The sequence below is a fragment of the Pseudomonas sp. C 49-2 genome, from assembly GCF_003970195.1.
In the GTDB taxonomy this organism is placed as follows: domain Bacteria; phylum Pseudomonadota; class Gammaproteobacteria; order Pseudomonadales; family Pseudomonadaceae; genus Aquipseudomonas; species Aquipseudomonas canadensis.
Genome location: NZ_RXYG01000011.1, coordinates 1 through 223,530, shown reverse-complemented (window position 1 = coordinate 223,530; position 223,530 = coordinate 1). Strand labels below are relative to the sequence as shown.

The window sequence follows — 223,530 nt, the reverse complement described above, 5'->3', positions numbered from 1 at the left end:
TCAGTGTTTTGATCTGCTGGGGGACGGATGCGGCAGCCGGTTCCAGATTGACCAGGTCGAATTCCTGCTGCAGTTCCTGCAACAGCCGGCTTGCGGATTTGTCCATCGCCACTCCCGACAATAGCGCAATGACCGGGCGCTCGGGGTGCTGCAATTTATACAGCAGATGACCGATTTCATACTCAAGCAAGGGCTCCTGGTCGAGGCTGAAGGAGCCAATACGTCGTACACCGTGACCAACACGGGTGCCGATAAGGCCGAGAAACCCAGCATTGTCGTCTAACCCGGACAGTCGGGCTTTATAGGCATCCTCCGAAAAAGGGGCCGGCTCAATAAGGTGCAGGTTAATCATGCCGTTGGCCGTTATCTCGTACTCCTTGAGCAGGTCTTCAATACGCTTGCTGTAGCGTTGCACCGCGTAGCTTCTTTTCGGGTCGTTGCTGGAGTTGAAGTAATACAAGTCCACCGGGTCTTCCAGCGTAGTGAGCAGCTGTTTTACCGCAGGCGCGAAGGTATGAATTTTGTGTTCAGAAAGATCCCACCGTATATCAGGAAGTTTGCCTATCCAAACCAGGTTGAACGCCAGGAAAAGCAGGAAGGTGACGGCGAGTGTCATGCTGGTGCGCAGCGAGGACCGCATTGAGGATTTCCCTTCTCAGCTGTGTTTATAGTTGAGTTTGACTATCGTCGCAGTGAGAAAGGCGAGGATCATACTGATGAAGTAAAGCGTGTCACGAAGTGTGAGTTTCCCATCATCGATGCTGCTGAATCGCAAAGTAGGGCTGAGGGCTGCCAAGCTGTCGATTAATCCGATAGGCGCTTGATGTTCAAGTGAGTCCAAGATGGAAGAAAGACCACTGGCTGTCAGAAGCAAGCCCAGGGTCAGTGCGAAGATAACCGTGCGCTGGCGTACAAGCGTACAGATAAAACAACCGACCGACAGATAACTTCCCGCCAGCAACCAACTTGCGAAAAATTGCGAAGCAATAACGCTGTTATCGATCCTGCCCAAGTAATTGGCAATGATGACGAGAGGAAGCATCAGCAATAGGGCTGTGCCTACCACCAGCCAGGCAGCGAGGAATTTTCCAATCACCCATTCATAGCTGGTGATGGGCATGGTTTTCATCAGCCCGAGAAACCCTGCACTGCACTCATCCGCCCAGAGTCGCGTGGCCAAGGCGGGAATCAGCAATAAGTACAACCAGGGGTGAAATTGGAAGAATACCTGCAAGTCACTGCTGTTCTGTTCCGGCCACTGGCTCATGTATCTTGCCAGTGTCACTGACAGGATGAGAAAGACGGCAATGTGCAGGTAAGTACTGGGTGTGCTGGCATAGCTGGCGAGCTGGCGCTTTAAAATGATGGGCAGTAGTTTCAAAGGGGCGCCTCCTGGCTCAGGTGGTGGACCACATCATTCAGGCGACCTGGTTCCAGGCTCAATGAGTTGATTTTCCAGCGGCGACTGGCAATCAGCGTGTTGATATGGGGATAGATGGTGTGCCCCGGCATGGCGAGTACCGTCACTGTACCGGGTGCATGTCGATGCTCTTCGATGCCTGCCACGCCGGGCAGTACGGCCAAGGCCAGCAGATCCAGTGGAGTGTCCGCGGCCAGGGTCACTGCCTGGAAATGACGTGAGTCGCGTTGTAGATCGGGCAGTGGGGTGTCGGCGACCAGGCGACCGCCCGCGATGACGAGTGCGCGTGTGCACAACTCGGACAGTTCATCGCAGTGACGAGAGGCGATGATCACTGTCATTTCTTGCGTCAATGACTGGATAAGTGCCCTGAAGGAATGCTTCTGTTCAGGTGCGAGTCCTTCGGTTGGCTCATCCAGCAGTAACAAGGCAGGGCTATGCAGGACGGCCTGGGCGATGGCGACTTTGCGCTTCCAGCCGATGGAGAGGGCATCGAGGGGGGCATCGAGCACCGGAAACAGATCCAGTCGCGCCACAGTCTGTTCCAGCCGCGCGCGTTTTTCGGCGCCGTGGAAGCCGCGAACGGCGGCGATGAATCCAAGGAACACTTTGACGGACATCGTTGGGTGGCCAAGGTCCATGGACAGTTGATAGCCAACGAGTTGCTTTGCTTTAAGTGCACGGGTTTGGATATCCAAACCCTGGATGTTTATATAACCGCTGGACGGCTGCGTTGAACCTGCCATTAGGTCGAGCAGAGTTGTTTTGGTCCTATGATCCTTCCCGAACAATCCCAGGCATTCTTGTTGATTGGCGCTGAATGAAAGGTCGCTGAGTATAGTTGTGTTACCCGTGTGTTTTGTCAGATTGCTTATTTCGATCATTTTTTTACCGAAAAAGTTTGGCATGACGTAGGGGGCGTTAAAAAAGGGTACGGGTAATGGCCGTTTTTGGGAACGCCGATAACTCTTAATAAGAGAAGTCCTACGCGCCGGTTGGGCAGGCCGCTGAAACAATGTGATAGGTTGCGGAATGTCCAATTTTTGAATGTTTATTTGTTATTTAGATAAATTTTCTGCCCTGCTCAGTGAGGCCTAATAGCATGATGCTGCTACGTACCCTTGTTCTTGAACGCGATGGCCAAGATGCTCCGGTTAACGGTGCATTGCTCTGTGGCTTTGCCGTAGGTCAGACGGCCTCCAACTTTCTTGTCTATAGTCTGGATGAGGAAGTAGAACCGGAAAGTTCCAGGGTTTATATCGCCTCGTTACGTAAGAAAGTTGACCGATACTTCCTGGGTGGAGTTGAGTCACGAGAAGATTTGCAGTTGGCGTTGCATGTGTTTAAGCAAATTCTGACGTTGGCCGCTTCGGGGATGAAGGCGGGCGGAGTGACGGAAACCCAGGTGCCCTATCATTTTGTCGACTTGAAAGGCTGCAAGCTGCCGCCTGCCAGGCCCGAGGACCATCATTCGGTAATCATCAAGAAGGCGCTGGTGATGAAGGTGATCACCCTGGGCATGTCTGCGCCGACACTGCCGGCGATTGAAAACGCTTCAGTGATCGTGCCGTCCATTCGTTTCTCGTCGCAAATGACCTCCCCTCCTGCTAGAGGGGGCAGAGGATCCGAGACTCCCCATACGCCTGTGGATGAACATCCCGTTGAGGAGATTCGACAGAGGCCTGTCGAAGCGCCCATCGTCAGGGCGCACGCCTCACCTGCTATCCAGCCTGAACTCGATGTACCTGCGCCACCGAAGCACTCGCCAGCCGCGGACCACAGCACGTTGTTCGAAGTGGACAGCACGTTGACCAACCTTGCCCGTGTAGCCCAAGAGTTGACCCAGCAAAAACTCGCGGCAATCGAACGGGAGGCGGCACTTGAGCAATGGCAGGCGCGATTGCAGCAGGAGCAAGGCCAGTTGGAAGAGAAGGTTCGAGCACTGGAGCAGCGCATCACTCAACTGCAAGAACAGTCGCTCGCGGTCAGCCAGAGAACAGAGTCTTTGAAGGTGATGACGTCGCACGTGTCGGGCTTGCGACAGAACCTGCGGGGCATGCTGCTTGAGCTGGACCAGGTGTTGGATAACTAGACTGGTCTGGCTACTTTCACGGGTTCATTTATCATCAACGCCAGCCAGCCGAAGGCCGGGTTTGAAATCCGGGCGTATCGGCACCTGTGGACACTGCCTGGGGATGTAAGCGTTTGAGTACCAAGCTGATTACCAAAGAGGGTCATGAAGCGCTGAAGAAGGAGCTGGATTACCTGTGGCGCGAAAAGCGCCCGGACACCACGCGCAAAGTGACCTGGGCGGCCTCGCTGGGAGATCGCAGCGAAAACGCCGATTACCAGTACAACAAGAAACTGCTGCGTGAGATCGACCGTCGCGTGCGTTACCTGCGCAAGCGCCTGGAAGACATGCGGGTGGTGGAGTACATGCCCGAGCAAGAGGGCAAGGTGTTCTTCGGCGCCTGGGTGGACATCGAGAACGAGCAGGGTGAGACCAAACGATTTCGCATCGTCGGATATGACGAAATTTATGATCGCATGGACTACATCTCCATCGACTCACCCATGGCCCGTGCGTTGTTGCGCAAGGAAGTAGACGATGAGGCCATCGTGCAGACCCCGGGTGGAGAAGTGTGCTGGTGGATCACCGGCATTGAGTATGTGAAGTGAGCAAAATCGGCCCGCGTTCAGTGATGAACGCGGGCCGACTGTTTCATCCTTCGCGTAGCACGGTCAGCGGGCTGGCGTTGAGTGCGCGGCGGGTGCCGAATACACCGGCACCGCCGATCAATACGGCACCGATTACCGGCAGTAACAACAGCCACGGATGAGGCTGCCAGGCCAGGTCAAACGCATAGCGATACAGTACAAAGGTCACCAGCTCGGTCCCCAGCGCGGCGAGCAGGCCACTCACGGCACCCAGCAAACCGAACTCGATACGCCTGGCCTTGACCAGCAGCTTGCGTTCCGCGCCCAGTGCACGTAGCAGCGCCCCTTGGCGGATACGCTCATCGAGGGTGGCTTGGAGGCCGGAGAACAACACCGCCATTCCCGCCGCCAGGACAAACAGCAGTACGTATTCCACCGCCAGGGTCACTTGGGCGAGGATGCTGCGCAACTGCTCCAAGAGTGCCTCGACTTGCAGGATGGTCACCGCCGGGAAAGCACGGGACAGGTCGACGATCTGCTGGTCGTGCCCAGGCGCCAGGTAAAAGCTGGTCAGGTAGGTGGCGGGCAGGTCCTTCAAGGTGCCTGGTTGGAAAATCATGAAGAAGTTGGGCTGGAAGTTATCCCAGTTGATGGTCCGCAGGCTGGTCACCCGCGCTTCACGGTTTTCCCCGCCTACCGTGAACACCAGGTGATCATCGAGTTTGAGCTTGAGGCTTTGCGCCACCTTGGCCTCGACCGATACGCCGGGGATTTCATCGGTGGGTTGCTGTGACCACCACGAACCGGCGGTCAGGGCGTTGCCTGGTGGCAGGTCGGCAGCCCAGGTCAGGCTCAGGTCACGTTGTACCGCGCGATCGCCGCTGGAGTCCTTGCTGACGATTTCCTGCACGGGCTCGCCATTGATACTGATCAAACGACCTGGCACCACCGGATACAAAGGCGCGGACTGTGCCTGCAGTTCCAGCAGGCGGGCGCCGAACGTGTCCTTGTCGGCCGGCAGGATATTCAAGGCGAAATAGTTGGGGGCGTCCTTGGGCAGTTGGTTTTGCCAGGTGTCGAGCAGCTCGCCACGCAGCAGGGCGATCAAGCCCATGGAGAGCAGGATCAAACCGAATGCCAGGGATTGACCAGCTGCCGCCAGTGGATGACGCAACAGTTGGCCCAGGCCCAGTCGCCACGGCAACGAGGCGCGCGCCAGCAAGCGGCGCAGGCTTTGTAACAGCAGCAGGAGCAGGCCGCCGAGTACCAGCGCAGCCACCACGCCGCCGCCGAGCAGGGCGAAGGTCAGCACCAGGTCGAGGCTCAGGCGCCACATGATCAGGCCCAAGGCAAACAGCGCCGCGCCATAGACCATCCAGGTACTGGAAGGGATCGGCAGCAGGTCGCGCCGCAAGACCCGCAGCGGTGGCACGCGACCCAGTGCAGCCAGGGGCGGTAGGGCGAAGCCGGCGAGGGCGACCAGCCCGGTGCCGATCCCGGCGATTGCCGGTAGCAGCCCGCCGGGAGGTACGTCTGCCGGCAGCAGGTCATGGAGGAAATAGAACAGGCCAAACTGCGCCAGCCAGCCGAGCAGGGCACCGGTGAGGCTCGCCAGCAGTCCCAGTACGCTCAGTTGCAGGCTGAACAGCAACATGGCTTCACGTCGCGACAATCCCAGGCAACGCAGCAAGGCACTGGCGTCGAAGCGTCGGGTGGCGAAGCGATTGGCCGACAGCGCCACGGCCACACCGGCCAACAGCACTGCCACCAGGCTGGCCATGTTCAGGTAACGCTCGGCCTTGCCCAAGGCACCGCCGATCTGCTGGTTGCCGTCCCGGGAGTCCTGCAAGCGTTGGTTTGCGGCGAGCCCCGGCTTGACCAGGTCACGATAGGTCTGCAGCACGGTGCTGCCCTGCGGCCCGCGCCACAGTTCGCGATAACTCACGCGGCTGCCGGGCTGCACCACACCGGTGGCGTCCAAGTCTGCCAGATTGATCATCACTCTCGGCGTGAGGCTGTAGAAGTTGCCGGCACGGTCCGGCTCGTAGGTCAGCACGCGGGCCAGGCGCAGTGTCTTCATGCCCACATCGATGCTGTCGCCGACCTTGAGGTCCAGTGCCGTCAGCAGTCGCGCTTCCACCCAGGCTTCACCGGGTTTCGGTCCGCCGCCTGGGGTTTCATCACCAAAGGGCGCAGCCGCGCTTTTCAGTTCGCCGCGCAGCGGGTACTGCTCGTTGACCGCCTTGATGCTGGAGAGCTGGATGCCGTTATCGGTGGCAATGACGCTGGAAAATTCCACGACGCGGGCGTGATCCAGGCCCAGTTCAGTGCCTGAGCGGATTTGCTCTGGCCGTGCTGGCGAGCTGCCTTCAAGTACCAGGTCGGCACCGAGGAACTCGGTGGCGCGCAACAGCATCGCACCATTGAGGCGCGCACCGAAATAGCCGATGGCGGTGCTGGCGGCCACGGCCACCAGCAAGGCGAAGAACAACACGCGCAATTCACCGGCGCGGGCGTCGCGCAGCAGTTGGCGCATGGCAAGGCTGAACAGGCGCAATAGCGGCAAACGTGCCATCAAGGCTCCAGGGGCGCGACCATCAGGCCGGCTTCAAGGCGGATCAGGCGTCGGCAACGATGGGCCAGGCGCTCGTCGTGGGTGACCAGTACCAAGGTCGTGCCGCTCTCTTTGTTGAGTTCGAACAGCAGGTCGCTGATCCGCTCGCCGGTGTGGCTGTCGAGGTTGCCGGTGGGTTCATCGGCAAACAGCACGTCCGGCTCCGCGGCAAAGGCGCGGGCAATGGCTACCCGTTGTTGCTCGCCACCGGAGAGTTGGCGTGGCGAGTGAGTCAGGCGTTGGCCCAGGCCGACACGTTCCAGCAGGTGCCGGGCGCGTTCGCGGGCGTCTTTGCGGCCGTCCAGCTCCAGCGGCAGCATGACGTTTTCCAGCGCGTTGAGGCTGTCGAGCAGTTGGAAGGACTGGAACACGAACCCTACGTGCTCGGCACGGATGCGCGCGCGCTGGTCTTCGTCGAGGGTACTGAGCGCCTGTCCAGCCAGGGTGACTTCGCCGCTGCTGGGCAAGTCGAGGCCGGCCAGCAGGCCGAGGAGGGTGGATTTGCCGGAGCCGGAGCTGCCGACGATAGCCAGGCTATCGCCCTTGTTCAGTTCCAGGCTCAGTTCGTGCAGGATAGTCAGTTCACCTTCCGCGCTGGGAACCACTTTGCTAAGGTTCCGCGCGGTGAGAATGCTTGCGCCCATGGAGAATCCGATGCGAATGTGGTTTTTGAGTGCTGGCCTGGCCTTGATGTGCATGGCCCAGAACGCAGCGGCGGGTACGGTCCTGATCGTTGGCGATAGTATCAGTGCAGGTTTCGGCCTGGATACCAGCAAAGGCTGGGTTGCCCTTTTGCAGCAACGGCTCAAGCAGGAAGGTTTCGACGATAAAGTGGTCAATGCCTCCATCAGTGGCGACACCAGTGCCGGAGGCCTGGCGCGGCTGCCGGCGGCGCTTGCAGAGCATAAGCCGGACGTGGTGGTGATCGAGCTGGGCGGTAACGATGGCCTGCGCGGGCAGCCGCCTGCGCAATTGCAACAAAATCTTGCGTCGATGATTGACCAGTCCAAGGCCGGCGGGGCCAAGGTGTTGTTGTTGGGGATGCAGTTGCCACCCAATTATGGCCAGCGATACACCACTGCATTTGCCAAAGTCTATGGTGTGCTGGCCAAGGAAAAAAACGTTCCGCTGGTGCCGTTTTTTCTGGATGGCGTGGGCGGGCACCCGGAGCTGATGCAGGCCGATCAACTGCACCCGGCGGTCGGTGCTCAGGGCAAGTTGCTGGAAAATGTCTGGCCGACGCTAAAACCGCTGCTATGACGCTTTTCTACCGGCAGGCTTTCGGCTAAGGTGGCGCCCCCCCGATTTGGAGCCCCTGATGTCGCGTCCTGCCTGGTCCCTGTTTAACTACCAACTGATCGAGCCGGACGAGCAGCTGGATCTGTTCGCCTGCCAGGAAGTGCGGGTGCATCTGGTGGCGCGTCAACTGGAACTGGGCGGCTCCATTGATCGCACACTGTGCGGCACATTATTGCCTGCGCAACCGCGTTGGTCGCGGGTCGATCGTTCGATCTTCCAGGACCAGCGCCTGTGCCCTTTGTGCCGCGCTATCCTGGAGTCCCAGAAGCGGGGCACGCCGCCGATCTGGCCGGAACTGCGTTTCGAGTTGTAGGGGGCAGCTAGAAGCGCGCTTCACGTATACAATCGATGTTTACCTACCCGTCGTTCTGCGAAGGATTTACCGGATGTTGTCGCGCCTTTCCGTCGTCACCTGCTGCCTGTCTCTCGCTGCACTCTGTGCGGCCGGTTCTGCGTCAGCCCTGCAGTTGCCCTTGCCACCACCGGGTGAAGACATCGTCGGCCAGGTCCAGGTGATCAAGGCCAAGTACGAAGACACCTTTGCCGACCTGGGCACCACCTATGACCTGGGTTACTCGGAGATGGTCGCGGCCAACCCAGGCGTGGATGCCTGGTTGCCGGGAGCGGGCACCGAGATCGTGTTGCCGACGCGCTTCATCCTGCCGCCTGGCCCGCGCGAAGGCATTGTGATCAACCTGGCGGAATATCGACTCTATTACTTCCCCAAGGGCCAGAACGTGGTCTACACGTTTCCGCTGGGGATCGGTCGTGAAGGCTGGGGTTCGCCGATCGCCCACACCAGCATCATTGCCAAGACCCCCAACCCGACCTGGACGCCGCCTGCGTCGATCAAGGCCGAGCACGCCGCCAACGGCGACCCGTTGCCCAACGTGGTGCCGGCCGGTCCGGACAACCCGCTGGGCCCGTTCAAGTTCACCCTGGGTACGCCGGGTTACCTGATCCACGGTTCCAACATGAAATTTGGTATCGGCACGCGTACAAGCCACGGCTGCTTCCGCATGTTCAACAACAACGTGCTGGAGATGGCGGGCATGGTGCCGGTGGGGACGTCGGTGCGCATCATCAACGACGCCTACAAGTTCGGTCGCAGTGGCGGCAAGGTCTACCTTGAAGCGCATACGCCGTTGAATGATGACGGGACGCCGTCGGTGGTCGACAAACACACCGCCGTCATCAACGCTTTGCTTAAGCGTGAAGACTTGGCCAACCAATTGCGCGTGAACTGGGACCAGGTGCGTGACGTGGTTGCGGCGGAAGACGGCTTGCCGACGGAAATCGGCGTGCCTGGCGCAGCCTCGGTGGCCGCCAGTGCGCCGATCGATCTGCAGCAGTAACGCTGTTTGATCAACAGCCCGCTACGGCGGGCTTTTTCTTGCCCGCGATTCGGGCACAAACCCCAGGCAATAAAAAAGCCGACCCATAAATGGATCGGCTTGATAACAACCCCGAGGGATTATTACTTGCGGCTAGCTTTTTCAAGCATACGCAGAGCGCGCTCGTTAGCTTCGTCAGCAGTCTGTTGTGCTTTTTGAGCAGCAGCCAGAGCTTCATCAGCTTTACGGTAGGCTTCGTCTGCACGGGCCTGGGAGCGAGCTGCTGCGTCTTCAGTTGCAGTCAGACGAGCTTCGGTTTCTTTGGAGACGCTGCTGCAACCGGTAGCCAGAACTGCGGCCAGAGCCAGAGCAGAGAATTTCAGAACGTTGTTCATCGTGTTCCCCTTCAAGGACTTTCTATTAGATGGCTAGTTCGCCCAGGGTGAGCTAATAGCCGGCGTACATACTACCCATTACTTGTAGTAAGTAAACTGACGTAGCGCAAGAAGCAAAAAAAATTCTCGCGCCGAATCTATTTTGGCTAATCTTTTGGAGGTTTGTATAAAAACCGTCCAATTTTTTTCAAACAGGCAAGAATTGGATCCAGGCTGAAAGGGCCGGCCCGCATGTGTTAAGCCTTGTAAACAGATGAAAATTTATATATCCACGCTGACACTTTCGTTCAGCCTGGCTTTGCGTTGCCCAGCATCTTTTACGCATGTAGAGGTGACTTTAAGAGCGCCTGTTCGTCTTAAGGTTCAACTGCCGGCAATGTTCAGGCTTTCGATCCCAGGTTGATCGGAGCCCTTTCTATATCCACCAGCGGCAGGGGATGACGAGTGCGCCTTGAGCAATTTCAGGATTGGTGCCTACTATTCCCTACGTGCTGGTTGTAAGCGCTCAGGGTTTTCTCGTTGTCGAAACCGGCACGGGGTGGCGTAGATGTTCCTTCGCCGGAAAAACATCGGTAAGGTAGGGGTCAGAAACCAAGACCCGCGAGGAGTAGTGATGAGCGAGGCGTTGTCCATCCACCATGACCAGGCTGGTCATCAGTTCGAGACCAATGTGGACGGTCATCGTGCCTATCTGACCTATATGGACCTCGGCAAACAGACCCTGGATATCTATCGGACCTTCGTGCCCAACGCACTGCGGGGCCGTGGGATTGCGGCGGCACTGACCGAGGAGGCCTTGAAGTTCGCCGAAGAGGCTGGCTACACGGTGATCCCGTCCTGCTCCTATGTCGAACGCTACATGGAGCGCCATCAGCGCCATGCCGCGAAGCTGTAAACCGTAAACAACACCATGAAAAACGCCGGGCTTAGCCCGGCGTTTTTGTGTGCGCAGTTTAAAGTCAGGTGCGTTTGCGTTTAGGCAGAACGTCCTTGAGCTTGGCATGCATGCTGCGCAGGGTGTTTTCGGTGGCGGCCCAGTCGATGCAGGCATCGGTGATCGACACGCCATACTGCAAGTCGGCCAGGTCTTTAGGAATCGCCTGGCAGCCCCAGTTCAGATGGCTCTCGACCATCAGGCCGATGATCGACTGGTTGCCTTCCAGGATCTGGTTGGCGACGTTCTCCATCACCAGCGGCTGCAGGGCCGGGTCCTTGTTGGAGTTGGCGTGGCTGCAATCGACCATGATGTTCGGCTTGATCTTGGCCTTGTTCAGTGCCTGTTCGCACAGCGCAACACTGACCGAATCATAGTTGGGCTTGCCGTTGCCGCCGCGCAGCACCACGTGACCGTAGGCGTTGCCCTTGGTGGTGACGATGGACACGCCACCTTCCTGGTTGATACCCAGGAAACGGTGCGGGCTGGAGACCGATTGCAGCGCGTTGATCGCCACGGTCAGGCCACCGTCGGTGCCGTTCTTGAAGCCCACGGCCGAAGACAGGCCGGACGCCATTTCACGGTGAGTCTGGGATTCAGTGGTGCGTGCGCCGATGGCCGACCAACTGATCAGGTCCTGCAGGTACTGCGGGGAGATCGGGTCCAGGGCTTCGGTGGCGGTGGGCAGGCCCATCTCGGCCAGGTCCAGCAGCAACTGACGACCGATGTGCAAGCCGTCCTGGATCTTGAACGAGTCGTCCAGGTACGGGTCGTTGATCAAGCCTTTCCAGCCGACGGTGGTGCGCGGTTTTTCAAAATAGACGCGCATCACCAGGTAGAGGGTGTCGGACACTTCCGCCGCCAGCACTTTGAGGCGCTCGGCGTACTCGTGGGCAGCCTTGAGGTCGTGGATCGAGCAAGGCCCGATGACGACAAACAGGCGGTGGTCAGTGCCGTCGAGAATGTCACGGATGACTTCGCGGCCCTTGGTGACGGTCTGCAGGGCAGCGTCGCTCAGAGGGATCTCGCGCTTGAGCTGATCGGGCGTGATCAGGGTCTCGTTGGATTCGACGTTTAGGTCATTGATCGGTAAATCAGCCATCGTGTTACTCGTCAGGGTCACGGGTGCCGGCCGCCAGCCATCCCCGTGCGGCGGAGCACAGCATGATTTGAATGCAGGGGGGAGGAACCTTAGCGCGTAACACGGGCCCGCGACAATGGGCAAAGCCCGCTTTAATCCAGCGCTGGCGCCACAAAGGCCTCATGGGAGAACTCGCTGGCATGGCGCGATACCCACTCGCGGGCCAAGGCTTCGAGTTGCTGGGGAGTGGGTTCGGCGTCTTCGTGCTGGCGGCAGTAGCGCTCTATCCGGCATGCTTGCTCACCCATTCGTGCACCAAACAGCGCATGTTCATCGGTAAACGAGACACCGACACGGTAGCCGTTCTCCACCTTGCGGCACCATGCCACGTAGCCCGGATAACGCGCGCTGGCGCCGAGGGAGGGAATATGCAGATCAACCGCCGTGCCTTCGCGCCAGGCACGTGGCCAATGGCAAGCGATGCCGCCCAAGCCGGCCGTGTGCAGGCGTTGGCGGGGGATGGCAGGAGAGGGACGTTGGATTAACTCGACAGCGACATCATCAGGGTGAGGTAAAAAACGACCCATGTACACGGACTCCGAGCACCGTCCAATTGACGGCGGTGGCAGCAGTATAGTGAAGGAACTGGAATTGACCGACCTGGATATTGACCAGCAATTGCTGGGATTGCCAGGTATTTCGCTGGTTGTGTTTACCAGCGTGGGTTGTTCCAGTTGCCGTTGGGCACGCCAGCAATTACCAGGCTGGCCGTTGCCGGTTGACCGCGTGTGCTGGGTGGACGCCGGGCACAACGGTGGCGCGGTCGAACGTTACCAGATCTTTCATTTGCCGGCGTTGTTCGTGGTGTGCGAGGGTCAATTCCTCGGGCAATTACAGACGCGTCTTACACCTACTGATCTAAACGACTCCATCCATCAAGCGCTTACCCGCACTCCAGAGGATCTGCCATGACCGCACAAGCACCCCGCATTGGCATCATCGGCACCGGCGCCATCGGTGGTTTTTATGGATTGATGCTGGCGCGTGCCGGTTTCGATGTGCACTTCCTGTTGCGCAGTGAATACGCGGCGGTCAGCGAGCACGGCCTGCAACTGAATAGCACGGTGCATGGCCCTTTGCACCTGCACCCGGTGCAGGCATATGCCCGCGCCGCCGATATGCCGCCGTGCGACTGGTTGCTGGTGGGCACCAAGTCCACCGGCAATGTCGACCTGGCCCCGACCATCGCCCAAGTGGCGGCGCCGGACGCCAAGGTGGTGCTGCTGCAAAACGGCCTCGATGTCGAAGACAGCCTGCGTGAGCACCTGCCAGCGTCGTTGCACCTGCTTGGCGGCCTGTGCTACATCGGCGTGCACCGCTCTGCCCCCGGCGTGATCGAGCACCAGGCGTTAGGCCGGGTCAACCTGGGTTATCACAGCGGCACGGCGGCCAATGATGAGGATGCGCAAAAGGCGATTGTCGAAGCCGGGGCAGCGCTGTTTCACGCGGCCGGCATTGAGTCCCAGGCCATGGCCAATGTGCATCAGGCCCGTTGGCACAAACTGGTGTGGAACGTGCCCTACAACGGCCTCTCCGTGTTGCTCGGAACAGGCACCACGGCGATGATGGCTGACGAATCCAGCCGCGAGCTGATCCAGGCGCTGATGGCCGAAGTGGTTCAGGGCGCTCACGCCTGCGGCCATGAAATCCCCAAGAGTTACGCCGAGCAGATGTTCACCATGACCGAAACCATGGACGACTACCTGCCGAGCATGTATCACGACCACGTGCACAAGCGCCCGCTTGAACTGGAGGCGATCTACGCAAGGCCACTCGCTGCCGCCAAGGCTGCAGGTTGCGAACTGCCGCGGATGCAGGTGCTTTACCAGGCCTTGAGTTTCATTGATCGGCATAACCGCTGAGTCGGGGGGGACACATTATGGCAAAGGGTTTGGGCGACAAACTGGTGCTGGCGATTTCATCGAGGGCACTCTTCGACTTGAGTGACAGCCACAAGGTCTACCTGGCCGAAGGGGTCGAGACCTATCGCCAGTACCAGATCGAACACGAGGAGGAAATCCTCGAGCCCGGTGACGCCTTCCCGCTGGTCAAGAAGCTGCTCAGCCTCAATGCCAGCCTCGGCCGTGCCCGGGTCGAAGTAGTGCTGGTGTCGCGCAATAGCGCGGACACCGGCCTGCGCGTGTTCAATTCAATCCAGCATTACGGCCTGGACATTTCCCGCGCCGCTTTCGTAGGCGGGCGTAGTCCTTATCCTTATCTGGCCGCGTTTGGCTGTCATCTGTTTCTCTCGACCCATGCTGAAGATGTGCGCAGTGCCCTCGATGCCGGGTTTGCGGCGGCGACGATTCTGTCCGGCGGCCCGAACCGCGCCTCCAGCGAAGAACTGCGCATTGCCTTCGACGGCGACGCGGTGTTGTTTTCCGATGAGTCCGAACGGGTCTATCAGGCTGGCGGACTGGAAGCATTCCAGGCCAATGAACGGGAGTCGGCGCGCCAGCCTTTGCATGGCGGCCCTTTCAAGGGGTTCCTGGCAGCGCTCAACCTGTTGCAGCGCGAGTTTCCGGACGAAGCCTGTCCGATCCGCACCGCGCTGGTCACCGCCCGTTCCGCGCCGTCCCATGAGCGGGTGATACGCACCTTGCGCGAGTGGGATATCCGCCTGGACGAATCGTTGTTCCTCGGTGGCCTGGAAAAATCCGCATTCCTGGAAGCCTTCGCCGCCGATGTGTTTTTTGATGACCAGGCCGGGCATTGCGAGAAGGCCATGGAGTTCGTCGCCACCGGGCATGTTCCCCATGGCATCAGTAATGAGCTGAAGTGCTAAGTCAGTCGAAGTCAGCAAGGCACTGCTAAGCTGATTTCATCTCCGCCATCCTGGCAGTTCCAGGGGGTTCTATGATCCGTTCGATGCTGTACGCCACAGACCTCGGTCTGTACGCGCCTTATGTGATGCAACATGCGCTGGCGCTGGCCCGAACGTTCAAGGCGGACCTGTATGTGATCCATGTGGTCGAGCCCATTGGGCTGTTCGCCGAATCGGTGTTACAGAGCTACCTTGATGAGAAGGCCCTGAATGAGTGGCAGAGCCAGGGGCTGACCACGGTGATGGCGACGATCGAGCAACGGGTGCTGGACAGTTTTCGCGAGGAGTTAGGGGAAGGCGAGCAAGACCTGAAGTTGATTCGCTCGGTACGGGTGATCCAGGGGGATCCGTGCGAGGTGATTCTCGACCAACTGCGCAAACTTTCCGTGGACCTGTTGATCGTCGGCAGTCATAGCCATGCAACCGCAGCGGCTACCCCGTTGGGGCGCACCGCTGCACGGGTGCTGCAGCTGTCTACGGTGCCGGTTTACCTGGTGCCCTCATTGCAACGTCGCCGCAGTGATGACGTGTGATGGGTGAAAACGATAAAAAGTTCTAGATTTATCCATCGAACCTTTAATATAGTTATATACCGTCGCTGATACCCGTGGCGTCTATTTGCTTTGAGGGACACATATGAAGCTTCAACAACTGCGCTACATCTGGGAAGTGGCGCACCACGACCTCAACGTTTCCGCTACCGCTCAAAGCCTGTACACCTCGCAACCCGGTATCAGCAAGCAGATCCGCCTGCTCGAAGACGAGCTGGGCGTCGAAGTGTTCGCGCGCAGCGGCAAGCACCTGACCCGCGTCACCCCGGCCGGTGAGCGCATTATCACCACCGCTGGCGAGATCCTGCGCAAAGTCGAAAGCATCAAGCAGATCGCCCAGGAATTCTCCAACGAGAAGAAAGGCACCCTGTCCATCGCTACCACCCACACCCAGGCGCGTTATGCATTGCCGCCGGTGATCCGCGATTTCATCAAGCAGTACCCGGATGTGGCGCTGCACATGCACCAGGGCTCGCCGATGCAGATCGCCGAGATGGCCGCTGATGGCACTGTCGATTTCGCCATCGCCACCGAGGCCTTGGAGCTGTTCGGTGATCTGGTGATGATGCCGTGCTATCGCTGGAACCGTTGCGTGGTCGTACCTCAAGGTCATCCGTTGGCCAAGCTGCCGAAGTTGACCCTGGAAGCCTTGGCTGAATACCCGATCGTGACTTATGTGTTCGGTTTCACTGGCCGCTCCAAGCTCGACGAAGCCTTCAGCCATCGCGGCCTTACGCCTAAAGTGGTGTTCACTGCGGCCGACGCCGACGTGATCAAGACTTACGTGCGCCTGGGGCTGGGCGTGGGTATCGTCGCCAAAATGGCGGTCGACACGGCGCTCGACAAAGATCTGGTGGTGCTGGATGCCAGCGAACTGTTCGAGTCCAGCGTGACCAAGATCGGTTTCCGTCGTGGCACCTTCCTGCGTGGCTTCATGTGCGATTTCATCGAGAAATTTGCGCCGCACCTGACCCGTGAAGTCATGGCCAAGGCGATCCAGTGCCACAACAAGCAGGAACTGGAAGCGTTGTTTGATGGCGTTGAGCTGCCCGTCCATTAAGTGAATGAATGCGCTCCTACAGGTTATTTGGCGTCGGTAACCGTGAAGTGTTGCCGAGCGCCCGCCACCAGAATCTCCACCTCATCGCCTTCGAACTTGCCCAGCAGGCTTTTGCCCAGCGGCGAGCGCGGGGTGATGACGGTGACCGGTTGCCCGACCACATCCACTTTCAAACCTGCCGCATCTGGCGCCAAGAACAGCCATTGCTGGCGACCGTTCTCGTCTTCCAGCCCCAGTAGCGCGCCAATTTCTATACCGCGTTGATCATCAAAGGCCCGCATTTGCATGTTCTGGCACAACACCAACGCCTGCTTGATCTCCTCCACGCGTTTGGCTTGCCCCGCCGCCAGGTAGGAAGCCTCCAACCCCAGGGTGTCGTATTTGTTCTCCGCAATGTTTTCTTCGTGGGTCGCGGTTTCGTAAGCGGTCTGCGCTGCGCGTTGGGCAATATCGAGATCGAGGGTGAGCTTCTCTAATACCAGCTGGTGTACGGCATGTTTATTCATTGGTCATCAATCGCAGAATTGCAGGACATTGGCCCGGGTCTTTTCGTTGGGGGCGTTCTGGTCCTGTTGCAGCCAGAACTGGCATTTGGGGTTGGACAGGTTGCGCGCATTGTTGCGGGCCTGGTCCAGGGTTTGCTGCTGTTCCTGCTTCTGCAGGTTCTGCTGGTACTGCTCGAACATGCGGTTTGGCGGTTCAGGTGCCACCACCGCTGGCTTGCCCAATTGCTGCACGGCCTGGGCCACCGGCGCCAGGCTTTGCGGGAACAGGTAGCGCGAGGCCAGCCAAGCCGTCAGCGCGAGGGCGATAAACCCCAGCCACACGCCAAACGCGATAGCAGCGCTTAGCTTGAACAGCGATAACGGACGATCGGACATGATGGCCTCCTGGCGGGCATAAACGGCGTGGCGGCGATTGTCGCACAGCCACTGTGCAGAATAATCGCGATCAAGCCTTCTGCATCCGCGCATTTATGCGGACAATCGAGCCTTTGAGCATTGGAGCCCGGAATGAAAGCCCGCTGGGATATTTTTTGTAGCGTCGTCGACAACTACGGCGATATCGGCGTGACCTGGCGCCTGGCTCGGCAATTGGTGGCGGAGCACGCCTGCGATGTGTGCCTGTGGGTCGATGACCTGCGGGCATTCGAGCGCATGTGCCCGCAAATCGATGTGCAGCAAGACCTGCAATGGCAGGAAGGCGTCGAAGTGCGCCACTGGCCGGCCGAGTGGGTGAAGGCGCCGGCAGCCGACGTAGTGATTGCCGCGTTCGCCTGTCAGTTGCCGCCCGACTATATGGAAGCCATGGCCGAGCGCGAACGTGTGCCGTTGTGGATGAACCTGGATTACCTGAGTGCCGAAGACTGGGTGGTGGGCTGTCATCGGCTGCCGTCGGTGAAATTCAAGGGCGTGCAGAAGTACTTCTTCTTTCCTGGGTTCCGACCCGGCACCGGCGGTCTGTTGCGTGAGTCGGGATTGCTGGAGCGGCGTAGGGCGTTTCAGCAGGATGCCGGCGCGCAGCAAGACTTCCTGCAAGCCTTGGGCATAGTTCCCGCACTGGATGCGCGGCTGATCTCACTTTTCGCCTACGAAAACGCGGGGCTGGCCAGTTGGCTGGACGTGTTATCGACGGACGGGTGTGCCACTCATCTGTTGGTCCCCGAGGGACGTATCCTGGGCGACGTGCAGCGCTGGCTCGGTGTGGACCGGCTGGTCGCAGGGGATATCCAGCAACGCGGATCGCTGACGGTGCAGGTCATCGCTTTCGTGCGCCAGGAACAATACGACCGCTTGCTGTGGTGCTGCGACTTCAATGCCGTGCGCGGCGAAGACTCGTTCGTGCGTGCCCAATGGGCCGGGCGTCCGCTGCTCTGGCACATTTACCGACAGGACGAAGACATCCATCTCGACAAACTCGATGCCTTCCTGGAGCTGTACACCGCCGACTTGTCTCCAGCGGCAAGCGCTGCTTTGATCGGTCTCTGGCAGGCCTGGAACACGGAGGGCGACATGGCCCAACCGTGGAAAATGCTGCTGGAACACTGGCCGGAAGTGAATCTGCACGCCGAAACATGGTGTCTGGAACAGGGTTTGCAGGCCGATCTTGCGACGGCGCTGGTGCAGTTTTATGAAAGTTGGATATGATACGCCACCTTGAATTTTGTAAATCCCATCCAAATTTCGGATATATGCAATGAAAACTGGTAAAGAACTGAAACCCGGTACAGTGATCCGTCTCGAAAACGACCCTTGGCTGGTTCAGAAAGCTGAGTTCACCAAGTCTGGTCGTAACAGCGCAATCATGAAGACCAAGCTGAAGAACCTGCTGACCGGTTACAAGACCGAGATCGTGTACAGCGCCGATGACAAGCTGGACGACGTGATCCTCGACCGCAAAGAAGCGACCCTGTCCTTCATCAGCGGCGACACCTACACGTTCATGGACACCACCGACTACACCATGTACGAGCTGAACGCTGAAGACATCGAAGCCGTTCTGCCGTTCATCGAAGAAGGCATGGCAGACGTCTGCGAAGCTATTTTCTTCGAAGAGCGCCTGGTTTCCGTAGAGCTGCCGACCACCATCGTGCGTAAAGTGGCCTACACCGAAGGTTCTGCTCGCGGCGACACTTCGGGCAAAGTCATGAAGCCTGCCAAGCTGGCTAACGGCACCGAGCTGCAAGTCGCTGACTTCATCGAAATCGACGACCTGATCGAGATCGACACCCGCGAAGGCGGTTCGTACAAAGGCCGCGCCAAGAAGTAATTCTGGCCCCGCCGATACGAAAAAAAGCCCGACCTTGAGTCGGGCTTTTTCGTGGGCGTTACTTTTTACTTCAGGTGCTGCTTCAGCTCATCCGAGGCCTGGAGCAGTGCGGAACGAACTGCCGGGACTTGGCTGACCACGTTGAGCAAACCGTAGTCGTGAATCATGCCGTTGTAGCGCACGGCGGTCACCGGCACACCGGCAGCGTCCAGCTTGCGGGCGTAGGCTTCGCCCTCGTCACGCAGCACGTCGGCGCCGGCGGTCTGGATCAGGGCGGGCGGCAGGCCCTTCAACTGATCAATGCTGGCCCGCAGCGGAGAGGCGTAGATCTCGGCGCGTTGCTTGGCGTCGGTGCTGTAGTTGTCCCAGAACCACTTCATCATGTTGCGGGTGAGGAAGTGACCTTCGGCATATTGGTTGTAGGAACCGGTGTCGAAGTTGGCGTCGGTCACTGGCCATAACAACACTTGGAACTTGATGGCCGGGGTGCCCTTGTCCTTGGCCATCAGGCTGACCACCGCTGCCATATTGCCGCCGACACTGTTGCCCGCGACCGCCAGGCGCTTGCCATCGACGTTGATCTCTTGGCCATGCTCGGCCACCCATTTTGTGGCGCCGTAGGCCTGGTTGATCGCCACCGGATAATGCGCTTCCGGCGAAGGCGTGTAATTGACGAACACCGCCACCGCCCCCGAACCCACGACCAAGTCCCGCACCAGGCGTTCATGGGTCGGATAATCCCCCAGCACCCAGCCGCCACCGTGGAAGAACATGAACACAGGTAAGGTGCCCTTGACCCCGGCCGGACGCACGATGGTCAGGTCCAGCGGCTTGCCATCGACTTGGATGGTCTTCTGGCTCACATCTGCGGCTGGCAAGGTCAGCTTCACACCCGCCTGGGCGCCGGTCAGAACAGCACGGGCGTCCTTGGGCGTCAGTTGTTCCATCGGTTTGCCGGTGCCGGCGTTCAACACATCCAGAAAGGCTTGGGTGTTGTGTTCAACTTCACCTGGCGCCGCAAAGGCGTGGGTGACGGACAGGGCGAGCAGGGTGCCGGTGAGTGCTTTACCAATTGTGTTCATTGCGTTCTCCAGGGGCGGCCGAGGTCATTTAGACAGTCACGTGCAGGCGTACATCGACGTTGCCACGGGTGGCGTTGGAGTACGGGCAGACTTGGTGAGCGGCGTCGACCAGGCTTTGCGCATCGTCTTGAGCCAGGCCGGGCAGGCTGATGTGCAGGTCAATATCCAGGCCGAAACCACCGGGGATCTGGCCGATGCCGACGTGGGCAGTGATCGAGGCGTCATCCGGGATTTTGCGTTTGGTCTGGCTGGCGACGAATTTCAGAGCGCCGATGAAGCAAGCCGAGTAGCCGGCAGCGAACAGTTGTTCAGGGTTGGTGGCCTGGCCACCGGCACCGCCCAGTTCTTTGGGGGTGGAGAGCTTGACGTCGAGGATGTTGTCGCTGGAAACAGCACGACCATCACGGCCGCCGGTGGCGGTAGCTACTGCGGTATAGAGCGTTTGCATGGTGTTTTCCTCAGGTTTTTAGCGCTAAATGTTTGCGCGCTAACTAGTTGGTGAGGCGAATGTATAGCGCTAATGTTTTGCGCGCAAGATAATTTTTAAAATTTTTTCAGCTTTAGGCGGTGATCTGTAGGAGCCGGCTTGCCGGCGATTGTGTTGTATCAGGGGTACCGCAGTCGCCGGCAAGCCGGCTCCTACAAGGGAAGGGGACTAAACGCTGGCTTGCAGGTTGGTGCGCAAGGCAATCAGGTCGCCCTGCAACTTGCGCAATTGCTCCAGCTCCAGGCCGCTGGCGCCGAGGATGCACTGGGGTATGCCCATGGCCTTGTCCTGCAGGGCGCGGCCGGCGTCAGTCAATTCCACGACCACCACGCGTTCATCTTCGCGGCTGCGGGTGCGACTGAGCAGGCCTTCAGCTTCCAGGCGCTTGAGTAGCGGCGTGAGCGAACCCGGATCGGTCAGCAGCCGACTGCTGATTTCGCCGACAGTCAAACCATCCTCTTCCCACAGCACCATCATGGCCAGGTACTGCGGGTAGGTCAGGCCCAGTGCTTGCAGCAATGGCTTGTAGACCTTGGTCATCAGCAGCGAGGTGGAGTGCAGGGCGAAGCACAGCTGGTTGTCCAGCATCAGGGATTCGCACGGGTCGGGATTTTTGCTCATGGCGGTGCCTCCGGAAAACGTATCTGCGCTGGAATCTAGCGGGCAAATCTTTAATGCGCCAGATAATTCTGTCCGAGCGGTCAGACCAAGCCACTTTGCAAGGCCAGGTCCCAGGGCGGCACGGGGCTGAAACGGGTTTTGAGGTATTCCAGCAACAAGCGGCTACGTGCGTTGGGTTGCTGTTCTAGGCGCAGTGCATAGATCCCGGTGGTTTCCGGGCTGGGCAGGCCATTTTCGCAAAACAGTGGTAGCAATTCGCCGCGCACCAGGTATTCACTGGCCAGCCACGTGGGCAAGTGGGCAATGCCCAATCCGGCCAGGGCGCCGGACAGCAAGGCTTCGGCGTTGTTGGCACTCATGCGGATGCGACGTGGACGATAGGTCGCGCGGCGCCCATCCAGTTCGAAGCGCCAGGCGAACGTGGGCGCCAGGCCATCCCAGTCCAGCCCGTCGTGTTCGCTCAGCTCCCGCGGGTGGTTTGGCGTGCCACGGCTTTTCAGATAGGCCGGGCTGGCACAGGCGACACGCACGATGCTCGCCAGGGGCGTGGCGATCAGCCGCGTGTCGACGAGATGCCCGGCACGCAGCACCAGATCAACCTTGCCCAGGTGTGCGCCTTGCATGTCCACAAAGCTGTCGATCAGATGCAGGTGCACGTCCAGCCCGGGGTACACATTCAGGAAGTCGGCAATCACTGGTGCCAGGTGCCGTCGACCAAATGCTGCCGGCGCATCCACCCGAATCAGGCCCTCCGGAGCATGGCTCAAAGACACCGCCTCGGCTCGCGCCAACTGCAATTCGCTGACGATCCGCCGCGCCCGCTCGGCAAAGGCCAATCCCGCCGGGGTCGCGACCACCGCGTGGGTGCTGCGCTGGAACAAGCGGCTGCCCACCGAGCTTTCCAGGCTGTCGATACGCCGCGCGACGGCAGAGGGCGTCAACGGATGACGGCGTGCGGCAGCGGAAAAACTGCCGGTCTCCAGCACGTCGAGAAACAGGCTCAGTTGATCAGTCAGGGTATTCGGGTTCATCGAAAGATCGCTTATGCGAGATTGGCACAACCATTGTGCGTTGCTGTGCGTTTCCGTGCCAGCGTCGACTGCGTAGCATGCAAGGCCTGGGATTGTGGAGTGACAAGCGGTGTTGGATTTAGCGATGTACCTGGTATTGGGCGCGGCCCTCGGCACGGTGGGCGGCCTGTTTGGTATTGGCGGCGGGCTGATCGCGATCCCGGTGCTGGGCGTGTTGTTCGGCCTGGATCAGCAGTTGGCCCAGGGCACGGCGCTGGTGATGGTGGTGCCTAACGTAATGCTGGCGCTGTGGCGCTACCACCAACGCAACCGTATCGAACTACGCCATGCGCTGCCGTTGGGCGTCATGGGATTCAGTTTCGCCTGGCTCGGGTCGATCTGGGCGGTAGGCCTGGACGCTGGCGCGATGCGCATTGGTTTTATTGTCTTCCTGATGACGCTTTCGGCCTACAACCTGGTGCGCATGTTCACCCGCAATGCGCCACCAACGGCGCAGATGCGTTACTCATGGCCATGGCTCGGGGTGCTGGGGGCGGCGTCCGGCTCGATGGGCGGTCTGTTCGGTGTGGGCGGCGCAGTGGTTGCTACGCCCGTGCTGACCAGTGTGTTCGGCACCACCCAAGTGGTTGCCCAAGGCCTGTCCCTGGCCCTGGCATTGCCGAGTACCGGGGTGACACTGGTGACCTACGCTTGGCACCAGGAAGTGGATTGGATGATCGGCGTGCCCCTGGCCGTCGGTGGCCTGCTCAGTATCAGTTGGGGCGTGAAAGTCGCCCATGCCCTGCCAGAGCGCGTACTGCGCGGGCTGTTCTGCGGCTTCTTGGTGGTGTGCGCGGTGATGCTGACCTTTAAAGTCTGAAACCTTCGATGATGTAGTCCGCCAGGCAATCGGTGATGGGCGAATTCATCCGCGTGTTACGCAGCAAATGCAGATTCATTGACGGCAATGGCGGGAAACCCTCGTCGCGGCCGAGTATGCGCAGGTCATCGGTCACCAGGCTTTCCATGCTGACCATCACCGCCAGGCCCGCATTGACCACGGCCTGGATCGCCGACACGTTGGAGCTGTGGTAGGCCAGGCGGTAATCGCGTCCGGCTGCGTCCAGTGCCGAGCGGGCCCACTGGGTGTACAGGCAGTCGGTGCCGGACATCGCCAGGGGCAGCGAGTCGTGCTCGTCGCTGCAGAAGCACGGCGCTGCCGCCCACACCATGCGCTCCGTGCGCAACAGTTCACCGATCTCATTGCCAGGCTCGCGGCTGACAACGGTCAGTGCCAAATCCCGGCGCTGCATCAAAACCGTGGACGCCTCGCAGTGCATCTCGATCTGGATCAGCGGGTACGCCTTGGAAAACTGCTTGAGGATGCCCGGCAGGAACCGCATCACGTAGTCGTCTGGTGTACCGATGCGCACCAATCCCACCATGTGCGGCTCACGCAGGGTGTTGAACACCTCGCTGTGCAGTTTCAGGATGCGCCGCGCATACCCCAACAACACCTGGCCTTCGGGTGTCAGCCGAACCTGCCGGCCATCGCGCTCGAACAGCTTGCGCTGCAATACGTCTTCCTCCAGGCGCTTCATCTGCATGCTCACCGCCGACTGGGTGCGGTTTACGAGTTCGCCAGCGCGGGTGAAACCGCCTTGGTCGGCGATGGCGACGAAGGTGCGCAGGACTTCAGTGTCGATGCTCGGGAAGCTGGACAATTGATCAATCTCTGAGATGTATTGCATAAGAAACATTCGTTGGATTGATCTTAAGCCCAGGCACACACTTGCGCCATCCCCACTGGAGGGCGAGAAGATGAAAGGTCAAAGAGGTTTTGTGTTGATGGCGAAACGTCCGTTTGCCGGGCTGGTTCACAAGATTGTCCGGTGGCAGGCGCTGCATGAGGAGCGCCAGATGCTGGCGACCTTGAGTGATGATGCGCTCAAGGATATCGGCCTCAGCCGCGGCGATGTCGAGCACGAGCGCCACCTGCATTTCTGGCAGGATCCGCTGCGAAAATGATCGCGGATGCAGTAGGGTAGTCGGCGAGCCCACACGGAGACCCCCATGCCCGCCGATCTGTCTTTTTCACTCAAGCAAGCTCGACGCATGGCGCTGGCGGCCCAGGGATTTTCCGGGCGCCAGGCGCCGGCACTGATCAAGGCTGTGCACCTCAACCGCATGATCGAACGCCTGGGGGTGTTGCAGATCGATTCGGTCAATGCCGTGGTACGTTCCCATTACCTGCCGCTGTTTTCCCGCTTGGGCAACTACTCCCCATCGATTCTTGAGCAGGCCGCCTGGAGCCAGGGTCGACGGCGTTCGCTGTTTGAGTATTGGGGGCATGAAGCCTCTTTGCTGCCGATGGCGTTGTACCCGTTGATGCGCTGGCGTATGCAGCGGGCGCAGCAGGGGCAGGGCATCTATTCGCAGATGGCGCGTTTTGGCCGTGAGCAGCAAGCCACCATTCAGCGGGTGTTGCAGACCGTCGAGCATCAGGGCGCATTGGGGGCTGGCAGTTTGTCGACTCGTGAGGAGCGCGCCGGCCCGTGGTGGGACTGGAGCGATGAAAAACATGCATTGGAATGGCTGTTTGCCGCCGGCTTGGTCACGGTTGCCGGCCGACGCGGTTTTGAGCGGTTCTATGATTTGCCGGAGCGGGTCATCCCCAGCGATATCCTTCAAACCGCTGTGACTGAAGCCCAAGCCCAGCGTGGTTTGTTGCTGCACAGCGCCACCGCGTTGGGCGTGGGGACTGAAAAAGACCTGCGCGACTACTTCCGCCTCGATCCGGCCGACAGCCGCACTCGTCTTGCCGAACTGGTGGAGGACGGTCAACTGCGGGTTTGCCAAGTGCAAGGCTGGAAACAGCTGGCTTACTGCCTGCCCGATCCGAAAGTGCCACGCAAAGTGCCGGCCAGTGCGTTGCTGTCGCCGTTCGATTCGTTGGTCTGGGAGCGCAGCCGTACTGAGCGACTGTTCGATTTCCGCTACCGCCTCGAGATCTACACCCCACAAGACAAGCGGGTGTACGGCTACTACGTGCTGCCGTTTCTGCACAACGAGCGGATTGCTGCGCGTGTGGACCTGCGCGCCGAACGCGCCAATGGGCGCCTCGCGGTGCACGCCGTGCATGAGGAGGAACCGGGCTTGGATGATGAGGGGATGGCGGCGCTGGCGTCGAACCTGCTGCAAATGGCCGACTGGCTTGGACTGGAACAGGTCCAGCTCAATTGCCAGCGGCCAAGTGCCGACAGGTTGCGGGTGGCAATGTTGTTGTGAGCGGGCTTTTTGTGGTGAGCGGGGCAAGCCCGCTCACCACAAGAGGCCCGTTCGCTCAAAGGTCAGCGTTTGACTTGCTTTAGTGTCTCGGCAATCAAAAACGCCAATTCCAAAGACTGATCGGCATTCATCCGAGGATCGCAGTGGGTGTGATACCGATCCGACAAGCCATCCTCAGTGATCGGCCGCGCGCCGCCGATGCATTCGGTGACGTTCTGCCCGGTCATCTCGATATGGATCCCGCCGGCATAAGTGCCCTCGGCCTGGTGCACCTGGAAGAACTCCTTGACCTCGCCCAGGATCTGCGCAAAGTCGCGAGTCTTGTAGCCGCTGCTGGCCTTGATGGTGTTGCCGTGCATTGGGTCGGAACTCCACAGCACCTGCTTGCCTTCGCGCTGCACGGCACGGATCAAGCCTGGCAAATGATCACCGACCTTGCCCGCACCCATGCGCGCAATGAGGTTGAGACGGCCAGGGTCGTTGTCCGGGTTGAGGATGTCGATCAGGCGGATCAGGTCATCCGGGTTCATACTCGGGCCGACCTTGACCCCGATCGGGTTGTTCACCCCGCGCAGGAACTCGACGTGGGCACCGTCCAGTTGGCGGGTGCGGTCGCCGATCCAGAGCATGTGCGCCGAGCAATCGTAGTAATCGTTGGTCAGGCTGTCGCGGCGCACAAAGGCTTGCTCGTAGTTGAGCAGCAGCGCTTCGTGGGCGGTGAAGAAGCTGGTTTCGCGCAGTTGCGGCGAGCTGTCCATGCCGCAGGCGCGCATGAAGGCCAGGGTTTCGTCGATACGGTCGGCCAGTTGGCTGTACTTCTCGGCCAGCGCGGAGTTGGCGATGAAATCCAGGTTCCATTTGTGCACCTGGTGCAGGTCGGCAAAACCGCCTTGGGCAAAGGCGCGCAGCAGGTTGAGGGTGGCGGTGGACTGGTGGTAGGACTGCAACAGGCGGTCCGGGTCCGGCACGCGGCTTTTTTCGTCGAAACCAATGCCGTTGACGATGTCGCCACGGTAGGCGGGCAGGGTGATGCCGTCGATGGTTTCATCGTTGGCCGAGCGCGGCTTGGCGAACTGGCCCGCCATGCGCCCGACTTTCACCACCGGGCAGCCGGCGGCAAAGGTCATCACGATCGCCATCTGCAGGAGCACCTTGAAGGTGTCGCGGATCTTCGCCGCAGAGAACTCGGCAAAGCTCTCGGCGCAATCGCCGCCTTGCAGCAGGAACGCACGGCCCTGGGTCACTTCGGCAAACTGACGACGCAACTCGCGGGCTTCCCCGGCAAATACCAGTGGCGGGTAGCTGGCCAGGTTCTGCTCCACTTGCAACAAGTGCGCAGCGTCCGGGTACTGTGGTTGTTGCTGGATCGGCAGGGCGCGCCAGCTGTCGGGGCTCCAGGGTTGGCTCATCATGAACTCGATTGGCTGATTGACGGTGGGGCGCCAATGTTATCAGCAATTAGTGCGTGACCTGTTGCCGCCGGTTGGCCGACAATCGCGCTTTTGCCGTGCGGTAAACCCTTTAGGAGTAGTGATGACCGAGGAGCGTGTCGAGCGCCTGTTGGCTGAAGTCCATGATGACTTCGGCATGATCCGTGTGCTCGAAGTGGCCGATTACCGTTTTCTCGAGTTCGGCGATGCCATCGAGCAAAGCTGTGTGTTCACCGCTGATCCGAGCTGGCTGGAGTACGACTACACCCGTGCCATGCTGATCGGCGCGTTGTGCCATGAACAGCCGGAAAGCGCGCTGTTCCTCGGCTTGGGGGCGGGCACGTTGACCCAGGCGTGCCTGAAGTTCCTGCCGTTGGAAGACGTGGAAGCCATCGAGTTGCGCCCCGACGTACCGCGCCTGGCCATCGAGTACCTGGGGCTGGACGACGACCCGCGTTTGTACATCCGCATTGGCGATGCCCTGCAATTGCTCGACAGTGCCGAATCGGCCGACCTGATCTTCGTTGACCTCTACACCGACGTCGGTCCCGGCGTCGGGCACCTGGCCTGGACCTTCCTGGAAAGCTGCCAGAAAAAACTCAACCCCGGTGGCTGGCTGGTGATCAACCAGTGGGCCACCGATGATGGCAAACCTCTGGGCGCCGCGTTGTTACGTGGCTTGTATCACCGGCATTACTGGGAACTGCCGGTGAAGGAGGGCAATGTGATTTTGCTGGTGCCGTCGGAGCTGGATCAGGCGCTGGACCTGGAGTCGCTCTCCGCTCGCGCTGAAGCCTTGGCACCGCGCCTTGGGTATTCGTTGCAACCACTGATCAAGGCGATTCGGCCGGCGACTTAGTCGCCTGTCACGACGATGGCGTTGGTACTGCCAACTCAAATACCTTTGAATACGCCGGGCCGCTTCTCGATCATCGCCCGCACGCCTTCCTTGGCATCTTCGCTGTTGAGCAATTTATCCACCATCGGCGGCAACGCCGCTGCCGCCACGGTTTCGCCTTCCATCCGCGCCAACCGCGCCGACATCAACGTGGCTTGAACGCCCAGCGGCGCCTGGCGGGCGATGCGGTTGGCCAGTTCGACGGCACGGGGCAGCAGGTCTTCGCTGGCCATTACTTCCTGCACCAGGCCCAGGCGCAGGGCGTCATGGGCGTCGAATTCATCGCCGGTCAGCAGCCAGCGCATCGCGTTGCCCCAGCCGGCAATCTGATGAAAGCGCAGCGTCGCGCCGCCAAACGGAAAGATCCCACGCTGTACTTCCATCTGCGCAAACCGCGTGTTGCTGGCGCAGAGGTTGATGTCCGCGGCCAGCATCAGCTCTATCCCGATGGTCAGGCAGTAACCTTGGGCCGCGACGATCACCGGTTTGCTCACGCGTGGGCCGGCAAATACGCCCCAGGGATCGCAACCTCCCAACGGCGGCTGCCAGCCACCGGCCATCACACCGCTGACATTGGCCAGGTCGAGCCCGGCGGTGAAGTGATCGCCATGGGCAAACACCACCGCGACCCGCGCGTCGGTATTTCGATCAAATTCGCCATACGCCAGGCTCAGCTCATTGAGCAGGTCCAGGTCGAAGGCGTTGCGTTTGGCGACCCGGTCCAGACCCAAAAGCAAGACATGACCCTGGAGTTCACGGCTGACGCGGCTGCTACTGGCTTGATTCATCGGGTGTGCCCTCGGGCGCGGGAAAAGGTTTCGGACCAAAGGTCTGAGAGGTCAGGTGAACCGTTTAAGCGTTATGACCAGCAGGGCCGGGCCTTTGAAAAATAGACCTTGCCGGTGTTATCTGCAAAGACTGTGACACAGCGCGGTTTATCGGTACTTTCCGATAAAAAAAGCTCCCTTTTTCAGCTATTTCCGGTATAGTGCGCGCCGGCCTTTAACCGGGCCGCGTTTAGGTAGCGCAATTCCCCGAAGTCAGCTTCGGCTGCACGTCCGCACAGCGGACTCTCCCTTGACGAATCTTTTTCATTCATTCGTTTTCGCAAATCCCCGCCGACAAAGCAGCCAGGGCGACTCTTGAGTCTCAACACGGCATGCGCAGCTTTGGAGCATGGGTCTTTGCGGATGCACTTAGAGGCAGACCCATGACCCAGGAAACCGGCGGCTTCGCCGCTTTTAATCTGAACCCGAATATTCTTGCAGCCGTCGCAGCGACTGGCTACGAAGAGCCTTCGGCGATTCAGCAGCAATCGATCCCGATCATCATGGCCGGTAAGGACATGATTGGCCAGGCGCAAACCGGTACCGGCAAAACTGCCGCGTTCGCTTTGCCAATCCTGCACTGCATCGATCCTGCCAAGCGCGAACCGCAAGCCCTGATCCTGGCGCCAACCCGTGAGTTGGCGCTGCAAGTAGCAACCGCTTTTGAAACCTACGCCAAGCAAATGCCAGGCGTAACCGTTGTGGCCGTTTACGGCGGCGCGCCTATGGGCCCACAACTCAAAGCAATCCGTAATGGTGCACAGATCGTTGTTGCCACCCCGGGCCGTCTGTGCGACCACCTGCGTCGTGACGAGAAAGTCCTGTCGACCGTGAACCACCTGGTTCTGGACGAAGCTGACGAAATGCTGAAGCTGGGCTTCATGGATGACCTGGAGGTCATCTTCAAGGCACTGCCACCAACCCGTCAAACCGTACTGTTCTCGGCCACCCTGCCACAGTCGATCCGTGCCATCGCCGAGCGTCACCTGCGCGATCCTGAGCACGTGAAGATCCAGACCAAGACTCAGACCGTTACCGCGATCGAACAGGCTCACCTGTTGGTTCACGCTGACCAGAAGACCTCGGCTGTATTGAGCCTGCTGGAAGTCGAAGACTTCGACGCCCTGATCATGTTCGTGCGCACCAAGCAAGCGACCCTGGACCTGGCCAGCGCCCTGGAAGCCAAAGGCTACAAAGCCGCTGCGCTGAACGGTGACATTGCCCAGAACCAACGTGAGCGCGTGATCGACTCCCTCAAGGATGGCCGTCTGGACATCGTTGTGGCGACCGACGTTGCTGCCCGTGGCCTTGACGTTCCACGTATCACCCACGTGTTCAACGTTGACATGCCTTACGATCCAGAGTCCTACGTTCACCGTATCGGCCGTACCGGCCGTGCGGGTCGCGAAGGTCGTGCACTGCTGCTGGTGACTCCACGTGAGCGCCGCATGCTGCAAGTGATCGAGCGTGTAACCGGTCAGAAAGTTGCCGAAGTCCGCCTGCCGGATGCCCAGGCCGTTCTTGATGCGCGCATCAAGAAACTGACCAACAGCCTGTCGCCGCTGGTGGCTGACGCTGAATCGACCCACGGCGACCTGTTGGACCGCCTGACCGCCGATATCGGTTGCACCCCGCGTGCCCTGGCTGCAGCCCTGCTGCGTAAAGCCACCAACGGTCAAGCATTGACGCTGGCAGCCATCGAGAAAGAACGCCCACTGGTTCCGAACAGCGCGCCACGCGGTGATCGTCCAGAGCGTACTGGCGACCGTCCAGACCGTGGTGATCGTGAGCGTCGCGCTCCGGTGCCATTGGCTGAAGGCCGTGCTCGTTGCCGCACCGCGCTGGGCGCGCGTGATGGTATCGCTGCCAAGAACCTGCTGGGCGCTATCCTCAATGAGGGTGGCCTGGCACGTGAGGCCATTGGTCGTATCCAAGTCCGTGACAGCTTCTCCCTGGTGGAGCTGCCGGAAGACGGTCTGGAAAAACTGCTGGCCAAGCTGAAAGACACTCGCGTTGCCGGTAAGCAGCTGAAGCTGCGTCGCTACCGCGAAGATTGATCTGCCCTTGGGCTGATTGATCGCAAGTAAAAAATCCCCGACTGGTTCGGGGATTTTTTTTGGCTGGCGTACTGTAGTGACGCAGTTCAGAAATGTCGGTTTTCGTTGTCAGGTAATGATCAAATCAGGCTTAAGTAAAATCCGAGCGCATGAGTGACCTGTCTGACAGTCTGCTTGTAAGTGAGTCACTACTGTTGAGTGATGATTGAACTCACTGGAAAGAGGCTGCAGCTGTTATGCGCATTGATAACACACACCGTCCCCCATCAAGAATGCCTGAGCCTGATATTCATCCTCCCGTGCAACCGTCCGTTAATAGGAAGGACGAGCCGCGTGTTGATCACTTCCAAGAAGATGAAAATAGTCTTCCGTCGTCAGGGAGGTCTAGCCTATTGAGTGATGCACTAGTGCGCCTGAAAAAAGAAACCACCCCAGGCGCTGTACCATCAACGATCACAAGCCATAACTCAGCGCTTGATAAGGTGAGCGATCCAAAACTCGAAATCAAGAAAGAAGCCACAGCACCGAATGGGCTGTATGGTGTGAGTTACTCACTTCCCGCACCATCCCCTGGGTTAAACAACATTACGTTTCCAATGAGTATTGATGAAGGCCTTCAAAGAAAAACAGGCAAGGATGCGGGTATTTATTACGCGATGATGTTTGGACTCAATGACGACAGTAGTAAGCCTCTAGGCCGTGGCTATATAGGGCTGCAGCCACGTGGGGATGGCAAAGCGCTGGTTGTGTTTTCTGGACACGGTCCGCATTTCAAAGCGCCACAGGGTCGCGCTGAGTTTGATGGGGAAAAGGGTGCCAGCAATAGCACATTGGTCGATTTCAAGTTTGGGCATAAGTATAATCTGACGATAGTGCGAGCCCCTGAAGATCCCCAGAAGTTGAGCGCTTATATTCAGGATGTCACGGATCCGAATAATTCGGGTCCCAAACAGCACGTCAAAGACCTTTATGTCGACAGAAAGGTTGCGCTGGCCGGTAGAGACACTGGGTTTGTCGAACACTATGGCGCAAAGATAAAAAAAAGTTCACAGATTGCTGCAACGACCGGCAGTTTTTCAGCGCCCTTTACTACAGACGATAAGGGCGTTGTTAAAGTGGGCGAAATCAAAAGTACCGGTTTATACGGTAGGTATAAGAACTCGATGGTAGGTACCCAGCAGATTACCAAAGACTCGGGTGTAGGAAAGGAAATCCACTTCTCCTTTAAAGGAGTGGGTTATGAGAAGAAGGCCTAGACCGCAGGCTGGGTAGTTGCCGGGCTAGCGCATTAGTGCCTATCACCTGCGGACTGTCCCATTCCTGCGATGGGCGCTGTTAGCCGAAGCGGTAGATATCCATGCCTAGCGCGCCTAGGGTGAAACCTTGGTGCGCGATGCTGAAATCACCACCGGCGCCACGTGCAAAGTACAACGGCAACAGGTGCTCATCACTGGGATGGTTGCGCACGGCATTCGGCGCCTGGCGGCGGTAGTCGTGCAGCGCCTTTTCATCGTCGGCGGCCAGCTTATCGACCACCCAGTCCCGGAAGTCTCGCGCCCAAGGCTCGATGCTCGCAGGCCCCGCACGCCAGTCCAGCTCGCCCAGGTTGTGGGTGATGCTGCCTGAGCCGATCAGAAGCACGTCATGCTCGCGCAGGCTGGCAAGGGCATGCCCGACGCGGGTCTGCAGGGCGGGGCCCATGCGACTGGGCAACGACACCTGCACCACCGGGATATCCGCCGCCGGGTACATCAGCGACAGCGGCACCCAGGTGCCATGGTCGAAGGGGCGACGGTCATCGGTGCGTGCATTCAAGCCGTCGGCCTTCAACAACTCGACAATCTCAGCTGCCAGTTGCGGGTCACCCGGTGCCGGGTACTGCACGGCAAACAACTCGCGGGGGAAGCCGCCGAAGTCGTGCCAGGTTTCAGGCGCGGCGCTGCCGCTGACCAGGAGTTCGTGACTTTCCCAGTGTGCCGACACCACCACGATTGCCTTCGGGCGTGGCATCTCGGCAGCGAGTCGCTGGAGGGCCGGGCCGCTGGCGCCGGGTTGCAGGGCAAGCATGGGCGAGCCGTGGGAGATAAACAGGCTGGGGAGCATAAGGGGGGTCCTGAGCGTTAACATGGGCCCATCTTCAGTCAGATCATTGATCTAAATCTAATATAAGTTTTAGTACCATTTGATCGAATTTTATGGAGGATCTATGGAGCCTAAGTTTTGGCAGGAACGCTGGGCACGCAATCAGATCGGCTTTCATTTGTCCGAGGTCAACCCTTACCTGCAACGACATTGGCCGCAACTGGCGGTTGCTGAGGGCTCCAAGGTGCTGGTGCCCTTGTGTGGCAAGAGCCTGGACCTGGTGTGGCTGGCCAGTCATGGGCTGCGGGTTATGGGCGTGGAGCTGTCAGAGCAGGCCGTCGAGGCGTTTTTCAGCGAGCAGAACCTTGTGCCACGTATCACTCGGCGAAGTGCCTTTACGGTGTACCAGGCTGATTTGATCGAAGTGTGGTGCGGCGACTTCTTCGCCCTGGATGCCGAAGCTTTGGTGGGTTGCGCCGCGTTGTATGACCGCGCCGCCCTGATCGCCTTGCCACCGCTGATGCGGGCGCAGTACGCCGAGCATTTGAGCCGCCTGCTGGCGTCGGGTTGCCAGGGGCTGCTGATCACCCTTGATTACGACCAGACGCAAAAGGCCGGGCCACCGTTTGCAGTGACTGATGATGAGGTGAAGGTGTTGTTCGGTTCGGACTGGACCTTGCGGGCGCTGCAAGAGCAAGACGTCTTGGAGGAGAGCTGGAAGTTTGTGCAGGAGGGTGTCACGCGGCTCGATGAGCGGGTTTATCGGCTGACCAAGGCCTAAATGTTGTCCACAAAAAAGGGGCGATCCAATCGCCCCTTTTTTTGCCTTGCGGGTTATCAGCCCATGCGACGCAGTGCGTCGATACGCTCTTCCAGCGGTGGGTGGCTCATGAACAGGCGAGCCATGCCCTGCTTGATGCCGCCGTTGATGCCGAAGGCGGTCAGGCTGTCCGGCATGTGCACCGGCAGGCCTTGCTCGGAGCGCAGGTGTTGCAGCGCCGCGATCATCGCCCCGGTACCGGCCAGGCGGGCACCGGCTTCATCTGCACGGAACTCTCTCTTGCGAGAGAACCACATAGTGATTGCACTGGCCAGGAAGCCCAGCACCAACTCGGCGAAGATGGTCGCCACGAAGTAGGCAATACCGCGTCCACCTTCGTTCTTGAAGATCACTTTATCGACAAAGTTGCCGATGATCCGCGCAAAGAACATTACGAAGGTGTTCACCACGCCTTGTACCAAGGCCAGGGTGACCATGTCACCGTTGGCCACGTGGCCGATCTCGTGGGCCAGCACGGCCTTCACTTCATCGTACGAGAAGCGTTCCAGCATGCCCTGGCTCACCGCAACGAGCGCGTCGTTCTTGTTCCAGCCGGTGGCAAAGGCGTTGGCTTCATAAGCCGGGAAGATCCCGACTTCAGGCATTTTAATGCCGGCTTGGCGGGATAGCTCCTCGACGGTCTGCAGCAACCATTGTTCATGCCGGGTACGGGGTTGGGTGATCACCTGGGTGCTGGTGCTCATCTTCGCCATCCACTTGGAGATGAACAGCGAGAACAGCGAGCCGGCAAAACCAAAGACCGCACAGAAAACCAGCAGCTGATTGAGGTTCAGGTCAACCCCGTTGGCCGCCATGAACCCATTGAAGCCGAAAAGGCTCAAGGTGATGCTGGCAATCAGCACGACCGCAAGGTTAGTGGCCAAGAACAGCAGGATGCGCATCATGGTTGTAGAATTCTCCTCATGCTTAATATGTCGCGTACTGCGGGGTATATAAGGTGCGGCATGGGGTGATTCAACCGAGCGACTATTTCAAACTGTGTCCTACAGCCTGAATGTAGAGTCTTGAAGGGCATTTCCGATAGGGAAAACAGGGCTGAATCGGTTCGCCGGTACCTCGCTGTCCCGTGAATACAGGGGGGCGCTGGCGTTTTCAGTGACGGCGAAGGGCCTGTACGGGGAAAAGCCAGAGAAGTGTTGCTAGATACTCGCTGTACGACCGATTGTCGGCCGTACAGCGTCGTTCGCGTTACTGGCGATAGGACTTGAGGAAGTTGCCGATGCGACCAATGGCCATGTCCAGGTCATCCACGCGTGGCAATGTCACTACACGGAAGTGATCTGGCCACGGCCAGTTGAACGCCGTGCCTTGCACCACCAGCAGCTTTTCCGACAGCAGCAGGTCGAGCACGAATTTCTCATCGTTGAGGATCGGACACACTTTTGGGTCGATCCGCGGAAAGGCATACAACGCACCCATGGGTTTCACGCAGCTCACGCCGGGAATGGCGTTGAGCAGTTCCCAGGTGCGATTGCGCTGTTCCAGCAAGCGGCCTTGAGGCAGGACCAGGTCATTGATGCTCTGGTAGCCGCCCAAGGCGGTCTGGATCGCGTGCTGGCTCGGCACGTTGGCACACAGGCGCATGTTGGCCAGCATGTCGATGCCTTCGATGTAGCTCTGGGCGTTGTGTTTGGGACCAGAGATGGCGATCCAGCCCGAACGGAAACCCGCCACGCGGTAGGACTTGGACAGGCCGTTGAAGGTCAGGCACAGCAGGTCCGGCGCCAGGGAGGCGGTGCACACGTGCACGGCGTCGTCGTAGAGGATCTTGTCGTAGATCTCGTCGGAGAACACCACCAGGTTGTGCTGGCGCGCCAGTTCCAGCATGCCCAGCAGGACTTCCTTGGAATACACCGCGCCGGTCGGGTTGTTCGGGTTGATGATCACCAGGGCCTTGGTGTTCGGGGTGATCTTGGCCTTGATGTCGGCCAGGTCCGGGAACCAGTCCGCGCCTTCGTCACACAGGTAGTGCACCGGGTGGCCGCCGGCCAGGGTCACGGCGGCGGTCCATAACGGGTAATCCGGCGCCGGCACCAGCACTTCGTCGCCATTGTTGAGCAGGGCCTGCATGGACATCACGATCAGCTCGGACACGCCATTGCCCAGGTAGATGTCTTCGATGCCGACACCTTCGACCTGCTTTTGCTGGTAGTACTGCATCACCGCCTTGCGCGCGCTGAACAGGCCTTTGGAGTCGCTGTAGCCCTGGGCGGTGGGCAGGTTGCGGATCACGTCCTGGAGGATTTCGTCCGGCGCTTCGAAACCAAAGGGCGCCGGGTTGCCGATGTTCAGCTTGAGGATGCGATGGCCTTCCTCTTCCAGGCGTTTGGCGTGCTTGAGCACTGGGCCGCGAATGTCGTAGCAGACGTTGGCGAGCTTGTTCGATTTGCTGACCTGCATGGCGATGTGATCCTGAAAATGAACGATCCAGACGGTGGGGACACTACCGTACTGCGAATCCTGCGGGGCCCGCACCCATAAATACGTTTGAATGCCGGTAGCGCGGGTGCCAGACTGGCGTTTTGAAGAGGCGCAATCATACGTGCCGCCTGATCCATGGAAAAGACACAGATCAGGCTTTTTCAGTTGCCGAGGTGTACCGATGGAAAAGTTGCAGAAAACCGTTGAAGAATGGAAGGCGATGCTCGATCCGGAGCAATACAACGTGTGCCGCCTCAAGGGCACCGAGCGACCTTTCAGCGGCAAGTACAACGGCACCAAGACGGACGGCGTGTACCGCTGCATTTGCTGCAACGAGCCGCTGTTCGACTCCACGACCAAGTTCGACTCCGGTTGCGGTTGGCCGAGCTTCTACGCGCCGATCGCCGACAGCGCGATGATCGAGATCCGTGACGTCAGCCACGGCATGATCCGCACCGAAGTGACCTGCGCCAAATGCGATGCTCACCTGGGGCACGTGTTCCCGGATGGTCCGCCGCCGACCGGCCTGCGTTACTGCATCAACTCGGTGTGCCTGGACCTCGTTCCGCGATAAACATTTTTTCTTTGGCGAGGGAGCAAGTTCCCTCGCCACAGAAGCGGTTATCGTTTGATATCGGCCTATCATTCTGGTCAATTAAATTGCACGCAATTGAATTGATCACTATGTTTATCCTTTCTTTCCGTTATCGAGACACTGCCATGAGCAACAACCTGCTGAGCATCCCTTGCACCACCATCAAAGGTGAGCAAAAGACCTTGGCCGATTTCGCCGGCAAGGCCATTCTGGTAGTCAACACCGCCAGCAAGTGCGGCTTCACCCCACAGTACAAGGGCCTGGAACAGCTCTGGCAGCAGTACAAGGACCAGGGATTGGTGGTGTTAGGCTTCCCCTGCAACCAGTTCGGCAAGCAGGAACCCGGTAACGAAGGCGCGATTTCCGAGTTTTGCGAGCTGAACTTCGGTGTCAGCTTCCCGCTGTTCAAGAAGATTGACGTGAATGGCAGCGACGCCCACCCGTTGTTCGTGCAACTGAAACAACAGGCGCCGGGTTTGCTCGGTTCCAAGGGTATCAAGTGGAACTTCACCAAGTTCCTCATCGGCCGCGACGGCCAGGTAGTCAAGCGCTTTGCGCCGACCACCAAGCCGCAGGACCTGACCCAAGAGATCGAAGCCCTGCTCAAATGACCGTCTCCCTGGCGCTCGATAATCAACTGTGTTTCAAGCTTTACGCCGCCTCCAGGGCGGTGACCCGCGCGTACAAGCCGATGCTCGATCAGTTGGGCCTGACCTACCCGCAATACCTGGTGATGCTGGTGTTGTGGGAGTGGCACGCCACAGCGCCGGCGCAGCCCACGGTCAAGGCGTTGGGGGAGCGCTTGATGCTGGATTCGGGCACGTTGACGCCGCTGCTCAAGCGCCTTGAGCAACTCAGTCTGGTCAAGCGCCAGCGCAGCGCCAAGGATGAGCGGGAGGTGCACCTGAGCCTGAGCGAAACCGGTGTGCGGCTGCGTGACCAGACCCATGGCCTCAAGACCCGGCTGCTGTGCGACAGCGGCATCGACCTGAACCAGGCTGACGCCTTGCGCGAGGGCTTGGACCAGTTGCTTCGACAGATCAGAGAGTTGTCGTCTTCGGCACCCACAGCTCAAGCAAACCACTGAGTTCCTCACGACGGAACGGCTTGGCCAGGTAGTCATTCATGCCCGCGGCCCGGCAACGCTCGCGCTCTTCGGAGAGCGCGTTGGCGGTCAAGGCAACGATCGGCAGGTCCGGCCAGCGCCCGCTGCGACGGATCTGCCGACTGGCCTCGTAGCCGTCCATCACCGGCATATTGCAGTCCATCAACACCAGGTCGAAGCGTTGTTCCTCAAGGAGTTTGAGCGCCTCGCCACCATGGGCTGCGACGATCACCTCACATCCCAGTTTGCTGAGCATGCCCTTGGCCACCAGTTGGTTGACCGGATTGTCCTCCACCAGCAGGATGCGCGCCCTGTGTGCCAGGGGTGCGGCTTCCATCTGGATCGGGTCGAGGATCAGTTGCGTGTCGCTGCGCAGGTTACGTTGCAGGATCTGATACAGCGCATTGCGGCTCAGCGGTCGCGCCTGTTGTTGCAGCGGCGCGAGTGCGGTGACTTCCTCGCTGGGCATGAAGTTGCCATAGGCGGTCACCAGCAGGATTGGCGCGCTGAGGGTGGGACGCAGGCGAAACAGGCATTCCGGGCAGTCGGTGATCAGCAGGTCCGGGGTTTGCCCGCTCACGTCATCGTCTTGCGAGTAGCAGCGGGGTGTCAGCCCCCAGTGAGGCAGCAGGGTGGTAAGCAGTTCGGTGAGGCCGCTGCCGGCATGGGTAATGGCGATGACCTCACCCTTGAGCGGCAGTGGCTGGACGGCGGGCAAATGGGTTGGCAGCGGCAGGTCGGCGCAGAACTGGCTACCGAAGCCCACTTCCGAGCTGATGCTCAGTCGGCCTTTCATGGCCTCACACAGGTTGTGCGTCAGCGCCAGGCCCAGGCCCGTGCCGCCGAACTGGCGAGTGATGCCGGCACCGGCCTGGGTGAAGGGCTGGAAGATCTTTACCTGGGCTTCCTGCGCAATGCCGATGCCGGTATCGCAGACCTCGATGCGTACCTGGCCCTCCCGCGCGCTGAGGCGAACATCTACCCGTCCGAAGCGCGTGAATTTCAGGGCGTTGGACAGCAGGTTGCTGACGATCTGTCGCACACGGGTCGGGTCGCCCAGGACCTGGGCGGGAAACTGCGGGTCGATCAGGCATGTCAGTTCGACACTCGGCGCGGCGTTCTGCGACAACAGGTTCGCGGTGTCTTCCACCAGAGAACCCAGGTCGAACGGGATGCGCTCCAACTCTAACTGGCCAGCGTCGAACTTGGACAGGTCGAGGATATCGTTGAGCAACTCCACCAGCACTTTGCCCGAGTCATGGGCAATGGACAGTTGCTGACGCTGCTCGGCGTTGAGTGGGCTGTCGAGTGACAGCGCGATCATCCCCAGCAGGCCGTTGAGCGGTGTGCGGATTTCGTGGCTCATGTTGGCCAGGAAGGCCGCCCGTGCTTGGGCCATGCCAAGCGCGTGGATCTTCGCCGCCTCCAATTCATCGTTGGACTGGCTCAACCGCTGGTTGCTGGCCTTGAGCTCCAGGGTGCGTGCGGACACGATGTCTTCCAGTTGCCCCAGGTATTCGGTCAGCCGATCTTCGGCGTGGCGGCGTTGCTGGATCTCCGTTTCCATGTTTTCGAACTGCTGGTTGGCAACGTTCACCAACACGCCGATTTCATCGTGCTCGTGGCCGGGCGGGCAGTCCAGGCGTGCCTGTCGGCGGTTGCTCAGCTCGCGGATGATGCGCACCAACGGCTGGGTCAGCATCACGTAGAACAAGCCCAACAGAATGCCGGTCAGCAACAGGCTGCGGACGAAGCCGTTGAGCAGGGTGATCTCAGCACGGCGCAGGAAGCGACTGCCAAAAGCATAGGTGTCCACGTCCAGGCGCAGCACACCGAGGGACTCGTTGGGCATGTGGCTGAGGAACAACCGGTCTTCAAACTGACGGTTGGCGCCGAACAGGAAATCGCTGACGGGGCGGTAAGTGCTTTCTTTAGGCGGGCGGTCGACATCGGCCAGCACCACGCCGTTGTTGTCGATCAACTGGGCATGAATGATGGCGGGGGAGTGCAGCAGGCCCAAGGTCAGTTCCTGGGCCAGTTCGGCGTCGATGTTATAGGCGATGCGTGAGGCGGGGTTGTGGCTGATTTCGATCAGCGAGCGAATTTCACGGTTGATGGATGCGTCTTCGCTGGCATAATCAATGCCGATTTGGATCAGGCTGAGCAAGGTTCCCAAGACGAAACCGACCAGCACAGTCAATCTGGCTTGTTTATAAGACAAGCGGTGGGCGAACTTGATATCCATTGAGTGTTGAACCACTTCACGTTTCCCTTCGCCCGGCAAGCATAGCTGAACATCCACAGGCTCTGGCTTACCCGGCATGAATCGTTTTTTTACGCAGCCTCGTGCGGTCTGCCGCAGGGTTGCCAATACGCCATCTTTTGCAAGAACTTGCCAGAGGAATAATTGTGGATTCTCGATTGAGTGCTTTTCTTGAGCGAGCCGATGCAGTGCTCGCCCGCCTGGAACCCCTGTTGCCCGCGCCCCGCCAAACCATCGATTGGCGCCAATGCCTGGCTGCCCGCTGGCAGCGTGAAGGACGCAGTGGTTTCCTGCTGCCGCTGGACGTGAGCCTGGAGATGCGCCTGTCCGACCTGATCGGCGTGGACAAACAACGTGAAACACTGGCGCGCAACACCCAGCAATTCATCGACGGTCTGCCCGCCAACCATGCACTGCTGTGGGGGTCGCGGGGCACCGGTAAATCGTCCATGGTGCGCGCCTTGCTGGCCCAGCACGCCAAGGCCGGTTTGCGCCTGATCGAAATCGAGCGCGACCATTTGGCCGACCTGCCGCGTGTGGTCGAGCAACTGGTCAAGCTGCCGCAGCGGTTTATCCTGTTCTGCGACGACCTGTCGTTCGAGGCCGGCGAAGGTGATTACCGCGTGCTTAAAAGCGTGCTCGACGGGTCCCTGGAGCAAGCCCCGGAAAACGTGCTGTTGTATGCCACCTCCAACCGCCGCCACCTTGTGCCGGAAAACCAGAGTGACAACGATAACTGGAAGCGCGTGGATGGCGAGTTGCACCCAAGCGAAGCGGTGGAGGACAAGATTGCCCTATCCGACCGTTTTGGCTTGTGGCTGTCGTTCTACCCCTTCACACAAGAGCATTTCCTAGATGTGGTGGAGCACTGGATCGGCGAGCTGGCGAACAAGGCCGGTTTGCAGTGGCAGCGCGATGAAGCCCTCGACATCCTGGCCGTGCGCTGGGCCACCGGTCGCGGCAACCGCAACGGCCGTTGTGCTTATCAGTTCGCTCGTTACTGGGTGGGCCTCAAATTGCTGGAGCGTCAATCATGATCGACCTACAAAGCGCCGGCACGGGCCTGGATGGCTATGCCATGCTCTGCGCGCAGTTGGAGTCGCTGCTGGCCGATGAGCGGGACTTCATCGCCAATAGCGCGCAGTTCTCAGCGTTCCTGTTCAACCAGTTGGATGACTTGAATTGGGCCGGCTTCTATCTCAATCGTAATGAAGAACTGGTGCTCGGCCCGTTCCAGGGCCAGATCGCCTGTGTGCGCATTCCGTTTGGCCGTGGAGTGTGCGGTGCCGCAGCCGCCTCGCGGCAGACCCAGCGCGTGGAGGATGTGCATGAGTTCCCAGGGCATATCGCCTGTGACAGCGCGTCCAACAGCGAGCTGGTGGTGCCCCTGGTCAAGGACGGCAAACTGATTGGCGTCCTTGACCTCGACAGCCCGTCGCTGGCGCGTTTTACCCTCGAGGATCAGACCGGTATTGAACAACTGGCGGCGATTTTCCTTCGCTCGACCGACTGCTGATCATGGGAGGGGCGGTTCCCGCCCCTCTACTGTCCCTTCAGACCGTGAAGTTGCATTTTCAGCAACCTCTCCAATTCCAGCATGAGCTTTTCCAGGGATTTCGCCCCGGCTTCGATCAACGCCCAGTCATCGCCGCGGGTACACGCCTGTTCAAGGGTTTCGCACTGCCTGGCAAGGGGACCTGCCTGGACAATGCGTGCAGCACCCTTGATTTTGTGAGCCTGTTCGGTGATCTCCTGAAGCGGGGCGTGAGCGCTGATCAGCGCCGTCATTTCCTGGCGATCGTGCTGACTGCTGCTCAACAGTTCTTGCAGTAAACGCCAGCTCAACTGCGGGTCGCCGCCGGTCAGGGCCTCAAAGTTGCCAAGGTCCAGGTGCAGGTCAGTGGCTTGCGGGGCGATCTTCGCCAGTTGCCGTTCCAGTGCCGTGAGGCTGATCGGTTTGAACAGGCAGTCGTTCATGCCTGCTTCGGCGCAGCGTTGCTTCTCTTCAGGTTGGGCATTGGCGGTAAAACCCAGTACCACGCAGGACGCCAGTTGCTCGCGTTGTTCGTACTCGCGGATCGTGCGACTCAGCTCGTAGCCATTCATGACGGGCATGTTGCAGTCGGCGATCACCAAATCGAAGTGTTCCTGGCGCCAGGCCTGGAACCCGGCGGCACCATTCTGGGCGGCGGTGAACTGATGTCCCAGGTAGCCTAGTTGCTGACACATCAGCAGTCGGTTTGCGGGGTGGTCGTCCACCACCAGCACGTTGAGTACGGGCGCGACTACGGGCGCCTCGGGTTTCTGCTCAGCCGCTGGCTGTTCCGGCTGCAGGCGGGTCATTTTCAGGCTGACATGCGCCTGTGTGCCCACCATGGGCACGCTGCTCAGGCTTAACTGCCCACCCATCATTGCGCAAAGACTGCGGCAGATCACTAGCCCCAGGCCTGCGCCACTCCTGGCCAGTTGTCCGGAGTTGTCGGCTTGGGCAAAGGGTTCGAACAGGCGCAACTGATCATCCCGGCTGATGCCTATCCCGGTATCCTCGACCACCAGTTTCATCTCGACCTGTTGCGCCAAATCGGTGGGCAATACCTGCACCTTGATTTTCACCTGGCCGCACTCGGTGAACTTGATCGCGTTGCTGACCAGGTTCGACAGTACCTGCTTGAAGCGCAGCGGGTCGATCAGGACCTCGGTGTTATCCAGGTCAGGTAAGAACTCAAGGGACAGGCTGAGGGTTTTCTGACGTGCCAGGCCATCGAAAACACGCACCACCGATTCGATCACTTCTCGCAGATTGACACGCTCCGGCGCAAGGCTCAGGCGGCCTGACTCGATGCGTGCGATGTCGAGGATATCGCCGATCAGCTCTAGCAGGTCCTTGGCCGAGTTGTATGCCACCTCGATAGCGGGGCGATCAAGATGGCCCTGATCGGCTCGCTTGAGCGTCAGTTCGAGCATGCCGATCACTGCGTTCATCGGCGTGCGAATTTCATGACTCATGGTGGCGAGGAACGTGCTTTTGGCTCGATTGGCTTCATCGGCGCGTTCTTTGGCGGCGCGGATTTCATCGAACAGCTGGCGTCGTTCGCTGATGTCGATCCAGCCGCCAATGATGCCTTGCACTTCCCCGGTAGAGTCACGGTAGGGCAGGATCCAGTGGTAGATCGTCAGTTTCTTCCCCTGGATATGCAGGGTGCGGTCCAGGATCAGCGGGTTGCCCTCAGCCATCACCCGCTGGTAATCGGCATGGTACTGCGTCGCGTCGGTTTCAAGGGCCGTGCTCATCTGGAGGGCGTTTTTGCCGATCACGTCTTCGCGCTTGACGTTGAACACCTGCAAGTAGCTGTCGTTGCAGGTCTGCAACAGGCCTTTGCGGTCACGTACATAGATCGGGTGTGGGGTTTCATTGACCAGCGCACGCATGAACTCGAATTGGTCACTGAGGGCGCGCTCGGCCATCTTGCGGTGCTTGATCTGGCGGCGCATGTAGGCGTTCCAGCTCAGGGATATCAACAGTAAAAGCCCGGTGCCGATGATGATACGGGCGATCAATTGGTGATAGTTGCGCCAGTAGCTATCGGAGGCTGCGGTATAACCTCGCCAGCGACTGTTGATGATGCCCAATTCATCCGGAGCGATACTCAGCATGGCCTTGTCGAGAATTGAGCTGAGTTCGGTGGCGTTGCGCGAGGTAGCCAGTGAATAGGTAGCGGGCATCGTGCCGATACTGAAGCTGATCTGGACCTTATCCTGAAAAATGGAGGAAGAGAGGTAATAGTTGGCGATCACCAAGCTGTTTACCGCGCCGTCGACCTGCCCTTGCACCAACAACTCGGCGGCCTTGAAATTGTCGCCTGTTTCCACCAATTGAATCGTGGGTAAGTTCTCGCGCAGGAACCTTGCCATTGGGCTGCCTTGGGTGACGGCCACACGTCTGCCTTCCATTCCCTCCAGACTGGTTGGGGCCTGGTTTTCCTTACGTGTCAACATTACGTAGGAGTTTTCCAGATAGGGGCGACTGAAGTTTAACTGGGCCTCCCGTTCGGTGGTGGGAATGATAGCGCCGATGATGTCGGCCTTGCCGGCGTCGACCTGTTCGATCATTGACTGAACGACGCGCTCACGCTGGATCTCGAAACGTAACCCTGTACGCAGGCGAACCAGTTCCAGCAAGTCAGCGGTGATGCCGCGAAAGTTGCCGTCGGCATCGAAGAACGTCAGTGGCGCGAAGGTTTCGTTCACGGTCACCTTGACCACCGGGTGGTCCTTCAGCCAGCGCTCCTCACGCGCGGTCAATTGCAGCTTCTGGTCAGTCAGCAGGATATCGCTGCCGGCGCTCCAACGTTTGGCGATCGCTTCCCGTTCGCTGGTGGGCACGGCCGTCAGCACGGCGTCGACAATACTCAACAGCGTCTGCTGGTGCTGGGGCATGGCAAAGCTGAATCCATAGGCCTCATGCTTGCCGAAATTGGCCATGCGGATGTTCTTCAGGTAGCCCTTGTTGATCATGTAATGGGTGGAAATGGTATCGCCCAGGAACACATCCGCCTGGTCGAATGCCACCGCATTCAAGGCATTTTGATAAGAAGGGTAGATGCGGACGATCGCCTCGGGGTACAGCTTTTCCACCTCGCTCAGCGGCAGGTAGTGGTAGACCAGCGCCAGGCGCATCCCGGCCAACCCATTGTTCAGGCTGCGGGTCTCACCTTCGCGGGTGACCAGGACCGGCTGGTCCACTGCGTAGGGCTCGGACAACGTGAGGTTCGGGTTTTCCGCCTCAAAACCGTTGGAAGATCCCAGCAAATCGATATCTCCCGCTTCAAGCGCGCGGATCGCGGCCTCTCGGGAGGGGTAGCGCAAGACTTTCACCGGCAAGGCCAGCGCCTTGGCCAGCAGGCCGGCGTAATCGGCGGTGAGCCCCTCATAGTCGCGACCGCTGGAGGTGAGGTCGAAAGGGGGATAATCAGGCGCCGCAGTGCCCAGCACCAACGCTCGCTTGTTTTGCAGCCATTGGCGTTGAGCCTTGTTCAGGTGGGTTTCCAGTTGAACCGAGCCTGCACGGCTCAACAAGGAGAAATGTTCCGAGCCCGTCGGCTGGTTCGCAAGTACGACGGCACTGAAGCACAAGCCGGCACTTAATGTAATCAGATAGTCCTTTATACGCCTGGGCATCCGCTTTCTCACACTAGCGCGTTTCGTTTTGCCATCTCGATAAGTTCTACCAAGGATTTGGCTTGAAGTTTCTGCATCAGCCTCTTTTTATAAGTGCTTACTGTTTTGTTACTTAAAAACATGCCTTTGGCAATTTCCTTGTTGGTTCGCCCTTGTGCAAAAAGCTGCAAGACCATGAGTTCCCGGTCATTGACGGTTTTGAACAATTCAAGTTCTTGGGATTCCACGCCGTCTGCACCATTGGTATTCAGTGCCTGGCTGGGAAAATAGTTGTAGCCGGATAATACCGCGCGAATGGCGCTCAGCAATTCACTCAGGTCGCCTTCCTTGCACACGTACCCGTCCGCGCCGGAGCGCATGCAGCGTGTAGCGAACAGGGTAGGTGACTGGGCTGTCAGGATCAGGGTTTTCATCGGCGTGTTCATGGCATTGAAGCGGCAGAGCACCTCGAGCCCATCCAGCTTGGGAATGCTGATATCCAGAATAATCAGGTCAGGCAGGCATTCGCGGACCATTTGTATGGCGTCGCAACCGTTATCTGTTTCGCCCACTACTTTGTAGCCTTCGTGCTCCAATAACATTCGAATGGCGAGCCGTATAACCGGGTGGTCATCGATAATAAAAACTGAGTTCATGATCACATTCCGTACAAGTGCAAATAAAGCGGGCACATTAGCTCAGAAGAGGACGGAGGAGCATGAGTCAAGGGCTGAGTAGATATAAAACAGGAAAAGTCCTACATCAAAAGAGGTAGCGGCCTACCAGTTTGCGAGGCTTAGTGAAGCGCTACCTCACGGTTTTGGACGTGAACAAGCTAGAGGCTGCCGTTGTGGATTTAACTGGCTCTTTGCAGTCATATTTCGTCTGCACATGATGTTTAATTCCTACATTTTTAATTTGAAGAGTGGACGGAGCAAGTGCGCAAACTCTTCCTTGTTCAGCGGCTTTGATAAATAACCGAGTAGAGGCAGGCCACGTTCCATGGCTTGGGTTATCAGGCTGGCAAGTTCTGTTACCGGTAAACCACTCAACAGGATGGCGGTCGTGGTAAGGCGTCGGCGACTGGCGATTTCAATCAGTTCGAGCCCCGGTAAGTCGGGTAGGCATTGGTCACACAAGATAATGTCGAAGGGCACTTCGGCCTGCGACATCAAGCAGATTGCCTGCTCGGCGCTTTCGGCCGGAGTCAGTAGTGCGAACCCGAAGCTTCTGAGCAGGCATTGGGTGGCGAGGAGTTGAAACGGATGATCTTCCACCAGCAGGATACGGAGCGGGTAACTGGGCATTGGGGCCACGCGGTGAGTCAAGCATCGAGGGAGGGCGTGTAGGAACAGTTGGCCCGGATCGCCCAGAGCGTGCGTGATTATTCATCGGGTGGTTGTGCGAATTCGATCAGGCTGCTCTGTTACCGTCGTAGGTCGATTCTCCATTAAGGGGCAGGCAGCTTGATCGTGTTCGTTATTGAGGACTGGAACGCCCGGTCATTTCCCGCGCCATTTCGGTTGCATAGCTGTCGGTCATGCCAGCGATGAAGTCGATCATGCGCAGGAACGAAGTGTGCAACGGCCATTCGGGGTTCGGCGCGTTGTTGCCCAGCAGATCGAGAATACGTCGGTTCTTGAACGACGGCGTGCGTCCGCCATGCTGCTCCAGTGCCGCACCGCAGAACGCATTCAAGAGAATTTCCAGGGTGGTGTAGGCGCCAATCTCATGCAAGGTCTTGCGCTTGTCCTGGAAGATCTTCTTGCGCGCCATGTCTTTGGCATCCAGCACACAGCGCTTGGCTGGGCCATGCATGTGTTCAACCAGGTCGCCGGGCAGTGTTCCGGCGAGCAAGGCGTCCTGTTGCTCGACGAAGGCGCTCGCTGCGGCATTGGTCAAATGTTCGATGGCCTTGCCACGCAGGATCGCCAGCTTGCGTCGGCGGGAGTCCTGGGCGCCGAGTTGACGATAGGTCTGGGGTAGGTCATCGCCCACCAGGTTGAGCAGCAGGGACTCGACTTCGGCGTACTCCAGCAACTCCATTTCCAGGCCGTCTTCCAGGTCGATCAGGGCGTAGCAGATGTCATCTGCCGCCTCCATCAGATACACCAGCGGGTGCCGGGCCCAGCGTTGCTCTTCGAGTTGCGGCAGGCCGAGCTTGTGGGCGATCTGCTCGAGGATTGGCAACCCACTACGATCAATTAGGCAACCAAATAAAAACAACTCAAAGCATTGATTTTATTGGGTTTTTTGTAAAACATGCTTTCTGTGCTGGATTTGGTGTGTGACATAGGGATTGACCTACAAGTGGTGCGTTATAGCGGCCCGGTAGGAACGGTATGACTGGTAGGAACGTTCGCACCAGTAGGAACGGTATGACCGATTAGAGGGTGAGAAGCCTCCTACCGGGTAGGAATAGTAAGACCAGTAGGAAGGGTAAGAAAGCTCTTACCGGGTGCGATGGGTAGGAGTGGTGTGACCAGTGCGAACGGTAGGAAGCGGTAAGAGTGGTAGGAACGGTAGGAGCTATCGCACCAGTCATACCAGTAGGAACGGTGAGAACAGTATGACCAGTGCGAAGGGTGCTACTCGGTAAGAAGAGTGGGAAGGGTAGGAACGGTAAGAAAGGTGGGATGTGGTGCGAATGGTGAGAACGGTATGACCAGTAGGAAAAGTATGACCGGGTGCCACCAGTAGGAACGGTATGACCAGTATGACCCGGTGCGAACGGTAGGAATGGTGGGAAAGGTAGGAAGAGTGTGACCCGGTGCGATGAGTAGGAAAGGTAAGAACGGTAGGAATGGTATGACCGAGTAGGAACAGTAAGAAAGAAATTAAAGAAATTTACAAATTATTTTCAATAGTTGTTTTGTTGAGAATAAAGCAAAAAATCGGTAGGAACGGTATGACCGGGTAAGAAAAGTAAGAGCAAGCTATTGAAAGTATTTTATTTAATGTTAAAACATTAGATATACAAACAAACAAACAAGGAGAAATACAAATGAATATAATTAACAAGCTTGCTTTTCTTGGTAAAGCAATCGTAATTCACAATGATAAAGGGGGTGTTGGTAAGTCAACACTGAGCATCAATATTGCATTCGCAATTCATCAAATGGCAGGTTTGAAAGGTCAGCTTGTTGATACTGACCCACAAAAAACATCAGTGGCTTTCATGGATACAAGATTGGTAGCTGGCGATAATTCTATTAAATACGTTTCCAGAGAAACAGCGGTAAAAGCAAATTTCTTTAAGGAGCGTGAGGATTTTGAGTACATTGTTTTTGATACACAAGGTGCGGATTCACCCGCTGGCCGAGAAGTTATGACAATTGCAGACTATTTAATAATTCCAGTAAATGCTTCGGGTTTCGTTGTGAATAAGCTTGAAAAAATGCTTGAAAAGGCTGTCTTGTGTAAGTATGACAATGAAGACCAAAAAACATTCATTGTTTTCAATATGGTAGAGAAAAAGAACAAGGCTTTGATTAGGAAGCACAAGCTTCAAGTTGAGTGTATTTTGAACAAGGTACTTGAAAAATATGGTGCGACAAAAGATGAGGTAGAAATATACATTTGTGAATCTACTATCTCGGCTAAGCCAGCTCTTTATGATGAAATGAACGATGGCAAAACAATATTTGAGATAGCCACAGGTAAGACACTAGAGCTAATAACGGCTGAATACACTGGTTTGCTTTCAGAAATTCAATCAAAAGTTAACAATAAAATTGAGGTGGCAGCATGAGTAATTGGAAGAAAAGAGTTGAAGAGCAAGGCATTAATTCAAGTAATTTCGTAGACCTTGCAATATCTGGCGGAAAGCTTGCACAACAAGCTGAACCAGTAGCTTTGAAAGTCGTTGAGACGGTCATTGCACCAGAGCCAGAACCTGCAATTGAAGTTCACGCTGATGCTGGTAGCCTTGAAGCTCTCATGAAAGAATTGAAAGACATTGAGAGTGGTAAGAAGAAAGCCGGTAAGCACAAGAAAATTTCAATCAGTATTGATGCAGTCACTCACTTGAAGATTGAAATCATGAAGAAGAAATTTGAAGAAGGTTTCTTCATGGAGGTTCCATTCTCCAAAGTGGTAGGTTCAGCTATTGATGAGCATTATGATACGAAATACAGAAAGAACAAAAAACCAAAAGCCCCGTAATGGGGTTTTTTGTTGTCTTGAAAAAATGCTTGTAATTGTCTATATTGTCTTATTGATGAATAGATAAGGTGTGTGTATGAGCAGCATGAGTTGGGATAAATTGCTGAATAACACTCGCCTTGGCGGGCGTCCTCCCAAATCAGAGATAGGCCGTTCACCCTTCCATTCTGACCATGATAAGGTCATCTTCTCCGGGGCTTTTAGACGCCTTGCAAGAAAGACTCAGGTTCACCCATTAGCTACCAATGACCACGTTCATAATCGCCTCACACATAGCTTAGAAGTCGCCTGTGTGGGTAGAACGCTTGGTGTGAGAGTAGGTCAAGAACTACTGAATGAACGTCTCATAGAAGACAAGCATTCAGCCTCAGACATTGGCGATATTGTCCAGACGGCTTGTTTAGCTCATGACATTGGCAACCCTCCCTTTGGTCATACTGGTGAAGAAGCTATCAGGCATTGGTTTTCAACTGATGCTGGTGCAAAGCTCATAGAGAATTTACCGTTCAATGAAGCTACTGACCTTCGTAGATTTGAAGGTAATGCCCAAGGTTTCCGGGTATTAACAACCTCTGAATACCATCCCTATGATGGTGGAATGCGTCTAACCTATGCGTCTCTTGGGGCATTCATCAAATACCCTTGGCTTGCCGGTGATGCAATCCAGAACAAACGGCCTATCCAGAACAAATACGGAATCTACGTTTCTGAGCTGGGTTTGTTTGAAGAAGTAGCAACAGCATCTGGAATGTTAAAGCGGGGTGAAGACTGGTGGTGTCGTCATCCTTTGGCCCATTTGATGGAAGTGTCTGATGACTTCTGTTACGCCATTCTTGACCTTGAAGATGGTGTAGAAATGGGCATTCTTGAATGGGATAAGGTGTTTGAAATTCTGTGTCTGGTGCTGGGTGATGAACAGAAGAATCAGCTAGTCAAAGAAATTCAAGGCATGAAGGTTGGTCGTCGGCTCTCTATGGTTCGTGGCAAGGTCATATCAGCCTTTGTTGATGCCGGGGCTGCAGCTTTCATGAACAACCATGATGCAATCATGTCAGGCAACGTCAACGGAATCTTTGACCTTTGTGATAAGAACGTTCGTGATTGTGTCAATGCAGCCAAAGAGCTTGCCCGAGACGAAATCTTTCAACATCCGCGTAAGGTTGAATTAGAGATAGGGGCATACAGCACCATTTCTACTTTGTTGAACGTGAGCTGTTCAGCGGCCTTGGATTACGTCAAGAAGGGGTCTGCTGATGATTCTAAGACCCGTAGAGTGGTAGACCTGCTGGGACTCGACCTGAACACCATTGATAAGAGCTGTGGTGTCTCAAAGGAGTATGCAGCTATCAGACAGGTTCTTGATTACGTCAGTGGTATGACTGATAACTACGCTATGCACCTTGCACGTCAATTCAATGGATTGGGTATTGAGCGTTAGTGAATCATCTGAAAAAGATAAAGCCCCTTAATCGGGGTTTTTTGTTGTAGGTCGAAAAGTAATTAGCTACGAAACACAAAGCTTTTATCACCAGATGCTTTTGACCTACCTAAAAGCCCACTGATTAGATTAGGTAATACTCAACTGGGTTTTCAGTGAAGACGTGAAGCTTCGTGATAGCCTCATAATTCACTTCTAAGCCGCTTCTTGTTCGCCTGATGAAGTTAATGCTGAACTGAACAATTGGGCTTTCAAATGACCTGTATTCTTCAATGTGTTTAACAATGTCATCGTCAATTGACTTGATGGCGTGGGCTGGTGCGTTCAACTCTCTGAGCTTGTAAGTAACCATCAGTCTAAATTGCTTGATGACTCTCAATTCATTTACTTTGTCTTTGTTCATGATAAGTCAATTATTGTTCTATTCATTCTTGCACAAAGTAACCATTCGTCAATGATGTTTAAATAAAATATGGTATTCGTATTGTATAATCAGAATTAAGTGATATAACTTCTGAAAAGGAGAATTTTAATGAATACAAAATACACTGTAATTAAAGGTTTTATGTTGTCACTGGTTATGCTTCCAATCATGGCTTTTGCAGAAACCAATACAGACATTATCAATCCTGAATGCAGTCAACGTATGGAGAAAGTAGAAGCGGTTCTAGATGAAGCTCATGCTAATAATCAGTTCATGATGGTAAAGCTAAACAAAGCTAACCCATTCAACCAAAATGATGAAACATGCAATGTGAACTTCATCGTTGAGCTTAAAAGTGAGAAGGGTGTAGATGATTTAGTAAATCAATTTCAATCATATATGCACGAAAAGACACAAGCAGAATTCAATAACCCAATCGTCAGCAAGTAACAAGTGAATGATGTTGAGAAAATTTAATAGGGTATTCATATTGTATAATCATTTTGGTGGGGTATTATAGTATTAGAGGTATTAAACAAATGAATAAATTAAAACAAATCGTAGTGTTAAATTTTTTAACTGCTTTATCTTCATTATCATTTGCTGGTCAAGATTTACAAAGGTTTACTCATAAAGAATGTGAATTATCTGGAATTGAGTTTAAAAGGGCACTAGACGCCGCTCATGCTGAAAAAGAGTTTTTGGATGTGGTCATAACAAAAGCACAAGCATCTGAAATTTATAATAACCAATGTGTAGTCAATGCAGTTTACAATGTTAACTCAATTATGGAGGTTAGAGAGGTTCATGCAAAGCTGATGAAGTATATGAAAAATAATTCTGATGTGAGTTTTTCGCAGAATTTATACGCTAACAAAATGTGAATAAATAAGCCTTCAAATGAAGGTTTTTTTATTGATTTATTTTAGTGAATTTGCTTGTGTTTAATTGCAATAGGGTATTTATATGTTACAATATAACTATACCAACAACAAAAGGAAAACATGAAAAAATCAATACTCGCAATAGCATTATCAATCACTGCATTAACTTCTACAGCACAAGCTGGATTCATGTATCAATTACCACTTGAAGTGAAGGGCGGTGGTTCACTTCCCAACGGAACAATTTCATTTGGTAATCCTGTTGTTTCTCCCCCAGTTACAGAACCTTCTATACCTGACCCTGTAGAACCTTCAATACCAGTTATACCTGACTTGTATGGAAAGGTTGACCCTACGTGTAACCCGTTTTTAGAAGGTAATCGAGATACAATAGACCTTAGTAACAGGGAGCAGGATTGGGGTAATGGTTTCTCAGATAACAACTATCCAGATGGCGGCACAAATTCATATATACCATGTAAGTTAAAACCATCAGAAGATTCAAAGGTAATTGCACGATTTATGCATATATTACCTACTGCAGCAGACGAATGTACAAATGACATATTGGTGTCTTCTAACAATTGTAAGGTTTGGGGGAGAGTAGCTGTGTTTAATTATAAAGTTACTAAATTGACTGGTGGAGGATATAATTTGCAATCAAGCATGGTTGATATACAATCTTTGTTCCACGGCGTTGTTAGTAAAGGTTTTGCCATGTCGGATGTTGATAGAATAGAGTTTGATGGAGTTCCTTGTAGTAATTTAACTTACCTAGTAACAGAATTAGGATTTTTTAAATTAACATCTACAACTCCATACTCTGGTTGTACTTTCCCTTTAACACATGACCAACTCATGGAAAAGGCAAATAAAGAATTCTTGATTGAGATATTTAAGAAGTAAATAAAAAGCCCTCAAATGAGGGTTTATTTTTTTGTCTTGAAGGTTGGTTTGCTGGCTAACGTTTGCTTCACTTCCTGTTTGAAAACAAATGACGTTATAGCGTTATGAATGTATTTCATTTCTAGAACTGACATACCTGCGGGTGTGAGCAAGAATTCTAAGTCACCCACACAAAGCTCAATCTCGTCTTCTACCTTCGCTACATAACCTTTACCGTCAATCACTGCCACACAATGAGCGTCAGAAACAATGAACGTCACGTTCAATCCAGAATCGGTTTTAATGGTAGTCACCTTGTTGACTACAGAATCGTTCAAATCAACGCTGAATTTGTTCAAGACATGCTTCAAGTAATCTATCTCTGTGCCAACCGTAGCAAGGGTGAAAACGGTGTTGATAGCTGACAAAGCTCTAACGTTGTTTTTCGTCGTGTTCATGGTTCTGATGCCCCACGCCGCTAGGTTGAATAAAGAACTGTTCACAACCTTTGGAAGCACGGTGATGAGGTTGTGGTCAGTGTATTGATACCCGTGGTAAGCAACCGCTAGGAAGAGGTGGTAAATCAACGGGTTTTGCTTGTAGCTGGTGAGATAGTCATATTTGCTCTGTGGGGCTTTCTGCCACGGCGAGACGTAAGCGAATTTGCTTGTAGACTTCTTGTATCGGTCTTTCCCGGCAAGGCTGCTGTGGCTCTCAAAGACGCTGAGCAATGGCTTAGGAATGAAGGCGGTGCCATTAGGATTAGCAGTGAGGTATTTATCAGTAGCTTCTACGAGCTTTCTAATGTCTTGTTCAAGCATTTCTTCTAATAGAACGATGTGTGATTTTGACTGAGTGTTTGTATTCATTGTTTCCTTATTTTGGTTTATATCTTAATTTTAACATTTGTATAGTATATTGCAATTGTCAGGTTGACAGGCACAAAAAAACCTTCGATAGAAGGCTTGATTGAAATTCAAGATGTTTTAGCAACCGCCAGTGAATTCATAGGTAAGGTGAAAAACGTTTTGATTCAAATTGTTTAGAATTATATTCAATTTATTAGCGTTTTTAACTTTGCATGTCTCATCAAATGATTTTCTAGCAAGGTAAGCATGAGCTATACATTTCTTTTCAGAGCTTGCGTTGAAAAATAATCCCCCAAAAGTGGCATCTGGATAATCTTCAATTTGAGCTTTGGCACTGATTGAGTTGTGTTCAGTTAAACATGACTGTTCTTCAGAGAATTCAGTTTCCCCACTACCACCTTCCACTATAGGGGGAACAACAACGATTGGTGTTGGTGGTAAACCAGTTCCGTCGCCAGCTTTCACAAAACGAATGCTCCCCTCTGGTAAAGCTCCACTTTTTGAATTGATGCTTTGAAGTGGCAAATTATATGTGTATGAAGCTTGGGCTGTGCCAGCCAAAATTGTTAAAATTGCGATTGTTAAATACTTGTTCATATGTCTCCTTTGTTTATTGTTTGTTAAGTTTTAATCTTTAAATTTTATATTGAATTGTCCGTTGTTTTCGGATTGAATTAAATCTTTAAAAAATTGTATGTCTGATTTGGTATAACTTGATGAATTTACAAAACTAAATTCCGAGTAATCACCAGAAAAAGATACTGGGATGATTACGTCTCTTTTTTGATTTAGGAAATACGCGATAGCTTTTGCCTTAATGTTGTCAGTAACAGCCCTAGGTGTAACGGTGCTGCAGTATCCAGTAAAGTTATAGTCTAAAGAAAATCCATATAACTGATTAGCATTAGCTAGACTGTTATAGTAAATGTTGTTCAAAGCTATACCAGCATCATCAACTTCGGTGTCTGAGCATAAAGGCCCGCCACGAACAATATCTAATGGGACAATACAAGTTTCAGTTGGGCTAACGATAAATTCACCGTTTTCGTAAAATGTAGTATCTCTTACAGCCATGAAAGGCTTGCCAGCAATCGCATAAGATGAAGTGATTGGCATTCCTGCTAATTGATGATTTGGCAAGGACGACATAAAGTCATTGTAATACTTGCTGCATTCTTCTTTTGCATCCTCAGTAATGGTTTCATCTGCCAACTGAACGTCATCAGGCGTCACTGGTTCGGTAATACCTACAGATGGTTTACCACCATTAAAAACGATTGAGTTTGTAGGTAGAGAACCACCATTGTCATGTTCTAAAGGGAGAAACACTTTATATTCGGCTTGTGTGGAACTGAAAGCTAATGATGCAATGATAATGGTTAAAATTGATAATTTCATATTAAATGTTTTTGTTATTTATTATAGTATTGCATGTAAATATCCTTTAATCAAATGATGCTACCATACATATTGTAATCTTAGACGCAAAAAAACCTTCTGTTGAAGGTTTTGTTGTTTAATTAATGATTAGAATATGGCAGATTCTTTTACCATCTGCTGAATTGACATTTCACACCTTCTCGTCATTTCAACCGCTCGGGCTTTTTCATAAGGATTAATCAAGAACTTAGCTAATGAATGGAATTCAGTTTCTTCCAACATTATTTTCACTAAGTCGCCATGCTTAGAATAGCTTTTTTTCACAGCTTTGATGGTGTCAGCTCTGTTGAGAAATAAAGCTTCTTGAAGGATGGTTTCAACGCCATCCAAATAATGGTTGAAGTTGTTTTCAATATAGATGTTGATTACTTTCTCTACGGCTGAAAATATATCGTGAGCATATGAAACTGTGAAATCGTTTCTGTTGACTTGTTCGGTAATTCTTTTGGCTGTTAAAGCTCCTGTATCAATGTTGTGTAGGACTAGATACATAATGCACCTTTTGTTGTTTGTTAATATTACTATAATACTTGTTTCTTAAATGTAAATAGTGAAATTGCAATTTATGTAAAATTATTTTATTGAAGATACAAAAAAACCAGCATGTGCTGGTGATTTGTTTTTCTTTAATGTAATTATTCATGCTCAAAAACGAATGGCTTATGATACTTGTAGTAACCAAGACGGTTTCTGTAATTCAATACAGCGTGATACATGCTCGATTCTATGAAGCTATCTGCAATGTCTCTTTCTTTGTCATTAAGGTAAGAGAAGCCAGTAGTGAGCTTGTCGAATATCTGCTTCAAATCATCTTCAAAGCTAGAATATAGCCATTCTGGATGGTTTTTAGCCGTTAAGAATGTATGGTTGATGAAAACCAGCGTTGCAAGGTTTTGCAAGGCGTAAACAACGTTTTCATCACCGCCAGTGGCTTTGAATGTCATGTGGTTAAAGCTGATGTACAATGTGTATCCAGCACCACTAAACATAAAGGTGGGTGCGTTGGTCAATGGTTCTTCAGCGTCCATTTCATCGAATTCAGAGAAGTCGAAATCATTCTTGTAGGTCGTTTTCTTTACTACTTCAGTTGCTGGAAGGGTAATGTCTAATTCTGTGAAATCGAAATCATCAAAATCATCAATTTTATCTTGTGTGGAAGGGGACGTATCAACTATTGCAAAGTCTTTCAGAATCGGTATGTCCTCATTACTTTTTGAATCTGTTTCAAAATCAAAATCACCTGAAAATAAATCATCTAAATTATCATGCAGCTCATTTACTGGTTTCGCATCAGATTCATCAACAGCTATTGATTCACTCGTACTCTTTGTGATGATGTGATTTGGCGAGACTAACAAAAACGGCAACTGCTTGTTTATTACATCCTTGTAGTCAGCAATGAAGCCTTTGCGGTGGTGTGGATTTGGCCCAATCTTATCTTCATAAAATGATTGAAAAAATCCTTGGAATATATTTTTCAATGATTGTCTATAAATCATTGAATTCATGGTTATGGCGTGAGTTTTGAGCATTTCACCAAACATGTTCAAGACTGTATGTCTAGTCTCGGTGTAGCTCTCATTATGCTGATACACGCTAGTAGCGGAATCGAAAGTAAATCTCTTAGATTTGTAGGTTAGTTCTAGCTTTAATCCTTTTTTCATAATTATCCTCTTGATAAACGGTTGATTAGTTCTTGCTCATCTTTTTCACTTTCAACAAATAGCTCAGGTAAGATAAATTCTTCTGGCACTAAGTCGCCTTCCATAAAGCTGAAATAGTCTTTTGCTGATAATCCAGACATTTCTATTGCATCTTCTGTTGTGTAGTATTCTTTATTCATATTGAATTCCTCATAGGTTTAGTGGTTGATTTGTTTTTGTTATCATCGTTAGCTGGTTTCTTGTAAGAGTGCTTAGTAGCCAAAGGTGCTGGTTCTACTTTTTCAGGCTCAGGTTTGCAATATAGGTGATAGATGTTATCGACCTTTAACTGTGCATCTATACGGGTCTTCATTGACTCAAAGCATTGTTGTGATTGACGCATAGCTTCGACTATAAGCAACGGGTTTTTCTTGAATGCAGGTAATGCCCATCCAAGGTTATAGGCGTCTTCGTTAGCGTTGTAGGCTTGCTGCTGCTCGTTATTGTCTAAACCATAGTGTCTGACTATCTGTTGAGCTGCTACGTTAACTAAAAGCTCTTCAAAGCCACGGTGGTAGTCTGCAAGATGATAGTTATTCAATGATTCACGATTGAGCTTAGTAAAATGTCCCTCTGCATGAGCGTCTTCATGTGCCGCTGTCGAAATGGCTTGCAGTGGACTCTTGTAACTTTCGTCTTCTGGAAGATGAATTATATTTTTACCAGCTAAGTAGAAAGCTTGAAAACCACCTCTAATGACAGGAATGTCTATGGACTTGTAGTAAGAGTCTTTGAACAAGATAAGCTCTTCGTGATTCTTGGCTATGAATTGAGGCTTCTTGAATTCTTCCAGCCATTTGATACGCGGGTCAGGCTTGTCTTCATGCTTCCATTCAAGCTGGTCGATGTTAAAGACGGTGACGGTCTTAGCCGCTCTACGCCAGAAGTGCTGTGGTTCGCCATTGGTGTCTAGGACTGGTTGAACAGCACCTGATTCAGACGTGGTTTCGATGGCCTTACCCTTCATGCCGAAACGCTGGATGATAGGGGTTCCCTTGGTGCCTTTTGGCATGGCAAAGCCAGTGTTGATAGCGTCGTTGAAGCTCATGTAGAGCGGGGCTTTAAAGCCTCTTGCTGACGTGTCATCTATCAAGAGAACTTGATTTTCATTGCCATACACATAACCCGTCTTAGGGTTCTTGCCGTTGAGCTGAAACACCGGGTCTTGCCAAGGTGGTATGCCTGAGCGGTCGTTGGTTTCTAAACGCTTAATGAGACGTTCACCAATCTGGATGAAAAGCTTCTCTGTTTCACCAGAAAATTGAATGTCATTCTTCTTGAATTTACCTTCTTTCCATTCGCCCGGTTCAAACACAATGTCACTGTGTTCATGTCTCATTTTCGGGGCTTCAGCTTCTCTGATGTTGAAGCTCAATTGCTTAGCTGCAACGTGAATGTTCTTTTCAATCAATTCTGAATGGAGATTGTCGAACTTTAAGCCTGTATCAGAAAATCCAGTTAAACCATGTCCAGCATCAATACGGAATTGGTTTTGTAATTCTGCGTACCTGATAAGGTTCTTGAACAGATGTTCTTGACCAGCCAGTGATGTTTTGAATTTTTGAAGGGCATAGGCTGGTGTGCATCCTTGCAAGTCATTTGAATCAACGTAGTCAAATTCAAAGCCTGTGGCCTTTTCAATTGATTTTACTTTGTCTGCTGGTAATGAATTTGCATGATTGATATAAGCACCTAAAGCCTTTATCTCATCAGGCTCAGTCTTATCATTGAATCCATATTTTGATTTGATGTAGTCGGAGACTAGACTATGAATTTCGTGTGGAACAAGTGGTATAAGTAATACGTTCTTGCTGAATAGTTCTTTGTTGTCATCAAAGAATGAGACAAATGTTTCAATCTCATCACCTAATCTTACAAGGTCAAGTTCTTCATTCATGATTATCCTTCTGTTGTTATTTCTAATATTATAATATAACTAAAAATGTTTACAAGAAAGGAAGGTTATTTAGATTGGCTGATTGACGAATAACAAAAAAGCCTATAAGGGCTTATCTTGTGTTGTATTTAATCTTGAATCGTTCGTGTTTGTTATCTTCTATCTTTTCAAAGCTTTTGCTCAGATGAGCTTTTAAGTCATTCATGGTGAGTGAAGCACTGGTGTAGTCGGTGTTCATGTTGGGCATGGTGCTTGCCTTTTCCAGACGTTCAAGCCCTTGCTTCAACAACTGGTCTTTACCCAACATTTTCTTGTCATCGAGGAATGCTAGGTAGGCTATGACTTGCTCAGTCGCTGCAGGGCAAAACTCATTGACCGGGCCATATGCATGCTCAAACTTCTCTACGGCGTTTTGAGCCTTGTGGTGGTAGTTGGATAGAAGAGAGTAGAGCGAGTTCCTATCAGCCACCATTGCCACCTTGGCGGCGTGTGGGAGCCTGAACAGGAAGGATCTCACTGCGTCCGGGTCGGTGTAGAGCTGCTTAGGTGAGAAGCCATGAACCTTAACCAAAGGGTCTGTCTCACGGTCGAATCTACGCTTGAAATCGGCCTGCTCGATCACGCTGGTTTCGTTGTTACGGTAGAGTTCGCATAGGTTGACTATCACCTTCTGAACGCTGAACGCCTTCACTGGTGCTGGTATAGGCTCAGGCATAGGGCGTTTTGAATCATGGTGGAATTTATCGCCTTGTTCACTCATCATTCCCAAGAGCGTTAGATTATCGTAGGTTGCTTCAAGGTTCACTCCTAAAAGCTGAACCTGATTCCCTCTACTATCAACAATGGTTTCACCAGTTTTGAAGGTCATGTCACGGCCTGACGCATTGGTGTACCAAATTTCCTTGTCTCTATCAGCAATGATGAAGGTTTCACCAGTCTGAAAAAAGCTGAATGAATCGCTTAAATCATTCGCGGTGATAAAATTTATTGGTTCAAGCAAATTTTCAGCTTGATACTCATCAGAACTATCAGGCTTGAAAAACTCAAATTCACCTTCGTTTAAAAGCTTTAAAGCAATAGTGTTAGCTTTTTCGTTGCTTAGGATATTATTGTAGATTTCAACAGGGCCATCATTGAAGTGATTAGGGCATCTGAACGTTAATGACTCTCCTAACGTGTTGTAACTGAATTGGATGGGTTCATGCTGCCATTTCTCTTGCCATGACATTTCCATGATTGTTGCCGGTGATTCACGGTTCTGGTCGTGATGGTACCTGTCACCTTGCTCACTCATCATCCCCAACATCTGCAGGTTGTCGTAGCTGGCTTCTAGGTCTACGCCAAGCAAGGTGGCTTGCTGGCCGTCCTTGAGGGTTATCTCCTGACCTGTTTGAAACGTCTCAAAACGCCCGGTAGCGTTCGTGTGCCATAGCTCCTTGTCTCTATCGACAATGATGATGTTTTCACCTGTCTGGAAGAAGCTGAAAGCGTCTGATAGGTCATTGAGCTTGATGAAGTCTAATGGGTCAGTCAATTTCTGAAATTTTGCAATCGTATTAAATCTAGCGGGATATTCTAAACAAATCTCTTTATATTTAAGCCTTCCTTGGCTGAATAGTTCTTTAACTTTAGAGTTCACAATATCGTTATCAAGGATTGCTGAGAAAAAAGGAACCGCATTGTGTATGGATTCGTTGTTTTGATAAACGGTAGTCAGTCTATCATTTTTGATTTCAAAGTGAATGTTGTTCTCAATGTTAGATGTGGTTTTTGCTTTTTGATGAATAAATGATTTTGCACTCATGGAAATTTAAGATGTTTGTTACTTAAGTATTATAATACTAATATAGATTAATACAAATCTAACAGGTATAAAAAAGCCCCCGATGAAGGAGGCTTTAAGAACTAAAGGAGGCGTTTAATTAGATGTAGTGTTTTTTAGTCTTCTTGCTAGCAACAGAAGCGTAACCAGCACCCAACATGTTACCAATGCCGCGATACATAGCTTTGTAGAAGCCACAAGCTTCAAGACCTTTCACAAATCCGATGAACAAAAGACCATAGCCCCAATTCTTAGTTAAAGAATAAACCGCTATGCTACCAACGAACATTGAAGCAATCATCATGGATGAACTGAACTCTTCAACATCGGTGATAATACCAACCAATTTACCCGAAAAGCCCATGAAGACCGTAGCAGCAATAACCGCAACACCAACGTTCTTAGGGTCTAACAATTTCCAATCAACTAAACCACTCAATACTAATGCAAATACACCAATCATCATTGCCCAAGAAACAATCCCCAAACCAATAACTTTAATATTCATACGAACCTCCTTTAAGTTCTTACTCTAATTATAACATATGAGTTCCAGAACTCAAGCGGATTACTGTAGTATTTACATATCAGGCACAACTTTATCATTGAGAAAACACATTAACTAATCAACTTCCAGTCGATACAACTTTAAATGAATGAACACTTACAAACTATTTAACTATAACTCCACACTATCCAACCCGATGTTAAGCTGCTACTCGACCTTTATAAGCTTTTGCCACAACTTTAGCTTCGTCTACACCCTGAACTCTCATGTCTTGTCTAGAAACATTGCCGTGCATGAAATGTTCTGCATGTCCATTAACTCTGCTCATCAAAGATGAAGTTATTTTATAGAATATTACAAAAACCAATGCTGACATTAATAAGCATATTACAGTGGCTTTTATTCCTGCTTCCCAACCAAACAAAGCACCAGAGAACTCATTCAAATCACCTACAACGTGTATCATGGTTGCTGTGAACACATGTGGAATCATTGTGAAAGCGAATGTTGCGTTTAAGCAAGCGAACAATAACTTCTCACAAATAATGATAATGGCTGTTCTGTCTAAGTCTCTTCTTTCTGGTTCAGCATCTAAATTTACAAACCAGCGTAGCATGATAGTGACGCTATCAAACATGATGCCTGTTATCATTCCCGCAAGGATAGCAAAGAAGACAAAGTAGTCAGACAATGGCAGTAGATACATGAAGAACTGTCCTGCTGCCGTCATGGCGTTGGCTGCCGTTGATACGACTGATGCCGCTCCATCGTTCAACTGACTGAACAACATCATTGTGTAAAACTCAGTATAGTTGCCGGTTTTCTCGTAGAATGAATCGGCAAACCCATCATCATTTGCTGCTAATGCTATTACACCACCACCAGCATCAGTTAAGACAGGTATGGCCCACGCAATCAATTTCTTTGATTGTGCGGCTTTCGCAAACATCCCAACAACCTTCTTCATCATCGTATATTCAACATTATCAGCTAGGCTTGTGCCTCCTTTACCAGCTCCCTTGAACTTGACTGGAGACTTGTTGATAGCTGTGGCTACTTTCAGTTGTGTGCCCACTATGCTCATCTTCAAGCCATAGGCATACATTTCATTATAGATGTTGCCGCAATCAAAACCATCATGCATAACGTTAGGGTGCTGCATACAGACCACAAATTTCTTTGACCCAGCGAAACCATCACGGCCTGAGAATCGACCGATTACGCTATTAAATGAGAATCCATTCATGCCATTGACTTTAAGGTCATGCCCGACTGTGAAAGCTCTCTCTATTTCTTTGAGTTGTAATTCACCTTGCACAACTGAAACCGGGAAGGTGGCTAATACTGTACCGCCAGCTTGGTAGAATTCTCTCTCATCAAGGATGTTGAAGTCAGCGTTGAATGTGTTGATGATTTTTTGTGCTGATGTGTTATCTACAATCTTCCTTCTTTTGTCAGAGACTGGAAGAGTTAGAAATTGTCTAAATTCATCATCCTTCATTACAAAGTAGCTGTTTAGGGCTGTGCTGCAAGCATAAGGAGAAGTGATGCTACCGCAATTATCTTGAATACATTGCTTGTAAAATTTCTCAGTATCTTCACTGAGCATCATTCTTTTCTGTTCATAGCCTGCTGAACAAATGAAAGCATTTCTATGTAGAAGTTGAGCTTGTTGTGTGTCTATGGAATCCATAGTCATGTTCTTGGCTTTGGTTAAATCATAAACAAATTCCCTGCTGATGCAATTCAATGCATAAGCTTTGTATTTTTCTAATTCCAATGTTGAGAAAAATCTTGTATCGACACCTGCTAGGGAATCTACGTTGCAGCTCGCGGAATTTTGATTGAATTTCGTGGTAATCGTTTGAGGCACAAGCCCTTTGCTGTAATTGGTAGCAATCTTGTCAGCATCTGTCACAAATTTAGATAGAGCTTCAGCAAGAGCTTTATCTTGCATGGAGGTGTAGTCAAACAAGCCATATTCCTTTGCTATGGTGATGCCTTTGTTGTCGAGTAGATAGGCTCCTACGAGCTTGCAGCGGCCATAAGAAGCTGATATTGACCTACCACCAGCGGTTTTAAGGATTTTAATAGAAGGGTCTTGGTCTTTCTCGCTGAATGAATTTGATTTAACGCAAATCTGGTAATCAAGAACATTAGCCAATCTTTCATTTTTGAATGAGAAGTCAGGGAATTTGACTGATATTTCTTTTGTCATTGCATTGGCTGCTTCCATTCTTAGATAACGAGTTGCCCAGTTCTCACTGATGGCAAAGCATGTCCAGATGATTAAACCTCCAATACCAACTGATATAGTGTATTCAAATAAGGAATGCATTTTCTTGACGGCAAAGTTTTGTGTTCTCACTTTGCTTGATGCCGCTAAGGCAAGATTCTTCTGAAACATTATTAAAAAAATTAGATACGCAACACCGCTCGTTACGAATATACCAACGACTACTCTAAGGTTGTCATGACCTTCACCAACGATTGATGGGATAGGGTTTGTGTTGTCCATGCCATTAACCCCTTCTTTTCCTGAACAGTTGTAGTCAGGAGCAAGGGAGTCACCTAAGAAGAGATATTTCCTATTCGTATGGTTGATGATTATTTGAGCGGCTTTACATCCTACCGCAGCTTCAATGATGTTGTTTTTGAGGTTTGTGTCAATCTTGTCTTGTGAAGTCGTGACGGCTTCATTATTGACTTCAGATTGAAGAGTTTTTTCGTAACAACCTGAGAGGAACAGGGCAAGAACGGCGACAATTATATATTTCATGTATTAATTGGATATTTATTAACTCATTATAATATATAAATGGACTATGGCAAATGATTAGCATATTTAAAAAGTTAAAGTTAAATATTTTGTCAGCAACTAACTGGTCAAAAAGCAACCAGTCATTTTAGCTTGGTACTACCGTTCGTCGGATTATTCAGGTTTGATAAATGTTAGTTATGTTTTTTGCCCTTCTACAAGCCCCGTAACTAAAGGCTTAAACAATAAATCTGTTTTTTGGCTACCACGCAACCATGCTGGAAGTCAATATATTTCTGTAGACAAATTAAATTTCAAACTATATATTTGGCTCGTCTTAACCAATCAGGGTTTTAAGAATGAAAAGATAAGGAACACTACATGACTAATAAGCTACCAGAAATGTCTACAGAACAAGAAGAGACACTGAATAACAGTGATATGAAAAATCATGAAGCTGTTAAAGAGAACGCACAAAACCAATTTAAAATGATTTTGAAAACTATTGACCAGCAGTCTAATGGTAAAGAGTATTTGAAAAACTTATACCTCAGTGCAGAAGTAATCAAGTTGGTTATCAAGGGATTAGAAGTGCAGGATGTTATAGATGTAAAAAGTAAATTTAGTAACGGATATCTGCGTGTAACATTAAACGAAAATGAATATATATTGAGAGAGCTGGTTGTTGGGGCATTGCTTGTAATCGTCAATGTAGCGGTGAAACTTGATATTGATCTTTCAGATTCTGCTGATATTGCATTAACTCTCTTAACTTCACTCCATGAATATTTAGAAATAACCTCTTCAAAAAGCGGGGTGATTGAAGGTATGAAAGTTGCCGTTAATCAATATTTAGAAGCTGTGATTGAAGTCTAAAAGCTTCTGCTAAATGAGCTTTATCATACATTTTATTAACTACAAAGGTAACGCATATATATAAATAATCGTAAGGAGATTATCATATGAAAACTATTAATGAGGCATTAGATACAGCAGAACAAGCACTAGAAAAATCTCTCCAAGAAACAGTAACCATCAAAACGTTGAGACATATCTTCAATCACTCAATTCTGAGTGTTGTCAATGACATGTATGAAAGTCAGGATGATACAGTCCTAGGTATTAGTTCGGCTGGTTATCGTTATCTTACAGTAACCATGGGAATAAACGTTGAAGGTGTAATAGTAGACGGTGAATCGCTTGAAGATGAAGACGATGATTTGGCTGTTGTTGATAGAATGAGCAACGTTGATTTCTTTAATAATTACAAGTCAGATGCTGAATATGACTATTCCGTTGAACATCATGTAGCCCGTCTAGCTCTTGAAATTCCTGAACTACCGTTGAGTAGTTTGAGGTTTGGTAATTTTTATGATCACTGCGTTTTATACTTTTTTAAGAAAGCATTGGAAGAAAATATAACATCATGGAATTTGTTTGATGATGCAAAGGTTTTAGAGTTGCAAGAATTCATTAAGGTTTATAATGTTGGATCTAATTGTGAACCGGTTCCTGCTGATGCAAATGTTGTTTATGAAGCAAAAAGTTTTCAGGATCTTTTTGTCTACATTTGTGAAGAGTTTCCAAGTGATAGACCTGATCATGAAATGTTGTATTTCATGGAAGCTCTAATGTGTTGGATGTGTCCTTGTATGTCATTCCATTATAGATCAAGTGAGCTATTGGATATTTACATTCATGACGACTCTGAACGTTTTAGAACTCTATCAGAATACCTAGTTGATGTTTTTTTTAGTGATGCATTTGCAGATATTGTGATTAATGCATCAGAAAGAACTGATTGTAAACTTATTTCATTGCTTGAGCGTACTCTTGGGTATGGAGATTGATAGGTAGAATTGTATTGGGTAATTAAATTGTGTAAATAAAAAAAAGAATAGGAGGAAGTATGAAAGTAAACAATCAAAAGCTTCTGGTGAAATTCAAAAGCGATTTGTTCATGATCGGGGCTAAGCTTGATGGTAGTGAACAAAGGAATAAAGAAGCGTCTTACAAAATGTTTGTGGATTATGCTTTCAGCTCAATGCTCCAAGCTTTGAGCCATATGCAAATCTTTGGTTCAGAGCTTTACATGAGAAAGCAAGTTAGAAAATCTATGAGGAATATCAATGATAGTCCTGAGCTGGGTCAATCAGTTAAGAGCTATTGTGAGCTTGTTAGAGCATGTGACCCATTTACTGATGTGTTCTCGATGCTGCATGAAGAGCTTCTATTGACTGGTAGGAGGGGGGAAGGCTTAGGCCAGTTCTACACACCTTCCGACATAGCTGATGTACTGGCTGAACTCATGCCTTTGCTGACTGCCGGTAAGAGAATTGAAGACTTTTGCTGTGGTGCCGGGAGCCTGCCGCTAGCTGCCCTAAAACGATGTGCTACGACCACACCAGAAGCCCTTTCAACCGTTACATTGATCCTGAATGACATAGATGAGCTGGCTTGCAAAGTGGCGTTCCTGCAGGTGGTAGCGAACATGCTGGTTCACCGGGTTCAGATTGGTGAGGTTCTTATGTACAACTGCAACGTCATCACGGAATGGAATGAGACTTATACGTTGATGGTGGGTTACAAAGCCCCGGATATTCAGCCTGATAGCTCGTTCAGGGCGGGTCAGTTCAAAGCTTTTAAAGAAGTAATGGATCTGTGTAAAGACAGCTCAGAACGCTCTACAAAGGCTGTTACAAGCTGATCAAAAAAGACCTGCAAGGGTCTTGTACTCTTCTTCAATTCGATCAACTCTAGCAACAGAAGGATTTACACAAGACACAAAATCAAAGGAGATAACTATGTCTGATTTTTACGCACAATTTAAACACAAGCTTGTAGAAGCTAAATCACCCGATTTCCAAATGATTATGACCAATGATGAATTTCTTTCATCGTGTTCCACTGCTGCAACGGCAATGGTTCGTGACACTGGTTTCAAAATGGTAGGTTTTGCTGATCTTGAAGCAAAGAAGTATTTCATCATCAGTAAGCTTGGAAGAACTGGTGACTTGATTGAGATTCCAATCTCTACTGTAATTCTGGATATGTGGGATAAATCTTATCCTGCAGACATTCAAAAGCAACGCATGAAGAAAGCCCTTAAACGAGAAGATTTTAGAAAGTTCTCGTTAGAAATGGCTAAATTCGCTGATGCGTGTATGGCCGATCTTGGAATGACTGCCTTGTGACAGTCAGGGTTTATATTACTTATTCGTTCATTCCTTTGGTTTTTCCCAATTGAATGAATAGAAGTGGTAAGCAGAAGGTAATGACGATGAAACACATGTCTAATGTTTCTCTTAACACGCCTGCCATAAACACGTTTCCTTCTAATCTTTCAATGTATTTGTCAAGCAACTTGATGGTTGCTTTCAAGCTACCAACAATCGTTATGTAAAGCATTGGGCCTAACATCAGGGTTGAAAATATAGCTTCTTTAATTCCTTGGTCGGCAAGCTCCAACATTAGGAAGGTTACGCCTAATAATGCAAATCCTAAGATTGGGTAGAAGAACGCTTGAATCATGACTAATACGAGTTTTGCGGTGATGTTGAATAAAAATTCATTAATCATTTTCTTGCCGTTTGCAACAAAGTTGTCATTGTCGTTCGGCCATAACAACCATAGGAACCTAAATGGTGCCAAAATAAGGTTGAAAATCATCATAAGAATTATCATCAATGATGCGACAACAAAGAATAATGGTGGAACGGCTAGAACGTATTTGATGAAACCACCGGCATACATTTCTATATAGCCTAGTGTTGTGAACATCGAGAATATAGCAGTAACAGCAGTCAAAGCCTTCTGATAGCCGCTCTTGGATTTGCCCTTTTTATTTTCTAGGTTAACTGATTTATCTTCCCCTTTCGTGAACTTCGATGATAATTGTGAAGCGGTGAGCGAGAAGAAAGCAACGTAAGCCCCCGAATCAATTAGCTTATCCCCGATATTGTGTAATGCTGGAACAACGTTCGCTGGTTTAACGCAATAGAAAAATCCGTCCTTACAATCATCGGCAATCCCCAAATCTCTTTTCAAGGTCGCAGTAGGTTTAAGAATTATTTCTGTTATGTTTTTAAATAAGCTATCGGAATCACCTAAATTACCTCTAATCAACGTTTCAAGGTAAGTATTTTTGTCAGTCTTGTAGAAGTCTACCTTCACTTCAACACTGTTATACATGTCGCTCATTATCTGATCGAAATTATCGGTTGTTAAGGTGTCAAGCTTGCTGTTGTTTTTAAGTACAAAGTTCGTGTCAACGTATGAACCTTCACCGTTACCTGTCATCGTATAGCTATTTGCTGCAATATTGATGATTTGTCTGTTGGCTTCGGATTGTCTTAGGCAAAGTGGATAGTAAAGAGCAAAGTCCGTGGTTTGACCTTTTCGGGCTAGGACACAATAGTTACCGTTACTGCTGTCTACGGTCACGTTTGCTAGGGCTGTGGCATGGGCCGTGATAATTTCATAGGTTGAATCAACAAGCTCTTTGAATGCAGCGTTCCTTTCTGCTGTCACCACATCAAGGGTTCTTTCTCCGTAAACCATGAATGCACCATTCTTACCACCAACACACTCAATGGCATTTTCAAATCTTGCTTTCTGTTCTACACCTGTCAAGAACTTCATGTAATTCTTAATGTCTTTCAAATAGTTTTCATCAAGCCCCATTCTGTTGATGGTGCATTGCACCTCTTCGTTAAGACGTGCTGTTTTCTTGATAAGACTATCTGTCTTAATTTCTTGAATTAACGCTTCTTTTACTAACTCATTACCTTGGCTAGTCACTGCATTATTTATATCAGCGTTAGATTTTGTTACTCCTACCTTTGCCATGATTGCCGTCTTGAAGCCATTTAGGGAAGACTCAAAATGAGCTGGGTTATGGGTGAGGTATTGAGCTTTGAGTTCAATTGCAGCGTTTTTAACACTGTTGTTGAGTGGCATGACCGTTTGAATTTCTATCTGGCCCGGTACCGCAATTGCATCACTCTCAATCAAGCTGCCTTCTGGAAGACGTTTGATTGTGATTGAGCTGTCAGTAAAGTAGAACTGGTATGGTTCTTGGAATTCTACATTTCTCTTTTCAACAGGTAGGTTCAAGTTTTCATACTTGTAATGAAATTTAGCTGTTCGGTTGTCAAGGAGTGCGGCGTTAACCATCGCAAAGGCTATGCCACGGGCGTTTGCATAGGATGGGTCATACTTCCTTGCAGATTCGGATTCTACGGCTCCTATGTCCCCTTGCTGCTGCCATGCGATAAGTGATGATATGCCACCAGCTTCAAGCACGTCTGACCACATCAACACCGTTGTGAAGACCCGTTCAGCGACTGTTGAGTTCGCGTCTTCTCCTAAATCACCCCAAACCCACGGCAAAAGCATGAATATTCCCACGGGAGGCATGCATAGCCCCAATAACCCGTAACGGTTTACACCCTCTTCATTTCGGTCATGTTCTTGTGTGGCCTTTGAAATAACCACAATTCTAAAATATGTCCAAATGAGTATCCCTATACCAAATAGATAAATTATTGAGTTATAGGCAAATCTCCCGGCTGATGTTGTAAGGTTCGCTTCTTCTTGAAGTAGTTTACTGGCTGGGTCGTTGTCTATGGCATCTTGAACAGCATAATAAGCTTCATCACCCTTGGGTATGGCTTGTTTACCGGCACCTTTCATATTGGTGGTTGTCATCAACGCTGACTTGTTTTCCTTACAAAGCTCAAAGTTAAATCCAGTTACTTTGTTCGGATTACTTTCACTTACCCCACATTTGCCCGGTATTCTGTCGCCTTCGTTTGAACATCCTCCAATAAGCAGAAAGCTTAAAAGAAGTGCTGATAATTTAATCTTATTCATGAGTATAACTATGTTTGTATACTATCATGTTAGCATAATATAAATGTCATTCAATCTTGAAAAAGGATATTTATATGTAATACTTGAATATTATATAGAATAACTAACAAATGGACGTGTGTATGACTGAGAGTGTGAAGAAAGAAACGACAACAAAGAACAAAACTCTTAGGAACAAGAATTTTGCTTTTGCCTTAGAAGAAGATGATTTGACAAGATTTGATGTGAGAGTGATGGAGAAATACCCAGCATACCCTGAATTCTTTCCATTGATTTTGATTGGTGATTTCATCAAGAAGCACAATATCACTGATGTGCTTTACAGACATTTCTTTTATTTGTGCAATCTAGTGAATGATTATGGTGTTAAGACAGTTAAAGGTTTCAAGGTCAGGAAGGGGAGGAAGCGTGTTAAGAAGGGTAGGTTTGCTCATGTTCGTTTTTACAGTGAGCAATATTTACAAGAAGTCTATGAAGTCATTAAAAAAGCTAATCTGGTTGAAGAGCAAGAGCATGACACAAAGGAAGCCTGTTGATATTAAACGTATCCGCAAATATTTTGTCAGGACGACAGACACAAAAAAGCCCCGGTTAAGGGGCTTTCTTGTTATCGACTGGTTAATCAGTCAATTTTGATTTTATCAACCTTCCAGCCGTCGAACTGGGCGGCGGTTTGTTTCTCGATTGCGTCCATCAGGTTCACACGGTTGACCATGACGTTACCACCAGCTTTCAGCTCGATGGTGCCCGGTTCAATCACGTATTCGTCACCATCTTTCTTCACTTCGAAGCCAAGAGCCTTGTAGGCATCTTCTACGGCCTTATAGTCGGTGTTGCCCTTCGGCCCCATGATGACAGGGAAGTCAACAACGGTGCCGTCAGCCTTGGTCACTTTGTAGAGCGACTTTTTACGGGAAGCTTTTTCACCACCAGCTTCATCACCAGTAGTCTTGGTGCCACGCGGGGCACGGGCTGGTTTAGCCGCTTCTGCGATTGCTGTGTGGGTGCCGGTCAGGACGTTGTAGGCGATTTCATAGATGATGGCATCGAATTCAGCACGGAACGCTTTCACTACCAGCGGGAAGTCATGCTTGCGAATTTCTTTGATGATGTTGCCATCTTTCGCTTGGTTAGCTTTGATTTCTTTACGCTTCTCCATCAGTGGATAAGCAGCATCAAAATCTTCGCGTGCAATTGCCGCCTTGATTTGAGCGTTCAGCTCCAGTTCTGCTTTTGGAACCAGCACATCATTGAAGGTGTTGATGACGCTCGCAGCAATTTTCTTTGCACCTGCGTTGTGCAGATGATCCATACCTTCAACGGTTGTATCTTGATACAGCTTTTTGAAGTCTTCGGTTTCGGTAGCGGCTGGTGCGTTGGTGGCGGTAGCGTTCATGCTGTGAATCTCCAAATGATTGAAATGATGATGAAGCTTCAAGGCTTATGTTTTGTGCCTTGTTAAGACGAATAGTAGAATGCCAACCTATCTCTAGCAACCTTTATTTTAAGTATTTAGCTAAAACTCAAAGATATTTTCTTGTTTAGAGACTTACAAAGGTTGATGAAACATTCAAGAAGGTAGGATTGGTTAACATTTGAACAGGAAGAACGCTAAACCATCACACAACCCCTCACACTGTCCAACCAGCTCTGGCTGTGCTTCTGGTGGTAAAGGCTCTGGTATCGCTTGGTATGCGGTAGGGGAGTGGGGTATAGTGCGGGTCTTTCCAGTCACACAACCAAATGGTGTGAATGATGATTTTGGCCCCTGTATGGGGCTTTTTTTTTGTCTGGTGTTTGGTTAGCTCTGTCTTAACCTGTGGTACCTTCCTTCCATGTCTAGCAGGTAATCATAAAGTCCGGCGTTTCTTTCTTGAGTCATGCTGATAGCAAGTGACTTTTGATAATCGAAGGTAAAATCAGTAATCACCTTAACGTTATTGAAGTCGCAAGTGACCATTAGGAAAAGGTCTAGGTGCATTCCTTCAAGAAAGTCTTCATCCATGCAGTAATCCTGACTAAATAAATTAACTGTTTCTCTTTCAGATATATCATAGATATTAAATTCCTGTATTTCGTGAAAATCAAAATCAACGATAATATGTGCTATTACTCTTTGGCTTTTAACAAAATATTCAGCAACATGTTTTTCATAGTATGGGTTTCTTGAAAATGTCTTCCTGATTGAAGCTGCAGCAGTAGGTTTTAAATTACTTCCGATGTAAGGTATATTTGAATAGTAACCACACACGAATTTTTCAATTTGCTCTTGATTCAAGGTTCCGATGTCAAGGAAAACTCCGAGTAAATGACTTAATTCGGGCATGTTTGCATTACAGATAATACGCCAGATAAGACATTCAATCTTTTCATTGAAATTATCTTTTGCTGCTGTCTCGCCTAAAGTGGTTGCCGATGATGTTGCTGTGTCCTTTAGTGATACTTCGTTAGCTAACTTGAGATAGTATTCTGCTAACTTGCTGGTTGTCCAACCGACAAGATGTTCTTCAACGAGTGCTGCGGTTTTCGTGAGGGATTTATCATTACTTAACGCTACGCTAGCTTCTAGGATGTACAACCCGAAAATGTCATTACCATCTAACATCATATCGGCGGTCAGCATGAATGACCTATTTGCTACGTCAAGCTTATTACGGCTACCTCTCAATTTACTGTTTACAAGATTAGCAACTGTTTCTGTTTTGTAATGCTGTCTAAGAGGATGGTCATCGTCGTTAAGCTCGTTGACTGATTTCTTATACATCATGACCTTTGGATTGTCTTTCAATGCTGGGCATAGCTTCGTGAAACGCTGATAAATCTTCTTGTTAAGAATTGCGTAGCATTTCTCATCGGCGGGTATGCTGTTCAGCAATTGGATGACTTCTTGCTCAAAAGTAGAAAAGAGCAACTGGTAGATTTTGGATTGTTCGTGTAATTTAAGAATATCTCTCATTTTGATTGTGGTTGTTATTTTTAGTCATTATTACATGTGAATTACCTTTAGTAAAATGAAGGCAACAAAAAAACCATTAAGGGGCTTTGATTGTATTGTATCCATGTCGTTGATGAGCCTGTTGTACTATCCAATATACCCTTTTGAGTTTAAATACTCTGCAAGTTCATCCCTTGTCATAAGTGCTATTTGATAAAGAAAGTTGGTATCAAATTCATAGTAATCATTCTCGTCATAATACTTGATTTCAAGCAGCTTTAATCCATCATCAGTTAATTGTATTTCGTCATACGTTAATGGTGATTCGTTGGGTGTTTGAATTACTGAGACAGTTGGTTGGTTATACTCGCTCAGATGATTATTGCCATTATCGTCAGCGATTACTCTCAGATGGTAAGTGTTAATAGTTGACTTATAAATATAATCATATTCAAAAAGCTCAATGTTTGTATTGTATTTTGCGATAATTCTGATTTTATCAATATCTGACACTATCATTTCTTTCAGGCTATCTATGTTAAGATGCCATCCCCTCATATGGCTATAGAGTTTAACCGTTTTTTTAAAGTCGGGTTTTTGTTCGTTGTATAAAGTGTACAGAAGCACGCTAGCGGTTGTTGTAGTGAAAAATTCAGGTTCAATACTATCATCGTCAACTGCATATTCAGAAGTCAATTTATTAAGACAGTCGTTAGCTATTGAGCTGTTGAGGTATTCTTCAAATGTTTCTATTTTCTGATGATGGTTTAAATAATCTATATATTTAATTAGTAGCGGTCTATTATGGTCGTACCATTGAACAATGAAACGTTCTCCATTCATTATTCTTATGCTGTCCATTTTGTGTTCAAATCCATCTGAGTCAGTCCACTGTGACTTATCAAGATGCTCAGTAATTACCTGACTGTGTAAATGCTCAGATAAAAATGGCTTGATGATGTGATACACCGGAAATGGAATTTCAATCGTCCAATCTTTTTCAATCTTTCTTTTGTTCAAGAAGCCTGCTATTTTTTTTAGCTCCCTTTTAACGTATTTTTCTATATTCATTTTTTCCTCAGTTGATTTTTATTGACCATTCTTATCTAAACCATAGAAGGCGAATGGGTCGGGTTTGCTTGCTGTATTTTCGTTTACAGTCCATATGGTAATTGGCGAGTCCTTTTCGTTGTAATGCACCATTTCATAGACCAATAGGCCATCTTCATTCATAACTACACCTTCTAATTCTGGTGGGTTTGAATTGTCGGATATTCTTATATTGAGTTTCGATTGTGAATTTATTGGATAATCATCAAATCCTATGACATAAGTGTTTGTGTCGGTTCTAAAATAAACGTGGTTTCTGATGAGCTTTATTTCAAGTTCAAAGCTTGTGTCTTTTTTCATGAAGGTTGAGCAAGGTTCAATGACGTACCAATGAGCAGAAGCAGAATCACGAAAGTATTTCATTAGCCTATCAATTGGCATGTGGAATTTGCCATCATGAATGAGTGTCAGTGCATAGCAGTTTATTGAAAGGTTAGCTCTGTCATATTCTTTAAATGAGTAGTGCGGTCTACGTTCTGTTAGAACTTGTCTGAGATTGTATTCAATGCCTCTATTAACCTTGTGTAAAAAAGCGTTTTTAAGATGTTGTTCAAAACTCATTTCAGCATATTGGAGATATTCTTGGTGTCTTGAATATTCATTTAGTAGTTCATTGTATTTTGTATAGAATGTAGTATGTCCTGAATTCTCGTTCACAATGATTATTTCATTGTGATAGTAATCATCAGGCCAATAAGGTTCAAATCTTTGAAGTGCTTCTTTGGTCAAGTATTTGAATATGAATTGTCTAAACGCCCATGCAATGTAGATTTTCCTATTGGGTCTAAGCAATTGCTTGTTCGCCATCTTGGCTATCTTCTTGCACTCTCGGTCAACGTAATCTTCTATGTTCATTAATTAAGTCACAATTACATGAATGATTAACGCAAGCGTTGATATGCCAAATAGGCACGCAAAAAGAAAGCTCCAGTTCACTTCTCGTTTAACTACTGGTTGTTCAACCTCTGTTTTTTCTAGTAATGGTTTGCCATAATCGAAGCTAGGTACTGAGGGTTTAATTTTCTTTCTTTGTTTTGACTTGGCCATAGTTAACCTTTAATTGTTATATATGAATCATTATTCCATATAAATAACCCTTTGCAAGAAACCGCATTAAAATACTTTGATAAATATGCTGTATTTATTTGATTAAAGGTATTTATATAGTATAATAATATTATATAAACTAGATAAGGAATTTATGTCTAAGATAAATAATCAAGTAATTGCTAGTAGCTACTCTGCAGTTGATAATAAGTTTGTAGGTGATAAAATCAGCTTGGATGTTGAAACACTTGCGAAATATAAAAAAGAATATGCTAAGTTTACAAAGCAGATTTTAAAGGATAATCCAGACCTTAGTTTTGATTACTCTCATTACCCCTCGTTGACTATCTCTCACAATTACAGTGCTGTAGCAGTGATAACGCCAAATCCAACACTTGAGGGTAGGGATTTTACTAATTCATACGGTGCTTTGTTAACTGATGCGTTCAGACACAAAGATACTTTGGAAGCGTTGAAAAATGTTTTCCCATCGTTCGGGATAGACTTTGAAAAGATGCGTGTTCGTGAAGATTTGGGTGAGAAGCAAGAGCTTGTTAACAAGTCATTCGAGGCTATTCAAGATGGTAGTGATGATTTCAGTCATTACACCAACGTTAGACAAGGCATGAAGCCACCTAAGAAAGTGGTCGAAGCTGCACCTGTTGAAGAAGACATGTTTTCTTTTAGCAATCCTGACTTACAGAACAAAGTGGAAAACCTCAATGAAGCGAATGAGGCTAGAAAGAATCTCAATGATAATTTCGACCCTAACAACGTTGAAGATGTTCACAAGAAGTCAAAGCTACATGATGGTATCAAGCAAGCCTTGAATGACCAAAATGGTAGAGCCGCTGATGAAGATGATTGGTTAGAAAGACGTATGAAAGAGTTGGGCTTGTATTTCAACCATCACAAAACCCCAGCTTACAAAAACCTCCCGCTTCCTTTTATTCATGACATTACCATTCATGACAAGCACAACCGTGAGTTGTTGAGCTGGAGAACCGGTGGCGGCACTATCAAAATTCATGAAGCTGGTATCTTTCATGAAGCGGCTGGTCAGCTTGCGGCTGATGCTGCTTACAAGAAATTTGGACATGACAAGGTGTTCTTCAACGTCAGTGCTAAGGCTATGGAGCAATACAAAGACAACCTAGGCATGATTTATGAACAGAAGCTAAATCAGTTGATTAAAGCGGGCTTTGAGCCTGAGCAAATTCATTTCCACAAGGACTGGCAATACCTAGTGACCATGAAGGTCAATGAAATGAAAAACCTCGCTGAGCTGGGTCAAGCCACTCCTGAACAGGTAGCGGAATCAAAATCCAAGCAAGAAGCCAATCCAGATGTTGAAGGTGCTAAGCCCGATCAAGGCAAGTCATCAGCCCCGGTTGCTACGGGTGAGCCAGATAAGGCCGTTCCTGCTGGATCTAGCCCGGTAAATCAACAGACCATACCTAATGAGCCTGCAGCGGGTGATGTGCCTGCAAATGCTGCTCCTGCTACACCAGAAGCCCCAGCTCAGAAGAAGACCATCATCAACGGATGCACGCTTGTTAAGACCCATGCCAATGAAGACCCGGCCAAGGAGAGATACAACCTCATAGGGGTGAAAGGGGAGGTTGAGTCAATGTCAGGCCCAACGCTTCAAAAGGTGTTCGATGGATTGACCAAAGCGGCTGGTATCAGCGTTAGCCAAGTCTCCGGTTGCTGGTTGAGTGATGGACAAGTCTTCACCTACGGTCAGTTCAAGAAAGCTGAAGCTGCCAGAGTGGAAGGTATGACTGAGGAACAAATCAAGGAAAACAAGGAAGATTACAACTTCCAAGCGGCTTATGACGTTCTCAAAGAATTGAAGGAAGCTGCCAAGCTCGCCCTTGCTACACAAGGCGTTCCAGTGCCTGACGTGGTGGTTGATGCGGTTGCTGATGTTGTCGTTGATGCTGGGCTTCCTGCAGCGGTTGCTGAACCTGTGCTTGGTGATGTGCCTGAGCGTATGGCTGAACAGATTCCAGATGATGTGTATGACTTTGACAAGGATATTCTTGAGAACAAAGAATTGTTTAATAATTCCTTTGATGTGCCTGAACCTGTTCAAGAAGCGGCTGAGCCGGTGAATGGTCAATCTGATTACAGCATTGAAGAAATGGAAGCGTTCCTTGCAGAAGAATTTGGTATGCCACAAACATTGAATTCACCTGAATATGCTGACTTGAAAGAAGCAAGAGCAAAAGCATCTGAAAAGGTTGAAGGTCAAAAGCATGATGATTCAGGTATAGATTACAGTTCAGCTACTAAGGACTTAGACGCTGTTAAAGAGAAAGTAGAAAAAGCGAAATCAAGTGTTAGGACTGCTATTGCAAACGAAACACGTAGAACAAACATTAAATCAGAGGTTTAACATGGGATTGAATTTAAAGAATGCTGACAGATACGAAACAAGAAAGCCACAAAGCTACGCTGATAAAATATCAGCTTTGGCTGGTGTCTATTTAACCAAGGCTTACAAGCAAAAGATGGGAAATTACTACAATGATGCTGACAATTTCAGTCAAAAGTTCATGGGAGAACCTAACCCATTTCTGGATGACTTGAAGAAATACACGCTTCAAGAAATTACGCTTAGAAGTATTGTCGATACGCTGTCAAAAGAAACCTTGGACATTCTCAGAGAAGAATTCACGAACAGAGTCTGCAAGGTTGAAGCTGACAGTATCAAAGTGGTTCGTATTGATAACAATCAAGACAAGCTGGCTAGGATGTATAACGATAAGCTTGAAATTCTCCGTGCAAGTAAAACGCTGTTACTGACTGATGAAGTGTTCACATTCAACAATGGCAAGGATTTCAACAGTGACATTACCGTGTTTGAATATCTCAATGAGTTGTGCTTTGAGATTGTCATGAGTGATTTAGATGACAAAGCTAAGCAAACGAAATTTACTGATGAAGTGAAGGTGTTGTTCTTAGAGTTTATGAAGGCGTATGGCACTGGCATTAAGCAAAAGTATCAATTCAAAGGTCAGTCCAGCTTGAAAGGTGTGGTGAGCGGATTGGAAGTTAGAAATGAAGTCAACGTTGTTTCAAATTCTAAAATCGTAAGGTGGGTCTACAAAGATTCGGATAGGCTTCTTGATGATGACTATTAAATTAAACCAGCTACGGCTGGTTTGTTTAATTGAAGTTTAAAGTTGATTTCTTTTCATCTGTTTTACCAGTGCCGCCATCCATTACTATATCTTCTGAATCAGGTCCAGCAATGACGGGTGGTGTAGTGTCTGTGGTGCCAGTGGTGACAGGTTTAGGTTCTTCTTCTTTTAAGATATTGGCTTCTATCAACTCATAAAGAATTTTGAGTTTGATTGTTTTCAACCTTATGTCAAATGGTTCAAGTAGTTTGTCTTTGTTATCTAGCCAATAGACTTCAAGGTCAGGGTTTTTGTTCTTGTCTATGACAGGGTTGAGCTTGATGATTGATTTTGCGAGTTTACGCAATAAATCAAGATGATTCATCGTACACCTTGATATGAAGTCTTTACGTTCAAACTCTAAAATCAAAGAAATTATCTCATGTTCACCTTTCAACTGTTCAAGCTCTTCTGGAAAAAATTCTTCCTTATTTCTCATTTCCTTTTCACGAATATCTCTAATATCGTAGTAGTCACGTATTACGTACCTGAATGCATGGTCTAGAAAAATACGCTGAACCTTATCTTCTGCAAGATTGAGGCTGCTCAATTTGAGCTGAGTGTTAGGCGTGGGAATGAATTCATCAATATCTGATGATTCAGGTTCCGGGGCTTTCTCGACCTTTTTAGTTTCATAAGGTGAGAGTAGTGCTTTCAGTTTACTCCACATCATCTACCTTTCGTGGTTCATCAGTTAAATGCTCTTCAAAGATGCGAGCCATTTCAATAAGCATTTCTTCTTTGTCTACGGGCTTAATGTAGTTATTATTTTCAATCAAGAAAGCATCCAGCTTGTTCATGAAAGTGTTGGTGGACTCGTTATTCATTTGGTTTCTCCTTATCGTTTATTATTTGGTTGACTATATCTTCTTTGGTAATTTTAGGGGTGTTGTCAACGTAGCCACCTTTATAGATTGCATGTGTTCCAAGCTTTCCATCTATACCACTTTCAAGATTTTTGTAGTAAGTGCCATCCTTGTACCAGTCAACTTTTTCTTTTTCTTCATTAGTCCAGTCTAGGGTTAGGCTGTAGTTATTGAATAGTAGGTCTTTGTAAGTACCTCTAAAAATTAACCTTGCTGGTTTATCTTTGTTTTTTGGATACTCGTAAATTGTAAAGCCAGTTATTGCGGGTCTGCCCCCGTTCTTTTCTTCAATTTGTGCATTTAAGGCTGATTGCATAAGGTCAAGATTAGCTTTCTTCTTGCCTTGGTCATCAACAAAGAATGTCTCATACTTCTTCATGACAAGGCTAGCTTCAAAGATGTTGACGGTTTTATGTTTTAACTCGACTCGCAGTCTCAAACCCTTATTGTGAAGTTCAATATGTTTCGTGAGTTCAGCTAAATAATCTTCGCTATACACTGTGTCTACATCACTCCTTTTGATAATATATGCCCTAAGCACTGGAATGATGTTTGGTGTATGATTATGGTGGATTGAAGGGCTGCAAATATATTTGTTGAAGTCTTTTAGGTTTTCATGAAACTTCAATAAGCCGACTTTCCTTGTTAGCACTTTGCTTTTTTCATCTACTCTTGCTGCTGAATTAGCCAAGGCTAATTTCATTTTTTCATATATGGCTTGTAATTCTTCATGTGTCATAATTTCCTCATGGTAAGTTGTTTGTTAATGCTTAGTGGTTATCACTAGGTTTTCAATGTGTTGAATTACTGATTTGTGTTTTTCACGAAATCTCTTTCTAATCGGCTGGGTTAAGTAAACATAGTTAATATCTACACTGTTCTTATCCATAATCATCAGGGTTTCGTTTCTTCCATAGGTGCTGGGTGGAACATCAAGAAATCTATTCTGTGTCACAAAGGGCATTTTTTCTTGAATAGTCATAGAAGTAAAATCATCTATGTCCTTTTTTATTGTTCCATACAGTTCTTTAAGAATGTCGTTAGCCGCAGATACAACAGTTTCTTTCGTTGGGTCAATATCTTTAGCAATTTCACGCAAAGCATCATACATGCCAAGGTTTACCACTTGAAATAATGTATCCAAGTGTTCAGATGGTAGCGAATAGTAAGTGTCAGTTGCAATATCAGCTAATCTTTTAATTGTTTCTTTGTCATATTTTGTAAGTTTCATATATAAATCCATTTGTTCTTATATCAATATATCATGTGAATAACCTTAGTTCAATTAATTGCAAGTTAAATTCTTGAAATATGTTTAGGTTTTGGTAGAATGATAGTAACAAACAATTTTGAAAGATTATGAATATAAACGCCGATAGCTTACTTAATGAAGAAGAAAAAGAATTTATAGCAAACCTTGTTGTGACTGAGCTGGAAGGTCTAGGTGTAGGGTTTGAATATTATGACCCTGAATCAGATAACCCATATATTCACTTAGACAGTTCTGATTTTGATAGAGAGACAAGTAATCGTTTGATGGCTGAATATAGAAAGGCTATGGAAGATAAAGAGTTATTAGATAACCCGTTTGAATGATTTATTATAGAGATTAAAAACTAAACCCCATGATGGGGTTTTTGTTTTACTTGGATTTAGGTTTCGAGTTTTTAAGATTTTCATCAGCAATGTCTTTACTTCCTTGGTTAGCCTTAGCTGGTTCACTCACTCCATCACGGATACGTTTCACAATGATGGCTTCTTGCTCTGCTCTGGTGAGAGGTGCCGGTGTAGGACTAGGCATAGCTTCCGGTGTAGGTGTAGGTGTTGGAGCTGGTATGACTGGTAGCACTGGTGCTACTGGTGTGACCGTTACCACTGGTTTTGCCGGTGCTTCTTCTTCCTTGACCACATCCACTGGTTTGAACCTTTCAAGAGCTTTCTGAGCCTGTTCCATGCGGTTAGGGCATTCAAGGCTGACCAGTTCCAGTATCAGCTTGTACTGGGTGGTAAGGTCTGCTTGTTCCTTGGTGTCTGGATCGGCTGGTAGAGCCTTGTGCTTCGATTTCTTGGGTGGGTTCATGACCATGAGCGGATCTAGACCAGCTTTGAGCAAGTCAACGAACGCATACGCGATAGGGCTTCTATCAACGCTTTTCCACTGGTTAGAGACGGTCTTGATGTCGAAGTCTTGCCCGGTGGCTTTGTAAGCCGTAATGGCACGTAGGTTGTTCTCACGAACGGCCAACGCTTTCTTCTGCAGCTCGGTCTTCAACCACTGCTCATCATCCGGGGTAGGGGTGTAACCTTCGACCTTCAAGCCAAGCATGGAAGCTTCACGCCAGATATTTTGTGCTTTGCGTGGTGTTCCCTGACTGGTGATGATTACCGTTGAGTACCCATTCTCTAAATACATCTGTGCCAGTGCCCTAGCGGCTGCTGGGCTTTCGCTGGTCAAGCTGGTTTTTAGTGAATCCGGTGTGTATTCCCTAACCACAATGGCTTGTCTCTGGAATCGCTTATCAAAGAACACGCCACGGTCATAGGTGAGGTAGTTCTTCAACGTGATACCGAATTTGCCGCCGTTGTCTGCCATGTACTCAGGGATACCGGCGTAGTCATACATGAATTTCTTCTTGTAGCTGAATGACGGCTTCCAAGCTCCACCAGACAGCTCAACGTCAGGCTCTGGCACTAGGCCGGAGTCTTTGCGTGTGGTCTTGGTCTTACGGTGAAGGTTGGCTTCACGCACAGCACGGATAGCGTCGATGGTGGCCGGGTCGTTCAGATCGATCGGTAGCTCCTTCTTGAACGAAATCCCTAGCTTCGACATGGAAACCTCAGTGTCAGTATCTGATAGGTATACGGTGAATCCCTGAACGGTTCCGCTCTTGGTGATGGTAGGTATCAAGAAGACGTTGCGAGCCTCGAGGGCGGCGTTCAGGTCAGTGAATGACTTGTGTTCAGGGTTCTTCAAAATCTCCACCACATCGGCCATTTGCACCTTGGCTGACGATGATAGGTTCTCTGAGTGGTAAAGGTTCGTTGCTCTGGTCAAAGACTGCTTGCCGAACTTCCCTGAACCAGCACAGTATTTAAGGTTGTAGGTCTTATCACCCCACTTAACCAGCAAGGCGTCTTTTGAACTGAAAGGTGAGTTTTCATCTTCTTCAAGTGCCGGGTCATTTGGCTTGAAATAGTTCGGGTTAGGAATGATGGAAACCTTGAACTGAGCCATAGCGGCTTTCTGAGCTGCTTCATCTTTACTCTTGAACACTTTGTTCATCATGGTCTGGAAAGCTTTGTGTTCCTTCTCGCTAGGCGGTATGAAACGTTCCTGAGCGGCAAGGGTGTTGGTCTTGTCGAGATACTGACTGAACTGTGGTGAATTCTCTAAATGAACCAATGCCCAAAACATTCTGAGCTTTGTGTTGTTTAGGTCAAGGTTCTTTCCATCATAAGACTTGCTAAGCATGGGAATATGAAGGTGTGATTTGTATTCACCCTTTTCTTTCTTTATGTGCGGCACTGGAAAGGTAGGATAGTTGTCTTCCTTTTCTCTAGTGAAGAGTTTGGTGAATTCCACACGCATAGCCAGAAGTAATTTGACCTGCTGGGCTTCTGTTAACCGTCCTGCTTCTTGTGGTGATAATGTTAGGAAGTGGTCATAGACATAGTAGGCTTTCATAATTTCAGCACGTTCAGCAACCGTAGCACCTTTCAAGCTCTGGTTCTTTTTCAATTGCTTCAAATCTGCTGGTGTTGCGTGCTTCTCCCATTCCGCAATCAACGCATCTGCAACGGCATAGCTGTATTCATTAAGCTTCTGTTCGTAACATGGTTGACCGTAGTAATTATGTGGATGGGGTAGGGCAACCAACCCAGTCAACTCAATAGGTAATCGCTGTTCAATTCCTTTTTCTTTCAGATAGATTGAATCGGAAATTAGATACTTTATTACACCTTTCAAACCTTCACGGGTGTGAATGTATTCTCTGGCCTTGGAAACGAATTTCTTACCACCTTTGGCTTTTTGAATTTTCTGTTTATTGTCTTGGTCAGCTTCCATCGCTGCGGCTGTTGTCATAATGTACCTTTATACTTCGTTCGCTTTTTTGATTAGAGATAAAATCTCTTTGAAAAGTGGTTCTATTCCTGTTGTTCCACCTTCAATAAAACTCAAATTTATTTTGTGGTTAATCGTGTTCCATCGTGTGAGCAAATCGAAAGCTAATTTAAATTGCTCAGGGTTTACATGCTCAATCATAAATTCAGCTTTGGTTGCTAGTGAGTGTTTCAAAGCTCTTCTGTTGTAAGCATCAGGACGTTCACCGGCTTTGAATACTCCGTTGTTTTTGAAGTTATTGGCGTAGACGCTGGTGGTATGTCTTGAGTAGTAATTTCTCTTACGTGGTAGCTTTGCATTAACGTCAATTTCACTGAGGCGACGTTTAAACCTAGCAGCTTCTTTTGACGTATCTGTTTCATACTTGACGTTTAATGTGATGACCTTGCCGATTGCCTTAGACAATTCTTCAACATGGTTTTGGAAGATTTCTAGAACATCAACATCATCTGTTTTATGTGTAATCCTAAAACCAGTTTTAATGTCTTTAAGCTCATGCTTAGCTTGGGGTAGTTTCAACTCTTCGGCGTTCTTGATGACCTGCTTAACAATGTTGATTGACTGAGTAGCTTGCTTCCCTACGTTGTCAGTAATCTTCTTGCTGTCTCTACCTGATTGGGAACGTGAAAGGTGCTTGCCAGTCAGTATCATATCAACCAACGTATTGACGTTTTTGATGCCATAGGTATCAGCAATCTCATAGAGTAAGCTGACGTATGAAGGGTTTAATTTCATTTCCAGCTTCTTGTTTCTTTTCTCTTTTGGTTCGTTCATCTAGTCCTCTATTAGTGATTCTTTGATAGAGCTGCTTTGACCTGCTCTAAGGTTGTGATGCCTTGTGACTTAAGATACTTCAAGATTTGTTCTTGGTTCTTCTTAGCAACGAGTTCTTCTAACATTTTGTCAATGCGATTCAGCACTAGCTTTATGGCTTCCTTGTCAGTACGGGCTTGTTCAACTTCCTGCTGCTTAGCTTTGATTTTGTCCCTGATAACCTGCTTTTCAGCTTCTGGTGAATCTGGATTATCAATCACGTCATAGCCATCAGCTCTAATGTTGCGGACTTCTAATTCAAGACTGCCTAAAAGATTGTCATTGTCTTTTTTTAATTTATCGTATTTTGTTTTGTTTCTATTGAGTTCGTAATCACCAACTGTTGATAATTTCTCTATGATTGAATCAGGCTCAATGTTTAGATTTGTCATAATAGCTCCTTGTTGTTATTTGTTAAGATTGGAAATATCTAATCTATATTCTAAATATTATCATACTAATGTTGGTAGTCAATTAACTAGCTATAAATTCAAAGTTGAGAAAGACAAAATATAGGTAGGATGAACAACAAATTAAGCTTTTAAAATAAGACAACTGTAAGGCGTCAGAAAACTATTTGACGGTAGACAAATACATACATCTTGCTTTAATGATTTCTCTTCTTCTTAATATGTGTCTACCGAGTGGTGTCTACCGTAGTGTGTCTACCGTCTGAAAGTAATGTGTCTACCGTTGCATGTCTACCGTGTGAAGTTTTCTGCAGGTCAAACGCCTTAGCTGGGTTTTGATGTTCTTTGGTCAATAAAAATTTAGCATTATAATACGTGGTTCATTTGCAATAAATTAACTGCATGGTAATATTAAAGTATAAACATCTTTATACTATATGAATTACTATCTAATAAAAGAATATCTAAAAAAATTACTCGCAGATGAGTTGGCATTTTTTTACTTCAAAGTGATGTTCTGGTTCTTATTTTCAATAGCTTGTATTGTCATTGCTATTGGTTCATTCGCACTTGTTGGCATTCTATTAATTTATCTTCCATGGGGCGAGCTTCCGGTATCGGATGAAGGACGTACCCTCATCCAAGTTTTGACATTTTCCGTAATTTGTTTATTCATCCTTAGCATAGAAATTCAGGTCATACAAAAGGTTGCAGGCATCATAAATAAAAAGTTAAAGGAGAGTGATGCAGGTAGTATTGTGCAGTTAGTTAAAAGTTGCTTGCTTAATGTAATAGCCCATAGTCTTGCAGTAGTGCTCTTAGGAATGCTTAGGCTGACGGTCATATTTTTTAAGTATGTCCTACCTGCCTTTTTAACCTTAGCTATTATGTTTACTGCGTTCGTGTTTTCAATAGTTTTTTTAAAGATAACAAGTCTGGTCATGCTCACTATACTGGCTTTAATCTTTATCACAATTTCATACCCTGTCTTCATTGTATTGAAGTTAATGACACTTAGTATGCATTGTGAATTGCTAGGAGGTCGTTATGAAAAATAACATAACCGCTTTCCATTTATTTCTTATCACCATACTCCTATCAAATGTTTCTCATGCTGACTCATCAGGTCGTCAAGAAATGATGTGTTCTGTGGGTGGTTTGGTGCTTGATATTCTTCTTGGTACTAACGAACAACAAACAACAAAGGAGGTGGTTAAATGAACACTTCTAATCAGGCTGAAGAATTTACAAATGAAAAGTTTTTTGAGTTGATAGGAAAAAGAAAAGGTTACGCAATTGCTATTTTGCTAGTGATGTTCTGTTATGTCATTCCAGTGGTTGCTGGTATCCAAGCTACGAACATTTTGATACCGATAATATTTAGTATTAGTTTCATTAAGCCTCATGCCGGTTTCTTTTATGAATTCGTTTCACTGTTAGTGATTTTTGGCTTCACCTATCATACCTTGCATGATTATTTCATGAGTGTTTCTGAACGCTTGTTGAAGTGGTATGAAAGAAAGGTTTACGAGAAATACAAGGCTACTGCTTGTCATGATGAGCAAGCAAAAATAAACACAACAAGAGGTCATAATGAAATGGATATTTAAATTAATGCTGGTCATGACACTTGCCTTCTCTGGTAGTGTCTATGCTGAACGTACTCCGATGGAAGTAGCCGCTGAGGCCCGTGTGTCATCTGAGCCGGTTGATACAACTGACTTGGTGAAATTCAGCCTCCCTCAAAGGGACTTCTATATCAACGGCTTCAATAGTGCTATCTGTGGCCCATGCCTGCAGCTACCTCTTCCTAAGATGTTAGCGAATGCATTGTTGTTCAATCCTGACCTAGCTAAGAACAGTGGTGGGTTGTTGGGTGTCTTGGTTGAAAATCTCTACATTAACGTTGGTGGGGCCATAGGTTACGGCTTCTTAATTCTTTGGGTTTTTAATCTCTGGTGGACGGCAAGTAAGAACTCAAATATCAAGGCTGAGAATGATGGAGCTGTCAAAGCTCAACACCTAAAAAACGCTAAGCTGACGTTGTTGGTTCTAGGGGTAGGGTTAATCATTCAACCTGAAATTTTCCTGAGCGTAATCACCGTTGCTGTGCTTCTCATCATTGCTACTTTGAACTGGGCCAGCTTAACCTTTACCGTCGCTGTCGCTGAACACGCACCTGACATATCAACTGTTGTCGCTGAGGTTCAACCTAAGCTTACTCAATACAACAAGTCTGAACAGATTGGTATTTGGAACGGCATGACTGAGACGGTCACTAAGGTATCCATCATTGCATCACACAACAATCAGTTAGGCACTACCGGTTTCTTCTCGTCTGGTTTGACAAAGAGTGATGTGGTTAACGATATAGAGAGCAATGTTAAGCTCAACATGGTTCCTGTTATTCGTAATGGAATTGTTGAACAAATCAACATGGTATGGAATGAAAATTATGATAACTATGAAGCTGAGAAATATGGTAGAGCAAACGTATTGTTCCCTATTCGTGCTACTAACTTAGATGCTTCAATAGAACAAGAGGCTGACACTGACTTAACAAATGAAGTGCGTTTAATTGCTCAAGCTGATGGACAAAAAGTTTTTACCGCTGCTGAATTCACATCAATACTTCATGCGTATGAAGCTAAAGCATTGCCTTTGGTTTCTGAGGGTAAATATCTTGAAGCTCAAAGCTACTACGATACTGGTTTGGTATTGAGGGTTGCTGATGCTTTAGATAGCGGCTTGGTAAAAATCAAGAACAAGTATTTATCAGAAGGTTTGGGTAGTGAAACCAATGCTAAAGTTAACAAGATATATAGTGCAACTTTTCTAAATTCTGCACAAGGTTTGAACCCGGCTTTGACTTATAGTGGTAAGTGGAAGTATATGCAGGAAGCCAGTAACTATCCGTTGAAATACAACTGCTCTAACTTCTATAACAAACAAATAGATGATATTCATATCAATGGCTTCAACATCCTAGCTGGTGGTTCTGCTTGGCGTGATACGGCTATGTCAGCTATCTCTATGCCTACCCAGTGTATTACCTTCAAAGGTGGCATTGCGGTCTACATGGGCGTTGATGCCAAGACTGATGAAACTAACGTCTTGCTCTACAAGGATAGAACTACCGCTGCAGGTATTGCTGTAAGTAATTTGACCAGTAATATCATTGAAGGTGCTTTACTGGGTCAATTAAAATTCATGGAGAAGAACAACCCATTCAAAAACGCAATGTATTCAAACATTGACCTTGGATTTATCCATGCTGGTATTTCAGCCACTTCAATTGGTAAAGCATTAAATAACAGTGCAAGAATGGGTGATGCCGTTAGGAATGGTCTTGTAGTTGATTATGCTGCTGGTGGTGATTTCAGTGTAGGTGTTGACTTTAATAAGTTGTTTGGTGATGAGAGAGAAACAAAAGACCTTGCTAATAACAGTCGCTACAAACAAATCACAACTGATTACAAGCCATTGATATTTGATTCGCTCCTTGACCCAGCGAAAGCTGGTAGTAGCACAACATACCAACAAGCTCAAAACTTCAATGAAGAAGGTGAATCATTCAGTGATATGTTAATCAATATTATGCAAAGCAACTCTGCATTGTTTTCAAATTTCAAGGGTGACTTAGGTTTACCAATGGACAAAACAATTTCAAGAGGGATTGTTGAGTGTAATGCAATGGCTGTCGCATGTGATAATAGAGGAACTGCAACAGTATCATCAATTTACAGGTCTGACCCATTGATGTTGGGTATTTACATAAAGATGGGTACCACTGCTGTTGCTGCTGTTAAGAATTTCGACTTGGGTAGCATCATTAACAAATTTGGTATCAGCGGTGATTCGTGGATTGGTAAACAATTAGGTAAGGCTTCTGCTGTTATGAGTAAGTTCGCCTTCTTGTTCCAAATGGCTATCGCTATCCTTGATGTTATTTTGGTGCCACTAGATTTACTCGCCAACATTTTAATCCTGATAGGTTTGTGGGCATTAGCCTTACAGATTTTACCTGCCATACAAATGATAATGGTTGCTGCATTAAGTCTATTGTTGGTAGTAGAAATGGTTCTTGTGATTTACTTGGCTATTTTACAAGCGGTTTTCAAACGTGACATTAGATACGTCAAAACTGGATTGAAGCAAATCTTTGGTAGCTGGTTAGGTGTTTTGTTCTACCTCATCGGTCACTACATCATGCTTGCGTTCATCTACTATCTATCCTTCTCTAGTGTTTCCAGAGCTATCTATGTATCAGTAGCGGGTGATGGTGGCATATTCGGTATGTTGGCTGGTATCGTTGTTGTGTTGTTCACCTATGCTTTCCTACACACATTGTTCTTAACCATACCTAGACTCACAATGAGCATGAAGAATGTCATTGTTGGTAGCGATAGCGAAATTCTCGATGACGCTGCTGCTAACAGAACTCTTGAAACCTTGGCTATTACATACATGGGTGAAAAAGCTGCTGTGGGCACAATGGAAGGTATGAAAGAAAAAGCTATCAGTAAAGTGAAACAACTGTATGGAAAGCCTAAAGCTTCTGCTACACCACCTGTTGATACGAAACCGCCAACCAATACGGAAGGTAGATAAGATAAGGCCAGCAAATGCTGGCTTTATTTTTTTGTCATTGAAAATAACTTGTCTAGTTGTTAAACAAATATTGCATGGTAAAATGAAGTGATACAACATCATTAAACTATATGAATACCCCAACGAAAGTAACTTATGAGCCAAATGAACTTAGACCTGAAATTTTATCATTGTGTGCTTATTTCACTTGTTTTGTAGATTTTGAACATTCGGGTAAAGATTTCAACCTTAGCACTGTTCATAAGAATGATGAACTCGCGTTGTTGTATTTCGGCGGGTGTGTAGGTGATTCAGTAGCTGTCGCTGGTGGACAAACCAAAAATCTTTATAAGCTGGTCGAGTTCATCACTGATAGAAATTTATGGGCGACTATTACCAGAGCAAGGACTAGAAGAACCTTTTACAGAAAAAAGATTAAAACGGATAAAAGATTTTCTGATGTGATTAACGCTTTGAGAGAAGAGAATGACCCTGAATTGAATGAGTGTATAAGGTCTTACAGGTTCTTCTTGTTTTCGGTTGCTTACACGGCAGTTGGTGAAATCGGGCATGAGAAGCTAATGAATATGCAACCGGGCGTAGCAGGCCGATTAGCTTACGCTCAGATTAAACAGCTTATGAAGAAATCTAAAAGGGGTGTTATCAAGCGTTTATTTATTATCTCAATATTCATAGGTATAGCAGTCGTATTCTACAACGTGCTTGCATCTGGATTTTTATTAACCATTTAATTAGACATAGGTTATCCATATGATACAATTTAAAATATACACATTATAATACCGTATGAAACAATTACTTTCGATATTGTTCTTAACGTTCACGTTATTTACTTCAAATTTCACATTTGCTGAGTCGGCTTGTCAGCCGGGTAATGGTGCATTGAGCAAAATGGAAATTGCTGAATGTATTGAAGAGCATGACAAAAGCTCTCAGATGTTCAAATTTATCAAAATATTCGTTGGTAAGGCTGAAATTGATTTTGCTGTCGATTTTGTTACTAATTTAGTTACGATGGATTTCAGTTCAAAAGTTATTGATTTGGAATACAAGGATGACGCAGCAACGGCCCTATTCAAAGCGATTGATTATGTTGTTAATAGAATTTCTACTATTTCATTTGGAATAATTCTATGTGGTGTCTTCTTAATGGCTCTCATAAGAGGCAGTAGGGAAGGGGTTGTTCTTGGTCTGAATGTCTTACCTTTCGCTACTGTTTCCTTAATTTTAGGTATTGCCGTTATTTCAGGTCATTTCGCTTTCTTCATCAAAATACTGTTCGTCATCATGTTCATCATGGCTTTCGCCTTGTTCTACTCCACTAATATATTTTCATTCTTCATCAATGATTTATCAGGTGTTGAAACTAGATTGCACAAAGAGGCTGATTCGTTCAGTGAAGCGGCTGTTTACAGTATGATTGAATGGCACATTGAAGACCTTGCAGCTCGAAAAGGTATGCTGGTCGAAACGGGTAATCTAGAAATCACTTTTGAGGGCATCAAACTAAAAGATAAAGAATTTATTGCTTGTTTACTCAAAGAAACAAAAGCTCCTACTGGTAAGAACCAAAACAAATTCTATCAAGCTGGTGATATTGAAAAAACTCAATATTGTGCTGGTGAGGAATTGGGATATAAAACTTACCGTATCGGTCATATTGCTGATAAAAAGCTCACTAGCGAAAGTGCGTTACTGCTCCAGAAGATGATTAAAATGCAGCCAGCTTTAAGAAGTATTGCGTATGGCATCATCAAAAATAACTGTGCCAGTGTGTTCAATGTCAATAGAGACTTGATGAAAGATTACATTTCTAGTTGTGTAGATATGAGGTCTGATGGCTCATTCAATATGACTGGTGATAGCATTGTTAAGACCCTACAGAATTCAGAAATTACTGATATAGAAATTGTTCAAGGACAAATACAAAGTCAGGTTGATGATTTATCCCTAACAGCTTTCACTGAAATGCTCAGAAATGGTAATACCGTTGATAAGTCTGTTGTAGAAGCCGTTAAGTATGATGACATGTATTCAAATTTACAATTGGGTTCAATTTACAAGAAAGCTTTTGAATCAACAGCACTGAAAGCCATTGACCTTGAAATTGTTAATGAAGTGGCGATTAAGAAGAGTAAGCTTCAACAATTTTTAAGTCTTGAAGATAATCTTGCCATGTTTAACGGCGAAGGTTCTAAGAATACATTCGGTATTGATAAGTATTATGGAAGTTTGAAGCCTCAATCTAATATCAATACTGACATGATTGCTTTGTTGGATGGCGTGGCTGGTGGGGCATTAACAGATGCCGGTATGCAGTACAAAGATTGCAAGCAGGGTGGCTATTGTAAGTCCGCCAATGCCAATTTCGTTACCCCAGTGTTTGAGTTAGGTCGTGAGATTATTCCTTACGTTGCTATGGTGTATACAGCGGCAATAGTAGTTGAGACATATTGGCAGTCTAAATATGATGCTGCGGACTCCAATGACCCTAATAGAGCTTACTACATCACTAATGCTAGATTTTGGCATGGGTTCGGAATGGCGGCATTAGGCATTATTGGTGGTTTAGGTATCGCTACTTTATTCTTGATTAGAGTATTGTTTATTGATTACTTCAGGTTATTTGCTGTAGGAATGTTGATGCCTTTCCTAGTGCCATTCACCTTCGGTTATGCTTTGCTGATGAGTACCTATGCAAAAATGTTTAGAGACGATGGTGAATCGTTTACAGATATGATGAAGAAATACGGCGTAGTTGACGTAATGTTCAGAATGCCGCTTGTGGCTATAGGCTCAATAATTGGGCTTTGCACAATGATGATTTTAATGTTCATTGCAAGTATTTTGCTCACTAAGTTGTTTGGTGGTTTTGCCATTGAAAATGCTGATGCAGGCAATGCTACGTTAACGCTTAAAGCATTGTTCTTTGTTTTCATCTATTCATTGAGCTACATGATTTCTTTCTACATCGGTATGAAGGCTTCCTTTAAGTCTACTGAAGCTGCGATAAACAAATTCTGCTACAAAGCTGATTCTTATGATGATGCGATTGGTCAACTTATGTCAAAAGCCAAAGGCTTCATTGGTAAGTTAGGAAGATAATATTTTTTTGAGTATTGCGTTAAAGGTATGTCATGATAAAATTAAATAAAGACAATCAATTGAGGGTTTATGTATATTGATAACTTAAAGCATTTAAAGAAATTGAGAATTTCTGAGTTGGTAAGACTCTGTGTATTAAGCTTCATCATTAGTGTTGCAATTATGAGCTTTGGAGTAAGTGGTACATCCTTTGCTCAGTTCGGTATCTGGATGATAATCTTGAGTGTTCCTGTAAGTATAGGTTTTGCGTTTCATGGGATAATTATTGCAATACATTTAAAGCGAAGATTTAAGACTTCAAAATTAAAGCCAGTATGAAGCTGGTTTTTTAACGTCCTATATTTGAATAGGTGATTTATATATGCTACTATAAAATTAACAACATCTTAAATCATTATGACTAACTTAAACCCATTCGCTAAACTCTACGCACTTATCTTTGCTGTATCTGCCCTTGTATTCATCGCTCTACACTGGTCTTTCCAATATTCATTGGGATTTTCATTGCTTGTTCTCTTCGCAATGATAGTGATTCCAGCCAGCCAATTACTATTCTTGCTATTGGTTCAATTTCCAATCAAGAAGAATATTCTAGGTTACGCTGTGTCGGTCGCTGCAATAGCATTAGCAATATCAAATTTGATGGTTTGACTATGAGTGATTCAACCGCGTTCCATATCTTGAATACGAATGAACCCAGTGTTCAGTTTCAGCTTGAAATATCCCTTGCGGGTTATGCAATTTTTGCGGATTTCATCAAGAAAGAACACTACCTTTTCAACCCTGATTTGATGTTGTTTCGCACAGCCTACCTTAATCAACACGGTGTTGAGTATCGTAACATAAAAACACTCTCTACCAAGAAGCTCACTGGGTTTATTCAAAAGATTAGTTTGATGAATTTCAGGACGGGTCTGAAAACTATCAAGTCTGTTGTAGATGTTGATGATTTAGAGCTGTTTTATGAGCCGGAAAGGAATGAGTTCAGGTTTAAGTTATTAAGCTCTGTTTCTGACCCTTTTGACTACCTCGCCATTTGCAGAAAAGCAAAAGGAGCCTGATAAGCTCCCTTGTTTTTATTTTCCATCACCATCATTTCTTTTTCACATCAATGTCTTTCATCCAGTCGTAATCTTCAGGAGATTGCTCTGGTTCGGAATCATCATCTATATCCATCACCTCTACGCCATCAGAATCAATCACCTCATCAGCATCTACAAAACTCATATCATCAAGAAAGCTATCTTCCTGATACTCGACTTCTTGAACGATAATTTCCTGTTCAGCTTCTTCTTGTTCAACTGGCTTTAAAATCAAAAGCTTTTCTGGTGGGTTAGAAGCGGGTAAGGCTGGTGAGTGAATGGATATCGTCTCATCGCCAATGGCGGGTGTGCCTCGTAGCTCCTGCAAGCGTTTGAAGCGTTTGCTGTCTTCATAGCTCTTACCCAGTAGGGTGTGATACTGGTAGGCACGCTTTGTCTCTACACCGTTGTAGAACGACATTGGCCTACCCGCAAACATCTTGAATTCGCCCATTTGGCCGCGTGCTTTGGCTTCTAGGTCGTTTGGTATTGCCGTAGGGTCAAACTGCTCTAAAAGGGCAAAGGCAATGAACACAGCCCCTTGCTCAGTCAGTTCAGTGACTTCTAGAAGGTCGCACTCAAGGTAGTCATGGAAGATGTGTGAGAAGGCTAGGGCCAGATCCTGACGGTTGTAAGCACACACAGCATTGTAGATGGGTAGGTGAGTGGATATCGGAAAGACAACCCCTTTTGAGAAGGCTTCGGCCTTGGCTTTTTCTTCTGGTGATTGAAATTTGTAGACCTTTTGCATGAAGCCAAGAATCTTAATGATAAGGTCAATGTCTTCTGGTTTGGCCTTCTTTTCAAGGATTGATGCTGCTTCGACAAGTTTAAGCATGTCGGTGAAATCATCGAAGCTTTTAAGCTGTTCTGTTGATGGGACGAATTCTATCTTTCCTGTATCAGTGGGTATTCTCATAGTATAATTAGATGTTTGTTTCTCTTATTCTATCATCTGTCTTATTTTACTCAAGGATATCCAATCAACTTTATCTGTCCATGATTTCTTTAACGGATTAATTACAATGATTGTTGAATTGTGGCTTATTTACAGTGCTGAATTTTAGATAAAGGAAAAACCCTTTCGGGTCTTTTTAAGAGGTTATGCTGAAATCGAATTCTAATTGCTCAGGTTCGTCTTGTTTAATGTCAATTAGACACAAGCCTATGAGTAATGTGACGTAATAACAAAATATGAATAAATAGCCCAGTATTTGATACCATAAGCCAACATCATTTTTCATGAAAAGAACTGTAGCAAGTGAAGCTGATGCAGCAAGTGTAATAATCAATACGAAAAATACTAATGCTTGTTTTACTGGTGTGTCTTTTATAATCATGAATATCTCATTTGTTGTTTATATAGTTATAGTGTAACATTTATAAGTTAAATGTAAATAGTAAAATATTATAATATTTTGATTATTTAAACATATATATCGTATTTATCATCACCAGTTGCATTGAATCAACTGGCATGTATAATTTGATTAACAATTATTCGGATATCTATGATTACTAAGTTTGTTTTGTTCTTCATTGCAGTTTCTTTCTTTTTCGCCACGGTCATGTTTTTCACTGGAGGGTACTATTCAAGCAGTAACGCTTTCATGGCATTTAACGACTGTATAGATGCTGTATTTAAGAAGCAATGGATGTATGCAGGGGTCGGGGCTTTGTGTCTGTCTGTGATAGTCAGTAGGTTGGGAAATAAGAAAGATTAAATGGTACTAAAAGAGATTTTAATTGTCTGTTTATGCTTCAAGAATAAGATAATTCACCCCACACCTCGTTTCAATTCGTAGAAATAATAAAACCCTAATCAAAGGGTCAATTTATTTTTCATTCTACTTCAACTGTGCTCATCACCGAATAGAATTTCTTCCAGCTTGATAATGTGTTCATCTGGCATGGTCTGAGTGATGCTGATGGTTGCTCCTAGCTCTGATTCAGCTTGTGCAAGTATTTCGTTTAGCTTTTCAATTGCGGGTAAGTAGTAACCAGCTTTGTAGTGATACGCTCTTATTTCTTTACCATACGCAATTCTTCCTGAAATAATCGTATATGAGGTTCCTTTCAATGGTAATGAGATAGAATGATGCCTAGCAAATTTCTTTCCATAATCCACTAGTTCTTGTGTGATGAAAGGGTAGTTAGGATGTTTCCTTTCCACAAGAATAAAGCTTTTACTCAATGGGTTCACATTGGTAGGTAGGTTGATTGAAGATATAATCAAGTTCTTGATTTCTTCTTTTACGAGAATGATTCTTTTAATTTTTTCTCTAAATGTTATTTTAATATCGCTCATGATTAGTTTTATTGTTGATTACATTTAATTAAATCATGAATATTATTTCTTGCAATAGCATTAGCAAAATATTTTTGTTCAAGGTTTTAAGTGTAATAGGATTAGCAAAAAATTTATGATTTAGGTGGTTGATGTTAGGCGAGCAAGGAAATATATCGCTTTATTCACCAGACGCTTTTTCAAACAATATAATAGTATTAATTACTAATAATCTTTAATAAGGAGAAAACTGCTCTACAAGTCACGTAATACAAGGCTTTCAGAAATTATACCGGTTTATAATTCCGACATACCGGTTTATAAGTCCGACTTGCCGGTTTATAATTCCGATTTTTGCAATGGCATTAGCAAAGTATTATAATTCAAGGTTTGACATGTCATAGCATTAGCAAGGAATCTATCCTGTTATAAGTTATTGATGTTAGACCTATGATGATTTGTCGCTTTATCCACCAGACGCTTTTTCAAACAATATAATAGTATTAATTACTAATAATCTTTAGTAAGGAAAAGCCTATTCTACAAGCTACGTAATACAAGGCTTCCAGAAATTATACCGGTTTATAATTCCGACATACCGGTTTATAAGTCCGACTTGCCGGTTTATAATTCCGATTTTTGCAATAGCATTAGCAAAAATGATTTTCGTAACTAGTTTTATATCCTAACTAACTCCTTAAGATGATATTTGAATTAAATATTTTGCTAATGCTATTGCAATGATTAGTATTCATGATAAATTGAAGGTATAACATAGAAAAGGAGATAAGATGAGTGTAAAGAATAAAGCGTTGAGCACAAACGCAATAATGGTTAAAACAGGTGAGGTTGTCTTTCCTGATGTTCTAGTACATCTTCCTATCTTTTCTCCATCTAGAACTGATGAAATAGTAAACTATGAAATCAAAAAGCTACATATCAGTAATAATTGCGATTTCACAGACATTATTATCATTGGTAAGAAACTGAACGTAAAATTCCATAAGAAGGCTTATTCTTATGTTTTGAGTAAAGCACAGCAACATAATAGTACAACTGTTACTGTGGATTTACCTGAAATGTTCACTAAGTTTGGATTCGACTACAAAGACTTTTCTCACTATACAAAATCTTTTAACGAGTTGATGACAGCTCTTTTTGAAATGAAAATTAGCTATACCTCTCCAAGTGGCGTTAGGTTTGATGGTCGTTTGATAAACTGGAAAACAGAACCTATGGATGGTGTTGCTACTGTTGATTTTGGTGGTATCTACCAAGAATTACTAAATTCACATCCAAATTTTTCAAGGCTCAACTATCTTGAAGATAGAATAAAAGGCGACGTTGCAACAGTCTTGAAAGAAAAGCTTGATATTGAATACAGAAAGCTTTCAGGCACTAATAAGAAAACAATAAGTGTCAAGGCAGAATACTTGATACAGTCTCTTCAACTTAGTGGAGATAGAGATAGTCAAGTAAAATCAATCAACAATGCGTTCAAGTATTTTATAGATAAGAAATATATCGTTGCAGTTGAAAAGAAGACTAGGCTCAAAAAGATTTATGAATTCAAAATCACCTTCAATCCAAATTTCAAAATTGAAGATTTTGATGATGTTATTAAGAAAGGTAAGATTGCGAAAGCAAAAGCAATCAAACCCCTTGTTGCTTCATTGTCGGCTTCTACGGTCTTGAACCTTTCTGATGGTGTAGATTTGCTTGAGCCGGAATGGAAAAGTGATGAAGAATTAACAGCAGAATTTGACGCTATGTTCGATAGTGAAATGCTCATAGCAAAGGACATACAAAGATCTTCACCAGTTAAAGCTGTTGACGTTAAGCACACTGATGAATGGGAAGCGGCTTGTGATTTCAATAACTGGGTAGAAGAGTCTAACAAAGGAAATTAAACGCCATAAAGCGTTGTTCCCTTTGACTTAAATTATGGTTGATGTATTTGTATTAGTAACAACAATGGATTATGTAAATGGTTTATCAAGAGACAAGGATTTTAAAAGACAGTGATTCAGCTTCGTTCGCTGACGCTCTGGAAGCGGCATTAGATGAGCTTAAAACGCTTGCTGGGTCGTATCCTTCACTTGTCGGGTTAGAGTTGCGTAACGGGTCGTTTAAAGCTGATTTCCGCCTAGACGGGGAGGGTAGTCAGATGTGCCTTCATGTGGCCGCTCTGGCTGCTGACGTTTCCGCGTTGGAAGACGTGACATGTATCAAGTTCATCATGGTTCCCAAGCTCAATACAGCCTCATTTGAGCTGGTGTTTTGACAACCTGATACGTTTGCTAGGCTGTGATGATTGTGGCCTTGTAAATGGCTATAATGCGATACAGCTTCATGATGCAATCCCTGCTGAACCTGATGCGTTCTACTCTGATGGCTTCGTCTAAGTCTGATTCCTTGGTCATTGCAATAAAGCTTTCCAATATGTTGATGAACCTTTTCTGATACTGAATGAGCTTGAAATTATGCTCATTGTAGTTGAAAGCCTGTCTTACATCTTCTGTTGACCAGCGGCCTTTACGCTTCATACCGATGACGTGCGGCATTCTTAACTTGAAGTTTTTCTTTGCTGCAATCAGTTGGTCACTTAGGTACTTGGGGAAAACGTTCACTGAGTAGTCATTGAATTTTTCAGCTAACTCTTTTATCTCTTGTTGGTCGAATGAATTCATGTTGAAATTTATTGTTCATTACTATAATACTAACAAGGATTGATGATTTGTAAAATTTAGGTAATAAAAAACCAGCTTTTGGCTGGATGATTTATTTATTCTCAATTTCTAATAGTTTTTGAATTTTGTATTGATTTATCCTATTTTGTATAACGCTTTCTGTAACATCAAACCTTCTTGCAATTTCTTTTCTGGTTAGATTGTTATTGACGTATAAATCACGTAATTCATGTTCTGTTATAGAGAATGAAAATTTAGCTCTCTTTCTGATTCCGTATTTTTTGAGTGTTCTACATATTTTTTCTTTCTTCAATCCAAGTTTCAAGCTGACTTCATCAAGTGACATGTCACTTTCTATGTAGAGTTTGTATAAAACATTTTTTGCAACATTAACTGCAACTGGTCTTCTTATCCCGTATTCCGTCAAAGCTATATAAACCTGTGCTGTTTTGCATCCGTAAATTTCAGAAATCTGTTTAGCAGTCAAGTTTTGTGTGATATACAAGTCTTGTAACGTATCTTTTGATATTGTAAATTTCCTGACAACAGTTTTACTTCTCACGCATTTAATTTTGTTTTCCTTCAAAATTCTTCTTATGATGAATTCTGTTGAGCCGGTTTGTTGTACGATTTCAGGAAGCGTTTTACCGCTCATGCATAAATCAATAATAAGTTTAGGTTCAACGTCTACGGTTTTTCTTTCCCATACTCCTAAACCTTTTATTCTGCTAAGCATTACTTGTCTGCTTACACCAAGCTGGTTTGCAATTTCAGTGATGCCCATTCCATTTTTATATGATGCTTTAATCATTGCGTCTTCTTCAGTTGTTCTTTTCAAAACAGGCTTTGTTGATTTTGACACATTTATTTTTAACTCTGTCTTACGCATTAAATGCTCCTGATTGTTTGTTATATATTCAGGTTAACATTTATTTATCAAATGTGAAGAGGCTTAATCAATTATGAATTACTTATTTTTGAAAATACTCTATCTTGTTCTATCTCGCTATCTAATCTGTCGTAGTAAATGATGGTTTCAATCTCTACCAGCGAAAGCTCGCCACTGGATTCAATCCATTCGTTGCTTCTTTTGTATTTGCTAGTCTTTGTAATGGCTATCTGGTAATCATCGTTGTTTGACGGTGTTTTCATATCTTCCTGAGTGGTTGTATTACTTACATAATACCTTTAATCTTGGAATGTAAAATAATAGGCAACAAAAAACCAGCTACTTGCTGGCTTCTGATTTATTTTTTACGATTTCTTTAAATCTTTCAATTTCTTCTTTGCTTAACGTGCCCTTTGAAACAAGGTAGCCTACAGCAATATTGTTGAGGTTTTTTTCTGCTTCTGCTTCATTCATTTTTGATTCATTACTATTTTTTAACCAAATCATAATTTTATTAAACATAATGATTAACAATATAATCAATGAAATTAATAAAGCGGTGCCAGTGAGCGTGGCTACCGGATAATGTTTAAGAAGTGCAAAAAATGAAACGCCCACTACGATAGTGGTTACGGCGAATTTTAAGTATGTTGAACCAAATGAAACCATTTCCGCAACATCATCATGTGTGACGTATTTTTCTGAATCAGGCTTGTTGTTGTCAGAGTTGTTTGTCATGGTTTACCTTTTATTGTTCTATTAGGTACATATTACCTCTGCTTTAATAAATGTAAACAGATTAGAAGCAATTTATTAATGTTTAACAATTCAGAGATAGAAAAACCAGCACTTGGCTGGTTGGTTATAATTCTATGAAACTGATTTTTTAAGTTGATTCCTTTTTTCAATATATTTATTGATTTCCAAAGCTTTAACTTTCAGTTCAGCTAGGCCATCATTACACTTTTCTAAGTATTCTTTATATTCTCTTTCTTCACTGGCAAGGCATTCTCTTTGTGATTCCAAGAATGTTTCAAGTGGTGTTCTCACTTCCATTGTGCTGTTTCTGCATGAGATAGCCATATAATTGATAACAAATCCCATACCCAAAAAGAAACCAAACAACATGCACATCCAAAAGCTCTGTTGTAAGCTGTATTCAATAAGTTTCAATACACCATTGTAATGTTCTACAAAAACACACAACCATTCGGGTAGACTATCAGGATTAACTGTTACTAAAATATTTGAAATAATGTAACCAAAAATTATTAATGCTATGCTAGACATCATTAATGTTTTTTTAATTTTGTGTTTTTTAAATGATTGCTCAGCGTTTGCCTCAACCTTTGCAAGTCTCTGTCTTTTTTTGTTCATGTAAGCTTCAGCTTTCTTCATCGAATCGTTGGCACTTTCTAAGGTGTGCATAACTTTTGATAGTGAGGCTGCTAACTCAGAGCTGTCTTGTTCTGACAGTGGCTTGTTTGATGATTGGCTTAATAATAACCAAGCTAATAGTAGTTCCATGATTCTCCTTGTTCTGTTTGTATAATAATATATTAACATTCATTTCTTAAATGTAAATAGACTAGAATTGATTTATTTAATTGATGGTAATCTCAGGCACAAAAAAACCAGCTTATTTGCTGGTCGTTTGAATATCCATTTATTACTTATGAGCTTTGATTACGTCTACCGTTAATTGTTCTGTTAAGTCAGCTATGTTCTGTTTGCAGTCTAGTATCTCTACAAATGTACCTTCTTTGCATGAGTTAACTTCCTTGGCTATTTCGCTGCTTACAGCTTTAACTTCTTCGTATGAGTAGCCTGATTTGTAAGCTTGAAGGGTGGTGATCACCTTATCAACCATCGCTTCATATTCAGCAGTAACTTGAACAGCCTGTGCTTCTGGAATGATATTGAAGCTGGTTGGATTGCTGAATGTTGGTTCAGCGATTGCGAATGCTGATACAGTCATTAAGATAAGAGTAGATAATATTTTCATTTTATTCCTTTTGTTGTTTGTATATAGATACATTATCACCTAATTCTTAAATGTAAATAGGTAAGTATTAAAATATTTAGTATTGATGTAAAGAAACCAGCACTTGGCTGGTTAATAAGTTAGTAAATCGCTTTATAGATGCACGGAAGCCATTAGCAAATTAGTTAAAGCTAAAGAAATGACAAATCTTATCAAAAGGATTTGTAAATCATTAAATTCATTTTTTCCGTCAAATGTATCTGGAACCCAAATGCAGTGTGCATATCTGCATAATGTTTTAATGGCGTTATAACTTAGCCATACGAGTGTACCACCACACAAAAGATAAGCTGTTAATGTGACAAGCGTGTGTTGTAGATTCAATGGGAGGGAATAAGTAACAGTAAATGATGTTATGTTTATTAACGCTAATGACAATAACTGTTTCGTGGTGATGTTCATGTGTACCTTTTCCATGTTGTTTCTTTAATTGTACCTCTAGTTTATTAAATGTAAATGATGAAAAGTTCAATACTCTTTATCCTATCTTTACTTTTAACAATTCATTCCACTTTGTTGTATAAGCTGGGCTTAGAAATTCACGCTTCATTCCCCAGCTCGACGTTTCTGGTTCGATTGCAAACCTGAGCGTGCCAGCCCCTTGCACCTTGTTAATTGAATCCATCAGTGTCATAAGCCGGTCGTTGTTTCTACGCTCTGGTTTAGCGAAAAGGTCAGGGATGTAGCCAGACTTGGGTGTGAACTGGCTGAGCATGATTCCAGCCTTGGCATAGGGTGTGTTTGCCCGGTAGATCCGGGTCAGTCCAGCTTGGGCCGCTGCTATCAGCTCCCGTGTGTCGTCAGTAGGGGATTCCAAGCCAATGATGGTAGCTTTGCTGTATGGCTGGTCATCGAATCGGCTGGTCTGGATGAAGACCTGCAGACAACTGGTCAACATGCCTTCCTTGCGGAGTTTTACCGCTGCTTTGGCTGCGTATGATGCTACGGCCTGTCGAAGCTCTAACAGCTCGTAAACACGCTTACCGAACATGCGAGTGCTGGCTATGTTCTGCTTGGGTTCAGGGGATTCTTCCAGACCAAAGCACACGGTACCTTCTAGCTCGCGTGCGGTGCGTTCTATGTTGACGTTGAACATCTGCCGTAGGGCTTTCTTGTCATACCGGGCTAGGTCTATGGCCTTGGTGACGTTCATCAATTCCAGACGCTTTTGAGTCCTTGACCCACAACCCCACACTTCTCCCACATCAGCAAAGCTCAGAAGCTTGTTCTGACGCTCATCATCGAGGATGACCACCACGCTACCAGTCTTGGCTTTCCATTTCTTAGACGCCCAGTTGTTGAGCTTGGCTAGGGTTTTTGTCTTACCCACTCCCACGCCCACGGGCATTCCTACCTGACGATAGATTTGGCTCTTAATTTCCAGACAAAGCTTTTCTAAGTCTTCATTCACGCCGGATAGGTCAATGAATGATTCATCAATTGAATACACTTCGTAAGCTGGAACGTATTGACTGATTACTTTTGTGACCCGATTTGATATGTCTTGATACAACGCATAATTTGAAGAGCAAACCCGCAACTGTTTACTTTCTACAAGGTGCTTGATTTCAAAGAAGGGTTGACCCATCTTCACACCTAATTTCTTGCTCAAGTCATCACGGGCAACAACGGCACCATCATTGTTAGACAAGACAACTGTTGCTTTTCCAATCAATGTAGGATTGAAGATACGTTCACAGCTTACATAACAAGCATGGCAATCTACTAGCCCAAAGACTTTATCTATTTTATCAGTCATGGAGTTTATGAAGATTCCAAAGAACAACACCCCACAACTCGGATTCTTCAAATTCTCCTATGACAATGGTTTCGTAGTCAGGGTTAGCCGGTATCAGCACTGGTTTACCATTCGCCATGCCGTAGGTCTTCACAGTGAATTCAGGCCCGATACGGGCCACCACAACGCTTCCTACGCGGGGTTCTATGGCTCGATCAACCACAAGGTAGTCACCATCGTAAACGCCTAGGCCGCTCATGCTGTCACCCCATGCTATCAGGATGAACAGTGATGGTTTGCCCACTCCACAAAGGTCATCGAGGCTCAACGGTGGCTCTGCGTATTCCTCGGCTGGAGACGGGAAGCCACATGCAGCACGGCCATGAACTGGTGCTTTGGATGGGTTTAGAGCTGCTGTGAAGGGGATAGGTGGGCTGAGCATGATAACTGACCATTGACTGTATGGGCATACAGTATCAGTTCTGGTGACTGGTTCAAGCGTGCCTGACGGTCGGCGGGAGAGGGTAGACGTGAAAAAACCGCATGAGCGGTCTTATTCGTAGATAGGTGATTTGATTACTCTATCAATGCTTTCATAGGGTCTATGTATGCTTTACTGTATTTGCTGCAATTTATAAACCTAATATAATCTACTTTGCTTAATGAAATTAGACACTCGGGGTCATATTGATAGGTATCTAGCAATTTCATTGCCTGTGGATATGCTTCATACGCATCACACACTTCATCTTCGTTTGTTGTTCTATATGGATTCTCGCACAAGCCTGAAGCTTTTATTTTTTCTGGGGTTGTGATGTTTAATGTGTATTCACGAATATTTGTGTCTTCGTCGTAAGTATAAGTTTCAAATCTTAACTTAAAAATATCACCATTTAGGATTGAACCCATCATTGAATCATACGGTTCTGACTTTTCGATGGCGTTTTCATTTCCTGAATTAAGTGGCAAGTACGCAAACAATATAAATACGGCCTGTAAAATAAAGAATAAGACTGATGAAATTATTAATGAGTTTGTAAGTTTGCTCATGAATCCCTTAGCTGAGTCAGATAATATTGAATCGCCCCTATATAAAATGAAGATGCACCATGGAAAAAATGTAGCAATGAAAATCAAACCTAAATATGGTTGAAATGAAAAGAATGAAGTTAGGTTTATGCTTAATATAGTGCAAATAAATATTGAGGATAATGTGTCTGATAACCCTTGTTCAGTTGGTTTTTGTGCAAAAGCTAAATTTTCGAAGTTCTTAGCATCAATTATTTTTTTAAGTTTAATCAAAGATGTTTTTACCTGTATGTCATCAATAACTGCTGTCTTAGCAATCTTGTTCTTTTTATTTTTTTTGCTCATGGCTTTCCTTTTGTTGTTTATATACTTTATACATTACTATCTATTTCTTAAATGTAAATAGGTTAGAAGTGGAATAGTTGACATGGCTTTATTGTTGGCAAGAAAAAACCAGCTTATGACTGGCTTTGTTTAGTTTGTTCTTTTATGTAGATTTGTTCAATAAGTATGAAAATTATCGGAAATATAACGAAAACAACTAATTCGTTAAAATTCAGATAGCTAACCGTGTCTCCCATTTTTTCACAAAACTCAAATACAGTGTTACTACCCGCTGGAGGCAAACGGCCGGAAGTTAAAAAACTAATAATGGACTTAATGAAGATAAACAAGTTAAATAGGATTGACGTGTAAACGAGAAATATCTTCATAAGATTGATTTTCAGTATTGCCGTGGCAGCAATCAAAATGAAAGCTGCTGAGTAGGTCGCCATGAAGATTTTGGTGGTGTGAGTGTTCCAACGATTACTTTTCATCTGAATCACCTCTCAACTGAGACTTGTGCTTTTCTTCTTTCTCAATTGAAATCCTGAGAAGTAAATACGTCCAATAGAAAATACAGCCGTTAATCATCAAAAAGTAGATGATTTCCGCTGCTCCAATTTTACTATCAATAAGCTGGTAGCTTGAATAAAGAAAATAAGCAGTGGCAAACAAAATGTTGAATGCAAAATTCAAGTGGTGTAAATATCTATCGCAATTGGAGAATAATTTATCACCGGGTTTTCTTTTATTCATCTTATTTACCTCCTAGTGTTATTGATTTGTTTTTTATTTCTACTGGTGTGCCGTCTAAATCCACACCGTTCATGAGTTTAACCATGACTAATGTTTTCAAAAGTGTTGAGTCTGACAGGCTTATCTGTCTTATCTTGTAATCATCCGCTTCTGGTATTTCACTGAGCTGTCTAACTACTCGGTAATAATTAGATGGGGTCTGAAGTATTCTGTATTTTCCAAAAGCAAAATCAATCTTAGACACTTGTTCTATGTTGAATTCTGGTTTCTGTTGTTCACCAAAGCCTGAGTAATAACCAATGTTTTGATAGATATGAGCTTTCGTCATCGGAAAGAATCTCTGTTCAGAAAGTGCAAATAAACATATGCACATGACCATTAAGATAATTGAAATCATTGCTGATGAAAGCTTTGATGGAAAGCCATGAAATACATTATTCATGGTTTTCACCTTTTACTTCATCTTTCAACTTCGCTATTTTGTTGTCAAGTTCCTCAATTTTAATATCAAGCTCTCTAATCTCTGCGGCTTCTTTGCTGAAAGGCTTAGCAGTTCTGAGCAACTTGTATCTTCTCTTTCTCAATACCTTAACTTTTTGTTTTAAATCGCCTTCGCTGTCATATGCAGCAACCGCAATTCCAATTGAGATGCTTAAAAGAAAAATCAGTACTAAGTGAGCGTCAATCAAGCCATCATTTATCTTTGCAAGAGGGTCATTTTTTCCTGAGTAATTCAAAATTCCAAAATCCTTGATTGCTGACGGACTTTCACTGTCTATGAAACGCCTTTCAATGTATTTGATTGAGAAATTACTAAACTCAGTAATAGGGTCTATTCCGAGGGGGGAGTTGCTAATATTTTTTCTAAAGTCGCTAATGTTTTTTCCAATGATTACCTGTGTTCCAGCTTCCATTAGCTCGCGTCCACCTTGCTCAACGCTTTCAACAGATTTTGCTTCACCATTCACACCAGAAGCTTTTGCCTTTTCATTGACCTTCTCATGTGAGCTTTGAATTCTGGCGAATGTGCTTAACTGCTCGGCCTGTTGTGCCCATTTCCTACCTTCATAAGCAACGCTCTTAATTACGTTCTCTCTGAAATACTTCTGTTGATCATCCTTCAAAGCTACATATGAATTTTTGGTCATTTTGCCGTCGATTTTCTGTTGGTGACAGAACCAGCTAAACCTGAATTCAGGGCGAGCAAATGAGCAACGTAAGAAGTTGATTTGTGCGGCTTCTGACTTGTCGATGGTGAATGCTTCACTGATGCTGATGTTGTGAAGGCCATTCGTTGTAAGGTCTAGCGAGTGCTTAGCTTTATCAACAAGGACTGCTGATGTGACTTCTTTTGTTGATATGTAATAGGCTGAGCAAAATGTGATAGTAGCGTATGCGAATATGGCAACTACAAGTTTTGATGATTTCATGTTTTCCTTTTGATGTTTGTATACTTAATACATTACTATGTAATTATTAAATGTAAATAGAGAAGGATGAATATATTTAGTATTGAAATGTTCAGGCGTAAAAAAAACCAGCTTAATCGCTGGTTTTATTTTCATTCAATTTACCTTTGTATGATGCAATTATATCTTTAGTTTCTTACACGTTTTTTTGTTTTTGGTCTTCACCATTCTCTTCCTCGCTCTTAGAAAATAGATGATGGAGTATTGAAACGGCAACTATTATCGGTAGTGATATAAAAAGCAAAGCAAGTGTTAAGGGTGATATTCCTTTAAATGGACTATCTATATTTTCATCATCTGTGTAGAGTTTTTTAATATCTTTAATAACTTTCCTTGTGACGATTACTGAAAGCATCGTGAGTATGAAAAGAAGAAATCCAGTAAAAAAGTATCCTATATTTTCTATTGAAACATTCGCCATTTCTAGAAGCGGTAGAGAAAGGAACTGTTTGAACGCTGTTGCCCATTCTCCACCAACCGTCAATAGGGCTACCATTGATGTGTAAAGGTAAGCGGCTACCTTAGCTATGCCCGCCCATAACAAGGCTGCGGCTTCGTAGATGACGTGTGCTGTGGATTCGATGGCGAATGTGAAGCCTAGGAACATGGTATCAAAGCCAACCGCAATGTAAGCCCATACGCTCATTAAGGCCGGATGAAATGCGAACATAGCCATGATGCCAGCGGTCAAAATGGAAGAGAATTTAAGGGTGGTTCTAATATCTTGTCTGTTATTGTTAATGTAGTCGGTGAGACTTCTTATGATTGATTTGAGCATTTTTCCTCTTTTTATATGTTTATGTATTCATGTTACTACTCGTTTCTTAAATGTAAATAGTATGGCCGAAAAAAACCAGCTATTAGCCGGTTGATTGATTTGGTTTGCTTCATTTTAGAATAATGAATTACTCCTTATGTGGCTGTTTTCATTCTTAGTTAGACTCGTCTTTTTTCTTAATCTTTTCACCTGCGTTGGCTAATACACAAATCCAGATTAGTAAAATAATGCTAATTGTAATAAGGGTATAGTTAATATAATCCATCAAATTTGCGTAATGTTCTAAATCTAACGGCTCAGTATTAGCTGGTTCATCAGCATCTAATAGTGATGCCATAGCTTCGGCTTTCGCTTCTAAAACATACCTGTTGTACATAACGTTAGTTCTAGTTATGGCTTCACGATTTTCATGGAAGTAAGTCACATCCATTACTAACCTGTTAATCACCAATCTTCTTGAATCTTCGCATTCAATTCTTGTATCAATGTTCTTCATCGCACATAGGTTTTCTTTGTATATTACCTTTTTGGCTGCTAATTCAATGTCGTCAGCATATCCTATGGATTTTCTATTTACTGGTCTTACCATTTCAAGTACATCGTTGACCTTTTTGTTTAGAAGCTCTTCTTTTGATTTACGCCTAGCTAATAACTCATCAATGACGGATATATATTGTTTCGCAATATCATCTTTCGTGATTGGTTTGCTATTTTCAACGTTGTTATATGTTGATTCAAGCATTTCTTGTTGCATTTGTTTGTAAAAAGACTGACGTTCAATTGCTATCTTTTGTTGGTTCGTTGCCGCCTCTAATGCTATTTCATCCTTATTGGTTACACCTAAAATGCTAAGAAATGTTGCTATTAAAAAGAACACTGGTATTGAAGATGCTTTTACAGATGATTTATTTTTTGTGCTGTTGTTTGTGTTGGTATCATTCATGATTATTTTTTTTGTTGTTTAGTTATATATCAACTTACTATACATTTCTTAAATGTAAATAGAGAAGGGCGATTATTCTTAGAATTAAAATGTTCAGGCGTAAAAAACCAGCTACTAGCTGGCTTGATTCATTCTTTATACTGAGAGAGTAATAACGCTTTTAAATATTCCAGAGAGCTGTTCGCTATCAATTCCGCTTCGTCTTTTGTGAGGTCAATAGGAATGGTCAACGTCACCGCTTTCTGGCTGCTTATCGGCAGTGTGAAGGTCTTGGTGGTTGGCTCTACTGGTTCTGCCACTGGCTCAAGCTCAGAAGCTGTTACAAGCTCTTCTGATGGGGTAGGGCTAGTGTCTTCTTCATGACTGACGTAATTGGATTGGTTTAAGCCTAATCCTTCAAGAACGGCACGTTTCCCATCGTTGATGGCTTGGATTTCTATTCCTGATTGGTTGGTTGTTTCTGTTTTGAATGAGATTGCACATACCCCATCCAACCATTTCTGTAGAACTGGCTGTAACCTCTCTAGGTCTATTGGCTTGGTAGCGTTGGCTTGTATTGTCTCGCCCATGAATTTACAGACAGTGAACAAGATGCGGTGTTTTTGCTTACTCCCAGCTTTATAGATTATCTGTTTTCTTCTGGCGTTAAGTGTGATGTGTTGTTGGGATGAACCCGGTATTACTAACTTCCCTGCGAATGGGCAAAGATTTAAATTTATTGTTCCTAGCATATATGCACCTTTTGTTGTTTGTTCTTATCAACTTACCATTTCATTCTTAAATGTAAATAGGTTGGATGTTAAATAGTTAATGTATTTTCTGAATAAAAAGAAAACCAGCATCACGCTGGCTTTTAAATATCATTTTTGATTATTTAAAGAAGTCTTCTTCATTAACATCTAATGATATGAGCTTTCCTTTTTTTTCTTTTGAATTCAACATTCGAATAAATTCAAGCGGAAAAACTGTGGTATCGGTTTTGCGTATTCTCTTGGATTCTTTGCTTTGTGTTTTTTTCATGTTTTCCTGTTGTTGTTTATTTTAATATATTGTAACTCGAGATTTATATATAAGAAGAGCTATCACTAAAAAACCAGCATTACGCTGGCTTCTTGATTAGTTTCTTGATAATCCGAGGTTGAATGAATATCCACCAGAAAGGAAGAACAATAGATAATGGTGCTGTTAATGGTGATTCCATAACTATTTTAAAGTCAGCTTCAAGGAGTATCATCAATGGGAAGATTTGTATGAAAACCATCAGCATATTAATTATGCCTGTCTTGTTATGATAGTCATCTTCTAATCTTTCAAATCTATCCATATCACAACGTTCTGCATTTTTGGTTCTAACATGCTGTTCTTGTGTGATTTCAGCGAGCTTATAGACTTGGGTAATCTTGTGCATGAAGTCAGCGAAAGACTCCACTGAATAGGGCTTACCGTTGCCGCTCTCGGCGTTGTTAACGATGACAAGCTCATATTCATCAAAGTCATTGACCTTGCTCATGCTGGCTGTAATGGCTTCACGCAAGGTATTTATTCTTTTGATTTCAGATTTGATGTTTCTGTTTGTTAATATTCCAAAAGTAGTAGCATCAGCTTCAAGGCATTTCAAAGCTTTATCCAGCAAAGCTTTTTCTCTGGTTAGGTGGTTCAAAGCTTTCTTTGTCGTAACAGCTTCTATCCCGTAGTAGCTAGCCACTGTACCTTTGAAAACCTCTTTGGGTTCTTCTGACCAGAATTTGTTTTTAGCGTAAATGAATTCTCTGTCTTCTGCGTTCTTATCTCTTATGTTCATATTAAATAAAGATGTTGTTTATTTAATCATAACAAACAATTCTTAAATGTAAACATGGTAGAGCTAAATAAGTTGCAGACACAAAAAAACCAGCTCTTGGCTGGCTTCTTAAAACTTGTATCTCTCACTTGGTAAACTCTATCTTTGTATTTCTCATGTCGGTTCTATCATTAACTGATGCGTCAACCGCACCTAACGCTATAATTACTACGAATGTCAATGAAGCCGCTACAATCACACCATCTTTCAATTTGTTCAATGATTTGCTCAATGCTGTTTCTTTTAAAGTAATGTCTCTCATGTTGATAATCCTCGTTTGTTAGTTTCAGGTTATCATTGCATTCTTAAATGTAAATAGGGTGCAGTTAATATTTTTAATATATATGAAAAAACCAGCACTTGGCTGGTCTAGTTCTTACATCTTGTTTTTGTGTTTAACGGTCTTAACTTCTTTCAAATCACTCTGGAATTTTGCAGTGTCTATACTTTTCATGGTCAGTCTGTCTTGAAGATATAGCTTGCTCTGATCATCAAAGGTTTTAGCGATACTGAGCATTTCAGGCTTAGTCATGGTGTTATTTTGGTAAGAGTCTACTAAGGCTATCGCACGGGCTTCTTTGAGTGCATTCATGAGCGTTCTGTCTATCTTTTCATCACTGATACGCTCGCGGCCTTCAATCCTTGCCATTACATCATCAACGCTTCTCGTTTGCCCATCTTCTGATGATTTGGTGTTGGCATAGCCAATAGGGGCTTTCTTTGAATCGACTACATAAATTCTTAAAGCCACACCTTGGCTGGATTTGACTTGAAGGTCACAGCCCATTGCTTCTATCTGTTTAACCAGAAGGTTTTTCTCATGAACAGCAGAAGGGTATTTAACGCCAGTGAGGTTTGATGTGAATTCGTGAACACTCTTGCCATACACCTGTAATTCTTTATCAAGTATGTGGTTGGTAGCTGAATCAAATTTAGCTTTGATGTGATGAGCTATCACGCCTTGTGGTCTGTCGGTTGCTAATGTGTGAGCAACTGCTTTTAGCAATAGACCACGGGTAGCGTAATAGAGATAGCTGTCTGACTTGACGCCATCCTTTGAAGTGCCAGCAATGTGTTCTCTAACGTCCTTTATTCGCTGGTTGTAGCTTTCGCTTCGGAATTGGTGACTACTTACCCTTTCTTGATTTTCTATCAGGTGTAATTTGTTCCAGCCACCACTAGCACTGGTCGCTTGTATTGAGTAGCCAAGGCTCTCAATGTCTTTTATGAATTCATAATTTGATTCGGTAATAGCCATAATTCTCCTTTCATGATGTTTATGAGGTTATCTTACCATTCACACAATCAAAATCAACGCACTATAATATTTTGCTAATGGAAAAACTAAACCAGCACTTGGCTGGTCTTATTGTCTTGCTAGGTTATTTAAGTTTTATTGTGTTGATTTTAGGTTTTGGCGTTTCTTCATGAGCTTTGATTTCTTTCAGCATTGACTTATAGAGGTTGTCATCTGGTTCATAGTTCATGTGTTCTGCTTTGATTTTTTCAAAGAACTTCTTATCTTTCACAATGGTGGATAATTCATAACCACCGCCTAGGTTGTTTATCAAATCTACAGCCTTATTATGGTGCGTTAAGATTGCTTTGCAGGGGGCTATCAAAAGACCATGCTCATATCGCCAATTATCAATTTTAGCTGCATCCCTAAATTTTAACTGTATGTTCTCATAGCCATTTCCCATTTCTTTAAAGATGGTCTGTAAGTGTTTACCTGCCAGAAGGTCTGGATCAATAGCTTGTTTGGTCTGATAGAAATAATCATGCACCAACGTTTCAGCCATTTCTTTGAATTTTGTGGAATTGCTTGTGAAAAGATTAACCTGACTCGGTGTGCAACCTACCTCTTTCAAGAAGATTGCTGCTTGTGAAGTCACTAAGTCGTAATTGTCAAAGACGTTTTCTTTTATTTTGTTAAAGTCTATGCTGACTTCAATTTCTTTGTTAAAGATGGTGCTGTATATTGATTTGAATTTGTTATCCGAGAATGTCACTTTGTTCTTTTGTATGAAATTGAACATTTCATCACTGTTCGTCTTCCCGAACAAATACATGTAGTTTGAGCCAAGTTCTAGAACTGACTCGAAATTCATATCAGGCTTGATTAGGTGGCCGTGCGTTATCTTTATACTGTCTGATGTTTCATTGTGTTTGTGTTTCGTATAGAGATTTAAGAATATCTCTTCTTTCTGACTTAAGTTATCCATGTTTATCAAAATGTTCATCTACTAACATTATAATATATAAATAGCTTATTACAATAAAAGACTTACTATTTATTTGACAAACAATTTTGAGTTGGTATGCTTTGTATTAGAGCTAATCTGTTATTTAATTTATTGATAATTCTTACTTGATTTGATTGACTCTATTTTATATTTGTATGTTCGCTTCTCCTACGTTACATGATTTCAAAAAGCTTGTTTGTTGTAATTGCCCCTAAGTCCCTCCAAAATTCTTAGGGGTTTATTACTTCAGGCACACATGAAAAGCCCCATCCTAGGGGCTTCGTCGTTTCTACTGATGGTCAAATCAGGTAGCAAGCTCGGTTGAATGCCATTGTTGCAAGGTCGTGAAGGTCAGTGCCTTGGTAGTGAACCTGCATACGTGAAAGCTGGCTGTATGCCTTGATACTGATGATTTCCGCACTGGTTTTCACTTCTGCATTCACTAGCAGCTCTAACGCTGATTTCAGCTCTTGCTGGGCCGATTCACCAGCTTCTTTATAGTCGAACGTCTCAATCACCAGCACTGCAGCCTTCAGTGCTTGTAGGGCTTCTGGCTCATTCCAGCGTATGGCCTTGGTGTATGACTTCATCGCCAGTTCGATTGCCTTACGGCTCCCGGTCGATGTGGCCGATTCACTGAACAGCACCAGCTTCAACACCTCAGTCAGTTCTTTGACCATGTGCGGTGTGAACAAGGCATGGAAGAAGAGGGCGTATGGCTTGAAGCTGCCCCGGTTGAAGAAACGCTTGTATGACCCTGAATGAGCTGGGTTCACTGCCTTGGCTGCAATGGCTTCTGAAATAATCTTTTTCAGACCGGGCTTTTGCTTCTCAGTAGCAATGTTGTGCAGACGGCGAATCTCGCTTGAGTAGCGGGAATTCCAGTAGGCCCGTTTCATCAAATCATTGACTTGACCTAACAGCTCCTTATTGTTCATCTTTTCACTGACCTTCCTGTCAATACGTCATATGGATACTCCCGATGCGGTGCGTCATCAGGTTCTTCTAAGTGAAGCTTGTAGAATTCCGTTCCTGTCTGTTCTTCATAAAAACGGTATTCTTCGTTTGTTATGTCCTGCGTCATTTTGCAAAGATTGTCAGGGCCGAGAATATCAAGAAAGCTCAACGCTTTTCGATTCAATGACTCAATATTCCCTAACGCCCAAAACGTTTTCATTATTCCAATGGTTTGAAACGTCGATATACCATTGTCTCTATGCTTCTCGATGTGGTCAAAAAGCTCTTCAATCTTCCAGTGGTAATATTCATAGATAGTATCTACAAAGTCAGGCTCATGCTTATGAGCTGCTTCATATTCCAGAATGGCTTTTAAAAGAGCTTCTGACTCTTTCTGAATGTCATGCTGAATTTGATACATAATTATTTAGCCTTCAATTCGTCAATTTTCTTCTGCTCTTCTAGTTTCTTTCTTTGCAGCCAAAGCCCTAGAAATGAATTGTCTTTTGCCGTCAGGATGACTATCAGGGATGTGATGTTAGCCCCGGCAAATGCGATAATGATTCCCCACTCATCGTTTCTTGGCATTCCTTTTTCAATCATCAGATAAGCTAGGCAAGCCAGCGAAGCAATGTTGAAGAGAATTGACAATCCTTTCATTTTCTATCCCCTATGCAAATTTCAGTCACTTTGTATCGGCTGACTGTTGTTAGTCTTTAATTATTCGCCACGTTTGTAGGTGGTTGGCTGTTCAGCCCCACGGTTTTTGTAATCTTCTTCAAACAACGTAATGTCATTGGTTTTGTAAGCTTTGATGATTTCATAAAGCTTACCTTCCTTGTAAGTCCTAGCCAGTTCTTTAATGTGGTTCAGCATGTTCTGAAACAACGTCATGGTGTCTGCTGTTCGCACTGGTGCAATAGCCTTACCGCGACGGTTGATGACCTGAATTTTGAAAAACTCAGAACCACCACGCTTATGCATGACCATTACCACTTGGTCACTGGTGAACAATACAAACCCAGCATAACGCTGTTTAACGGCAATCTTGAACGAAACCCTGCCGTCTTCCGTCGAAAGGTCAAAATTGCCCACTGGCTTAGCACCTAATGAATCAATGATGGTGTCTTTCTGTTCTTGCAACTCTTTCAGTTGAAGAATTTTGTAGTCTTTGTCTGTTTCCATTTCTGAGAGTAAAGACAAGGCAATAGACGGTTTCAGAGATTTATTACTTTTAATCTCTTTGGTGAATTCATCAATGCGGTCTTCAATCGCTTTGATTTCACCTTCCAGCTCTAACATTCTTTCATTGCGGGAATCACTGACTACCTTAGCAGCACCATCAAGCTGATTTTCATCAAAGGGCATGATGAGATACTTAATGATTTCACGCTCAACATCACCATACGGAATCATCTTAGCGTCACAAGCATTGTGAACCGCTGAGTAACACGCCAGATATTTTCTTACATACGTGCCTGTCTTGGTTTCACGTTTGCTTTGCTTCATGTGCATTGAATCGCCACACTTACCGCAAAAAAGCATGTTTTGGAATAGATTGTCATTGGTTGACCTTCCAGCAACACGGCCTTTTTTCTTGCTGTTTGCTCGGGCACGCAAGCCCATGATGAGCTTCTTATCTACAACGGGTGGATAGTAGTTTGGGATGTTGACAACGTGTGTCCTTGTCATCACCTTTTTTGACGTGGCTATCCCTTCATACTCAAATTCTTTATCAACAAAATTGTTGTCATGAATAGCCAGCTCGCCAAAGATTGAATCACTGTTGACGAAATTGTTTACAGAACTGTTCGTCCAGATGTTCTTTCTGGTGCTACGTTGCCTTCTGGTCACAAAGTCCAACCTAGGAATTTGTTCTTCATTGAGCTGCTGACTGACGTTCATATAGCCGTTGTCATCGTTCAGCAAAGACAGGGCGTAGCGAATGATTTTCGCCTTCTCTTCATTGACCACGAATTTTCTGAATTTCCGACCACTGATGATTTCAATCTTCTGGTCTATCCACTCGGGAACCTGAGAGCTGAACTGAATTTCATTGATGAGTGGTTCAAATACTGGCTTCTTCCCAACCGGGTTTTTCTCCCATGCTGCCAGATCTTCTTTCTGTTCCTTCACACGCTCATGCAGACGCTTAATCTTGTTGGTGTAGGCACCCTTGATACGGTCTGATTTCTTCAAGGATTCTTGGTGAGCCTGCTCCATCAGGAAGAGGGAATACAGCACCTCCATGAAGTTCGACAGGGATTTTTTCGTGTAGATACGGCCATCCATGAGCGTGATGACGTTCACGTTCTTTCTCAGAATGGATTTGAAAAGGTCTTGTGCCTTATCAATGTCTTCACGGCTGATACGGTCGAACTGCTCAACCGCTAGGTAGGCGGTACCGTCTGTGGGGATCAAACCTTTGTCGATAGCGGCGATGAATCGGCCTAGCCCCTGATCGATCTCTTTGTTGATGCCGTGGAAGCCAGATTTAGCGAAGTCGCGTAGGTCGAGGCTGTCGTTTACCTCAAAGCCATTCTCTTTTGCATACTTTTCTAGGCGTTCGTTCTGGCGTGCAAAGGATGAGCCTCGGGCCTGCTGGATCGAGCTAAAACGGATGTATTTATAGAGGATCTTGCGGGCGGGTAAGGCGTCGTCTTGTGCCATTGATCTTGCGTCGTCGGAGAGGGTCATATACGCTACCACAAATGGTTGCTGAATTGCCCGTAATCATAGTTCGCTCTGGTAGCAGCCGAACTTGTGCTTCTTGTAACCCAGGGAGTCGGCGTGCCGGGCAGTCCAGGGGTATTTCAGGTAGGTGCCCAGGGTGGCGTAGGTCAGCCGGGTGCCACCGTCGAACTGGTGGTACTCAAGCTGGGTCAGCACCCGAAAGCCCTGGGCGTTGCCTTCGAAGTTCAGGAAGTCATTGCGCTCGGCGCTGCTCATGTCATCCAGCCAGCCACGTCCTGCTGCTTGTTGGAACCAGTGGCGGATGGCGTCTTCGCCGGAGTGCCCGAATGGTGGGTTGCCGATGTCATGGGCCAGGCAGGCCGACTGCACCACCATGCCCAGGTCGCTCGGGTCGCACCAGTCGGGCAGGGCGCTGCGCAGGGTTTCGCCGACGCGCATACCGAGGGAGCGACCCACGCAGCTCACTTCCAGGGAATGGGTCAGACGCGTGTGAATATGGTCGTTGCTGGAGACCGGGTGCACTTGGGTCTTGCGGCCCAGGCGACGAAACGCGCCGGAGAAGATAATACGGTCATGGTCTTTGTGAAACGGGCTACGCCCCAGTTCTTCCGGGCTGTGCAGCGGTTTACCAAGACGTTCGCGAGTCAACAGGGTGGGCCAATCCAAGGCGGGTACTCTCCGTGCGGTGAATGACCCTCCCAGCTTCCCGGTTCAGCGCAGCCTGGGCAAGCGAAAATCTACAGCCCGGCCGCATCGATATCGATTAACAGTAAGCGCTGACCGTTATCGAAGAATTGTCCGGCGGTGAGGCAATACTGGTTGGTGGTGGCGTCGCGGTAGGTCGAGGACAGGGTCAGGCGCCGCTCTTCCCAGCCCTCGGCCAGCAGATGATAGAAGTACGGGCGCCACGACCAGTTGTGACCCAGGTAGCGGCTGTCGGATTGCCACGCGTCCTGGCGCCACTCGAAGTTCGGTGTGAGTTGGGTGCCATGCCGGTCGCACTGATAGAAGCGCAGCAGCCAGGGAAACGCCGGCAGTTGCGGCAGTTGGTTCAGCGGCGATTGCCCCTGGGCCCAGGTTTGCAGGATCTTCATCAGTTCGGCCAATTGTTGGCGCAGTTGCATGACGCGCCCGCGTTCCGCCAGCTTCTGCTGGACGTAGGTTGTGCGCAACTGGGCGAAACGCGGCACGAAGGCCTCGGCGGCGAACCAGTCCAACTGCGCCTGGGCAAACAGATAGCCCTGCACATAGCGCGAGCCGCACTCCAGGGCGAAGCTCAACTGCGCCTCGGTTTCCACGCCTTCGGCAATGATCCAGCAGCCGGTCTTCTCGGCCATCTGCGCCAAGGCTCGCACCACTTCACTGCTCGGCCCACCACGGGCGGCGTCCTGGAACAGGCGCATGTCCAGCTTGAGGATATCCGGCTGCAACGCCAGTACCCGGTCGAGCTGGGAATAGCCGGCGCCAAAGTCGTCGATGGCGATGCGCGCACCGGCTTCGCGGTAGCGCGCCACCACGTCTGCCAGGCGTCGGATGTCGCCACCCAGTTCGGTGATCTCGAACACGATGCGCTGCGGGTCGACGCCATGGTGGTGGATCTGTTTCAGGCTTGGCAGGGCTTGACCTGGACGCAGCCGATTGATCCAACGCGGCGAGATGTTCAGGCTCAGGAACCAGTCTTCGGGCACTTCGTGCAAGCGGCTCAACGCATTGTCGCGAATCTGCCGGTCGAGCCGGCGCAAGGTTACACCCGGCGTGCGCGGGTCAGCGAACAGCGGGCCCACGGATTGCAGGCGTCCGTCAGCCTGACGCAGACGGCCCAGGGCCTCGACGCCGGCAATGCGGCCGGTGGCGGTGTCGATAAACGGCTGGAAGCAGGCGAGCGGTTGCCCGTCGATCACGGGGCCTCCTTAAGAACGTTGGCGAAAAAAGGCCCGGCCCTCGAAAACGAGGGCCGGGCCGATTCTGTTAGCAAGAATGCAGCCAGCCACGCTCAACTTTTACGCGAAGAGCCCTGCATGGCCAGTTTGATCAGTGGGATCAAGCCGGCGCCGAGGCGCACCAGGCGCGTCAGGCTGCTGATGCCGCCGCCCTTGGCGCCTTTGCCGGTAAAGAAACCCATCAGCGTCACCGCGGCCACGCCCCACAGCGGCGCGTGCTTGATGCCCAGGCTGTCCTGCCAGTTGCTCCCCAGGTTGCGCACCTTGTTCAGGGGCAGCATCAGTTGCTGGGACTCGTGGCGGATCTCCTGACGGTGCATTTCCATGCGCAGGCGGATCAACGCCTTGCGCATTTCCCGGCGGGAAGTGGTTTTCGGGATTTCAGTGATGCTCATGGCAGCAGGCGCTCCCGGTCATTGGCCAGCTCTTCGAGGGTGGCGTGGAACGGCGTGGATTCATCGAACACCGCCGCCTTCAAGCGCACCCCGCAGAACGCGGCGGCCAAGCTGTAGAACACGCAGAGGCAGATGATCCCGGTCAGTCGGTAGCCGGTGTCCCACACCAGGATCATCACCAGGGTCGACAGCCCCACCAGCAACAACAGCGCAAACACTAGCGCCAGGCCGGCAAACAGCAACAGGCTGACGGTGCGGGCTTTCTGTTCCTGCAATTCAATGCCAAACAATTCGACGTGGCTATGCAGCAAGCCCAGCACGGCCGCGCCCAGACGTCTTGATGTGGTGCCCGTGGACGAGCCCGTTTCGCCGATAGACATGATTAGCGCCTTGTGGCCAGCAGGCCGATCAGAAAGCCCACGCCGGCAGCAATGCCCACCGACTGCCAAGGGTTGGCCTGTACATAATCTTCGGTCGCAGTGACCGCCGCCTGACCGCGTTCGCGCAGGGAATCTTCGGTCAGTTGCAGGGTTTCGCGGGCCTTGAGCAGGCTTTCGTGGATCTTGCTGCGCAGCTCGTCAGCCTGGTCGCCCGCCAGCACCTTGGTGTCATCCAGCAACTTTTCGGTGTCGCTTACCAGGGTTTGAAAATCCGCCATCAGTATTTCTTGAGCAGTCTTTGCAGTTCTTCTGGCCATGGTTATCTCCGTGATTGGCTGATCTGTAGGTTTCGAGTCACCGGCTTCGGTGAAGGTTCAGTGCAATTGTGTGGTACAGCTTTTGCTTTGCCTTGGTGCGCAGGCCCGAAGGCTTGCGCTGAATCTGGGCGGTCAGGCAGGAAGCCTTGAAAAACCTTACCCTAAATAACTGAAATTCGCGGAAAAACCCTGTCGGCAACGGCCTGTTGTGTTGATCGCTGCGCTAAAGCGGTTCACGCCCTCTAAAGAGGGGTGGGACCGGCGGTGCCAATTTAGTGCGCGCAATTGAGGCTTGAACCGCTTTGGTGCTTTTTGCCTTTATCGCAGGCCTGCCAATCTCCATGGAAAATGTGCAAAGTGCAGTGGACACCCTCGTCCATAGTTCCAATACCCTGTTTATCCTGATCGGGGCGGTCATGGTCCTGGCCATGCACGCCGGCTTCGCGTTCCTCGAAGTCGGTACGGTGCGCCAGAAGAACCAGGTCAACGCCTTGTCGAAGATCCTCAGCGACTTCGCCATCTCCACCCTGGCCTATTTCTTTATAGGCTATTGGATCTCTTATGGCGTGAGCTTCATGCAACCGGCGGCGGTGATCAGCGCCGATCACGGCTATGGCCTGGTGAAGTTTTTCTTCCTGCTGACCTTTGCGGCGGCGATCCCGGCGATCATTTCCGGGGGCATTGCCGAGCGTGCAAGGTTTGCTCCACAGCTCTGCGCGACCGCGTTGATCGTGGCGTTTATCTATCCGTTTTTCGAAGGCATGGTGTGGAACGGCAATTTCGGTCTGCAGGCCTGGTTGCTCGCGACCTTTGGCGCCAGCTTCCATGATTTCGCGGGTTCCGTGGTGGTGCACGCTATGGGGGGGTGGCTGGCGTTGGCGGCGGTGTTGCTGCTGGGGCCGCGCAACGGGCGTTATCGAGAAGGGCGCCTGGTGGCGTTTGCACCGTCGAGCATTCCATTCCTGGCGTTGGGGTCGTGGATCCTGATCGTCGGCTGGTTCGGCTTCAACGTGATGAGCGCGCAGACGTTGAACGGCGTCAGCGGCCTGGTCGCCGTCAACTCGCTGATGGCCATGGTCGGCGGTACGGTTGCGGCCCTGATCATCGGCCGCAACGACCCAGGCTTCCTGCACAACGGCCCGTTGGCCGGGTTGGTGGCGATTTGCGCCGGCTCCGACCTGATGCACCCGGTAGGCGCGCTGGTCACCGGGGCCGTCGCGGGTGGCCTGTTTGTGTGGTTCTTCATCGCCGCCCAGGATCGCTGGAAGATTGACGATGTACTCGGTGTGTGGCCGTTGCACGGCTTGTGTGGCGTGTGGGGCGGCATTGCCTGCGGTATTTTCGGCCAGACCGCCCTGGGTGGCCTGGGCGGCGTGAGCCTGATCAGCCAGTTGATCGGCACGGCCCTTGGCGTGCTGGTGGCGCTGGTCGGCGGCCTGGTGGTGTATGGCGTGATCAAGCGTGTATACGGGCTGCGCTTGAGCCAGGAACAGGAGTATTACGGCGCGGACCTGTCGATCCACAAGATCGGCGCGGTCAGTCAGGATTGATCGGCTCGTCTGCCTGCCGATAAAAACCGTGCAGCAGGCGATAGCGGTTCTGCCGCACTTCATCCACCCGCGCCTGGACCTGTTGGTCCGGCAGGCCCAGCAGGATCAGGGCGTGAGAGGCGAGCATCAGGCTCGACTCCAGCAACTCGGGCACTACTTCACTGGCGCCCGCGGCTTTCAGTTCAGCTAACTGGCTGTCATCGCGGGTGCGCACCAGGATCGGCACGTCGGCGTTGATCCGACGCGCTTCCTTCAACACCACCAGCGCAACATCGGTGTTGTCCACGGCAATTACCACCAATCGCGCACGTTCCAGGCCTACTGCGCTGAGCAATGCGCCACGCCGACAATCGCCGTAATGCACGCTGCTGTCTTCGGTGGCGGCTTCCTGCACGCGTTCCGGGTCGTCGTCCAACGCGATGAACACCTGTTGCTCTTTGCGCAGAAAACGTCCGATGGATTGGCCGACGCGGCCATAGCCACAAATCACCGCGTGCCCGCGTAACTCTGCGTTGAGCGCGGTGATTTCTTCCAACTGCACCTGCTGGTTGGGCTTGCGATGCAGCCGCAGGGCGATGCCGGGTGCGGCGCGCAACAGCAGCGGTGTGAGCAACATCGAGCAAAAGGTGGCCGCGAGCAGTAAGCCGTTGAATTCGTCAGGTATCAACCGGCTCTGCTGCATCTGTGCCATCAACGCAAAGCAGAACTCACCGCCCTGGGCCAGGGCCAGGCCGCTGCGCCAGGCGGTTTCACTGTCGCTGCCGCGCAACTTGACCAGCACGCCGACCACACAACCTTTGACCAGCATCAGCGTAAGCGTCAGCCCGAGGATCAGCAGGCTATGGCTGACAAACAATTGCAGGTCGATCAGCATGCCGATGCTGACAAAAAACAACCCCAGCAGGATGTCGCGAAACGGCCGGATATCCGCCTCGATCTGGTGGCGGTAGTGGCTTTCGCCCAGCAGCATGCCGGCCAGGAAAGCCCCCAGAGCCGGGGAGAGCCCTAGCAGGTGAGTGAGCCAGGCGGTCAACAACACAATCACCAGTGCCAGCAGCACGAACAGCTCCGCTGAATGGGAGGCGGCCACTTCATGAAACAGGCGCGGCAACAACCAGCGACTGGCCAATAGCAGGCCGACAAACAGCACCACGGTCTTGCCCAGTGTCAGGGGCAGCGCCCAATACCAGGCTTGCTCGCCAGTGCCAGCGAACACCGGCACCAGGGTCAGCAGCAATACGGCCACCACATCCTGGAACAGCAACACGCCAATCGCGTTCTGGCCATGGCTACTGAAGATTTCCCCGAGGCTGGTCAGCTCCTTGCTGACGATGGCTGTGGACGACAGTGCCAGTCCTGCACCCAGCAATAAGGCGATCCCAGGCGCCACCCCCAGGGCCATCAACAATAGTCCCAGCAGCACGCCGCAGCCCAGCACCTGCAAGCTGCCCAGGCCAAACACCACACGGCGCAAGGCAAGCATCTTGGTCAGGGAAAACTCCAGGCCCAGGGAAAACAGCAGGAACACCACGCCCAGTTCGGCCAGGTCGGGCAGTTCTTCGCTGTCATTCACCCAATCCAATGCAGTGGGCCCCACGGCCAAGCCGACGCACAGGTAGCCCAGCACGGGTGGCAATTGCAGGCGACGAAACAGCGCAATCACCACCAGGGATGAGGCCAGGATAATCAGCAGGTTGGCAAACACACGCATCTCCGTTGCAGGGGGGCAGGCAAAAAGCCGCGAGAATCGCTGAAACAGTTATAGGTCATGGTGACCTGGGTCAGGGTTTATAGAGTGGGCTTCGGCGGTCACCGGGCTTAGAATGTGTGCCTGTTTTCTGATCAGGTCCATTCGTCATGCTTCCTGAATGCCAGTTGTTCGGCACCCTGGGTTGCCACCTGTGTGAGTTTGCCGAAGCCGAAATCATGCCGCTCGTCGAACACGGGTTGCTGGTGGAATTGGTGGACATCACCGATCCCGAGGACCTGACCGAAGCCTACGGCCTGCGGATTCCGGTACTTCGCCGAATAGACACCGGGGCGGAACTGGATTGGCCATTCGACACACAACAGGTTGTTGCCTTCCTTCGTTAGGTTTATGCGATGGCAGGTTTCCAAATATTAAGTTACTGTATGTTTGTACAGCGATTGAATTGAGGGAACGCCCGTGGTGAATGTCGAACAACTGAAAAGCAGCGTCAATCGCATGTCCGCCAACGTCGTGCGCGACGCGGTGAACGAGCTGCGCCTCGATGGCTTGGTCACGGAAGGCAAGACGCCGTTTAACAAAGTGCATTTCAATACCTGCTTTGCCGAGATCGAGGCGCTGTTCCAGCGCGCCGGTTACCATAAGCAGTTGGATGTGGTGGGTTACCAGGGCTTGTTGTACGCGTTGTACGATCCGGGCCGCTGGGAAGCAGTTGACGTGTTGCGTTGGCTCAAGGAATTCACCGAGGCCGCCAGTGCCTCGAAGATTCTGCGGGCAGAGTTGGCCAAGGCCTGAGATCCGCCCTAGGCTCAATCCCGCGCAATGCGGGATAATGCCCGCCGGTTTTGTCACAGGCTTTGAGCATTTCATGTCCACCTCCGGTTTTTCCGCGTCCCAGCACCAAGCCAGCACCCTGTATCTGCCGCCAGGCCCTTGGGCGACAGTGCTGGATTGTCTGTGCGAGCACTTCCCGGCGATCAGCCGCGAACACTGGCTGGACCGCATCGCCCGGGGGCGGGTGCTGGATATCAACGGCAACCCGATCAGGTTGGACCTGGGCTACAAGGAAGGCCTGTGCATCTATTATTTCCGCGAAGTGCCGAATGAGACAGTCATCCCGGTGCAGGAAACCATTCTGTATGCCGACGAGCATCTGGTGGTCGCTGATAAACCACACTTCCTGCCGGTGACTCCGGCAGGCGAGTACGTCGAGCAAACCCTGCTGCGCCGCCTGATTCGTCGGCTGGATAATCCCTCACTGGTGCCCTTGCACCGCATCGACCGGCACACGGCGGGGCTGGTACTGTTTTCGGTCAATCCGGCCAGTCGTTCCGCGTATCAGCAACTGTTTCCCACGCGCCAGATCGATAAATTCTACGAAGCCATCGCCCCAGCGTTGCCTGACCTGACCTTTCCCAGGGTGCATAAAAGCCGACTGGTCGATGGCGAGCCGTTCTTTCGCATGCAGGAAGGGCCTGGCACCGCCAACACCGAAACGGCGGTAGAGGTGCGCGAGAAAAACGGCGATCTGTGGCGCTACGGCCTGTTCCCGGTAACCGGCAAGAAGCACCAGTTGCGTGTGCACATGAGTGCCCTCGGCGCGAGTATTTGCAATGACCCGTTCTACCCTGACGTGATCAAGGACGCGGTAGACGACTACGCCAACCCCCTCAAACTGCTCGCCCAGGGGGTGCGGTTCATCGACCCGGTCACGGGCGAAGAACGCAGTTTCCGCAGCCAGATCACCCTCGACTGGTAACCGCCAGAAACGACAAGGCCCGCGCGAGGCGGGCCTTGTTGGCAAACGCTAAGATTTACAGGTCTTTAACGGTGCGAACCTGATCTTTGTTGATGCGGGTGCGCTTGCCGTCAAGTTGTTCGAATTCGTAGAAACCCGAATCTTCGTTGTATTTCGGGGTGTCGACGGCCTGGATTTCGCGACCGTCATTCAGGGTGATCACTGTTGGCGAAGCGCAACCGGCGAGGGTGGCGAGGCCCAGTGCAAGCATGAGAGCGGCGATGGTCCGTTGAGTCATGAGTTTGTCTCCGAGAGAATACTTTTTAATTGCTGACCTTGTGACGCGCGGGGCGCCGACAAAGTTCCTTGTGCGAGGTTCATTCTGACACGCCCGACGGCGTCTGTAACAGCGCCGGCGTATTAAGGTTGGCCAGGCGCGGGTCATCTGCCGGGCACTCCAGGCCTACGCCGCCCAGTTGCAGGAAGAGCTTGCGCGGGCTGCGCTCGCCGGCGTGCCAGGCCCTCTCCACCGCATCGCGCAGGCCGGTGGGGACGATGCAGATCAACGGTTCCCAGAACGCACCATGGCGCACCATCACCGGCAGCTGCGGGTTGCGTTGCGCGGTCTCACGCAGCGCCTGGATCAGCCCAGCGTCGATATGCGGCACATCGCACGGCAAAATCAGCAGGTGCGCATGGCGTGCGGCGGCGAGTCCCGCACGGATGCCGGCGAGCGGGCCGGGAAAGTCCGGGCTGTCGTCATTCACCAACTGGTCGGCATAGACGGCATAGTGCTGCGGGTTGCGGTTGCACGAGATGATCAGGTCATCCGTGAGCGGCCGCACCAGGCCCTGTAAATGTGCAATCAACGGCTGGCCGCGCCATTCCAGCAGGCCTTTGTCCTGGCCGCCCATACGCTGGCCGCGCCCACCGGACAGCAGCAAAACCGAACAGGGCAGTGGGGACGAATCGATAGGCATGGCAGTTCCGCAGCGGCAGCAAAAGGGGGGGCTGTGATATAACATCGGGCTGTTCCTTCGACAACCGGACCGTGCCATGAAAGCCAAGGCAGATGCGCCCTTCGTACCCCTGAATATCGCGGTATTGACCGTCAGCGACACCCGCAACCTCGAAACCGATACCTCCGGCCAGGTCTTCGTTGACCGACTGACAGCCGCCGGCCATAACCTGGCCGAGCGCGTGCTGCTCAAGGATGACCTCTACAAAATTCGCGCCCAGGTCGCCCACTGGATCGCCGAAGATGTGGTGCAAGTCGTGCTGATCACCGGCGGCACCGGCTTCACCGGCCGTGACAGCACCCCCGAGGCGGTGAGCTGCCTGCTGGATAAGCAGGTCGACGGCTTTGGCGAACTGTTCCGCCAGATTTCCGTGGCCGACATCGGCACGTCCACTGTGCAGTCCCGCGCCCTGGCCGGTCTGGCCAATGGCACCCTGGTGTGCTGCCTGCCGGGCTCGACCAATGCGGTGCGTACCGGCTGGGACGGCATCCTCGCCGAGCAACTGGACAACCGTCACCGCCCATGCAACTTCGTCCCGCACCTGAAACAGGCCGAACCCTGTGAATCCCGTGGGTAAGCCCGGTAAGACTGGCGCACTGCTGCCGGTAGAGGACGCTTTGGCCCAACTGCTGGCCATGGCCGAAGCCGCGCCGATCCGTGAGCAGGACGCCCTGCTGCTGGCGGAGTGCGACGGCCGTGTACTGGCGCAAGACTTGATCTCAACCCTCGACCTGCCGCCGTGGCCAAACAGCGCCATGGACGGTTATGCCGTGCGCCTGGCGGATTGGACCGGCGAACCGCTGGTGGTCAGCCAACGCATTTTCGCAGGCCAGGCGCCACAACCCCTGGCCGCCGGCACCTGCGCCCGCATCTTCACCGGCGCCCCGGTACCGGAAGGGGCAGACTGCGTGGAAATGCAGGAGAACGCCGTGGTCCACGCCGATGAGCGCGTGAGCTTCACCGAGCCCCTGCACCTCGACCAGAACATCCGCCCCCAGGGCCAGGAAACTACCGTAGGCGAGTTGGTATTGTCGGCCGGCACGCGTCTGGGCCCGATTGAACTGGGACTGGCGGCGTCCCTCGGCCATGATCGCCTGGCGGTGATACGCCGCCCGCGCGTGGCGGTGTTGTCGACCGGCGATGAATTGATCGAACCCGGCTTACCGCTTGGGCCGGGGCAGATCTACAACAGTAACCGACGCGTGCTGTGCTCATGGCTTACGCGCATGGGGTGCGAAGTGATTGACGCTGGCATCCTGCCTGATGACTTGGAGCAAACCCGTGCGCGCCTGGGCGGTTTGGGCCGTGTCGACTTGATCCTGTCCACGGGCGGTGTGTCGGTGGGCGAGGCGGATTTCCTTGGGATCGCCCTGCGTGAAGAGGGTGAGCTGGCGTTGTGGAAACTCGCGATCAAACCCGGCAAGCCGCTGACCTTTGGCCACTTCCGTGGCGTGCCGGTGATCGGCCTGCCCGGCAACCCAGCCTCGACGCTGGTCACGTTCGCGCTGCTGGCACGCCCTTATCTGCTGCGCCGTCAAGGTGTGCAAGACGTCGAGCCGCTGCGCTTTGACGTGCCGGTAGGGTTCGAGTGGCCCAAGCCAGGCAACCGCCGCGAATACCTGCGTGGGCGTATCGAACAGGGCAAGGCGATCATCTACCGCAACCAGAGCTCCGGTGTGCTGCGCAGTGCGGCGTGGGCGGAAGGGTTTGTGGAGGTGTTGGAAGGCACGACGCTGGCTATCGGCGATCGGGTCAACTTCATTCCGTTGAGTGAGGTATTTGGCTGACACACAATTCACCGGTGGCGGGGGCACAGTCAAGATAAGTCCTATGAGCCATCCAGAACGGGCAGGTTAATTTTCTGAGTCTTGGTCACTGGAGGCCTGACGATGACTATCCAACCTGCTACTTCCGTTCCTGGCGTGACGGCACCCGCTCACGCCGAACCCGGCTTGCCCACTGCAGCGTCGATCAATTCAAGCACTGCACGTGGGGTTTTGAATCAACTGATCGGCACGCCGCTTTCCGAGAATACTTATCGGGAGCGGCTTGCCTGCATGATCGCCGATCCGAGCATTACCTCCTGGCAGGCGCTGACGCGTGATCCTGGGCAGTTGCAACGATTGCAGGACAATGAACGGCTGCGGTGGGCCGACCCGGCTGCGGCTGACAAAACCTTGCCGACACTGGCGCAGGCCCTGGGCAAGAAAAATGTCTGGCTGCCCGAGGTGGACAGCCTCAATGCCAACATCCTGAAGAACCTGACCGCACAGGTGGCAGAAAAATACCTGACGCAATTCCAGTCCATTCTTCAAGACCCGGCACCTGCCTTGTCGCAGGATGTCTCGATAGTTCGGGGTGCGCCATCAGCGGGTAAAACCACCTTTCTCACCGGCCAGTTCGCGCTCAACACCGATATTGTCAAGAACATGATCCAAAACCGTATGCCCGGCACGAGCATGTTGCAGGTGCATGACCAGGGCGCGGCGTTGGTTCAGCAGTTCATGAGTCCCATGGAAAAGCGCCTGGGGCAGCCACTGACGCGGGATGCGTTGTACCTGTGGCCAAACGATTTCAACCAGAAAATCGCCGATATCGCACGCTTGAGCCAGGAACCCAAGTTGCATTTCCACGATATCCAGGTGGACCTCGCGACCTTGTGCTGTCGGATTCTCAAGCGCGGCACCGATGAGGCGGTGATGGACTTCAATGTCCTGAGCCAGTTTTTCAGTGCGGGTCTGGAGCATCGTGGCCCGAGTATCGAGTCGGTCAAGAACAGTCAGGACAGGCTTAAGGAGTATTCACTGTCGGCCTGGAACGGTCAGCAGAATGTGCTTGTTGCTCAACGCGCACCCGGTGCCAAGGATTTTGTGATCAAGGATCAAGCCCTGTTCGATAAGGTCACTGCCCGCGATAGCCGTTCCATACAGGCAGAGGTAGAGAGTGTTCGCAACACCGTGGTTGACGCGCCGTTCATCGAGGCCTTCACCGCGCCACTTCCGCCTGCGCAGGCGAGTGCGTTTGGTGCGGCATTGCGGCGGTATGAGGGGCAGACGTTCGAGCAGGCGTTGAAACAGCACGCTCAGCGCAAGCCGGTTGCCACCTCGGTAGCGGCCCGCGTGTTGGCCGGTGTGGTGCCGGGCTGATTCAGTAGTCATCCCCGCGTTCGGTCACGTCGCGCTCTACCGGCGCGGCATCCGGGTCATACCCCACCGGAAACTTGCCCTTCAGCGTCCAGGCAAACGCAATGATCTCGGCAATCGTGCGGTACAGCTCTTCCGGGATACTGTCGCCCAGCTCCATCCGCGCCAGCAGCTTCACCAGCTCGGCGTTTTCATAGATCGGGACTTCATTTTCCCGCGCCAGCTTCAGGATGGCTTCGGCCAGGGCATCGTCGCCCTTGGCGGTCAGGGTCGGCGCCTGCTGGCCGTCGTACTTGAGGGCAATCGCCTGGCGCGGTGGGTTGGCGTTTTTCATGCAGTTTCATCCACCCAGCGTTGCTCCAGTCCGGTCTTCGGCCCGCGCGGCGGGGTGCCGAGGTGGCAATCGAGGTCGCCGACATTGATGCCCGATGTCACCAGGCGCTCGCGCAAGCTGCCCAAGTGACTCTCGATCAAACTGGCGGTGAACGGCCGCGAGGCCCATAGCTGGCTGGACAGTTTGCCCTGGCTTAATTGCGCCTGCACCTGCAGCGGCCCCAGCGGCTCCATGTCGAAAGCCAGTTCGACGCGCCAGAGCATCTGCTTGGCGTCCTTTTTCTCTTTGCGCTCAGGCTGATCCTTGTCCGGCGCCGGCTCTTCGCGCTGGAACTTGACCTGCAACGGCACGATGTCTTGCAACGTGCGCATGGGGATCTCCAACTGCCAGGTGGTTTGCAGGCGGCCATCGGCGGTGGTGCCGGTCTGTTCCAGGCTCGACAGCTGATGGCTCTGCAACCGCGAGATGGCACCAGCGGCCAGGCGCAGCAGGTTTTCCAGGTCGCCTTCGCCTTCCAGTTTCGCCATCAGACGCTCGGGCAGCGGGAAGCCTGCGGGTATCTGTCGGGCGCTGACCTGGCCGAGGGTGTTCAAAGGGCTGCGCACGAAGTTGGGCAGCACTTGGGCCAGGGTGTTGGCGGCGAGGATGGCATTGATGTTGGTGCTGGCGGGCAGGGCCGGCAGCAAGTCGGCGACCAGGCGCAGCAAGGCGCCTTTCATGTCCAGCGGTGGGATTTGCGGGTTTTGCCCGGCGAGCAGCTTGGCTTCCAGAAACGCACCACTGTTCTGGATGACTTGCGCCAGTACCTTGGGATTGCTGACCTGCGCCAGGTCGGGCAGGGCAGCGAGTAAACGCTCGGCGGCGCCGCGCAGCTCGGCGGAAGTGCTGTCGCCGCGTGGCAGGTTCTGCAGCGCAGTGAAGACGGCATCCAGCGAGCCCTGGCGACTTTGCTGGGTCGACAGTTGTTGGGTGACTGCCAGTTGATCCTTGAGTCCGCTCAACGGCACAAAGCTTAAAGTCTGTGCGTTCTGTACCACGGCACTGAGCAGGCTGCCGACGCGCAACGGCTGCGGGCTTTCCACGGTCAGGGTCGTGCCGGTCAGTGCGCTGTTGAGCACGGTCACCAGCGAGCGATAGATCGCCGGTTGCGCCGTGCCCTGGGGCAACATCTGGGTGGTCAGCACCTTAGCCTGAAGCAGCGAGCCCACCGGCATCTGGTTCGTGTCGATGCGGGTGAGGGCGGCGACATTGGCGCTCAAGGCCTGTTGCAGGCTGAGGGTCAGGTTGCCGGTGGGCGTCTGGCTCACCGCCACATTGCTGCCCAACGGCAGCGGCTGTGGGCTGCTGGCCTGCACCAGCGTCTGACGGCCGCCTTCAAGGGTCAACTTGAGCAGCAACTGAAAGGCTTCACCGCCTTGTTTCAGGGCGATGACTTCGGCGTTCGCGGTTTTCCCAGGGTCGATCAGGCCGATCTGCGGCTCCAGCAGTTTCAGCAACTCGCCGGCCGCAGGCGCAAGGCCGGGCCCGGCTGCCGGGGCGGGTGGAAGCGTAGGAAGGTTGATCTCACCGGTCATCGCGCGCATGGTCTCTGGGGAAATTGCCCTCTTTAGAGTAGGGCATCACATGTATAATGCCGCCCGTCTGCAAAGAGAGCGGTAAAAACCTCACAACTATTTGATCCAGCTCTCTAAAATCGGTCGCCAAAGCCGTTATTGTGCATTTCTCTTTAACGGCCGCTGCACCGCCGACTTGAACCGTAAAGGCCCGCGATCTTTTGACCAGCCCTCTTCTTGAAGCCGTAGCGCTCTCCTGTGAACGTGACCTGCGCCTGCTGTTCGAGCACCTCGAACTGCGGCTGGCGGGCGGCGACATGGTGCAGGTCAGCGGCCCCAACGGCAGCGGTAAGACCAGTTTGCTGCGCCTGTTGGCCGGGCTGATGCAGCCGACGGCAGGCGAAGTTCGGCTCAATGGCAAGCCCCTCCACGAACAACGTACCGAACTTGCGCGCAACTTGATCTGGATCGGCCACGCCGCCGGCATCAAGGACGTGCTCACCGCCGAAGAAAACCTCAGTTGGCTCAGCGCCCTGCATCATCGCGCGTCGCGCGACGCCATTTGGCAGGCTCTGGCCGCTGTCGGCCTCAAGGGTTTTGAAGACGTTCCCTGCCACACCTTGTCCGCCGGCCAGCAGCGCCGCGTGGCCCTGGCGCGTCTGTATCTGCCGGGCCCGCCGCTGTGGATTCTCGACGAACCGTTCACCGCCCTCGACAAACAAGGCGTGGCTCAGTTGGAAGAACACCTGGCCCAACATTGCGAGCGGGGCGGTCTGGTCGTTCTCACGACCCACCACACGTTGACGCGTATGCCCGCTGGCTACCGTGATCTTGACCTGGGGCGGTGGTCGGCATGAGTGTATTCGCCCTGTTAGTCGCTCGTGAAGCACGCTTGCTCTGCCGTCGCCCGGCTGAACTGGCCAACCCGCTGGTGTTCTTCGCGATTGTCATCGCGCTGTTCCCGTTGGCGGTCGGCCCCGAGATTAAACTGTTGCAAACCTTGTCCCCAGGACTGGTGTGGGTGGCTGCGCTTTTATCGGTCCTGCTCTCGCTGGACGGGCTGTTTCGCAGTGATTTCGAAGACGGTTCCCTGGAACAGTGGGTCCTTTCGTCGCACCCTCTGCCACTTCTGGTACTGGCCAAGGTACTGGCACACTGGGCTTTTTCCGGCTTGGCGCTAGTCTTGCTCTCGCCGCTGCTGGCGATGATGCTGGGCTTGCCCGTCGAATGCCTGCCGGTGTTGCTCCTGTCCTTGTTGCTCGGTACGCCGGTGCTCAGCCTGTTGGGGGCGGTGGGCGCAGCGTTGACCGTGGGCTTGAAGCGGGGTGGCCTTTTACTTGCCCTGTTGATTCTGCCTTTGTATATCCCGGTGTTGATCCTGGGCAGCGGTGCTTTGCAGGCCGCGCTCATGGGCATGCCGGCGACCGGTTACCTCTTGTGGCTTGGTAGCCTGACCGCCCTGGCGGTAACCCTGACACCCTTTGCTATAGCGGCCGGCCTGAAGATCAGCGTCGGCGAATAATGAGGTCTGGTTAAGCGTTGTCTTAACCAGTAAAGACCCTAAGCTTTTCGCAACGACGAAAAGCTACCGTGATGGAAACAGCAATGAACTGGACCTGGTTTCACAAGCTCGGCTCGCCCAAATGGTTCTATGGCATCAGCGGCAAGCTGCTGCCGTGGTTGAGCGTCGCCGCCGTGTTGCTGATCGGCATCGGCCTGGTCTGGGGCCTGGCCTTCGCGCCGCCGGACTACCAGCAAGGCAACAGCTTTCGCATCATCTATATCCACGTTCCCGCCGCGATGCTGGCCCAGTCCTGCTACGTGATGCTGGCGGTGTGCGGCATCGTCGGCCTGGTGTGGAAGATGAAGCTCGCGGACGTGGCCCTGCAATGCGCCGCGCCCATCGGCGCCTGGATGACCGCAGTCGCGCTGGTCACCGGTGCGATCTGGGGCAAGCCCACCTGGGGCTCGTGGTGGGTGTGGGATGCGCGACTAACGTCCATGTTGATCCTGCTGTTCCTGTACTTCGGTCTGATTGCCCTGGGCAACGCGATCAGCAATCGTGACAGCGCCGCCAAGGCCTGCGCGGTGTTGGCGATTGTTGGGGTGATCAACATCCCGATCATCAAATACTCGGTGGAGTGGTGGAACACCCTGCACCAGGGCGCCACCTTCACCCTCACCGAAAAACCGGCGATGCCGGTAGAGATGTGGGCGCCGCTGCTATTGATGGTGCTGGGGTTCTACTGCTTCTTCGGCGCCGTGCTGCTGATGCGCATGCGCCTCGAAGTGCTCAAGCGTGAAGCCCGCGCCAGCTGGGTCAAGGCCGAAGTGCAAAACAGCCTGGGAGCGCGCGCATGAGTTTTGCTTCTTTCAGCGAGTTTCTCGCCATGGGCCATCACGGCCTGTATGTCTGGACGGCCTATGGCATCTGCCTGGCGGTGCTGGCCCTCAACGTCGCCGCGCCGATCCTGGCCCGCAAGCGTTACCTGCAACAAGAGGCGCGTCGTCTGCGCCGGGAGACCGATAAGTGAATCCGCTGCGTAGAAAGCGTCTGTTGATCATCCTTGCCATCCTGGCCGGCGTCGGCATTGCCGTGGCCCTGGCCTTGAGTGCCCTGCAGCAGAACATCAACCTGTTCTACACCCCGACCCAGATCGCCAATGGCGAAGCCCCTGTCGATACGCGGATCCGCGCCGGCGGCATGGTGGAGCAGGGCTCGCTGAAGCGTTCCGGTGATTCCCTCGACGTGACCTTCGTCGTCACCGACTTCAACAAAGCCGTGACCATCACCTATCGCGGCATCCTCCCGGACTTGTTCCGCGAAGGCCAAGGTATCGTCGCCCTGGGCAAGCTCAACGCCGACGGCGTGGTGGTGGCCGATGAAGTGCTGGCCAAGCACGATGAGAAATACATGCCGCCGGAAGTCACCAAGGCCCTGAAAGACAGCGGCCAATCCGCGCCAACGCCTGCCAAGGAGGGCTAAGCCATGACGTCCGCACTGTTTATTCCGGAGCTGGGCCAGTTGGCGATGATCCTCGCCCTGTGCTTTGCCGTCGTGCAGGCCGTGGTGCCGCTGCTCGGCGCCTGGCGCGGCGACCGCCTGTGGATGAGCCTGGCGCAACCGGCGGCCTGGGGCCAATTTGCGTTCCTGCTGTTCGCCTTTGGCTGCCTGACCTACGCCTTCATGACCGACGACTTTTCCGTCGCCTACGTCGCCAATAACTCCAATACCGCTTTGCCCTGGTACTACAAGTTCAGCGCCGTGTGGGGCGCCCACGAAGGTTCGCTGCTGCTGTGGGCGCTGATTCTCGGCGGCTGGACCTTTGCCGTGTCGGTGTTCTCGCGCCAACTGCCGCAAGTCATGCTGGCGCGGGTGCTGGCGGTGATGGGCATGATCAGCATCGGCTTCCTGCTGTTCCTGATCATGACGTCCAACCCGTTCAGCCGCATCCTGCCGCAGATTCCTACGGACGGGCATGACCTCAACCCGCTGCTGCAAGACATCGGCCTGATCGTGCACCCGCCGATGCTCTACATGGGTTACGTCGGCTTCTCGGTGGCCTTCGCCTTCGCCATCGCCGCCCTGCTCGGCGGGCGTCTCGATGCGGCCTGGGCGCGCTGGTCGCGGCCGTGGACCATCGTCGCCTGGGCGTTCCTCGGGATTGGTATCACGCTTGGCTCCTGGTGGGCTTATTACGAACTCGGCTGGGGCGGCTGGTGGTTCTGGGACCCGGTGGAAAACGCCTCCTTTATGCCATGGCTGGTGGGCACGGCGCTGATTCACTCGCTGGCCGTCACCGAAAAACGCGGCGTGTTCAAAAGCTGGACCGTGTTGCTGGCCATCGCGGCATTTTCCCTCAGTCTGCTTGGCACTTTCCTGGTGCGTTCGGGCGTGCTGACCTCCGTGCATGCGTTCGCCTCCGACCCTGAGCGCGGCGTGTTCATCCTGATCTTCCTGCTGTTCGTGGTCGGTGGCTCCCTGACGTTGTTTGCGTTGCGCGCGCCAGTGGTCAAGAGCCAGGTCGGTTTCAACCTGTGGTCGCGGGAAACCCTGTTGTTGGGCAATAACCTGGTGCTGGTAGTGGCTGCGTCGATGATCCTGCTCGGTACGCTGTACCCGTTGGTACTGGATGCCCTGAGCGGCGCCAAGCTGTCCGTGGGCCCGCCGTATTTCAACGCGTTGTTCATTCCATTGATGGGCTTGTTGATGGTGGTGATGGCCGTCGGCGTGCTGGTGCGCTGGAAAGACACCCCGGTGAAATGGCTGGCGGGCATGCTGATGCCGGTACTGCTCGGCAGCGTGGCCTTGGCGGTGATCGCCGGGATTGCCTACGGCGACTTCAACTGGGCCGTACTTGCGACCTTCCTGCTCGCCGCCTGGGTATTGCTGGCTGGCGTGCGCGACCTCTTCGACAAGACCCGCCACAAAGGCCTGATCAAAGGCCTGCCCAGCCTGACCCGCAGCTATTGGGGCATGCAGATCGCCCATATCGGCATCGCCGTGTGCGCCCTGGGCGTGGTGCTCTCCAGCCAGAACAGCGCCGAGCGCGACCTGCGCCTGGCACCCGGTGAGTCCATGGACCTGGCCGGTTACCACTTCATCTTCGAGGGTGCCAAGCACTTCGAAGGGCCGAATTTCACGTCGGACAAAGGCACCGTTCGTGTAGTGCGTAACGGCAAGGAAATCGCTGTGCTGCACCCGGAAAAACGCCTGTACACCGTGCAGAGTTCGATGATGACCGAAGCCGGCATCGACGCCGGTTTCACCCGCGACCTGTATGTGGCGTTGGGCGAACCCTTGGGCGACGGCGCCTGGGCCGTGCGCGTGCACGTCAAACCATTCGTGCGTTGGATCTGGTTCGGCGGCCTGCTCACCGGTTTCGGTGGTTTGCTGGCCGCGCTGGACCGGCGTTATCGGGTCAAGGTCAAGAGCCGGGTGCGTGAAGCGCTGGGCCTGCAAGGAGCGGCGGTATGAAGCGTTGGTTGATGGTTGTGCCGCTGGCGATGTTTCTGCTGGTGGCCGTGTTCCTTTACCGCGGTCTGTACCTGGACCCGGCCGAGCTGCCTTCGGCGATGATCGGCAAACCGTTCCCAGCGTTTTCGTTGCCGACCGTGCAGGGCGATAAAACCCTTACCCAGGCCGACCTGCTGGGCAAACCGGCACTGGTCAACGTGTGGGGCACCTGGTGCATCTCCTGCCGCGTCGAACACCCGGTGCTGAATAAGCTTGCTGAGAAGGGCGTAGTGATCTACGGCATCAACTACAAGGACGACAATGCGGCGGCCTTGAAGTGGCTGGCCGAGTTCCACAACCCGTACCAGCTGGATATCCGCGATGAAGACGGCAACCTCGGCCTGAACCTCGGCGTCTATGGCGCCCCGGAAACCTTCTTCATCGATGCCAAAGGCGTGATCCGCGACAAGTACGTCGGCGTGATCGACGAGGTGGTGTGGCGTGAGCAACTGGCTGCCAAGTACCAGGCGCTGGTCGATGAGGCCAAGCCATGAAGCGTCTGTTAGCCGCTGCGGTGCTGGTGCTGGGGTTGGCCGGCGTCGCCCACGCCGCCATCGACACCTACGAATTCGCCAAGGACGGTGACCGCGAGCGCTTTCGCGAATTGACCAAGGAACTGCGCTGCCCCAAGTGCCAGAACCAGGACATCGCCGACTCCAACGCACCCATCGCCGCCGACCTGCGCAAAGAGATCTTCCGCATGCTGGGGGAGGGCAAGGACAACCAGCAGATCATCGACTTCATGGTCGACCGCTACGGTGATTTCGTGCGCTACAAGCCGGCGCTCACCGGCAAGACCGCGCTGCTTTGGTTCGGCCCTGCCGGGCTGTTGTTGGCGGGCGTGGTGGTGATGGCGGTGATCGTGCGCCGCCGCCGCGCCGCGCCGACTGACGGTTCCGACGCGCTGTCCTTAGATGAGCGTAAACGCCTCGACCAATTGCTGGACACCAAGACTGATGATTGATTTCTGGCTCGCAGCCGGCTTGCTGCTTCTAATTGCCCTGAGTTTCCTGCTGATCCCTGTACTGCGCGGCCGTCGTGCCCAGCGTGAAGAGGATCGCACCGCGCTGAACGTTGCGCTCTACCAAGAACGTGTGGCCGAGTTGCAAGTGCAGCAGGACGAAGGCGTGCTCAACGCCGCTCAACTCGACACGGGCCGCGCCGAAGCCGCCCGCGAATTGCTGGCCGACACCGAAGGCGTGGAAAAACCGCGCGAATCGCGCCTGGGCAAGCCATTGCCATTTTTGGCGGCGTTTTTGGTGCCTGTCCTGGGCGTTGCGCTGTACCTGCATTACGGCGCCAGCGACAAGGTTGAACTGACCCGTGAATTCTCCCAACCGCCGGTGTCCATGGAAGACATGACCCAGCGCCTGGAACGCGCCGCCGCCGCCCAGCCGGACTCGGCGGAAGGCCTGTACTTCCTCGGTCGCGCCTACATGGCCCAGGACCGTTCCGCCGATGCGGCCAAGGTCTTCGAACGCACCGTGGCCCTTGCCGGGCGCCAGCCGGAGTTGCTCGGCCAATGGGCCCAGGCGCAATACTTTGCCGACAATAAACAGTGGTCGCCCAAGGTTCAGGCGCTGACCGATGAAGCGTTGAAGCTGGATCCGAAGGAAGTCACCAGCCTTGGTCTGCTCGGTATCGCGGCGTTTGAAGGCCAGCGTTATCAGGAAGCGATCGACTATTGGAACCGGCTGTTGGCGCAACTGCCACCGGAAGACAATTCCCGTGCAGCCCTTCAAGGTGGCATTGATCGCGCAGCTGAGAAGCTGAAAGAAAACGGCGGCACCGTCGCCCCTCAAAAAGCCGCGATGAAAGTTCGGGTGGATCTGAGCGCCGACGTGAAGGCCAAAGCCCTGCCCACTGACAGCGTATTCATCTTCGCCCGCGCGGTCTCTGGCCCACCGGCGCCATTGGCGGCAAAGCGCGTCACGGTTGGCGAACTGCCGATCACCGTCGAACTGGGTGATGCCGACGCGATGATGCCGCAGTTGAAACTGTCGAACTTCCCCGAAGTCCAACTGGTTGCGCGCATATCCCGGGCCGGTGTTCCGACCGCTGGCGAATGGATCGGCCGCAGCCAACCCTTGGCCAGCACCACCACTGCCGTGCAGCAGCTGACCATCGACAGTCCGGACAAGTAAATCGAGGAAACGCCTATGACCGCATTTGCACGCATCACCTTGCTCAGCCTGGTATTGGGGCTGAGCGCTTGTGCGGTCCACCGCCCACCTCCGGCACCCACCGGCCCGACCATCCCACCGGCAGGCCCGTCGACCCAGCCGAGCACCAAGCCCTCGGGCCCGGTGACTCCAGCACCGAAACCCGTGCCCACCAAATCCGCGACCTTCGCTCCACCACCGGGCGCCGTGAGCCACTGGGACGGCAAGATGCAGGTGTATGTGCTGGACGAACAGCCCGACACGTTCTACCGCCAGCGCACCTACTACCGCTGGAGCAACGGCTGGAGCCGCTCTATCAGCCCGAACGGGCCGTGGGAAGAGACCGACGTACAGGGCGTACCGCCGGGGTTGAGCAAGCAATACGCGCAATGAAAAAAGGCGACCTTCGGGTCGCCTTTTTCACGCCTGTACGTAATTGCACCCTTGTAAAAACCGACGTGCCGGCAAAAAACGCCCACGCGCCACGCCCCTCCTGAATGCCCGCGTCATCGTTAACGACCATCGCTGGCAAGCCAGCTCCTACAGGCGGTTTTTCATCCACTTGGAAGGGTGATGCGTCATTCCATGCACGTTTTGGGCGTGATACGGATACTTTGTGCCCCGGCCATTTCGCTGCTCAGCGCGGGCTCTTTAGTCGCCGTGAACACCAAGGGGGAAGGATCGCTCTTGGCCAGCGCGGCGTTCACCTGTGCCATGAACGTCTCTTCACTTTTGGCATAGAAAATCCATTGCACCTGCTGGTCAGCTGTCACCGTGCACACAAACTTCGCAAGCCCTTGCGCCTCCACGGCCGGCACGACCTGCTCGCGCATCTGGCCCATCCTGTAGACGTCGCCCGGTCCAGGTACCGGGTAAGGCGAGTCGTACTTCCAGATGATCCTGACTTTGTAAGGCAGCGCCTGTTTTTCCGCCACCGAGATCGAGCGTTCGCCCTGGTAGTTCAGGACCTTGGGGGTTTGCGGGAAATCGGCCTCCTGATAACCGTCCGGCCCTGTTTCGGCCAAGGGTTGCCGGCCCGGGGGGGTGTCGAGCACAGCGAGGACGTCCTTGAGCATTTTCGTTTTCTGCGCTTCCCGGTCTGCTGCGCACCGCTCGAAGGCCTCGCTGTTCGCAGGGCCTTTGTCCAGGCAGTGATCACGCTGGGCGGTGGGCTGTGGGCCAGCATGTGAACAGCCGGCGAGCAGCAGGCTGGCCAACGCTATCCCACGCATTCGGTGATGAGTGTTCAAACGGAGTTTGTCAGTGAGCATGCGTGTTTTTCCTTAAACCTGCGGGAATGCCATCCAGTAATGGCTAATCAGTGGCGCGGATTGTGCCAGACGTCTTCGCCGCAGGCCACTGGGCGCCCACCGCCAACCTTTCACAAAACCTTCATCCAACCGACCCCCTCCAGTCATGTGCAAGTAATAGCACTGACACCTCCCGCGCCTACTGTCGTTTGAACTCAACCGCAGCCATCCCCTGGCTGTTCAAACAAGACAGAGAAGCCCATGAATCACGCTATCCATGTCGATCACTTGAACAAGACCTTTGCGAAGAAATCCGCGTTGGTCGACCTCGAACTCACCATTGCCCCAGGTGAGATGGTCGCGCTGATTGGCGCTTCCGGTTCCGGCAAGTCCACCTTGTTGCGCCATTTGGCCGGCCTGGCCTGTTGCGACAAGAGCAATGGCGGCAGCGTCAAGGTGCTGGGCCGGGAAGTGCAGGCCAGCGGGCGCTTGAATGGCAAGGTGCGGCGGCTGCGTGCGGACATCGGCTACATCTTCCAGCAGTTCAATCTGGTCAATCGCCTGAGCGTACTCGACAACGTGCTGCTCGGTTGCCTGGGTCGCATGCCGCGCTGGCGTGGCAACCTGGGGTTGTTCAATGCCGAAGAGAAGGCCTTTGCCCTGGAGTCCCTGGCACGCGTTGGCCTGGCCGACCTAGCCGCGCAACGGGCGTCGACCTTGTCCGGCGGTCAGCAGCAGCGCGTGGCAATTGCCCGCGCGTTGACCCAGCGCGCCGAGGTGATCCTCGCCGACGAACCCATCGCCTCCCTCGACCCGGAGTCGGCGCGCAAGGTGATGGAGATCCTCGCCGACATCAACCGCCGCGACGGCAAGACCGTGGTGGTGACCCTGCATCAAGTCGATTACGCCATGCGTTATTGCCCGCGCGCCGTGGCACTCAAGGGCGGGCGTATTCATTTCGACGGGCAGGGCAGTGCGATGAGCAGCCAGTTCCTCAATGATTTGTACGGTGCCGACGTCGACACCAGCCTGATGTTTTCCGACCAGACCCGTCAAACCACCGTCACCCCTCGGCTGGCCCTGGCGCGCGCTTGAAACCCTACTCACGACCCACAGGAATACTTTCCATGTTGAACCGTATCGGTCACGTTTTTTTGTCTGCGGTGTTGCTGGCCAGTGTGGCCTTGGGCAATGCCCATGCCGCCGACAAGGCGATCAACTTCGGCATCATGTCCACCGAGTCTTCGCAGAACCTCAAGAGCATCTGGCAGCCATTCCTGGATGACATGCACAAGAAGACCGGCCTGACCATCAACGCCACTTTCGCCTCCGACTACGCCGGGCTGATCCAGGGCATGCGCTTCAACAAGGTCGATGTGGCCTGGCTGGGCAACAAGGCCGCGATGGAAGCCGTGGACCGTTCCAACGGCGAGATATTCGCCCAGACCGCCGCCGCCAACGGTGCCGCCGGTTACTGGAGCGTGCTGATCGTGCGCAAGGACAGCCCGATCAACAACGTCGAGGACATGCTCAAGAATGCCAAGAACCTGACCTTCGGCAACGGTGACCCGAACTCCACCTCGGGCTACCTGGTGCCGGGCTACTACGTGTTTGCCAAGAACAATGTGGATGCCGCCACCGCGTTCAAGCGCACGCTCAACTCCAGCCATGAAGTCAACGCACTGAGCGTGGCCAAGGGGCAGTTGGACGTGGCCACGTTCAACACCGAAAGCTGGGACCGTTTGGAAGTCACCCAACCCGATAAGGCCGCCATGCTCAAGGTGATCTGGAAATCACCGCTGATCCCTGCCGACCCGATGGTGTGGAGCAAGGCGCTGAGCGACAGCGAGAAGACCAAGATCCGCGACTTCTTCGCCCACTACGGTGACACCGATGAAGAGAAGGCGGTGCTGAAGAACATGCAACTGGGCAAGTTCCTCGCCTCCAGTGACGACCAACTGCTGCCGATCCGCCAGTTGGAGCTGTTCAAGCAGCGCACCACGATCAGTGCTGACGACAAGCTGGAAGCGGCGGACAAAGCCAAGAAGCTCGCCGATATCGATGCTGATTTGGCGAAGTTGCAACAGCGCATCTCCGAGCTCGACAAAAAAACCGCAGCCAACGGCTAATCCCTGTGTGAGCCGACTCGTTGTGGTGAGCGGGCTTGCTGTGGTGAGCGGGCTTGCCCCGCGCTGGGCTGCGCAGCAGCCCCCTTTGGAACAGCGGTGAACCCGGCGGGGGACAAGCCCCCTCACCACAAAAGCCCGCCCACATTTTGTATGAGAGTGACCCATGACTACCTTGCACGCTGAAGCCGTCGGCAAACGCACCTGGCCGCAATACCTCGGCTGGGGCCTGTTTCTGGTCCTGCTGGCCTGGGCCTGGCACGGCGCCGAGATGAACCCGCTGGCGCTGTACCGCGACTCCGGAAACATGGCGACCTTCGCCGCCGACTTCTTCCCGCCGGACTTCCGCGAATGGCGCTCCTACCTCAAGGAGATGATCGTCACCGTGCAAATCGCCCTTTGGGGCACGGTGTTGGCCATCGTCTGCTCGGTGCCGCTGGGCATTCTTTGCGCCGACAACATCACCCCGTGGTGGATCCACCAACCGCTGCGCCGGGTGATGGACGCCTTCCGTTCCATCAATGAAATGGTGTTCGCCATGTTGTTCGTGGTCGCCGTCGGCCTCGGTCCCTTCGCTGGCGTTTTGGCCCTGTGGATCAGCACCACCGGCGTCCTCGCCAAGCTGTTTGCCGAAGCCGTCGAAGCCATCGACCCAGGCCCGGTTGAAGGTGTACGCGCCACCGGTGCCAGTGCCTTGCAGGAAGTGATCTACGGCGTGATCCCCCAGGTGATGCCGCTGTGGGTGAGCTACGCGCTGTACCGCTTCGAAGCCAACGTGCGCTCGGCCACGGTGGTCGGCATGGTCGGCGCGGGCGGGATCGGCGTGATCCTCTGGGAAAACATCCGCGCCTTCCAGTTCGTCCAAACCTGCGCGGTGCTGCTGGTGATCATTGTGGTGGTGAGCGGTATCGATGTGTTGTCCCAACGCCTGCGCAAGCAGTTCATCTGACGTCGGAGGGGTGCCCGCGCGGCGCTTTTTTTAAGCATGCAGTTGTCTAGACAAGATGAACCGGTGTACCGCGAACTCGCGGATATCCTGCGCCGTGAATTGAGCAGCTACAGCGCCGGTGACTTCCTGCCCGGCGAGGTGCACATGGCCGAGCGTTTTGGCGTCAACCGCCACACGCTGCGCCGTGCCATCGATGAGCTGGTGTTCGAAGGCAGCCTGTTGCGCCGCCAGGGCAAGGGCACCCAGGTACTTGATCGCCCCTTGATCTACCCGATGGGCGCCGAGACCTCCTACAGCCAGTCACTGTCGGCCCAGGGCGTGGGCGTCGAGGCGGTGCTGCTCAAGCGGCGCTACTGCTACGCCAGTCGCGATGAGGCGCAGCACCTGGGCATTGCCGAAATGGCGCCGATGATCGAGCTGCAGACCCTGCGCAAGCTCGACCACCAGCCCGTCAGCCTGATCCGCCATCGCTACTGCGCCAGCCGGGCGCCGTTGCTGGCCGACTATAACGGCGGTTCGCTGCGCCAGTACCTGCGCGAGCGCGACCTGCCGCTGACGCGTACCCAAAGCTTGATCGGTGCGCGTTTGCCCAACCGTGATGAAGCCGCGCTGCTGATGATGCCTCGGCATTTGCCGGCCCTCACCGTATTCACCCTTTCCCGCGATCGCGACGGCCGCCCGGTGGAGCTGGCGCAGTCCACCAGCCGTTCGGATCGCTTCCAGTACCAAGTGGTGACCTGATGGAGACCCTGATGAATCTGTCCCCGCGTCAGCATTGGATTGGTGTGCTCGCCCGCGCCCAACTCAGTGAACTGCAACCTCACGAAGCCGCGTTGAAAGACGCGGAATACCAACTGATCCGTGCCCCGGAAGTCGGCATGACCCTGGTGCGCGGCCGTATGGGCGGCAATGGCGCGCCATTCAACGTCGGCGAAATGAGCGTGACCCGCTGCGTGGTGCGCCTGGCCGATGGCCGCACCGGCTACAGCTACCTGGCCGGGCGTGACAAGGCCCATGCCGAGTTGGCGGCCCTGGCCGATGCCCATTTGCAAGGCAGCCAGCCAAGTCTCTGGCTCAGCGACCTGATCACCGCGCTGGCCAGTGCCCAGGCTCAGCGCCGCGCGCAAAAAGAAGCCGACACCGCGGCCACCAAGGTCGAGTTCTTCACCCTCGTGCGAGGAGAAAACTGATGAATGCGCAACTGTTGCAACCGGCGTTTGTCGACCCGGTGCTGGATGCCCAGCGCGGTTTTCGTGCGGCCCTCAAAGCCTTGGCAGAACCCGGTTTGATCCAACACCTGCCGTCCGCGCCGCGCCTCGATGGGCTGGCGCCGGCCACCTATGCACTGTGCCTCGCGCTGCTGGACGGCGACACGCCGCTGTGGCTTTCACCGAGCTTCGACACGCCGCTGATCCGCGCCAACCTGGCTTTCCACTGTGGTTGCCCGTTGAAGGCAAACCGTGAAGACGCGGTGTTCGCCTTACTGGGTGAGCAAGACCTGCTCGACCTCAGCGGCTTCGACCACGGCAATGACCGCTACCCCGACCAGTCCTGCACCTTGCTCGTGCAGCTCACTGACCTGGAGTCCGGTCGCGGCCTGCTCTGGCGCGGCCCGGGTATCAAGGCCCAGCGCCAGGTGCACCTGCCGGTGCCACAAGCCTTCTGGCTGGAACGCCAGCGTCGCGAAGCCTTCCCCCGTGGCCTGGATGTGTTGTTTGCCGCCGGCCATCACCTGATCGGCCTGCCACGCAGCAGCCGCATCGCAGAGGAGCACGCCTGATGTACGTAGCCGTCAAAGGTGGCGAACAGGCCATCGACAATGCCCACCGCCTGCTGGCGAAAAAACGCCGGGGCGACACCGCGATTCCTGAATTGAGCGTGACGCAAATCCGCGAGCAATTGCCCTTGGCCGTGGCGCGAGTGATGACCGAAGGCTCGCTGTTCGATGAGGAACTCGCCGCGCTGGCGATCAAGCAAGCGGCGGGGGACCTGGTGGAAGCGATCTTCCTGCTGCGTGCCTACCGCACCACGCTGCCGCGCTTCAGCCCGAGCCTGCCGATCGACACCGCGCACATGTCGCTGAGCCGACGCCTGTCGGCCACATTCAAGGACGTGCCCGGCGGCCAGTTGCTCGGCCCGACTTTCGATTACACCCACCGCCTGCTGGATTTTTCGCTGCTGGCCGAAGGTGAATATCCAGGCCCGCAAACCACGCCCGATGCGCGCATCGAAGCCTGCCCACGCGTTCTCGGCCTGCTCGCCAAAGAAGGCCTGATCAAGACCGAAACCGACGACAACGCCAGCGTTGCCGACATCACCCGTGACCCGCTGGAATACCCGGCCAGCCGCGCCGAACGCCTGCAAGCCCTGGCCCGTGGCGATGAAGGTTTTCTGTTGGCACTGGGCTATTCGACCCAACGTGGCTATGGCCGCAACCACCCGTTTGCCGGCGAGATCCGCATCGGCGATGTGGAGGTGTGGATCGACCCGGAGGAACTGGGTTTTCCCATCTGCCTGGGCAGCATCGAGGTGACCGAGTGCGAGATGGTCAACCAGTTCGTGGGGTCGGCCACCGAGTTGGCGCAGTTCACGCGCGGGTATGGCCTGGCGTTCGGGCACGCCGAGCGCAAGGCCATGGGCATGGCATTGGTCGACCGCTCGCTGCGCGCCGGGGAATACAACGAAGAGATCGTCTCGCCGGCCCAGCGCGAGGAGTTCGTGCTGGCCCATTGCGACAACGTCGAGGCCGCGGGCTTTGTCTCGCACCTCAAATTACCGCATTACGTGGACTTCCAGTCCGAGCTGGAACTGATCCGCAAACTGCGCCAACCCGCCGAGGGCTCCCGCCATGAATGACACGGCCTACAACTTTGCCTACCTCGACGAACAAACCAAACGCATGATCCGCCGCGCCTTGCTCAAGGCCGTGGCGATCCCCGGTTACCAAGTGCCGTTCGGTGGCCGGGAAATGCCGTTGCCTTACGGCTGGGGCACCGGCGGCATGCAATTGACCGCCGCGATCCTTGGTGCGGACGATGTGCTCAAAGTCATCGACCAAGGCGCGGATGACACTACCAACGCCGTGTCGATCCGGCGCTTTTTTGCGCGCACCGCTGGCGTCGCCACCACCGAAGCCACGCCGGACGCGACGGTGATCCAGACCCGCCACCGCATCCCGGAAACGCCGTTGCAGGCCGATCAGATCATGGTCTATCAGGTGCCGATTCCTGAGCCACTGCGCTTCATCGAACCGTCGGAAACCGAGACTCGCACCATGCACGCCCTGAATGATTACGGGGTGATGCACGTGAAGCTCTACGAAGACATCGCCACCTTCGGCCATATCGCCACCAGCTACGCCTACCCGGTGATGGTCGACGAGCGCTACGTGATGGACCCATCGCCAATCCCCAAATTCGATAACCCGAAACTCGACATGAGCCCGGCGCTGATGTTGTTTGGCGCTGGTCGCGAGAAACGTTTGTACGCGGTGCCGCCCTACACCCAGGTCACCAGCCTGGACTTTGAAGACCACCCGTTCGAGGTGCAGAAGTGGGAGCACAACTGCGCCATCTGCGGCAGTCATGAATCCTTCCTCGATGAGCTGATTCTCGACGATGCGGGAACCCAGAGTTTTGTCTGTTCCGACACCTGGTACTGCGCGCAACGCGTCAAGGAGAACAACCAATGAGCCAGCCTTTGCTACAAGTACGTGACCTGTCTTTGCTCTATGGCCCGGAGAAGGGTTGCCAAGGCGTCAGCTTTGACCTGTACCCCGGCGAAGTGCTGGGCATTGTCGGCGAGTCCGGCTCGGGTAAGTCCACCTTGCTCTCGCTGTTGAGCGGGCGCCTACCGCCGCAAGCGGGGAGCATCGGCTACCGCAGCAAGGACGGCGAATGGCTGGATTTGTACAGCGCCAGCGAAGCCGAGCGCCGCACGTTGCTGCGTACCGAATGGGGCTTTGTCGAACAAAACCCTCGCGACGGTTTGCGCATGGGCGTGTCAGCCGGCGCCAACATCGGCGAGCGCTTGATGGCCCAGGGCGTGCGCAATTACGCGCAACTGCGCGGTGCCGGTCTCGATTGGTTGAGCCAGGTGGAAATCGACCCGCAACGTATCGATGACTTGCCGCGCACCTTCTCCGGCGGCATGCAGCAGCGCCTGCAAATCGCCCGCAATCTCGTCTCCAGCCCGCGTCTTGTGTTCATGGACGAGCCCACCGGCGGCCTCGACGTGTCGGTGCAAGCGCGTCTGCTCGACTTGCTGCGCAGCTTGGTTCGCGAGCTGGATTTGGCCGTGGTGATCGTCACCCACGACCTGGCCGTCGCGCGCCTGTTGGCCGACCGCCTGATGGTGATGCGTCGCTCCCGGGTGGTGGAAACCGGGCTCACCGACCAGATCCTCGACGATCCACAGCACCCTTACTCTCAACTGCTGGTGTCTTCGGTATTGCAGCCATGACAAATGCCTTGATCGAGGTCCGTGACCTCTCGAAAACCTTCACCCTGCATCAACAACATGGCGTGGTGCTCAACGTGCTGCGCGGCGTCGAGTTCAGTGTGCAGGGCGGTGAATGCCTGGTGCTGCACGGCCAGTCCGGCGCCGGTAAAAGCACCTTGCTGCGTACCCTCTACGGCAACTATCTGCCGGCGGGCGGCAGCATTCGTGTGCAGCATGCGGGCGAGTGGCTGGAGCTGGTCGGCGCCGAGCCGCGGGACATTTTGCAGGTGCGCCAGCAAACCCTCGGCTACGTCAGCCAGTTCCTGCGGGTAATCCCTCGCGTGGCGTGCCTGGACGTGGTGATGGAGCCGGCGTTGGCCCGGGGTTGGTCCAGGGTCAATGCGCAGTCGCGTGCCGAGCACCTGCTGACGCGTCTGAATATCCCGCAACGCCTGTGGCAACTGGCGCCCGGCACCTTTTCCGGCGGCGAGCAACAGCGCGTCAACATCGCCCGCGGTTTCATGGTGGCCTGGCCGGTGATGTTGCTGGACGAACCCACCGCGTCCCTGGACGACAACAACCGCCAGGTGGTGCTGGAGCTGATGAACGAAGCCAAGGCCGCCGGCGCGGCGCTGATCGGTATCTTCCACGACCGCGCCGCCCGTGAAGCGGTGGCCGACCGCCATTTAGACATGACCCCCACGCCCGTTGCCGCAGAGGAATACGCCCATGCCCGCTGAACAGATCCTCAGTAATGCCCAGATTGTCACGGCTGATCGCATGTTCCTCGGTTCGGTGGTGCTGCGCGACGGCAAGATCGTCGACCTTGCCGAAGGCCGCAGCCATTTGCCCCAGGCCCAAGACCTGGGCGGCGATTTCCTCTTGCCTGGCCTGGTGGAGCTGCACACCGACAATCTGGAAAAACACATGACCCCGCGCCCCGGCGTGGACTGGCCGTCGACCTCGGCCGTGCTCAGCCACGATGCGCAGATCATCGCAGCGGGCATCACCACGGTGTTTGACGCGGTATCCATTGGCGACGTGAACCCCAAGGGCAACCGCATGAAGAAACTGCCGGCGATGCTCGATGCCATCGCGCAGGCGGAAGGCGCCGGGTTGACCCGCGCCGAGCACCACCTGCACCTGCGTTGCGAACTGTGCCACCCGGACACCCTCAGCGTGTTCCGCGACCTGGTGGAAAACCCGCTGGTGCAACTGGTCTCGGTGATGGACCATTCGCCCGGCCAGCGCCAGTTCGTGCTCGAATCCAAGTACCGTGAGTACTACATGGGCAAGTACCACCTGAACGACGAAACCATGGACGCGTTCATCGTGCTGCAAAAGGCCAACTCCCTGGCGTACAGCGACCGTTATCGCGCCGCCATCGTCGAGCATTGCCTGGCGCGCGGCCTGTCCGTCGCCAGCCACGACGATGCGACATTGGCCCATGTGCAAGAGTCGGCGCGCTACGGCATGACCATCGCCGAATTCCCCACCACCCTGGAAGCGGCGAAGGGCTGCCAGGCGCTGGACATGAAAGTGTTGATGGGCGCGCCGAACGTGGTGCGCGGCGGGTCGCACTCGGGTAATGTGGCCGCCGCCGGCCTGGCGGCCGAGGGATTGCTGGATATACTTTCCAGCGACTATTACCCGGCCAGCCTGTTGCAGGCGGCCTTCGTGCTGGCGGACCAGCAGGACGGCGGCGACCTGTCGCGAGCGGTCAAGATGATCAGCCTGGCGCCGGCAAAAGCTGCCGGCCTGAGCGATCGCGGCGAAATCGCCATCGGCCTGCGTGCCGACCTGGTCCAGGCCCGCAGCCGCGAAGGGCTGCCTGTGGTGCAACAAGTATGGCGACAAGCGAAGAGGGTGTTTTGATGGCAGGCAAGTTGATCTATCTCATCGGGCCCTCCGGCTCGGGCAAGGACAGCCTGCTGGATGCTGCACGCCCACGCCTGGCCGAGCGCGGTTGCCGCGTCGTGCGCCGCGTTATCACCCGCTCGGCGGAAGCGGTGGGCGAGGCGGCGCAAGGGATCAGCCCGGAGCAGTTCGCCGCGCTGCAGGCCGAGGGTGCATTTGCCCTCAGCTGGCAGGCGAATGGCTTGTCCTATGGCATTCCCAAGGAGATCGACGAGTGGCTGGCGGCGGGGGACGACGTGCTGGTCAACGGTTCGCGCGCGCACTTGGCACAGACGCGCGCGCGTTATCCTACGTCGCTGGTGTTGCTGTTGACGGTAGATCAGGCAGTGTTGCGCCAGCGCTTGATCGCACGCGGGCGTGAGGCCCTGGCGGATATCGAGGAGCGTCTGGCACGCAATACGCGGTTCACCGCTGAGTTGATCGCGGGGCATGGGGCGGGGTTGTTCATCCTGGATAACTCCGGGCCGCTGGAACATACGGTCGAACGCCTGCTGTGCTGCCTCGACCACGGGCACTCGGCATGCGCCTGACGCTGCTTGGCACCGGTGACGCGCGGCAAGTTCCGGTGTACGGCTGCGAATGCCCCGCGTGCGGTCTGGCGCGCAGCGACGAAAGCCTGCGCCGCCGCCCGTGCAGTGCGCTGATCGAATGCGGCGACCAGCGCTGGCTGATCGACAGCGGTTTACCCGACCTCACCGAACGCTTCCCGCCGCGCAGCTTCAACGGGATTTTCCAGACCCACTACCACGCCGATCATGCCCAGGGTTTGCTGCACCTGCGCTGGGGGCACGGGCTGGTGATTCCGGTGCACGGCCCGGCGGATCCGGAGGGGTTGTCGGACTTGTACAAGCATCCGGGCATCCTGGATTTCAGCCAGCCCTTTGCCGCATTTGAAACACGCCAATTTGGCGAGTTGAGCGTCACAGCGTTGCCGTTGCAGCATTCCAAGCTAACCCTGGGCTACCTGCTGGAAGGCGAGGGGCGACGCATCGCCTACCTCACCGACACCGTCGGCCTGCCACCGGAGACCCTGGCCTGGTTGCAACGCGAACCGCTGGACGTGCTGGTGCTGGATTGCTCCATGCCGCCGCAGCCGCAAGCGCCGCGAAATCACAATGACCTGACGCTGGCGTTGCAGGGCATTGAGGAAACCGGTGCGCAATTGGGGGTGCTGACCCATGTGGGGCATACGTTGGATGCGTGGTTGCTGGAGCATCGCTGTGAATTGCCACTGCATGTCACGGTCGGCTGGGATGGCCGGATCATCTGAACACCCTCCAACCCCGCAGGAGCCGGCTTGCCGGCGCTACGCCATTAGCCCTTCAACATATTCGATAAACGCCTTGGCCTTGGCACTTGGCATTCGACCTGTCGGCAACACTGCCCAGAGATCCTTCGGCGGGAGTTCCCAGTCGGTCAACACGGCTTTCACCTCACCCCTGGTCAATTCCGGGCCGAACATCCATTCGGACGTCATCGCTAGGCCGTGGTGAGCGAGCACGCCAGCGCGCAAGCCTTCGGAAGACGTGACGCGCAAGCGCCCGCGAGCAGCTATGGCCTGCTCGTGAGGGCCTTGTTTGAAGGGCCAGAGCGGGCTCTCCCCGAGGCTGTAGATCACGGCCTGGTGGTTGAGGATATCCGCTGGGCTTTGTGGCTCGCCGAAACGTTCGAAGTAGGCCGGTGTGCCGAACACCCGGCTTGGGCTTTGGCCAAGCCGGCGAGCAGTGAGACCGGAATCACTCAAGTTGCCGATACGCAGGGCGACGTCGATGCCGTCTTCAACCAGGTTGAGGATGCGGTCGTCGAGCAACACGTCGATGTTCAGGCCAGGGTGCTGGTCAAGGAAGGGTCCCAGGTTGGGAATGATCCGCATACGGGAGAATGTCACGCCGGCGCTGACCCGCAGGTTGCCCGTTAATCCTGCGCCCGCGCCCCGGGCGGCCTCGTCAGCTTCGTCGGCTTCGAATATCGCGCTCTTGGCTTTTTCGAAAAACGCCAGGCCTGCCTCGGTGGGCGTCAGGCCCCTGGTCGAGCGCAACACCAACCGCACGGCCAGGCGTGCTTCCAATTGCGCGATGCTTTTGGACACGGCGGGTTGGCCGATGCCCAGGCGCTTGGCAGCGGCCGAGAAGGAGCCGGTCTCCACGACGTGAACGAAGGTTTCCATGGCAGTGAGACGGTCCATCGAGTGTTCCTGTTGGCTGGGCGGCGCTCAAGCCTAAGGCGATGGGCTGCCGGTGTCATGCGTTTCCCGTGTTGTACTTTCAATATTCAGTAAAACAGCCGTCAGTCAGGGGTGTGAATTTTGTGCTTGAGTAAAGATAACTCTAGGGTTACGTTTATTCGGGCCAAGCCAAGGAGGCTCGGGTGCAAAGCAGGTTATTGATCAAGGAACTGCAAGAGGCAGGTTGGATGCTGGATCGGGTCACGGAAAGTCATCATATTTTTACTCATCGCTATAGCCCTTACACCATTTCAGTGCCCCATCCAAAGAAGGACTTGCCGCTGGGCACCGTCAGAAGCATCAGGAAGCGCGCCGGCTTGTTTCAGTTTTAAGGAGAACATTCATGCAATACCCAATCTGTATCGAATGGGGCGATGACTTCACCGCCACCGGTATCCAGATCCCCGATATCCCAGGCGCAGTCACCGCCGGGGACAGTTTTGAAGAGGCCTACAACGCCGCAGTGGAAGTCGCGCACATCATGCTTCAAGAGATTGCCGCAGAAGGCGGGCCGATTCCGATGCCGACGTCGGTGGCCAACCATCACACGCACGAGGACTACGCCGGCATGGGCTGGGGGATGTTGGAGTTGGACATCTCGCCCTACCTGGGCAAGACCGAGAAGGTCAATGTGACCTTGCCCGGTTACGTCATCCAGCGCATCGACCGGTATGTGCGTGAGCACAAGGTCAAGAGCCGCTCCTCCTTCCTGGCGGATGCCGCGCTGGAGAAGCTGGTGCGGTCCTGAGGAAGGTTTAAGGATATGTCCTGACCGTTGGGAAAACCGCGTAGTTGAGCGAGAGGTGCTGTTTTAGATTTTGTTTTTCTCTCGTCAAAACAACGCGATGCCGCCCGGGCCTTTGTGTTGTCGAGTGTTTCAATTACAAAGGAATTCCGGTCCCTCAAGCAGTGGCAACCGTGGCCTGACGTGAAGCACTCACGAACCGCAGCAGCGCGATCAAGGGGAACGCGCTGCCCACCAGCATCACGCCCAGCCAGCCGCCGTGTTCATACACGCTGCTGGCAATCGCGGAGCCGAAGGCGCCGCCGATGAAGATGCTGGTCATGTACAGCGCGTTCAGGCGGCTGCGGCTGTTGGCGTCGAGCGCGTAGATGGCGCGTTGGCCCAGCACCATATTCATCTGCACGCAGAAGTCCAGGACCACTCCGGTCACGGCCAGGCCAATCACGCTGTACAACGGGTGCACGAAGGCCGGCAGAAAACTCAGCGCCGCAAACAGCATGGCCAGCAACGACGCGCGGTGGGTATGGCCGGCATCGGCCAGGCGGCCGGCGATGGGTGCGGCAATCGCACCCAGCGCGCCGACCAGGGCAAACAGCGCGATCTCGCTTTGGCTCAATCCGTGGTTGCGCGCCAGCTCCAGTGGGGCAGCGGTCCAGAACAGGCTGAAGGTGGCGAACATGCAACCCTGATAAAACGCCCGTTGGCGCAATACCGGTTGCTCACGCAACAAGGTGCCGAGGGAGCGCAGCAACTGGCCATAGGTGGCACTGTGGTCGGGCTGGCGCTTGGGGATGGTGATCAGCAACACCACACTGATAAACGCCATCAACGCCGCCGCCGCCATGAACATCGCGCGCCAGCCGAAGTGGTCCGCCACCACGCTGGACACCGGCCGAGCCAACAGGATGCCGAGCAACAGGCCACCCATAATGCTGCCGACCACGCGGCCACGGGATTCGGCGGGTGCCAGGTGCGCAGCCAGCGGGATCAGGATCTGCACCGACACCGAACTGAAACCGATCAGCAGCGATACCAACAGGAACAGATTCGGCTGCTCGGTAAATGCCGCACCCAACAGACTGGCGATGGCCAGTACGGTGGTGGCGATCATCAGCTTGCGGTTTTCCAACAGGTCACCCAGTGGCACCAGGAAAAACAGGCCCAGGGCGTAACCGATCTGCGTCAAGGAGACGATCAGGCTGGCCATCGCAGGCGTAAGGCCGATGTCCGGCGCGATCAGCTCGATGATCGGTTGTGCATAGTAGATATTGGCAACAATGGCGCCGCAGCAAAACGCAAACAGCATCACCATGCTCCGGGTCATGGTGGTTGTAGCGTGGGAGGTAGCGTTCATGGTGTTCTCATAAATGCGAAGGAAAGTGGGGCGAGCCTAAAGACAACACCGTAGCCCGGGTAGGCCGCTGGCAGTGATAACACTCATGCCCGGTAATGATGAGTGAATCGTTAACTTTCTGCGCGAAGGGTGATGATACATTCAGGCATAACTGCCGAAACAGGAAATTGATGGTCATGAAAATCACGTTGAACAAAATGCTCCTGGCTTCCACGCTCGCCGCCGCCATGGCCGTGGGCCTGGCCCAGGCTGCCGAAGCCCCGCGCGTAGGTGTACGCGGCGCCATTACGGCGATGGAGGGCGATGCGATGCACGTCAAGGTCAATAGCGGTGAGGAGGTCATCGTGCACCTCACCCCGGCCACCCAGGTGCGCGCAGTCACCCTGGCCAAGATCGATGAGATCAAGCCGGGCAGCTACATCGGCTCCGCCGCCATGCCCAACGCCGATGGCACTCTGACCGCGCTGGAAGTGCACGTGTTTCCACCGGCCATGGCCGGCACGGGCGACGGGCATCGCGCGTTCGACCTCAAAGAAGGCAGCAGCATGACCAACGGCACCGTCGGCGACCTGGTCGTGAGCAACGGGCGTACCTTGACCGTGAAGTACAAAGGCGGCGAACAAAAGATCGTGGTGCCGGAGGATGTGCCGATCGTCAACCTGGAGCCGGGGGATCGCAGTTTGCTCAAGGCGGGGGTAAAGGTGGTGTTGTTTGCGGCGCAGGGGGCGGATGGGACCATTACCGCGCAGGCCATCTCAGCCGGTAAAGATGGTGTGACACCGCCAATGTAAAGTCTGGCGCAGAACCAAATGTGGGAGCGGGCTTGCTCGCGAATGCGGTGGATCAGCCAATGAATCTGTTGACTGACACACCGCATTCGCGAGCAAGCCCGCTCCCACTGTTTTACCGCGTTTATTCAGTTATTGACCGGAGTAGATCTGGTCAAACACCCCACCATCATTGAAGTGGGTCTTCTGCACCGTGCGCCAGTCACCAAAGGTCTTCTCTACCGACAGGAAGTCGACTTTCGGGAAGCGGTCGGTGTACTTGGCCAGCACCTTGGGATCACGTGGACGCAGGTAGTTGTTGGCCGCAATTTCCTGGCCTTCCGCCGACCACAGGTACTTCAGGTAGTCTTCGGCCGCCACGCGGGTGCCTTTCTTCTCGACCACTTTGTCGACCACCGATACCGGTGGCTCGGCTTCGGCGGAGACGCTTGGGTAGATCACTTCGAACTGATCGCGGCCGAATTCACGGGCGATCATTTCCGCTTCGTTTTCAAAGGTCACCAGCACGTCGCCGATCTGGTTGGTCATGAAGGTCGTGGTGGCGGCACGGCCGCCGGTGTCCAGCACCGGGGCCTGTTTGAACAGCTTGCCGACAAAGGCCTTGGCTTTGTTTTCGTCGCCGCCGTTCTTCAGCACATAGCCCCAGGCCGACAGGTAGGTGTAGCGGCCATTACCCGAGGTTTTCGGGTTGGGCACGATCACCTGCACGCCGTCTTTCAACAGATCCGGCCAGTCTTTCAGTGCTTTCGGGTTGCCTTTGCGCACGATGAATACGGTGGCGGAGGTGAACGGTGCGCTGTTGTTCGGCAGGCGGGTGACCCAGTTGTCCGGCACCAGTTTGCCGTTGTCGACCAACGCGTTGATGTCGGTGGCCATGTTCATGGTGATCACGTCAGCCGGCAGACCGTCGATCACCGAGCGCGCTTGTTTGCTGGAGCCGCCGAAGGACATCTGCAGGGTCAGTTTGTCGTTCGGGTGCTCGGCTTCCCAGTGCTTCTGGAACGCAGCGTTGTAGTCCTTGTAGAAATCGCGCATCACGTCGTAGGAGACGTTGAGCAGTGTGACGGGGGCGGCCTGGACGGCGCCCGCCAGGGCAAGGCCGGCGGCCAGGAGGGAGGCGCTAACGAGTTTTTTCACTGCTCATTCCTTGTTGTTCGAGAAGGTGGTCGATTGAGTAGGGGCAATTTGCCAGCGACTATAGCGGGCGCCGCATAGACGTTTAAAGATTAAAACGTACTTTGCTTATTCCACTTTACGGAAAAGGTTACTCCCGCAACGCGAGCAGAAGGCGGCATTCGGCTCATGGCTGTTTTTCTTGCACACTGGGCAGTCGGTTTGCAGCTGTTCGCCACGCATGGCACTCGCCAGTTCAGCGGTGAAAATCCCGGTGGGCACGGCAATGATCGAATAACCGGTGATCATCACCAGCGACGAGATCACCTGGCCCAGCGGCGTCTTTGGCACGATGTCGCCAAAGCCCACGGTGGTCAGGGTCACGATGGCCCAGTAGATGCCCTTGGGAATGCTGGTAAAGCCGTGCTCCGGGCCTTCGATCACGTACATCAAGGTGCCGAACACCGTCACCAGCGTGCACACGCTGACAAGGAACACCACGATCTTCTGCTTGCTGCCGCGCAGCGCCGCCATCAGGTAGTTGGCCTGCTTGAGGTACGGGCTGAGCTTAAGCACGCGGAATATCCGCAACATCCGAATGATGCGGATGATCAGCAGGTACTGCGCGTCGCTGTAATACAGCGCGAGGATGCCGGGCACGATGGCCAGCAAGTCCACCAGCCCATAAAAGCTGAAGGCGTAGCGCAACGGCTTGGGCGAACAATACAGCCGCAGCCCGTACTCGATCAGGAAGACGAGGGTGAAGCCCCATTCGATGTAGGCCAGCACGTCAGCGTAGTTCTGGTGGATCTGGTCGATGCTGTCGAGCATCACGATCACCAGGCTGGCCAGGATGATCAGCAACAGGATGCCGTCAAAGCGCCGTCCGGCCGTGGTGTCACTCTGGAAAATCATGACGTAGAGCCGTTGGCGCCAGTCGTTGTTGCTGTCCATAAATCCCGCCTGAAACTGATATCAAGCAAGCCTAGGGGGATTCGAAGGGGCTGTCCATGCGGGGTTTGCGCAACACCCGAGCGCCTGCACGCACCAGCCAGCAGGCGAGGATGAACGGCGCGGTCAACGCAGGCAGGTGCAGGGCGGCAAAGCCGGGTGTGAGCGTGATCGCCAGCAGGATGCCCAGCAGCGGCAGCCAGGGCTGGCGACGTACTTGGCTCAACGCCAGGGCCGCCAGCGCCGGGTTGTAGCTGTGCAGGCCGAGGAGGGCGCTGGCGGGTTCGTCCAGCCATAGCGCAATTAGCACGCCGACACTGGCGCCGATCAAGGCCCAGGTGGCGGCGCGGCGGTTGGCTAGCCACAGGCCGAGCGCAATCAGCGCGCCCGACACCGGCTGATCCAACAGCATGATTTGCGCGAGCCCGGTAAAAGGCGCGTTGAGGATAGCCAAGGAGTCGGGTTCGCTCAGGACAAACGTGCTCTCCGGCACCGTGCCCAGCAGCAACCAGCCCAGGCCGACAAAAGGCGCGGTATAGGCCGGCAGGTCATTGGGCTGGCTGGCGCGTTTCAACCATTGCCGCGTCAGGATCGCGCTCAAACCTGCGCACGCCAGGATCAGCGGCGGCAGCAAGGCCGACCAGGCGAAGTGCTGGCTGATCAACAAGCCCAGCAGCACGCCGTTGTAGCTATACAGCCCGGCCTGGCGCTCGGCCTTGGGATAGCCCCGGCGCTGGGCCGTGAGCAAGCCCGCGACGCCACCCAACAAGGCGCCGCCGAGCAAGGTCGGCGCGCCGATCAGGATCGCCAGCAGGCACAGCAGGCCGCACAGCGGCTGGCGTTGCAGGAAGATCTGGCTGAAGCCGTTGAGCAGCGCTTCGGCCCAGTCGGGGCAGGTGGGGTTGTGCATGGTGGTTAGTCAGTGAGACTGAGTTGTCCCCATCGCAGGCAGGCCAGCTCCCACATTTGACTGTGTTCGCAGATCAAAATTTGGGAGCCGGGCTTGCCCGCGATGGGGCCCGAACAGGCGCTAGATCAACGTCTCTATACGCAAAGAGTTGGTCGACCCCGGCTGCCCGAATGGCACCCCCGCCGTAATCACCAACGTATCCCCACGCTCCGCCATCCCCTGTGCCTGGGCGATCTCCAGCGCGGTGGAACACACCTCATCCACCTGGCGCAGCCGATCGTTGACCACCGAATGCACGCCCCACGCCACGCTCAACCGCCGCGCCGTGGACAGGTTGGGCGTGAGGTTGAGGATCGGCGCTACCGGCCGTTCCCGCGCCGCGCGCAGGCTGGAGCTGCCCGACTCGCTGTAGTTCACCAGCACCGCCACCGGCAGGATGCTGCTGATACGGCGGATCGCGCAGCTGATGGCGTCCGATACCGTGGCATCCGCCTTCGGCCGGCTGACATCCAGTTGCGCCTGGTAATCCGGACCGTTTTCCACCTGGCGGATGATCTTGCTCATCATCTGCACGGCTTCCAGCGGGTATTCGCCGGAGGCGGTTTCCGCCGACAGCATCACCGCGTCCGCGCCTTCGGCCACGGCATTGGCGACATCGGTGACTTCGGCACGGGTTGGCGCCGGCGAGAAGCGCATCGACTCCAGCATCTGCGTCGCCACCACCACCGGTTTACCCAGTTGGCGGCAGGTGCTGATGATGTCCTTCTGGATCTGCGGCACGCTCTCGGCGGGCACTTCCACGCCCAGGTCGCCTCTGGCCACCATGATCGCGTCGCTCAGTTCGGCGATTTCCTGCAGGCGCTGCACGGCCGAGGGTTTCTCGATCTTGGCCATGAGGAACGCCTTGTCGCCGATCAGCTCGCGGGCTTCGCGAATGTCTTCCGGGCGCTGCACGAACGACAGCGCCACCCAGTCCACACCCAGTTCCAGGCCGAAGCTCAGGTCGCGCCGATCCTTGGCGGTCAGTGGGCTCAGTTCCAGCAGTGCTTGTGGGACGTTCACGCCTTTGCGGTCCGACAATTCGCCGCCATTCAGCACGGTGGTGTCGATGGCGTCGGCATGTTTGGTGATCACCCGCAGGCGCAATTTGCCGTCGTCCAGCAGCAGGTCCATGCCGGGCTCCAGCGCCGCGATGATTTCCGGGTGAGGCAGGTTGACCCGCCGCTGGTCGCCCGGTGTTTCGTCCAGGTCCAGGCGCAACGCCTGGCCGCGCACCAGTTGCACCTTGCCCTCGGCAAAACGCCCGACGCGCAGTTTCGGCCCTTGCAGGTCCATGAGGATGCCCAGCGGATAATTCAGCTGGCGCTCGACCTGGCGAATCCATTGGTAGCGTTGGGCATGGTCGGCGTGGTCGCCGTGGCTGAAATTGAGCCGGAAGATATTCACCCCGGCTTCCACCAGCTCGCGGATGTCGTCGATACCGTCGGTGGCGGGGCCCAGGGTGGCGAGGATTTTGACCTTCTTGTCAGGCGTCATGTTTGGCAGTCTCAAGGATCAGGATGGCGCGGAAGTCGTTGACGTTGGTGCGCGTGGGCTCGGTGATGATCAAACCGTCGAGCGCGGCGAAATAGCCGTAGCCGTTGTTGTTATCCAGCTCATCGCTGGCCGACAGTCCGAGGGCTTCGGCGCGCGAATAGCTGCACGGCGTCATGATCGCGCCGGCGTTGTCTTCCGAGCCGTCGATACCGTCGGTGTCACCGGCCAGGGCGTACACGCCGGGCAGGCCCTTGAGGCTGTCGGTGAGGCTCAACAGGAATTCCGCATTGCGCCCGCCACGGCCATTGCCGCGCACGGTCACGGTGGTTTCGCCGCCGGAGAGGATCACGCACGGCGCTGCCAGCGGTTGGCCATGTTGCACGATCTGTCGGGCGATACCGGCGTGCACCTTGGCCACGTCCCGTGCTTCGCCTTCCAGGTCGCCGAGGATCAACGGGCTGAAGCCGGCCTGACGGACTTTTACCGCCACCGCTTCAAGGGATTGCTGGGGGCGGGCGATCAATTGGAAGTGGCTGCGGGCGAGCACCGGGTCGCCGGGCTTGACGGTTTCCGAGGCCGGGTTCTGCAACCAGCTGCGCACCGAGGCGGGGGCGTCGATGTGGTAGCGCTTGAGAATCGCCAGGGCTTGTTGCGAGGTGCTCGGGTCGCCGACCGTGGGGCCGGACGCGATCACCGTGGCTTGGTCGCCGGGCACATCGGAAATCGCGTAGGTATAGACCGTCGCGGGCCATGCCGCTTTCGCCAGTCGGCCTCCCTTGATGGCCGAGAGGTGCTTGCGCACGCAATTCATCTCGCCGATGGTCGCGCCGGATTTGAGCAGGGCTTTGTTGATGGCCTGTTTGTCGGCCAGGGTGATGCCTTCGGCGGGCAGCGCCAGCAGCGCAGAGCCACCCCCGGACAACAGGAAGATTACGCGGTCGTCTTCCGTCAGGTTGCTGATCAGCGCGAGTACGCGCTGGGCCACGGCCAGGCCGGCAGCATCGGGCACTGGGTGAGCGGCTTCGACCACTTCGATTGTCTTGCACGGCGCGCCGTGGCCATAGCGGGTGACGACCAGGCCGGTAACTTCGCCCTGCCAGCAGTTCTCCACGACCAGCGCCATGGCGGCGGCGGCTTTGCCGGCGCCGATCACGATCACACGGCCGCTGCGGTCGGTGGGCAGGTAGGGTTCAAGGACTTGCCGGGGGTGGGCGGCGTCGATGGCTGTGGCAAACAGCTCGCGAAGCAGATGTTGCGGATCGACCGACATAGGCGGGCTCCCGGGGGATTCTTGTTATTAGGTATGAGGCTTGGAATAGGGACCAAAATGTGGGAGCTGGCTTGCCTGCGATAGCGGTGTATCAGGCAATGAATGTCTAGTTGCAAGATTGCTATCGCAGGCAAGCCAGCTCCCACACTGGATTGCATTTCAAGTAAGCACTTACTTCTCGCGAATCGAGAAATTCGCCATGTGTTCCAGGCCCTTGATCAGCGCCGAGTGGTCCCAATTGCCGCCGCCAATCGCCGTGCAGGTGCTGAACACCTGCTGCGTACCGGCGGTGTTCGGCAGGTTGATCCCCAGTTCCTTGGCACCGGCCAACGCCAGGTTGAGGTCCTTCTGGTGCAGGTTGATGCGAAAGCCCGGGTCAAAAGTGCCCTTGATCATGCGCTCGCCATGCACTTCGAGGATTTTCGACGAGGCAAATCCGCCCATCAGCGCTTCACGCACCTTGGCCGGGTCGGCGCCGTTCTTGGAGGCGAACAGCAGTGCTTCCGCCACCGCCTGGATGTTCAGCGCGACGATGATCTGGTTGGCGACCTTGGCGGTCTGGCCATCGCCATTGCCGCCCACCAGCGTGATGTTCTTGCCCATGGCCTGGAACAGCGGCAGCGCGCGTTCGAAGGTCTGCGGCTCGCCACCGATCATGATGCTCAGGGTGCCGGCCTTGGCGCCGACTTCACCACCGGACACAGGTGCATCCAGGTACTGCGCGCCGGTCTCGTTGATCTTGGCGGCGAACGCCTTGGTGGCGGTGGGAGAGATCGAACTCATGTCGATCACCACCTTGTTCGGCGACAGGCCGGCGGCGACGCCGTCTTTGCGGAACAGTACGTCGTCGACCTGCGGGGTGTCCGGGACCATCACAATGATGAACTCGGCTTCCTGCGCAACTTGCTGCGGGTTGGCCAGGGCCACGGCGCCTGCGTCGATCAGCGCTTGCGGCGCCTTGCCATGGTGCTCGGAGAGGAACAGTTGGTGACCTGCTTTCTGCAGGTTCGCGGCCATGGGTTGGCCCATGATGCCGGTGCCGATGAATCCGATTTTAGCCATGAAGAAATCCTCTGTTTAGATGGCGTTGTGGGTCTTCAACCAACCCAAACCCGCCTCGGTGGTGGTCAACGGCTTGTATTCACAGCCGACCCAACCCGTGTAGCCGATACGGTCCAAATGTTCGAACAGGAAGCGGTAGTTGATCTCACCGGTACCCGGCTCGTTGCGCCCTGGGTTGTCCGCCAGCTGGATGTGGTTGATCTCACCCAGGTGCGCGGCCATGGTGCGGGCCAGGTCGCCTTCCATGATTTGCATGTGATAGATGTCGTACTGCAGGAACAGGTTGGCGCTGCCCACCTGTTCGCGAATCGACAGGGCTTGCGCCGTGTTGTTCAGGTAGAAGCCTGGGATGTCGCGGGTGTTGATCGCTTCCATCACCAGCTTGATGCCCACCGCTTGCAGTTTTTCAGCGGCGTACTTGAGGTTGGCGACGAAGGTTTTTTCCAGGGTTTCGTCGTCAACGCCTTGTGGCCGGATGCCCGCCAGGCAGTTGATCTGGGTATTGCCCAGCACTTGGGCGTAGGCGATGGCCAGCTTGACCCCGGCACGGAATTCTTCAACCCGGTCCGGGTGGCAGGCCAGGCCGCGTTCGCCCTTGGCCCAGTCACCGGCCGGCAGGTTGAACAGCACCTGGGTCAGGCCGTGGGCGTCGAGTTGCGCCTTGATTTCGGCAGAGCTGAATTCATAGGGGAACAGGTACTCGACACCTTCGAAGCCCGCATCGGCGGCCGCTTTGAAACGGGCAAGAAAGTCCTGTTCGGTAAACAGCATGGACAGGTTGGCGGCGAAACGCGGCATAAGGTTCTCCTTAATCGAGCAGGGAAATGGCAGTCGGCGCATCGTTGCCGACCAAGGCCAGATCTTCGAATTCGTTGACGGCGTTGATCTCGGTGCCCATGGAAATATTGGTCACGCGTTCCAGAATAATCTCAACGATCACCGGAACCTTGAATTCTTCGATCATTTCCTCGGCGCGGCGCAGGGCCGGCGCGATCTGGCTCGGCTCGAACACACGCAAGGCCTTGCAACCCAGGCCTTCGGCAACGGCCACGTGGTCCACGCCATAGCCATTGAGTTCCGGGGCGTTGAGGTTGTCGAAGGACAGCTGCACGCAGTAGTCCATTTCAAACCCGCGCTGAGCCTGGCGGATCAGGCCGAGGTAGGAGTTGTTCACCACCACGTGGATGTACGGCAGCTTGAACTGTGCGCCCACGGCCAGTTCTTCGATCATGAACTGGAAGTCGTAGTCGCCGGACAGCGCCACCACTTTGCGGCTCGGGTCAGCCTTGACCACGCCGAGGGCGGCGGGGATGGTCCAACCTAACGGGCCGGCCTGCCCGCAATTGATCCAGTGGCGTGGCTTATACACGTGCAGGAACTGCGCGCCAGCAATCTGCGACAGGCCGATGGTGCTGACGTAGCAGGTGTCTTTGCCGAACACCTGGTTCATTTCTTCATACACGCGCTGTGGCTTGACCGGCACGTTGTCGAAATGGGTCTTGCGGTGCAGGGTGGCTTTGCGTTGCTGGCAGTCATTGAGCCAGGCGCTGCGGTCCTTGAGCTTGCCGGCGGCTTTCCACTCGCGGGCCACTTCAATGAACATCGTCAGCGCGGAACCGGCGTCGGACACGATACCCAGGTCCGGGGTGAAGACGCGGCCAATCTGGGTCGGCTCGATGTCGACGTGGATGAACTTGCGGCCCTCGGTATACACCTCGACCGAACCGGTGTGGCGGTTGGCCCAACGGTTACCGATGCCCAGCACCACGTCCGACTTGAGCATGGTCGCGTTGCCATAACGGTGGGACGTCTGCAGACCGACCATGCCGACCATCTGTGGGTGATCGTCCGGAATGGTGCCCCAGCCCATCAGGGTCGGAATCACCGGGATGCCGGTCAGTTCAGCGAATTCAACCAGCAACTCGCTGGCGTCGGCATTGATCACGCCGCCACCGCTCACCAACAGTGGGCGCTCGGCCTGGTCCAGCAGCGCCAGGGCTTTTTCCACCTGCACGCGGGTTGCCAGTGGCTTGGCCAGGGGCAGGGGTTGGTAGGCGTCGATGTCGAATTCGATCTCGGCCATCTGCACGTCGAACGGCAGGTCGATCAACACCGGGCCTGGGCGGCCGGAGCGCATTTCATAGAAGGCTTTCTGGAAGGCGTACGGTACTTGGCCGGGTTCGAGGACGGTGGTCGCCCACTTGGTCACCGGCTTGACGATGCTGGTGATGTCCACGGCCTGGAAGTCTTCCTTGTGCATCCGGGCGCGGGGCGCTTGACCGGTGATGCACAGGATCGGGATCGAGTCGGCCGAGGCGCTGTACAGGCCGGTGACCATGTCAGTGCCTGCCGGGCCCGAGGTGCCGATGCACACGCCGATATTGCCGGCCTTGGTGCGAGTGTAACCCTCGGCCATGTGGGAGGCGCCTTCAACGTGGCGAGCAAGGACGTGATCGATGCCACCCACTTTCTGCAAGGCCGAATACAGCGGGTTGATCGCGGCGCCTGGGATACCGAAGGCGGTGTCCACACCTTCGCGACGCATCACCAGGACGGCGGCTTCGATTGCTCTCATTTTGCTCATGATATTGGTGCCTCTTGCGTTTTGTAATTGTATACAAGTGGTGTCTGGATAAAGTGTATTCACGGCGAGCGGCGTAGGTCAATGCATTTTATAAACTGGCCTATGCGTTCGTCGGAACAGCTTTTTTCGACGTATGGAGCCTTTGTGTGAAAATATTGTATACAAAATTAAAAGTCATTGTGTTCTATTTGTTTGATCGAGCATCTGATCATTCAGACCTCCATCGCTTTCCCAATAACAAAAGAAGGACGGCACCATGAGCGCTTTAACCTTGAAACTCGCCACCCAACTGGCCAGCCAGGCCCTCAGTGCAGGGCGCACCATCTCCGCTGCACCGCTGACCATCGCCGTGCTCGACAGCGGCGGCCACTTGGTCACCCTGCAACGCGAAGACGGTGCCAGCCTGCTGCGCCCGCAAATCGCCATCGGCAAGGCCTGGGGCGCGATAGCCCTGGGCAAGGGTTCACGCCTGCTGGCGTTGGACGCGCAGCAGCGACCGGCGTTTATCGCGGCGTTGAACAGTTTGGGGCAGGGCAGCGTGGTGCCTGCGCCGGGTGGGGTATTGATTCGAAATCAGGAAGGCGCGGTGCTGGGGGCGATCGGGATCAGCGGGGATACGTCGGACATTGATGAGCAGTGTGCGATCACGGCGATTGAAGGGGTGGGGTTGATGGCGGATGCGGGGGTGTCTGCCTAGTTTTTTGCTGATTTTTCTGGCCCCTTCGCGAGCAAGCCCGCTCCCACACTTGATCGAGTTCCAGCATGAGAATGCGGTCCAATGTGGGAGCGGGCTTGCTCGCGAAGGGGGCAACTCGGTCTCGCCCCTACAACCAAACTGCATCCCACAGCGGATAGTCGCCAATCCGCTTCACCAGCCCCGCCCGCAGGGGATTGGCCACCACATACCGGGCCATTTTCACCAGATCATCTTCCTTGCGCAGCGCGCGGTCATGAAAGCTGGTTTGCCAAAGCCTGCCTTTGCGGCCAGAAGCACCGTTTACGCTTCGGGTGCTTTTGGATTTTACCTGGCACATCAAGTCGCCCAATGATCCTTTTTGTAACTCGACCAACCAGTGAAAGTGATCTGGCATTACCACCCAGGCCAGCGAGTTTGCCAGTCCTTGGTAGTGAGCGAGTCTGAATTGCCAAACCACCAGCCGACCCAGGTAAAAGTCACTGAATATCGGCGCACGTTAGTGAGTATTGGTGGTGATCAGATAGATGCGATTGGGTTCGCTGAACCGCCCTATACGCAGGCGGTGTGAGTTGGCTAGATCAGGCATTCCTTGGCCTCTCTTCAGATGGTGTCCTGAGAGGCTAGATCTCGATGGCTGATGCTGATTGGCAGGCTTTTGGCAGGATGTGTCTGGGAGGGCGCTTTCGCGAGCAAGCCCGCTCCCACGGGGGATCTTCAGTGTTTTGACAATTCATGTCTGGCGCAAACTCCACAGGCACCATATGTCCTCAGTCCGGCTCACACCCCTTCAACACCAACCGAATAATCGTCTGCGCCGCCGCTTCATAATCCGCTTCATCCAGCTTGGCCTTCCCGGTCACCGCCGAGATCTGCCAGTCGAAATCCGCATAGGTCTGCGTGGCTGCCCAGATACTGAACATCAAGTGATTGGGATCAATCGCCGCAATCAGGCCGCGATCTACCCAGTCCTGGATGCAGGCGATGTTGTGCTTGGCCTGGGCGTTGAGCTGTTCGACCTGGTCGGCGCTGAGGTGCGGGGCGCCGTGCATGATTTCGCTGGCGAAGACCTTGGAGGCAAATGGCAGGTCGCGGGAGATACGGATTTTCGAGCGGATGTAGTTGCTCAGTACTTCCTTGGGCGCGCCGTCCGGGTTGAACGGTGTGGAGGCGGCCAGGATCGGCTCGATGATGCTTTCGAGCACCTCGCGGTAGAGGTTGTCCTTGGACTTGAAGTAGTAGTAGACGTTGGGCTTGGGCAGCCCGGCCTTGGCGGCGATGTCGCTGGTTTTGGTCGCGGCGAAGCCTTTGTCGGCGAACTCCTCGCTCGCCGCCCGCAGGATCTTTTCTTTATTGCGCTCGCGAATGGTGCTCATAAACCCAGTGATTCCTTGCCATGACAGGCGGTTGCGCATGGTAGCACCGGCCATCTGCGGGCCTCAACAATGTGCCCGTAAAGCGTTGCGCCGCGCTATGCTCGTCGCATCCCTCTCTTATGGAAGCCCGATTCATGGCAGGAAGCAGCTTGTTGGTGTTGATCGACGATATCGCCGCGGTACTCGATGACGTAGCCCTGATGACAAAAATGGCGGCGAAGAAGACCGCCGGCGTGCTCGGCGATGACCTGGCGCTCAATGCCCAGCAGGTCTCCGGGGTGCGCGCCGAGCGGGAAATTCCCGTGGTGTGGGCGGTGGCGAAAGGTTCGTTCGTCAACAAGTTGATCCTGGTGCCGGCCGCCTTGCTGATCAGTGCATTCGCACCGTGGGCGGTGACGCCGCTGCTGATGCTCGGCGGTGCCTACCTGTGCTTCGAAGGTTTCGAGAAGCTGGCGCATAAATTCCTCCACAGCAAGGCCGACGATCACGCTGAACATGCGCAGTTGGTCGAGGCCGTCTCGGACCCGGCAACCGACTTGGTGGCCTTCGAAAAGGACAAGATCAAAGGTGCCATCCGTACCGACTTCATCCTCTCCGCCGAAATCATCGCCATCACCCTCGGTACCGTGGCCGATGCGCCCTTGATGCAGCAGGTGATTGTGCTGTCCGGCATTGCCATCGTCATGACCGTGGGTGTCTACGGGCTGGTGGCCGGTATCGTCAAGCTGGATGACCTAGGCCTGTGGCTCACCCAGAAGCCTGGCCAGGCGGCGCGCAGCATCGGCGGCGCCATCCTGCGTGCGGCGCCGTACATGATGAAGAGCCTGTCGGTGATTGGTACGGCGGCGATGTTCCTGGTGGGCGGCGGGATTCTCACCCACGGCGTGCCGGTGGTGCATCACTGGATCGAGACGGTCAGCCAGGGCGCAGGCGGGGTGGCGTGGTTGGTGCCGACGCTGCTGAATGGCGTGGCGGGGATCATTGCCGGGGCGGTGGTGTTGGCGGTGGTCAGCGGGGTGGGCAAGCTCTGGAAAACGGCTAAGGCTTGATCGCGCGACAATAAAAAAGGCCATTCAATCGAATGGCCTTTTTTGTGGGCGTTTACTCGGCAATCTGCAGCTTTCGCGATTCCGTATAGATGTAGCGCACCTTCTCATACTCGAACGGCGAGTTCATCTGGCCATACCGGAAGCTGGTCTGATAACGCTTGTCCACCGCGCGCAATGCCCAGATTTCCGGGTGGTTGGAGCTGACTTCGGACACGTTGAGGAAGTTGATCTGGGTTTCGGCACCGTAGTCGACGATCAGGCCGGTGGTGTCGCGCAGGTTCGATGGGCCGAAGATCGGCAGCACCACATACGCGCCGCCGGGTACGCCGTAGAAGCCCAGGGTCTGGCCAAAGTCTTCGCTCTGGCGCGGCAGGCCCATGGCGGTCGCCGGGTCCCACAGGCCGGCGATGCCGATAGTGGTGTTGACCAACAGGCGGCCGGTGGTTTCCAGGGAGCGATGCCCCTTGAGTTGCAGCAGGCTGTTCAACAGGTTGGGCACGTCGCCCAGGTTGTTGAAGAAGTTGCTCACGCCGGTGCGCAGGAAACTCGGGGTGACGTAGCGGTAGCCGTCGACCACCGGCAGGAACACCCATTGGTCGAAGCGGTAGTTGAAGTGGTACACGCGACGGTTCCACGATTCCAGCGGGTCATACACGTTGAGTGCGGTGAGCGATGAGCGCTCGAACTCACGCTGGTCCAGCCCTGGGTTGAACTTGAGCTTGGTCAGCGGCTCCTTGAAACCGTCGGCGCCGACATTGACCGGCTCGTGGGCCTTGCTGTTGTCGGCATTGGCCACGCCTGCGCACATCAGGGCGGCAAGCAGCAGAAGATATTTAGCCACGGAAGAACTCCAGCATAGCGTCGGCGTTGACGCGGTAATTGAGGTTGCCGCAATGGCCGCCCAGCGGGTAGACGGTCAAGCGATCGCCGAAGGTTTTACGCAGGAAACCGAGGTCGCCCGGGCCGAGGATCACGTCGTCGGCGTTATGCATCACGGCGATTTTCGGGCTGGTGTGCAGGTAGTCCTTGAGGGCGTACAGGCTGACCTGGTCGATCAGTTGCAGCAGGCTGCCGCCGTCGGAGCGGGCGCGCCACATTGGGATCACTTGTTCGGTGAGGTAGCAGTCGAAGTCGCACTGCAGTGCACGCTTGAGGAACGGCGTGAGGCTGGTGCCTTCGGTGATCGGGTATTTCGGAGGGATGATCAGGCCACGGCGGTTGATCAAGTCCGAGGTAAAGGCGATGTCGGCCGCCGAGAAGCGGAACGAGGTGCCGATCAGCATGGCCATCTGTTCGTTGGTCAGGTGCTGCTTGGATTGCTGGAAGTCGTAGAGCAGGGCGTCGTTCAGGTCGATATAGCCCTTTTGCTGGAAGTAGCGGGTCAGCTTGTTCAGCACCAGCTCATAGAAGGTGGTGGTGTTGTTGATGCCTTTCACCTCGGTCTGCACCAGCTTGTCGAGGTTGGTGATCGAGGTGTAGAGGTTGACCGGCGGGTTAAGCAACAAGACTTTCTTGAAGTTGAAGCTGCGGCGCGTCTCGTCGAGCTTGCTGACGAACGCTGCATCTAGGGCACCGAGGCTGTAGCCGGTGAGGTAGAAGTCAGTCACTGGCAACGAAGCGTTTTGCGCGCGCACGGCTTGCATCACGCGGTACATGTCTTCGGCGTCTTCCTGGGTGATTCCCGGGGTGGCAAAACGCGAGGCGGCGCTGATGAAGTCGAAGCTGGTGGGCGACGACAGTTGCACCACGTGGTAGCCGGCCTGGTAATACAGCTTTTTCAGGTATTCGTTGATGCTGCTGTCGAAGCGCGCACCGGTGCCCGCGATCAGAAAGATCAGCGGCGCGGCGCGGTCCTGCTTGGCGATGCGGTAGGTGAGTTTCTTCACCGCCCAGAAGTTGTCCGGCAGGCTGAATTCGCGCTCGGGGCGCATGTTCAGGGTGTAATCGGACTGATTGATCTCGTCGTCGCTCGGCAATTTCGGCCGAAGGTCAGGCGGCGTGGTGGCGATGGTGGCTTCAAACGGGTTGGTCAAAGGGTAGCCATAGCTGGCTTGGTCAATGTCGACGGCCAGTGCTGACGCACTCAGAAAAAGGCTGCCCAGCAAGGCAGCACAGCGCAAGGAACGGAGCATGACTTAATCCCTAGGAGGAAACGTGCTTAATGAAGTTCGCAGGCTATGACCGCCGTCCAGTCGCCGAAGTGCCATCACGCGGCACGAAATGCCGGAAAAAAACGTCGGAATCGGGGTAATAGTAGCCAGACGATACACTTTGCCACGCTTTGGTGAACACTAATTGTGTGTATGCGCCTTGCTAACGGCTGCCGGGGCATTAAGCTGAGCGCCGTTTTTGCCTATCGGAGTACCCCATGTCCCGTCGTTTGCCGCTGATTTTGCTGCTTATTGCACTGCCGCTGTGGCTGGCCGCCAGTTACGGTGCGCGCTATGGCTTTATGGAAGATGGCCAGTGGGTGGGCCTCTGCGCGGACGAGGCGAGCCGCTGGGAATGCCAGCTGCGTTCGAACCTAGGGTTGATGATCCACTTCAAGGTGTTGGGCTGGACGGCGTTGATCACGTCGGTGCTGGCGTTTTTCGTGCCGGGTCGTGCGGGGTGGGGCTTGGCGGTGCTGGGGATGGTGTTCGGGCTGCCGGCACTGGCGTTGTACAACACCACGTTTGCGGTGTTTGCCGTGGTGATTGCGGGGTTGCGCTTGGTCAGGAAGCCCCGCGTTGCTTGATGGGGCCCGATAGCGATGTTAAATCTTGCGTACCCGCAAGCAGCGCCACAAGGCTGCCGTCATGAGCAGGCTCACTACCGCCCAGCCCCAAGCCTGCTGGTTCAACAACCCTTCACGGTACAACTGCGGCGCAATGCCCGCACCGATGATAAAGGCCAGCAGCGCGATCTCCCGACGCGGTCCCGTCACCGGACGTATCACGTACACCAGGGCCGGCAACACCAGCGCCGCGCTCGGGAAGCTGCGGTAGCGCGGGTCGAACACCAATGCCAGCATCATTACCGCTCCGGCAAACCCGGCAATCGCCACCAGCCAGCCTGCGCGTTGCTCCAGCCAGTTGAACGCCCGCTCACGCCAACCTTCCTGTGCACTCAAGGCCAAGGCCGCATGGGCCAGCACCAGCAGGTTCAACACCAGCAGCAACCCAGCCCACACCCATTCATCATTGAAGCGCGCCGTCACGCGGGTCAGCTCGGCCCAGGTGCCAATGGAACAGGCCGCCACCGCACCCAGCAGTGGCAGGGCAATCGCCGCGCGGGTAGTGCGTACACGTCCGCCCAACACCAAGGTGCCCAATAGGATGATGCCTCCTACGCCCAGCCATAGCGGCCAGTACGGCACGTTGGTTACCGGCCCGGCGAGGATGCCCTTGTCCTGGCGATCAGCATCGAACAGGCCCCAGTAACCACCTACGGCGCCTTCACTGGCCCGCTTCCACGGCTGGTCAAAGGCTTCGATCAGGTTGTAACGCCAGCCATTGGCCTCGGCCATGGCCACGAAGCCGCGCATGAACTTGGCCTCGTTGACCCGGCTCGGCACGGCGGTTTCGCGCTGGCGGCCTTCGCTTGGCCAGCCGGTTTCACCGATCAGGATGTCCTTGGGGGCGAACTTGTCGCCGAAGGTCTGGCGCACATCGCCCACGTGTTTGAGAGCCTGGTCGATGCCCGACGGATCATCTTCCCAGTACGGCAACAAGTGGATGGTAAGGAAATCCACCGCCGGGGCGATTTCGGGGTGTTGCAGCCAAAACTCCCACACGTCCGCGTAGGTTACTGGCTGTTTGATCTGGCTTTTGACCGTCTGGATCAGCTTCACCAACTGCGTGGCGGTGACTTCCTTGCGCAGCAGCGCTTCGTTGCCGACGATCACCGAGGTCACCACCTCCGGATGAGCATTCGCCGACGCGATCAGTTCGTTGATTTCCTTTTCGGTCGCGACCGGATCACTGCTCACCCAGGCCCCGGCCATCACCTTCAGCCCGTGCTTGCGCGCCATGTCCGGCAAGGCTTCCAGGCCGGTCATAGAGTAAGTGCGAATGCACTCGAAGCGCGTGGCCAGCAGGGCGAGATCAGCGTCCATGCGCTCCGGACGCAGCGTGAATGGCTGGTCGAACGGCGATTGGTCTTTATCGAATGGGGTGTAGGACGCGCACTGCATCTTGTGCGTGGCGCTGGCGACGTCGGGCAGCACCACGGGCCGGCCGAGGCCATACCAGTAAGCGAACAGGGCCAGCAGGCCGAGGATCAAGGCGAAGCAATAGGGCAGGGCAGGGAAGCGGGCAGTCGCGGGCATGGTCGGCTTATCTGGAAGAGCAAAGGCGCGCATCTTACCCGGATTTGGCCCGACCCAGTGTGGCTGCATAATTTTGACATGCAAAGTTCGGGCGGGATTTTGGCGTCAAGTCCTACAAAGCATCCTACTGGCGATGTGATGTCGTTCCTTGCTTGTAGGATGTCGCTGACAGAGCAGGTCCAACACCCGAGCAGGTTGATGATCGAAGTGTCAGTACTCCGCTGACGGCGCACTACCGTGATCGATGCGCGTGAAGGGGGCGCGGTGCACCACATAACAACAGGTTGACGTCGCTCGGCATCCGCCGGGCGCAGCACTTTCGGGGAAGTACTATGAAGATGCGACGACTCTTGGGCGCAGCTGCCACTCTGGTAGTTGCGATGAGCTCCACACTGGCCAGCGCCGACAGCAAGACCCTGAGCATCGGCTATGTGGACGGCTGGTCCGACAGCGTGGCTACCACCCACGTGGCGGCAGAAGTGATCAAGGCCAAGCTCGGTTATGACGTGAAACTGCAAGCCGTCGCCACCGGGATCATGTGGCAGGGCGTTGCCACCGGCAAGCTCGACGCCATGCTCTCGGCCTGGCTGCCGGTCACCCACGGTGAGTACTGGGCCAAGAACAAGGACAAGGTGGTCGACTACGGCCCCAACTTCAAGGACGCGAAGATCGGCCTGATCGTACCGGAGTACGTCAAGGCCAAGTCCATCGAAGATCTCAAGACCGACACCACCTTCAAGAACAAGATCGTCGGCATCGACGCAGGTTCTGGCGTGATGCTCAAGACCGACGAAGCTATCAAGCAGTACGGCCTCGATTACAAGCTGCAAGCCAGCTCGGGCGCGGCGATGATCGCCGAGCTGACCCGTGCCGAAGACAAACAGGAATCCATTGCGGTCACCGGTTGGGTGCCACACTGGATGTTCGCCAAGTGGAAACTGCGTTTCCTGGACGATCCAAAAGGGATTTATGGTGCTGCTGAAACCGTCAACAGCATCGGCAGCAAGGGCCTGGAGAAGAAAGCGCCGGAAGTCGCGGCCTTCCTGAAGAAATTCCAATGGGCCTCCAAGGATGAAATCGGCGAAGTCATGCTCGCTATCCAAGAGGGCGCCAAGCCCGATGCCGCCGCCAAGGATTGGGTCGCCAAGCACCCTGAGCGTGTCGCCGAGTGGACCGGTAAATAACACTACAGCTACATCCCTTGTGGGAGGGGGCTTGCCCCCGATGGCGGTCTGTCAGCTATAGATGTGCTGGCTGACACACTGCTATCGGGGGCAAGCCCCCTCCCACAATTGTTTTGCATCCCGCAAATCCTCCAGCGGCCTCAGAATCCCTCGCTACACTCGATCTAATACTAAGGTCGTCTGGAACCTCTACGGCAGCCGCTTACAGTGGATACGTTCCAATAATAAAAAAGCTGTGCTGCGAGGATAAAAACAATGAACGACAGCATTTACCTCTCGATTCAAAACAGCCCGCGTTTCAAGGAGCTGGTGAGAAAAAGGGAAAGGTTCGCCTGGATTCTCTCGGCGATCATGCTAGGGCTTTACTCCGCTTTCATCCTGTTGATCGCCTACGGGCCACAAGTACTGGGGGCCAAGATCAGCCCCGGCTCGTCGATTACCTGGGGCATTCCCCTGGGCGTCGGGCTGATTGTGTCCGCCTTCATCCTGACCGGCATCTACGTGCGCCGGGCCAATGGCGAGTTTGACGACCTGAACAATGCGATTCTCAAGGAGGCTGCGCAATGATCCGGCGTCTACTGGCAATATTCGGCGCTTCGCTCTTTGCCCCGGCCGTTTGGGCGGCGGATGCATTGACCGGTGAAGTGCACAAGCAACCCCTGAACGTTTCGGCCATCGTGATGTTCGTCGCGTTTGTCGGCGCGACCCTGTGCATCACCTACTGGGCCTCCAAGCGCAACAAATCGGCGGCCGACTACTATGCAGCCGGCGGCAAGATCACCGGTTTCCAGAACGGCCTGGCGATTGCCGGTGACTACATGTCGGCGGCGTCCTTCCTGGGGATTTCCGCGCTGGTCTACACCTCTGGTTATGACGGCCTGATCTACTCGATCGGCTTCCTGGTGGGCTGGCCGATCATTCTGTTCCTGATCGCCGAGCGCCTGCGTAACCTGGGCAAGTACACCTTTGCCGACGTGGCGTCCTATCGCCTGGGCCAGACTCAGATTCGCAGCCTGTCGGCCTGCGGCTCGCTGGTGGTGGTGGCGTTCTACCTGATCGCGCAGATGGTCGGTGCGGGCAAGCTGATTCAGCTGCTGTTCGGCCTGGACTACCACGTTGCGGTGATCCTGGTCGGTATCTTGATGGTGATGTATGTACTGTTCGGCGGCATGCTGGCGACCACCTGGGTACAGATCATCAAGGCAGTGTTGCTGCTGTCCGGTGCCTCGTTCATGGCACTGATGGTGATGAAGCACGTCAACTTCGACTTCAATGCCCTGTTCTCCGAGGCGATCAAGGTTCACCCTAAAGGTGAGGCGATCATGAGCCCCGGCGGCTTGGTGAAAGACCCGATTTCCGCGTTCTCCCTCGGGCTTGCGCTGATGTTCGGTACGGCTGGCCTGCCACACATCCTGATGCGCTTCTTTACCGTCAGCGACGCTAAAGAAGCGCGTAAGAGCGTGTTCTATGCCACCGGTTTCATCGGTTACTTCTACATCCTGACCTTCATCATCGGCTTTGGCGCGATCCTGCTGGTCAGCACCAACCCGGCGTTCAAGGATGCGGCAGGCGCCTTGCTGGGCGGCAACAACATGGCGGCGGTGCACCTGGCCAACGCGGTGGGTGGCAGTATCTTCCTGGGCTTCATCTCGGCCGTGGCCTTCGCCACCATCCTTGCGGTGGTTGCCGGCTTGACCCTGGCCGGTGCGTCGGCGGTGTCCCATGACCTGTACGCCAGCGTGATCAAGAAAGGCAAGGCCAACGACAAGGATGAGATTCGCGTTTCGAAAATCACCACCGTTGCCTTGGGCGTCCTTGCGATTGGCCTGGGTATCCTGTTCGAAAGCCAGAACATCGCGTTCATGGTTGGCCTGGCGTTCTCCATTGCCGCCAGCTGTAACTTCCCGGTGCTGCTGCTTTCCATGTACTGGAAAAACCTCACCACCCGTGGCGCGATGATTGGCGGCTGGCTGGGCTTGATCAGTGCCGTTGGCCTGATGGTGCTGGGCCCGACCATCTGGGTCTCGATCCTGCACCATGAAAAAGCCATCTTCCCTTATGAGTACCCGGCGCTGTTCTCGATGATCATCGCGTTCGTCGGCATCTGGTTCTTCTCCATCACCGACAAGTCGGCGGCGGCAGAGAAAGAGCGTGCGCTGTACTTCCCGCAGTTTGTGCGTTCGCAAACTGGCCTGGGGTCGAGTGGGGCGGTTTCTCACTAAGGTTGTAGCTGGACAGGAAAATACCCCGGTCGAAAGGCCGGGGTATTTTTTTGTCTATAAATTAGGGATTGATCTGACAAAACTGTTTCTCAAATCCTGCACAAATAAAAACGGCCTCCACTAAGGGAGGCCGTTTTCAGTGCAACTAAGCGATGCTTACTTGCGATCTTCCAGCTGGGTGATGTCGCGCGACTCGTAGCCGGTGTACAACTGGCGCGGGCGGCCAATCTTGTACGGGCTGGAGAGCATTTCTTTCCAGTGGGAGATCCAGCCCACGGTCCGCGCCAGGGCGAAGATCACGGTGAACATGCTGGTTGGAATGCCGATCGCCTTGAGGATGATCCCCGAGTAGAAGTCGACGTTCGGGTACAGCGAGCGTTCGATGAAGTACGGGTCGGTCAAAGCGATCTCTTCCAGGCGCATGGCCAGTTCGAGTTGCGGATCGTTCTTGATGCCCAGTTCCTTCAACACTTCGTCGCAGGTCTGCTTCATGACGGTAGCGCGTGGGTCGCGGTTCTTGTAGACCCGGTGACCGAAGCCCATCAACTTGAACGGATCGTTCTTGTCCTTGGCCTTGGCGATGAACTTGTCGATGTTCGAGACATCGCCGATTTCATCGAGCATGGTCAGTACGGCTTCGTTCGCACCGCCGTGGGCAGGGCCCCAGAGTGCGGCGATACCGGCGGCGATACAGGCGAACGGGTTGGCACCCGAAGAACCTGCCAGGCGCACGGTAGAGGTGGAAGCGTTCTGCTCGTGGTCGGCGTGGAGGATGAAGATCCGGTCCATGGCCTTGGCAAGCGTCGGGCTGATCGGTTTGATCTCGCACGGCGTGTTGAACATCATGTGCAGGAAGTTTTCCGCGTACGTCAGGTCGTTGCGCGGGTACATCATGGGTTGGCCCATGGAGTACTTGTAAACCATTGCGGCCAGGGTCGGCATCTTGGCAACCAGGCGGATCGCGGAGATTTCGCGATGCTGCGGGTTATTGATGTCGAGGGAGTCGTGATAGAAGGCCGACAGGGCGCCGACCACGCCGCACATGACGGCCATCGGGTGGGCGTCGCGACGGAAGCCGTTGAAGAAGGTCTTCAACTGCTCGTGAACCATGGTGTGGTTCTTCACGGTGCTGACGAACTGGGCTTTCTGCTCGGCTGTTGGCAGCTCGCCATTTAGCAGCAGGTAGCAGGTTTCGAGGTAGTCCGATTTCTCAGCCAGTTGCTCGATCGGGTAGCCGCGATGCAGCAAAATGCCATTATCACCGTCGATGTAGGTGATCTTCGACTCGCAAGAGGCGGTCGACATGAAGCCTGGGTCGAATGTGAAACGGCCCGTGGCCGTCAGGCCCCGTACGTCGATAACATCGGGACCAACGGTGCCGGTTAAAATGGGCAGCTCGACGGGGGCTGCGCCCTCGATGATCAACTGCGCTTTTTTGTCAGCCATGTGGCCTCCTATTTATGCTTCAAATCATCAGACAGACCCCCCACGCAGGGCCCGCACCACTATATTGATATAAATCCAGATGTCAATTTGCCTAAAGTCTTGCAGCAGAAGGCTTTAACCGTACTTTTTCCTCGAAATTGCCTGCCATTTACGCCTTTTATTCCCCCAGCGCAATCCGCTATTAGGGTGAGGAGTGCGCGTTGTCATTAGTAACCTAACTGTCTATACTCGGCCACCGACCGCCAAGGGCTTTTGGGCTTGCTTTCATTGGGGGTCGCACTCCCTGGGTGGTGCTTACCTGACCAGTGCACTCCCCAACAACTTTGCCCTGATTGTTAGGGGCTCTTCAGTGTGAAAAAAAGCCGTGAATAGCCAACGACCTGTAAACCTAGACCTAAGGACCATCAAACTCCCCATCACCGGCGTTACGTCGTTCCTGCACCGTGTTTCCGGCATCATCCTGTTCCTGGGCTTGGGCATCATGCTTTATGCATTGAGCAAATCCCTGGGTTCCGAGGAAGGATACGCCGAGGTGAAGGCATGCTTGACCAGCCCGCTGGCCAAGTTCGTAGCATGGGGCCTCCTGTCTTCTCTTCTGTATCACCTGGTAGCCGGTGTGCGCCACTTGATCATGGACATGGGCATCGGTGAGACGCTGGAAGGCGGCCGCCTGGGCTCGAAAATCATCATCGCCATTTCCGTGGTGCTGATCGTTCTGGCAGGAGTTTGGATATGGTAACCAGCGTTACGAACCTTTCGCGTTCGGGCCTCTATGACTGGATGGCACAGCGTGTGTCTGCGGTCGTTCTCGCGGCTTATTTCATTTTCCTGATCGGATACCTCGTCGCAAACCCGGGCATCGGCTATGAGCAATGGCACGGCCTGTTTTCCCATAATGCGATGCGAATCTTCAGTCTGCTGGCCCTTGTTGCCCTGGGCGCACACGCCTGGGTAGGCATGTGGACCATCGCGACCGACTACCTGACGCCGATGGCGCTGGGCAAGTCCGCGACTGCAGTACGTTTCCTCTTCCAGGCAGTATGCGGCGTCGCGATGTTCGCTTACTTCGTCTGGGGTGTGCAGATTCTTTGGGGTATCTGATTCATGGCTAACATTCCAACTATTTCATTCGACGCCATCATTATTGGTGGCGGCGGTGCTGGCATGCGCGCTGCGCTGCAGCTGGCCCAGGGCGGTCACAAGACTGCCGTGATCACCAAGGTGTTCCCGACCCGTTCCCACACCGTATCGGCCCAGGGTGGCATCACCTGCGCCATCGCCTCCGCCGACCCGAACGATGACTGGCGCTGGCACATGTACGATACCGTCAAGGGTTCCGACTACATCGGTGACCAGGACGCGATCGAATACATGTGTCAGGAAGGCCCTGCTGCGGTGTTCGAGCTGGACCACATGGGTCTGCCGTTCTCCCGTACCGAGCAAGGCCGTATCTACCAGCGTCCATTCGGCGGCCAGTCGAAGGATTACGGTAAAGGCGGGCAGGCTGCCCGTACCTGCGCCGCTTCCGACCGTACCGGTCACGCGCTGTTGCACACCCTTTATCAGGGCAACCTGAAAGCCGGTACCACGTTCCTGAACGAGTACTACGCTGTCGACCTGGTGAAGAACGCACAAGGCGAGTTCGTCGGTGTAATCGCCATCTGCATCGAAACCGGTGAAACCACCTACATCCGCGCCAAGGCTACCGTGCTGGCGACCGGCGGTGCAGGCCGTATCTATGCGTCGACCACCAATGCCCTGATCAACACCGGTGACGGCGTCGGCATGGCACTGCGTGCTGGCGTACCGGTGCAAGACATCGAAATGTGGCAGTTCCACCCGACCGGTATCGCCGGCGCTGGTGTACTGGTTACAGAAGGTTGCCGTGGTGAAGGTGGTTACCTGATCAACAAGCACGGCGAGCGTTTCATGGAGCGTTATGCTCCGAACGCGAAAGACCTGGCGGGTCGTGACGTTGTGGCTCGTTCGATGGTTAAAGAGATCATCGCCGGTAACGGCTGTGGCCCGAATGGCGATCACGTACTGCTGAAGCTCGATCACTTGGGCGAAGAAGTACTGCACAGCCGTCTGCCAGGTATCTGTGAGCTGTCCAAGACCTTTGCTCACGTTGACCCGGTGGTTGCTCCGGTGCCGGTTGTTCCGACTTGCCACTACATGATGGGCGGCGTGCCGACCAACATTCATGGCCAGGCGATCACCCAGAACGCCGCAGGCGAGGACGAGATCATCCACGGTCTGTTCGCTGTAGGCGAAGTGGCGTGCGTATCGGTTCACGGCGCCAACCGCCTGGGCGGCAACTCGCTGCTCGACCTGGTGGTCTTCGGCCGTGCTGCTGGCCTGCACCTGGAAAAGGCGCTGACCGACGGTATCGAATACGACGACGCTACCGACGCCAACATCGAGGCCGCCCTGGCGCGCCTGAACGCTCTGAACGAGCGCACTGATGGCGAAGACGTGGCAACTCTGCGTCGCGAGCTGCAAAGCTGCATGCAGAACTACTTCGGTGTATTCCGTACCGGCGAATACATGCAGAAGGGTATCGCCCAGCTGGCTGACCTGCGCAAGCGCATCGCCAACGTCAAGATCAACGATAAGAGCCAGGCGTTCAACACCGCTCGTATCGAAGCCCTTGAACTGCAAAACCTGCTGGAAGTGGCCGAAGCGACTGCAATCGCCGCCGAGGTTCGTAAGGAATCTCGTGGTGCCCACGCCCGTGAAGACTTTGAAGATCGCGACGACGAAAACTGGTTGTGCCACACCCTGTACTTCCCGGGTGACAAGCGCGTGACCAAGCGTGCCGTGAACTTCTCGCCGAAGACGGTTCCGACGTTTGAACCGAAGATTCGGACTTACTAAGGGTGGCTGCCATGTTGAAAGTCAGTGTTTATCGCTACAACCCTGATCAGGACGCTGCGCCGTTCATGCAGGAATTCCAGGTCGATACCGGTGGTAAAGACCTGATGGTGCTGGATGTATTGGCACTGATCAAAGAGCAGGACGAAGGTTTCTCCTATCGTCGCTCTTGCCGTGAAGGTGTGTGCGGTTCCGACGGCATGAACATCAACGGCAAAAACGGCCTGGCGTGCATCACGCCGCTGTCCGCCGTGGTCAAAGGCAACAAGCTGATCGTTCGTCCACTGCCAGGTTTGCCGGTTATCCGTGACCTGGTCGTCGATATGAGCATCTTCTACAAGCAATACGAGAAAGTTAAGCCGTTCCTGCAGAACGACACGCCGGCTCCGGCCATCGAGCGTCTGCAGTCCCCGGAAGAGCGCGAGAAGCTCGACGGTCTGTACGAGTGCATCCTGTGCGCTTGCTGCTCGACTTCGTGCCCGTCCTTCTGGTGGAACCCGGACAAGTTCCTGGGCCCTGCTGCCCTGCTGCAAGCGTACCGCTTCCTGGCAGACAGCCGTGATACCAAGACGTCCGAGCGTTTGGCTTCGCTGGATGACCCGTTCAGCGTATTCCGCTGCCGCGGGATCATGAACTGCGTCAACGTATGTCCCAAAGGCCTGAACCCGACTAAGGCCATTGGTCACATCCGTAACATGCTGCTGCAGAGCGGCGTGTAACTGACGTTGTAGTAAAAGCAGGACCGTTGTGCCCGTAAATGCTACGGCGCAGGCTTCAACCGGCGCCGTAGTTTTAACTTGAGCAGCGACTTACAAAGCCGCGGCTCTTATTTTGAAGAAATGAGACAAGCAGGGGCATTCGGGTTGGTACCCGAACTATCAGCGTGATCCTAAGTGGCTTGTTTTGGTCGCTGCACTTGGCCTTTTGCAAGCAAACTCGGTGTTTTCGCCGGTGGTGTCCCCAAATCGAGGGTGACCAAGCATGCAAGAAAGCGTGATGCAGCGCATGTGGAACAGCGGCTATCTTTCAGGTGGTAACGCTGCCTATGTGGAAGAGCTTTATGAGCTCTACCTGCACGACCCTAACGCTGTGCCAGAAGAATGGCGCACCAAATTTCAGACGTTGTCTTCAGACGGCAACGCTGCCACCGATGTATCGCACGCAACGATTCGCGATCAATTTGTGCTGCTGGCAAAGAACCAGCGCCGCGCCCAACCGGTTTCCGCCGGGAGCGTGAGCAGTGAGCACGAGAAGAAGCAAGTTGAAGTATTGCGACTGATCCAGGCCTACCGGATGCGCGGCCACCAGGCGGCCCAGCTTGACCCGCTGGGGCTCTGGAAGCGTCCTGCACCTGCTGACCTGTCGATCAATCATTACGGCTTGACCAATGCCGATCTTGATACGACCTTCCGTGCCGGCGACCTGTTCATCGGCAAAGAGGAAGCGAGCCTACGCGAAATTCACGAAGCGTTGCAGCAGACATATTGCCGCACCATCGGCGCTGAGTTCACGCACATCACCGATTCCGAGCAACGCCACTGGTTCCAGCATCGCCTGGAAGGTGTGCGTGGTCGTCCGGTATTGTCCGCTGACGTACGCAGCCACCTGCTTGAGCGCGTAACCGCTGCCGAAGGCCTGGAAAAATACCTGGGTACCAAATACCCGGGCACCAAGCGTTTCGGCCTGGAAGGCGGCGAAAGCCTGATCCCGATGCTCGACGAGCTGATCCAGCGTTCCGGTTCCTACGGCACCAAGGAAATCGTGATCGGCATGGCCCACCGTGGTCGCCTGAACGTGTTGGTCAACACCTTCGGCAAGAACCCGCGTGAGCTGTTCGACGAATTCGAAGGCAAGAAGAAGGTCGAGTTGGGTTCCGGTGACGTTAAATACCACCAGGGCTTCTCGTCCAACGTGATGACCACCGGCGGTGAAGTTCACCTGGCCATGGCCTTCAACCCATCCCATCTGGAAATCGTTTCTCCGGTGGTCGAGGGTTCGGTCCGTGCTCGCCAGGATCGTCGTAACGACACCACCGGTGAAAAAGTTCTGCCAATTTCCATCCACGGTGACGCGGCATTCGCCGGTCAAGGCGTGGTCCTGGAAACGTTCCAGATGTCGCAGACACGCGGCTTCAAGACTGGCGGTACGGTTCACATCGTCATCAACAACCAGGTCGGTTTCACCATCAGCAACCCGCTGGACGCGCGCTCCACCGAGTACGCGACCGACGTTGCCAAGATGATCCAGGCGCCGATCCTCCATGTGAATGGTGATGATCCGGAAGCTGTGTTGTTCGTGACCCAGTTGGCCATTGACTACCGCATGCAGTTCAAGCGTGACGTCGTGATCGACCTGGTCTGCTACCGCCGTCGCGGTCACAACGAAGCTGACGAACCAAGCGGCACCCAGCCGTTGATGTACCAGCAAATCACCAAGCAGCGCACCACCCGTGAGCTGTACGCCGAAAGCCTGACCAAGGCCGGTGTGGTTGACGATGCGCGTGTTCAGGCCAAGGTCGATGAATACCGCAACGCGCTGGACAATGGTCTGCACGTAGTGAAAAGCCTGGTTAAAGAGCCGAACAAAGAGCTGTTCGTGGACTGGCGTCCGTACCTGGGCCACGCCTGGACTGCGCGTCACGACACCTCGTTCGATCTGAAAACCCTGCAGGAATTGTCCGCCAAGCTGTTGGAAATTCCAGAAGGCTTCGTGGTTCAGCGCCAAGTGGCGAAGATTTACGAAGACCGTCAGAAGATGCAAGCCGGCGGCCTGCCGATCAACTGGGGTTACGCCGAAACCATGGCGTACGCGACCCTGGCGTTCGAAGGTCACCCAATCCGCATGACCGGCCAGGACATCGGCCGTGGTACGTTCTCGCACCGTCACGCGGTATTGCACAACCAGAAAGACGCGGGCACCTACATCCCGTTGCAGAACCTGTACGAAGGCCAGCCACGTTTCGATCTGTACGATTCGTTCCTGTCCGAAGAAGCGGTTCTGGCGTTCGAATACGGTTACTCGACCACCACGCCAAACGCGCTGGTGATCTGGGAAGCCCAGTTCGGCGACTTCGCCAACGGCGCCCAAGTGGTAATCGACCAGTTCATCACCAGCGGCGAGCACAAGTGGGGTCGCCTGTGCGGTCTGACCATGCTGCTGCCACACGGTTATGAAGGTCAGGGTCCTGAGCACTCCTCGGCCCGTCTGGAGCGTTACCTGCAGCTGTGCGCCGAGCACAACATCCAGGTGTGCGTGCCGACTACCCCGGCCCAGATCTACCACTTGCTGCGTCGCCAGGTGATCCGCCCGCTGCGCAAGCCGCTGGTAGTGCTGACACCGAAGTCGCTGTTGCGTCATAAATTGGCCATCTCGACCCTGGAAGATCTGGCTGATGGTTCGTTCCAGACCGTTATTCCAGAAATCGACGCGCTGGACGCAGCCAAGGTGACTCGCCTGGTCCTGTGCAGCGGCAAGGTCTACTACGACCTGCTGGAAAAACGTCGTGCCGAAGGCCGCGAAGACATCGCCATCGTGCGTATCGAGCAGCTTTACCCGTTCCCGGAAGACGACCTGATGGAGGCCATCGCGCCTTACACCAACCTCACCAACGTGGTGTGGTGCCAGGAAGAACCGATGAACCAGGGCGCGTGGTACAGCAGCCAGCATCACCTGCGTCGCAGCATGGGTAACCACAACAAGGCGCTGAACCTGGAGTACGCCGGTCGCGATGCTTCTGCTGCACCTGCATGTGGTTATGCGTCGATGCACGCCGAGCAGCAGGAAAAACTGCTGCAAGATGCTTTTACTGTTTAACGCCTTCGCGCTGACTGAAACCGAATTTTAAGGACACACAGATAATGGCTATCGAAATCAAAGCCCCGTCATTCCCGGAATCGGTTGCCGATGGCACCGTTGCCACTTGGCACAAGAAACCAGGCGACGCTGTAAAGCGTGACGACCTGATCGTTGACATCGAGACCGACAAAGTCGTGCTGGAAGTATTGGCCGAAGCTGACGGCGTGCTGGGCGCAATCGTTGCCGAAGAAGGCGCTACCGTTCTGTCGAACCAGGTACTGGGCTCGATCGAAGAGGGCGGCGCTGCTGCCGCTGCTCCTGCTGCTGCACCGGCAGCCGCCGCTGCTCCTGCCGCCGCTCCGGCTGCTGGCGCTGAAGACCCGATCGCTGCACCGGCTGCCCGTCAGTTGGCTGAAGAGAACGGCATCAACCTGGCGTCCGTCAAAGGCACCGGCAAAGACGGTCGCATCACCAAGGAAGACGTGGTTGCTGCTGTTGAAGCCAAGAAAAACGCTCCAGCTGCCGCACCTGCCAAGGCTGCTGCCCCGGCCGCCGCTGCTCCTGTGTTCGCCGCTGGCGACCGCACCGAGAAGCGCGTTCCGATGACTCGTGTACGTGCCACCGTGGCCAAGCGTCTGGTTGAAGCCCAGTCGAACATGGCGATGCTGACCACCTTCAACGAAGTCGACATGACCGAAGTCATGGCCCTGCGTTCGAAGTACAAGGATCTGTTCGAGAAGTCCCACAACGGCGTGCGCCTGGGCTTCATGTCCTTCTTCGTTAAAGCGGCCACCGAAGCGCTGAAACGCTTCCCGGCAGTCAACGCTTCCATCGACGGCAACGACATCGTTTACCATGGCTACGCCGACGTCGGCGTTGCCGTGTCCAGCGACCGTGGCCTGGTGGTTCCAGTACTGCGTAACGCCGAACTGATGAGCCTGGCTGAAATCGAAGGCGGCATCGCCACCTTCGGCAAGAAAGCCCGTGACGGCAAGCTGACCATCGACGAGATGACCGGCGGTACCTTCACCATCACCAACGGTGGTACCTTCGGTTCGATGATGTCGACGCCGATCGTCAACCCACCACAAGCGGCAATCCTGGGCATGCACAACATCATCCAGCGTCCGATGGCCATCAACGGCCAAGTCGTGATCCGCCCAATGATGTACCTGGCGCTGTCGTACGATCACCGCCTGATCGATGGTAAAGAAGCCGTGACTTTCCTGGTGACCATCAAGAACCTGCTGGAAGACCCGGCTCGTCTTCTTCTGGATATTTGATTGAAGCAGCTTCAAGTTGCGGGCTACAAGCTGCAAGTAAACGCAGTTTGGCTTGCAGCTTGAAGCTCCGAGCTTGAAGCTTGAAGCTAATAGAGGATCTATTTTCATGACACAGAAATTTGACGTCGTAGTGATTGGTGCAGGTCCTGGCGGCTACGTTGCTGCCATCAAGGCCGCACAACTGGGCCTCTCGACTGCTTGCATCGAAAAATACACCGACAAGGAAGGCAAACTGGCACTGGGCGGTACTTGCCTGAACGTCGGTTGCATTCCTTCCAAGGCGCTGCTGGACAGCTCCTGGAAATTCCACGAAGCCCAAGACGGCTTCGCGATCCACGGCATCAACCATGCTGGCGTGACCATGGACGTGCCAGCAATGGTCGGCCGTAAAGCCAACATCGTTAAAGGCCTGACTTCCGGCGTTGCCACCTTGTTCAAGGCCAACGGCGTGACTTCCCTGCAAGGCCACGGCAAGCTGCTGGCTGGCAAGAAAGTTGAAATCACCAAGCCAGACGGCTCGACCGAAATCATCGAAGCCGAGAACGTGATCCTGGCCCCAGGTTCGCGTCCAATCGACATCCCGCCTGCTCCAGTTGACCAGAACGTGATCGTTGATTCGACTGGCGCCCTGGAATTCCAAGCAGTACCTAAGCGCCTGGGCGTGATCGGCGCTGGCGTAATCGGCCTGGAGCTGGGTTCGGTATGGTCCCGCCTGGGTTCCGAAGTCACCGTGCTGGAAGCCCTGGACACGTTCCTGCTGGCTGCCGACACCGCTGTGTCCAAAGAAGCACTGAAAACCCTGACCAAACAAGGTCTGGACATCAAGCTGGGCGCTCGCGTGACCGGCTCGAAAGTCAACGGTGAAGAAGTTGTCGTCAACTACACCGACAAGGATGGTGAAAAAACCATCACTTTTGACAAGCTGATCGTAGCCGTGGGTCGCCGTCCAGTGACCACCGACCTGTTGGCTTCCGACAGCGGCGTGACCCTCGACGAGCGCGGTTATGTGCACGTTGACGATCACTGCGCGACCACCGTGCCTGGCGTCTACGCCATCGGCGACGTGGTGCGTGGCATGATGCTGGCGCACAAGGCTTCCGAAGAAGGCATCATGGTTGTCGAGCGCATCAAGGGCCACAAGACCCAGATGAACTACGACCTGATCCCATCGGTTATCTACACGCACCCGGAAATTGCATGGGTCGGCAAGAACGAACAGCAGTTGAAAGCTGAAGGCGTTGAAGTTAACGTCGGCACCTTCCCGTTCGCCGCTTCTGGCCGTGCCATGGCAGCCAACGACACCGGTGGTTTTGTCAAAGTCATCGCTGATGCCAAGACTGACCGCGTATTGGGCGTCCACGTGATTGGCCCAAGCGCTGCAGAACTGGTTCAGCAAGGCGCGATCGGTATGGAATTCGGCACCAGTGCCGAGGACCTGGGCATGATGGTCTTCTCCCATCCGACCCTGTCCGAAGCGCTGCATGAAGCCGCGTTGGCAGTGAATGGCGGCGCCATCCACATTGCCAACAAGAAGAAGCGCTAAGCGAGATAATAAGAAACCACGGCGGAGTTGCCCGTCGTGAGCCTTGCGCGCAAGACTCACCGCGGAATATCCGCTGGACGCAGTCTTGCGCAGCTTTACGGGCCTTGAGCCCCGCAAGTTGCGCAAGCAGCAGTCACAGGTGGCGCGGCACTCATAATGAGCGCAGCGCCGAATGCGCAGTACCTAACGAAGACGGTAAAAAGCATGAATCTTCACGAGTATCAGGGTAAGCAGCTGTTCGCTGAATACGGCCTGCCAGTTTCCAAGGGCTACGCAGTAGACACCCCGGAAGCAGCAGCAGAAGCTTGCGACAAAATCGGCGGCAGCGAGTGGGTTGTCAAAGCCCAGGTCCACGCCGGTGGTCGCGGTAAAGCGGGCGGCGTTAAGCTGGTTCGCAGCAAAGAAGACGCCAAGGCCTTCGCACAGCAGTGGCTGGGCAAGCGTCTGGTGACTTACCAGACTGATGCCAATGGCCAGCCAGTCACCAAGATCCTGGTTGAATCGTGCACTGATATCGCTAAAGAGCTGTACCTGGGCGCTGTCGTTGACCGTTCGAGCCGTCGCATCGTGTTCATGGCTTCCACCGAAGGTGGCGTGGACATTGAGAAGATCGCCGAAGAAACCCCAGAAAAAATTCTGAAAGCTACTATCGATCCACTGGTTGGCGCTCAGCCATTCCAGGGTCGCGAGCTGGCTTTCCAGCTGGGCCTGGAAGGCAAGCAAGTTGCCCAGTTCGCCAAGATCTTCGTCGGTCTGGCCAAACTGTTCCAGGATCACGATCTGGCCCTGCTGGAAGTGAACCCGCTGGTGATCAAGGCTGACGGCGATCTGCACTGCCTGGACGCCAAGATCAACATCGACGCCAACGCCATGTACCGTCAGCCTAAGCTGAAGACTTTCCACGATCCGTCGCAAGACGATCCGCGCGAAGCGCACGCTGCCAAGTTCGAACTGAACTACGTAGCCCTGGAAGGTAACATCGGCTGCATGGTCAACGGTGCTGGCCTGGCCATGGGTACCATGGACATCGTCAACCTGCATGGCGGCAAACCAGCCAACTTCCTCGACGTGGGCGGTGGTGCTACCAAAGAACGCGTAACCGAAGCTTTCAAGATCATTCTGTCCGACTCCAACGTCGCTGCAGTACTGGTCAACATCTTCGGCGGCATCGTTCGTTGCGACATGATTGCCGAAGGCATCATCGGTGCAGTGAAAGAAGTTGGCGTTAAAATCCCGGTTGTTGTTCGCCTTGAAGGTAACAACGCTGAACTGGGCGCTAAAGTACTGGCAGAAAGCGGTTTGAACATCATCGCGGCTACCAGCCTGACCGACGCTGCTCAACAAGTTGTCAAAGCTGCGGAGGGCAAATAATGAGCGTCCTGATCAATAAAGACACCAAAGTTATCTGCCAGGGTATTACCGGTTCGCAAGGTAGTTTCCACACCCAGCAAGCCATCGAATACGGCACCAAGATGGTTGGCGGCGTAACACCTGGTAAAGGCGGCACCGAGCACCTGGGCCTGCCAGTGTTCAACACCGTGAAAGACGCTGTAGCTGTCACTGGCGCCACCGCCAGCGTGATCTACGTTCCAGCTCCTTTCTGCAAGGACTCGATCCTGGAAGCAGCATTCGGCGGCATCAAGCTGATCGTCTGCATCACCGAAGGCATTCCTACCCTGGACATGCTGGACGCTAAGGTTAAGTGCGACGAGCTGGGCGTAGTCCTGATCGGCCCTAACTGCCCAGGCGTGATCACTCCAGGCGAATGCAAGATCGGCATCATGCCAGGTCACATTCACTTGCCAGGCAAAGTCGGTATCGTTTCCCGTTCCGGCACCCTGACCTACGAAGCTGTGAAGCAGACCACTGACGCCGGTTTCGGTCAGTCGACTTGCGTCGGCATCGGCGGTGACCCGATCCCAGGCTCGAACTTCATCGACATCCTGAAACTGTTCCAGGAAGACCCGAAGACCGAAGCGATCGTAATGATCGGTGAGATCGGCGGTTCGGCTGAAGAAGAAGCGGCTGCCTACATCAAGGCACACGTGACCAAGCCGGTTGTTTCCTACATCGCTGGTGTGACTGCCCCTGCTGGCAAGCGCATGGGCCATGCTGGCGCAATCATCTCTGGCGGCAAGGGCACTGCAGACGAGAAGTTTGCTGCCCTGGAAGACGCAGGCGTTAAAACCGTGCGTTCGCTGGCAGACATCGGCAAGGCTTTGTCCGAGCTGACCGGTTGGGCTGTCAAGTAAGCCTCGCGCTTAGCTGACGCTTCACCAACACAAAGGCCACCTTCGGGTGGCCTTTGTGCTTTCTGAGGTTTAATAAAGATCAAAATGTGGGAGGGGGCTTGCCCCCGATTGCAGTGGGTCAGTTAACAAATACAGTGACTGACACTTCGCCATCGGGGGCAAGCCCCCTCCCACATTTATCTGCATTGCCAGATTAAGTATGAAAACGCGACATAGAGATGTCGCTTATCGGACAGTCCGCCCCGCAACAGTGCGTTCGTCAGCCAATTTCTGTACCCTAGCCGCCTCTTTATGCGTGCGCATCCCAAAAGGAAGCCCCGCGCTAGACCGGTCGGCTCCCATAAGGGCCGGCAGTATTTCCCTCATCCATAGGGAATCCCTCTCTAAATTCCGATTCAGTAGTGTGGTATTTCCCGAAATGAAAGTGTTGAAAAGCCAGGATATCCTGGCGTTGGGCTTTATGACGTTTGCCCTGTTCGTGGGCGCCGGCAACATCATCTTCCCGCCTATCGTTGGTTTGCAGTCCGGACCTCACGTCTGGATGGCAGCGCTGGGCTTTCTGATCACGGCCGTCGGCCTGCCGGTGGTCACTGTGATCGCCCTGGCCAAGGTCGGCGGCGGTATGGACGCGTTGAGCAGCCCGATCGGCAAGATCGCCGGTGGCCTGCTGGCGGCGGCGGCGTATCTGGCGGTAGGGCCGCTGTTCGCCACCCCGCGTACCGCCACCGTGTCCTTTGAAGTGGGCCTGGCGCCGCTGACCGGCGAAAGCCCGCTGGCGTTGTTCCTCTACAGTTCGGTGTATTTCCTGGTGGTGTTCTTCGTTTCCCTGTACCCAGGTCGACTCTTGGATACCGTGGGTCGCTTCCTCGCCCCACTGAAGATCATTGCCTTGGCGATCCTCGGTATCGCTGCATTTGCCTTGCCGGCCGGTGAAGTGGGTGTCGCTACCCCGGAATATGTGGCCGCACCGTTTTCCCAAGGCTTTATCCAGGGCTACCTGACCATGGATACCCTGGGCGCCCTGGTGTTTGGTATCGTGATCGTCAATGCCATCCGCTCCCGTGGCGTCGAATCGCCGAAGCTCATCACCCGTTACGCCATCATTGCGGGCTTGATTGCCGGCGTGGGCCTGGCCCTGGTGTACTTCAGCCTGTTCCGCCTGGGCTCGGGCAGCCATGCCGTCGCCGCCGGCGCGAGCAACGGCGCAGCAGTGCTGCATGCTTACGTGCAACACACCTTCGGTTCCCTGGGCAGCGGCTTCCTGGCCGTGCTGATCTCCCTGGCATGCCTGGTCACCGCCGTAGGCCTGACCTGCGCCTGCGCCGAGTACTTCAGCCGTATCCTGCCGCTGTCCTACAAGGCCCTGGTGGTGATCCTGGCGCTGTTCTCGCTGTTCGTGTCCAACCTGGGCCTGACCAAACTGATTGCCTTCTCGATCCCGGTACTCACTGCGATCTACCCGCCGTGCATCGTGCTGGTGGCGTTGAGCTTCTGCAAAGACTTCTGGCTGGAGCAGGGGCGCATCGTTGGTCCGGTGATGCTGGTGTCGTTCATCTTTGGTTGCATCGATGCGCTCAAGGGCGCTGGCCTCGCGGATTGGATGCCTGCGCAATTGGCCAACCTGCCGCTGAGCGAGCAGGGCCTGGCGTGGCTGGTGCCGTCGGTGATGACACTGGCTGTGGCGTTTGTGGTTGATCGTATGCTCGGCAAGCGTAGCGAAGCCATCGCTTAAACAAGCGGGTTTACGTTACAAGGAAATGCCTCGTATCAATCGATACGGGGCATTTTTTATGCTTATAGAACACGATCCTGTAGGAGCTGGCTTGCCAGCGATAGCGGTGTGTCAGCCAACGTATTCCGTGATTGATATGCTGCCATCGCCGGCAAGCCAGCTCCTACGATCGCTCGTGTTTGCCAAATCGCCGCTTAATAGGACCCGCATGTCGTTTATCGAAACCAATCAAATCCACCTGCTTGCCGCCCTCTGGTTCGTCCTGTGCTGGGGCGGCTACACCCGTTATGCCATCTGGAAAGCCCGCGACACGGCCTGCCTGGCCAGTGTGCTGCATCTGTATCGCGAAGACTGGATGCGCCGCATGCTGCTGCGCGACAACCGCATCGCCGACGCCAGTGTGATCGGCAACCTCGAGCGCAACGCTTCGTTCTTTGCCTCCAGTACCCTGATCATCCTCGCCGGTATTCTCACCGTGCTCGGGGCCTCGGAGCGCGCGGTGTCGTTGCTGGCGGATATCCCCATGGTGCAGCAGGCGTCCCAGGGCATGTCGGAGATCAAGTTGTTGTGCCTGGCGCTGGTGTTCGTCTACGCGTTCTTCACATTCAGCTGGTGCATGCGCCAGTACAACTTCGCGGCGGTGCTGGTGGGCTCGGCGCCGATGATCGGTGAGCGGCATGTGTCGGAACAGGAGCGCAATGCGTTTGCCCTGCGTGCGGCGCGGGTGATTTCCATGGCCGCCAACCAGTTCAACTTCGGCCTGCGTGCTTATTACTTCGGCATGACGATGCTGGCGTGGTTTATCAGCCCCTGGTTGTTCATGTTGATGAGCAGCGGGGTGGTGTTGGTGCTGTACCGTCGGGAGTTTCATTCCGACGTGCTGCAAGTGATGGTGTATACGCAAACGGACGCGCCGCCGCCGGAACCGGCTAAAGAAGTGGGCTAACTAAGGCCTCGAAATAGAAAACCCAGACAAAGTAAAGCCCGCTATCTAAGCGGGCTTTCTTTTTGCAGCCAGGCTATTTCAAGCCGCGGTCTCAAGAACCGGTGGCTGGGGTAGCAGGTGCTGCTTCTTTTGCGGCGGCTGCGTTCGATTCAGCCTGAGCTTTGGCAGCATCGGCGTTTTCTTTCGCCGCGTCGTTCACTTTATCCTGAGCCTTCGCCATATCTTTCTGAGCTTGCTCAGAGTGCGCGGCGGCGTCTTGGGCTTTGTCTTCGGATTTCTTGTCGCAGGCAGCGAGACCGAGGGCAGCGGCGAGCATCATGGAAATAGCTAAAGTCTTGCGCATGGGTGTTTCTCCTTATTGAAGATATCTACTGGCCTTTCGAGCATGGCGGTTCGGCATTAGTTCCTTTTATTCCATAGATATATAAATCGCTGACTAACCGGAACTTTTGCCCACCCACCCCTTCCGCGAATCAACACTAATAAGAGTCTGGAACGAATGACCGAAAATCCCCTGTTAGAGCGCGCGACGCGCTTTGTTTCGGCCTTGCGCCATTGTCAGGTGCTGGGCATTACCGCTCATCAGGCCAGCGAGGAGGGCATCACCTTGATCATGCCCTACGCCACGCATTTAGTGGGTGATCCCCAGTCGGGGGTGATCCATGGCGGCGCGCTGACTTCTCTGATGGACACCGCCTGCGGCATGGCCACCCTGTGTGTGCTGCCGGAATTCGAAGTGTGCCCGACCCTCGACTTGCGCGTTGACTACATGCATCCCGCTGCGCCCCACAAACCCGTGTATGGCTTCGCCCAATGCTACCGGGTGACCACCGACGTCATCTTCACCCGCGGCTTTGCCTTCCAGGATGACCCCCAGCAACCCATCGCCCATGTGGTGGGCACGTTCATGCGCATGGGCAAACGCCTCAGGGGCACACAAGGATTGGGCAGCGCGATAAAGGGAGAACAGGCATGACGCACCGATTCAAGACCCGCCTGGAACAGGCCCATGAGCGCGGTGATTACGAGGCGCTGCTCAACCTCATTCCTTACGCCAAGCTCATCGGCATTGAATGCACGCGACTGGGGGATGAATTGCTGTTCCGCCTGCCGGCCAACAAGGACAATATTGGTAACCCCATATTGCCGGCGCTGCACGGCGGCGTTATTGCGGGCTTCATGGAGCTGTCGGCGGCGCTGTACCTGCTGGTGTTCACGGGCGCGCCGGGCATCCCGAAAATCATCGACTTTTCCCTGGATTACCTGCGCGCCGGGCAGTTTCGCGACACCTATGCCAAATGCCAGGTGTGGCGCCAGGGTCGACGGGTGGCGAACGTGGCTATCACCGCCTGGCAGAGCACGGCCGCAGAACCTATCGCCACCGCCCGCGCGCATTTCAAGATCGAGGAACAGAGCCGCCCTTGAAATCCTGGTCTTAGCCCCCAACTTTGATGACAACCCGCCGCCAACCCTCAAGGGCGCGGCCACTGCCATCCAATTGGAGTTTGATGACCATGAGTGTGGAAACTCAAAAGGAAACCCTGGGCTTCCAGACCGAGGTGAAGCAACTGCTGCACCTCATGATCCATTCGCTGTATTCCAACAAGGAAATTTTCCTTCGCGAATTGATCTCGAACGCCTCTGACGCTGTCGACAAATTACGTTTCGAAGCCCTGTCCAAGCCTGAGTTGCTGGAAGGTGGCGCCGAACTGAAAATCCGTGTGAGCTTCGACAAGGACGCCAAGACCGTCACCCTCGAAGACAACGGCATTGGCATGAGCCGCGAAGACGCGATTACCCATTTGGGCACGATCGCCAAATCCGGTACCGCTGATTTCATGAAAAACCTGTCGGGCGACCAGAAGAAAGACTCGCACCTGATCGGCCAGTTCGGCGTGGGCTTCTACTCGGCCTTCATCGTCGCCGACCAAGTGGAAGTGTTCAGCCGCCGTGCCGGCCTCGACGCCAGCGAAGGCGTGCATTGGTCGTCCAAAGGTGAGGGCGAATTCGAAATCGCCACCATCGATAAGGCCGACCGTGGCACCCGTATCGTTCTGCACCTCAAAGACGGTGAAGACGAATTCGCCGATGGCTGGCGCCTGCGCAACATCGTCAAGAAGTACTCCGACCATATCGCCTTGCCGATCGAGCTGCCGAAAGAACAGGCGGCTGCCGAAGGCGAAGAGGCGCCTGCCCAGGAATGGGAAGTGGTCAACCGCGCCAGCGCGCTGTGGACCCGTCCGCGTACCGAGATCAAGGACGAGGAATACCAGGAGTTCTACAAGCACATCGGTCACGACTACGAAAACCCGCTGAGCTGGAGCCACAACAAGGTCGAAGGCAAGTTGGAATACAGCTCGCTGCTCTACGTACCGGCCCGTGCCCCGTTCGACCTGTACCAGCGTGAAGCGCCGAAAGGCCTGAAGCTGTACGTACAGCGCGTGTTCGTGATGGATCAGGCGGAATCCTTCCTGCCGTTGTACCTGCGCTTCATCAAAGGTGTGGTCGACTCCAACGATTTGTCTCTGAACGTGTCGCGGGAAATCCTGCAGAAAGACCCGATCATCGACTCCATGAAGTCGGCGCTGACCAAGCGTGTACTCGACATGCTGGAAAAACTGGCGAAGAACGAGCCAGAGCAATACAAAGGCTTCTGGAAAAACTTCGGCCAGGTCATGAAAGAAGGCCCGGCGGAAGATTTTGCCAACAAAGAAAAAATCGCTGGTTTGCTGCGTTTTGCTTCGACTCACGAAGAAGGCGGCGAGCAAGTGGTGTCCCTGGCCGAATACCTGGCACGTGCCAAGGAAGGTCAGGACAAGATCTACTACCTGACCGGCGAAACCTACGCTCAGGTCAAAAACAGTCCGCACCTGGAAGTCTTCCGCAAGAAAGGCATCGAAGTGCTGCTGCTGACCGACCGTATCGATGAATGGCTGATGAGCTACCTCAACGAGTTCGACGGCAAATCCTTCGTCGACGTGGCCCGTGGTGACCTGGACCTGGGTAACCTGGATTCCGAAGAAGAGAAGAAAGAAGCCGAAGAAGTCGCCAAGGCCAAAGAGGGTCTGGTTGAACGGATCAAGGCGTCCCTGGGCGAGGCTGTCAGCGAAGTGCGGGTTTCCCACCGTCTGACCGACTCCCCGGCGATCCTGGCCATCGGCGAAGCGGACTTGGGCATGCAAATGCGCCAGATCCTCGAAGCCAGCGGCCAGAAGGTGCCGGATTCCAAGCCGATCTTCGAATTCAACCCGGCTCACCCGCTGATCGAGAAACTCGACGGCGAGCAAAGCGAAGAGCGGTTTGGCGACCTGTCGCACATCCTCTTCGACCAAGCGGCCCTGGCCGCTGGCGACAGCTTGAAAGACCCGGCCGCCTATGTGCGCCGCCTGAACAAGCTGTTGGTTGAACTGTCGGTTTGACCCTGACGTAGAAAAACCCGCTTCGGCGGGTTTTTTCGTTCTAGTGCACCTCAACTGGAGTAAATGATGAGCCAAGTCACAGTACGTTCCGTGGTCTATCAGATTGATGGCCAGTCTTACGAAAGCCGTCTCGCGTTCGATGCCAGCCACAAGGGCCCGCTGCCGGGCCTGCTGATGGCGCCGAACTGGATGGGAGTGAGTGCGGGTGCCGAAGAGATCGCCAAGAGCGTGGCCAGCAAGGGCTATGTGGTGCTGATTGCCGATTTGTACGGACAGACCGTGCGTCCGTCGAATGGCGATGAAGCCGGTGCGGCGATGATGCCATTGAAGAATGACAACCCGAAGCTGCTCAAGCTCATGCAAGCAGCGTTTGAGCAATTACAGGGCCAGGCTGAGGTGGATACCTCGAAATTGGCGACCTTCGGCTTTTGCTTCGGCGGCTTCTGCTCGCTGGAACTGGCGCGGACCGGTGCATCCTTGAAGGCGGCCGTTTCGTTCCACGGCACCATCGACACCCAGAACCCGGCCGGTGCCCAGCACATCAAGGGTTCAGTGCTGGTGCTGCATGGCGCGTCCGACCCACTGGTGCCGAAAGCGCAACTGCCTGCCTTCGAAGATGAAATGAACGCGGCCGGTGTGGATTGGCAACTGCTGAGCTACGGCGGCGCGGTGCATTCGTTCACCGACCCGCATGCGAATGTGCCGGGCAAGATGATGTATGACGCGAAGACCTCTGCGCGGGCGTTCCAGTCGATGCATAACTTGCTGGATGAAGTGTTCAAGGGCTGATGGCCTCATCGCTGGCAAGCCAGCCCCTACACAATCCCTGTAGGAGCCGGCTTGCTGGCGATAGCTACCTCACCGGCAACTCAATTCTTTCAGACTCACCCGGCACCGTCGGCCAATCCCCAGCCGCCCAGCGTTGCCTGGCTTGTTCAATTACCGCTGGATCACTCGCGACAAAATTCCAGTTGATCCGCCGCGGCCCATCCAGCGGTGCGCCGCCAAATACCACCAAGTGGCAATCGCTCTCGGCGAACAGCGTCATCTCCTGTCCGGCGGGCAAGACCACCAGGCTGTGTACCTCAAGCGCCTCACCGTCCAACTGCGCTTCACCCTCCAGCACATACACCGCACGTTCCTCATGCTCATCCGGAATCAGCAGCGTCGTGGCCGTCTGCATCTGTACCTCGGCGTACAGGGTGGGCGACAGTACCGGCACCGGCGACTTGAGGCAAAACCCATTGCCCGCGATCAAGCGGATCTGCACGCCCAGATTGTCACTCACCGGCAGGCTGGCTGCCGGGTGATGGCTGTAATGTCCCGGCCCTGTCTCGTGGTCCTTGGGTGAGGCCAGCCACACTTGCAACCCATGCAGGCTAAAACCGCTGGCCTTGAGCGGCTCAGGGGTGCGTTCGACATGGGCAATCGCGCTGCCGGCCGTCATCCAGCTCACATCACCGGCCTGCACCACCTGATCCGAACCCAGGCTGTCCTTGTGCTGCAGCGCACCTTCAAACAAATAGGTGAGGGTCGACAGCCCGATATGCGGATGCTGGCGGATATTCATGCCATCGCCCGGTGCATAACGAGTGAGCAGCATATGGTCGAAGAACACAAAAGGCCCGACGCTGCGGCATTCCCGCGACGGCAGCGGGCGCAGGATCGGTTGGCCTTCGACATCTTCGGGGCGAGGGCGGATCACGGTGAGGGTGGTCATGGTGCGTCCCAGTCTGAGCGGGTTAGATGCTGCTGAGCATAACCCGCTCGGTAGGATGTTGCCGCTATTGGCTGAAGGCGCCTTCCGACAGCTTTGTCTCGATGGTGACTTCAGCGGTGGTCATCAGCTTGTGCACCGGGCAGCGATCTGCCACACGGTGCAGTTCGTCGCGTTGCTCGTCGGTGAGCACGCCCTTGAGCGTCAGCTTGACGTTGAGCTTGTATTTGCCCTTTTGCTCTTCGGTGGCGTCGTGGGTGACTTCCACAGTCACGCCGGTCAGCGGGATGTCTTTCTTCTGCGCGTAGAGCTTGACCGTCAGCGCTTTGCACGACGCCAGCGCGGCATCGAAGTAGTCATGGGGGGAGGGCGCCGAATCGTCGCCGCCCAGGCTTTTGGGCAGGTCGGTAAACAACTCATGGTTATTGATATTGACGCTATGACGGAAGTTGTCCTGGTTCAGGGTATTCACGGTAACAGGCATGGTAAACCTCACAAGGTGGCAGGATGAAGGTCATGCAGTTATAGAGCATGCTGGCACTTCGGTGTTCCGCGTTTTTTGCCGGATGAACCCTGGCAGCGTGAGCAAGGTCTACCCGTATCAGCCCTTATCGAGGTTTTATCGTGCCCTTGACCCGCCTGACGCTTGCCCTGTTGCTCACCGCCAGCAGCCTTGCTGCGCAGGCCCGCGACTATGCCTACAGCGACGCGCACCTGCATTACGTGGATTTCTTCCAGGAAACCGCGGGCATGGACAAGCTGCTCAAGGCCATGGCCGACAGCCGCATCGAGCATGTGATGATTTCCGGTATCCCGGTCGCCAAGAAATGGCACGAAGACGAACCCAAGCGGCCGCGTTACTACGCTGGTGATGATGCCGATGCCTACTGGTACAGCGCCACCGATGTGATTGTGGCCGCAGCGGTCAATAAACTGAGCCCAGAGCAACGCCAGTATTTTCATCCGTTCCTGTCCGGCTTCAATCCCAACGACAAGAACTCCGCCGCCCATATCCAGCGCATGTTCGACCTCAATCCGGGGCTCTGGCAGGGCATCGGCGAAGTCTTCACGCGTCATGACGACCTCACGGCCATCACCGCAGGCGACACCCCGCGTGCCAATAACGAAGCCATGACCCGCATCTATCACCTGGCGGCAGAAAACGACCTGCCGGTGATGCTGCACTCCAACATCACCTCCAAGCGCGAGCGCAATCCGCTGTACCTGGCTGAAGTGGAAGAGCCGCTGCGCAACCATCCGCACACCCGCTTTATCTGGGCCCACGCCGGCACCAGCAAGGAAATCCACCGCCATCAGGTGCAGATGGACTTTTTGCTGCCGACCCTGAGCCGCCTGCTGGAGGCTTACCCCAACCTGTACATCGACCTGTCCTGGAGCATGCTCACGCCGTATTTGCTGGATGACGCAGGGCAGCCGCGCCCGGAGTGGGTCAAGCTGGTGGAGCGGTTCCCGGAGCGGTTTATGCTGGGCTCGGACGTTGTAGGGCGGTTCAACAAGCTCGGTAAGGAAATGCGCCGCTTCGACCCGTTCCTGGATGCCCTGCCGGAGGACGTCGCTCGCAAAGTCGCACGGGACAACTTTTTGGCGATCCTGCCTAAAGCGCCCCGCGATGGTGTGGCACGTTGATATCGCGTTTTCGTCTTACGCAAAACGAGCAATAGGCCGATACCTTTCAAGAGCCAGCTGCAAATGGATGCAGCGCAATTGGAAGGAGCCAAGGCATGAGTATCAGAAGTCTGAATATCGCCCCGCGCGCGGGCTTGGGGTTTGGCCTATTGGCGTTGATGGTATTTGCCCTGGGCGGCTTTGCCCTGTTGCAGATGGCCAATATGCGCCAGCAATCGGACCAGGTGGAGAATAACTGGCTGCCCAGCGTGATGGCGGTGGGGCAGATGAGTCAGGACTTGCTGCGTGTTCGGGCGCTGACCTTGCGCCTGCTGGTCAACCGCGATTCCCAGGCGCTGGCGCAGAACGAACAGAAACTGGGCGAGCTGAAAAGCGGCCTGCATCATGCGCAGACCCTCTACGAGGCGCTGATTGTGCTGCCCGAGGAACGCACGCTGTTTGATCGCTTCAAGGCCCAGGAGCAGCAATACCTGCAACGCCAGGAGCAGGTCATGGGGTTTTCGAAGGCCAACCAGCTGGAAAACGCGATCAGTGTGGTCAATGGCGAGATGAACCAGATCGCCGATGAAATGGCCACGACCCTGCACGAACTGGTCAACCTCAACAAAGCCAATGCCAATCAAGCTGCAAGCTTGGCGCAAAGCGTGTTCAGCCAGTCGCGCAGCTGGGTGGTCGGCATGATCGTGCTTACGGCGCTGATTACCATCGGCCTGGCAGTGTGGCTGACACGCAGCATCGTGTTGCCCCTGGCCCAGTCTCTGAAAGTCGCCCAGGGCGTGGCCAGTGGCGATCTGACCGGCGAGATCCATGTGAGTGGCAATGATGAGCCGGCGCGCCTGCAGCAGGCGCTCAAGGGTATGCAGGAGAACCTGCGCGATACCATCCGGCGTATCTCCGAGTCGTCGAACCAGTTGGCGTCCGCCTCGGAGGAGCTTAGCTGCGTGACTGAAGACGCCACCCGTGGTTTGCACCAGCAGAATCAGGAAATCGAGCAGGCCGCCACGGCGGTGAACCAGATGACGGCAGCCGTGGAGGAGGTGGCAAGCAACGCAGTGGCCACGTCCCAGGCGTCCCGCGAGTCCGACCGCATTGCCCAGCATGGGCGCGAGCAAGTGCATCAGACTGTGGTGTCGATCGAGGCGCTGGCCACTGACGTGACCGACAACGTGACGCAGGTCGAGGACCTGGCGCAGAAGGTTTATGGCATCAGCAAGGTGCTGGACGTAATCCGCTCGATTGCCGAGCAGACCAACTTGCTGGCGTTGAACGCGGCGATTGAAGCGGCGCGCGCCGGGGATGCTGGGCGTGGGTTCGCGGTAGTAGCCGACGAAGTGCGGGCTTTGGCTCATCGCACCCAGCAGTCGACCCAGGAAATCGAGCAGATGATCAGCGGGATCCAGCAAGGCACCGATCAGGCGGTCAGCTCGATGCAGCAGAGCAATACGCGAGCACGCTCGACCTTGGATATCGCCAAGTCGGCGGGCACGGCATTGGAGGAAATCGCCTCGGCGTTCACCTTGATCAATGAACGCAACCTGGTGATCGCCAGCGCATCCGAGCAACAGGCGGCGGTGGCGCGGGAGGTGGATCGCAACTTGATCAACATCCGCGACCTGGCGCATCAGACATCGACCGGGGCGAATCAGACCAGTGCGGCGAGCCAGGAGTTGTCGCGCTTGGCGGTGGACCTGAACACGATGGTGGCGCGATTTTCGGTGTAGGGCCGGGTACCGAGTTGGCGCTATCGCAGGCAAGCCAGCTCCCACAGGGGAATGCGTTTCAAATGTGGGAGCTGGCTTGCCTGCGATGAAGCCGACTCGGTCTCAAATCCATTACCCACAAAAAAGCCCCGAACCAGTCGGGGCTTTTTCATGCAATCAAGCTACAGGTCTTACTGACCCTGCCAGCGTTTCAGCACCAGGGTAGCGTTAGTGCCACCAAAGCCGAAGCTGTTGCTCATCACGGTGTCGATTTTTGCATTCTCAACGGTCTTGGTCAGGATCGGCATGTCAGCCACCACCGGATCAATCTCGTCGATGTTCGCCGAACCGGCCATGAAGTTGCCTTCCATCATCAGCAGGCAGTAGATCGCTTCGTGAACGCCAGCGGCGCCCAAGGAGTGACCGGACAGGCTCTTGGTAGAGCTGATGGCCGGAGCCTTGTCGCCGAATACCGCACGCACGCCTTCCATTTCCTTGGCGTCGCCGACCGGAGTCGAGGTGCCGTGGGTGTTCAGGTAGTCGATTGGGGTATCTACAGTGGACATGGCCATCTGCATGCAACGGATGGCGCCTTCACCGCTTGGGGCAACCATGTCGTAGCCGTCGGAAGTGGCGCCGTAGCCGACGATTTCCGCGTAGATCTTGGCACCACGGGCCAGAGCGTGTTCCAGCTCCTCGACCACCACCATGCCGCCACCGCCGGCGATGACGAAACCGTCACGCTTGGCGTCGTAGGCGCGGGAGGCCTTTTCCGGGGTTTCGTTGTACTGGGTGGACAGTGCGCCCATGGCGTCGAACAGGAACGATTGGCTCCAATGTTCTTCTTCACCGCCGCCGGCGAACACGATGTCCTGCTTGCCCAACTGGATCTGCTCAACCGCAGTACCGATGCAGTGTGCACTGGTGGCGCAGGCGGAGGAAATCGAGTAGTTCACGCCCTTGATCTGGAAAGGCGTGGCCAGGCAGGCCGACACAGTGCTGCCCATGGTCCGCGTGACACGGTACGGGCCGACACGCTTCACGCCTTTTTCGCGCAGGATGTCCAGCGCTTCCATCTGGTTCAGGGTCGATGCGCCGCCGGAGCCGGCGATCAGGCCGGTGCGTACGTTCGAGACCTGGTCTTCGCTCAGGCCGGAGTCGGCGATTGCGTCTTTCATCGCCAGGTAGGCGTAGGCGGCAGCGTGGCCGACGAAGCGATAGATCTTGCGATCGATCAGCTCTTCGAGGGGCAGGTCGATGGAGCCGGAAACCTGGCTACGCAGACCCATTTCGGCATATTCCGGGTTGAAGCGGATGCCAGGGCGACTTGCACGCAGGTTAGCGGTGACGGTCTCTTTGTCATTGCCCAGGCAAGAAACAATGCCCAGACCAGTGATAACGACGCGGCGCATGCGGATAACCCTTAAAAGTTGTCAGTGGATGTGAATACGCCGACCCGAAGGCCTTCGGCAGTATAGATCTCGCGACCGTCGACGCTCACCGAACCATCGGCGATGGCCAGGTTCAGCTTGCCCTTGAGGACGCGCTTGATTTGAATGTTGTAGGTGACTTTCTTGGCGGTCGGCAGGACCTGGCCAAAGAACTTCACTTCGCCCGAACCCAGGGCACGACCGCGGCCCGGCAGGCCTTGCCAGCCGAGGAAGAAACCGACCAGCTGCCACATGGCGTCAAGGCCCAGGCAGCCTGGCATCACAGGGTCGCCTTCGAAATGGCAGGCAAAGAACCACAGGTCCGGGGTGATATCCAGCTCGGCGACCAATTCACCTTTGCCGTACTTGCCACCCTCTTCGCTGATATGGGTGATGCGATCCACCATCAGCATGTTCGGGGCGGGCAGTTGCGCGTTACCTGGGCCGAACAGCTCACCGCGACTGCAGCGCAGCAGGTCTTCCCGAGTAAAGGCGTTTTGTTTGGTCATGCGAGCTCCTCAATAATCCCATGCGGCAGGGTAGGGTAAATCTTCCCGAACCGAATGAAGCGTTCATGCCTCATGTCGGCAGCCTACACATAGACTATTGCGTTGTAGTGAAAGTCACAGCGGCAAGGCACTGAATGTACACTTGTTCACTGAAATTTTAAACCGGGCCTGTTTATGGGCCCGTTCGGGTGCCTAAGACTGCCGCACTTTCGCCTTTCACGCCAGTCGGAGTTGGCTGATGGCGCGGCGCTATTGCACCCAACGCTGCAGGATTTGCTGCAAATCCGTGCGTTTGAACGGCTTGGCCAGGTAATCGTTCATTCCCGCTGCCAGGCAGGCTTCACGGTCGCCCTGTAAAGCGTTGGCGGTCAGGGCGATGATCGGCAGATCGGCACAGCCCGGTAACTGACGGATTTGCCGGGTGGCTTCATAGCCGTCGATGACCGGCAGCCGACAATCCATCAGGATTGCGGTGAAAATCAGGCTCTCGGCGCTGCGGATCGCTTCGGCGCCGTCGGTGGCCAGGCTCACTTCGAAGCCCAGGCTGCGCAGCATGGCCTCAACCACCGTGCGGTTGACCGGGTTGTCTTCCACCAGCAGCACATGACGACCATCACCCGCGCCGGCTTTGCCGTCGGCGTCGCTGGCAATCGCCGGCACGCTGTGCTGGTCGATGGCCAGGGGAATTTCCAGGGTAAACACCGAGCCGCGGCCTTCTTCGCTCTGGGCACGCAGGGTGCCGCCCATGCGTTCGGCCAGGGTGCGGGCGATGGGCAGGCCCAGGCCGGTGCCGCCGTAACGTCTTGAAATGGAACTGTCAGCCTGCTGGAACGCGTCGAACATCGCCTCCAAGCGTTCGGCGGAAATGCCTATGCCGCTGTCACGCACGGTGCACGTGAACCACACCAGTTCATGGTCGAGGGTCTGCCAGTGGGGCTCGACACTGACGCTGCCGTGCTCGGTGAACTTCAAGGCGTTGCCGATCAGGTTCACCAGGATCTGGCGGATCCGCGTCGGGTCACCCTGCACCTGCAACGCGTCCATCCCCAGCGGGATCGCCAGTTTCAGCGCCAGCCCACGTTGCTGGGCGCTGTGCTGGAAGGCCTGCGCGCAACTGTTGATCAGGTCCGCCAGGTTGAACGGAATATGCTCCAGTTCCAGGGCGGCGCGTTCGATCCGCGAGAAGTCGAGGATATCGTTGATCACCTTGAGCAAATGCTCGGTGGACTCCGAAGCCAGTGCCGCGTATTCGGTCTGCTCCTCGGTCATCTCAGTAGTTTCCAGCAACTGCAACATGCCCAGCACGCCATTCATGGGCGTGCGCAGTTCATGGCTCATCATCGCCAGGAAATCCGACTTGGCGTTGTTGGCGCGCTCAGCTTCTTCGCGGGTCTGGATCAACTGGGCCATGGCCTGCTGTTGTTCGCGACTGGCCTGGTTGAGGCCTTCGGCAAGGTTGTTGATATGCCGCGACAGGTCGCCCAGCTCCGAGTCATCCACAATCGGCAGCGGCGTCTGGTAGTCACCTTGCTGGATCGCCTTCACCGCGTGGCCCATGGCGCTGATCGGCTGGGACAGGCTGGCGGCCAGGCGCCGCGCGAGCAGGAAGGTAAACAGCAGGGCAAACAGCGCGAGGATGCCGGCCTTGAACAGGATCTCCTGCTGGCGCTGGCTGAACGCGTCGTTGGACATGCCGACGATCACCCGGCCCAGGTAATCCGCGCGCGGTGCCTTGGATTCGTTGAGGTTGTCCTGGAAGAAATCGTTACCCAGTTGAATGTGTTGCAGACGAATCGGTGCCTGGAACACTTTCACCGACAGTGAGCGGTCGTGCTTCTCCGACGGTTGCTCGACATACACCAGGATATTCTCGCTGCTGTCCTGGATCTCCAGGAAGCGCACGTGCGGCGTGGCCAACGTCGCGCGCAACAGGCTGTCGAGCACGTCATTGTTGCCGGAAATCACCCCGTATTCGGTGGCCGGCGCCAGTTGGTTGGCGATCAGTTGGCCGGTGTGGTCCAGTTCCTGGCGCAAATCCTGGATACGCACGAAGGTGAAGAAGCTGATCAACAGCAACGTCAGCAACAGCGCCGGGCCCAGGGTGATGAGCTGGGTACGGGTGTTGATGTCCCAACGACGACGCAAGGTCATGGGCGTTTTTCTCCTTCGGCCAATCGGGTGGCGACGCTGGCTTCGTCCACCTGTTCGATCCCCAGTGAGCGCGCGACTTGCGGGTTGCCCACGACTTTGAAGCGATCCGGGTACAGGGAGCGCGGCCAGTTGGCCGGCGAATGGTCGAGCAGACGGTCAAGCACGGCCAGCCAGTCAGCCTGGTCGCTGTAGGTGCTGGCCAGGCTGCCGGCCCGTACGAAGCCCGCGTTCGGGCCTATCAGCGGCAATTGCTGGGCGTAACTGCTCAGCAACAGGTTCTTCGCGGTTTTCGGGTTGTACAACTGCGGGTCGTCGAGGCCGAGCAGCACGTCACTGTTGCGGAACAGGTTTTGGAGCGGTCGACTGTCATTAATGTTGTCCCAGAGCTGGGGCACGATCTCCAGGCCTAGCGAGGTGGAGTGCTGTTTCAGCTCGGGCAGCAGGAATTCGCTGTCGGCGCCATAAAGCACGCCGATACGCCGCGCCTGCGGCAGGATGCCCGCGATCAGGCGCAATTGGCGATCCAGCGGCGGGTCGCTCCACAGCAGGCTAATGCGTGGGTGCGGCATGCTGCCCAGGCGCTGATGGGCTTGCAGGCGGCTGATGCGCAGCACCAGGGTCGGTGGGCCCTGAGGCTCTTGCAGGCGCCAGTCGAGGCCGGGCAGGTCAAGCAGGATCAAGCGGGTGGTTGCCGGCAGGCGGCCGGGTGCCGGCAAGTCTTTGAGGGCCGTAAAGGTGACACGGTCTTCGGGGCGTTGCTGTGCCAGGGCCTGGGCAAAGGCTTGCACACCGGCACCGTCTTCAGCGGCGGTCAGCAGGATATCGGCGCTCCATGCCGGCGCGGCCAACAGCAGGCAGGCGAGCAGCACGGCACGCCGCCAGAGCCGAGTGATCAACACGCCAGTCATCCGTGACGAGTCGCCCATGTCAGAACTCTAGCTCTGCACTGAAGTAGAGCACGTGGCGATGGTCATAATTGTTGTCGGCCCAGGTGGTGGGCTGGTTGTCGAGGCGTTCTTGCAACATGCCGGCCAGCTCCACGTTGGCTTTGCCCAGGGCAATGCGCTTGGCGACCCGCAGGTCGACCCGTTCGAAGCGATATTGGTTGAGTGCGTCATCGCCATAGTAGAACAGCGCGCTGGACCAACCCTGGCCCCACTCACGCAACCAGCCGGCGGAGCCACTGTTGCGCGCGGTCTGGGCTTTGTCCAGCGGGTTGCTGGTGCTGGCGTCGACGTAAGCATAGGTGAGCCGCAGGCGGTCGGCGTTGCTCACACGCCAGTCGAATTGGGACTCGGCGCCGGTAAACCGGGCGCTGTTGGCGTTGCTGGCAATGTACTGGTTATTGCGCAGCGGCGAGCTGATCATGTCGGTGATCTCGTCGTAGAACAGTTTCACGTCCATGTTCAGCCCGATGTCGGCAAAGAAGCCGTTGTACCCCAGTTCCCGTGACTTCATCATCTCTTTATCGAGGTTTCCCGGGCCCCGGGTCTTTACGAAGTATTGCCCAGTGGTCTGCCCGTAGGCCGGGGAGCTGAGGTTGGTGACGCGGTAGCTCCAGTTGACGTTGTTCTCGAACATGTCCGGCGAGCGGATCGCCTCGGAGTACACCGCACGCAGGCCGTGGCGCGGGTTGATCAGGTAGTTGACCGCCACCCGTGGCGTCAGCGAGTTGCCGCTCAGGTGGGTGTCTTCATACATGGCGCCGCCCTGCAGCAACCAATGCTCGCTGGCGCGCCACTCCAACTGGCCGAACAGGCGCCAGGTGGTGTCGTCCAGGGTGCCGTTGAAGTAAGTGTCGGAGTCGGCGCGGTCATAGCGGTAGTTCATGCCGCTGACCAGGCGCAGGCTGTCGGACAGGCTGAGGGTGTCTTGAATCTCCAGGTCGTAGCGGCTTTCGCGGGTGCTCTGGTCGATGTCGCCGCACACGCTTTGACTGGCACCGTCGCGCCACTGTTGCAGCACCTGGTTGGCCAACGCCTGCTCGGCTGCGCTGCCCGGTGGTGCGCTGCCCTGGCTGTAGGTGTCCATGTGCCGGGCCAGCAGTTCGGCGTAGTTGGGATTCATCTGCCACAACTGGGTCAGCTCGGGGCTGAACGAGACCTTGGCGTCACACGCCTTCCAGATTTGCTGGCGGTCCCACTGCTGGGCCGAGCCCTGGATATACAGACTGTGATCCGGGTTGAAGTCGAAGTTCCAGCGCAGGGAGCCGGCATAATCCTTGGCGGTGACGTCGGAATTGTTACCGCCCTCGGTGATCCCGGCAAAGACCGGGCTGTAGGTATACGGTCGCTGGTTGGTGCCTTCCTTCGCATCCAGTTGCAAGTCGATGCTTTGCTGCGTGTTCAGCGTCTGGCTGATCGCCAGGCTGAAGCGGCTGAGGCGGCGGCTGTCACGACGGTCGGCCCCGGATGCATCGCTGTCGAAGCCGTCGTCCTGTTGCCCGGACAGGGACAGGCGCAAGTCGCCGGTTTCCCAGCCTGCGCCCTGGCTGGCATAGAAATCATTGATGCCGCGTTCGCCGCGTACCACTTTTACCCGCGTGCCGTGGCTGTTGGCCGGCGAGCGCGTAAGAATGTTCACCACCGCCATCAAGGCATTGGCGCCGTAGCTGACGGTATTGGGGCCACGGAACACTTCGATGCGCTCGATATCCTCCATGGCCACCGGAATGTCGCTCCAGTCCACGGTGGCCAGACCCGCGCGGTACACCGAGCGGCCGTCGATCAACACCTGCATGCGCCGCGCATCGCTGGCACTGGTGCCGTGGTAGTTCACCGCTGCCTGATTGCCGCTGGTGTAGCCGACCATCATCCCCGGCACAAGGCGCAGCAACTCACTGATATCCCGCGCGCCACTGGCTTTGATCAGCTCGCTGTCGATCACGGTCATGCTGCCAGGCACTGCGGCGGCCGATTGCTTGAGGCGCGTGGCCGTCAATACCTGGGGTAGCGGCTGGCTGTCGAGGAACAGGTCGTCGGCCATGGCAGGCGCGCAGCACAACAGCATCAGCCACAGAGATGAACGGGGAGGAGGGCCCAAATACACGGCACGGCCTTGATAATTGCGGATAGCCGCCCATGTTAACTGAGGTGGGGCCTTTTGCCAGTCGCCGGACTTGCAATTACTCCATGTAAATGTGGCATTTTCCGACAAACGCACGAATTGATACGGGGGCTGGCCGCCAGCGGGTCGGCCCGTATAATGCCGCCATCGCCACTGGTATGGATTAACGGATTGCATATGACTGAACAGCGCCCTATTGCGGTCCTGGGAGGCGGAAGTTTTGGTACCGCCGTGGCAAACCTGCTGGCCGAGAACGGCCACGCTGTGCGCCAGTGGATGCGCGACCCCGAACAGGCCGAGGCCATTCGGGTGCACCGGGAAAATCCGCGTTACCTCAAAGGCATCAAGATTCATCCGGCGGTCGAGCCGGTCACCGACCTGCTCGAAACCCTCACGGCGTGCGACCTGTGCTTCGTCGCGCTGCCCTCCAGCGCCTTGCGCTCGGTGCTGGCGCCCCACGCCGAGCGTCTGGCCGGCAAGTTGCTGGTCAGCCTGACCAAGGGCATCGAGGCGCAGACCTTCAAGCTGATGAGCGAAATCCTCGAAGAAATCGCTCCCCAAGCGCGCATTGGCGTGCTGTCCGGGCCGAACCTGGCACGGGAAGTGGCCGAACACGCGTTGACCGCCACCGTAGTCGCCAGTGAAGACGAAGAACTCTGCGAACGTGTCCAGGCCGTGTTGCATGGCCGCACTTTCCGCGTCTATGCCAGCAGCGACCGTTTTGGCGTCGAGCTCGGCGGTGCGCTGAAAAACGTCTACGCGATCATCGCCGGCATGGCCGTCGCGCTGGGCATGGGCGAAAACACCAAGAGCATGTTGATCACTCGCGCCCTGGCCGAGATGACCCGCTTTGCGGTGAACCAGGGCGCCAACCCAATGACCTTCCTGGGTCTGGCGGGCGTTGGCGACTTGATCGTCACCTGCTCCTCGCCGAAAAGCCGCAACTACCAGGTTGGGTTTGCCCTTGGCCAGGGCCTGAGCCTGGAAGACGCGGTCACGCGCCTGGGCGAAGTCGCCGAAGGGGTCAACACGCTCAAGGTGCTCAAGGCCAAGGCCCAGGAAGCCGGTGTGTATATGCCGCTGGTCGCCGGGTTGCACGCGATCCTGTTTGAAGGGCGCACCTTGGACCAGGTCATCGAGCTGCTGATGCGTGCCGAGCCGAAAACCGATGTCGACTTTATTTCCACCAGTGGTTTCAACTGAGGAACGCGTCATGAACGATCCGAAAGCAGCCCCCAAGTACGAATCCATTGCCTTGCGCATCCTCTGGATGCTGGTGTTTGCCCTGGTGTGGCAAGTGGCGCAGTTCCTGCTCGGCGCGCTGGTGGTGGTGCAGTTGATCTACCGCCTGGTCTACGGCGCCCCGAACCTGGGCCTGATGAACTTTGGCGACAGCCTCAGCCAGTTCCTGGCGCAGATCGGCCGCTTCGGCAGCTTCCACACCGATCAGAAGCCGTGGCCGTTCGCCGACTGGCCGACCCCGCGCGCACCCGAGGGCGAAGCCGCCCACAGCGTGCCGCCGGCGCCGCACCCGGTGCGCGATGAAGAGCCGAAACTGTGAAACTGTGGATCCTGCGCCACGGTGAGGCCGAAGGGCAGGCGCGCACCGATGCCGAGCGCAACCTCACTGAGCATGGTCGTGGTGAAGTGTTGCGCAGTACTGCGCACCTGATCGGCCAGCCCCTCAGCGCGATCATCGCCAGCCCCTATGTGCGGGCGCAACAGACCGCGCAGCTGGTGCGTGAGGCGTTGGGTTTTGAGCCGCAGATTCGCACGGTGCCGTGGCTGACACCGGAGGGCAAGCCGTTGCAGGTGCTGCAAAACCTCGACACCGATGACAACGTGCTGCTGGTCAGCCATCAACCGTTGGTGGGCAGCCTGATCAGCTTCCTGCAGCATGGTCATCTGCGTCAGCCGCAGCCGATGCACACCGCCAGCCTGGCGGAACTGGAAGGGGATTTCCCGCTGGCGGGGCTGATGAGCCTGGTCAGTGTGAAGAACCCGTAGGCTTTATCGCGGCTTTGTGTGTGCTATATAGTCAACCAAGCAAGTGCTTGGTTGGCTATCGTCGGACCACAAAGGAGCGCGTCCCATGCCCGTCGCTTTTCGTTTGCCGTTGCAGGTCTTCTTCGAACGTGAAGCGCGACATCCGCGCCAAACCTTTCTGGTGCAGCCGGTCGGTGGTGGCGACGTGCAAAGCCTCACCTGGGGCGACGTCGGCCACCAGGCCCGCTGCGCCGCGCACTGGCTGCGCGCCCGGGAGTTGCCTCCCCGCTCGCACATTGCGCTGATTTCGAAAAACTGCGCCCACTGGATCATTGCTGACCTGGCGATCTGGATGGCCGGGCATGTCTCGGTGCCGCTGTATCCCAATCTCACCGCTGATTCCGTCGCCCATGTGCTGACCCATTCCGAGGCGGCGCTGGTGATTATCGGCAAGCTTGATGATTGGCCAGCCATGGCGCCCGGCGTGCCTGCGGATGTGCCGACCATCAGCCTGCCGTTGTGCCCAGCAGGCGAATTCGATTTCAGTTGGGCCGATCTGCAAGCCTGCTCGCCGATCCAGGATGAGCCGGCACCTGCGGCCTCGGACCTGGCCACCATCATTTATACCTCCGGCACTACCGGCCTGCCCAAGGGCGTGATGCACAGCTTCGGCGCGTTGGGGTTTGCCGCCACCCGTGGTACGGAGTTGTTTGGCTTGGGCGAGGGCGACCGGTTGTTGTCCTACCTGCCGCTGTGCCATGTGGCGGAGCGGATGTTTGTCGAGATGGCCTCGATCTACACCGGGCAAACGGTGTTTTTCGCCGAAAGCCTGGAGACGTTTCTGACGGACCTGCGTAGGGCGCGTCCGACCGCACTGTTTGGCGTGCCGCGTATCTGGACCAAATTCCAGATGGGCGTCTACGCCAAGATTCCCGCAAAGCGCCTGGACACCTTGTTGCGCCTGCCCTTCATCGGTAAGCGTGTGGGCCACAAGGTGCTCGCCGGCCTGGGCCTGGACGCGTTGCGTATCGCGCTTTCGGGAGCGGCGCCTGTGCCTGAGGCGTTGCTGCGCTGGTATCAACGCCTGGGCCTGGATGTGCTTGAGGTGTATGGCATGACCGAGAGTTGCGGCTACTCCCATGTCTGCCGCCCCGGCCAGCAGACCCTCGGTTGGATCGGCTTGCCGTGCCCCGGGGTGGAAGTGCGTATCGACCCGACAGGCGAAGTCCAGGTACGCAGCGGCGCGACCATGCTTGGCTACTACAAGGACCCGCAGAAAACCGCCGAAACCATCACCGCCGAGGGTTTTCTGCGCACGGGCGACAAAGGCGAGCAGGACGCCGAGGGGCGTTTGCGCCTGACCGGACGGCTCAAGGAAATCTTCAAGACCAGCAAAGGCAAATACGTGGCGCCGGCGCCGATTGAAAACCGCTTGGCCGAGCATCCGCGTATCGAGCAGGTGTGCGTGGTGGGTGATGGACTGATCGCGCCGATAGGCTTATGCGTGTTATCGGCAGTGAGTGAGGATTTGCCAACCCTGCGTGCCAGCCTGGAGCGCTGGCTGGAACAGGTCAACCAGGCGCTGGATAAGCATGAGCGCCTACGCCAATTGGTGGTGGTCAAAGACAGTTGGGCGGTAGAGAACGGCTTCCTGACGCCGACCTTGAAGATCAAGCGCAACGTGATCGAATCGAGTTACGGCGAATATTTCCAGACATGGAGCGAGCGTTCCGAAACCGTTCTGTGGCAGGATTAGGGCCGTAATAAAACCAATAAGGACACTCTCCATGAGCCTGTGGCGCACCCAACCGAACATCGACCAACTCAACGCAATCCAGAAAAACACCATCGGTGAACTGCTGGACATCCGTTTTGAAAGCTTCGACGACGAATCCCTGACCGCGAGCATGGTGGTCGACCATCGCACCCATCAGCCCTACGGCTTGCTGCATGGCGGCGCCTCGGTGGTGTTGGCCGAGAGCGTCGGCTCCATGGCCGCCTATCTGTGTATCGACCCGAGCAAGTTTTATTGCGTGGGCCTGGAGGTCAACGCCAACCACCTGCGCGGTGTGCGCAGCGGGCGGGTGACAGCGGTGGCCAGGGCCGTCCATATTGGCCGCACTACCCAGGTCTGGGACATCCGCCTGACCAACGATGAGGGCAAGGCCAGTTGCGTGTCGCGCCTGACCATGGCCGTGGTGCCGCTGGGCGAGAACCCGCCGGCACGATAGGCGTGGCGTGAGTGTCATCATTCCTGGCAGTTACAGTCATTGCTGTGCCGGCCGGGCATGGTGACAATCAATCTCTGTTTTTGTAGATGGATCCGGTATGTCGCAGCACGTGTTTTTTGCCCACGCCAATGGCTTCCCCTCGGCCACCTACGGTAAGTTGTTCGCCGCCCTGGCTCCGGAGTACGCGGTGGCTCATCTGCCACAGCACGGTCACGACCCCCGGTTTCCGGTGGACGATAACTGGCAGAACCTGGTGGACGAGCTGATCCACCACCTGGAGCAGCAACCGGAACCGGTGTGGGGCGTGGGCCATTCCCTCGGCGGCGTGTTGCACCTGCACGCGGCCATGCGCTGCCCGCAGTTGTACCGTGGCGTGGTCATGCTGGACTCGCCAGTGCTGACCCGCGCCGACCGTTGGGTGATTCGCGCGGCCAAACGCTTCGGGTTTATCGACCGGCTGACCCCGGCCGGGCGCACCTTGGGCCGTCGGGAAGAATTCAGCGACCTGGACGCCGCGCGCAGCTATTTCTCCGGCAAAACCCTGTTCCGTGGCTTTGACCCCGAATGCTTTGACGCCTACCTGCAACACGGCCTGCTGCAAGTGGGCGATCGCCTGCGGCTGCGTTTCGATCCGGCCACCGAAATCAGCATCTACCGTGGCGTGCCCCACACCAGCCCCGGCCAAGTGCGCCAGTTGAAGGTGCCTCTGGCGGTGGTGCGCGGCCGGCAGAGCAGGGTGGTGATGCGTCACCACGCCAGCGGCGTCGGGCGCCTGCCCATGGGCGAAATGCTCACCATGCCCGGCGGCCACATGTTTCCTCTTGAACGGCCCCAAGACACCGCGACCCTGATCAAGAACCTGTTCTCCCGCTGGGAAGCCCGCGAGCGCAACTGCGCATGAGCACCCCGGTCGAAGAAGTGCGCCTGAGCCTGCCCCATATCGAACTGGCGGCCCATCTGTTCGGGCCCGAGGACGGTTTGCCGGTGATCGCCCTTCATGGCTGGCTGGACAACGCCAACAGCTTTGCGCGGCTGGCGCCAAAACTTCAGGGGTTGCGCATCGTTGCGCTGGATATGGCTGGGCATGGGCATTCGGCGCATCGTCCTACCGGTGCCGGTTATGCCTTGTGGGATTACGTCTTTGACGTGCTGCAAGTCGCTGAACAACTGGGTTGGAAACGTTTTGCATTACTTGGCCATTCCCTCGGCGCCATCGTGTCCTTGGTGTTGGCCGGCGCGTTGCCGGAGCGTGTTACGCACCTGGGATTGATCGACGGTGTGCTCCCGCCGACCGCCAGCGGTGAGAATGCCGCCGAGCGGCTGGGCATGGCCTTGCAGGCGCAATTGAACCTGCAGGACAAGCGCAAGCCGGTCTACAACACCCTGGATCGAGCGGTCGAGGCACGCATGAAAGGCGTGGTGGCTGTCAGTCGCGAAGCCGCCGAACTGCTGGCCCAGCGCGGTTTGATGCCGGTGCCGGGTGGCTACACTTGGCGTAGCGACAGCCGTTTGACCCTGGCCTCGCCGGTTCGCCTGACTGAGGAACAGGCGATGGCGTTCGTGCGACGCGTGAGTTGCCCTACCCAGTTGGTGGTCGCTGCCGACGGCATGCTGGCGAAACATTCCGAATTGCTTTCCCAGTTACCCTTTACCGTAACCACGCTGCCAGGCGGCCACCATTTACACCTGAATGATGAGTCCGGCGCGGTCCTTGTTGCAGACTGTTTCAATCGGTTCTTCTCCGCGCCTTGACTTGGGGCGGTCAACTGCCGAGGCTGGGCGGATTGAAAGGGAGTCAACCATGAACAAACTCAACACCGCTGCGACCTCCGATGGCCAGGGCTCGTTGATCTTATGAGCGTGCGTAAAGGATGTATCCGTATCCTGGGCTTGAGCCTTTTGAGCCCACTGGTATTCGCCGCCGACGTACCGGGCAGCCAGGACCTGCCCACAATGGCCCGTCAGGTCGACTCGCAAATCGTCGACTACCGTCCCGCCGAAGAAAAAGAACGTATCTACCCCATGGGCGCGATCCGCAAGATCAGCGGCCAACTGCGTTATGAAGGCCAGGCCATCGCCCGTGGCCAGACCACCGCCATCACCTATGAACTGCCCGCCGAACACAGCTCCAGCGCCGCGTTCAAGGCCACGCGTGAAGCCTTGCAGGAGAAGGGCGCGCAGTTGTTGTTCTGGTGCCAGGCACGGGATTGCGGTGAAAGCAGCCTGTGGGCCAATGAAGTGTTCGGCAACGCCAAGCTGGTCGGCGCCGACGGCCAGCAGGAATACCTGCTGCTGCGCCTCGCGGCGCCGCAGGAAAACTCCCTGGTGGCGCTGTACGGCATTACCCGTGGCAACCGCCGCGCCTATTTGCATGTGGAGCAATTGGATGCCAACGCGCCGCTGGCCGACCTGCTACCCACCTCGGCGACCCTGCTGCGTGAATTGAAAAGCACCGGCGAGCTGGATTTTCCCGCCCTGGGGGGCGAGCCTGACGACACCTGGCTGACCCTGATTTCTCGTGGCCTGAACCTGGATGCCACGTTGCGCGTCAGCCTGACCGGCCCGACCGCCGAAGCCTGGCGCCAGGCGCTGGTCGACAAAGGCGTGCGCGCTGCACGCATGGAAACCGGCACGGGTGACGCCAAGGGCCTGCACCTGCATCTGATACGCTAGGCGTAACAGGGCGAACGGACCCGCGCCGTTCGCCTAAGCTGTCTTCCTACAGTCTTCCTTTCGAGATCCTACATGCTCAATAACGATCGCCTACTGGTGCAAATCCTGCTGCTGGTGCTGTTCGGTGCCAGCTTCTGGGTGATGGCGCCGTTCTGGTCGGCGCTGTTCTGGGGCGCGGTGCTGGCGTTTGCCAGTTGGCCGCTGATGGTCCTGCTGACCCGCTGGCTGGGTGGCCGGGAATCCTTGGCTGCCGGCATCCTGACGTTGGGTTGGATGCTGCTGGTGGCGCTGCCGCTGGTGTGGCTGGGCTTCAACCTTGCGGACCATGTGCGCGATGCAACCGCATTGATCAAGGATATCCAGGTCGATGGCTTGCCGGAAGCGCCTACCTGGCTCGGCTCGATCCCCTTTGTCGGCGAGCGGCTGGTGGGTATGTGGGACAGCATTGATCAGCAGGGTGCAGCGTTGATGGTCAGCATCAAGCCGTACCTGGGGCAGGTCGGCAATTGGTTGCTGGCGCGCAGTGCGCAAATCGGTGGTGGGATTCTGGAACTGACCCTGAGCCTGGTATTCGTGTTCTTTTTCTATCGGGACGGGCCGCGCCTGGCGATGTTCGTCCACCGTCTGCTGGAACGCTTGATCGGCGATCGCGCCGGCTACTACATCGAACTGGTGGCCGGCACGGTGCAACGGGTGGTCAACGGCGTGATCGGCACCGCCGCCGCGCAAGCCCTGCTGGCATTGATCGGCTTCTGGATCGCCGGCGTGCCGGGTGCATTGGTGCTGGGCATCGTCACCTTCCTGCTCAGCCTGATTCCCATGGGCCCGCCGCTGGTGTGGATCCCGGCCACGGCCTGGCTGGCCTGGAAGGGCGACTACACCTACGCGGTGTTCCTTGGCGTATGGGGCACGTTCATCATCAGCGGCGTGGACAACGTGCTCAAACCCTACCTGATCAGCCGTGGCGGCAACCTGCCGCTGGTGATCGTGCTGCTTGGGGTGTTTGGCGGCTTGATCGCCTTTGGGTTCATCGGCCTGTTTATCGGCCCGACCCTGCTGGCGGTGGCCTACAGCCTATTGATGGATTGGAGCGCGACCCAGGCCCAGGGGCGACGGGAAGACAAACTGCTTTAAGCCCTGGGCAACCACATCACGGCGGTCAAGCCACCGCCGGGGGTTTCTTCCAGGTGCAGCCGACCGCCGAGGCGTTCGGCCGCTTCCTTGGAAATCGTCATGCCCAGGCCGACCCCGCCAGAGTTGCGATTGCGTGAGCCTTCCAGCCGATAGAACGGCTCGAACACCGCCTCACGCTTGTCGACGGCGATGCCGGGGCCGTGGTCGATCACGCGGATCACCAAGGCCTCGCGGCTGTCCGTCAGCTCGATGCGCGCCGTACCGGCATAGCGCAGGGCATTGTCGATCAGGTTGTTGAGGCACGAACGCAAGGCCATCGGCTGCACCTGCAGCGGCGCGCAGGTGCCGGCGAATTGTACGTCGGAGCCTTGGTCCTGGGCGTTTTCGCTCATGGACTCGACCAACGCTTGCACGTCCAGCCAGTGTCGGGTTTCGCTGGTGCGTTGTTCGTGCAGGTAGCTCAGGGTGGCGTCGAGCATGCCGATCATGTCGTCCAGGTCCTGGCGCATCTGGCCTTGCAACCGAGTGTCTTCAATCTGTTCCAGGCGCAGCTTCAAGCGTGATAGCGGCGTGCGCAGGTCATGGGAGACCGCGCCGAGCATGCGCGCGCGTTGGCTGACTTGTTCGCGGATGCGCCGTTGCATCAGGTTGAAGGTCGACGCGGCTTGCTGTGCTTCACGCGGTCCCGACTCGTCGAGGGGCGGGCTGTCGAGGTCCAGGCTCAAGCGCTCGGCAGCTTCGCTCAGGCGCTGAATCGGCCGGCTCAGCAGCTTGGCGCCGTACCAGGCGGCGATGATCAACGAGATGAACTGGAACGTCAGCGGCACCACCGGGCCGCCAAACCACGGTCGCTTGTGCTTGGGCAGGGGCTTCATCGTGCCGTCAGGCTGTTCGACAAAGGTTTCCTGGGGCGGCGGCGGGGGCGGGCCGTAATAGCGAAACCAGGAGATCGCCAGCACGTGGGCCAGCACAATCGCCACCAGCAACACGCCAAACAGTCGACCGAACAGCGTGTTGAAGGCGTTGCGCATCAACCGATATCCCGCGCATCGAACAGGTAGCCTTCGCCGCGCACGGTCTTGATCAGTTGCGGGGCCTTGGGGTCGTCCCCGAGTTTTTGCCGCAGGCGCGACACCAGCAAGTCGATGCTGCGATCAAAGGCTTCAATGGAGCGGCCACGGGCGGCATCCAGCAATTGTTCGCGGCTCAACACCCGGCGCGGGCGCTCGATGAAGACCCACAGTAGGCGGAATTCCGCGTTGGACAGCGGCACCACCAGGCCATCGTCGGCCACCAGTTGGCGCAATACGCTGTTGAGGCGCCAATTGTCGAAGCGGATGTTGGCGCGCTGGTCGGTGCGGTCATCGCGCACACGGCGCAGGATGGTCTGGATCCGCGCTACCAGCTCACGCGGCTCGAACGGCTTGGACATATAGTCGTCGGCGCCCAGTTCCAGGCCGATGATGCGGTCCGTCGGCTCGCAGCGGGCGGTGAGCATCAGGATCGGAATGTCCGACTCCGCGCGCAGCCAGCGGCACAGCGAAAGGCCGTCTTCACCGGGCAGCATCAGGTCGAGCACCACCACATCGAAGGTTTCAGCCTGCATGGCCTGGCGCATGGCGGTGCCGTCGGTGACGCCATGCGCCAGGATGCCAAAACGGGCGAGGTAGTCGATCAGCAGTTCGCGGATCGGTACATCGTCGTCAACGATCAGCGCGCGGGTGTTCCAGCGCTTGTCATCGGCGATCACTGTGCCTTTTTGCTCGTCGTTCACAGAGACGGAAGGGGTCTGCATAATGCGATCATCTGCCTGGTCGTTGCGGTCAGCATAGGCGTCCAGCCCCATGGCTGGAAGTGCTGGTCGGTGGGTCGTGCGAGCGAGGCTAGCGGTGGGGCGTGTTGGGGGCATGTCGTGAATGTATCAGCTTTGAAATAATTGCCCGTAAATGCCTGCCCGATAGCGCTTGGTCAGTATTTACCGATCATCGGATCCCGCAACGCCGCCGCTTGCGCTACAATCCGCGCCGATTTCGACTTGCCTGAGAGCCCATTCCAATGTCCGTCTGCCAGACTCCTATCATCGTCGCCCTGGATTACCCCACTCGTGACGCCGCACTGAAGCTGGCTGACCAGTTGGACCCGAAGCTTTGCCGGGTCAAGGTCGGCAAGGAACTGTTCACCAGTTGCGCCGCAGAAATCGTCGGCACCCTGCGTGATAAAGGTTTCGAGGTGTTCCTCGACCTGAAATTCCACGATATCCCGAACACCACCGCCATGGCGGTCAAGGCCGCTGCCGAAATGGGCGTGTGGATGGTCAACGTGCACTGCTCCGGTGGCCTGCGCATGATGAGCGCGTGCCGTGAGGTGCTGGAACAGCGCAGCGGTCCCAAGCCTTTGTTGATCGGCGTGACTGTGCTCACCAGCATGGAACGTGAAGACCTGGCCGGCATCGGTTTGGACATCGAGCCTCAGGAGCAGGTGCTGCGACTGGCGGCCCTGGCGCAGAAAGCCGGTCTCGACGGCCTGGTGTGCTCGGCGCTGGAAGCCCAGGCCTTGAAAACCGCGCACCCTTCGCTGCAACTGGTGACCCCAGGGATTCGTCCGGCGGGCAGCGCTCAGGATGACCAGCGCCGTATTCTGACGCCGCGACAGGCGCTGGACGCGGGTTCCGATTACCTGGTGATTGGCCGTCCGATCAGCCAGGCGGCCGATCCGGCCAAAGCGTTGGCGGCAGTGGTTGCAGAGATCGCCTGAACAACACCCCCTGTAGGAGCCGGCTTGCCGGCGATAGCGGCCTTTAGATCAATGCAAGACTCAAGGGCCTCATCGCCGGCAAGCCGGCTCCTACATAAGCTGGGTGTCAGTTGACCTTCAGTACCAACTTGCCGAAATTCTCGCCGTTGAACAGCTTCATCAACGTCTCCGGGAACGTCTCCAGCCCCTCCACGATATCTTCTTTGCTCTTGAGTTTGCCTTGGGCCATCCAGCCGGCCATTTCCTGCCCGGCAGCGGCGAAGCCTGCGGCGTGGTCCATCACTACGAACCCTTCCATGCGCGCTCGATTGACCAGCAGTGACAAGTAATTGGCCGGACCTTTCACGGCTTCCTTGTTGTTGTATTGGCTGATGGCGCCGCAGATGACCACGCGGGCTTTCAGTGCCAGGCGGCTGAGGACGGCGTCGAGAATATCGCCGCCGACGTTATCGAAATACACGTCCACGCCCTTGGGGCACTCGCGCTTGAGGGCCGCGGGCACGTCTTCGCTTTTGTAGTCGATGGCGGCGTCGAAGCCCAATTCATCTATCAGGAACTTGCATTTGTCGGCGCCGCCGGCAATGCCCACCACGCGGCAACCCTTGAGCTTGGCGATCTGCCCGGCAATGCTGCCCACGGCGCCCGCCGCGCCGGAGATCACCACGGTTTCGCCAGCCTTGGGCGCACCCGTTTCCAGCAGCGCAAAGTAGGCGGTCATGCCGGTCATGCCCAGAGCCGATAGATAGCGCGGCAAAGGCGCCAGTTTCGGATCAACCTTGTAGAAGCCACGTGGCTCGCCGAGGAAATAATCCTGCACGCCTAGGGCGCCGTTGACGTAGTCGCCGACAGAGAATTTCGGGTTGTTTGACGCAATCACCTCTCCCACACCCAGTGCGCGCATTACCTCACCGATGCCGACAGGCGGAATGTAGGACTTGCCTTCATTCATCCAGCCGCGCATGGCTGGGTCGAGGGACAGGTATTCGTTGCGCACCAGCACCTGGCCCTCCTGGGGCGTGCCCACCGGGACTTCCTGATAAGTGAAGGTGTCCCGGGTGGCTGCGCCGACCGGGCGCTTGGCGAGCAGGAATTGGCGGTTGGTCTGGGCAGTCATGGCAGCGACTCTTCTGGAAATGAACCTGAAGTGATAGACCTTCAACGGATAGGGAGCAAGGTTCACCGAGAGCGCGAATGCCGGTCGATAGGTGGTGTTGATAGTTGACCTACGTCTCTTATCACTGCGATCCATGCAGCGCCAACCGGCGATTTGATAGTGCTGACGCGTCCAAGGCGGCGTTGGCTAGACTCGACCCACGGCTATTTTCTCCCACAGGACATCTTCTATGAGCATGACGTTTTCCGGCCAGGTTGCCCTGGTGACTGGCGCCGCTGCCGGTATTGGCCGCGCCACCGCGTTGGCGTTCGCCGCCGAAGGCTTGAAGGTCGTGGTTGCCGACCTGGACGCGGTGGGCGGCGAAGGCACCGTCGCCCTGATCCACCAGGCGGGTGGCGAAGCGCTGTTTGTGCGTTGCAACGTCACGCTGGAGGCGGATGTGCAGCAATTGATGGCCCAGACCATCGCCGCCTATGGTCGCCTGGACTATGCATTTAATAACGCCGGGATCGAGATCGAAAAGGGCAAGCTGGCCGACGGCAACCTGGATGAGTTCGACGCAATCATGGGCGTTAACGTCAAAGGCGTGTGGTTGTGCATGAAGCACCAGTTGCCGCTGTTGTTGGCCCAGGGCGGCGGCGCCATAGTCAACACTGCCTCAGTCGCGGGCCTGGGGGCTGCGCCGAAGATGAGCATTTATGCGGCCTCCAAACATGCGGTGATCGGCCTGACCAAATCGGCGGCCATCGAGTATGCGAAGAAGAAAATCCGCGTCAACGCAGTCTGCCCTGCGGTGATCGATACCGATATGTTCCGGCGCGCCTATGAGGCCGACCCACGCAAGGCTGAATTTGCCGCCGCCATGCACCCGGTCGGACGCATCGGCAAGGTCGAGGAAATCGCCAGCGCGGTGCTATACCTGTGCAGTGATGGCGCCGCATTTACCACAGGCCAAGCTTTGGCGGTGGACGGTGGTGCGACCGCTATCTAGGACCTCACGCCGCCCTTCATTCGAAAAGGTTTGGGGGGCTGTGGGGCGTTTCCATAGCTGGCACCGTGCCCTGTCAGAATGTGTATCAACAGGTAAATAATTCAATAAAATCAATACTTTAATAAGACTTGGCGAGCGGTCGAAATGCGCTTCTGTGCTTAACTGTTCTGGGTTGAATATCAGTCAGTTGAAGTGAGTGGCGCATGGATTTAGGGATCGATCGACAAGCCCTTGTACCGGTGGTGCAGCAAATTATCAGCGCCGTGGCGCAATGGATTCGCATGAGTGGGGTGAGCCCCGGCACGCGCTTACCGTCCGTTCGACAGGTGGCCCTCGATAACCTGCTCAGCCAATCCAGCGTGATCGAGGCGTTCGAGCGGATGGTCGCCCAGGGATTGCTGGTTTCCAAACACGGTTCGGGTTTCAGCGTGGCCCAGCCGTCAACGTTGTATGAGGACCAGTGGTATGAAGGCGCGGAGCGGGAATGGGGCGCCTTCGTTGATAGTCCTCTGGGCGAGTTGAAGCTGGGCTGCGGTTGGTTGCCCGATGCCTGGCGTGAAAGCGATGACATCAGTTACGCGATTCGTGAAGTCACTCGAACCGACACCGCCGGCCTGTTCAATTACAGCACGCCATTGGGGTTGCCGGCGCTGCGCGAGCAACTGTTCAAGCGTCTGAGTCGAATCCACATTGCCGCCCACCAGGACCGTATCCTCATCACAGCGGGCGCGAGCCATGCCCAGGACTTGCTGATACGCACGTTGCTCAAGGCCGGCGACTGCGTGGTGGTCGAAACACCCGGGTACGGCAACCTCTATCGGCAATTAGGCTTCCACGGCGTGCAATTGCTGCAAGTGCCGCGAACCCCTGGTGGCCCTGACATTCCGGCGCTGGAAGCGCTGCTGCAGCAGCATCGGCCCAAGTGCCTGTTCATCAACAGCCTGTATCACAATCCCACCGGCTCCAGCCTGAGTCGTACCGTGGGCGAGCGTTTGCTGGCGCTGGCGCAGCGCGACAACTTCCTGATCATCGAAGAGGATGTCCTCGGCGACCTGCAGCACCCCAGTTGTACGCGCCTTTCGGCGTTACCCCATGATGATCGGGTGATCTACGTCGCCAGCTTTTCCAAGACCTTGAGCAGTGCCTTGCGCGTGGGTTACCTGAGTGCCAGCGCCGCGATCATCGCGCAGTTGGCCAGCCTCAAGACCCTGACCGGTTTTGGCACCTCACGCTTCGCCGAATCGGTGGTGGCCACGCTGCTGGCTAATGGCACTTATCGCAAATGGGTACAGCGCTTGCGCAAGCGGCTGAATACGCAAATGACGGCTACGCTGCAGGTACTGGAGGACGAGGAGTGGGAGGTGTTCGCCGCACCTGCTGGCGGCATGTTTTTGTGGGCGCGACCAAGGGCAAGCGATCCATCGCGGTTGCAGGCATGCGCCCGCAGACTCGGGGTTTTGTTGTCGTCGGGAGCGCTATTCAGTCCAACCAGCGAGCCCAGTGAGTGGTTGCGCATCAACGTGGCCTATGCCGATGATCAACGGGCCTTGGCGTTGTTCCGCGCAATGGGGCCCGCCAGATCGACCTCGACCATTCTGAAAACGACGGGCGTGTAGCTTTTTGCCATTATTGTGGCGCCAACGACTTGTGTTTAGTGCCTTGTGGTTGCGAATCTCGCCTGTGTAAACCGGGCTTGATGGCAACCGCCATTGCAAGAGGATTCAAGTGCAATGATTTCGGCCGTGCAACGACAATTCGCCAACCTCGGTATGGCGAAAAAACTGGGCTTGGGTTTCACCCTGGTATTGCTGCTGACGGCCTTGGTCGCGGCGATCGGTGTGTGGTCCCTGCAAACCGTTGGCCAGCGTTTCGAAGGGCTCAAGGCCATGTCGTTGCTTAACAGCGGTTTGCTCAAGGTGCGCCTGATCGAGCAGGACTACGCGTTGCACGCCGATCCCAAGGCCGTTGACGCCCTGCACGAAAGCGTCGATGCCCTGGCGGCTCTCGCGGCCAGTCTCAAGGCCCAGTCGGCGGCCAACGTGCCGGTGATGACTGATGTCGAACAGGCCTTGGCTGCCTACCGCAAGGCGTTCGATGAGTTTGTCGAATTGACCCAGACCAAAGACCTGGCGTTGGAAATGGCCAGTTGGTCGGTGTCCAGCGTGGCCAACAATCTAGATGTATTGCAGGCCGGGCTGGCGGATGACGGCGCCTATGGCTTGAAGGAAAGCCAGGGCAGGGAAGGCGCTGAGTTTATCGAGCAGGCGGGGCAGGTCAGCCAGGTGTCGCGCCTGATGCTGCAAGCAATGAATGAAGCCCATGTGCGGCTCGACCAGAGCCGCAAGGCCGATCAAGACGACGCAGAGCAGGGCAAGATCGAGCAGGCTGACCAGGCTCTTGCCCAGGTCGAGCAACTGAAGACCTCAGTCAAGGACTCCGGCTACCAGACCGTGCTCAATGAAGTTTCCGGGCATATCGCCGCGTTCAGTGAAAAACTCGGCGAGTACACCGGGCTGCTGGCGCAGGAAAAGGTGGTCTACAAGCAGTTGCATGATAGGGCGGAACAGGTCGTCAGCCGGGTCAACCAGGCCTACGACGCCGAAGACCAGTCGATGCAGGCGCAGTTGAAGAAAAGCGCACTGCTGATCATCGGCTCTTCGGCCTTGGCGTTGTTGGTGGGTTTGATTGCGGCCTGGGTGATCACCCGCTTGATCGTCGCGCCGCTGCGCAGCGTGATTGCCGTGGCCCAGCAGATTGCCGCCGGCGATTTGAGCGGGCGCATGGAGGTCAGCCGTCGTGATGAAATCGGCCAGTTGATGCAGGCGATGCAACAGATGGGCAACGGCCTGAGCCAAATGGTCAGCGGCCTGCAAGCCGGTATCGAGCAACTGGCCAGTTCGGCGCATTCATTGTCCAGTGTCACCGAGCAGACCAACGTCGAGGTCAATAGCCAGAAAGAAGAAACCGAACAGGTCGCCACGGCGATGAACCAGATGACTGCCACCGTGCACGACGTGGCTCGCAACGCCGAAGAGGCCGCGCAAGCCGCACAGACGGCAGATGATAAAGTCGACAGCGGCCAACAGGTGGTGCGCCAGAGTTTGCAGCGCATTGAATTGCTGGCCACATCCAGCACCTCTGCCAGCGCCAGCATCGAGAGCCTGAGCGCTGAAATTCAAAATATCGGCACCGTGTTGAGTGTGATCAAAAGCGTGGCCGAACAGACCAACCTGCTGGCCCTCAACGCCGCCATCGAAGCCGCCCGCGCCGGCGAGCAGGGCCGAGGTTTTGCGGTGGTCGCCGATGAAGTACGGGCCTTGGCCAAGCGTACCCAGCAATCCACCGAGGAGATCGAACGACTGGTCAGCACCTTGCGCAGCGCCGCCCAGTCATCGGTGCAGCAGATCCAGCAAAGCGGCGAGTTGGTGAAGCTGGCGGTAAGCGATGCCCTGGAAACCGAAAGTGCGTTGGGTAGCATCGCAGTGGCAGTGTCGCTGATCCAGCAGATGAACCAGCAGATTGCCGCGGCGGCCGAGGAGCAAAGTTCGGTGGCCGAAGAGATCAATCGCAGCGTCACCAGTATCCGCGCCAGTGCCGATCAGTCGGCGCTGAGCATGCAAGGCAATGCCGCGTCGAGCATTCAACTGGCGCAGTTAGGCGCGGAACTCAAGGGCATGGTGGGGCACTTCCGCCTGTGATCGCCGCGCGTTGGCAGCGACCACAGGGGAGGGCGGTCAGGCGTTGTTGGCGAGGAAGGTCAGCAGGGCTTCGTTGACGAAGTCCGGGTTTTCCCTGGCGCTGATATGGCCGGCTTCGGGAATCAGGATCAGGCTGCAACCGATCAGGTTCGCCATCTCCTCGGACTCGGCGGGAGGGCGCGGTTTGTCCTGCTCGCCGCACATCAGCAACGTGGTGTCGGCGTCCAGGCGCGGCAGTTGCTCCAGTACGTCTTCGCGACTGAAGATCAATCGACCCAAGGGCACGATGCTCTGCAACAGACGTTCTTTCGAGTAACCCTGCAGTTGCCGGCGGAAATCCTGGTACAGCGCTGATTCGCGGTCGATACCCGGACGGAAGAATATCGGCGCGACCACATCCAGCAACGGCTCGGGGATGGCACCGGCGTCTTCAATCATCTTGAACAGCGAGAAGTAATACTGGCGCGTGGCCTCGGGCTCGGCGCCCAGGTAGGTGTCCATCAGCACCAGGCTGTTGATCCGCTCGGGCGCCTGCAGTGCCAGGCGTGCACCCCACATCCCGCCGACCGAGAGCCCCACCAGGTTGATCGCTGGGATATCCAGTTGGTCGAGCAGGGCCAGGGTCTGGCGCGCGAGGTCGTTCAGGGAATGGGTTTGCGCGGGTAATGCACCGGATTCACCATGGCCCCACAGCTCGGGCACGATCACACGGTATTGTTGCGACAGCGCTTCGATCTGCGGCGCCCACATGTCGGCGTCCCACAGGTAGCTTGAACCCAGCAGTACGACCGGGCCGGTGCCCTGGTCCAGGTAGTGCAGCGGTTGTCCATCAATGACGGCGACAGGCATAACAGGCCTCTGACTTCACGGAGTAAGGGGCACTTTTTTACGCTAGTCGGGGGCGGGGGGATAGATGCAAAGTGATGGCATCTTGTGAAGCGGTAGGTTGTTTGTACAGACCTGGTCTTGTAGTGAGCGGGCTTGCCCCGCGCTGGGCTGCGTAGCGGCCCCAATAAAAACCCCTCGTTCTGGCAGACAGATCGGGGGGTTAGGTTTTAGGGCCGCTGCGCAGCCCAGCGCGGGGCAAGCCCGCTCACCACAGGCCCGCCCAACTACCGCGCAATCAGTCGTAGATGACTTTCTTCTTCCACTCGGCGTCGGCATCCACCACTTTGAGGCCTTCGGTCAGTTCGTTGACCTCGTCTTCGGCGGGCTTGCTGTTGGTCAACACCGTGGAGTTGGCGCGGGCAAGCTGGGCTTCCAGCTGTTGCAGCTGCGCGCTGTAGATCACCGGCTCCGGCTGTTTACGCAGGTATTGCACGCCACGCTCGAACGCCAGGCGTGCCTGGCCCGGCTGGCCTTGTTGCAGGGCGTGCTGGCCAAGGTTGTTGAAGAACTCGATGTGCAGCAACACCAGGATATGGCGGATTTCCCGGATCCAGTGCTTGGCCTCGTTGGCCGGCAGGAAACCGTCCTGGGCGGCGCGGGTGACCTGGCCGTGCAGGGCTTCGAGCAGGAAGCGCACATCCTTTGCCTTGGCTTCGGTCTGGATCGGCGCGGGCGGGTTGTTCACCGGGATTGATTCGCCTTGGGCCACCAGCGTATTCAGCTCGGCGATGCGAGCCTTGAGCGGTGCGCTGCCTTTGTTGAGGTTCAACAGGCGCTGGTTGACGTTGAGTTCCAGGCGGGTCATCAACAGTTTGAGCGCCGGGGTCATCAACTGGCCGGGGAAGGTCTCGGTGATTTCACCGCAGCGACGCAGGCGATCATTAAGCTCGATCTCGGTGCGCTTCTTTTCCAGCTTGTTGTTTTCCACCACGTGGTTCATGTAGCCAATGGCGATCAGTATTACGATCCCGGCTATTACCAGCAGGGTGATCATGAGTGGTGTCACCGGTGTGACCTCTTTATAGGGTTTACAGTGGAGTGTAGTGACTGGGCCATCCGGCGGATAGGACTGATCGACCAGTTGCCCGGGTAGTTTGCTTCTATATAGATAGGCGCTCCCTGCATGGATGCACATTGCCATCATTTGCTGGAGCGAACTATAGCGTCTTGTCGGGCGCCAGAATATAGGCGTCAAAGCCCGGACACGCACAATTCGCCCTCAGGCCCTGAAAGCAGGTCGAAGTCATTGATTTTAATAAATTTATCCTTGGGGGTTGACGACCTTTCAATCCATCCATAGAATGCGCGCCACTTAACGCGTAAAGCACACAGCGAAACGCAGCTAAGTAGTGAATGTTGTACGTGTGTCCCCTTCGTCTAGTGGCCTAGGACACCGCCCTTTCACGGCGGTAACAGGGGTTCGAGTCCCCTAGGGGACG

General features: G+C 53.8%; 226 protein-coding genes, 1 tRNA gene and 5 pseudogenes (1 of these 232 only partly in view). 120 read left to right on the top strand and 112 right to left on the bottom strand.

The genetic code is table 11. The features are described 5' to 3' along the window. The 3 genes in view from EJ576_RS22260 to EJ576_RS22250 are tightly spaced (at most 15 nt apart) and all read right to left on the bottom strand, a layout consistent with a single transcriptional unit that may run on beyond the window. Positions 1–640 carry the 5' portion of a Gldg family protein gene (locus EJ576_RS22260; protein ID WP_126571118.1) on the bottom strand. 1,091 nt of this gene lie to the left of the window's left edge, so 640 of the gene's 1,731 nt are visible here — the first part of the coding sequence; it begins with the start codon at positions 638–640; the stop codon falls past the left edge of the window. A gap of 15 nt (positions 641–655) precedes the next feature. Continuing rightward, the gene (locus EJ576_RS22255) at positions 656–1,381 is read right to left on the bottom strand and encodes an ABC transporter permease (protein ID WP_123476920.1); all 726 of its coding nucleotides are present in this window, start codon (positions 1,379–1,381) and stop codon (positions 656–658) included. Further along, entirely contained in the window at positions 1,378–2,304 is a 927-nt protein-coding gene (locus EJ576_RS22250) for an ABC transporter ATP-binding protein (RefSeq protein WP_126571124.1), read from the bottom strand. Before EJ576_RS22250 ends, EJ576_RS22255 begins: the two co-directional genes overlap by 4 nt. 218 nt (positions 2,305–2,522) lie before the next feature. Between EJ576_RS22250 and EJ576_RS22245 the strand changes: the two genes are divergently transcribed. Together EJ576_RS22245 and greB are read left to right on the top strand one after the other, a co-directional pair. Further along, positions 2,523–3,512: a hypothetical protein gene (locus tag EJ576_RS22245; RefSeq protein WP_122725142.1), complete on the top strand. Its 990-nt coding sequence runs from the start codon at positions 2,523–2,525 to the stop codon at positions 3,510–3,512. Between the two features lie 113 nt (positions 3,513–3,625). Further along, entirely contained in the window at positions 3,626–4,099 is a 474-nt protein-coding gene (gene greB / locus EJ576_RS22240) for a transcription elongation factor GreB (RefSeq protein ID WP_016972352.1), read from the top strand. A gap of 43 nt (positions 4,100–4,142) precedes the next feature. On the opposite strand, the gene EJ576_RS22235 is transcribed toward greB, so the two are convergent. After that, the gene (locus EJ576_RS22235) at positions 4,143–6,653 is read right to left on the bottom strand and encodes an ABC transporter permease (protein WP_126571117.1); all 2,511 of its coding nucleotides are present in this window, start codon (positions 6,651–6,653) and stop codon (positions 4,143–4,145) included. Continuing rightward, positions 6,653–7,336 (bottom strand): ABC transporter ATP-binding protein, encoded by a 684-nt coding sequence (locus tag EJ576_RS22230; RefSeq protein ID WP_005786391.1) that lies wholly within the window; start codon positions 7,334–7,336, stop codon positions 6,653–6,655. The genes EJ576_RS22235 and EJ576_RS22230 overlap by 1 nt, the downstream gene beginning before the upstream one ends. A 10-nt stretch (positions 7,337–7,346) precedes the next feature. On the opposite strand from EJ576_RS22230, the gene EJ576_RS22225 reads away from it, so the two are divergent. From EJ576_RS22225 to EJ576_RS22215, 3 genes are all read left to right on the top strand, one after another. Then, complete coding sequence (locus tag EJ576_RS22225; RefSeq protein ID WP_126571116.1) at positions 7,347–7,952, top strand: arylesterase; 606 nt, start codon at positions 7,347–7,349, stop codon at positions 7,950–7,952. A gap of 58 nt (positions 7,953–8,010) precedes the next feature. Continuing rightward, complete coding sequence (locus EJ576_RS22220) at positions 8,011–8,304, top strand: hypothetical protein (RefSeq protein ID WP_010211879.1); 294 nt, start codon at positions 8,011–8,013, stop codon at positions 8,302–8,304. 73 nt (positions 8,305–8,377) lie between these two features. Further along, positions 8,378–9,346: a L,D-transpeptidase family protein gene (locus tag EJ576_RS22215; protein WP_078047546.1), complete on the top strand. Its 969-nt coding sequence runs from the start codon at positions 8,378–8,380 to the stop codon at positions 9,344–9,346. A 122-nt stretch (positions 9,347–9,468) separates the two neighbouring features. On the opposite strand, the gene oprI is transcribed toward EJ576_RS22215, so the two are convergent. After that, positions 9,469–9,720 carry an outer membrane lipoprotei OprI gene (gene oprI / locus EJ576_RS22210; protein ID WP_003172710.1) on the bottom strand — a complete coding sequence of 84 codons (252 nt, stop codon included), beginning with the start codon at positions 9,718–9,720 and terminating at the stop codon, positions 9,469–9,471. Between the two features lie 613 nt (positions 9,721–10,333). Between oprI and EJ576_RS22205 the strand changes: the two genes are divergently transcribed. Continuing rightward, positions 10,334–10,615, top strand: a complete 282-nt coding sequence (locus EJ576_RS22205; RefSeq protein ID WP_003189869.1) for a GNAT family N-acetyltransferase — start codon at positions 10,334–10,336, stop codon at positions 10,613–10,615. A 64-nt stretch (positions 10,616–10,679) separates the two neighbouring features. Here EJ576_RS22205 and EJ576_RS22200 read toward each other — a convergent pair whose 3' ends face one another. Beyond that, the gene (locus tag EJ576_RS22200) at positions 10,680–11,756 is read right to left on the bottom strand and encodes a 3-deoxy-7-phosphoheptulonate synthase (RefSeq protein ID WP_016975370.1); all 1,077 of its coding nucleotides are present in this window, start codon (positions 11,754–11,756) and stop codon (positions 10,680–10,682) included. A gap of 131 nt (positions 11,757–11,887) precedes the next feature. Next, positions 11,888–12,322: a PilZ domain-containing protein gene (locus EJ576_RS22195; protein WP_122725148.1), complete on the bottom strand. Its 435-nt coding sequence runs from the start codon at positions 12,320–12,322 to the stop codon at positions 11,888–11,890. Here EJ576_RS22195 and EJ576_RS22190 point away from each other — a divergent pair. The 5 genes from EJ576_RS22190 to cysB all read left to right on the top strand — a co-directional run bounded on the left by EJ576_RS22190 (position 12,321) and on the right by cysB (position 16,230). Then, complete coding sequence (locus tag EJ576_RS22190) at positions 12,321–12,707, top strand: thioredoxin (RefSeq protein ID WP_122725150.1); 387 nt, start codon at positions 12,321–12,323, stop codon at positions 12,705–12,707. The genes EJ576_RS22195 and EJ576_RS22190 overlap by 2 nt on opposite strands. Beyond that, positions 12,704–13,657, top strand: coding sequence for a putative 2-dehydropantoate 2-reductase (locus EJ576_RS22185; RefSeq protein WP_122725152.1), 954 nt, complete (start codon positions 12,704–12,706; stop codon positions 13,655–13,657). The genes EJ576_RS22190 and EJ576_RS22185 overlap by 4 nt, the downstream gene beginning before the upstream one ends. A 17-nt stretch (positions 13,658–13,674) precedes the next feature. Next, complete coding sequence (locus EJ576_RS22180; protein ID WP_122725154.1) at positions 13,675–14,580, top strand: 5'-nucleotidase; 906 nt, start codon at positions 13,675–13,677, stop codon at positions 14,578–14,580. A 71-nt stretch (positions 14,581–14,651) separates the two neighbouring features. Continuing rightward, on the top strand, positions 14,652–15,152 hold the full coding sequence (locus EJ576_RS22175) for a universal stress protein (RefSeq protein WP_028615641.1): 501 nt from the start codon (positions 14,652–14,654) through the stop codon (positions 15,150–15,152). Between the two features lie 103 nt (positions 15,153–15,255). Further along, positions 15,256–16,230 (top strand): HTH-type transcriptional regulator CysB, encoded by a 975-nt coding sequence (gene cysB / locus EJ576_RS22170; protein ID WP_010211864.1) that lies wholly within the window; start codon positions 15,256–15,258, stop codon positions 16,228–16,230. Positions 16,231–16,253: 23 nt separating this feature from the next. Here cysB and EJ576_RS22165 read toward each other — a convergent pair whose 3' ends face one another. Together EJ576_RS22165 and EJ576_RS22160 are read right to left on the bottom strand one after the other, a co-directional pair. Further along, positions 16,254–16,736 (bottom strand): GreA/GreB family elongation factor, encoded by a 483-nt coding sequence (locus tag EJ576_RS22165; RefSeq protein WP_126571115.1) that lies wholly within the window; start codon positions 16,734–16,736, stop codon positions 16,254–16,256. Positions 16,737–16,742: 6 nt separating this feature from the next. Then, positions 16,743–17,111: a hypothetical protein gene (locus tag EJ576_RS22160; protein WP_028615644.1), complete on the bottom strand. Its 369-nt coding sequence runs from the start codon at positions 17,109–17,111 to the stop codon at positions 16,743–16,745. 132 nt (positions 17,112–17,243) lie between these two features. On the opposite strand from EJ576_RS22160, the gene earP reads away from it, so the two are divergent. Both earP and EJ576_RS22150 read left to right on the top strand, forming a co-directional pair. Then, positions 17,244–18,377 carry an elongation factor P maturation arginine rhamnosyltransferase EarP gene (gene earP, locus EJ576_RS22155; RefSeq protein ID WP_126571114.1) on the top strand — a complete coding sequence of 378 codons (1,134 nt, stop codon included), beginning with the start codon at positions 17,244–17,246 and terminating at the stop codon, positions 18,375–18,377. A gap of 49 nt (positions 18,378–18,426) precedes the next feature. Next, positions 18,427–18,999, top strand: coding sequence for an elongation factor P (locus EJ576_RS22150; protein WP_122725160.1), 573 nt, complete (start codon positions 18,427–18,429; stop codon positions 18,997–18,999). A 65-nt stretch (positions 19,000–19,064) separates the two neighbouring features. Here EJ576_RS22150 and EJ576_RS22145 read toward each other — a convergent pair whose 3' ends face one another. From EJ576_RS22145 to EJ576_RS22130, 4 genes are all read right to left on the bottom strand, one after another. Then, entirely contained in the window at positions 19,065–20,081 is a 1,017-nt protein-coding gene (locus EJ576_RS22145; protein ID WP_126571113.1) for an alpha/beta hydrolase, read from the bottom strand. Positions 20,082–20,109: 28 nt separating this feature from the next. Continuing rightward, positions 20,110–20,529 (bottom strand): organic hydroperoxide resistance protein, encoded by a 420-nt coding sequence (locus EJ576_RS22140; protein ID WP_010176159.1) that lies wholly within the window; start codon positions 20,527–20,529, stop codon positions 20,110–20,112. Between the two features lie 207 nt (positions 20,530–20,736). Continuing rightward, positions 20,737–21,189, bottom strand: coding sequence for a MarR family winged helix-turn-helix transcriptional regulator (locus EJ576_RS22135; protein WP_122725164.1), 453 nt, complete (start codon positions 21,187–21,189; stop codon positions 20,737–20,739). An 80-nt stretch (positions 21,190–21,269) separates the two neighbouring features. Beyond that, on the bottom strand, positions 21,270–22,220 hold the full coding sequence (locus EJ576_RS22130) for a LysR family transcriptional regulator (protein ID WP_122725166.1): 951 nt from the start codon (positions 22,218–22,220) through the stop codon (positions 21,270–21,272). A 109-nt stretch (positions 22,221–22,329) separates the two neighbouring features. Here EJ576_RS22130 and EJ576_RS22125 point away from each other — a divergent pair, with 109 nt between their 5' ends. Next, positions 22,330–23,079 (top strand): sulfite exporter TauE/SafE family protein, encoded by a 750-nt coding sequence (locus EJ576_RS22125; protein ID WP_028615650.1) that lies wholly within the window; start codon positions 22,330–22,332, stop codon positions 23,077–23,079. Here the strand turns inward: EJ576_RS22125 and EJ576_RS22120 are convergent. Then, complete coding sequence (locus EJ576_RS22120; RefSeq protein WP_016975384.1) at positions 23,069–23,950, bottom strand: LysR family transcriptional regulator; 882 nt, start codon at positions 23,948–23,950, stop codon at positions 23,069–23,071. The genes EJ576_RS22125 and EJ576_RS22120 overlap by 11 nt on opposite strands. 70 nt (positions 23,951–24,020) lie before the next feature. Between EJ576_RS22120 and EJ576_RS22115 the strand changes: the two genes are divergently transcribed. Continuing rightward, a complete protein-coding gene (locus EJ576_RS22115; protein ID WP_028615652.1) occupies positions 24,021–24,227 on the top strand; it encodes a DUF1127 domain-containing protein in 207 nt (68 codons plus the stop codon). A 45-nt stretch (positions 24,228–24,272) separates the two neighbouring features. After that, the gene (locus EJ576_RS22110; protein ID WP_126571112.1) at positions 24,273–25,487 is read left to right on the top strand and encodes a winged helix-turn-helix domain-containing protein; all 1,215 of its coding nucleotides are present in this window, start codon (positions 24,273–24,275) and stop codon (positions 25,485–25,487) included. Positions 25,488–25,549: 62 nt separating this feature from the next. Here EJ576_RS22110 and EJ576_RS22105 read toward each other — a convergent pair whose 3' ends face one another. Then, entirely contained in the window at positions 25,550–26,896 is a 1,347-nt protein-coding gene (locus EJ576_RS22105; protein WP_126571111.1) for a class II 3-deoxy-7-phosphoheptulonate synthase, read from the bottom strand. A 124-nt stretch (positions 26,897–27,020) separates the two neighbouring features. Between EJ576_RS22105 and EJ576_RS22100 the strand changes: the two genes are divergently transcribed. Continuing rightward, positions 27,021–27,776, top strand: coding sequence for a spermidine synthase (locus EJ576_RS22100; RefSeq protein ID WP_068932292.1), 756 nt, complete (start codon positions 27,021–27,023; stop codon positions 27,774–27,776). A gap of 35 nt (positions 27,777–27,811) precedes the next feature. Here the strand turns inward: EJ576_RS22100 and EJ576_RS22095 are convergent, their stop codons facing one another. Then, a complete protein-coding gene (locus EJ576_RS22095) occupies positions 27,812–28,603 on the bottom strand; it encodes a crotonase/enoyl-CoA hydratase family protein (protein ID WP_122686705.1) in 792 nt (263 codons plus the stop codon). Between the two features lie 422 nt (positions 28,604–29,025). Between EJ576_RS22095 and EJ576_RS22090 the strand changes: the two genes are divergently transcribed. Beyond that, positions 29,026–30,699, top strand: a complete 1,674-nt coding sequence (locus EJ576_RS22090; RefSeq protein WP_028615656.1) for a DEAD/DEAH box helicase — start codon at positions 29,026–29,028, stop codon at positions 30,697–30,699. A 236-nt stretch (positions 30,700–30,935) separates the two neighbouring features. Further along, entirely contained in the window at positions 30,936–31,955 is a 1,020-nt protein-coding gene (locus EJ576_RS30070; RefSeq protein WP_256656633.1) for a hypothetical protein, read from the top strand. 79 nt (positions 31,956–32,034) lie between these two features. Here EJ576_RS30070 and EJ576_RS22080 read toward each other — a convergent pair whose 3' ends face one another. Next, positions 32,035–32,802: a class III extradiol ring-cleavage dioxygenase gene (locus tag EJ576_RS22080; protein ID WP_126571110.1), complete on the bottom strand. Its 768-nt coding sequence runs from the start codon at positions 32,800–32,802 to the stop codon at positions 32,035–32,037. 103 nt (positions 32,803–32,905) lie between these two features. Here EJ576_RS22080 and EJ576_RS22075 point away from each other — a divergent pair, with 103 nt between their 5' ends. Continuing rightward, positions 32,906–33,562, top strand: coding sequence for a thiopurine S-methyltransferase (locus tag EJ576_RS22075; protein WP_122725173.1), 657 nt, complete (start codon positions 32,906–32,908; stop codon positions 33,560–33,562). 56 nt (positions 33,563–33,618) lie between these two features. On the opposite strand, the gene htpX is transcribed toward EJ576_RS22075, so the two are convergent. Next, a complete protein-coding gene (gene htpX / locus EJ576_RS22070; protein ID WP_016978461.1) occupies positions 33,619–34,506 on the bottom strand; it encodes a protease HtpX in 888 nt (295 codons plus the stop codon). A 304-nt stretch (positions 34,507–34,810) separates the two neighbouring features. Beyond that, complete coding sequence (locus EJ576_RS22065; protein WP_016978462.1) at positions 34,811–36,022, bottom strand: pyridoxal phosphate-dependent aminotransferase; 1,212 nt, start codon at positions 36,020–36,022, stop codon at positions 34,811–34,813. 202 nt (positions 36,023–36,224) lie between these two features. On the opposite strand from EJ576_RS22065, the gene msrB reads away from it, so the two are divergent. The 3 genes from msrB to EJ576_RS22050 all read left to right on the top strand — a co-directional run bounded on the left by msrB (position 36,225) and on the right by EJ576_RS22050 (position 37,725). Next, positions 36,225–36,617: a peptide-methionine (R)-S-oxide reductase MsrB gene (msrB, locus tag EJ576_RS22060; RefSeq protein ID WP_122725176.1), complete on the top strand. Its 393-nt coding sequence runs from the start codon at positions 36,225–36,227 to the stop codon at positions 36,615–36,617. 146 nt (positions 36,618–36,763) lie between these two features. After that, the gene (locus EJ576_RS22055) at positions 36,764–37,249 is read left to right on the top strand and encodes a glutathione peroxidase (protein ID WP_033901385.1); all 486 of its coding nucleotides are present in this window, start codon (positions 36,764–36,766) and stop codon (positions 37,247–37,249) included. After that, entirely contained in the window at positions 37,246–37,725 is a 480-nt protein-coding gene (locus tag EJ576_RS22050) for a MarR family winged helix-turn-helix transcriptional regulator (protein WP_122725178.1), read from the top strand. Before EJ576_RS22055 ends, EJ576_RS22050 begins: the two co-directional genes overlap by 4 nt. Here EJ576_RS22050 and EJ576_RS22045 read toward each other — a convergent pair. Next, the gene (locus EJ576_RS22045) at positions 37,679–39,988 is read right to left on the bottom strand and encodes a response regulator (RefSeq protein WP_126571109.1); all 2,310 of its coding nucleotides are present in this window, start codon (positions 39,986–39,988) and stop codon (positions 37,679–37,681) included. The two genes, EJ576_RS22050 and EJ576_RS22045, sit on opposite strands and share 47 nt — an antisense overlap. A 164-nt stretch (positions 39,989–40,152) precedes the next feature. Here EJ576_RS22045 and EJ576_RS22040 point away from each other — a divergent pair, with 164 nt between their 5' ends. Beyond that, the gene (locus tag EJ576_RS22040) at positions 40,153–41,043 is read left to right on the top strand and encodes an ATP-binding protein (protein WP_122725182.1); all 891 of its coding nucleotides are present in this window, start codon (positions 40,153–40,155) and stop codon (positions 41,041–41,043) included. Next, a complete protein-coding gene (locus EJ576_RS22035; RefSeq protein WP_122725184.1) occupies positions 41,040–41,522 on the top strand; it encodes a GAF domain-containing protein in 483 nt (160 codons plus the stop codon). The genes EJ576_RS22040 and EJ576_RS22035 overlap by 4 nt, the downstream gene beginning before the upstream one ends. Before the next feature lie 26 nt (positions 41,523–41,548). On the opposite strand, the gene EJ576_RS22030 is transcribed toward EJ576_RS22035, so the two are convergent. The 4 genes and pseudogenes from EJ576_RS22030 to EJ576_RS22015 form a co-directional block, all read right to left on the bottom strand. After that, complete coding sequence (locus EJ576_RS22030; RefSeq protein ID WP_126571108.1) at positions 41,549–45,184, bottom strand: transporter substrate-binding domain-containing protein; 3,636 nt, start codon at positions 45,182–45,184, stop codon at positions 41,549–41,551. Positions 45,185–45,192: 8 nt separating this feature from the next. Beyond that, complete coding sequence (locus EJ576_RS22025) at positions 45,193–45,819, bottom strand: response regulator transcription factor (RefSeq protein WP_028615667.1); 627 nt, start codon at positions 45,817–45,819, stop codon at positions 45,193–45,195. 249 nt (positions 45,820–46,068) lie between these two features. After that, a complete protein-coding gene (locus EJ576_RS22020) occupies positions 46,069–46,470 on the bottom strand; it encodes a response regulator (protein WP_126571107.1) in 402 nt (133 codons plus the stop codon). A 172-nt stretch (positions 46,471–46,642) separates the two neighbouring features. Beyond that, positions 46,643–47,359 (bottom strand): annotated as a pseudogene (locus tag EJ576_RS22015) (deoxyguanosinetriphosphate triphosphohydrolase); the annotation flags it as partial. A gap of 808 nt (positions 47,360–48,167) precedes the next feature. Here EJ576_RS22015 and EJ576_RS22010 point away from each other — a divergent pair. From EJ576_RS22010 to EJ576_RS22000, 3 genes are all read left to right on the top strand, one after another. Continuing rightward, complete coding sequence (locus EJ576_RS22010) at positions 48,168–48,914, top strand: ParA family protein (protein ID WP_126571106.1); 747 nt, start codon at positions 48,168–48,170, stop codon at positions 48,912–48,914. Next, positions 48,911–49,327, top strand: a complete 417-nt coding sequence (locus EJ576_RS22005; RefSeq protein WP_126571105.1) for a hypothetical protein — start codon at positions 48,911–48,913, stop codon at positions 49,325–49,327. The genes EJ576_RS22010 and EJ576_RS22005 overlap by 4 nt, the downstream gene beginning before the upstream one ends. Positions 49,328–49,403: 76 nt before the next feature. Beyond that, positions 49,404–50,765, top strand: a complete 1,362-nt coding sequence (locus tag EJ576_RS22000) for a deoxyguanosinetriphosphate triphosphohydrolase (RefSeq protein WP_256656632.1) — start codon at positions 49,404–49,406, stop codon at positions 50,763–50,765. A gap of 124 nt (positions 50,766–50,889) precedes the next feature. Here EJ576_RS22000 and EJ576_RS21995 read toward each other — a convergent pair whose 3' ends face one another. Continuing rightward, on the bottom strand, positions 50,890–51,168 hold the full coding sequence (locus tag EJ576_RS21995; protein WP_126571104.1) for a hypothetical protein: 279 nt from the start codon (positions 51,166–51,168) through the stop codon (positions 50,890–50,892). A 129-nt stretch (positions 51,169–51,297) separates the two neighbouring features. On the opposite strand from EJ576_RS21995, the gene EJ576_RS21990 reads away from it, so the two are divergent. The 3 genes from EJ576_RS21990 (at position 51,298) to EJ576_RS21980 (ending at position 52,979) form a co-directional block, all read left to right on the top strand. After that, complete coding sequence (locus EJ576_RS21990) at positions 51,298–51,639, top strand: hypothetical protein (protein ID WP_126571103.1); 342 nt, start codon at positions 51,298–51,300, stop codon at positions 51,637–51,639. Between the two features lie 89 nt (positions 51,640–51,728). Then, positions 51,729–52,073 (top strand): hypothetical protein, encoded by a 345-nt coding sequence (locus EJ576_RS21985; RefSeq protein WP_126571102.1) that lies wholly within the window; start codon positions 51,729–51,731, stop codon positions 52,071–52,073. Between the two features lie 120 nt (positions 52,074–52,193). Then, complete coding sequence (locus EJ576_RS21980; protein ID WP_126571101.1) at positions 52,194–52,979, top strand: hypothetical protein; 786 nt, start codon at positions 52,194–52,196, stop codon at positions 52,977–52,979. Positions 52,980–53,002: 23 nt separating this feature from the next. Here EJ576_RS21980 and EJ576_RS21975 read toward each other — a convergent pair whose 3' ends face one another. The 10 genes from EJ576_RS21975 to EJ576_RS21935 all read right to left on the bottom strand — a co-directional run bounded on the left by EJ576_RS21975 (position 53,003) and on the right by EJ576_RS21935 (position 63,976). After that, the gene (locus tag EJ576_RS21975; RefSeq protein ID WP_126571100.1) at positions 53,003–53,827 is read right to left on the bottom strand and encodes a hypothetical protein; all 825 of its coding nucleotides are present in this window, start codon (positions 53,825–53,827) and stop codon (positions 53,003–53,005) included. Between the two features lie 117 nt (positions 53,828–53,944). Further along, the gene (locus tag EJ576_RS21970) at positions 53,945–54,424 is read right to left on the bottom strand and encodes a hypothetical protein (RefSeq protein ID WP_126571099.1); all 480 of its coding nucleotides are present in this window, start codon (positions 54,422–54,424) and stop codon (positions 53,945–53,947) included. Positions 54,425–54,454: 30 nt separating this feature from the next. Further along, positions 54,455–55,225: a hypothetical protein gene (locus tag EJ576_RS21965; RefSeq protein ID WP_126571098.1), complete on the bottom strand. Its 771-nt coding sequence runs from the start codon at positions 55,223–55,225 to the stop codon at positions 54,455–54,457. Positions 55,226–55,354: 129 nt separating this feature from the next. Then, positions 55,355–55,759, bottom strand: a complete 405-nt coding sequence (locus tag EJ576_RS21960) for a hypothetical protein (RefSeq protein WP_126571097.1) — start codon at positions 55,757–55,759, stop codon at positions 55,355–55,357. A 143-nt stretch (positions 55,760–55,902) separates the two neighbouring features. Beyond that, positions 55,903–56,931, bottom strand: coding sequence for a hypothetical protein (locus EJ576_RS21955; protein ID WP_126571096.1), 1,029 nt, complete (start codon positions 56,929–56,931; stop codon positions 55,903–55,905). Between the two features lie 2 nt (positions 56,932–56,933). Further along, positions 56,934–57,110, bottom strand: coding sequence for a hypothetical protein (locus EJ576_RS29710; protein ID WP_158628956.1), 177 nt, complete (start codon positions 57,108–57,110; stop codon positions 56,934–56,936). Beyond that, positions 57,107–58,867, bottom strand: a complete 1,761-nt coding sequence (locus EJ576_RS21950; protein ID WP_126571095.1) for a zincin-like metallopeptidase domain-containing protein — start codon at positions 58,865–58,867, stop codon at positions 57,107–57,109. The genes EJ576_RS29710 and EJ576_RS21950 overlap by 4 nt, the downstream gene beginning before the upstream one ends. Before the next feature lie 112 nt (positions 58,868–58,979). Beyond that, entirely contained in the window at positions 58,980–60,671 is a 1,692-nt protein-coding gene (locus EJ576_RS21945) for a hypothetical protein (protein WP_126571094.1), read from the bottom strand. 118 nt (positions 60,672–60,789) lie between these two features. Next, positions 60,790–61,197 carry a hypothetical protein gene (locus tag EJ576_RS21940; protein ID WP_126571093.1) on the bottom strand — a complete coding sequence of 136 codons (408 nt, stop codon included), beginning with the start codon at positions 61,195–61,197 and terminating at the stop codon, positions 60,790–60,792. A 199-nt stretch (positions 61,198–61,396) separates the two neighbouring features. After that, positions 61,397–63,976 carry a hypothetical protein gene (locus EJ576_RS21935; RefSeq protein ID WP_126571092.1) on the bottom strand — a complete coding sequence of 860 codons (2,580 nt, stop codon included), beginning with the start codon at positions 63,974–63,976 and terminating at the stop codon, positions 61,397–61,399. A gap of 360 nt (positions 63,977–64,336) precedes the next feature. Here EJ576_RS21935 and EJ576_RS21930 point away from each other — a divergent pair, with 360 nt between their 5' ends. The 4 genes from EJ576_RS21930 to EJ576_RS21915 all read left to right on the top strand — a co-directional run bounded on the left by EJ576_RS21930 (position 64,337) and on the right by EJ576_RS21915 (position 67,149). Then, entirely contained in the window at positions 64,337–64,831 is a 495-nt protein-coding gene (locus EJ576_RS21930; protein ID WP_126571091.1) for a hypothetical protein, read from the top strand. 86 nt (positions 64,832–64,917) lie between these two features. Continuing rightward, on the top strand, positions 64,918–65,805 hold the full coding sequence (locus EJ576_RS21925; protein ID WP_126571090.1) for a hypothetical protein: 888 nt from the start codon (positions 64,918–64,920) through the stop codon (positions 65,803–65,805). 59 nt (positions 65,806–65,864) lie between these two features. Next, entirely contained in the window at positions 65,865–66,662 is a 798-nt protein-coding gene (locus EJ576_RS21920; RefSeq protein ID WP_126571089.1) for an N-6 DNA methylase, read from the top strand. A 97-nt stretch (positions 66,663–66,759) separates the two neighbouring features. Continuing rightward, a complete protein-coding gene (locus EJ576_RS21915) occupies positions 66,760–67,149 on the top strand; it encodes a hypothetical protein (protein WP_126571088.1) in 390 nt (129 codons plus the stop codon). 19 nt (positions 67,150–67,168) lie between these two features. Here the strand turns inward: EJ576_RS21915 and EJ576_RS21910 are convergent, their stop codons facing one another. Continuing rightward, a complete protein-coding gene (locus tag EJ576_RS21910) occupies positions 67,169–69,829 on the bottom strand; it encodes a hypothetical protein (protein WP_126571087.1) in 2,661 nt (886 codons plus the stop codon). A 122-nt stretch (positions 69,830–69,951) separates the two neighbouring features. Between EJ576_RS21910 and EJ576_RS21905 the strand changes: the two genes are divergently transcribed. Then, complete coding sequence (locus EJ576_RS21905) at positions 69,952–70,365, top strand: hypothetical protein (protein WP_126571086.1); 414 nt, start codon at positions 69,952–69,954, stop codon at positions 70,363–70,365. Between the two features lie 86 nt (positions 70,366–70,451). Here the strand turns inward: EJ576_RS21905 and EJ576_RS21900 are convergent, their stop codons facing one another. The 4 genes from EJ576_RS21900 to EJ576_RS21885 form a co-directional block, all read right to left on the bottom strand. Then, positions 70,452–71,225: a hypothetical protein gene (locus EJ576_RS21900; protein WP_126571085.1), complete on the bottom strand. Its 774-nt coding sequence runs from the start codon at positions 71,223–71,225 to the stop codon at positions 70,452–70,454. 405 nt (positions 71,226–71,630) lie between these two features. Further along, the gene (locus EJ576_RS21895) at positions 71,631–72,785 is read right to left on the bottom strand and encodes a hypothetical protein (protein ID WP_126571084.1); all 1,155 of its coding nucleotides are present in this window, start codon (positions 72,783–72,785) and stop codon (positions 71,631–71,633) included. Between the two features lie 126 nt (positions 72,786–72,911). Continuing rightward, positions 72,912–73,835 carry a hypothetical protein gene (locus EJ576_RS21890; RefSeq protein WP_126571083.1) on the bottom strand — a complete coding sequence of 308 codons (924 nt, stop codon included), beginning with the start codon at positions 73,833–73,835 and terminating at the stop codon, positions 72,912–72,914. Positions 73,836–73,853: 18 nt separating this feature from the next. Then, on the bottom strand, positions 73,854–74,729 hold the full coding sequence (locus EJ576_RS21885; protein ID WP_126571082.1) for a hypothetical protein: 876 nt from the start codon (positions 74,727–74,729) through the stop codon (positions 73,854–73,856). Between the two features lie 346 nt (positions 74,730–75,075). On the opposite strand from EJ576_RS21885, the gene EJ576_RS21880 reads away from it, so the two are divergent. Beyond that, a complete protein-coding gene (locus EJ576_RS21880) occupies positions 75,076–77,322 on the top strand; it encodes a hypothetical protein (RefSeq protein ID WP_126571081.1) in 2,247 nt (748 codons plus the stop codon). Between the two features lies 1 nt (position 77,323). Further along, complete coding sequence (locus tag EJ576_RS21875; protein ID WP_126571080.1) at positions 77,324–78,070, top strand: hypothetical protein; 747 nt, start codon at positions 77,324–77,326, stop codon at positions 78,068–78,070. 25 nt (positions 78,071–78,095) lie between these two features. Here EJ576_RS21875 and EJ576_RS21870 read toward each other — a convergent pair whose 3' ends face one another. Genes EJ576_RS21870 through EJ576_RS21860 form a run of 4 tightly spaced genes read right to left on the bottom strand, consistent with a single transcriptional unit; the run spans position 78,096 to position 80,206 of the window. Beyond that, the gene (locus tag EJ576_RS21870; RefSeq protein WP_126571079.1) at positions 78,096–78,782 is read right to left on the bottom strand and encodes a hypothetical protein; all 687 of its coding nucleotides are present in this window, start codon (positions 78,780–78,782) and stop codon (positions 78,096–78,098) included. Beyond that, complete coding sequence (locus tag EJ576_RS29705; protein WP_158628955.1) at positions 78,769–78,936, bottom strand: hypothetical protein; 168 nt, start codon at positions 78,934–78,936, stop codon at positions 78,769–78,771. The genes EJ576_RS21870 and EJ576_RS29705 overlap by 14 nt, the downstream gene beginning before the upstream one ends. Then, positions 78,929–79,714 carry a hypothetical protein gene (locus EJ576_RS21865; protein ID WP_126571078.1) on the bottom strand — a complete coding sequence of 262 codons (786 nt, stop codon included), beginning with the start codon at positions 79,712–79,714 and terminating at the stop codon, positions 78,929–78,931. Before EJ576_RS21865 ends, EJ576_RS29705 begins: the two co-directional genes overlap by 8 nt. Before the next feature lie 24 nt (positions 79,715–79,738). Beyond that, the gene (locus tag EJ576_RS21860) at positions 79,739–80,206 is read right to left on the bottom strand and encodes a hypothetical protein (protein ID WP_126571077.1); all 468 of its coding nucleotides are present in this window, start codon (positions 80,204–80,206) and stop codon (positions 79,739–79,741) included. Between the two features lie 128 nt (positions 80,207–80,334). On the opposite strand from EJ576_RS21860, the gene EJ576_RS21855 reads away from it, so the two are divergent. Continuing rightward, a complete protein-coding gene (locus EJ576_RS21855; RefSeq protein ID WP_126571076.1) occupies positions 80,335–80,571 on the top strand; it encodes a hypothetical protein in 237 nt (78 codons plus the stop codon). A 46-nt stretch (positions 80,572–80,617) separates the two neighbouring features. Here the strand turns inward: EJ576_RS21855 and EJ576_RS21850 are convergent, their stop codons facing one another. Genes EJ576_RS21850 through EJ576_RS21840 form a run of 3 tightly spaced genes read right to left on the bottom strand, consistent with a single transcriptional unit; the run spans position 80,618 to position 84,303 of the window. Beyond that, positions 80,618–83,059 (bottom strand): hypothetical protein, encoded by a 2,442-nt coding sequence (locus EJ576_RS21850; protein ID WP_126571075.1) that lies wholly within the window; start codon positions 83,057–83,059, stop codon positions 80,618–80,620. A 9-nt stretch (positions 83,060–83,068) separates the two neighbouring features. Then, positions 83,069–83,872, bottom strand: a complete 804-nt coding sequence (locus EJ576_RS21845) for a hypothetical protein (RefSeq protein WP_126571074.1) — start codon at positions 83,870–83,872, stop codon at positions 83,069–83,071. A gap of 11 nt (positions 83,873–83,883) precedes the next feature. After that, a complete protein-coding gene (locus EJ576_RS21840; protein WP_126571073.1) occupies positions 83,884–84,303 on the bottom strand; it encodes a hypothetical protein in 420 nt (139 codons plus the stop codon). A 455-nt stretch (positions 84,304–84,758) separates the two neighbouring features. Here EJ576_RS21840 and EJ576_RS21835 point away from each other — a divergent pair, with 455 nt between their 5' ends. From EJ576_RS21835 to EJ576_RS21810, 7 genes are all read left to right on the top strand, one after another. Then, positions 84,759–85,379: a hypothetical protein gene (locus EJ576_RS21835; protein WP_126571072.1), complete on the top strand. Its 621-nt coding sequence runs from the start codon at positions 84,759–84,761 to the stop codon at positions 85,377–85,379. Next, positions 85,369–85,542: a hypothetical protein gene (locus tag EJ576_RS29700; protein WP_158628954.1), complete on the top strand. Its 174-nt coding sequence runs from the start codon at positions 85,369–85,371 to the stop codon at positions 85,540–85,542. Before EJ576_RS21835 ends, EJ576_RS29700 begins: the two co-directional genes overlap by 11 nt. After that, positions 85,539–85,931, top strand: a complete 393-nt coding sequence (locus EJ576_RS21830; protein WP_126571071.1) for a hypothetical protein — start codon at positions 85,539–85,541, stop codon at positions 85,929–85,931. Before EJ576_RS29700 ends, EJ576_RS21830 begins: the two co-directional genes overlap by 4 nt. Further along, a complete protein-coding gene (locus EJ576_RS21825; RefSeq protein WP_126571070.1) occupies positions 85,915–88,932 on the top strand; it encodes a hypothetical protein in 3,018 nt (1,005 codons plus the stop codon). The genes EJ576_RS21830 and EJ576_RS21825 overlap by 17 nt, the downstream gene beginning before the upstream one ends. A 110-nt stretch (positions 88,933–89,042) precedes the next feature. Further along, complete coding sequence (locus EJ576_RS21820) at positions 89,043–89,663, top strand: hypothetical protein (RefSeq protein ID WP_126571069.1); 621 nt, start codon at positions 89,043–89,045, stop codon at positions 89,661–89,663. 160 nt (positions 89,664–89,823) lie between these two features. Beyond that, entirely contained in the window at positions 89,824–92,037 is a 2,214-nt protein-coding gene (locus EJ576_RS21815) for a hypothetical protein (RefSeq protein ID WP_126571068.1), read from the top strand. Between the two features lie 653 nt (positions 92,038–92,690). Then, the gene (locus tag EJ576_RS21810; RefSeq protein WP_126571067.1) at positions 92,691–93,098 is read left to right on the top strand and encodes a hypothetical protein; all 408 of its coding nucleotides are present in this window, start codon (positions 92,691–92,693) and stop codon (positions 93,096–93,098) included. A gap of 31 nt (positions 93,099–93,129) precedes the next feature. Here EJ576_RS21810 and EJ576_RS21805 read toward each other — a convergent pair whose 3' ends face one another. Further along, positions 93,130–93,957, bottom strand: a complete 828-nt coding sequence (locus EJ576_RS21805) for a hypothetical protein (RefSeq protein ID WP_126571066.1) — start codon at positions 93,955–93,957, stop codon at positions 93,130–93,132. Between the two features lie 1,014 nt (positions 93,958–94,971). Then, entirely contained in the window at positions 94,972–95,427 is a 456-nt protein-coding gene (locus tag EJ576_RS21800) for a hypothetical protein (RefSeq protein WP_126571065.1), read from the bottom strand. 770 nt (positions 95,428–96,197) lie between these two features. Here EJ576_RS21800 and EJ576_RS21795 point away from each other — a divergent pair. Together EJ576_RS21795 and EJ576_RS21790 are read left to right on the top strand one after the other, a co-directional pair. After that, positions 96,198–97,316: a hypothetical protein gene (locus EJ576_RS21795; protein WP_126571064.1), complete on the top strand. Its 1,119-nt coding sequence runs from the start codon at positions 96,198–96,200 to the stop codon at positions 97,314–97,316. 77 nt (positions 97,317–97,393) lie between these two features. Continuing rightward, the gene (locus EJ576_RS21790) at positions 97,394–97,690 is read left to right on the top strand and encodes a hypothetical protein (RefSeq protein WP_126571063.1); all 297 of its coding nucleotides are present in this window, start codon (positions 97,394–97,396) and stop codon (positions 97,688–97,690) included. A gap of 16 nt (positions 97,691–97,706) precedes the next feature. Here the strand turns inward: EJ576_RS21790 and EJ576_RS21785 are convergent, their stop codons facing one another. The 27 genes and pseudogenes from EJ576_RS21785 to EJ576_RS21660 all read right to left on the bottom strand — a co-directional run bounded on the left by EJ576_RS21785 (position 97,707) and on the right by EJ576_RS21660 (position 118,835). Next, on the bottom strand, positions 97,707–98,096 hold the full coding sequence (locus tag EJ576_RS21785) for a hypothetical protein (protein ID WP_126571062.1): 390 nt from the start codon (positions 98,094–98,096) through the stop codon (positions 97,707–97,709). 91 nt (positions 98,097–98,187) lie between these two features. Then, positions 98,188–98,985, bottom strand: a complete 798-nt coding sequence (locus EJ576_RS21780; RefSeq protein WP_126571061.1) for a hypothetical protein — start codon at positions 98,983–98,985, stop codon at positions 98,188–98,190. A gap of 339 nt (positions 98,986–99,324) precedes the next feature. Next, positions 99,325–99,723, bottom strand: coding sequence for a hypothetical protein (locus EJ576_RS21775; RefSeq protein WP_126571060.1), 399 nt, complete (start codon positions 99,721–99,723; stop codon positions 99,325–99,327). Positions 99,724–99,855: 132 nt separating this feature from the next. Then, on the bottom strand, positions 99,856–100,512 hold the full coding sequence (locus tag EJ576_RS21770; RefSeq protein WP_126571059.1) for a hypothetical protein: 657 nt from the start codon (positions 100,510–100,512) through the stop codon (positions 99,856–99,858). Positions 100,513–100,654: 142 nt separating this feature from the next. Further along, positions 100,655–100,990, bottom strand: a complete 336-nt coding sequence (locus EJ576_RS21765) for a hypothetical protein (protein ID WP_126571058.1) — start codon at positions 100,988–100,990, stop codon at positions 100,655–100,657. Between the two features lie 517 nt (positions 100,991–101,507). Continuing rightward, positions 101,508–102,788 carry a translesion error-prone DNA polymerase V subunit UmuC gene (umuC, locus tag EJ576_RS21760; protein WP_126571057.1) on the bottom strand — a complete coding sequence of 427 codons (1,281 nt, stop codon included), beginning with the start codon at positions 102,786–102,788 and terminating at the stop codon, positions 101,508–101,510. Then, positions 102,781–103,209: a LexA family transcriptional regulator gene (locus tag EJ576_RS21755; protein ID WP_126571056.1), complete on the bottom strand. Its 429-nt coding sequence runs from the start codon at positions 103,207–103,209 to the stop codon at positions 102,781–102,783. The genes umuC and EJ576_RS21755 overlap by 8 nt, the downstream gene beginning before the upstream one ends. A 134-nt stretch (positions 103,210–103,343) precedes the next feature. Beyond that, the gene (locus tag EJ576_RS21750; protein WP_126571055.1) at positions 103,344–104,141 is read right to left on the bottom strand and encodes a hypothetical protein; all 798 of its coding nucleotides are present in this window, start codon (positions 104,139–104,141) and stop codon (positions 103,344–103,346) included. 462 nt (positions 104,142–104,603) lie between these two features. Continuing rightward, positions 104,604–104,876, bottom strand: coding sequence for a hypothetical protein (locus tag EJ576_RS21745; protein ID WP_126571054.1), 273 nt, complete (start codon positions 104,874–104,876; stop codon positions 104,604–104,606). A 1-nt stretch (position 104,877) separates the two neighbouring features. Beyond that, positions 104,878–105,318 (bottom strand): hypothetical protein, encoded by a 441-nt coding sequence (locus EJ576_RS21740; protein WP_126571053.1) that lies wholly within the window; start codon positions 105,316–105,318, stop codon positions 104,878–104,880. Then, the gene (locus tag EJ576_RS21735; RefSeq protein ID WP_126571052.1) at positions 105,311–106,306 is read right to left on the bottom strand and encodes a hypothetical protein; all 996 of its coding nucleotides are present in this window, start codon (positions 106,304–106,306) and stop codon (positions 105,311–105,313) included. Before EJ576_RS21735 ends, EJ576_RS21740 begins: the two co-directional genes overlap by 8 nt. 175 nt (positions 106,307–106,481) lie before the next feature. Then, complete coding sequence (locus EJ576_RS21730) at positions 106,482–107,123, bottom strand: hypothetical protein (protein WP_126571051.1); 642 nt, start codon at positions 107,121–107,123, stop codon at positions 106,482–106,484. A gap of 154 nt (positions 107,124–107,277) precedes the next feature. Beyond that, positions 107,278–108,066: a hypothetical protein gene (locus EJ576_RS21725; RefSeq protein ID WP_126571050.1), complete on the bottom strand. Its 789-nt coding sequence runs from the start codon at positions 108,064–108,066 to the stop codon at positions 107,278–107,280. A gap of 128 nt (positions 108,067–108,194) precedes the next feature. Then, positions 108,195–108,797, bottom strand: coding sequence for a hypothetical protein (locus EJ576_RS21720; RefSeq protein ID WP_126571049.1), 603 nt, complete (start codon positions 108,795–108,797; stop codon positions 108,195–108,197). A gap of 368 nt (positions 108,798–109,165) precedes the next feature. Then, positions 109,166–109,867, bottom strand: coding sequence for a hypothetical protein (locus tag EJ576_RS21715; RefSeq protein ID WP_126571048.1), 702 nt, complete (start codon positions 109,865–109,867; stop codon positions 109,166–109,168). A 124-nt stretch (positions 109,868–109,991) separates the two neighbouring features. Further along, the gene (locus EJ576_RS29695; protein ID WP_158628953.1) at positions 109,992–110,168 is read right to left on the bottom strand and encodes a hypothetical protein; all 177 of its coding nucleotides are present in this window, start codon (positions 110,166–110,168) and stop codon (positions 109,992–109,994) included. A gap of 114 nt (positions 110,169–110,282) precedes the next feature. After that, positions 110,283–111,164, bottom strand: coding sequence for a hypothetical protein (locus tag EJ576_RS21710; protein ID WP_126571047.1), 882 nt, complete (start codon positions 111,162–111,164; stop codon positions 110,283–110,285). Positions 111,165–111,288: 124 nt separating this feature from the next. Then, entirely contained in the window at positions 111,289–111,918 is a 630-nt protein-coding gene (locus EJ576_RS21705) for a hypothetical protein (protein WP_126571046.1), read from the bottom strand. Positions 111,919–112,451: 533 nt separating this feature from the next. Then, complete coding sequence (locus tag EJ576_RS21700) at positions 112,452–113,090, bottom strand: hypothetical protein (protein ID WP_126571045.1); 639 nt, start codon at positions 113,088–113,090, stop codon at positions 112,452–112,454. Next, complete coding sequence (locus EJ576_RS21695; RefSeq protein ID WP_126571044.1) at positions 113,087–113,530, bottom strand: hypothetical protein; 444 nt, start codon at positions 113,528–113,530, stop codon at positions 113,087–113,089. The genes EJ576_RS21700 and EJ576_RS21695 overlap by 4 nt, the downstream gene beginning before the upstream one ends. A 2-nt stretch (positions 113,531–113,532) precedes the next feature. Then, a complete protein-coding gene (locus tag EJ576_RS21690; protein ID WP_106120154.1) occupies positions 113,533–113,769 on the bottom strand; it encodes a hypothetical protein in 237 nt (78 codons plus the stop codon). A gap of 60 nt (positions 113,770–113,829) precedes the next feature. Then, positions 113,830–115,806: a recombinase family protein gene (locus EJ576_RS21685; RefSeq protein WP_126571043.1), complete on the bottom strand. Its 1,977-nt coding sequence runs from the start codon at positions 115,804–115,806 to the stop codon at positions 113,830–113,832. Between the two features lie 39 nt (positions 115,807–115,845). Further along, positions 115,846–116,469 (bottom strand): annotated as a pseudogene (dgt, locus tag EJ576_RS21680) (dGTP triphosphohydrolase); the annotation flags it as partial. A gap of 71 nt (positions 116,470–116,540) precedes the next feature. After that, positions 116,541–117,704, bottom strand: a complete 1,164-nt coding sequence (locus EJ576_RS21675) for an EAL domain-containing protein (RefSeq protein WP_122725190.1) — start codon at positions 117,702–117,704, stop codon at positions 116,541–116,543. Between the two features lie 92 nt (positions 117,705–117,796). After that, complete coding sequence (locus EJ576_RS21670; RefSeq protein ID WP_122725192.1) at positions 117,797–118,138, bottom strand: hypothetical protein; 342 nt, start codon at positions 118,136–118,138, stop codon at positions 117,797–117,799. Next, positions 118,135–118,518 carry a phage holin family protein gene (locus tag EJ576_RS21665; protein WP_012723020.1) on the bottom strand — a complete coding sequence of 128 codons (384 nt, stop codon included), beginning with the start codon at positions 118,516–118,518 and terminating at the stop codon, positions 118,135–118,137. The genes EJ576_RS21670 and EJ576_RS21665 overlap by 4 nt, the downstream gene beginning before the upstream one ends. Positions 118,519–118,520: 2 nt before the next feature. Next, complete coding sequence (locus tag EJ576_RS21660) at positions 118,521–118,835, bottom strand: YqjD family protein (RefSeq protein ID WP_010211812.1); 315 nt, start codon at positions 118,833–118,835, stop codon at positions 118,521–118,523. A 341-nt stretch (positions 118,836–119,176) separates the two neighbouring features. Here EJ576_RS21660 and EJ576_RS21655 point away from each other — a divergent pair, with 341 nt between their 5' ends. Beyond that, positions 119,177–120,385 carry an ammonium transporter gene (locus EJ576_RS21655; RefSeq protein ID WP_126571042.1) on the top strand — a complete coding sequence of 403 codons (1,209 nt, stop codon included), beginning with the start codon at positions 119,177–119,179 and terminating at the stop codon, positions 120,383–120,385. Here EJ576_RS21655 and EJ576_RS21650 read toward each other — a convergent pair. Then, complete coding sequence (locus EJ576_RS21650; RefSeq protein ID WP_126571041.1) at positions 120,372–122,096, bottom strand: monovalent cation:proton antiporter-2 (CPA2) family protein; 1,725 nt, start codon at positions 122,094–122,096, stop codon at positions 120,372–120,374. The two genes, EJ576_RS21655 and EJ576_RS21650, sit on opposite strands and share 14 nt — an antisense overlap. Positions 122,097–122,242: 146 nt before the next feature. Between EJ576_RS21650 and EJ576_RS21645 the strand changes: the two genes are divergently transcribed. The 3 genes from EJ576_RS21645 to EJ576_RS21635 all read left to right on the top strand — a co-directional run bounded on the left by EJ576_RS21645 (position 122,243) and on the right by EJ576_RS21635 (position 123,852). After that, entirely contained in the window at positions 122,243–122,479 is a 237-nt protein-coding gene (locus tag EJ576_RS21645; RefSeq protein WP_122725196.1) for a glutaredoxin family protein, read from the top strand. Positions 122,480–122,552: 73 nt separating this feature from the next. Continuing rightward, positions 122,553–122,888: a hypothetical protein gene (locus tag EJ576_RS21640; RefSeq protein WP_028615675.1), complete on the top strand. Its 336-nt coding sequence runs from the start codon at positions 122,553–122,555 to the stop codon at positions 122,886–122,888. A 73-nt stretch (positions 122,889–122,961) separates the two neighbouring features. Further along, on the top strand, positions 122,962–123,852 hold the full coding sequence (locus EJ576_RS21635) for a pseudouridine synthase (protein ID WP_122725501.1): 891 nt from the start codon (positions 122,962–122,964) through the stop codon (positions 123,850–123,852). 55 nt (positions 123,853–123,907) lie between these two features. Here EJ576_RS21635 and EJ576_RS21630 read toward each other — a convergent pair whose 3' ends face one another. Continuing rightward, on the bottom strand, positions 123,908–124,129 hold the full coding sequence (locus EJ576_RS21630) for a YgdI/YgdR family lipoprotein (RefSeq protein ID WP_010211805.1): 222 nt from the start codon (positions 124,127–124,129) through the stop codon (positions 123,908–123,910). A gap of 79 nt (positions 124,130–124,208) precedes the next feature. Then, positions 124,209–124,811 carry a molybdenum cofactor guanylyltransferase MobA gene (gene mobA / locus EJ576_RS21625; protein ID WP_126571040.1) on the bottom strand — a complete coding sequence of 201 codons (603 nt, stop codon included), beginning with the start codon at positions 124,809–124,811 and terminating at the stop codon, positions 124,209–124,211. Between the two features lie 76 nt (positions 124,812–124,887). Here mobA and moaB point away from each other — a divergent pair, with 76 nt between their 5' ends. The 3 genes from moaB (at position 124,888) to EJ576_RS21610 (ending at position 127,996) form a co-directional block, all read left to right on the top strand. Continuing rightward, on the top strand, positions 124,888–125,427 hold the full coding sequence (gene moaB / locus EJ576_RS21620) for a molybdenum cofactor biosynthesis protein B (protein ID WP_099586781.1): 540 nt from the start codon (positions 124,888–124,890) through the stop codon (positions 125,425–125,427). After that, the gene (gene glp / locus EJ576_RS21615; RefSeq protein ID WP_126571039.1) at positions 125,411–126,637 is read left to right on the top strand and encodes a gephyrin-like molybdotransferase Glp; all 1,227 of its coding nucleotides are present in this window, start codon (positions 125,411–125,413) and stop codon (positions 126,635–126,637) included. Before moaB ends, glp begins: the two co-directional genes overlap by 17 nt. Positions 126,638–126,739: 102 nt before the next feature. After that, positions 126,740–127,996, top strand: a complete 1,257-nt coding sequence (locus EJ576_RS21610; RefSeq protein ID WP_126571038.1) for a hypothetical protein — start codon at positions 126,740–126,742, stop codon at positions 127,994–127,996. A 1-nt stretch (position 127,997) separates the two neighbouring features. Here EJ576_RS21610 and EJ576_RS21605 read toward each other — a convergent pair whose 3' ends face one another. Next, complete coding sequence (locus tag EJ576_RS21605) at positions 127,998–128,327, bottom strand: EscU/YscU/HrcU family type III secretion system export apparatus switch protein (protein WP_122725205.1); 330 nt, start codon at positions 128,325–128,327, stop codon at positions 127,998–128,000. Beyond that, entirely contained in the window at positions 128,324–129,901 is a 1,578-nt protein-coding gene (locus tag EJ576_RS21600) for a flagellar hook-length control protein FliK (RefSeq protein WP_122725503.1), read from the bottom strand. Before EJ576_RS21600 ends, EJ576_RS21605 begins: the two co-directional genes overlap by 4 nt. A 200-nt stretch (positions 129,902–130,101) precedes the next feature. Between EJ576_RS21600 and ccmA the strand changes: the two genes are divergently transcribed. From ccmA to EJ576_RS21550, 10 genes are all read left to right on the top strand, one after another. Then, positions 130,102–130,737 (top strand): cytochrome c biogenesis heme-transporting ATPase CcmA, encoded by a 636-nt coding sequence (gene ccmA / locus EJ576_RS21595; RefSeq protein WP_122686721.1) that lies wholly within the window; start codon positions 130,102–130,104, stop codon positions 130,735–130,737. Next, a complete protein-coding gene (gene ccmB, locus EJ576_RS21590) occupies positions 130,734–131,402 on the top strand; it encodes a heme exporter protein CcmB (RefSeq protein ID WP_126571037.1) in 669 nt (222 codons plus the stop codon). The genes ccmA and ccmB overlap by 4 nt, the downstream gene beginning before the upstream one ends. Before the next feature lie 83 nt (positions 131,403–131,485). After that, a complete protein-coding gene (locus tag EJ576_RS21585) occupies positions 131,486–132,241 on the top strand; it encodes a heme ABC transporter permease (RefSeq protein WP_028615683.1) in 756 nt (251 codons plus the stop codon). Next, positions 132,238–132,414 (top strand): heme exporter protein CcmD, encoded by a 177-nt coding sequence (gene ccmD / locus EJ576_RS21580; protein WP_010211791.1) that lies wholly within the window; start codon positions 132,238–132,240, stop codon positions 132,412–132,414. The genes EJ576_RS21585 and ccmD overlap by 4 nt, the downstream gene beginning before the upstream one ends. Further along, positions 132,411–132,866 (top strand): cytochrome c maturation protein CcmE, encoded by a 456-nt coding sequence (gene ccmE / locus EJ576_RS21575; RefSeq protein ID WP_028615684.1) that lies wholly within the window; start codon positions 132,411–132,413, stop codon positions 132,864–132,866. The genes ccmD and ccmE overlap by 4 nt, the downstream gene beginning before the upstream one ends. A gap of 3 nt (positions 132,867–132,869) precedes the next feature. Continuing rightward, positions 132,870–134,858, top strand: coding sequence for a heme lyase CcmF/NrfE family subunit (locus tag EJ576_RS21570; protein WP_122725215.1), 1,989 nt, complete (start codon positions 132,870–132,872; stop codon positions 134,856–134,858). Then, complete coding sequence (locus tag EJ576_RS21565) at positions 134,855–135,391, top strand: DsbE family thiol:disulfide interchange protein (protein ID WP_028615686.1); 537 nt, start codon at positions 134,855–134,857, stop codon at positions 135,389–135,391. Before EJ576_RS21570 ends, EJ576_RS21565 begins: the two co-directional genes overlap by 4 nt. After that, on the top strand, positions 135,388–135,861 hold the full coding sequence (locus EJ576_RS21560) for a cytochrome c-type biogenesis protein (RefSeq protein ID WP_126571036.1): 474 nt from the start codon (positions 135,388–135,390) through the stop codon (positions 135,859–135,861). The genes EJ576_RS21565 and EJ576_RS21560 overlap by 4 nt, the downstream gene beginning before the upstream one ends. After that, complete coding sequence (ccmI, locus tag EJ576_RS21555) at positions 135,854–137,041, top strand: c-type cytochrome biogenesis protein CcmI (RefSeq protein WP_126571035.1); 1,188 nt, start codon at positions 135,854–135,856, stop codon at positions 137,039–137,041. The genes EJ576_RS21560 and ccmI overlap by 8 nt, the downstream gene beginning before the upstream one ends. A 15-nt stretch (positions 137,042–137,056) precedes the next feature. Continuing rightward, positions 137,057–137,452, top strand: coding sequence for a hypothetical protein (locus EJ576_RS21550; protein ID WP_126571034.1), 396 nt, complete (start codon positions 137,057–137,059; stop codon positions 137,450–137,452). A gap of 185 nt (positions 137,453–137,637) precedes the next feature. On the opposite strand, the gene EJ576_RS21540 is transcribed toward EJ576_RS21550, so the two are convergent. Continuing rightward, the gene (locus EJ576_RS21540; protein WP_256656631.1) at positions 137,638–138,330 is read right to left on the bottom strand and encodes a DUF695 domain-containing protein; all 693 of its coding nucleotides are present in this window, start codon (positions 138,328–138,330) and stop codon (positions 137,638–137,640) included. A 240-nt stretch (positions 138,331–138,570) separates the two neighbouring features. On the opposite strand from EJ576_RS21540, the gene phnC reads away from it, so the two are divergent. The 13 genes from phnC to phnP all read left to right on the top strand — a co-directional run bounded on the left by phnC (position 138,571) and on the right by phnP (position 149,011). Continuing rightward, complete coding sequence (gene phnC / locus EJ576_RS21535) at positions 138,571–139,404, top strand: phosphonate ABC transporter ATP-binding protein (protein ID WP_126571033.1); 834 nt, start codon at positions 138,571–138,573, stop codon at positions 139,402–139,404. A 32-nt stretch (positions 139,405–139,436) separates the two neighbouring features. Beyond that, a complete protein-coding gene (gene phnD / locus EJ576_RS21530; RefSeq protein WP_123476969.1) occupies positions 139,437–140,438 on the top strand; it encodes a phosphonate ABC transporter substrate-binding protein in 1,002 nt (333 codons plus the stop codon). A 163-nt stretch (positions 140,439–140,601) separates the two neighbouring features. Then, entirely contained in the window at positions 140,602–141,384 is a 783-nt protein-coding gene (phnE, locus tag EJ576_RS21525; protein WP_126571032.1) for a phosphonate ABC transporter, permease protein PhnE, read from the top strand. A gap of 36 nt (positions 141,385–141,420) precedes the next feature. Beyond that, the gene (gene phnF, locus EJ576_RS21520) at positions 141,421–142,125 is read left to right on the top strand and encodes a phosphonate metabolism transcriptional regulator PhnF (RefSeq protein WP_177051354.1); all 705 of its coding nucleotides are present in this window, start codon (positions 141,421–141,423) and stop codon (positions 142,123–142,125) included. An 11-nt stretch (positions 142,126–142,136) separates the two neighbouring features. Then, a complete protein-coding gene (phnG, locus tag EJ576_RS21515; protein ID WP_126571030.1) occupies positions 142,137–142,574 on the top strand; it encodes a phosphonate C-P lyase system protein PhnG in 438 nt (145 codons plus the stop codon). Beyond that, complete coding sequence (gene phnH / locus EJ576_RS21510; RefSeq protein ID WP_126571029.1) at positions 142,574–143,164, top strand: phosphonate C-P lyase system protein PhnH; 591 nt, start codon at positions 142,574–142,576, stop codon at positions 143,162–143,164. Before phnG ends, phnH begins: the two co-directional genes overlap by 1 nt. Beyond that, on the top strand, positions 143,164–144,240 hold the full coding sequence (locus tag EJ576_RS21505; protein WP_123476978.1) for a carbon-phosphorus lyase complex subunit PhnI: 1,077 nt from the start codon (positions 143,164–143,166) through the stop codon (positions 144,238–144,240). Before phnH ends, EJ576_RS21505 begins: the two co-directional genes overlap by 1 nt. Next, complete coding sequence (locus tag EJ576_RS21500) at positions 144,233–145,075, top strand: alpha-D-ribose 1-methylphosphonate 5-phosphate C-P-lyase PhnJ (RefSeq protein WP_126571028.1); 843 nt, start codon at positions 144,233–144,235, stop codon at positions 145,073–145,075. The genes EJ576_RS21505 and EJ576_RS21500 overlap by 8 nt, the downstream gene beginning before the upstream one ends. Then, positions 145,072–145,845 (top strand): phosphonate C-P lyase system protein PhnK, encoded by a 774-nt coding sequence (gene phnK / locus EJ576_RS21495; protein ID WP_126571027.1) that lies wholly within the window; start codon positions 145,072–145,074, stop codon positions 145,843–145,845. The genes EJ576_RS21500 and phnK overlap by 4 nt, the downstream gene beginning before the upstream one ends. Further along, the gene (gene phnL, locus EJ576_RS21490; RefSeq protein ID WP_126571026.1) at positions 145,842–146,564 is read left to right on the top strand and encodes a phosphonate C-P lyase system protein PhnL; all 723 of its coding nucleotides are present in this window, start codon (positions 145,842–145,844) and stop codon (positions 146,562–146,564) included. The genes phnK and phnL overlap by 4 nt, the downstream gene beginning before the upstream one ends. Then, the gene (locus tag EJ576_RS21485) at positions 146,554–147,699 is read left to right on the top strand and encodes an alpha-D-ribose 1-methylphosphonate 5-triphosphate diphosphatase (protein ID WP_126571025.1); all 1,146 of its coding nucleotides are present in this window, start codon (positions 146,554–146,556) and stop codon (positions 147,697–147,699) included. The genes phnL and EJ576_RS21485 overlap by 11 nt, the downstream gene beginning before the upstream one ends. After that, entirely contained in the window at positions 147,699–148,271 is a 573-nt protein-coding gene (phnN, locus tag EJ576_RS21480) for a phosphonate metabolism protein/1,5-bisphosphokinase (PRPP-forming) PhnN (protein WP_126571024.1), read from the top strand. Before EJ576_RS21485 ends, phnN begins: the two co-directional genes overlap by 1 nt. Then, on the top strand, positions 148,262–149,011 hold the full coding sequence (phnP, locus tag EJ576_RS21475) for a phosphonate metabolism protein PhnP (RefSeq protein ID WP_126571023.1): 750 nt from the start codon (positions 148,262–148,264) through the stop codon (positions 149,009–149,011). The genes phnN and phnP overlap by 10 nt, the downstream gene beginning before the upstream one ends. A 36-nt stretch (positions 149,012–149,047) precedes the next feature. On the opposite strand, the gene EJ576_RS21470 is transcribed toward phnP, so the two are convergent. Then, positions 149,048–149,926: a LysR family transcriptional regulator gene (locus tag EJ576_RS21470; RefSeq protein ID WP_122725226.1), complete on the bottom strand. Its 879-nt coding sequence runs from the start codon at positions 149,924–149,926 to the stop codon at positions 149,048–149,050. 182 nt (positions 149,927–150,108) lie between these two features. On the opposite strand from EJ576_RS21470, the gene EJ576_RS21465 reads away from it, so the two are divergent. Together EJ576_RS21465 and EJ576_RS21460 are read left to right on the top strand one after the other, a co-directional pair. Then, complete coding sequence (locus EJ576_RS21465; RefSeq protein WP_126571022.1) at positions 150,109–150,297, top strand: type II toxin-antitoxin system HicA family toxin; 189 nt, start codon at positions 150,109–150,111, stop codon at positions 150,295–150,297. A gap of 11 nt (positions 150,298–150,308) precedes the next feature. After that, the gene (locus tag EJ576_RS21460; protein WP_122555040.1) at positions 150,309–150,713 is read left to right on the top strand and encodes a type II toxin-antitoxin system HicB family antitoxin; all 405 of its coding nucleotides are present in this window, start codon (positions 150,309–150,311) and stop codon (positions 150,711–150,713) included. A 154-nt stretch (positions 150,714–150,867) separates the two neighbouring features. Here the strand turns inward: EJ576_RS21460 and EJ576_RS21455 are convergent, their stop codons facing one another. Then, positions 150,868–152,064: an MFS transporter gene (locus tag EJ576_RS21455; protein WP_073859992.1), complete on the bottom strand. Its 1,197-nt coding sequence runs from the start codon at positions 152,062–152,064 to the stop codon at positions 150,868–150,870. Between the two features lie 176 nt (positions 152,065–152,240). Here EJ576_RS21455 and EJ576_RS21450 point away from each other — a divergent pair, with 176 nt between their 5' ends. After that, the gene (locus EJ576_RS21450; protein WP_123476996.1) at positions 152,241–152,855 is read left to right on the top strand and encodes a DUF5666 domain-containing protein; all 615 of its coding nucleotides are present in this window, start codon (positions 152,241–152,243) and stop codon (positions 152,853–152,855) included. Between the two features lie 129 nt (positions 152,856–152,984). On the opposite strand, the gene EJ576_RS21440 is transcribed toward EJ576_RS21450, so the two are convergent. The 8 genes from EJ576_RS21440 to gcl all read right to left on the bottom strand — a co-directional run bounded on the left by EJ576_RS21440 (position 152,985) and on the right by gcl (position 162,278). After that, the gene (locus EJ576_RS21440) at positions 152,985–153,989 is read right to left on the bottom strand and encodes a sulfate ABC transporter substrate-binding protein (protein ID WP_016979582.1); all 1,005 of its coding nucleotides are present in this window, start codon (positions 153,987–153,989) and stop codon (positions 152,985–152,987) included. Between the two features lie 105 nt (positions 153,990–154,094). Then, positions 154,095–154,919: an ion transporter gene (locus EJ576_RS21435; protein WP_061435897.1), complete on the bottom strand. Its 825-nt coding sequence runs from the start codon at positions 154,917–154,919 to the stop codon at positions 154,095–154,097. A gap of 31 nt (positions 154,920–154,950) precedes the next feature. Continuing rightward, positions 154,951–155,826: an urea transporter gene (locus tag EJ576_RS21430; RefSeq protein ID WP_126571021.1), complete on the bottom strand. Its 876-nt coding sequence runs from the start codon at positions 155,824–155,826 to the stop codon at positions 154,951–154,953. A gap of 120 nt (positions 155,827–155,946) precedes the next feature. After that, complete coding sequence (gene pyk, locus EJ576_RS21425; RefSeq protein WP_016979579.1) at positions 155,947–157,362, bottom strand: pyruvate kinase; 1,416 nt, start codon at positions 157,360–157,362, stop codon at positions 155,947–155,949. Beyond that, positions 157,352–158,632 (bottom strand): glycerate kinase, encoded by a 1,281-nt coding sequence (locus EJ576_RS21420; protein ID WP_122725238.1) that lies wholly within the window; start codon positions 158,630–158,632, stop codon positions 157,352–157,354. Before EJ576_RS21420 ends, pyk begins: the two co-directional genes overlap by 11 nt. Positions 158,633–158,803: 171 nt before the next feature. Beyond that, on the bottom strand, positions 158,804–159,694 hold the full coding sequence (locus EJ576_RS21415) for a 2-hydroxy-3-oxopropionate reductase (protein ID WP_033897622.1): 891 nt from the start codon (positions 159,692–159,694) through the stop codon (positions 158,804–158,806). Between the two features lie 15 nt (positions 159,695–159,709). Next, entirely contained in the window at positions 159,710–160,492 is a 783-nt protein-coding gene (gene hyi / locus EJ576_RS21410) for a hydroxypyruvate isomerase (RefSeq protein ID WP_028615701.1), read from the bottom strand. Between the two features lie 10 nt (positions 160,493–160,502). Then, a complete protein-coding gene (gene gcl / locus EJ576_RS21405; RefSeq protein WP_016979576.1) occupies positions 160,503–162,278 on the bottom strand; it encodes a glyoxylate carboligase in 1,776 nt (591 codons plus the stop codon). Between the two features lie 256 nt (positions 162,279–162,534). On the opposite strand from gcl, the gene EJ576_RS21400 reads away from it, so the two are divergent. After that, the gene (locus EJ576_RS21400) at positions 162,535–162,975 is read left to right on the top strand and encodes a heme-binding protein (RefSeq protein WP_123477002.1); all 441 of its coding nucleotides are present in this window, start codon (positions 162,535–162,537) and stop codon (positions 162,973–162,975) included. Between the two features lie 127 nt (positions 162,976–163,102). Here EJ576_RS21400 and EJ576_RS21395 read toward each other — a convergent pair. Both EJ576_RS21395 and EJ576_RS21390 read right to left on the bottom strand, forming a co-directional pair. After that, positions 163,103–163,561, bottom strand: a pseudogene (locus EJ576_RS21395) (transposase). 181 nt (positions 163,562–163,742) lie between these two features. Further along, complete coding sequence (locus EJ576_RS21390; RefSeq protein ID WP_078047620.1) at positions 163,743–164,348, bottom strand: TetR/AcrR family transcriptional regulator; 606 nt, start codon at positions 164,346–164,348, stop codon at positions 163,743–163,745. A gap of 134 nt (positions 164,349–164,482) precedes the next feature. Here EJ576_RS21390 and EJ576_RS21385 point away from each other — a divergent pair, with 134 nt between their 5' ends. Further along, on the top strand, positions 164,483–165,397 hold the full coding sequence (locus EJ576_RS21385; protein ID WP_126571020.1) for a DUF808 domain-containing protein: 915 nt from the start codon (positions 164,483–164,485) through the stop codon (positions 165,395–165,397). Positions 165,398–165,449: 52 nt separating this feature from the next. On the opposite strand, the gene EJ576_RS21380 is transcribed toward EJ576_RS21385, so the two are convergent. After that, complete coding sequence (locus EJ576_RS21380; protein ID WP_028615707.1) at positions 165,450–166,238, bottom strand: VacJ family lipoprotein; 789 nt, start codon at positions 166,236–166,238, stop codon at positions 165,450–165,452. Continuing rightward, positions 166,231–167,529: a serine/threonine protein kinase gene (locus EJ576_RS21375; RefSeq protein WP_122725251.1), complete on the bottom strand. Its 1,299-nt coding sequence runs from the start codon at positions 167,527–167,529 to the stop codon at positions 166,231–166,233. Before EJ576_RS21375 ends, EJ576_RS21380 begins: the two co-directional genes overlap by 8 nt. Before the next feature lie 236 nt (positions 167,530–167,765). On the opposite strand from EJ576_RS21375, the gene EJ576_RS21370 reads away from it, so the two are divergent. Next, positions 167,766–168,134, top strand: a complete 369-nt coding sequence (locus EJ576_RS21370; protein WP_126571019.1) for a hypothetical protein — start codon at positions 167,766–167,768, stop codon at positions 168,132–168,134. Positions 168,135–168,152: 18 nt separating this feature from the next. On the opposite strand, the gene EJ576_RS21365 is transcribed toward EJ576_RS21370, so the two are convergent. Beyond that, the gene (locus tag EJ576_RS21365; protein WP_126571018.1) at positions 168,153–169,706 is read right to left on the bottom strand and encodes a glycosyl hydrolase family 17 protein; all 1,554 of its coding nucleotides are present in this window, start codon (positions 169,704–169,706) and stop codon (positions 168,153–168,155) included. A 332-nt stretch (positions 169,707–170,038) separates the two neighbouring features. Between EJ576_RS21365 and EJ576_RS21360 the strand changes: the two genes are divergently transcribed. The 3 genes from EJ576_RS21360 to EJ576_RS21350 all read left to right on the top strand — a co-directional run bounded on the left by EJ576_RS21360 (position 170,039) and on the right by EJ576_RS21350 (position 173,112). After that, positions 170,039–170,890: a glycine betaine ABC transporter substrate-binding protein gene (locus EJ576_RS21360; protein ID WP_025857941.1), complete on the top strand. Its 852-nt coding sequence runs from the start codon at positions 170,039–170,041 to the stop codon at positions 170,888–170,890. Positions 170,891–171,145: 255 nt separating this feature from the next. Next, entirely contained in the window at positions 171,146–171,457 is a 312-nt protein-coding gene (locus tag EJ576_RS21355) for a DUF485 domain-containing protein (protein ID WP_003190001.1), read from the top strand. Continuing rightward, positions 171,454–173,112: a cation acetate symporter gene (locus EJ576_RS21350; RefSeq protein WP_028615711.1), complete on the top strand. Its 1,659-nt coding sequence runs from the start codon at positions 171,454–171,456 to the stop codon at positions 173,110–173,112. The genes EJ576_RS21355 and EJ576_RS21350 overlap by 4 nt, the downstream gene beginning before the upstream one ends. A 156-nt stretch (positions 173,113–173,268) precedes the next feature. On the opposite strand, the gene gltA is transcribed toward EJ576_RS21350, so the two are convergent. After that, positions 173,269–174,558, bottom strand: a complete 1,290-nt coding sequence (gltA, locus tag EJ576_RS21345; protein ID WP_028615712.1) for a citrate synthase — start codon at positions 174,556–174,558, stop codon at positions 173,269–173,271. A 364-nt stretch (positions 174,559–174,922) separates the two neighbouring features. On the opposite strand from gltA, the gene sdhC reads away from it, so the two are divergent. The 11 genes from sdhC (at position 174,923) to EJ576_RS21290 (ending at position 188,983) form a co-directional block, all read left to right on the top strand. Continuing rightward, a complete protein-coding gene (gene sdhC / locus EJ576_RS21340) occupies positions 174,923–175,297 on the top strand; it encodes a succinate dehydrogenase, cytochrome b556 subunit (RefSeq protein ID WP_003190005.1) in 375 nt (124 codons plus the stop codon). Beyond that, a complete protein-coding gene (sdhD, locus tag EJ576_RS21335; RefSeq protein ID WP_003172805.1) occupies positions 175,291–175,659 on the top strand; it encodes a succinate dehydrogenase, hydrophobic membrane anchor protein in 369 nt (122 codons plus the stop codon). Before sdhC ends, sdhD begins: the two co-directional genes overlap by 7 nt. Positions 175,660–175,662: 3 nt before the next feature. Then, a complete protein-coding gene (sdhA, locus tag EJ576_RS21330) occupies positions 175,663–177,435 on the top strand; it encodes a succinate dehydrogenase flavoprotein subunit (RefSeq protein WP_122725258.1) in 1,773 nt (590 codons plus the stop codon). Positions 177,436–177,446: 11 nt separating this feature from the next. Further along, complete coding sequence (locus EJ576_RS21325; protein WP_003172807.1) at positions 177,447–178,151, top strand: succinate dehydrogenase iron-sulfur subunit; 705 nt, start codon at positions 177,447–177,449, stop codon at positions 178,149–178,151. 262 nt (positions 178,152–178,413) lie between these two features. Beyond that, a complete protein-coding gene (locus EJ576_RS21320; RefSeq protein ID WP_122725261.1) occupies positions 178,414–181,245 on the top strand; it encodes a 2-oxoglutarate dehydrogenase E1 component in 2,832 nt (943 codons plus the stop codon). Positions 181,246–181,289: 44 nt separating this feature from the next. Continuing rightward, positions 181,290–182,510, top strand: coding sequence for a 2-oxoglutarate dehydrogenase complex dihydrolipoyllysine-residue succinyltransferase (gene odhB / locus EJ576_RS21315; protein WP_126571017.1), 1,221 nt, complete (start codon positions 181,290–181,292; stop codon positions 182,508–182,510). A gap of 106 nt (positions 182,511–182,616) precedes the next feature. Next, positions 182,617–184,053 carry a dihydrolipoyl dehydrogenase gene (gene lpdA, locus EJ576_RS21310; RefSeq protein WP_122725266.1) on the top strand — a complete coding sequence of 479 codons (1,437 nt, stop codon included), beginning with the start codon at positions 182,617–182,619 and terminating at the stop codon, positions 184,051–184,053. A 204-nt stretch (positions 184,054–184,257) separates the two neighbouring features. Further along, positions 184,258–185,424, top strand: coding sequence for an ADP-forming succinate--CoA ligase subunit beta (sucC, locus tag EJ576_RS21305; protein WP_016979559.1), 1,167 nt, complete (start codon positions 184,258–184,260; stop codon positions 185,422–185,424). Then, positions 185,424–186,305: a succinate--CoA ligase subunit alpha gene (sucD, locus tag EJ576_RS21300; protein ID WP_126571016.1), complete on the top strand. Its 882-nt coding sequence runs from the start codon at positions 185,424–185,426 to the stop codon at positions 186,303–186,305. Before sucC ends, sucD begins: the two co-directional genes overlap by 1 nt. A 418-nt stretch (positions 186,306–186,723) precedes the next feature. Further along, on the top strand, positions 186,724–188,037 hold the full coding sequence (gene brnQ, locus EJ576_RS21295) for a branched-chain amino acid transport system II carrier protein (protein WP_123477008.1): 1,314 nt from the start codon (positions 186,724–186,726) through the stop codon (positions 188,035–188,037). A 208-nt stretch (positions 188,038–188,245) separates the two neighbouring features. Continuing rightward, positions 188,246–188,983: a DUF599 domain-containing protein gene (locus tag EJ576_RS21290; protein ID WP_122725269.1), complete on the top strand. Its 738-nt coding sequence runs from the start codon at positions 188,246–188,248 to the stop codon at positions 188,981–188,983. 91 nt (positions 188,984–189,074) lie between these two features. Here EJ576_RS21290 and EJ576_RS21285 read toward each other — a convergent pair whose 3' ends face one another. Further along, positions 189,075–189,326 (bottom strand): hypothetical protein, encoded by a 252-nt coding sequence (locus EJ576_RS21285; RefSeq protein ID WP_012723095.1) that lies wholly within the window; start codon positions 189,324–189,326, stop codon positions 189,075–189,077. A 156-nt stretch (positions 189,327–189,482) separates the two neighbouring features. Here EJ576_RS21285 and EJ576_RS21280 point away from each other — a divergent pair, with 156 nt between their 5' ends. The 4 genes from EJ576_RS21280 to EJ576_RS21265 all read left to right on the top strand — a co-directional run bounded on the left by EJ576_RS21280 (position 189,483) and on the right by EJ576_RS21265 (position 193,191). Beyond that, positions 189,483–189,959, top strand: coding sequence for a PaaI family thioesterase (locus tag EJ576_RS21280; RefSeq protein ID WP_028615717.1), 477 nt, complete (start codon positions 189,483–189,485; stop codon positions 189,957–189,959). Beyond that, the gene (locus EJ576_RS21275; protein ID WP_028615718.1) at positions 189,956–190,408 is read left to right on the top strand and encodes a PaaI family thioesterase; all 453 of its coding nucleotides are present in this window, start codon (positions 189,956–189,958) and stop codon (positions 190,406–190,408) included. Before EJ576_RS21280 ends, EJ576_RS21275 begins: the two co-directional genes overlap by 4 nt. Positions 190,409–190,497: 89 nt before the next feature. Continuing rightward, positions 190,498–192,402: a molecular chaperone HtpG gene (htpG, locus tag EJ576_RS21270; protein ID WP_122725505.1), complete on the top strand. Its 1,905-nt coding sequence runs from the start codon at positions 190,498–190,500 to the stop codon at positions 192,400–192,402. A 66-nt stretch (positions 192,403–192,468) separates the two neighbouring features. Then, positions 192,469–193,191 carry a dienelactone hydrolase family protein gene (locus tag EJ576_RS21265; protein WP_122725277.1) on the top strand — a complete coding sequence of 241 codons (723 nt, stop codon included), beginning with the start codon at positions 192,469–192,471 and terminating at the stop codon, positions 193,189–193,191. A 64-nt stretch (positions 193,192–193,255) separates the two neighbouring features. Here the strand turns inward: EJ576_RS21265 and EJ576_RS21260 are convergent, their stop codons facing one another. Further along, on the bottom strand, positions 193,256–194,122 hold the full coding sequence (locus EJ576_RS21260) for a pirin family protein (RefSeq protein WP_122725279.1): 867 nt from the start codon (positions 194,120–194,122) through the stop codon (positions 193,256–193,258). Between the two features lie 64 nt (positions 194,123–194,186). Beyond that, complete coding sequence (locus EJ576_RS21255; protein WP_033897639.1) at positions 194,187–194,603, bottom strand: OsmC family protein; 417 nt, start codon at positions 194,601–194,603, stop codon at positions 194,187–194,189. Positions 194,604–194,743: 140 nt separating this feature from the next. Here EJ576_RS21255 and EJ576_RS21250 point away from each other — a divergent pair, with 140 nt between their 5' ends. The 3 genes and pseudogenes from EJ576_RS21250 (at position 194,744) to EJ576_RS30295 (ending at position 197,487) form a co-directional block, all read left to right on the top strand. Continuing rightward, a complete protein-coding gene (locus EJ576_RS21250) occupies positions 194,744–195,766 on the top strand; it encodes an amidohydrolase family protein (RefSeq protein ID WP_126571015.1) in 1,023 nt (340 codons plus the stop codon). A 95-nt stretch (positions 195,767–195,861) separates the two neighbouring features. Further along, a pseudogene (locus EJ576_RS30300) lies at positions 195,862–196,632 on the top strand (MCP four helix bundle domain-containing protein); the annotation flags it as partial. Continuing rightward, positions 196,624–197,487 carry a methyl-accepting chemotaxis protein gene (locus tag EJ576_RS30295; protein ID WP_371923951.1) on the top strand — a complete coding sequence of 288 codons (864 nt, stop codon included), beginning with the start codon at positions 196,624–196,626 and terminating at the stop codon, positions 197,485–197,487. The pseudogene EJ576_RS30300 and the gene EJ576_RS30295, both read left to right, overlap by 9 nt. Before the next feature lie 170 nt (positions 197,488–197,657). Here EJ576_RS30295 and fabB read toward each other — a convergent pair whose 3' ends face one another. The 5 genes from fabB to EJ576_RS21220 form a co-directional block, all read right to left on the bottom strand. Next, positions 197,658–198,878 carry a beta-ketoacyl-ACP synthase I gene (gene fabB / locus EJ576_RS21240; RefSeq protein WP_016979549.1) on the bottom strand — a complete coding sequence of 407 codons (1,221 nt, stop codon included), beginning with the start codon at positions 198,876–198,878 and terminating at the stop codon, positions 197,658–197,660. Between the two features lie 11 nt (positions 198,879–198,889). Next, positions 198,890–199,405 (bottom strand): 3-hydroxyacyl-[acyl-carrier-protein] dehydratase FabA, encoded by a 516-nt coding sequence (fabA, locus tag EJ576_RS21235; protein WP_010211704.1) that lies wholly within the window; start codon positions 199,403–199,405, stop codon positions 198,890–198,892. Positions 199,406–199,654: 249 nt separating this feature from the next. After that, a complete protein-coding gene (locus tag EJ576_RS21230) occupies positions 199,655–201,556 on the bottom strand; it encodes an ATP-binding protein (RefSeq protein ID WP_123477016.1) in 1,902 nt (633 codons plus the stop codon). Next, a complete protein-coding gene (locus EJ576_RS21225; protein ID WP_122725288.1) occupies positions 201,553–202,482 on the bottom strand; it encodes an ABC transporter substrate-binding protein in 930 nt (309 codons plus the stop codon). Before EJ576_RS21225 ends, EJ576_RS21230 begins: the two co-directional genes overlap by 4 nt. 1 nt (position 202,483) lies before the next feature. After that, entirely contained in the window at positions 202,484–204,604 is a 2,121-nt protein-coding gene (locus tag EJ576_RS21220; RefSeq protein WP_323625025.1) for a TonB-dependent receptor domain-containing protein, read from the bottom strand. 195 nt (positions 204,605–204,799) lie between these two features. On the opposite strand from EJ576_RS21220, the gene EJ576_RS21215 reads away from it, so the two are divergent. The 9 genes from EJ576_RS21215 (at position 204,800) to EJ576_RS21175 (ending at position 212,646) form a co-directional block, all read left to right on the top strand. Then, positions 204,800–205,825, top strand: a complete 1,026-nt coding sequence (locus EJ576_RS21215; protein ID WP_122725294.1) for an NAD(P)H-dependent glycerol-3-phosphate dehydrogenase — start codon at positions 204,800–204,802, stop codon at positions 205,823–205,825. Between the two features lie 10 nt (positions 205,826–205,835). Next, positions 205,836–206,183: a DUF4389 domain-containing protein gene (locus tag EJ576_RS21210; RefSeq protein WP_122725296.1), complete on the top strand. Its 348-nt coding sequence runs from the start codon at positions 205,836–205,838 to the stop codon at positions 206,181–206,183. After that, a complete protein-coding gene (gene sixA, locus EJ576_RS21205; RefSeq protein WP_126571014.1) occupies positions 206,180–206,629 on the top strand; it encodes a phosphohistidine phosphatase SixA in 450 nt (149 codons plus the stop codon). The genes EJ576_RS21210 and sixA overlap by 4 nt, the downstream gene beginning before the upstream one ends. Before the next feature lie 85 nt (positions 206,630–206,714). Next, complete coding sequence (locus EJ576_RS21200; protein ID WP_126571013.1) at positions 206,715–208,364, top strand: AMP-binding protein; 1,650 nt, start codon at positions 206,715–206,717, stop codon at positions 208,362–208,364. A 31-nt stretch (positions 208,365–208,395) separates the two neighbouring features. Further along, positions 208,396–208,839 (top strand): hotdog fold thioesterase, encoded by a 444-nt coding sequence (locus EJ576_RS21195; RefSeq protein WP_122725304.1) that lies wholly within the window; start codon positions 208,396–208,398, stop codon positions 208,837–208,839. A gap of 97 nt (positions 208,840–208,936) precedes the next feature. Then, positions 208,937–209,740: an alpha/beta fold hydrolase gene (locus EJ576_RS21190; protein WP_028615733.1), complete on the top strand. Its 804-nt coding sequence runs from the start codon at positions 208,937–208,939 to the stop codon at positions 209,738–209,740. After that, the gene (locus tag EJ576_RS21185) at positions 209,737–210,591 is read left to right on the top strand and encodes an alpha/beta hydrolase (protein WP_126571012.1); all 855 of its coding nucleotides are present in this window, start codon (positions 209,737–209,739) and stop codon (positions 210,589–210,591) included. Before EJ576_RS21190 ends, EJ576_RS21185 begins: the two co-directional genes overlap by 4 nt. 102 nt (positions 210,592–210,693) lie before the next feature. Continuing rightward, positions 210,694–211,512 (top strand): DUF4892 domain-containing protein, encoded by an 819-nt coding sequence (locus EJ576_RS21180; RefSeq protein ID WP_122725309.1) that lies wholly within the window; start codon positions 210,694–210,696, stop codon positions 211,510–211,512. Between the two features lie 72 nt (positions 211,513–211,584). Next, complete coding sequence (locus tag EJ576_RS21175) at positions 211,585–212,646, top strand: AI-2E family transporter (RefSeq protein ID WP_126571011.1); 1,062 nt, start codon at positions 211,585–211,587, stop codon at positions 212,644–212,646. On the opposite strand, the gene EJ576_RS21170 is transcribed toward EJ576_RS21175, so the two are convergent. Further along, complete coding sequence (locus tag EJ576_RS21170) at positions 212,643–213,677, bottom strand: HAMP domain-containing sensor histidine kinase (protein WP_122725312.1); 1,035 nt, start codon at positions 213,675–213,677, stop codon at positions 212,643–212,645. The genes EJ576_RS21175 and EJ576_RS21170 overlap by 4 nt on opposite strands. Then, a complete protein-coding gene (locus EJ576_RS21165) occupies positions 213,677–214,441 on the bottom strand; it encodes a response regulator (protein WP_126571010.1) in 765 nt (254 codons plus the stop codon). The genes EJ576_RS21170 and EJ576_RS21165 overlap by 1 nt, the downstream gene beginning before the upstream one ends. Positions 214,442–214,701: 260 nt before the next feature. On the opposite strand from EJ576_RS21165, the gene pyrF reads away from it, so the two are divergent. Next, the gene (pyrF, locus tag EJ576_RS21160) at positions 214,702–215,400 is read left to right on the top strand and encodes an orotidine-5'-phosphate decarboxylase (RefSeq protein ID WP_010211681.1); all 699 of its coding nucleotides are present in this window, start codon (positions 214,702–214,704) and stop codon (positions 215,398–215,400) included. A 106-nt stretch (positions 215,401–215,506) separates the two neighbouring features. Here the strand turns inward: pyrF and EJ576_RS21155 are convergent, their stop codons facing one another. Then, entirely contained in the window at positions 215,507–216,514 is a 1,008-nt protein-coding gene (locus EJ576_RS21155) for an NADP-dependent oxidoreductase (protein WP_028615738.1), read from the bottom strand. A 229-nt stretch (positions 216,515–216,743) separates the two neighbouring features. On the opposite strand from EJ576_RS21155, the gene EJ576_RS21150 reads away from it, so the two are divergent. The 4 genes and pseudogenes from EJ576_RS21150 to EJ576_RS30285 all read left to right on the top strand — a co-directional run bounded on the left by EJ576_RS21150 (position 216,744) and on the right by EJ576_RS30285 (position 221,203). Next, entirely contained in the window at positions 216,744–217,505 is a 762-nt protein-coding gene (locus EJ576_RS21150; protein ID WP_122725314.1) for an SDR family oxidoreductase, read from the top strand. A 203-nt stretch (positions 217,506–217,708) separates the two neighbouring features. Then, positions 217,709–219,121 carry a PLP-dependent aminotransferase family protein gene (locus EJ576_RS21145; RefSeq protein ID WP_126571009.1) on the top strand — a complete coding sequence of 471 codons (1,413 nt, stop codon included), beginning with the start codon at positions 217,709–217,711 and terminating at the stop codon, positions 219,119–219,121. A 114-nt stretch (positions 219,122–219,235) separates the two neighbouring features. After that, positions 219,236–220,345: pseudogene (locus EJ576_RS30290) on the top strand (HAMP domain-containing protein); the annotation flags it as partial. Next, on the top strand, positions 220,322–221,203 hold the full coding sequence (locus EJ576_RS30285) for a methyl-accepting chemotaxis protein (protein WP_371923950.1): 882 nt from the start codon (positions 220,322–220,324) through the stop codon (positions 221,201–221,203). The pseudogene EJ576_RS30290 and the gene EJ576_RS30285, both read left to right, overlap by 24 nt. 36 nt (positions 221,204–221,239) lie before the next feature. On the opposite strand, the gene EJ576_RS21135 is transcribed toward EJ576_RS30285, so the two are convergent. Further along, positions 221,240–222,052: an alpha/beta fold hydrolase gene (locus EJ576_RS21135; RefSeq protein ID WP_122725322.1), complete on the bottom strand. Its 813-nt coding sequence runs from the start codon at positions 222,050–222,052 to the stop codon at positions 221,240–221,242. Between the two features lie 274 nt (positions 222,053–222,326). After that, positions 222,327–223,097, bottom strand: a complete 771-nt coding sequence (locus tag EJ576_RS21130; protein WP_028615743.1) for a hypothetical protein — start codon at positions 223,095–223,097, stop codon at positions 222,327–222,329. Positions 223,098–223,457: 360 nt separating this feature from the next. Here EJ576_RS21130 and EJ576_RS21125 point away from each other — a divergent pair. Continuing rightward, positions 223,458–223,530 (top strand) — tRNA-Glu (locus EJ576_RS21125).

What these genes read in the sequence shown, in the direction of transcription:
- EJ576_RS21975 (WP_126571100.1), bottom strand. Translation starts at nt 53,827, where the DNA reads ATGAATACAAACACTCAGTCAAAATCACACATCGTTCTATTAGAAGAA.
- EJ576_RS22205 (WP_003189869.1), top strand. Translation starts at nt 10,334, where the DNA reads ATGAGCGAGGCGTTGTCCATCCACCATGACCAGGCTGGTCATCAGTTC.
- EJ576_RS21845 (WP_126571074.1), bottom strand. Translation starts at nt 83,872, where the DNA reads ATGAACGAACCAAAAGAGAAAAGAAACAAGAAGCTGGAAATGAAATTA.
- EJ576_RS21215 (WP_122725294.1), top strand. Translation starts at nt 204,800, where the DNA reads ATGACTGAACAGCGCCCTATTGCGGTCCTGGGAGGCGGAAGTTTTGGT.
- EJ576_RS21945 (WP_126571094.1), bottom strand. Translation starts at nt 60,671, where the DNA reads ATGAGTGCAAAATCATTTATTCATCAAAAAGCAAAAACCACATCTAAC.
- EJ576_RS21255 (WP_033897639.1), bottom strand. Translation starts at nt 194,603, where the DNA reads ATGCCTGTTACCGTGAATACCCTGAACCAGGACAACTTCCGTCATAGC.
- EJ576_RS21820 (WP_126571069.1), top strand. Translation starts at nt 89,043, where the DNA reads ATGAATACCCCAACGAAAGTAACTTATGAGCCAAATGAACTTAGACCT.
- EJ576_RS22000 (WP_256656632.1), top strand. Translation starts at nt 49,404, where the DNA reads ATGAGCAGCATGAGTTGGGATAAATTGCTGAATAACACTCGCCTTGGC.
- EJ576_RS21485 (WP_126571025.1), top strand. Translation starts at nt 146,554, where the DNA reads ATGCCCGCTGAACAGATCCTCAGTAATGCCCAGATTGTCACGGCTGAT.
- EJ576_RS21660 (WP_010211812.1), bottom strand. Translation starts at nt 118,835, where the DNA reads ATGGCCAGAAGAACTGCAAAGACTGCTCAAGAAATACTGATGGCGGAT.
- EJ576_RS21795 (WP_126571064.1), top strand. Translation starts at nt 96,198, where the DNA reads ATGAGTGTAAAGAATAAAGCGTTGAGCACAAACGCAATAATGGTTAAA.
- gltA (WP_028615712.1), bottom strand. Translation starts at nt 174,558, where the DNA reads ATGGCTGACAAAAAAGCGCAGTTGATCATCGAGGGCGCAGCCCCCGTC.
- EJ576_RS29695 (WP_158628953.1), bottom strand. Translation starts at nt 110,168, where the DNA reads ATGAGAGACATTACTTTAAAAGAAACAGCATTGAGCAAATCATTGAAC.
- EJ576_RS21670 (WP_122725192.1), bottom strand. Translation starts at nt 118,138, where the DNA reads ATGAGCATCACTGAAATCCCGAAAACCACTTCCCGCCGGGAAATGCGC.
- EJ576_RS22175 (WP_028615641.1), top strand. Translation starts at nt 14,652, where the DNA reads ATGATCCGTTCGATGCTGTACGCCACAGACCTCGGTCTGTACGCGCCT.
- EJ576_RS29705 (WP_158628955.1), bottom strand. Translation starts at nt 78,936, where the DNA reads ATGAATAACGAGTCCACCAACACTTTCATGAACAAGCTGGATGCTTTC.
- EJ576_RS22130 (WP_122725166.1), bottom strand. Translation starts at nt 22,220, where the DNA reads ATGAACCCGAATACCCTGACTGATCAACTGAGCCTGTTTCTCGACGTG.
- pyk (WP_016979579.1), bottom strand. Translation starts at nt 157,362, where the DNA reads ATGACGCCTGACAAGAAGGTCAAAATCCTCGCCACCCTGGGCCCCGCC.
- EJ576_RS21325 (WP_003172807.1), top strand. Translation starts at nt 177,447, where the DNA reads ATGTTGAAAGTCAGTGTTTATCGCTACAACCCTGATCAGGACGCTGCG.
- EJ576_RS21385 (WP_126571020.1), top strand. Translation starts at nt 164,483, where the DNA reads ATGGCAGGAAGCAGCTTGTTGGTGTTGATCGACGATATCGCCGCGGTA.
- EJ576_RS21320 (WP_122725261.1), top strand. Translation starts at nt 178,414, where the DNA reads ATGCAAGAAAGCGTGATGCAGCGCATGTGGAACAGCGGCTATCTTTCA.
- EJ576_RS21260 (WP_122725279.1), bottom strand. Translation starts at nt 194,122, where the DNA reads ATGACCACCCTCACCGTGATCCGCCCTCGCCCCGAAGATGTCGAAGGC.
- cysB (WP_010211864.1), top strand. Translation starts at nt 15,256, where the DNA reads ATGAAGCTTCAACAACTGCGCTACATCTGGGAAGTGGCGCACCACGAC.
- EJ576_RS21155 (WP_028615738.1), bottom strand. Translation starts at nt 216,514, where the DNA reads ATGACTGCCCAGACCAACCGCCAATTCCTGCTCGCCAAGCGCCCGGTC.
- EJ576_RS22010 (WP_126571106.1), top strand. Translation starts at nt 48,168, where the DNA reads ATGAATATAATTAACAAGCTTGCTTTTCTTGGTAAAGCAATCGTAATT.
- EJ576_RS21355 (WP_003190001.1), top strand. Translation starts at nt 171,146, where the DNA reads ATGAACGACAGCATTTACCTCTCGATTCAAAACAGCCCGCGTTTCAAG.
- EJ576_RS22235 (WP_126571117.1), bottom strand. Translation starts at nt 6,653, where the DNA reads ATGGCACGTTTGCCGCTATTGCGCCTGTTCAGCCTTGCCATGCGCCAA.
- EJ576_RS21815 (WP_126571068.1), top strand. Translation starts at nt 89,824, where the DNA reads ATGGAAATTGCTGAATGTATTGAAGAGCATGACAAAAGCTCTCAGATG.
- EJ576_RS22115 (WP_028615652.1), top strand. Translation starts at nt 24,021, where the DNA reads ATGAAAGGTCAAAGAGGTTTTGTGTTGATGGCGAAACGTCCGTTTGCC.
- EJ576_RS21990 (WP_126571103.1), top strand. Translation starts at nt 51,298, where the DNA reads ATGAATACAAAATACACTGTAATTAAAGGTTTTATGTTGTCACTGGTT.
- EJ576_RS21415 (WP_033897622.1), bottom strand. Translation starts at nt 159,694, where the DNA reads ATGGCTAAAATCGGATTCATCGGCACCGGCATCATGGGCCAACCCATG.
- EJ576_RS22180 (WP_122725154.1), top strand. Translation starts at nt 13,675, where the DNA reads ATGGCAAAGGGTTTGGGCGACAAACTGGTGCTGGCGATTTCATCGAGG.
- EJ576_RS22225 (WP_126571116.1), top strand. Translation starts at nt 7,347, where the DNA reads ATGCGAATGTGGTTTTTGAGTGCTGGCCTGGCCTTGATGTGCATGGCC.
- EJ576_RS21565 (WP_028615686.1), top strand. Translation starts at nt 134,855, where the DNA reads ATGAAGCGTTGGTTGATGGTTGTGCCGCTGGCGATGTTTCTGCTGGTG.
- EJ576_RS21585 (WP_028615683.1), top strand. Translation starts at nt 131,486, where the DNA reads ATGAACTGGACCTGGTTTCACAAGCTCGGCTCGCCCAAATGGTTCTAT.
- EJ576_RS21150 (WP_122725314.1), top strand. Translation starts at nt 216,744, where the DNA reads ATGAGCATGACGTTTTCCGGCCAGGTTGCCCTGGTGACTGGCGCCGCT.
- pyrF (WP_010211681.1), top strand. Translation starts at nt 214,702, where the DNA reads ATGTCCGTCTGCCAGACTCCTATCATCGTCGCCCTGGATTACCCCACT.
- EJ576_RS21805 (WP_126571066.1), bottom strand. Translation starts at nt 93,957, where the DNA reads ATGCTTAAACTTGTCGAAGCAGCATCAATCCTTGAAAAGAAGGCCAAA.
- EJ576_RS21700 (WP_126571045.1), bottom strand. Translation starts at nt 113,090, where the DNA reads ATGAACAATAAGGAGCTGTTAGGTCAAGTCAATGATTTGATGAAACGG.
- EJ576_RS21905 (WP_126571086.1), top strand. Translation starts at nt 69,952, where the DNA reads ATGACTGAGAGTGTGAAGAAAGAAACGACAACAAAGAACAAAACTCTT.
- EJ576_RS21500 (WP_126571028.1), top strand. Translation starts at nt 144,233, where the DNA reads ATGAATGACACGGCCTACAACTTTGCCTACCTCGACGAACAAACCAAA.
- phnE (WP_126571032.1), top strand. Translation starts at nt 140,602, where the DNA reads ATGACTACCTTGCACGCTGAAGCCGTCGGCAAACGCACCTGGCCGCAA.
- EJ576_RS21825 (WP_126571070.1), top strand. Translation starts at nt 85,915, where the DNA reads ATGAAATGGATATTTAAATTAATGCTGGTCATGACACTTGCCTTCTCT.
- hyi (WP_028615701.1), bottom strand. Translation starts at nt 160,492, where the DNA reads ATGCCGCGTTTCGCCGCCAACCTGTCCATGCTGTTTACCGAACAGGAC.
- EJ576_RS21740 (WP_126571053.1), bottom strand. Translation starts at nt 105,318, where the DNA reads ATGAATAATGTATTTCATGGCTTTCCATCAAAGCTTTCATCAGCAATG.
- EJ576_RS21765 (WP_126571058.1), bottom strand. Translation starts at nt 100,990, where the DNA reads ATGAAAATATTATCTACTCTTATCTTAATGACTGTATCAGCATTCGCA.
- moaB (WP_099586781.1), top strand. Translation starts at nt 124,888, where the DNA reads ATGAAAGCCAAGGCAGATGCGCCCTTCGTACCCCTGAATATCGCGGTA.
- EJ576_RS21880 (WP_126571081.1), top strand. Translation starts at nt 75,076, where the DNA reads ATGTCTAAGATAAATAATCAAGTAATTGCTAGTAGCTACTCTGCAGTT.
- EJ576_RS21185 (WP_126571012.1), top strand. Translation starts at nt 209,737, where the DNA reads ATGAGCACCCCGGTCGAAGAAGTGCGCCTGAGCCTGCCCCATATCGAA.
- EJ576_RS21745 (WP_126571054.1), bottom strand. Translation starts at nt 104,876, where the DNA reads ATGAATAAAAGAAAACCCGGTGATAAATTATTCTCCAATTGCGATAGA.
- EJ576_RS21210 (WP_122725296.1), top strand. Translation starts at nt 205,836, where the DNA reads ATGAACGATCCGAAAGCAGCCCCCAAGTACGAATCCATTGCCTTGCGC.
- ccmB (WP_126571037.1), top strand. Translation starts at nt 130,734, where the DNA reads ATGAGTGTATTCGCCCTGTTAGTCGCTCGTGAAGCACGCTTGCTCTGC.
- EJ576_RS22135 (WP_122725164.1), bottom strand. Translation starts at nt 21,189, where the DNA reads ATGAGCAAAAATCCCGACCCGTGCGAATCCCTGATGCTGGACAACCAG.
- EJ576_RS21455 (WP_073859992.1), bottom strand. Translation starts at nt 152,064, where the DNA reads ATGAACGCTACCTCCCACGCTACAACCACCATGACCCGGAGCATGGTG.
- EJ576_RS21375 (WP_122725251.1), bottom strand. Translation starts at nt 167,529, where the DNA reads ATGCTCCGTTCCTTGCGCTGTGCTGCCTTGCTGGGCAGCCTTTTTCTG.
- EJ576_RS21970 (WP_126571099.1), bottom strand. Translation starts at nt 54,424, where the DNA reads ATGAACAAGTATTTAACAATCGCAATTTTAACAATTTTGGCTGGCACA.
- EJ576_RS22190 (WP_122725150.1), top strand. Translation starts at nt 12,321, where the DNA reads ATGTACACGGACTCCGAGCACCGTCCAATTGACGGCGGTGGCAGCAGT.
- sucD (WP_126571016.1), top strand. Translation starts at nt 185,424, where the DNA reads ATGAGCGTCCTGATCAATAAAGACACCAAAGTTATCTGCCAGGGTATT.
- phnG (WP_126571030.1), top strand. Translation starts at nt 142,137, where the DNA reads ATGAATCTGTCCCCGCGTCAGCATTGGATTGGTGTGCTCGCCCGCGCC.
- umuC (WP_126571057.1), bottom strand. Translation starts at nt 102,788, where the DNA reads ATGACTGATAAAATAGATAAAGTCTTTGGGCTAGTAGATTGCCATGCT.
- htpG (WP_122725505.1), top strand. Translation starts at nt 190,498, where the DNA reads ATGAGTGTGGAAACTCAAAAGGAAACCCTGGGCTTCCAGACCGAGGTG.
- EJ576_RS21200 (WP_126571013.1), top strand. Translation starts at nt 206,715, where the DNA reads ATGCCCGTCGCTTTTCGTTTGCCGTTGCAGGTCTTCTTCGAACGTGAA.
- EJ576_RS21390 (WP_078047620.1), bottom strand. Translation starts at nt 164,348, where the DNA reads ATGAGCACCATTCGCGAGCGCAATAAAGAAAAGATCCTGCGGGCGGCG.
- EJ576_RS22220 (WP_010211879.1), top strand. Translation starts at nt 8,011, where the DNA reads ATGTCGCGTCCTGCCTGGTCCCTGTTTAACTACCAACTGATCGAGCCG.
- EJ576_RS22095 (WP_122686705.1), bottom strand. Translation starts at nt 28,603, where the DNA reads ATGAATCAAGCCAGTAGCAGCCGCGTCAGCCGTGAACTCCAGGGTCAT.
- EJ576_RS21560 (WP_126571036.1), top strand. Translation starts at nt 135,388, where the DNA reads ATGAAGCGTCTGTTAGCCGCTGCGGTGCTGGTGCTGGGGTTGGCCGGC.
- EJ576_RS21960 (WP_126571097.1), bottom strand. Translation starts at nt 55,759, where the DNA reads ATGTATCTAGTCCTACACAACATTGATACAGGAGCTTTAACAGCCAAA.
- EJ576_RS21715 (WP_126571048.1), bottom strand. Translation starts at nt 109,867, where the DNA reads ATGAACATAAGAGATAAGAACGCAGAAGACAGAGAATTCATTTACGCT.
- EJ576_RS29710 (WP_158628956.1), bottom strand. Translation starts at nt 57,110, where the DNA reads ATGAATAAAGAATACTACACAACAGAAGATGCAATAGAAATGTCTGGA.
- EJ576_RS22245 (WP_122725142.1), top strand. Translation starts at nt 2,523, where the DNA reads ATGATGCTGCTACGTACCCTTGTTCTTGAACGCGATGGCCAAGATGCT.
- EJ576_RS30070 (WP_256656633.1), top strand. Translation starts at nt 30,936, where the DNA reads ATGCGCATTGATAACACACACCGTCCCCCATCAAGAATGCCTGAGCCT.
- EJ576_RS21550 (WP_126571034.1), top strand. Translation starts at nt 137,057, where the DNA reads ATGACCGCATTTGCACGCATCACCTTGCTCAGCCTGGTATTGGGGCTG.
- EJ576_RS21735 (WP_126571052.1), bottom strand. Translation starts at nt 106,306, where the DNA reads ATGAAATCATCAAAACTTGTAGTTGCCATATTCGCATACGCTACTATC.
- EJ576_RS21360 (WP_025857941.1), top strand. Translation starts at nt 170,039, where the DNA reads ATGAAGATGCGACGACTCTTGGGCGCAGCTGCCACTCTGGTAGTTGCG.
- EJ576_RS22230 (WP_005786391.1), bottom strand. Translation starts at nt 7,336, where the DNA reads ATGGGCGCAAGCATTCTCACCGCGCGGAACCTTAGCAAAGTGGTTCCC.
- EJ576_RS21350 (WP_028615711.1), top strand. Translation starts at nt 171,454, where the DNA reads ATGATCCGGCGTCTACTGGCAATATTCGGCGCTTCGCTCTTTGCCCCG.
- EJ576_RS21950 (WP_126571095.1), bottom strand. Translation starts at nt 58,867, where the DNA reads ATGAATGAAGAACTTGACCTTGTAAGATTAGGTGATGAGATTGAAACA.
- EJ576_RS22065 (WP_016978462.1), bottom strand. Translation starts at nt 36,022, where the DNA reads ATGCAGGTCAGCAAATCGAACAAGCTCGCCAACGTCTGCTACGACATT.
- ccmD (WP_010211791.1), top strand. Translation starts at nt 132,238, where the DNA reads ATGAGTTTTGCTTCTTTCAGCGAGTTTCTCGCCATGGGCCATCACGGC.
- EJ576_RS21470 (WP_122725226.1), bottom strand. Translation starts at nt 149,926, where the DNA reads ATGGACCGTCTCACTGCCATGGAAACCTTCGTTCACGTCGTGGAGACC.
- EJ576_RS21690 (WP_106120154.1), bottom strand. Translation starts at nt 113,769, where the DNA reads ATGAAAGGATTGTCAATTCTCTTCAACATTGCTTCGCTGGCTTGCCTA.
- EJ576_RS21995 (WP_126571104.1), bottom strand. Translation starts at nt 51,168, where the DNA reads ATGAACAAAGACAAAGTAAATGAATTGAGAGTCATCAAGCAATTTAGA.
- EJ576_RS21790 (WP_126571063.1), top strand. Translation starts at nt 97,394, where the DNA reads ATGGTTTATCAAGAGACAAGGATTTTAAAAGACAGTGATTCAGCTTCG.
- EJ576_RS22090 (WP_028615656.1), top strand. Translation starts at nt 29,026, where the DNA reads ATGACCCAGGAAACCGGCGGCTTCGCCGCTTTTAATCTGAACCCGAAT.
- gcl (WP_016979576.1), bottom strand. Translation starts at nt 162,278, where the DNA reads ATGAGCAAAATGAGAGCAATCGAAGCCGCCGTCCTGGTGATGCGTCGC.
- EJ576_RS21630 (WP_010211805.1), bottom strand. Translation starts at nt 124,129, where the DNA reads ATGACTCAACGGACCATCGCCGCTCTCATGCTTGCACTGGGCCTCGCC.
- EJ576_RS21195 (WP_122725304.1), top strand. Translation starts at nt 208,396, where the DNA reads ATGAGCCTGTGGCGCACCCAACCGAACATCGACCAACTCAACGCAATC.
- EJ576_RS21755 (WP_126571056.1), bottom strand. Translation starts at nt 103,209, where the DNA reads ATGCTCAGCCCACCTATCCCCTTCACAGCAGCTCTAAACCCATCCAAA.
- sdhA (WP_122725258.1), top strand. Translation starts at nt 175,663, where the DNA reads ATGGCTAACATTCCAACTATTTCATTCGACGCCATCATTATTGGTGGC.
- EJ576_RS21930 (WP_126571091.1), top strand. Translation starts at nt 64,337, where the DNA reads ATGACTAATAAGCTACCAGAAATGTCTACAGAACAAGAAGAGACACTG.
- phnK (WP_126571027.1), top strand. Translation starts at nt 145,072, where the DNA reads ATGAGCCAGCCTTTGCTACAAGTACGTGACCTGTCTTTGCTCTATGGC.
- EJ576_RS22055 (WP_033901385.1), top strand. Translation starts at nt 36,764, where the DNA reads ATGAGCAACAACCTGCTGAGCATCCCTTGCACCACCATCAAAGGTGAG.
- EJ576_RS21290 (WP_122725269.1), top strand. Translation starts at nt 188,246, where the DNA reads ATGTCGTTTATCGAAACCAATCAAATCCACCTGCTTGCCGCCCTCTGG.
- earP (WP_126571114.1), top strand. Translation starts at nt 17,244, where the DNA reads ATGAAAGCCCGCTGGGATATTTTTTGTAGCGTCGTCGACAACTACGGC.
- EJ576_RS22050 (WP_122725178.1), top strand. Translation starts at nt 37,246, where the DNA reads ATGACCGTCTCCCTGGCGCTCGATAATCAACTGTGTTTCAAGCTTTAC.
- EJ576_RS21605 (WP_122725205.1), bottom strand. Translation starts at nt 128,327, where the DNA reads ATGAAAAACGCCAACCCACCGCGCCAGGCGATTGCCCTCAAGTACGAC.
- EJ576_RS21225 (WP_122725288.1), bottom strand. Translation starts at nt 202,482, where the DNA reads ATGGGCGACTCGTCACGGATGACTGGCGTGTTGATCACTCGGCTCTGG.
- EJ576_RS21135 (WP_122725322.1), bottom strand. Translation starts at nt 222,052, where the DNA reads ATGCCTGTCGCCGTCATTGATGGACAACCGCTGCACTACCTGGACCAG.
- EJ576_RS22030 (WP_126571108.1), bottom strand. Translation starts at nt 45,184, where the DNA reads ATGCCCAGGCGTATAAAGGACTATCTGATTACATTAAGTGCCGGCTTG.
- fabA (WP_010211704.1), bottom strand. Translation starts at nt 199,405, where the DNA reads ATGACCAAACAAAACGCCTTTACTCGGGAAGACCTGCTGCGCTGCAGT.
- EJ576_RS21650 (WP_126571041.1), bottom strand. Translation starts at nt 122,096, where the DNA reads ATGCGTGTGTTTGCCAACCTGCTGATTATCCTGGCCTCATCCCTGGTG.
- EJ576_RS21450 (WP_123476996.1), top strand. Translation starts at nt 152,241, where the DNA reads ATGAAAATCACGTTGAACAAAATGCTCCTGGCTTCCACGCTCGCCGCC.
- EJ576_RS21170 (WP_122725312.1), bottom strand. Translation starts at nt 213,677, where the DNA reads ATGCGCAACGCCTTCAACACGCTGTTCGGTCGACTGTTTGGCGTGTTG.
- EJ576_RS21435 (WP_061435897.1), bottom strand. Translation starts at nt 154,919, where the DNA reads ATGGACAGCAACAACGACTGGCGCCAACGGCTCTACGTCATGATTTTC.
- sdhD (WP_003172805.1), top strand. Translation starts at nt 175,291, where the DNA reads ATGGTAACCAGCGTTACGAACCTTTCGCGTTCGGGCCTCTATGACTGG.
- EJ576_RS21940 (WP_126571093.1), bottom strand. Translation starts at nt 61,197, where the DNA reads ATGAATATTAAAGTTATTGGTTTGGGGATTGTTTCTTGGGCAATGATG.
- EJ576_RS21655 (WP_126571042.1), top strand. Translation starts at nt 119,177, where the DNA reads ATGGAAAATGTGCAAAGTGCAGTGGACACCCTCGTCCATAGTTCCAAT.
- EJ576_RS22250 (WP_126571124.1), bottom strand. Translation starts at nt 2,304, where the DNA reads ATGATCGAAATAAGCAATCTGACAAAACACACGGGTAACACAACTATA.
- phnD (WP_123476969.1), top strand. Translation starts at nt 139,437, where the DNA reads ATGTTGAACCGTATCGGTCACGTTTTTTTGTCTGCGGTGTTGCTGGCC.
- EJ576_RS21800 (WP_126571065.1), bottom strand. Translation starts at nt 95,427, where the DNA reads ATGAGCGATATTAAAATAACATTTAGAGAAAAAATTAAAAGAATCATT.
- EJ576_RS22080 (WP_126571110.1), bottom strand. Translation starts at nt 32,802, where the DNA reads ATGCTCCCCAGCCTGTTTATCTCCCACGGCTCGCCCATGCTTGCCCTG.
- brnQ (WP_123477008.1), top strand. Translation starts at nt 186,724, where the DNA reads ATGAAAGTGTTGAAAAGCCAGGATATCCTGGCGTTGGGCTTTATGACG.
- EJ576_RS21610 (WP_126571038.1), top strand. Translation starts at nt 126,740, where the DNA reads ATGACTATCCAACCTGCTACTTCCGTTCCTGGCGTGACGGCACCCGCT.
- EJ576_RS21265 (WP_122725277.1), top strand. Translation starts at nt 192,469, where the DNA reads ATGAGCCAAGTCACAGTACGTTCCGTGGTCTATCAGATTGATGGCCAG.
- EJ576_RS22020 (WP_126571107.1), bottom strand. Translation starts at nt 46,470, where the DNA reads ATGCCCAGTTACCCGCTCCGTATCCTGCTGGTGGAAGATCATCCGTTT.
- EJ576_RS21955 (WP_126571096.1), bottom strand. Translation starts at nt 56,931, where the DNA reads ATGAAAAAAGGATTAAAGCTAGAACTAACCTACAAATCTAAGAGATTT.
- htpX (WP_016978461.1), bottom strand. Translation starts at nt 34,506, where the DNA reads ATGATGCGCATCCTGCTGTTCTTGGCCACTAACCTTGCGGTCGTGCTG.
- EJ576_RS22200 (WP_016975370.1), bottom strand. Translation starts at nt 11,756, where the DNA reads ATGGCTGATTTACCGATCAATGACCTAAACGTCGAATCCAACGAGACC.
- EJ576_RS22215 (WP_078047546.1), top strand. Translation starts at nt 8,378, where the DNA reads ATGTTGTCGCGCCTTTCCGTCGTCACCTGCTGCCTGTCTCTCGCTGCA.
- EJ576_RS21710 (WP_126571047.1), bottom strand. Translation starts at nt 111,164, where the DNA reads ATGGCTATTACCGAATCAAATTATGAATTCATAAAAGACATTGAGAGC.
- EJ576_RS21780 (WP_126571061.1), bottom strand. Translation starts at nt 98,985, where the DNA reads ATGCGTAAGACAGAGTTAAAAATAAATGTGTCAAAATCAACAAAGCCT.
- EJ576_RS21935 (WP_126571092.1), bottom strand. Translation starts at nt 63,976, where the DNA reads ATGAAATATATAATTGTCGCCGTTCTTGCCCTGTTCCTCTCAGGTTGT.
- EJ576_RS21900 (WP_126571085.1), bottom strand. Translation starts at nt 71,225, where the DNA reads ATGAACGCTACCGCCACCAACGCACCAGCCGCTACCGAAACCGAAGAC.
- EJ576_RS22100 (WP_068932292.1), top strand. Translation starts at nt 27,021, where the DNA reads ATGACCGAGGAGCGTGTCGAGCGCCTGTTGGCTGAAGTCCATGATGAC.
- EJ576_RS21980 (WP_126571101.1), top strand. Translation starts at nt 52,194, where the DNA reads ATGAAAAAATCAATACTCGCAATAGCATTATCAATCACTGCATTAACT.
- EJ576_RS22105 (WP_126571111.1), bottom strand. Translation starts at nt 26,896, where the DNA reads ATGAGCCAACCCTGGAGCCCCGACAGCTGGCGCGCCCTGCCGATCCAG.
- EJ576_RS21635 (WP_122725501.1), top strand. Translation starts at nt 122,962, where the DNA reads ATGTCCACCTCCGGTTTTTCCGCGTCCCAGCACCAAGCCAGCACCCTG.
- EJ576_RS30285 (WP_371923950.1), top strand. Translation starts at nt 220,322, where the DNA reads ATGCAGGCGATGCAACAGATGGGCAACGGCCTGAGCCAAATGGTCAGC.
- phnP (WP_126571023.1), top strand. Translation starts at nt 148,262, where the DNA reads ATGCGCCTGACGCTGCTTGGCACCGGTGACGCGCGGCAAGTTCCGGTG.
- EJ576_RS22035 (WP_122725184.1), top strand. Translation starts at nt 41,040, where the DNA reads ATGATCGACCTACAAAGCGCCGGCACGGGCCTGGATGGCTATGCCATG.
- EJ576_RS21365 (WP_126571018.1), bottom strand. Translation starts at nt 169,706, where the DNA reads ATGCCCGCGACTGCCCGCTTCCCTGCCCTGCCCTATTGCTTCGCCTTG.
- EJ576_RS21190 (WP_028615733.1), top strand. Translation starts at nt 208,937, where the DNA reads ATGTCGCAGCACGTGTTTTTTGCCCACGCCAATGGCTTCCCCTCGGCC.
- EJ576_RS22045 (WP_126571109.1), bottom strand. Translation starts at nt 39,988, where the DNA reads ATGGATATCAAGTTCGCCCACCGCTTGTCTTATAAACAAGCCAGATTG.
- EJ576_RS21695 (WP_126571044.1), bottom strand. Translation starts at nt 113,530, where the DNA reads ATGTATCAAATTCAGCATGACATTCAGAAAGAGTCAGAAGCTCTTTTA.
- EJ576_RS21920 (WP_126571089.1), top strand. Translation starts at nt 65,865, where the DNA reads ATGAAAGTAAACAATCAAAAGCTTCTGGTGAAATTCAAAAGCGATTTG.
- EJ576_RS22075 (WP_122725173.1), top strand. Translation starts at nt 32,906, where the DNA reads ATGGAGCCTAAGTTTTGGCAGGAACGCTGGGCACGCAATCAGATCGGC.
- EJ576_RS22140 (WP_010176159.1), bottom strand. Translation starts at nt 20,529, where the DNA reads ATGCAAACGCTCTATACCGCAGTAGCTACCGCCACCGGCGGCCGTGAT.
- mobA (WP_126571040.1), bottom strand. Translation starts at nt 124,811, where the DNA reads ATGCCTATCGATTCGTCCCCACTGCCCTGTTCGGTTTTGCTGCTGTCC.
- EJ576_RS21600 (WP_122725503.1), bottom strand. Translation starts at nt 129,901, where the DNA reads ATGACCGGTGAGATCAACCTTCCTACGCTTCCACCCGCCCCGGCAGCC.
- EJ576_RS21275 (WP_028615718.1), top strand. Translation starts at nt 189,956, where the DNA reads ATGACGCACCGATTCAAGACCCGCCTGGAACAGGCCCATGAGCGCGGT.
- phnF (WP_177051354.1), top strand. Translation starts at nt 141,421, where the DNA reads ATGCAGTTGTCTAGACAAGATGAACCGGTGTACCGCGAACTCGCGGAT.
- EJ576_RS22165 (WP_126571115.1), bottom strand. Translation starts at nt 16,736, where the DNA reads ATGAATAAACATGCCGTACACCAGCTGGTATTAGAGAAGCTCACCCTC.
- EJ576_RS21855 (WP_126571076.1), top strand. Translation starts at nt 80,335, where the DNA reads ATGAATATAAACGCCGATAGCTTACTTAATGAAGAAGAAAAAGAATTT.
- EJ576_RS21570 (WP_122725215.1), top strand. Translation starts at nt 132,870, where the DNA reads ATGACGTCCGCACTGTTTATTCCGGAGCTGGGCCAGTTGGCGATGATC.
- lpdA (WP_122725266.1), top strand. Translation starts at nt 182,617, where the DNA reads ATGACACAGAAATTTGACGTCGTAGTGATTGGTGCAGGTCCTGGCGGC.
- EJ576_RS21720 (WP_126571049.1), bottom strand. Translation starts at nt 108,797, where the DNA reads ATGCTAGGAACAATAAATTTAAATCTTTGCCCATTCGCAGGGAAGTTA.
- msrB (WP_122725176.1), top strand. Translation starts at nt 36,225, where the DNA reads ATGGAAAAGTTGCAGAAAACCGTTGAAGAATGGAAGGCGATGCTCGAT.
- EJ576_RS21830 (WP_126571071.1), top strand. Translation starts at nt 85,539, where the DNA reads ATGAACACTTCTAATCAGGCTGAAGAATTTACAAATGAAAAGTTTTTT.
- EJ576_RS30295 (WP_371923951.1), top strand. Translation starts at nt 196,624, where the DNA reads ATGCAGGAGAACCTGCGCGATACCATCCGGCGTATCTCCGAGTCGTCG.
- EJ576_RS21840 (WP_126571073.1), bottom strand. Translation starts at nt 84,303, where the DNA reads ATGACAAATCTAAACATTGAGCCTGATTCAATCATAGAGAAATTATCA.
- EJ576_RS21730 (WP_126571051.1), bottom strand. Translation starts at nt 107,123, where the DNA reads ATGCTCAAATCAATCATAAGAAGTCTCACCGACTACATTAACAATAAC.
- EJ576_RS21540 (WP_256656631.1), bottom strand. Translation starts at nt 138,330, where the DNA reads ATGCTCACTGACAAACTCCGTTTGAACACTCATCACCGAATGCGTGGG.
- EJ576_RS21985 (WP_126571102.1), top strand. Translation starts at nt 51,729, where the DNA reads ATGAATAAATTAAAACAAATCGTAGTGTTAAATTTTTTAACTGCTTTA.
- EJ576_RS21810 (WP_126571067.1), top strand. Translation starts at nt 92,691, where the DNA reads ATGAGTGATTCAACCGCGTTCCATATCTTGAATACGAATGAACCCAGT.
- EJ576_RS22195 (WP_122725148.1), bottom strand. Translation starts at nt 12,322, where the DNA reads ATGGGTCGTTTTTTACCTCACCCTGATGATGTCGCTGTCGAGTTAATC.
- EJ576_RS21965 (WP_126571098.1), bottom strand. Translation starts at nt 55,225, where the DNA reads ATGAAATTATCAATTTTAACCATTATCATTGCATCATTAGCTTTCAGT.
- phnN (WP_126571024.1), top strand. Translation starts at nt 147,699, where the DNA reads ATGGCAGGCAAGTTGATCTATCTCATCGGGCCCTCCGGCTCGGGCAAG.
- EJ576_RS21420 (WP_122725238.1), bottom strand. Translation starts at nt 158,632, where the DNA reads ATGTCGGTCGATCCGCAACATCTGCTTCGCGAGCTGTTTGCCACAGCC.
- EJ576_RS22145 (WP_126571113.1), bottom strand. Translation starts at nt 20,081, where the DNA reads ATGAACACAATTGGTAAAGCACTCACCGGCACCCTGCTCGCCCTGTCC.
- EJ576_RS21285 (WP_012723095.1), bottom strand. Translation starts at nt 189,326, where the DNA reads ATGCGCAAGACTTTAGCTATTTCCATGATGCTCGCCGCTGCCCTCGGT.
- EJ576_RS21770 (WP_126571059.1), bottom strand. Translation starts at nt 100,512, where the DNA reads ATGGAACTACTATTAGCTTGGTTATTATTAAGCCAATCATCAAACAAG.
- EJ576_RS21890 (WP_126571083.1), bottom strand. Translation starts at nt 73,835, where the DNA reads ATGAATATAGAAAAATACGTTAAAAGGGAGCTAAAAAAAATAGCAGGC.
- EJ576_RS21400 (WP_123477002.1), top strand. Translation starts at nt 162,535, where the DNA reads ATGAGCGCTTTAACCTTGAAACTCGCCACCCAACTGGCCAGCCAGGCC.
- EJ576_RS22160 (WP_028615644.1), bottom strand. Translation starts at nt 17,111, where the DNA reads ATGTCCGATCGTCCGTTATCGCTGTTCAAGCTAAGCGCTGCTATCGCG.
- EJ576_RS22110 (WP_126571112.1), top strand. Translation starts at nt 24,273, where the DNA reads ATGCCCGCCGATCTGTCTTTTTCACTCAAGCAAGCTCGACGCATGGCG.
- EJ576_RS22120 (WP_016975384.1), bottom strand. Translation starts at nt 23,950, where the DNA reads ATGCAATACATCTCAGAGATTGATCAATTGTCCAGCTTCCCGAGCATC.
- odhB (WP_126571017.1), top strand. Translation starts at nt 181,290, where the DNA reads ATGGCTATCGAAATCAAAGCCCCGTCATTCCCGGAATCGGTTGCCGAT.
- EJ576_RS29700 (WP_158628954.1), top strand. Translation starts at nt 85,369, where the DNA reads ATGAAAAATAACATAACCGCTTTCCATTTATTTCTTATCACCATACTC.
- EJ576_RS21180 (WP_122725309.1), top strand. Translation starts at nt 210,694, where the DNA reads ATGAGCGTGCGTAAAGGATGTATCCGTATCCTGGGCTTGAGCCTTTTG.
- EJ576_RS21175 (WP_126571011.1), top strand. Translation starts at nt 211,585, where the DNA reads ATGCTCAATAACGATCGCCTACTGGTGCAAATCCTGCTGCTGGTGCTG.
- EJ576_RS22025 (WP_028615667.1), bottom strand. Translation starts at nt 45,819, where the DNA reads ATGAACTCAGTTTTTATTATCGATGACCACCCGGTTATACGGCTCGCC.
- EJ576_RS21645 (WP_122725196.1), top strand. Translation starts at nt 122,243, where the DNA reads ATGCTTCCTGAATGCCAGTTGTTCGGCACCCTGGGTTGCCACCTGTGT.
- EJ576_RS21885 (WP_126571082.1), bottom strand. Translation starts at nt 74,729, where the DNA reads ATGAACATAGAAGATTACGTTGACCGAGAGTGCAAGAAGATAGCCAAG.
- EJ576_RS21145 (WP_126571009.1), top strand. Translation starts at nt 217,709, where the DNA reads ATGGATTTAGGGATCGATCGACAAGCCCTTGTACCGGTGGTGCAGCAA.
- EJ576_RS21665 (WP_012723020.1), bottom strand. Translation starts at nt 118,518, where the DNA reads ATGTCTATCGGCGAAACGGGCTCGTCCACGGGCACCACATCAAGACGT.
- EJ576_RS21230 (WP_123477016.1), bottom strand. Translation starts at nt 201,556, where the DNA reads ATGACCTTGCGTCGTCGTTGGGACATCAACACCCGTACCCAGCTCATC.
- EJ576_RS22005 (WP_126571105.1), top strand. Translation starts at nt 48,911, where the DNA reads ATGAGTAATTGGAAGAAAAGAGTTGAAGAGCAAGGCATTAATTCAAGT.
- phnH (WP_126571029.1), top strand. Translation starts at nt 142,574, where the DNA reads ATGAATGCGCAACTGTTGCAACCGGCGTTTGTCGACCCGGTGCTGGAT.
- EJ576_RS21850 (WP_126571075.1), bottom strand. Translation starts at nt 83,059, where the DNA reads ATGACAACAGCCGCAGCGATGGAAGCTGACCAAGACAATAAACAGAAA.
- EJ576_RS21685 (WP_126571043.1), bottom strand. Translation starts at nt 115,806, where the DNA reads ATGACCCTCTCCGACGACGCAAGATCAATGGCACAAGACGACGCCTTA.
- sucC (WP_016979559.1), top strand. Translation starts at nt 184,258, where the DNA reads ATGAATCTTCACGAGTATCAGGGTAAGCAGCTGTTCGCTGAATACGGC.
- fabB (WP_016979549.1), bottom strand. Translation starts at nt 198,878, where the DNA reads ATGCGCCGCGTCGTTATCACTGGTCTGGGCATTGTTTCTTGCCTGGGC.
- EJ576_RS21870 (WP_126571079.1), bottom strand. Translation starts at nt 78,782, where the DNA reads ATGATGTGGAGTAAACTGAAAGCACTACTCTCACCTTATGAAACTAAA.
- EJ576_RS21460 (WP_122555040.1), top strand. Translation starts at nt 150,309, where the DNA reads ATGCAATACCCAATCTGTATCGAATGGGGCGATGACTTCACCGCCACC.
- EJ576_RS21750 (WP_126571055.1), bottom strand. Translation starts at nt 104,141, where the DNA reads ATGAGCAAAAAAAATAAAAAGAACAAGATTGCTAAGACAGCAGTTATT.
- EJ576_RS21775 (WP_126571060.1), bottom strand. Translation starts at nt 99,723, where the DNA reads ATGACAAACAACTCTGACAACAACAAGCCTGATTCAGAAAAATACGTC.
- EJ576_RS21165 (WP_126571010.1), bottom strand. Translation starts at nt 214,441, where the DNA reads ATGCAGACCCCTTCCGTCTCTGTGAACGACGAGCAAAAAGGCACAGTG.
- EJ576_RS22185 (WP_122725152.1), top strand. Translation starts at nt 12,704, where the DNA reads ATGACCGCACAAGCACCCCGCATTGGCATCATCGGCACCGGCGCCATC.
- EJ576_RS21925 (WP_126571090.1), top strand. Translation starts at nt 64,918, where the DNA reads ATGAAAACTATTAATGAGGCATTAGATACAGCAGAACAAGCACTAGAA.
- EJ576_RS21860 (WP_126571077.1), bottom strand. Translation starts at nt 80,206, where the DNA reads ATGAAACTTACAAAATATGACAAAGAAACAATTAAAAGATTAGCTGAT.
- phnL (WP_126571026.1), top strand. Translation starts at nt 145,842, where the DNA reads ATGACAAATGCCTTGATCGAGGTCCGTGACCTCTCGAAAACCTTCACC.
- EJ576_RS21505 (WP_123476978.1), top strand. Translation starts at nt 143,164, where the DNA reads ATGTACGTAGCCGTCAAAGGTGGCGAACAGGCCATCGACAATGCCCAC.
- EJ576_RS21915 (WP_126571088.1), top strand. Translation starts at nt 66,760, where the DNA reads ATGTCTGATTTTTACGCACAATTTAAACACAAGCTTGTAGAAGCTAAA.
- EJ576_RS22150 (WP_122725160.1), top strand. Translation starts at nt 18,427, where the DNA reads ATGAAAACTGGTAAAGAACTGAAACCCGGTACAGTGATCCGTCTCGAA.
- EJ576_RS21725 (WP_126571050.1), bottom strand. Translation starts at nt 108,066, where the DNA reads ATGAATGATACCAACACAAACAACAGCACAAAAAATAAATCATCTGTA.
- ccmI (WP_126571035.1), top strand. Translation starts at nt 135,854, where the DNA reads ATGATTGATTTCTGGCTCGCAGCCGGCTTGCTGCTTCTAATTGCCCTG.
- EJ576_RS21875 (WP_126571080.1), top strand. Translation starts at nt 77,324, where the DNA reads ATGGGATTGAATTTAAAGAATGCTGACAGATACGAAACAAGAAAGCCA.
- EJ576_RS21370 (WP_126571019.1), top strand. Translation starts at nt 167,766, where the DNA reads ATGTCCCGTCGTTTGCCGCTGATTTTGCTGCTTATTGCACTGCCGCTG.
- EJ576_RS21280 (WP_028615717.1), top strand. Translation starts at nt 189,483, where the DNA reads ATGACCGAAAATCCCCTGTTAGAGCGCGCGACGCGCTTTGTTTCGGCC.
- EJ576_RS21835 (WP_126571072.1), top strand. Translation starts at nt 84,759, where the DNA reads ATGAATTACTATCTAATAAAAGAATATCTAAAAAAATTACTCGCAGAT.
- EJ576_RS21910 (WP_126571087.1), bottom strand. Translation starts at nt 69,829, where the DNA reads ATGAATAAGATTAAATTATCAGCACTTCTTTTAAGCTTTCTGCTTATT.
- EJ576_RS21430 (WP_126571021.1), bottom strand. Translation starts at nt 155,826, where the DNA reads ATGCACAACCCCACCTGCCCCGACTGGGCCGAAGCGCTGCTCAACGGC.
- EJ576_RS21895 (WP_126571084.1), bottom strand. Translation starts at nt 72,785, where the DNA reads ATGAGAGATATTCTTAAATTACACGAACAATCCAAAATCTACCAGTTG.
- EJ576_RS21865 (WP_126571078.1), bottom strand. Translation starts at nt 79,714, where the DNA reads ATGACACATGAAGAATTACAAGCCATATATGAAAAAATGAAATTAGCC.
- EJ576_RS21785 (WP_126571062.1), bottom strand. Translation starts at nt 98,096, where the DNA reads ATGAATTCATTCGACCAACAAGAGATAAAAGAGTTAGCTGAAAAATTC.
- phnC (WP_126571033.1), top strand. Translation starts at nt 138,571, where the DNA reads ATGAATCACGCTATCCATGTCGATCACTTGAACAAGACCTTTGCGAAG.
- oprI (WP_003172710.1), bottom strand. Translation starts at nt 9,720, where the DNA reads ATGAACAACGTTCTGAAATTCTCTGCTCTGGCTCTGGCCGCAGTTCTG.